Genomic DNA, 226,442 nt, shown 5'->3' on the forward strand with positions numbered 1-226,442 from the left:
GGTTTTCTGCCAGTCCAGCGGCGCGCCCTGTGCCGCTTCCAGCGCGTCGGCGCGGTTGCGCTCGCGGCCGGTGACCAGGCTGATCGCCAGGCCGGTGGCACCGGCACGACCGGTGCGGCCGACGCGGTGTTCGTAGGTTTCGATATCGGTCGGCAGCTCGTAGTTGATCACCGCCGCCAGGTCCTGCACGTCCAGTCCGCGCGCGGCCACGTCGCTGGCCACCAGTACGTTGCAGCTGCGGTTGGCGAAGCGCACCAGCACTTCATCGCGGTCGCGCTGTTCCATCTCGCCGTGCAGGGGCAGGGCGGAGAACCCGAACTGCTGCAGCGACAGCGCCACCTCGTCGACGTCGCGCCGGGTATTGCAGAACACCACCGTCGACTCGGGCGTGTACTTGAGCAGCAGGCCCGCCAGCGCCTTCTGCTTCATCGCCAGCTCGGTCTCGCAGAACAGGTGGCGGATCGCGGGCGCATGGTCGGCGCCTTCCACGGTCACTTCGATCGGGTCACGCAGCAGCACACGGGCGATCTCGCGGATCTCGTCGGGGAAGGTGGCCGAGAACAGCAGCGTCTGGCGATCCTTGCTGGTGCGCCCGGCGATCTCGCGGATGGGCTCCTCGAAGCCCATGTCGAGCATGCGGTCGGCTTCGTCCAGCACCAGCGTCTTGACTCCGCCCAGATGCAGGGCGCGCTTGCGCCCCAGTTCCTGGATGCGGCCCGGCGTGCCCACCACCACATGTGGATCGTGGGCCTCCAGCGAGGCCAGCTGCGGGCCCAGCGGCATGCCGCCGGTCAGCACCACCAGCTTGAGATTGGGAATGCCGGTGGCCAGCTTGCGGATCTGCTTGCCGACCTGGTCGGCGAGCTCGCGGGTCGGGCACAGCACCAGCGCCTGTGCGCGGATCACGGCCGGGTCCAGTGCCTGCAGCAGGCCAAGGCCGAAGGCGGCAGTCTTGCCGCTGCCGGTGGGCGCCTGGGCGATTACGTCACGACGGTCGAGGATGGCCGGCAGGCTCTGCGCCTGCACGGGGGTCAGGCGGGTATAGCCCAGCGCGTCGATGCCCGCCGCCAGCGAGGCCGACAGGGGCAGTTCGGAGAATTCATTCATGGCACATTCTACCCGGTGCGCCAGCCACCGGGCGTGTGCCGGCAGGCTTGAGGCCGGATCGTGCGCCCGCAGTCCCTCCCCGGCTTCCTCCCGTGCACCGTAGCGGTCCGGCACCCGGCGGTACGGGACAGCAGGCGGCGACGATCAACAACGGCAATGCGTTCACGGTCCATCTGCGCAGAGGGCATGGGGACGGTGCTCACCCCAGCAGTGCGTGCACGCCCAGGTTGATGCCCAGCCCGCCGGCCAGCAGCCAGGCAAACAGCAGCAGGGCGAGCAGCAGCGGTTTCATGCCGGCCTGACGCAGGGCCGACACATGGGTGGTCAGGCCCAGCGCGGCCATCGCCATCGCCAGCAGGACGGTGTCCACCTGGATGGCCAGCGCCACCAGCCCGGCTGGCAGCAGCTGCAGCGAGTTGAGCCCGGCCACCGCGACGAAGCCGAAGGCAAACCACGGCACCACGATCTTCGCCGGTGCCGCGCCCGGTCGGACGCCCTGCCTGCGGGCCAGCAGCAGCGACAGCGCGACAAGGAACGGGGCCAGCATCATCACCCGCACCATCTTGGCAATGACCGCCGTGTCCGCGGCTCCCTCGCTGACCGCGCGCCCGGCGGCGACCACCTGGGCCACCTCATGCACGGTCGAACCGGTGAACACGCCGTACAGCGTTTCGCTCATCAGCACCCAGGCATGGGCCAGGTTGAGCTGGTACAGCGCCGGGTACAGGAACATGGCCGCGGTGCCAAACACCACCACGGTCGATACCGCGACGGTGACCTGCTCCGCTCGCCCGCGCACCACCGGTTCGGCGGCCATCACTGCGGCTGCGCCGCAGATCGAGCTGCCCGCGCCGATCAGCAGTGCAGTACCCCGGTCAATGCCGAACCAGCGGGTACCGGCCAACCAGGCCAGCGCGAAGGTGCTGGTCAACACCAGCGCATCGACCAGCACCCCGGCCACGCCGACCTGGCCGATATCCTGGAAGGTCAGGCGCAGCCCGTACAGCACGATCCCGGCGCGCAGCAGCCATTGCTTGGAAAAGCCCACCCCGGTCGCGGCCGGCGCTGACAGAGGGGGGTACACGGTATTGCCCAGCGCGATGCCGAGCACGATCGCCAGGGTCAGCGCGCTGATGCCATGCGCCTGCAGCCACGGCAGGGTGGCCAGACCGATCGCCGCGGCGGCCACTGCGGCGGTCAGCAGCAGGCCGGGCACGCGGCTGCGCCAGCGCTGGGCGGCAGTGGTGGTGGCGGGCAGGGGAGCGGTGGACGCGTTCACGGCAGTCTCCAGGGGTGTTGGGTGATAGCCTGCGCCGGCCACATGAACCTGTAAAACGCATTGTTCATGTCATTTCAACCCACTATATGGGTTAATTGGCCCATGCATCTGACACTGCGCCAATGGCAGGTTTTCGTCGGCGTGGCCGACGCCGGCACCACGGCGGCGGCCGGGCTGCAGGTGGCGTTGTCGCAGTCGGCCACCAGCGCGGCCCTCAATGAGCTGGAGGGGCAGTTGGCGGCGCCGCTGTTCGACCGGATCGGCCGGCGCCTGGTGCTCAACGCGCACGGCCGCGCGCTGCTGGACCCGGCCCGTGCGCTGCTGGTGGCCGCCGCCGACCTGGAGCAGCTGGCCGGCGTGGGCCGGGCGGGGGCGGCCGGGCCGTTGCCCCTGCAGCTGCGGATCGGCGCCAGCACCACCATCGGCAATTACCTGTTGCCACAGCGGGTGGCGGCGCTGCTGGCGGCCAATCCGCAGGCGGAGGTGGACCTGCGGATCGGCAACAGCGCCGAGGTGGTCGCTGCCGTGCAGCGGCTGGACGTGGACCTCGGCGTGATCGAAGGGCCCTGCCACGAAAGCGGCCTGCAGGTGCTGCCGTGGCAGCGCGACGCGCTGGTGATCGTGGCAGGTGGCAACGCCGACCTGCCCTTGCACGTGGACCTGCCGACCCTGGCGGCAGCGCGCTGGCTGCTGCGCGAACCCGGCTCGGGCACGCGCGAGGCGGTCGAGCAGGCCCTGCTGCCGCACCTGCACCACTTCGGCCGGGCGATGCAGCTGGGCAGCACCGAGGCGATCAAGCAGGCCGCTGCCGCCGGGTTGGGACTGGCCTGCCTGTCGCGCCACGCCGTGGCCGATCTTGTGGCGTTGGGCACGCTGCGCATCCTGGACACGCCGCTGCCGCCGCTGTCGCGTCAGTTGTGGGTGGTGCGCCACCCGGGCAGGCGCGTACCGCCGCCGTTGGGCGACCTGTTGGCACTGCCCCCGGAGGCGTTCGCGCACGGGTCAGCGACGCGGTAGCCGCCAGCCCGTACAATGGTCGGATGCCTCTGATTACTCTGCAAAACGTCGACTTCAGCGTCGGCGGCCCGCTGTTGCTGGAAAAAGCCGAACTGTCGATCGAGCCGGGCGAGCGTATTGCCCTGATCGGCCGCAACGGCGCCGGCAAATCGACCCTGCTCAAGCTGCTGTCCGGCGACCACAAGCCCGATGACGGCGAAATCCGCGTGCAGCAGGGGGTGCGCATCACCCGCTTGGAGCAGGAAGTGCCGCACGGCGCGGCCGGCAGCGTGTTCGACGTGGTCGCCGATGGCCTGGGTGAGCTGGGCCAGTGGCTGGCCGAGTTCCACCACCTCAGCCACGCCGACGAATTCGACGGCGATGCGCTGTCGGATGTGCAGGCAAAGATCGACGCGGCCAACGGCTGGGGCCTGGACCAGCGCGTCAGCGAAACCCTGACCAAGCTGGATCTGGATGGCGAGGCCGAGTTCGCGCGCCTGTCCGGTGGCATGAAGCGCCGCGTGCTGCTCGGCCGTGCGCTGGTGTCTTCGCCGGATCTGCTGCTGCTCGACGAACCGACCAACCACCTGGACATCGAAGCCATCGACTGGCTGGAAATGTTCCTCAAGAACTGGAATGGCAGCGTGGTGTTCGTCACCCACGACCGTCGCTTCCTGCGTGCACTGGCCACCCGCATCGTCGAGATCGACCGCGGCCAGGTCACCAGCTGGCCGGGCGACTGGGCCAACTACGAGCGCCGTCGCGAAGAACGCCTCAACGCGCAGGCGCAGGAAAACGCGCGCTTCGACAAGCTGCTGGCCCAGGAAGAAGTCTGGATCCGCCAGGGCATCAAGGCGCGACGGACCCGTGACGAAGGGCGCGTGCGCCGGCTCAAGGCGATGCGCAACGAACGCTCGCAGCGGCGTGAACTCGGCGGCAACGTCCGCATGGAAGCAGCGCAGGCGGAGAATTCCGGCAAGAAGGTCATCGACGTCAAGGACATCTCGTTCGCCTTTGGCGAGCGCACGATGGTCAAGGATTTCAGCACCGTCATCCTGCGTGGCGACCGGATCGGCCTGATCGGCCCCAACGGCAGCGGCAAGACCACGTTGCTCAAGCTGCTGCTGGGCGACCTGCAGCCGCAGAGCGGCGAAGTGCGCGCCGGCACCAACCTGCAGATCGCCTACTTCGACCAGTACCGCTCGGTGCTGCGTGAGGACTGGACCGCGATCGAGAACGTGGCCGAAGGCCAGGACTTCATCGAGGTCAACGGCAAGCGCAAACATGTGCACGCCTACCTCCAGGATTTCCTGTTCACCCCCGAACGCGCGCGTGCGCCGATCACCCGTCTGTCCGGTGGCGAGCGCAACCGCCTGCTGCTGGCCAAGCTGTTCGCGCAGCCGTCCAACCTGCTGGTGATGGACGAGCCGACCAACGACCTGGACGTGGAAACCCTGGAGCTGCTCGAAGAGCTGCTCGGCGACTACGCTGGCACGCTGCTGCTGGTCAGCCATGACCGTGACTTCCTCGACAACGTGGTGACGTCCACGATGGTGATGGAAGGCGACGGCGTGGTGGGCGAGTACGTCGGAGGCTACAGCGACTGGCAGCGCCAGGCCGCACGCATGGCCGCCGCCGCAGCGGCGGTCCCGGTGGCGGCAGCCAAGCCGGCCGTGACGGCCGCGGCCCCCGCCGAAGCGGCGGCGCCCAAGCGCAAGCTCAGCTACAAGGACGCGCGCGAGCTGGAACAGTTGCCGTTGAAGATCGAGGCCCTGGAGAAGGACGTCGAAGGCCTTACCGCCGCGATGAACGACCCGGCCTTCTACCAGCGCAGCGCCGCCGACATGGCCGCGCACACCCAGAAACTCGGCAAGGTCCAGGCCGAGCTGGATGCGGCGTACGCGCGGTGGGAAGAACTGGACGCATGACCGGACGCGCGCATCAGGTGTCCACACACAGCCCCGTAGAGCCGGGTTCTACCCGGCCTGCGTCAGGCATGCACGACAACAGCAGCCCCGTAGAGCCGGGTTCTACCCGGCTTGCCTCAGGCGTGCACGACAACAGCAGCCGCGTAGAGCCGGGTTCTACCCGGCTTGCTTCAGGCGCTTTGCCCCCGAACGAAGAGCAGCCGGGTAGAACCCGGCTCTACGCTGTTGCTTCAGGCGCTTTGCCCCCGAACGAAGAGCAGCCGGGTAGAACCCGGCTCTACGCTGTTGCGTCAGGCGAACGGTCGCGCCGCGCGGTCACTTCAACCCGTGCAGGTCCCGCAGCTGGCTGGGTCGCGAGCCGAAGTATGCCGCCAGGTCGGCGATGTCCTGGTCGCTGAGGTCGGCTGCCTGCGGGGTCATCAACGCGTGCTGGCGGTCGCCGGCGCGGTAGGCCTGCAGGGCATGGGCAAGGTAATCCCCGTACTGCCCACCCAGTTTCGGGTAGGTCGGGTCGATCGGCTGGTTGCCGTCGGCACCGTGGCAGTCGATGCAGCTCTGCTGGGTGGCCTTGCCCTTGACCTGGGCCCGCGCTTCGCCGGCGGCGATGCGACCGGCCGGCAGGCCGGCGGAGGAGCCCGATCCGTGTTCACCACTGGCATGGCCGGGATCGGCGGCGGAATCTGCACTGTTTTCCACCTGCGACTGCGAACAGGCAGCCAGCAGCAGGGCAACGGACAGGGCGATGGCGTAACGCTTGAACGGCGCGGCTTTCGTCATGAGCGTGCTTATTTGGCGGTGGACAGGTAAACAGCGAGATCGGCGATCTCCTGTTCGCTGAAACTCATGGACTGCGCCTGCATCGTCGGATGCCTGCGCTTGCCCTGGCGGTATTCGCTCAGCGCCTGGCTGAGGTACTGCTGGGTCTGGCCGCCGATCTTGGGTACCCGGTAGCTGGGATAGGCGTTCTTGTAGCCGGTGATGCCGTGGCACCCCTGGCAGGTGTAGGCGAGCACGCGGCCATTGTCGTAGCGGCCGGTGAGGGCCGCAGGCGTGGCCGGCGCGGCGGTCGGTGCGGGTGCGGCAGGTACGGCGGGTACGGCGGGAGCAGTAGCGGCCTGTGCGGCGGCCCCGAGGGGCAGGAGGACGGCCAGAAGACAAGCGGCGAGCGGCTGCGGGCGCATGATGTCCTTTCCGTTGTACGGGTCTGGTCGTTCCGGCGTGGGGTACGGAACTGGCACGAGTATAGCCTGCGTTTTCATCTAGCTGAAACCGGGGTGCCCGAGGGGGCGGCCCAAGGTCACCATGACCTTTGGGATATGGTGTGATCGTGACGTGGTGCATTACTTTGCTACCACACCTGCCCACGCATCCCCCAGGGACACGACGATGTCGCGAATTACTCTTCTGCACGGCCGCACCGGAACCTGCGCCGCTGCACTGCTGATCACCACTTCCCTGTTGCTGAGCGCCTGTGGCGCCGGCGGTGGTTCGACCGAGGCCCAGGCTGCCGAGAAGGACCCCAAGGCCGCCAAGGCGGTCGAGGCGGTTCCAGTGGAAGCGGTCGCCGCAACCCGTCGAGCGGTCGCTGCCAGCTATACCGGTACCGCGGCGCTCGAGCCGCGCGCCGAATCGCAGGTGGTCGCCAAAACGTCCGGCGTAGCGCTGGCGGTGCTGGTGGAAGAAGGGCAGCCGGTGCGCGCTGGCCAGCCGCTGGTGCGCCTGGATCCGGACCGCGCCCGCCTGGCCGTGGCCCAGAGCGAAGCGCAGATGCACAAACTGGAGAACAGCTACCAGCGCGCCCAGAAGCTGGTTGGCCAGCAGATGGTCAGCGCCGCCGACGTCGACCAGTTGCGGTTCGATCTGGAAAACGCCCGTGCGCAATACCGCCTGGCGGCGCTCGAGCTGTCCTACACGACGGTGGTGGCGCCGATCTCCGGGGTGATCGCCTCGCGCTCGATCAAGACCGGCAATTTCGTCCAGATCAATACGCCGATCTTCCGCATCGTCGACAACTCGCGCCTGGAGGCCACGCTCAACGTGCCTGAGCGCGAGCTGGCAACCCTGCGCCCCGGCCAGCCGGTGACGCTGGTGGCCGACGCGCTGCCCGGCAAATCCTTCCCCGGCACCGTTGACCGCATTGCGCCGGTGGTGGATTCCGGCAGCGGCACCTTCCGCGTGGTCAGCGGCTTCGGCGAAGACGCGGCGGGATTGCAGCCGGGCATGTTCGGCCGCATCCGCATCGACTACGACCAGCGCACCGATGCACTGGTGATTCCGCGCCTGGCGCTGCTTGACGACGGCGAGCCGGCGGTGTTCCGCGTGCAGGCCGGCAAGGTCACGCGTGTACCGGTCACGCTGGGCTATGCCGAAGGCCCGTGGGTGGAAATCCGCGCGGGGCTGGAGGCGGGCGACCAGGTGGTCACTGCGGGCAAGGTGGCGCTGCGCGACGGCACTGCCGTGCAGGTGATCGGTACCAAGGCGGCAACGGTGGCCAAGGCGGCACCTGCCGCCAAGGCGGAGAACCGTCAATGACGTCGGCCGGCAACGACCACGGCAACGACCCGCACGCGGGCGATCGCCCGGGTGCCCACGGCGGCGGCCTGGTGGAGTTCGCCACCCGCCGCCGCGTCACCATCGCGATGTTCACCGTCACGCTGCTGCTGTTCGGCTTCATCGCGCTGGGCAATCTCAAGGTCAACCTGCTGCCCGACCTGAGCTATCCCACACTGACCGTGCGCACCGAATACACCGGTGCGGCACCGGCGGAAATCGAAACGCTGATCACCGAGCCGGTGGAAGAAGCCGTCGGCGTGGTCAAGAGCCTGCGCAAGCTCAAGTCGGTCTCGCGTACCGGCCAGAGCGATGTGGTGCTGGAGTTCGCCTGGGGCACCAACATGGACCAGGCCAGCCTGGAGGTGCGCGACAAGATGGAGGCGCTGAACCTGCCACTGGAAGCGAAAGCACCGGTGCTGCTGCGCTTCAATCCCTCCACCGCGCCGATCATGCGCCTGGTGATTGCGGCCAAGAGCGATCCGGCCACCGATGCCGACGCGATGCGCCAGCTCACCGAGCTGCGCCGCTACGCTGATGAAGACCTGAAGAAGAAGCTGGAACCGGTCACCGGCGTGGCGGCGGTGAAGGTAGGCGGTGGCCTGGAGGACGAGATCCAGGTCGACATCGACCAGCAGAAGCTGGCCCAGCTCAACCTGCCCATCGACAACGTCATCAAGCGCCTCAAAGAAGAGAACATCAACATCTCCGGCGGGCGCCTGGAAGAGGGCTCGCAGCGCTATCTGGTGCGCACCGTCAACCAGTTCGCCGACCTGGAGGACATCCGCAACCTGCTGGTGACCACCCAGAGCAGCAACGGCAACGCCGCCGACGCGGCCATGCAGCAGATGTTCGCCATCGCGGCGTCGACCGGCTCGGACGCGGCCATCGCCGCCGCCTCCGCCGCGCAGAGCGCATCCAGTTCCAGCTCCACCAACATCGCCAACGGCGTGCCGGTGCGCCTGAAGGACGTCGCGAGCGTTCGCCAGGGCTTCAAGGAACGCGAGGCGATCATCCGCCTGGGCGGTCGCGAGGCGGTGGAGCTGGCGATCTACAAGGAAGGTGACGCCAATACCGTGGCCACTGCCGAAGCGCTGCGCAAGCGCCTGGAGCAGATCAAGGACCAGATTCCCGGCGACGCACAGCTGACCGTCATCGAGGACCAGTCGCGCTTCATCGAGCATGCGATCAGCGACGTCAAGAAGGACGCGGTGATCGGCGGCATCCTGGCCATCCTGATCATCTTCATGTTCCTGCGCGATGGCTGGAGCACGTTCGTGATCAGCCTGTCGTTGCCGGTGTCGATCATCACGACGTTCTTCTTCATGGGCCAGTTGGGCCTGAGCCTGAACGTCATGTCACTCGGCGGCCTGGCGCTGGCAACGGGCCTGGTGGTGGACGATTCCATCGTGGTGCTGGAGAGCATCGCCAAGGCGCGCGAGCGTGGCCTGGGCATCCTCGAGGCGGCCATTGCCGGCACCCGCGAAGTGAGCATGGCGGTGGTGGCCTCGACCCTGACCACCATTGCGGTATTCCTGCCGCTGGTGTTCGTCGACGGGATCGCCGGCCAGCTGTTCCGCGATCAAGCGCTGACCGTGGCGATCGCCATCGCGATCTCGCTGCTGGTGTCGATGACCCTGATTCCGATGTTGAGCTCGCTCAAGGGGCGTCCGCCGCTGGCCTTCCCGGCCGAGCCGGCGCACGCCACGTGGCAGCCGGAGAGTCGCTGGCTGAAGCCGGTGGCAGGCGGCCGTCGCGGTATCGGCACGCTGGCGCGCTGGAGCTTCTTCGGCGTGGCGTGGGCCGTGGTCCGCGTCTGGCGCCTGCTGGTCGCCGTGATCGGCCCGGTGATGCGCAAGGCCAGCGATGTGGCGATGAAGCCCTACGCCGGCGCCGAGCGCGGCTATCTGCGGTTGCTGCCCAACGCCCTGCAGCATCCGGGCAAGGTGCTCGGCCTGGCCGCGATCGCCTTCCTGGCGACCCTCGCGCTGGTGCCGATGCTCGGTGCCGACCTGATCCCGCAACTGGCCCAGGACCGCTTCGAGATGACCGCCAAGCTGCCGGCCGGCACGCCGCTCAAACAGACCGATGCGCTGGTCCGCGAGGTACAGCTGGCACACGCCGGGGATGACAGCATCGCGTCGCTGTACGGCGTCAGCGGCAGCGGTACGCGCCTGGATGCCAGCCCGACCGAGAGCGGCGAAAACATCGGCAAGCTGACCGTGGTGATGGCGGGGGGAGGCGATGCGCGTACTGAAGCGGCGATCACCGAACGCCTGCGCGACACCATGAAGCAGCACCCCGGCGTGCAGGTCGATTTCGCGCGTCCCGCACTGTTCAGCTTCTCCACGCCGCTGGAAGTGGAGCTGCGCGGCCAGGACATGGCCACGCTGGAGCGTGCCGGCCAGGCACTGGCGGCAATGCTGCGCAACAACCCGCACTACGCCGACGTGAAGTCCACGGTCGAGGAAGGGTTCCCGGAAATCCAGATCCGCTTCGACCAGGAACGCGCCGGCGCACTGGGCCTGACCACGCGCCAGATCGCCGACGTGGTGGTCAAGAAAGTGCGTGGCGACGTTGCCACCCGCTACAGTTTCCGCGACCGCAAGATCGATGTACTGGTCCGCGCGCAGGAAGGCGACCGCGCCAGCGTGGACAGCATCCGTCGCCTGATCGTCAACCCGGGCAGCAGCCGCCCGGTCACGCTGGACGCGGTGGCCGAGGTGGTCGCCACCAACGGTCCCAGCGAGATCCATCGCGCCGATCAGACCCGCGTGGCGGTGGTGTCGGCCAATCTGCGCGACATCGACCTCGGCGGTGCGGTGCGTGAAGTACAGGCAATGGTCGCCGCGCAGCCGGTCGGTGCCGGTGTGGGCATGCACATCGGCGGGCAGGGCGAAGAGCTGGCCAATTCCGCGCGCTCGCTGATCTTCGCCTTCGGCCTGGCCATCTTCCTGGTCTACCTGGTGATGGCCTCGCAGTTCGAATCGCTGCTGCATCCGTTTGTCATCCTGTTCACCATCCCGCTGGCGCTGGTCGGTGCGATCCTGGCACTGATGCTCACCGGCAAGCCGATCTCGGTGGTGGTGTTCATTGGTCTCATCCTGCTGGTGGGTCTGGTGACCAAGAACGCGATCATCCTGATCGACAAGGTCAACCAGCTGCGCGAAGCCGGCGTGCCCAAGCAGGAGGCCCTGGTCGAGGGCGCCCGTTCGCGCCTGCGCCCGATCATCATGACCACCCTGTGCACGTTGTTCGGCTTCCTGCCGCTGGCCGTGGCGATGGGCGAGGGTGCCGAGGTGCGCGCACCGATGGCCATCACCGTGATCGGCGGCCTGCTGGTGTCCACCCTGCTGACTCTGGTGGTGATTCCGGTCGTATACGACCTGCTCGACCGTCGCGGCGATGCCTACTACCGCGAACGCGGCCGCCACCTCACGCGGGCACCGCGCGGCCATGCCGCCGGCAGCGCACAGGAGCCGGCATGAGCGTCGCCGAGTTCTCCATCCGTCGTCCCATCACCACCATCATGTGTTTCGTGTCGTTGGCGGTGGTGGGGCTGATCGCCTCGTTCCGGTTGCCGCTGGAGGCACTGCCGGACATCTCCGCCCCGTTCCTGTTCGTCCAGGTGCCTTACACCGGTTCCACCCCGGAAGAGGTGGAGCGCAACATCATCCGCCCGACCGAAGAAGCGCTGGCGACGATGACCGGAATCAAGCGCATGCGCTCCTCGGCCACCTCCGAGGGCGCGAGCATCTTCATCGAGTTCACCGACTGGGATCGCGACATCGCCATCGCGGCCTCCGATGCGCGCGAGCGGATCGACGCGATCCGCACCGACCTGCCGGACGACCTGCAACGCTACAACGTGTTCAAGTGGTCCAGCAGCGACGACCCGGTGTTGAAGGTGCGCCTGGCCAGTACCTCGGACCTGACCGGCGCGTACGACATGCTCGACCGCGAGTTCAAGCGGCGTCTGGAACGCATTCCCGGCGTCGCCCGCGTCAATATTTCCGGCGCGCCCCCCAATGAAGTCGAGATCGCGATCAGTCCCGACCGTCTGACCGCGCACAACCTGAGCATCAACGACCTCAGCGACCGCCTGCGCACGCTGAACTTCTCGATCTCGGCCGGGCAGATCGACGACAACGGCCAGCGCGTGCGCATCCAACCGGTCGGCGAGATCACCGACCTGCAGGAACTGCGCGATCTGGTGATCGACACCAAGGGCCTGCGCCTGGGTGACATCGCCGAGGTACGCCTGAAGCCGACACGGATGAACTTTGGCCGACGACTGGATGGCAATCCCGCCATCGGCCTGGATATCTACAAGGAGCGCAGCGCCAACCTGGTGGAAGTGTCGCGTGCGGCGTTGGCCGAAGTGGAAGCGATCCGCAGCCAGTCATCGATGCGCGATGTGCAGGTCAAGGTGATCGACAACCAGGGCAAGATGGTCACCTCCTCGCTGCTGGAGCTGGCCGAGGCCGGTGCGGTGGGCCTGCTGCTGTCGGTGACGGTGCTGTTCTTCTTCCTGCGCCACTGGCCCTCCACGCTGATGGTCACCCTGGCCATTCCGATCTGTTTCGTGATCACCCTGGGCTTCATGTACTTCGCGGGGGTCACCCTCAACATCCTCACCATGATGGGACTGCTGCTGGCAGTGGGCATGCTGGTGGACAATGCCGTGGTCGTGGTGGAAAGCATCTACCAGGAACGCGAGCGCATGCCCGACCAGCCGGTGCTTGCCTCGATCATCGGCACCCGCAACGTGGCCATCGCGCTGAGCGCCGGCACCTTGTGCCACTGCATCGTGTTCGTGCCGAACCTGTTCGGCGAAACCAACAACATCAGCATCTTCATGGCGCAGATCGCGATCACCATCTCGGTGTCGCTGCTGGCCTCGTGGCTGGTCGCCGTCAGCCTGATCCCGATGCTGTCGGCGCGCATGAAGACGCCCAAGCTGGTGCATTCGGAGACCGGCGTGATCGCACGCCTGCAGCGACGCTATGCGCGCATCCTGCAGTGGACGCTGGAGCACCGCGGCTGGAGCGTGTTCGGCATCTTCCTGGTGGTGCTGATCAGCCTGGTGCCGATGAAACTCACCAAGATCGACATGTTCGGCGGCGAAGGCGGCAAGGACATCTTCATCGGGTACAACTGGAAGGGCGCCTACACCTACGTCCAGATGTCCGAGGAAGTGGCGCGGGTGGAGCGCTACCTCGACGAGAACCGCGAGAAGCTCTACATCACCCAGGTGTACTCCTGGTACAGCGAGCAGGAAGGCAGCAGCACCACGGTGACCTTCGATACCGAACATGCCGACAACCTGCCTGCGGTGCAGGAACTGCTGCGCAAGGGCCTGCCGCGTTCAGCGCGTGCGGATTACGTCGTCGGCAACCAGGGCGGCGATGGCGGCGGTGGCGGCAATCAGTCGGTGCAGGTGCAGCTGGTGGGTGATTCGACCAAGATGCTCCAGGAGATCGGCGAGGAAGTGCTGCCCCTGCTGGCCCAGCGCACAGAGCTGCGCGATGTGCGCATCGACAACGGCGAAAAGGGCAGCGAACTGGCCATCCATGTTGACCGCGAGCGTGCGGCCGCCTTCGGCTTCAATGCCGAGCAGGTGGCGAGCTTTGTCGGCTTGGCGCTGCGCGGCGCCCCCATGCGCGAGTTCCGTCGCGGCGATACCGAAGTGCCGGTGTGGGTGCGCTTTGCCGGTGCCGAGCAGAGCAGTCCCGAAGACCTGGCCAGCTTCACTGTTCGTACCGGTGACGGCCGCTCGGTGCCGCTGCTGAGCCTGGTCGATGTGACGGTCAAGCCGACCGCGACCCAGATCGGCCGCACCAACCGCCAGACCACGCTGACCATCAAGGCGAACCTTGCCGAGAAGGTCACGGTGCCCGAAGGGCGCAAGGCGATGGAGGAGGTGCTCAAGCCCATGAGCTTCCCGGCCGGCTACACCTTCACCTTCGATGGCGGCGACTACGGTGACGACAACGAGGCGATGCAGCAGATGATGTTCAACCTGCTGATCGCACTGGTGATGATCTACGTGGTGATGGCGGCGGTGTTCGAGTCGCTGCTGTTCCCGGCGGCGATCATGAGCGGCGTGCTGTTCTCGATCTTCGGTGTGTTCTGGCTGTTCTGGTTGACCGGCACCTCGTTCGGAATCATGTCCTTCATCGGCATCCTGGTTCTGATGGGCGTGGTGGTGAACAACGGCATTGTGATGATCGAGCACATCAACAACCTGCGCCGGCGCGGGGCAGGGCGCACGCTGGCGCTGGTGGAGGGCTCGCGTGAGCGCCTGCGACCGATCATGATGACGATGGGTACGGCGATTCTGGCCATGATTCCGATCTCGCTGACCGACACGCAGCTGCTCGGCAACGGCCCGCCGTACTACCCGATGGCACGTGCCATTGCCGGTGGACTGGCGTTCTCCACGGTGGTCAGCCTGCTGTTCCTGCCGACCATCTACGCGATCCTGGACGACCTGAGCAGCGCGGTTGCAAGCCTCGTGCGGCGGGCGAGGGGATTGCCGCCGAAGGGCAGCGATGCGGTGATCGAAGCGGCGTGATGCCACGGGGTGCCGGCCGTTGGCCGGCCCCCCGAAAAACAACGGCAGCCGACCAACGGTCGGCTCTACCTCGCGGTGGCGGTCAGCCGCCGACCTTGTGCCACACCTGGAACCCGGTCAGCCACAGGCCCAGCATGCTGCCGATGTTGGTCAGCATGAAGGTGAGCACCACCCGGGTAACGCGGTTGCGGTACCAGCCCTTGAGGCTCTGGGCGTCATCGCGGAGCTTGAGGAAGTCCTCATACGCCGGCTTGCGCAGGCGCGCTTCGACCAGGGCCGAGAACGCGCCGGTGGGGATGCTCAGGCGGAACGGCTTGAACGGAGCGACCACGATCGCCGTCAGGATGCTCAACGGATGGCTCCCCGCCAACAGACAGCCCAGGCCGGCCAGGCCGCCGGTGTACATCGCCCACGTCGCGAGCAGCTCGGTACCCACGCCCAAGCCGCCCCGGTAGAAGCCAACGGCGATGCCGGTCAGCACGATCGCCAGGATGGTCAGGGTGATCCAGGGGATGTTGCGCTTCTTCGGCACCTCTTCCAGCGACGCACGCAGCGGGCCCGGCGCATCGGTATCGTTTTCCAGGTACCGCGCCAGTCCGGCCAGGTGACCGGCACCGACAACGGCCAGCACGTTGCGCTGCTCTGGATCGTGGGTCTCGCGCAGGCGGGTGGCCATGTAGCGGTCACGCTCGCCGATGATGGTTTCGTACAGCGCCGGGCTTTCGCTGGCGAACTCGCCGAAGCTGGCTTCGAGCATGTCGCCCTGCTTGAGCTTTTCGATCTCGTCCTCGCCCACGTCCTCGGAGGCGAACAGGCCGGCCCCCAGGCCCATAACGAGCTTGATCTTGCCGAAGAAACCCAGCCGCTGCGAGGCGCGCTTGAAGGTCAGGCCGACCTCGCGGTCGATCAGGTGCACCGGCAGGTGCCGCTCGTTCGCCAGGGCGACCGCCCGCTTGAGCTCCGCGCCCGGTTCGATGCCCAGCTGCTCCGCCAGGCGTCGCTGGTAGGCGGCCAGGGCCAGGTTGGCCGCGAACAGCGCCACACGCCCCTTGCGGATCACCTCGACCAGATCCAGCTTGTCCAGCGCATCGGGGTTGGTCAGCGCCTGCAGGCGCTGCGCGTCCAGCTCCACGGCCACCGCATCGAAGCGGCCGCTGCCGATCGCGCGCTCGACCGCGTCCACACTGGCCTGGGAGACGTGCGCGGTGCCGAGCAGGGTATAGCGCACGCCGTCGCGTTCGACCACGCGCACGGGTTGGCCGGCGAACAGTGTGTCGCCGGTGTCGTCGATCTGGGTATCAGTCATCGCATCATTCATTCGAAGGGGCGCTGTCGGCACCATCGCCGAGCGCGCGTTGCATCTGGACGGTGTCCAGCCAGCGGCCATGCTTGCGGCCGAGGCCGCGGAAAACGCCGACGGTGTGGAAGCCGAAGCGTTCGTGCAGTTTGATCGAGGCGGTGTTCGACGGCTCGCCGATCACCGCCACCATCTGGCGATAGCCGCGCGCCACGCACGCGTCGATCAGACCCTGCATGAGGGCCGTGCCGACCCCGTGTCCCTGGAACGCGGCATCCACGTAGACCGAATTCTCCACGGTCCACTGGTAGGCGATGCGGCCGCGGTAGGTGTTGGCATACGCGTAGCCGGCAACCCGGCCATCGACCTCTGCAACGAGGTACGGGAAGCCGCGCGACACGATGTCATGCATGCGTCGCTGCATCTCCGCCATGTCCGGTACGTCGTACTCGTAGGTATTGACGAAGTCGGTCACTTCCACCGCGTAGATGGCGGTGATGGCCGGGATATCGGCAACGTTGGCGTCGCGCAGCAGCACGGTCACGGTCACGGGTCAGAGGCCTGGGCGGTCAGTCGATGTAACGCTTGAGCAGGTCGCCGTAGGCGTCGATGCGGCGGTCACGCAGGAACGGCCAGATCCGACGGACATGCTCGCTGCGCTGCAGGTCCACGTCGCAGATCAGCACGGTCGGGTCGGTGCCGGCCTCGGCGATGAACTCGCCCTGCGGGCCGAGCACATGGCTGTTGCCCCAGAACCGGATGCCCGAGGCGCCCAGCGGCGAGGCCTCGTGGCCGACGCGGTTGCAGCTCAGCACCGGCACGCCGTTGGCGACGGCATGGCCGCGGTGGCTCAGCACCCACGCGTCACGCTGGCGGGTCTGTTCGTCCTGCTGGTCATCCGGGTCCCAGCCGATCGCGGTGGGGTAGAGCAGCAGCTCGGCGCCGGCCAGCGCCATCAGGCGCGCCGCTTCCGGATACCACTGGTCCCAGCACACGAGCACGCCAAGGCGGCCCACCGAGGTGTCGATCGGCTTGAAGCCGATGTCGCCGGGGGTGAAGTAGAACTTTTCGTAGAAACCCGGATCGTCCGGGATGTGCATCTTGCGGTACTTGCCCAGCAGCGTGCCGTCCTTTTCGAAGACGACGGCCGTGTTGTGATAGAGGCCGGCGGCGCGGCGCTCGAACAGCGAACCGACGATGACGACGCCATGCTTTTTCGCCAATGCGCCCAGACGTTCGGTGCTGGGGCCGGGGATGGGTTCGGCCAGGTCGAATTCATCGACCGATTCGTGCTGGCAGAAGTACGCGCCGTTGTGCAGTTCCTGCAGCAGGATCAGCTTGGCACCCTGGGCGGCCGCTTCAGCCACGCGCGTCTCGATCACGGCCAGATTGGCGGCCGCGTCACCGTGGTTGCGCTCCTGGATCAGGGCGACGGAAAGGGTGTGGCGTGAGCTCATCCGGGGCGGGTCCTGCAGGGGGAAAACCGCAGTTTATCGCGGATGGGTGCACGCGGCGTGCTGGGCGCTAAATGCGCGGCGATGGCATGGTGCCAGCCCGGCGAGCGCGCGGACCCCCGTGCGTTGCCGAAAACAAAAAGCGCCGGGCAAAAGCCCGGCGCCAGGTGGTGCGTCGACCAGGGGGTGGCGTTACGCCAGCAACCCTTCCGGCAACTGCATGGTGATGCAATGCAGGCTGCCGTTCTGCCAGATCAGCGAGCGGCAGGGGACCTGCACGATCTCGTGGTTCGGGTAGGCCTCGGCCAGGACGTCGCGTGCGGCGTTGTCGGCCACGTCGCCGTAGGCCGGCATCAGCACCGCCCCATTGAGGATCAGGTAGTTTGCGTAGGATGCCGCCAGCCGGCGGCCCTCGTCGATCACCGGGCGGGCCCACGGCAGCGGGAACAGGCGGTACGGCGCGCCGTCGGCGGTGCGCAGCGCGGCCAGTTCGTCGCCCATCGCCTGGAGTTCGGCGAAGTGCGAGTCGCTGCTGTCGTCGCAGGCCTGGTAGACGATGCTGTCCACCGAGGCGAAGCGGGCCAGGGTGTCGATATGGGCGTCGGTGTCGTCGCCCTCCAGATAGCCGTGGTCCAGCCACAGCACCCGGTCCTGCGCCAGCCAGGTTGCCAGATCGGCGCTGAGCGAGGCGCGGTCTCGGTCCGGATGGCGTTCGTGCAGGCACTGCCAGGTGGTCAGCAGCGTGCCGGCGCCATCGGTTTCGATGCCGCCGCCTTCCAGCGCGAACGGAATGCTCTGCAGTTCCGCATTGGCGAACAGCCCGGCGCCATGCAGCACGCCCACCAGCTGATCGTCCAGGCTGGCGTCGAACTTGCCGCCCCAGCCGGTGAAGCGGAAGTCGAGCAGGCGGAAACGGCCATCGGCACGCGTGAGCGTGATCGGGCCGGAATCGCGCAGCCAGGTGTCGTCGTACTGCGCGGTGACGAACCGGACGCGGTCCATGTCGATGCGGTTGGAGCGCAGGCGCGCGTCGGCGTAGGCCTCCAGGTCATCGTCGGCAACGATGATCACCACCGGCTGGAAACGGGTGATGGCTGCCACCAGGGCGATGTAGGTGTCCTCGACGTCGCCCAGGCGGTCGGCCCAGTCGGTTTCGGCGTGGGGCCAGGCAATCAGGATGGCGGACTGGGGTTCCCATTCGGCCGGAAAGCGGAGCGTGTCGTTCATGATCTCGGTGCGATGGCCCGCCGGGCGGCGGGCAGTGGGAGGGTCAGCGGATCGGCGGTTTGGGCCCGATCTCATTGGCGTCGGCCTGGTTGGCAACCACATCGATCACCTTCTGCTTCTCGAAGTAGACGGTGAACTGCGGGTACACCCAGCGGTGGATGGTCGGCCACTGGCGCTTCTGCCCGCCGCGCGGCTCCAGGCGTTCACCCGGATCGCCGAACTGCGACTGGACCTGCTGCATGCTCTGGCCGCGCACGGGCAGGGCCACGGCGGGCTTCTCGCGGCTGCGGTCGATCAGCAGGGTGTCGGCATGCACGCTGGAACAGGCCAGCAGGGCCAGCAGCGGCAGGGTGGTCAGGTAACGTTTCATCTCGATCTACTCCCCAGTGGTCAAGAAAAAAGAAGGTGTCGCGGCCAGCGGCCGCGCCCCACCCGCCGATTACAGCAAAAACGGCAACAAAAAACCGCCCGGAGGCGGCTTTTTGTTCAGGCAGGTCGCGACCCGTGCGGGTGCGACTTCCTTCGGCTCAGCGCTGGCGAGCCTTGAAACGCGGGTTCGACTTGCAGATCACGAAGATCTTGCCACGGCGGCGAACGACCTTGCAGTCACGGTGACGGGACTTGGCCGACTTCAGGGAAGACAGGACTTTCATTGCATACCTCGGCGTAAACGTTGGATTCGGTTGGAGCGCGGCCGCGATATGCAGATGACAATCGGCAGGTGACGCTCGTTCAAGCCCGCCATTCTACCGGTCTTTTTTCCATCCTTTCAAGTGGTTGCACGAAAAAGGTCTCGGGCGGGGCCGGGCAGGGGCTAGAATGGCCCGTCAAAATCACCGGGAAACCCATGAACCAGCTTCCTTCCGTGCTCACCATCGACGGCCCGTCCGGGGCCGGCAAGGGGACCGTCAGCCGCATTGTCGCACGCCGGCTGGGGTGGCATTACCTCGATTCGGGCGCCCTGTACCGCGCCGTGGGCGTGGCGGCCAGCTGGGCCGATATCGACACATCCGACGCCTCCGCGCTGGTCCGGTGCACGTTCGATACCCATGTCCGTTTCGTCGAATCGGCCGATGGCGGGCTGCGCGTGCTGGTCAACGATACCGATGCCACCGACGAGCTGCGCCTGGAGACCACCGGCGCCCTGGCGTCGGCCATTGCGGCCATTCCGGAGGTCCGGGCCGCCCTGAAGGAGCGCCAGCGCGCATTCAGGATCGAGCCGGGTCTGGTTGCCGACGGTCGCGACATGGGGACGGTCATCTTCCCGGATGCCCCATTCAAGGTCTTTTTGACCGCCAGCGCCGAGGAGCGGGCGGAGCGGCGGCATAAGCAGTTGAAAGACAAGGGGGTTTCTGTTAACTTTGAAGACCTCCTGCGCGAGATCATGGCCCGCGACGCCCGTGATGCACAGCGCACAGTGGCGCCCCTGAAGCCGGCAGACGATGCCGTCATCATCGACACCAGTGGTATCGGCATCGACGCCGTCGTTGCCAAGGTACTGGATCTGCTTCCGGTTTCGGGTGCCTGATCCGTTGTAAGGAGGGCCGTCAGTCCATCGACGGCAGTCGCACTACTGCAAGGCAACAACAGCTCCGTCCCGCAATGATGCGTGGCGGTTTTCCTACTTAACACACGACCTGCGTTTCCGGGGTCGACCAACAGGCGGGCAGTAAACGGAACCCTTGCGGGGACCAATGCCCATGTGTCCAACAGAGTAAATCTAATGACCGAATCATTTGCCGAACTGTTCGAAGCCAGTCAGGCCAATCTGGCCAAGCTGAAGCCGGGCGCCATCGTCAGCGGTGTTGTCGTTGAAGTCCGCGGCGACGTCGTGGTGATCAACGCCGGCCTGAAGTCCGAAGGCATCGTGCCGATCGAACAGTTCCGTAACGACGCTGGCGAGATCGATGTTGCCGAAGGCGACGTCGTCAAGGTCGCCCTCGACTCGATCGAGAACGGCTTCGGTGAAACCGTCCTGTCGCGCGAGAAGGCCAAGCGCGCGATGGTGTGGGACGAGCTGGAAGAAGCGTTGGAAAAGAACGAAACCATCACCGGCCGCATCAGCGGCAAGGTCAAGGGTGGTTTCACCGTGGACATCAAGGATGTCCGCGCGTTCCTGCCCGGTTCGCTGGTGGATGTGCGCCCGGTGCGCGACCCGGCCTACCTGGAAGGCAAGGAGCTGGAATTCAAGCTCATCAAGCTGGACCGCAAGCGTAACAACGTCGTGGTCTCGCGTCGTGCAGTCGTCGAAAGCGAGCACTCGGAAGAGCGCGAGCAGCTGATGGACAAGCTGCAGGAAGGCGCGATCCTGAAGGGTGTCGTCAAGAACCTGACCGATTACGGCGCGTTCGTGGACCTGGGCGGTATCGACGGCCTGCTGCACATCACCGACATGGCCTGGAAGCGCGTGCGCCACCCGTCCGAAGTCGTGAACGTCGGCGACGAGCTGGACGTGCGCGTGCTGAAGTTCGACCGCGAGCGCAACCGCGTTTCGCTGGGTCTGAAGCAGCTGGGCGAGGATCCGTGGGACAACATCGCCCGTCGTTACCCGGCCAACAGCCGCGTCTTCGGCAAGGTCTCCAACGTCACCGATTACGGCGCGTTCGTCGAGATCGAGCCGGGCGTCGAAGGCCTGGTGCACGTTTCGGAAATGGATTGGACCAACAAGAACGTCAACCCGTCCAAGGTTGTGCAGGTCGGTGACGAAGTCGAAGTCATGGTCCTGGATGTCGACGAGGAGCGTCGCCGCATCTCGCTGGGCATGAAGCAGGTTGCCGCCAATCCGTGGGAAACCTTCGCTGCCATCCACAAGAAGGGTGACAAGGTGTCGGGCCAGATCAAGTCGATCACCGACTTCGGCATCTTCATCGGCCTGGACGGCGGTATCGACGGCCTGGTGCACCTGTCGGACATCAGCTGGAACACCACCGGCGAAGACGTGGTCCGCAACTTCAAGAAGGGCGACACCCTGGACGCAGTGGTCCTGGCCGTCGATCCGGAACGCGAGCGCATCAGCCTGGGCGTCAAGCAGCTGGAGCAGGATCCGTTCGGCCAGTACATGGCGGCCAATCCGAAGGGTTCCAAGGTCGAAGGCGTGGTCAAGGAAGTGGACGCCAAGGGCGCTACCATCGAACTGGCTGACGGCATCGAAGGCTACGTGTCCGCTCGCGACGTTGCGAACGAGCGCGTTGACGACGCGACCCAGTTCCTGAAGGTCGGCGACAAGGTCGAAGCCAAGTTCGTGGGCATGGACCGCAAGGGCCGTACCCTGCAGCTGTCGATCAAGGCCAAAGACGACGCGGAAATGCGCGAAGTGCTGGAGGAATACCAGTCCGCTTCGGGTGGCACGACCCAGCTCGGCGCGCTGCTGCGCGCACAGCTGAACGGCAACAAGTCCGAGTAATCGGTCTTACCCGTTGCAGTAGTTTCCTGGACGGCCCGGACTTTTGTCCGGGCCGTTTCAGGGTCTGGTTTCCTCCCCAAGAGCCCGTAATGACCAAATCCGAGCTGATCGAAATCCTGGCGCGCCGACAGGCGCATTTGAAGTCGGACGATGTCGATCTGGCGGTGAAGTCGTTGCTGGAAATGATGGGCGGGGCGCTGGCCGGCGGTGATCGGATCGAGATCCGCGGGTTCGGCAGTTTTTCGTTGCACTACCGGCCGCCGCGCCTCGGGCGCAACCCCAAGACGGGGGAGTCGGTGGCATTGCCGGGCAAGCATGTCCCGCATTTCAAGCCGGGCAAGGAGTTGCGCGAGCGCGTCAGCGCCGTCGTACCGCTGGAAAGCGATCCTGCCTGAGCCGTCGCGTCCGTATCCCGGATGCATGTTTTCCGCCGTGTTGGCTGGTAGAGCGGAGTGCTAGTCCGCTACTCTTGAGGCCTTCCGGAACTGGAGCTGGTACATGAATATCGTACGTCTACTGGTCCTGCTGGCGGTTCTGGTGGTCGGGCTCATCGTCGGCGCGCTCAATTCGCAGCCGATCGCCATCAGCCTGGGCTTCACCCAGATCGCCACCACCACCGGCCTGGCCATCATCATTTCGCTGCTGTCCGGTGCCCTGATCGGCGGTGCCCTGGTCCTGGCCAGCATGGTCATCCCGCTGTATTCCAAACTGCGCAAGGCGCAGAAGGCTGCCCCCGTGGTGGTCGCCACACCTCCTCCTTCTTCTACTTTCGACGGACGCTGAGCGCCGATGGAATTTGTCTCCGAGTGGTTCTGGTTCTTCCTGTGTCTGCCGTTGGCGGCGCTGTCGGGCTGGGTGATTGGCCGGCGCGGTGGCCAGCGTCATGGCGACAACCAGGTCAGCCGGCTCTCCAGCACCTACTTCCGTGGCCTGAACTACCTGCTCAATGAACAGCCGGACAAGGCGATCGAGCTGTTCCTGCACATCGCCGAGCTGGACAAGGAAACCTTCGAGACCCAGGTCGCGTTGGGCCATCTGTTCCGCCGCCGTGGCGAGGTGGACCGTGCGATCCGCCTGCACCAGGGGCTGGTCAACCGCAGCGACCTCAGCGATGCACAGCGCGTCCAGGCGCTCCTTGCCCTGGGCGAGGACTACATGAAGTCCGGCCTGCTCGACCGTGCCGAAACCGTGTTCACCGAGTTGGCCCAGATCGACCAGCGCGCCCCGCAGGCGCTCAAGCACCTGATCGGCATCTACCAGGCCGAACGCGACTGGGAAAAGGCGATCGACAACGCCAGCCGCTTCGAGGAAGTCACTGGCGAGCCGATGGGCAAGCTGATCGGCCAGTTCGAGTGCGAACTGGCCGAGCGCTATCGCGGCGCCGACCGCGTGGACGACGCGCGGGCGGCCATCGCACGTGCCTACCAGGCCGATGCCATGTCGGTGCGTGCCGGCATCATCGAAGGCCGCCTGGAGTCCGACGTCGGGCATCACGAGGCGGCGGTCAGGGCGTTCGAGCGTGCCGCGCGCAACGATCCGGACTACCTGCCCGAACTGTTGCCGGCCCTGATGCAGAACTACCGCAAGGTCGGCGACCTGGCCGGCGCGCGCGCGTTCCTGTCGGAGATGACCGAGCACTACCGCGGCATCGCGCCCGTGCTGGCCCTGACCCAGCTGATGGAAGAGCAGGAAGGCGTGGCACCCGCGCGCGCCTACCTGGGCCGCCAGCTCAAGGACCGCCCGTCGGTCCGCGGCGAATCGGCGCTGATCGATCTCACCCTGGCCGATGGCGCCGATGCGACGGCCACGCTGCACGACCTCAAACACATCACCGACCAGTTGCTGGTCCGCAATCCGGCCTATCGCTGCACGCGCTGCGGCTTCGGCGCGCGGACGCACCACTGGCAATGCCCCAGCTGCAAGGAGTGGGGTACGGTCAAGCCGCTGCTGAACTACGCGGTGCTGTAAGTGGTGATCCCCTGGATCTGGCTGGCCGGCCTGGTGGCGGTCATGGCCCTCTCTGCGGCCCTGACCGGGTGCGCGCGCCGGTACGCCCTGCGCCGCAACCTGATGGATCAGCCGGGCGAACGGCGCAGCCACGGCGTCGCCACCCCCCGCGGTGGCGGCATCGCGATCGTGGCCACGCTGCTGTTGGCCTGCCTGGCGGCGGCGCTGATCTGGCCGTCCGCCGCCAAGGCGCTGCTGGTGTTCGCCATCGGGCTGGGGATGGTGGCGGGGATTGGCTGGTGGGACGACCACCACCCGCTGCCCGCCCTGCGTCGCCTGCTGGTGCATCTGGTCGCATCCGCGCTGCTGGCCGGTCTGGTCTGGCAGGTCACGGGCAATCTGGTGCAGTCGGTTCTGGCCCTGCTGTTCACGGTGTCGCTGGTCAACATCTGGAATTTCATGGATGGGATCAACGGCATTGCGACCACGCAGGCGATCCTGGCCGCGATGGCCTTTGCCCTCGTGCTGCCGTCGCCGTTCGGTCTGGCCGGCGTCGTGCTTGGCCTGGCCTGCCTGGGCTTCCTGCCGTTCAATTTCCCGCAGGCCCGCATCTTCATGGGCGATGTCGGCAGCGGCGCGCTTGGCTATGCCGTCGCGGCGCTGGTATGCCTGACGAGCGTGGTGACCGACATCCAGTGGGTGTTGCTGCTGGTGCCGCTGACCGGGTTCCTTGTGGACGCCGGCTTCACACTGTTGTCGCGCATGCTGTCGGGGCAGCGTTGGACGCAACCCCACACACAACACCTGTACCAGCGGATGGTGAAAAGTGGCGCAAGCCACAGTTTCACCACCGGTATGTACTTTGTTTTTGGTTTATTCAGTGTCGCGGTGTTTAATGCTTGCACACATTTGCAGCCGAGGTGGGAGGCTGCCGTGGCTGTCGCGTGGATGATCCTCGCGACCGGCCTTTGGCTACTCCTGCGCAAGGGAATGCGCCTTTAGAAGGACTGTGCTTTTTATGACGCCTTGGCAGGACCGTTTTACCGGCTTGATTCCGCGGGCCGCCATCGTCGCCCACGATCTGTTCATGGTCTGGGCGTGTTGGCAACTGCTGCATGCCGGCCGTTACTCCATGCTTCCCGATGCACCGGCCCTGCCGCTGTGGAACATCGACACCTCGCTGGTGTTGGTGATCCAGGCGGTGGTGTTCTGGCGCGTGGGCCTGTATCGCGGCCTCTGGCGCTTTGCCAGCGTGGCCGATCTGCTCAACATCTTCAAAGCCAGCTTCATCGGTCTGCTGGCCATCGTGGTGGCGCTGGCCTACAAGCGCTTCAATGGCGTGCCGATGTCGGTGCTGGTGATCTATCCGTTCGCCCTGTCGGCGCTGCTTGGCGCGCCGCGCCTGCTGTACCGTGCATGGAAGGACTACCAGGCGCTGCAGTCGGACGCCAGTGCGCGCCGGGTGCTGATCCTGGGCGCGGGGCAGGCGGCCGAAGCCCTGGTCCGTGACCTGCGCCGGTCCGGCGATTTCCATCCGGTCGGGCTGCTTGATGACGCGCCCCACCTGCAGGGCGCCAAGCTGCAGGGCCTGCCGATCCTCGGCACCTTGGACGATGCGCCGGCCGTGGTCCGTGAGACCGCCGCCAAGCTGCTGGTGATCGCCATTCCCTCGCTGGATGCGGTCGGCATGCAGCGCGTGGTGGCCCTGTGCGAAAGCACTGGCGTGCCGTTCCGGATGGTACCCAAGCTCAACGACATCCTGCTGGGCCATTCATTGCCCGGGCAGCTCAAGGAGGTGGCGATCGAGGACCTGCTCGGCCGCAAGCCGATCCTGCCGGACTGGGCTCTGATCCGTGGCTGGCTGGGCGGTCGTACCGTGCTGGTCACCGGCGCGGGTGGCTCCATCGGCTCGGAATTGTGCCGCCAGTGCGCGCGCCACGGCGCTGGCCGCATCGTGCTGCTGGAAATGAGCGAACTGCTGCTGCTGACCATCGAGGCCGAGCTCAAGCGCAGCTTCCCCGATCTGGACGTGGAGGCCGTGCTGGGTGACTGCGGTGATCCGGCGGTGATCCGCCATGCCCTGTCGCTGTCGCACGTGGACGCGGTGTTCCATGCTGCCGCCTACAAGCAGGTGCCGGTGCTGGAGCGTCAGCTGCGCGAGGCAGTGCGCAATAACATCCTGTCCACCGAAACGGTCGCGCGCGCCTGCGTCGAGGCCCGGATCGAGCACTTTGTGTTCATCTCCACGGACAAGGCGGTCGATCCGGTCAATGCGCTGGGCGCCAGCAAGCGCTACGCGGAGATGATCTGCCAGAGCCTGGATCAGAAGACCAACCACACCCGTTTCGTGACCGTGCGCTTCGGCAACGTGCTGGCCTCGGCCGGCAGTGTGGTTCCGGTGTTCCGCGAGCAGATCCTCAAGGGTGGCCCGGTGACCGTGACCGACCCGGAAGTCACGCGCTACTTCATGACCATTCCCGAGGCCTGCCAGTTGATCCTGCAGGCGGCCGCCTCGGCGTCGCATGGCGCGATCTACACCTTGGACATGGGCGAGCCGGTGCCGATCCGCGTGCTCGCCGAGCAGATGATCCGTCTGGCCGGCAAGCAGCCGTACAAGGACATCGCCATCATCTATACCGGGCTGCGTCCGGGCGAGAAGCTGCACGAGACGCTGTTCTACTCGGACGAGGACTACCGTCCCACGGCGCACCCCAAGATCCTGGAAGCCGGTGTGCGCAGCTTCGCGCGCGAGCAGGTGCTGGGCAACGTGCCCAAGCTGCGCGAGGCCATCGCCACCTACGACACCGATGCGATCAACAGCATCCTGTTTGCGACCATGCCCGAGTTCGCGCCATTGCCACAGGACGATAACGTCACCTCCGCTACAGTGCTGCCGTTCCCCGCACGAGAGGCCAACAGGCACTGATGAGCAACAAGCGCATTCGCAAGGCGGTATTCCCGGTAGCGGGTCTGGGCACCCGGTTCCTGCCGGCGACCAAGACCGTGCCCAAGGAGATGCTGCCGATCATTGACCGGCCGCTGATCCAGTACGCGGTCGACGAAGCGATCGAAGCAGGGTGCGACACCCTGATCTTCATCACCAACCGCTACAAGCATGCGGTGGCCGACTACTTCGACAAGGCCTACGAACTGGAGCAGAAGCTCGAGCGCGCCGGCAAGAAGGAGCAGTTGGAGCTGGTCCGGCACGTATTGCCGAACGGGGTGCGGGCGATCTTTGTCACCCAGGCCGAAGCGCTGGGCCTGGGGCACGCGGTGCTCTGCGCCAAAGCCATCGTCGGCGACGAGCCGTTCGCTGTCTTGTTGCCCGACGACCTGATCTGGAACCGCGGCGACGGTGCGCTCAAGCAGATGGCCGATGCCAACCAGGCCAGCGGCGCCAGCATCATTGCCGTGGAAGACGTGCCGCACGACAAGACCGGCAGCTACGGCATCGTGGCGACCGACGCCTTCGACGGCCGCCAGGGCCGGATCAGCGCGATCGTGGAGAAGCCCAAGCCTGAGGATGCGCCGAGCGACCTCGCCGTGGTCGGCCGTTATGTGCTGAGCCCGGCGATCTTCGACCTGCTCGAATCCACCGGCACCGGTGCCGGCGGCGAGATCCAGTTGACCGATGCCATCGCCGAGCTGCTCAAGACCGAGCGGGTCGATGCCTATCGGTTCGAGGGCACCCGTTTCGACTGCGGCACCCACCTGGGACTGGTCGAGGCCACCATCCGCTTCGCGCTCAACAACGAGAAGCTGGCTGGCCCCGCCCGCGAAATGCTCAAGAAGGCACTCGCCGAAAGCTGACCGGGACACTTGGGTGCCGACCGCGGGTCGGTACGCAGCAACCCCACGCAGAAGGGCAGCCTCGCGGCTGCCCTTCTGCGTTCTGCCTGGCAACGCCCGGCGTTACAGCGATTCGAAGATGCCTGCTGCACCCATGCCGGTGCCGATGCACATGGTGACCATGCCGTATTTCTGCTGACGACGGCGCAGACCGTGCAGCAGGGTGGCGGTGCGGATCGCACCGGTCGCCCCCAGCGGGTGACCGAGGGCGATGGCGCCGCCCAGCGGGTTGACCTTGGACGGGTCCAGGCCGCAGTCGCGGATGACGGCCAGCGACTGCGCGGCGAACGCTTCGTTGAGCTCGATCCAGTCCAGCTGGTCCTGGGTCAGGCCTGCCTGCCTGAGGGCTTTCGGGATCGCGGCGATCGGGCCGATGCCCATCACTTCCGGGCGCACGCCGGCAACCGAGAAGCTGACGAAGCGGGCCAGCGGCGTGAGGCCATAGTCCTTGACCGCCTGTTCGGAGGCCAGCAGCACCGCACCGGCGCCGTCGCTCATCTGCGACGAGTTGCCGGCGGTGACGGTGCCGCCGAACTGGCCGTTGCGGAACACCGGGCGCAGCTTGGCCAGCCCTTCGGCCGACGAATCCAGGCGCGGGCCTTCGTCGGTGTCGACGATGCGGTCACGGGTGATGATGCGGCGGCCATCGGCCAGGTCCGGCTGGCGGGTGCGTACGTCGTAGGGGCTGATCTCATCCTTGAACTCACCGTTCTGGATGGCGGCGATCGCCTTCTGGTGCGAGGCGAGGGCGAAGGCGTCCTGCTCCTCACGCGACACCTTCCACTCTTCGGCGACCTTCTCGGCAGTGATGCCCATGCCATAGGCGATGGCGACGTGATCGTTGTCGAAGACGCTCGGCGCCATCGCGATCTTGTTGCCCATCATCGGCACCATCGACATCGACTCGGTACCGCCGGCCAGCATCAGGTCGGCATTGCCCAGCCGGATCTGGTCGGCGGCCATCGCCACCGCCTGCAGGCCGGAGGAGCAGAAGCGGTTGACCGTCTGTGCGGCGATGGTGTCCGGCAGGCCGGCCAGCAGCACGCCGATGCGCGCCACGTTCATGCCCTGCTCGGCTTCCGGCATCGCGCAGCCGATGATCGCGTCATCGATGCGGTTGACGTCGATGCCCGGCGCCTGTGCGACCACGGACTTGAGCACGTGGGCAAGCATGTCGTCCGGACGGGTATTGCGGAACACGCCCTTGGGCGCCTTGCCGACCGGGGTGCGGGTGGCGGCGACGATGTAGGCGTCCTGGATTTGCTTGGTCATTGCAGTGATCTCTCGAAATTTTTAGCCGGAGTGCCGACCCGGGGTCGGCACCCACCGTAGACAGGGGGCGCGGTCAATTGCGCAGCGGCTTGCCGGTCTTGAGCATGTGCGCGATGCGGGCCTGGGTCTTTTCCTGCTGGGCCAGTTCGACGAAGTGCTTGCGTTCCAGGGTCAGCAGCCACTCTTCGTCCACCAGCGTGCCGCGGTCGACTTCGCCACCGCACAGCACGGTGGCGATGCGCACGGCAATCTCGTAGTCGTAGGGGCTGATGAAACGGCCTTCGAGCATGTTGACCAGCATCATCTTGAACGTTGCGATGCCGACGTCGCCGGCGACCTGGATGCGGCGGGCCGGCATCGGCGGACGGTAGCCGCCTTCGGCCAGCGCCTGCACTTCGGCCTTGGCGATGTACAGCGCTTCGTAACTGTTGAAGACCACCTTGTCGGTGGCGCGCATCAGGCCCAGCTCCTTGGCGTTGACCGCAGAGTTGGACACCTTGGCCATCGCCACGGTTTCGAAGGTCTTCTTCAGCTCGGCAAAGACATCCCCGCCCGGACCAGCCGCCTGCGACGCACGCACCGCCAGCTCCTTCAGGCCGCCGCCGGCCGGCAGCAGGCCGACGCCCGCTTCGACCAGGCCGATGTAGCTTTCCAGTGCCGCCACGCTCTTGGCGCTGTGCATCTGGAACTCGCAGCCGCCGCCCAGGGCCAGGCCGCGCACGGCGGTCACCACCGGTACCAGCGAGTACTTGATCGCCTGGCTGGTGCGCTGGAAGTTGTGCACCATGTCCTCGAACTGCTCGACCTTGCCGGCCTGCAGCAGACCGAGCGCACCGGCCAGGTCCGCACCGGCGGAGAAGGGTTCCTTCTGCTGCCAGATCACCAGACCCTTGAAGTCCTTCTCGGCGCGCTTGATCGCTTCCTGCAGGCCATCGAGCACGTGGTCGGACACGGTGTTCATCTTGGTCTTGAAGCTGACCACGGCGATGCCGTCGCCGTCGTGCCACATGCGCACGCCGTCATTTTCGAACACGGTCTCGCCCGGGCTGAAGGCTTCGCCCAGCAGCGGGTCCGGGAAGCGCTGACGCTGGTACACCGGCAGCGACGAGCGCGGCAGCTTGGCGTTGCGCGACGGGCTGTAGCTGCCTTCGGCGGCGTGCACGCCATCGCGGCCATCGAACACCCAGTCAGGCAGCGGCGCATTGCTCATGCTCTTGCCGGCCACGATGTCATCGGCAATCCACTGCGCCACCTGCTTCCAGCCGGCAGCCTGCCAGGTTTCGAACGGGCCGAGCGACCAGCCATAGCCCCAGCGGATGGCCAGGTCGACGTCGCGCGCGGTCTCGGCGATGTCGGCCAGGTGGTAGGCGCTGTAGTGGAACAGGTCGCGGAAGGTCGCCCACAGGAACTGCGCCTGCGGGTGCTGGCTTTCGCGCAGCTTGGCGAACTTCTCGGCGGGGTTCCTGATCTTGAGGATGTCGACCACTTCCGGTGCGGCGGTACGGTCGGCCGGGCGGTAGTCCTGCTTCTCCAGGTCCAGCACGACGATGTCCTTGCCGACCTTGCGGAAGATGCCGGCGCCGGTCTTCTGGCCGAGCGCACCCTTGGAAATCAGCGCGTCCAGCCACTTCGGCGAGGCGAAATACTGATGCCACGGATCGTTGGGCAGGGTGTCGCCCATCGTCTTGATGACGTGCGCCATCGTGTCCAGGCCGACCACGTCGGAGGTGCGGTAGGTCGCCGACTTCGGGCGGCCGACCAGCGGGCCGGTCAGGCCATCGACTTCATCGAAACCCAGGCCGAACTGCTGGGTGTGGAAGATCGTGGACAGAATCGAGAAGACGCCGATGCGGTTGCCGATGAAGTTCGGGGTGTCCTTGGCGTACACCACGCCCTTGCCCAGGGTCGTGACCAGGAATGCTTCCAGGCCCTCCAGCACGGCGGCATCGGTGGTGGTGGCCGGGATCAGCTCGGCCAGGTGCATGTAGCGCGGCGGGTTGAAGAAATGCACGCCGCAGAAGCGGTGACGCAGCTGCTCGGGCAGCACATCGGCGAGCTTGTTGATGCCCAGGCCGGAGGTGTTGGAGGCCAGCACGGCGTGATCGGCCACGAACGGAGCGATCTTCCTGTACAGATCCTGCTTCCAGTCCATACGCTCGGCGATGGCCTCGATGATCAGGTCGCAGTCTTTCAGCTGCTCCAGCCCGGTCTCGTAGTTGGCCGGGGTGATCGCCTCGGCGTAGGACTTGCTGGCGAGCGGGGCAGGGCTGAGCTTGCCCAGGTTGCCGATGGCCTTGAGCACGATGCCGTCGGCCGGACCTTCCTTGGCAGGCAGGTCGAAGAGCACGGTATCGACGCCGGCGTTGGTCAGGTGGGCCGCGATCTGGGCACCCATGACACCGGCACCCAACACGGCGGCGCGGCGGACTAGCAGGGAATTGGACATGTCGTTATGCCTTTGTTGGTCTGGCAGCCGGGGAGCGCCCGGCGCTACGGGGTGGAAAGAGGCGTCGTCGAAGCATCGCGGGTTGCGCTGGCGCGGAACCCGGCTTCGGCGAAGTGGATCAGTTCGCGTGCCGCATGGGCACGATGCGCGGCTTCGGTGACACCGGCGGGTCGCTTGATCAGGCCGAAGTCGGCCATCGCGTAGGTCAGCGACCCGGCCAGGAAGTCCAGGCGCCAGTAGAGCTCTTCCTTGCTCAGGCCGGGGACGCAGGCGGCAATCGCCTTGCCGAAGTCGCGCAGGACGTGGCCGTAGTGGTCGGAGAGGAACTTGCGCAGGTTGTCGTTCTTCTCGGCGTAGGCCCGGGCGATCACGCGGACGAACGCGCCGCCGGTCTGGCGGTCCTGGGCCATTGCCAGGGCCGGTTCGACAAAGGCGGCCAGCACCGGGCGCAGTTCACCGGGGGACTCGCGACGGGCCGCCTCCAGCTGCGCCAGGCGGGCGGCGGTCATTTCATCCATGCGACGCCGGAACACCTCGTTGACGAGGTTTTCCTTGGAGCCGAAGTGGTAGTTGACCGCGGCGATGTTGACGTCGGCCTGGCTGGTGACCTGGCGCAGCGAGGTGCCGGCAAAACCGTGCTGGGCGAACAGCTCCTCGGCGGCGCCGAGAATGCGGTCCTTGGTGGAGAAGTGAGCGGGTTTGGCCATGAGGCGGGGCAGGTTCAATCAAACGATTGTTTGATACTAGACCGATGGCCGCACGCTGGCATTGTGCGACGCACAATGGGGGTGGGCATCCGTTCATCCCGGTCAACCCCCTGTCCGGCGACGCCTTTTGCCTTTCCACCACGCTGAACGCGACGGGCCGGCCTGTGGTTCAAGGGGGTGCGGGGCGGGGCCCGGCACTACCGCGCCGCCGGGTTACACGTTAGAATCGCCTCACGTATATCAGGCTAAGCCCGCGTTTTGACGCGGGTTTTTTTCATGCTAACCTCGGGCCGATCAGTGGCCCGCCCAACGGAGTACTTCCCATGGCGCTGGAGCGCACCCTTTCCATCATCAAGCCGGACGCCGTCGCCAAGAACGTCATCGGTGAAATCTACGCCCGCTTCGAAAAGGCCGGGCTCAAGGTCGTGGCTGCCAAGTACAAGCAGCTGTCGCGCCGCGAAGCCGAAGGCTTCTACGCCGTGCACCGCGAGCGTCCGTTCTTCAACGCGCTGGTCGAGTTCATGATCTCCGGCCCGGTGATGATCCAGGCGCTGGAAGGCGAGAACGCCGTGCTGGCCCATCGCGACCTGCTGGGCGCCACCAATCCGAAGGAAGCCGCTGCAGGCACCATCCGCGCCGACTTCGCCGAATCCATCGATGCCAATGCCGCCCACGGCTCGGACTCGGTCGAGAACGCCGCGATCGAAATCGCCTACTTCTTCGCCGCGACCGACGTCGTTTCGCGCTGAGAGTGATGCCGTGAACGAGGTCGTACAGCCTACCGCCATCCCATCCGTACTCGTCCCGGGTCCGGCTGTGGCCAAGCAGAACCTGCTCGACCTCGATCGCGAGGGTCTGGAGCGCTTCTTCGCCGAGACCCTCGGCGAAGCGCGCTACCGTGCCCACCAGGTGATGAAGTGGATCCACCACCACTACGTCACCGATTTCGATCAGATGACCGACCTTGGCAAGGCGCTGCGCGCCAAGCTGCAGCAGCATGCCGAGGTCCGCGTTCCCAACATCGTGTTCGACAAGCCCTCCGCCGATGGCACCCACAAGTGGCTGCTGGCGATGGGCACCGATGGCAAGAACGCCATCGAAGCGGTGTACATCCCGGACAAGAACCGCGGCACGCTGTGCGTGTCTTCGCAGGTTGGCTGCGCGCTGAACTGCACCTTCTGTTCGACGGCCACCCAGGGCTTCAACCGCAACCTGTCCACCGCCGAGATCATCGGCCAGGTGTGGGTGGCGGCGCGCCATCTGGGCAATATTCCGCACAAGCAGCGTCGTCTCACCAATGTGGTGATGATGGGCATGGGCGAGCCGTTGATGAATTTCGACAACGTCGTGCGCGCCATGAGCGTGATGCGCGACGATCTGGGCTATGGCCTGGCCAACAAGCGCGTGACCCTGTCGACCTCCGGCCTGGTGCCGCAGATCGACCGCCTGTCGGCCGAAAGCGATGTGTCGCTGGCGGTGTCGCTGCATGCGCCGAACGATGCGCTGCGCGAGACGCTGGTTCCGCTCAACAAGAAGTACCCGATCGTCGACCTGATGGCGTCCTGTGCGCGTTACCTGCGCGCCAACAAGCGCCGTGAGTCGGTGACGTTCGAATACACCCTGATGAAGGGCATCAACGACCAGCCCGAGCATGCGCGTCAGCTGGCGCGGCTGATGCGGCAGTTCGACAACGCCGTGCAGACCTCGCACGCTGGCAAGGTCAATCTGATTCCGTTCAATCCGTTCCCGGGTACCCGCTACGAGCGCTCCGGGGAGACGGAGATCCGCGCGTTCCAGAAGATCCTGCTCGACGCCCAGGTACTGACGATGGTCCGGCGCACCCGCGGCGACGACATCGATGCCGCCTGTGGCCAGCTCAAGGGGCAGGTGATGGATCGCACGCGCCGCCAGGCGGAATTCAACAAGACATTGCTGCAGGACGGGAAAGACCGGGATGCCGCTGCCTGATTGCCGATTGCCAGCCGTTGTTCTCTGCGCGCTGGCATTGGCCGGCTGCGGCAGACATGGCGCCCGACACCCGGCCGGGCAGTTGCCCGTCGCGCCGGTCTATGAAGTCCGCGACGACCCCGCCACCCGCAAGCGGGTCGGCTACCAGGATCAGGTCGTTCTGGCCTCCGAGGCGCTGCGCGCCGGCGGCCTGGATGTGGCCGACAAGAAGGCCCGGGCGGCAGTGAAGATCGACCCGTCGCGTCCCGAGGCGTACATGCTGCTCGCCCAGATCGCCAGCAGCCGGGGCGATGACGTCGCTGCGGGCAGCCACTACCGCAAGGCCGCCGACGTGGCGCCCAGCCGTGGCGACGTCCTGAACAACTATGGTGCCTGGCTGTGCACCCACGGCCAGCCCGCCGCCGCCCTGGAGTGGTTCGATCGAGCCCTGGCCGCCCCCGGGTACGCCACGCCGGCGTCGGCCCTGGCCAATGCCGGGGGGTGCGCACTGGATGCCGGGCAGCCCGAGCGCGCCGAGCGTGACCTCCGCGCCGCGGTACAGCTGGAACCGACCAATGCCTATGCGCTGGAGTCGATGGCCCGCAGCGAGTTCGCCCGCGGGCGTTTTTTCGAGGCCCGGGCCTTCTCGCAACGGCGTCTTGCGGCTGCACCGGCCACACGTTCCGTGTTACAACTTGCCTCACAAATCGAGGTGCAGCTTGGCGACAACGCGGCATCCAGTCGCTATCTGCAGCGAATTCGCAACGAATTTCCGCAGGATGCGGCTCCTAATCCCCGGGGTTGAAGCATTGTGATTGATGACCAGACTGTGAACGCTTTCGACACTGTGACCGGGTCCGGAGCTCGACTCCGCCAGGCGCGCGAAGCGGCCGGACTGACGCTCGAATCGGTGGGTCAGCAACTGCGCATGCCGGTGCAGGTGGTGCGGTCGCTCGAAGAGGAGCAATGGCAGCGCCTGGGCGCGCCGGTGTTCGTCCGTGGCCAGCTGCGCAGCTACGCCCGTCTGCTCAAGGTCGACATCAACGACCTGCTCGAGCAGGCCCATATCGGGCCGGTGGTGCCGCCGCAGCTGGTCAGCCACACGCATACCCCGCGGGCGCGCCGGATCGCCGAGAGCCTCGGTCGCCGGGCGCTCTATGTCGGCATCACCGCCGTGCTGGCCGTGCCGGTGTGGTTTGCCACCCGCGGCCATTTCGACGGGACCGCCAACACCCCCAATACCGCCTCGCTGGATGTCATTCCGGCAGCGGTTCCCGTGGCAGGGGGCGACACGCCGCCCGCCGCGCCGGCCCCGGTCAGCTCGGAACCGCCCAAGCCGGCGGCCCCGTATCTGGCGTCGCTGACCCCCGTGCCGCGTCCGGCCAGTGCGGCCGCGCCGGCCGGCGCATTGACCCTGCAGTTCAAGGGCGACAGCTGGGTCGATATCGCCGCTCCCGATGGCACTACCGTCGAGAAGGCGCTGGTGAAGTCCGGCGAAACCCGCAGCTTCACGCCGGGCCAGGTGGCCCGCATGGTGCTGGGCAACGCGTCGGCGGTCGAGGTTCAGCAGGGCGGCACTATCGTCGACCTTTCGCCGTACCAGCGAGCCAACGTGGCACGCTTTACGGTATCCTCTGACGGCTCCGTGGCTCCGGTTTCACACTGAGTCGCGTTCCCAATCCAATTCAACCAGCTCCTCCTGACGGGCGGGGCGAGAGTACGCATGGCGATCGACGATCTGCTCGACGAGCACGAACAAAGTGAACGCGTCCGCAGCTGGCTGCGGAAGAATGGTCTCAGCATCCTGGCCGGTGTCGCCATTGCGATCGCCGGCATCTGGGGCTGGAACGAATGGCAGGCCCGGCACAGCAACTCGCTGGCCGATGCCAACGTCGCTTACCAGGCCGTGCTCAAGAGCCTGGAAGAAAAGAATCTGGACGAGGCGGCCAAGGGCGTGAAGACGCTTGAAGGCGGCAAGGCCAATATCTATGCGGACCTGGCGGCGTTGCAGCTGGCCAAGGCGCAGGTGGATGCGGGCAAGGACGAGGCCGCCCTGGCGACCCTCCGCGCGATCAGCGCCGACGCCGAGTTCAAGCCGGTGATCGACCAGCGCGTCGCGCGCCTGTTGGTGGCAACCGGCAAAAGCGATGAAGCGATCAAGCTGCTGGGCAGCGCAGCCGACAGCGCCAGCCTGGAGATCCACGGTGACGCGTTGATGGTGCAGGGCAAGCGTGATGCGGCCCGCGAACAGTATGAGAAGGCGCTCAAGACGCTGGACGTGGCAGCGCCGCAGCGGCGTCTGCTGGAAACCAAAGTGATGGATGCCGGTGGCACCGTCACCGATCCTGCGGAGTCGGTGTAATGAACCAGATGGTCATGATCAAGCGCGTTGCCACGGTAGTCCTGCTGGGTGTGGCCCTGTCGGGCTGCTCCACCGTCAAGGGCTGGTTCGCCGGCAAGGACGCGGCGGCCAAGAAGGCGCTGGAACCGGCGGAACTGGTGAAGTTCGAGCCGACCGTCAAGGTCGACAAGCTGTGGTCGGTCAACGTGGGCAAGGGCGAGAAGCGCATCGGCGTCCGCCAGGGCCCGGTGGTTGCCGATGGTCGGGTCTACGCGGCCGCCATTTCCGGTGGCGTGCATGCGATCGATCTGCAGACCGGCAAGAAGGTCTGGACCTACGAGCCGGCCAAGGAAAAGAAGAAGCCCAAGCTGCGCCTGTCTGGCGGCCCGGGTGTCGGCGAAGGCCTGGTGGTGATCGGCACGCTGGACGGCCAGGTGATCGCGCTGGACGCCAACGATGGCAGCGAGAAGTGGCGCGCCAAGGTGCCGGGTGAAGTGATTTCCGCGCCGGCCGTGGGCCAGGGCATGGTGTTTGTGCGCAGCAACGATGGCCGCGTGACCGCCCTGGATGCCGGCAACGGTACCCAGCGCTGGTTCAACCCGCGCGAGCTGCCGGCCCTGACCGTGCGCGGCAACGCGCCGGTGGTGACCGGTCCGGGCGTGCTGTTCATCGGCAACGACGATGGCAGCGTGGCGGCATTGGCCATGCAGGACGGCCGCACCGTGTGGGACCAGATGGTGGGTACCCCGGAAGGCCGCACCGAGCTGGAGCGCATGGCCGACGTCGATGGCGCGCCGGTGCTGGATGGCAACACCCTGTTCGTGAACAGCTTCAAGAACCAGACGATGGCGATCGAAGGCCCGACCGGCCGTCCGCTGTGGTCGCGCGATCACGGCGGCGCGGGTGGGCTGGCGGTGACCTCGGGCAATGTATTCGTCTCGGACAACAAGGGCGGCGTGTTCGGCCTGGACAAGGCCAGCGGCTCGGCCATGTGGTCGCAGACCGGCCTGGCCCGTCGCTCGCTGACCGGTCCGGTCGTGCAGGGGGATTACGTTGTGGTCGGTGACTACAAGGGGTACCTGCACTGGCTGCGTACCGACAATGGTGAGTTCGCGGCGCGCGCCAAGAGTGGCGGCGACGCCCTGCTGGCGCAGCCGGTAGCTGCCGATGGGATTCTGCTGGTGCAGAACGTTGATGGAAAGCTGACCGCATTCCGGTTGGCACAATAAGGAGTTACCGCGATGCTGCCCTTGGTCGCCCTGGTTGGACGGCCGAATGTCGGCAAGTCCACGCTGTTCAATGCGTTCACCCGTACGCGCGATGCGCTGGTCCATGACCAGCCCGGCGTGACCCGGGACCGTAATTACGGTGTTTGTCGTCTGAATGAAGACCACCCGTTCCTGGTGGTCGATACCGGTGGTATCGCCGGTGAAGAAGAAGGTCTGGCCGGTGCTACCGCCCGCCAGGCCCGCGCCGCCGCCGCCGAGGCGGACCTGATCCTGTTCGTGGTCGATGCCCGTGAAGGCGCATCCGCCCTGGATGACGAGATCCTGTCCTGGCTGCGCAAACTGTCGCGTCCGACGCTGCTGCTGATCAACAAGATCGACGGTACGCATGAGGACACGGTGCGTTCGGAGTTCGCCCGCTACGGCTTCAGCGAGATGCTGACCGTGTCGGCTGCGCATCGCCAGGGCCTGGACGATCTGCTCGATGAAGTCGTCGAGCGGCTGCCGGAGGAAGGCACCACCGAAACGCTGGACAACGACCCGAACCGCATCCGCATTGCCTTCGTCGGCCGTCCGAACGTGGGCAAGTCGACGCTGGTCAATCGCCTGCTGGGCGAGGAGCGCATGATCGCCTCCGAAGTGCCCGGGACCACCCGCGATTCGATCGCGGTGGACATGGAGCGCGATGGTCGCGAGTACCGGCTGATCGACACCGCTGGCCTGCGCCGCAAGGCGCGCGTGGAAGAGGTGGTGGAAAAATTCAGCGTGATCAAGACGCTGCAGGCGATCGAGCAGTGCCAGGTGGCCGTGCTGATGCTGGACGCCGCCGAAGGCGTGACCGACCAGGACGCCAGCGTCCTGGGTGCGGTGCTTGATGCCGGCCGCGCCCTGGTCGTGGCGATCAACAAGTGGGACGGGCTGACCGACTACCAGCGCGAGCAGGCCGAAGCGCTGGTGTCGCGCAAGCTGGGCTTCGTGCCGTGGGCCGAAGTGGTGCGCATCTCGGCCAAGCATGGCTCGGGACTGCGCGAGCTGTTCCGTTGCATCCATGCCGCCCATGCGTCGGCCACGCACGAGTTCAGCACCAGTGAGGTCAACAAGGCGCTGGAGATGGCCTACGAGACCAACCCGCCGCCGGCCATCCGCGGCCACGTGTCCAAGCTGCGCTACGTGCATCCGGGCGGCTCCAATCCGCCGACCTTCATCGTGCACGGTACGCGCCTGAAGGATCTGCCGGAGTCGTACAAGCGCTACCTGGAGAACTTCTTCCGGAAGCGCTTCAAACTTGTCGGTACCCCGGTGCAGTTCATCTTCCGCGAGGGGACAAACCCCTACGAAGGCAAGAAGAACGTGCTCACCGAACGTCAGATCAAGCGCAAGCGTCGCCTGATCAAGCACGTCAAAGGCAAGTGATGCAATGAAGAGCCGGCGCAAGCCGGCTCTTCCGCATTCCAGGGTTGGGGCGGGCCGCTGGCCGGCAAACCGCGCACGGCGCGGCAGGACCCGACTGCACCGGGAGGTCTGCGCGATAATGCACAGATGAGCACTGTCCCCGAGATCACCCCCGCCCAGGCCCGCGAACGCCTCACCCACGGCGCACTGCTGATCGACGTCCGCGACGCGCATGAGCGCGCCACCGGCATGGCCGAAGGCGCGCTTGGCATCGCCCGGGGCGACCTTCAGCGCGCACCGGCCACGCACCTGCCGGTACTGGACCGCGAGGTCGTGCTGATCTGCCAAAGCGGCAGGCGCTCCCTGGACCTCGCCACCACCCTGGCTGGTCTCGGCTATACCCGTATCGCCTCCGTGCACGGCGGCACCGCCGCCTGGCGTGCCGACGGCCTGCCGCTGGTGCAACCGCTGCAGAGCGATGCCGAGCGCGATTTCAACGAGCGCTATTCGCGCCACCTTCTGTTGCCGCAGGTGGGAGTCGACGGGCAGCGCAGGCTGCTGGCGTCGCGCGTGCTGGTGCTTGGGGCCGGAGGGCTGGGCGCGCCGGCCAGTTTCTACCTGGCCGCCGCCGGGGTAGGGCACCTGCGCATCGCCGATGACGACGTGGTCGAGCGCAGCAACCTGCACCGGCAGATTCTGCATACCGATGCCAGCGTCGGCACGCCCAAGGTGCTGTCCGCGCGCGAACGGCTGCTGGCGCTCAACCCCCATCTCGACGTGGACGCGGTACAGCTGCGGGTGACGTCCGCCACAGTTGATGCGCTGCTCGACGGGGTGGACGTGGTGCTGGACGGTTCGGACAATTTCCCGCTGCGCTATCTGCTCAACGATGCCTGCATCCGCCACGGCATCCCGCTGGTCTACGGCGCGGTGGAGCGCTTCACCGGCCAGGTCAGCGTGTTCGACGCGGGCCGCCAGCGGGGCGTCGCACCGTGCTATCGCTGCCTGTTCCCGGAGCCGCCGCCGCCCGGTTCTGCGCCGAACTGCGCCGAGGCCGGCGTGCTCGGGGTGCTGCCGGGCATGGTCGGGCTGCTGCAGGCCACCGAGGTCCTGAAGCTCCTGCTGGGCATCGGCGACTCCCTGGTCGGCCGGCTGCTGTCGTTCGACGCGTTGGCGATGCGCTTCCGCGAAACACGGCTGCCACCGGACCCCGACTGCCCGCTGTGCGCGCCGGGCCGTGCGTTTCCCGGGTACATCGATTACGCCGCGTTCTGCAGCAGCGTCTGAAGGCTGGTCAATCGCCGGCAGCGCTGTCGATAGGATGATCCTGCCATCCATGCGGGGCATTGTTCTGTTTTCAGTACAAATCAACGCACCCCGCGCGCTATTGCGTGCAAACGCTTTGCCCTATCGTGGGGGCATCTAGGTAGTCCGGGGAACATCCGCATGGCGGTGGAAGCAGGGGCCAGTGAGCTGGTAAAAGTGGTCGCGCTGCTTGGCGCGGCGGTGGTGATGGTGCCGCTGTTCCGCCGGCTCGGGCTGGGTTCGGTGCTGGGGTACTTCGCCGCCGGTCTGGCGATCGGTCCGTTCGGGTTTGGCTGGTTCTCCGATCCGCAGGCGATCCTGCATACCGCCGAACTGGGCGTGGTGATGTTCCTGTTCGTGATCGGCCTGGAAATGCGGCCGTCGCACCTGTGGAGTCTGCGCAAGGAAATCTTCGGCTTGGGCACCCTGCAGATCGTGGTCTGCGGCGCGGTGCTCACCGGCGTCTGCATGCTGTTCGGCTTCCCGCTGCCGGTGGCGTTCATCGGTGCAGCCGGCTTCGTGCTGACCTCCACTGCGGTGGTGATGCAGTTGCTGGCCGAACGTGGAGACATCGCGCTGCCGTCGGGCCAGAAGATCGTGTCGATCCTGCTGTTCGAAGACCTGCTGATCGTGCCGTTGCTGGCCGTGGTCGCCTTGATGGCGCCGGTGCATGCCGAGGTGGGCGGTGCGTCGCGCTGGGTCAGCGTCGGCATCGCTGCCGGTGCCATCGTTGGCCTGGTGCTGGTAGGGCGGTTCCTGCTCAATCCGCTGTTCCGCATCCTGGCCGCCGCCAAGGCGCGCGAAGTCATGACCGCCGCCGCATTGCTGGTGGTGCTGGGCGCCGCGCTGCTGATGCAGCTGGGCGGATTGTCGATGGCGATGGGCGCGTTCCTGGCCGGCGTGCTGCTCAGCGAATCCACTTTCCGTCATCAGATCGAGGCGGACATCGAGCCGTTCCGCGGCATTCTGCTGGGCCTGTTCTTCCTCAGCGTGGGCATGGCGCTGGACCTGACCGTGGTGGCCAACAACTGGCCGCTGATCCTCTCCGGCGTGCTCGCCTTGATGCTGGCCAAGGCAGTGTGCATCTACACCGTGGCGCGCATCCTGGGCAGCGACCACCACCAGGCGCTGGATCGTGGCGTGGTGATGGCGCAGGGCGGCGAGTTCGCGTTCGTGCTGTTCTCGGCCGCCGCGGCTGCCGGCGTGATCGGCGTGGAGGTCAACGCCAACCTCACCGCGATCGTGGTGCTGTCGATGGCGCTCACCCCGTTGTTCGTGCTGCTGCACGACACGCTGATGCCGGCCCGTGCGGTGTCGCTGGACGGCGTGGAAGCGGCCGACGGCCTGTCCGGCAGCGTGCTGCTGATCGGCTTTGGCCGCTTCGGCCAGGTGGCCAGCCAGTCGCTGCTGGCGCGCGACGTGGACGTGACCATCATCGACAACGATGTGGACATGATCCACAACGCAGAGCGTTTCGGCTTCAAAATCTACTACGGCGACGGCACCCGCCTGGATGTGCTGCACGCCTCCGGCGCGGCCACCGCGCGTGCCATTGCGGTGTGCGTGAACAGTGCGCAGGACGCGGACCGCATCGTCGAGCTGGTGGCCCACCAGTTCCCGCAGGCCAAGCTGCTGGTGCGGTCGTTTGACCGTGAGCATTCGCTGCGGCTGATCCATGCCGGCGTGGACTTCCAGATCCGTGAGACCTTCGAATCGGCGCTGCTGTTCGGCCAGGCCGCGCTGGTCGAGCTGGGCGCGGAGGAAGATGACGCGCGCGACATCGCCGAGCAGATCCGTCAGCGCGACGCCGAGCGTTTCGAGCTGGAGATGGCCGGTGGCGACCTGCGCGCCGGCGCGCACATGGTGTTCGGTACCGCGCTGCCCGGCGTGCCCACGCCGACCCCGTTCACCGCGCCCAGGCGCAAGGCACGCACCCTCAATGCGGACGAGGTACCCGAAGAGGAATGACGCGCGATGCGTAGTGCCGGCCGATGGGCGACTTCCGGGACAATCGGTGGTGTTGCGGAGCCGGCCGGCGGCTGGGCGACGCGATCCGGGCAAATCAGGGACAATACGTTCCCCGCCGCCGCCATGCCCCCGCATTCGATGAACGATTCCGCCCCCCGCCATTCCGCCCGCATCCTGGACGGACGCCGCATCGCCGAAGACCTGCTGGACAGCCTGAAGGTGCGCGTGGACGCGCGCCTGGCCGCCGGCGGCAGCCGGCCCGGCCTGGCGGTGGTGCTGGTCGGGGGCGACCCGGCCTCGACCGTGTACGTGCGCAACAAGCGCCGGGCCGCCGAGAAGGTCGGCATCGAGGCGTTCGACTACGACCTGCCGGCCGGGACCACCGAAGCCCAGCTGCTGACCCTGATCGACCAGCTCAACGCCGATCCGAAGATCCACGGCATCCTGGTGCAGCTGCCGCTGCCGGGCATCCCCGATGCCAGCCGCCTGATCCACCGCATCGACCCGCGCAAGGACGTGGACGGTTTCCACCCGGAAAACGTCGGCCACCTGGCGCTGCGTGAATTCGGCCTGCGCCCGTGCACCCCGCGGGGCATCACGACGCTGCTGGGCCATACCGACCAGCCGGTGCGCGGCCGCAACGCCACCATCGTGGGCGTCAGCAACCACGTTGGCCGCCCGATGGGGCTGGAGCTGCTGATCGCCGGCTGCACCGTCACGAGTTGCCACAAGTTCACTCCCAAGGACGTGCTGGAGCAGTCCGTGCGCAATGCCGACATCCTGGTGGTGGCCGTGGGCCGCCCGGGCATCGTGCCAGGCGAGTGGGTCAAGCCGGGCGCAGTGGTCATCGACGTGGGCATCAACCGCCTGGACGACGGCCGCCTGGTCGGTGACGTCGGCTTCGAGGCCGCTGCCGAGCGCGCCAGCTGGATCACCCCGGTCCCGGGCGGCGTGGGGCCGATGACCGTCGCCACCCTGATGCAGAACACCATCGAGGCGGCAGAAGCCTTCTGATCCGGACGGCGGCACCGGTAGAGCCGGGCTCTGCCCGGCTGAGGGACCCCTGCAAACGGCGGCCGGACCCGCCCGGCACTACGTGAACGCTGTTCGCGGGCGCGACACAGCGTCGCATCCGCCCCCTGCCCATCGGGCCAGAATCAGGGTAAAATGTCGCGCTTCCCCACATCTCGGGTATGCCGATGCTGCGCATCCAGGCTGAAGCACTCACTTACGACGACGTCTCGCTCGTCCCCGCACACTCCACGATCCTGCCCAAGGATGTCAGCCTCGAAACGCGGCTGACCCGCGACCTGCGGCTGAAGCTCCCGATCCTCTCGGCAGCGATGGACACCGTCACCGAAGCCCGCCTCGCCATCGCGATGGCCCAGCTCGGCGGCATGGGGATCATCCACAAGAACCTGACCGTCGAACAGCAGGCCGCCGAAGTGGCCCAGGTCAAGAAGTTCGAGGCCGGCGTCATCCGCGACCCGATCACCGTCGGCCCGGAAACCACCATCCGCGACGTGCTGGCGCTGACCCAGGCGCGCAACATTTCCGGCGTGCCGGTGGTGGATGGCGGTGGCCAGCTGGTGGGTATCGTCACCCATCGCGACATGCGCTTCGAGACCGAGCTGGACGACCCGGTCCGCCACATCATGACCAAGAAGGATCGACTGATCACGGTCAAGGAAGGCGCCGCGTCGGACGAAGTGCTGCAGCTGCTGCACCGCAACCGCATCGAGAAGATCCTGGTGGTCAACGATGATTTCGCCCTGCGCGGGCTGATCACCGTCAAGGACATCCAGAAGAACACCGACTACCCCAACGCCGCCAAAGACACCGCGACCCGTCTGCTGGTCGGTGCCGCGGTCGGCGTCGGCGGCGATACCGATCGCCGTGTCGAAGCGCTGGTCGCCGCCGGCGTGGACGTGCTGGTGGTGGACACCGCGCACGGCCACTCGCAGGGCGTGCTGGACCGCGTGCGCTGGGTCAAGAAGAACTTCCCGAACGTACAGGTCGTCGGCGGCAACATCTGCACCGGCGAAGCCGCGCTGGCGCTGCTGGACAGCGGCGCTGACGCGGTCAAGGTCGGCATCGGCCCGGGCTCGATCTGCACCACGCGCGTGGTCGCCGGTGTCGGCGTGCCGCAGATCACTGCGATCGACCTGGTCGCCGAAGCGCTGCAGGACCGCATCCCGCTGATCGCCGATGGCGGCATCCGCTACTCGGGCGACATCGGCAAGGCACTGGCTGCCGGCGCCTCGACCATCATGATCGGCGGCCTGCTCGCCGGTACCGAGGAATCGCCCGGCGAGACCGAGCTGTTCCAGGGCCGCTCGTACAAGAGCTACCGCGGCATGGGCTCGCTGGCCGCGATGGAGAAGGGGTCCAAGGACCGTTACTTCCAGGACGCCTCCAGCGCCGACAAGCTGGTGCCGGAAGGCATCGAAGGCCGCGTGCCGTACCGCGGTCCGGTCGGCGGCATCATCCACCAGTTGATGGGTGGCCTGCGCGCCACGATGGGCTACGTGGGCTGCGGCACGGTCGAAGACATGCGCAGCAAGCCGAAGTTCGTCAAGATCAGCGGCGCCGGCCAGCGCGAGAGCCACGTCCACGACGTGCAGATCACCAAAGAGCCGCCGAACTACCGCGCCTGATGCGGTACGCGCAAAGAGGAACGAGGAAGCTGATTCCCGTTCCTCTTTCTCTATCCGCCGCCGGTACCACCGTTTCGTTTTCCGTACTCCCTCCTGCATTGCCCGGGCGCCATGACCAACATCCATAACGACAAGATCCTCATCCTCGATTTCGGCGCGCAGTACACCCAGCTGATCGCGCGCCGTATCCGCGAGCTCGGCGTGTACTGTGAAATCTGGGCGTGGGACCACAACCCGGCCGAGATCGCCGCGTTCGGTGCCAAGGGCATCATCCTGTCCGGTGGCCCGGAATCGACCACGCTGCCGGGCGCGCCCGCCGCACCGCAGGAAGTGTTCGACAGCGGCCTGCCGATCTTCGGCATCTGCTACGGCATGCAGACCCTCGCCGCGCAGCTCGGTGGCGCCACCGAAGCGGCCGACCAGCGCGAGTTCGGCCATGCCGAAGTCAACGTCGTGCACCCCGACGCGCTGTTCAAGGGCCTGAGCGACCACGGCGGCGAGCCGAAGTTGAACGTCTGGATGAGCCACGGCGACCACGTCTCCGTTGCGCCCCCGGGGTTCACCGTGACGGCCGTGACCGATCGCATCCCGGTGGCCGCGATGGCCAACGAAGAGAAGCGCTGGTACGGCGTGCAGTTCCACCCGGAAGTGACCCACACCCTGCAGGGCCAGGCGCTGCTGCGCCGCTTCGTGGTGGACGTGTGCGGCTGCCAGACCCTGTGGACCGCCGCCAACATCATCGACGACCAGATCGCCCGCGTGCGCGAACAGGTGGGCGACGATGAAGTGATCCTGGGCCTGTCCGGCGGCGTCGATTCGTCCGTCGTGGCCGCGCTGCTGCACAAGGCCATCGGCGACAAGCTGACCTGCGTCTTCGTCGATACCGGCCTGCTGCGCTGGCAGGAAGGCGACCAGGTGATGGCGATGTTCGCCGAGCACATGGGCGTCAAGGTGATCCGCGTCAACGCGGCGGACCGCTATTTCAGCAAGCTGGAAGGCGTGAGCGATCCGGAAGCCAAGCGCAAGATCATCGGCAACCTGTTCGTGGACATCTTCGATGAAGAGTCCAACAAGCTGAGCAATGCCAAGTGGCTGGCGCAGGGCACCATCTACCCGGACGTGATCGAGTCGGCCGGCAGCAAGACCGGCAAGGCCCACGTCATCAAGAGCCACCACAACGTGGGCGGCCTGCCCGAGCACATGAAGCTGGGTCTGGTCGAGCCGCTGCGCGAGCTGTTCAAGGACGAAGTGCGTCGCCTCGGCGTCGAGCTCGGCCTGCCGCGCAGCATGGTCTACCGCCACCCGTTCCCGGGCCCGGGTCTGGGCGTGCGCATTCTTGGCGAAGTGAAGCGCGAATACGCCGAACTGCTGGCCAAGGCCGATGCGATCTTCATCGACGAACTGCGCAAGGCCGACCTGTACGACAAGACCAGCCAGGCCTTCGCGGTGTTCCTGCCGGTGAAATCGGTGGGCGTGGTGGGCGATGCGCGTGCGTATGAGTGGGTGATCGCGCTGCGTGCGGTGGAGACCATCGATTTCATGACCGCGCACTGGGCGCACCTGCCGTATGACTTCCTGGGCACCGTGAGCAACCGCATCATCAATGAGCTGCGCGGGGTGTCGCGCGTGGTCTATGACATCTCCGGGAAGCCGCCAGCGACGATCGAGTGGGAATGAGTTGACTGACAAGGGCGCCGCGAGGCGCCCGCGCGCGGCGCAGCGCTGCCGCGTCTACCAGCGCGCCTCGAGTGTGCGGAACGGCTGCTGCAGGCGCACGCCGTTGGCGTCGTAATCGCTCACCGTGCGTCCATCCACGCGCACGTGGGTCGGGCGCGTGCGCGTTGGCCACCACACGCGCACGGCGGTATCGCCGCGCAGGCCGGTTCCGAGGGTGAGGCGCAGGGCACCGTCCCGCTGCTGCGCCTGCAGCTGCAGGGTGCCGTAGGCGGTCGGCAGGCGGTCGATGGCGAGCCCTTCCCCGGCCACCCAGGCCGGGGGCGTGCCAGGCAGCAGCGACAGCGCGTCGTCGTCCTCGCGCATCAGCATGCCGAACAGCGTGCGGCCGTACTCCGCGCCGATCCAGGTGTGTGGCATGTCGCCCAGGTAGCGTGGGAACCGCTGCCGTGAGTGCACCACTTCGGCCAGCACCTGCCATTCCAGCGGGCGGCGGTCGCGCAGCAGGCCCTGCAGCAGTTCCTCGGCGGCGGCGGGCTGGTCGAGGTGGACGTAGCTGAGCACGTTGCGGATTTCGTAGGGCGTGTAGGCGTACAGCGCGCCCGGCTGCGTGCGCTTGCGCACGTCATCGAGGTAGCGCGCGAAGGTGGTGCGCAACGCCGTGGGCGGCAGCACGTCCTGCGCGCCGGTCGGGTCCAGCGCGATCGACACGCCGGTGGGATCGCCATCGCCGAGGTCGGCCGAGGAGGGAATGAAGTCGATGCCTTTCCACGCCATCGTGGCGCGGATCGACGCAGCCAGCGCATCGTGCAGCGCGGTGTACTGGGCGCGGGCCCAGGCGGCGGTGTCGTGGTCGCCCAGCGATTCGGCCAGCCATGCGCCGTCGTGCCAGCCTTTCAGGCCCCAGTAGTCATCCCAGTAGCTGTGGGTGGGCGAGGGGTAGCCCTCATGGCTGATTGATGGTGCGAGGATGCCGGCGAAGCGTTCCGGCGCCGGCTGGCCTGCCATGTAGCCCGGCACCAGGGTGCGCTCGCGCAGTTCCTGCAGGAAGCGCAGCGCCGCCTTCACCTTGGGCAGATACGCGCGCACCGATTCAGGACCGCCATCGAGACGGGCGACATCGGCGACCAGTGCGACGTACTGGCCCTGGCTGTCGTACTCGATGTCCGAGCCGAAGCCCGTATTGACGCTGCCATCGGCGTTGAGGATCGGCGAGACCAGCCCGTTGGGGTGGACGCCGTGGTCGCTGTACCAGGCCAGGTAGTCGCGTGCGACCCCGGCCTCGCCCATGCGCAGCAGCACGGCCGAGGTCGCCATGCCGTCGCGGATGAAGGAGCGGTTGTAGTTGCGCGGCCCGGGCTGCATCGCAGGGCCGGTCTGGTTGATCAGCATGTAGGCGGCCTGCGCGCGCAGCATGTCCACCAGCGATGGATCGGGCAGGCGCAGTCCCACCTGGCCCAGGCGCGCCTGCCAGTCGGCGGCGGCGCGGTTGGCGAACATCCCGTAGGCGGCGTCCGGATCGCGCGGTGCATCACCCAGCGCTGGCGCGGGCGCCGGTGGCAGCGTGCCATCAGCGGCCGCAGCGGCGGTGCCGAGCGGAAAGGCGACCACCACCGAACGGCTGGCGCCCGGCGCGATCTGGATGCGGTAGGCCAGCGCGGCGGCGGCCAGGCCATCGGCATCCTGCGCCTGCTGCTGGGCAGGCAGGCGGCCGGTGGCGATGGCGGTGGTGATCTCGCTGCTGCCATCGACGCCGAACGGCGCGGCGCCTGCGGTATCGATGGCGGTCAGCGAGTGCAGCAGCGGGCGGCCGTTGACGCGCACCGCGCGGCCGTCGATCGCAATCGAGCGGATCGGCGACAGGCCACCGTTCTGCCACGGTGGGTTCATCTGCATCGGCCGTACCGCCAGCGTCAATGTGCCGTCGACCGGCGTGCTGCCGGTGTTGCGCAGACGATGCCGGACGAAGGTGACCGGTTGGCCATCGAGCGCGATCGCGAAGGCCTCGCTCTGCAGCTCCAGACCCGGCTGTGGCATCCAGCGCGCGGACGGCATCGGCTTCCAGCCGTCGCGCAGCGCATGTGTCACCGGCTTGTCCGCCGCACCGGCAGTGTGGCCGTCGGCGTTGCGCCAGATCGGCTGCACCAACGGCGCGCCCTTGAAGGCTTCGATGTTGCCGTACTCATCGAAGATCGATTTCTGCCGTCCGGCGTGCACGCCGACGGCGGTCCAATAGGTCTGCTGCCGGTGCAGCGAGGCTGGGAACAGGGCACGCTGCGCCCCGCTGGCGGCGATCTGGTAGCGCTTCATCGGGGTCATCACCGCGGCCGGGCCGAGCAGGCGGAGGCGATCCACGCCGGGTGCATCGCCCTCTACGGTGAGCCGCAGTGCGGTGGCCGCCAGTGGCGCTGTGCCGGCCAGCCAGCTCTGCACGCGGCTGCCGGCGTGGGGGTCCCGCGCGATCTCGTGCCACCGGCCCTGCGCATCGCGCGCGTCCAGGCGTGCCGCACCGTGCGCGCCGGCCCAGTCCACGGCCAGGCCGGTGGTCGACTCGGCGCGCGGCAGGGCGATCTCCAGCGCGTGCGTACCGGCCGCGCCTGCGGGCACGGCGACGGCACCACCGCCCTGCCATAAGGCGGCGGCCTCGTCGGGGGAGAGGCCGGCCACCCGCGCACTCGCGCGTGCATCGAGGGGCTCCAGCTCGAAGATCGACACGCCCCAGTCGGCGGTACGCTCGGGACTGGCCAGGCGCAGGTAACGTGCCGGACGGGGCGCGAAGTACAGCGTTTCGATGCCGCCCAGCGAATCGCGCATGGTGTAGGCAGGCTGCCACTGCGTGCCGTCCAGCGACGTCTGCAGGGTGTAGCCCTCGGGGTTTGAGACATCCCAGGTGAGTCGTGCGCCGCTCAGCGTGCTGGTCGCGCCGAGGTCCACCTGGAACCAGTGGCCCGGGCTGAAGGCGCCGCCGGTGACGGTCTTCGCGTCGCCATCGATGAGATGGGCCACCGCCATCGCCGGGACCTGCTGCGAGGAACTGCTGGCCTGCCACTGGCTGCGCGGCGGCAGGTCCTGGCCGATGGCGGTCGTGGCGAAGGCCAGGGCGGGAACCAGCAGCGCGCGCGCAATGCCGGCGGCGGGGTGGGGCAGATCGGTCCGGCGGGTGGTGGGCAGCCCCATCGATGCGCTCCTGGTTCCGCGACGCCCCGGCACTGGGGCAGGGTCACGCTAGCAGGGGCTGTAATCGTTTACATGACGCGTCGCAATATCCTCCTTCAGCGCCGGCTATGTGCCAGCCGGCTCGGCCTCCGCCAACGCCGGCCCGTAGCGCTGCTGCATCGCGTCGCGGTCCAGCACCACCTCGTAGGTCTGGTGGAAGACGGGCCCGTACAGCGAATGCTGCAGCGGAAACTGCACGGCGCGTGTGGTGACGTACTGGCGGATATCGGAAAGCTCCACGGGCGAGGCCAGCTGCCCGTACAACCGGTCGGCGGCCTGCTCGACGGTGTCGTAGAAGGTCAGGTCGTGTCGATGCACCGAGCGGCCTGCTTCAAACATCTCGGCCTTGGTGTAACGGTTGGCAAGGTAGTGGCAGATCATCGCGGTATCCACCACGGGAACCCCGTCGATCGGGAACCCGGCGTACACCGGCGAATTGGTCAGCACGCAGGCGGTGACGACGGCATCGTCGGGAATCGCGCAGCCCTTGTCGCGCAGGCATTGTCTGAATGCCTCCAGGTGCGCGACGACGGCGGTACGCTTGCGCTCGATCTGGGCGGTCGCACCAGCCACGGTGTCATGGTAGTTGGTGAACTGCAGCGCATCGTCGGGCCAGAGGATGCACTTGGCCTCGAGGATCAGGATGTTGCGCCCGATCACGGCCACGATGTCGATCTCCTCGCTGCGGCCGCCGGGCGGGGTAAACGTGACGGCACTGCCCAGCACCGTGGCGCAGCCGACGAGTGGGCACGCGGCAGCGGCCTCCTTCAGTTCCTTGCGGCAATACACCTCGAACGGCGTTCCGCGCCGGTCGAGTTGGAGGCCGCCCTGGCGCATCCATCCCTCCACAATGCGCAGCAGACGCGCCGACAGGATGCAGGGCAGCATGAGAACCACCGCATCGCCGATCCGGACCAGCGGCTGGCACCAGAGGTCGCGTGTGGGCGCGCCGTCGAACGTCAACGCGTCCAGCGCAAGCTGCGCCTGTGCCGGCGCGATGCCCAGCGAACGGGCCACACTGGGCACCAGGACCCGAAGGGGAATCGAGGGCGCGCAACGCGCCGTGTCGATCTCCCCGCGCATCCTGAGCAGCCCGTCATTCATCAGCGTCCCGACCGCCTGCAGGAAGCGCCAGGTATCGATCAACAGGGTGAGCGCAACGCCGTTGAAGCGGGGCAGCGGCTCATCCAGGAAGCCGCGGTAATAGCCAAGCTGCACGGCCAGTGCCTCGCCGAGCGCCGTGGCGGCCAGGTCAAGCACCCGTGCGCTGTTGCCGAGATCGATCCGCTCGATGCTGCCCACGCCATGCAGCTTCTTGGGCAGGATGATCCGGCTGAACTTCTCCCGCCGTGCCGCATCCAGTTCGCGCCACCACATCGCCATCTGCAGCCCGAACTGCAGCGACAGGTTGTTGCGGCGGTAGATCGACAGGATGCGCGCCGTCTCGCGCGCTGCATCGGACGGGCGGATGAACAGGCCGTCCCGCTCGGCGCTCACTCCATACGTGTTGCCCACGCAGTCGTGCCAGTACTCCACCGCGCACTGGTAGATGATGGCTTTGTTGATTTCGGTCGCCGTGGCCTCGAGGGTGTCCGCGCTGAAGGAGGTGTCACCCAGGGTATCGGCGCCGCGTGCCATCAGCTGGCGCAGCATGTGCCTGAGCCCATCGCCCATGCCGGTGATCAGCTCATCGGGTGCGAACAGTTCGCCGAGCACGGACGGGAGCTTCTGCTCCAGCAGGTCCGGAAGGTCGATGACCGGCGCACCGTTCCGACGCGTGCGGGTGCCTTCCATGTCGCGCTGCAGCTGGGCCAGGTTGCGGTTGCAGACCGCGACGGCCAGCTGGACGGCGGCGCCAGGGGAGACCTTGATGTCGTCCAGCGCGATCCAGGCGCGGAGCTGGCTGAGCAGCACATCGAAGAACAGCCCGGCCTGATGCACACGGGTATCGTCGTCATCGAACGCAGGCGTTGCCGCAGCCTCCCATGCCGCGCGGTCGAAGCCGCGCTGGCTGGGGCCGGCGCGTTTGCCGTAGCGGACATCATTGGCGAAGGTTCCCATCGTTGAACCGCTCCTTGTCGCAGGCGGTCATCGTGCCAGATGGGCGGCGGGATCAGGAACCGATCGCCTGCGCCCACCGCTTGACGCATCGTCAACCGCGCGCTGCGCCAACCTGACACGTCGCGGGTTCACGCGTACCGCCGCCGCGCGCAGACTTCTTCACGTTGCCGGCGCATCTCGCTGCCGGCGTAGCCGATCCGATGTGATCGATCCTGGGGAGCGTCATGATCAGCATTCCTGTGTCCGATACCGCCCACGCCCGCCTCCTGCGTGCATCACGCTGGCTGTGCGCCGTGGCCTACGTGGTGATCGTTGCCGTGTTCGCCTCCTCCGCCTTGGGCGGACACTTCCGGGCCCAGGCCATCCTCAAGGATGCGGTGACCGTGCAGGCGCCGGTCACGCTGGACTCCATCGACGAGAAGCGGCGCAAGGGGCGCGTCTCGCACACCTACCAGTTCCGTTATGCCTTCGATGTCGATGGCGTGCCGTACACCGGTCACTTCGCCACCAGCGAAGACAACGCCGCGCCTTACCTGGGCGATGCGCCGCAGGTCACGGTGGCCTACGCCCGCGCCGAGCCGGCGCGGTTCGAACGACTGGATCGGCTGCAGGCGCAGCAGGGACTTGGTTCGGTGCTGGGGCGCCTGGTGGGCGCGCTGCTGATGTTGGCCGGCCTCGCGTTCCTGGTGCACCTGCTGGTGACCCGCCGCCTGTTCGTACGCCACGCAACGCCGGCCGCGGCAGGTTGAGCCAGGGCCATGACTGCACGGGTTGACAGCCAATCCGGGCCGGGTAAGTTGGCCGACTCCTTCCTGCTCTGGTCACCCGCCATGCCCGCTCCGGAATTCGCGGACCTGTTGTCCCGTCACATGCGCCGGATCCGGGCCAGCGCCGGTGGCGTGGCCAGCGAGATCGGCATCAGCCGCGAGGCAGTGAACAACTGGCGCTCGGGCGCATCGTTGCCCAGCCGCCGCCACCGCGACCGCGTGCTGGCCTGCGCCAACTACCTCCGGTTGACCGAAGCGGAGAGCAACGGCCTGCTGCAGGCGGCGGGCTTCGAGCCGGAGTTTCCGGCGGAAGGGGCCAGCAGCGCGGACGCGGCGGCCATCGCGCTGCCTGCGGTGCAGATTCCCGCGACGGTGGTGGGACTGTTCGATCGCCTGCAACAACTGCGACCGTATCCGGTGGCCCTGCTGCTGACCCAGGCGCACTGGGGCCAGCCACCCGAACGCGCGGCGATGCTGGCCGAAGCGGCGGCACGCTACGGCAGCGGACGGGTGCTGCACCTGCAGCCACCGTTCCGCGCCGGTGAGGGCGACCAGGACTATTTCGCCTCGCTGGCCGCGCAATGCGGGCTGGAGGGCGTCAGCACGGATGCCGGTTTCGAGGCGGCGCTGGCGCAGCGCCTGCAGCAGCCCGGCGCGCTGTTCTGCCTGGTCAGCCGCTTCGAGCAGGGCGCCCCCGGCCCACGCGCCGTGCTGGCAGGCATCCTGCGCAGTCTGAGCGAAATGTACAGCGGCAAGCTGCACCTGCTGATCTGCGGCGGGGCGGCGCTGGCCGATCTCAAGTATCAGGGCGGCGACCTCTCGCTGCTCAACATCGCCGCCACCGAGACCTGGCCGGAGTTGAGCGTGGCCGATCTGCGCCGCGCCAGCGCCGCGCTGCCGGATACCGTGCTCGCCCGCGCGCTGCAGATCTCCGGTGGGCATCCGCTGTTGGCCCAGGCGGCCGTGGCGCTGCTGGCCGATTCCGCCGTGCCGCTCACGGATGCGGCGCTGGAAGAGCAGTTGTCGGGCCACCCGCGCCTGTGGGACGCGCTGCTGCCGTTGCTGCGTGATGGCGCGGCACGTGCGGCCATCGGCAGCTGGCTGCCGCGTGAGCAGATCGCGCCCGCGCGGCCGTACCTGGTGGACCCCCTGCTGCGCCAGCTGTACTGGCACAACCTGCTGACCCCGCGGGCGCAGGGGCAGGGCAGTTGGCTGGAGTGGCGCTGCGGGGCGATCCGCCGTGCCGGGCGGCAGGTGATCGATTCGCTGGAGGATGTGCCGGCATGAGCCTGCCCCGATGGCGGTTGTGGCGCCTGCTGCTGATAGCGGCGGGCACCTGGTTCCTGGTCAGCCTGCTGTTCGCGCCGTGGCTCAACCCCTGGGCGGCCTGGCGGATGCAGCGCGACCGCGACTCGCTGGTGCTCATCCAGCAGGCGAACATCGACATGATGTTCCTGCGCGAGGAGGCGCTGAGCTACTGGCGGGTGCACGAGCAGTGGCCCGCGCAGGTGAGCGTGCCGGGCGTGCATGATCCCGCCGAGGCGACCGTACGCGCGGAGCTGCCGGCGCCGTGGGTGCTGCGTTTCCGCTTCACCGACCGTTTCCCGGCGCGGTCCGGCCTGCCCGGGACGGTGATCGAACAGCGGCTGGACCCGAAGACGCAGCACTGGAGCTGCCAGCCGGGTAACCCGTCGCCCCCGACGCGGTGGCTGCCGCCGAACTGCCAAACCAGCGCGCCGTGGACGGTCGTGCACTGGCTGACACTGCTGCTTGGTCTGGCCCTGGCCGTTCTGCTGGCCGCTGCGGTGATCTGGTGGCGGCTGCGGCCTGCCGTCGCCACGATCGTGCGCGAGCCCCGCGCGCTGCTGTCCCAACCGCTGCAGCAGTTGCCCCGGCTGGACCGGCAACTGGGCTGGCTGCGCCTTCGCGGGCGGGTGCTCGGTGATGCCGGCGTGGCCGGCGTGCGCTGGCGGGAAGCGCTGCGCCATGTCGAGGCGGCAGCGGTACAGCGTGCCGCACAACTGGCCGCGCGGATCGGCGCTGTCGATGCCGCCGCACCCGGCTGGACGCTGCCCGGCGAGGTCCGGGAATGGACGCTGCCGGCCACCCTGCCGCTGGCGCTGGAGCGCCTGTGGCTGTATCTGCCCGACCCGGCGCTGTCCGGCGATGCGCTGGTACGGCAGTTGCGTGCGATGCCCAATGGACAGGACGTGGTGCTGGTGGTGAGCCCATCGCTGGCGGTGGAGCCGGCGCTGATGGCGTACGCCGACGATCCGGTGAACCTGTGCGTGTGCCTGGACCAGGCCGGGCAGACGCGCTGGCTGCTGCAACCGGCCGCGCTGGACGGGCTCGTGGCGCTGCTGGCCCGCCAACTGCAGGCGACGCGTATCTCGCCCTACCAGACCCACGGCGGCATCACCCGGCCGGCGGCGTTCTTCGGGCGCGAGGCGGTGCTGGCACGTGTGCTCAACCGCGAGCCGGGCAACTATCTGCTGGTGGGCGGTCGCCAACTTGGCAAGACCAGCCTGATGAAGGCGATCGAGCGCCGCTTCGTCGATCATCCCCGCGTGTCCTGCTGCTATCTGTCGCTGCGCGATCACCGTCTGACCGTGCGCTTGGCGCTGGAGCTGGGCCTGCCGGAGGCCACTGGCATCGACGCGCTGGTGGCGGCACTGACCGAACGCGCGGGAGGGCGGCGGGTGTTGCTGCTGATCGACGAGACCGACCTGTTCCTGCGTCACGAGGCGCAGGCGGGCTACCCGCAGCTGGCGGCGCTGCGCGCGCTGAGCGAGGAGGGGCGCTGCCATTTCATGCTGGCCGGCTTCTGGGACCTGTACGAAGCGGTCACGCTGGACTTCGCCTCGCCGCTGCGCAACTTCGGCGAGGTGATCCACCTGGGAGGATTGGAAGACGCCGCGTGCCAGGCGCTGGCCACTGTGCCGATGGCACGCCTGGGCGTTCATTTCGCCGAGCCGGATCTGCCGCGGCAACTCGTGGTCGCCTGCGGCCGGCGCGCCAATCTGGTGGCCATCGTCTGCCAGCAGCTGCTGGCCCAGCTGCAGCGTGGCCAGCGGCTGATCGACGCCGCCCAGCTGCATGCCGCACTCGCGGCGGAGCCGGTGTTCGATGCGCTGGCCGGCTGGGCGCGGTTGAGTCCGGACCCGCTGGCATGCCGGATCGACCGCATCGTGGTCTATCACCTCGCCAGTGCGCGTCTGTCCACAAGCGGTGTGCGGGCCACGTCATTGACGGCGTTGCTCGCGGTGTTCGACGCGGCCGGCGTGGGCGTGGACCCCGAACAACTGCGGCGGGCACTGGCGAGGCTGCAGCTGGCGTATGTGATCCGGCGCGACGACGATGGCGTGCAGTTCGTGTTCGCGGTCCCGTTGTTCGTCACCCAGTTCCAGCACGAGGAAGTGGCGGCATTGCTTCAACGGGAGCTGCAGGCCGTGGCAGGCGCTGGCGCGACGGGATGACGCGCCCCGTCGTGGCCGGAGACGCTGCAGTTGATTGCCGGCGGATGGGTGTAGCGCGCAGGTCGAGTGCGCGGCAGACAAGGTGGAGGAGGCGGCCGCGCGCCGCTGGCGGGCAGCCGGGCGCTGATCGGTCCTCACTCGCCCGGCGTTGCTGCCGAGGTGGCCGCCTGGCTGGCGGCGCGGCGCGCCAGCACCGCTTCGCGATGCGCGATGTAGGCATTGGCGGCGAGGATGATGCCGGCACCGATGACGGTGTAGCGGTCCAGCGTTTCGTTGAACAGCACCCAGCCGAACAGGCTCACCAGCGGCAGCTGCATGAAACTGATCGGGGTCAGCGCGGAAACCTCGCCCAGCCGCAGCGCCCGCGTCCACAGCAGTTGCCCGATGGTGCCCATCACGCCGGTGGCCGCCAGCCACAGCCAGGCCATGCCCGTCGGCCAGGTCCATACGAACAGCGCCGGCACCAGTGACAACGGCACCCAGAACACATACGTGTAGAACACCACCGTATCGGCACTGTCCACGCGCGTAAGCTGCTTGATCTGGATCGCCACCAGCGAACTGAGCACGGCTGCCGCCACCGCGACCAGCGTGCCGGGCGTGAAGCCCGCCGAGCCGGGGCGCACGATGATCAACACGCCGATGAAGCCGCAGATCACTGCGGCCCAGCGCCGTATCCGCACGGTCTCGCCCAGCCAAAGCACCGCCGCGATGGTCACAAACAGCGGTGTGGAGTAGGACAGCGAGATCGCCTGCGACATCGGCAGGTGGCCAATCGCCCAGAACCCGCACAGCATCGACGCCAGGCCGATCGCACTGCGCAGGAAGTAGCGCGGCAACTGCCGCGTCCGCAACGGCGACCGGCCCGGGCGCACCAGCATCGGCAACAGCGCCAGCAGGCCGAAAGCATTGCGGAAAAACGCCACTTCCTGGGTGGGCACGTAGCGGGTGGCATAGCGGATCGCCACGGCCATCAGCCCGAAGGCCAGCGTACTGCCGAGCATCAGCAGCGCCGCACGCGCGGGTGTGGGCGCGTGCAGGGCAACCGGCGGGCTCACCACTGGGCGCCGATCAGCCGGGGTTCGGGTTCGATGGGCACGCCGAAGGTCTCCAGCACCGAGGCGGAAATGCGCCGGGCCAGCGCCAGCAGCTGCTCGCCGCTGGCATTGCCGTAGTTGACCAGCACCAGCGCATGGCTGGGTGCCACGCCGGCGTCGCCGTCGCGGTAACCCTTCCAGCCGCAGGTCTCGATCATCCACGCGGCCGACACCTTGCGGCGGTCGTCCTGTTCGGCCGGGAACACCGGCAGTTCGGGGTAGTGCTGCAACAGCACGTCGACCTGCTCCAGCGGCAGCACCGGGTTCTTGAAGAAGCTGCCGGCGTTGCCGAGCACGTCCGGGTCGGGCAGTTTGCGGCGGCGGATGTTGATCACTGCGTTGGCCACATCGGCGGCCACCGGCAACTCCACGCCCATCGCCTGCATTTCCTCGCCGATGCCGGCGTAGCCGAGCCGCAGTTCGTGCAGCAGCGGCAGGCGCAGCTCGATCGCGGTGATCAGGTAACGGTCCGGTTCGTGCTTGAACACGCTGTCGCGGTAGCCGAACCGGCAGGCCTCGGCATCCAGCCGCACCCAGGTCTGTTCCACCCGGTCCCACGCGTCGACGGCCTGGATGAATTCACCCACCTGTGCACCATAGGCACCGATGTTCTGGATCGGGCTGGCGCCGGCGGTGCCGGGGATCAGCGCGAGGTTCTCCAGCCCCGACAGACCCTGCTGCAACGACCACATCACCAGGCCATGCCAGTTCACTCCGGCACCGGCACGGACCACGGTGTGGTCGGCACGGTGTTCGAGGATCTCGATGCTGCGGTTGCCGAACACCAGTACGGTGCCGGCCACGTCGCCGGCGATCAGCACGTTGCTGCCGCTGCCAAGGACCAGCAGCGGTTGCCGGGCCACCTGCGGCAGGCCCAGCACCTCCGGCAGCACGGCGGGTTCGACGACCTCCAGCAGCTGGGCGGCGACGGCGTCGACATGGAAGGTGTTCAGGGCCTTCAGGGAGGCGTTTTCAGTCAGGGTCCAGGCCGGCATCGATGCACTCGTCACAGGGGGGCCACCGCGCCGCGGCTGGGGGCTTCGCGGCGGCGACGGATCGCCTCCACGCACTCGTGCACCAGCTCCGGTCCACGGAAAATGAGGCCGCTGTAGCACTGCACCAGCGCCGCGCCGGCCGCCATCTTGGCGACTGCATCGGCACCGGACAGGATGCCGCCTACACCGATCAGCGGCATCGATTCTGGCAGGCGCGCGCGCAGGCGCCGCAGCACCAGCGTGGACTGGCCCAGCAGCGGGGCGCCGGACAGGCCGCCGGCTTCGGACGCGCGCGGGTCGCCGGCCACGGCACTGCGGTCGATGGTGGTGTTGGTGGCGATCACGCCGTCCACCTTGAGCTCGCCCAGCACGCGCGCGGCGGCGTCGATGTCGCGGTCGCTCAGGTCCGGGGCGACCTTGACCAGCATCGGCACCCGCTTGCCATGCCGCGCGGCCAGGCTTTCCTGGCTTTCGCGCAACTGCGAGATCAGCTGCCGCAGCGCGGTTTCCTCCTGCAGCTCGCGCAGGCCGGCCGTGTTGGGCGAGGAAATGTTGACGGTGATGTAGTCGGCCAACGGATACACCTTCTGCAGGCAGTGCTGGTAATCGTCGAACGCCTGCTCGTTGGGAGTGTCCTTGTTCTTGCCGATATTGATGCCGAGCAGCCCGTGGCGGCGCTGCGCGCGCTCGACGTTGCGTACCAGCGCGTCCACGCCAAGGTTGTTGAAGCCCATCCGGTTGATGATGGCCTGGTGCTTCGGCAGCCGGAACAGGCGCGGTTTCGGATTGCCGTCCTGCGCGCGCGGGGTGATGGTGCCGATCTCGACGAAGCCGAAGCCCAGCGCCAGCAGCGCGTCGATGTGCTCGCCGTTCTTGTCCAGGCCGGCCGCGAGGCCGACCGGGTTGGGGAACGTGAGGCCGAACGCGGGGGTCGGCATGGGCGCGGGGCGGCGGGCCAGCAGCGGACTGGTGCCGGTGCGGTAGGCCAGTTCCAGCGCGCTCAGGCCAAGGCCGTGGGCGCGTTCGGCGTCCAGGGAGAACAGGAAGGGGCGGGCAAGGGAGTACATGGGATCGTGTCAGTCCAGCGTGCCGATGAAGGCACGGGTTTGGTATTCAAAGGCGACCCGTCCATTCACCGCGTGGGCGTCGAACAGGCGTTGCAGGGCATCGAGCATCGGCGCATGGCGCGGGTGGCCGGCCGGCGGTGCATAGGAGGAGGACAGCAGGCGGCCGCGCAGGCCGTCCAGATCCAGCCATTGGGCGTTGGGCAGCCGCGCCATGCCGCGCAGACCGTCGCCGAACCAGGCGCGCATCGTGTCGTCGTCCTGGTAGCGCTCGGCCACGGCGGTGTAGTCGGTGCCGAATTCGAGCAGCAGTTGTTCGTAGCCGATCAGGAACGGCGAGCTGTCCAGCAGGCGCGAATTCCAGAACACCAGCGCCAGGCCGCCCGGGTGCAGGATGCGCGCCCATTCCTGGCGCACCGCGTCGGTATCGAACCAGTGAAACGCCTGCGCGGCGGCGACCAGGCCGACGCTGTCGCGGGCCAGGGTGGTGGCTTCGGCGGTGCCGTCCACCACTTTCAGGCGCAGGTAGTCCCGGCTCAGCCACTGCTCGGCGGCGGCGCGCATGGCGGCGTTGGGTTCCACCGCGATCACCGGATGGCCGGCAGCCAGGAACAGGCGCGTGGAGATGCCGGTGCCTGCGCCGATGTCGGCCACCAGCGTATCGGGCGACACGCCGATGTCCTGGTGCAGCCAGTCGAGCAGGGCGGGGGGGTAATCGGGGCGATAGCGGACGTAGTCGGCGACGCGGTTGCTGAAGCGTTCGGTGGAATCGGAATGGCTCATGGGCACCTCGTCATGGGAGAGCGACCGGCGGCGCCAGGCCGCCGAAGACCCGGGGCGCTGCCAGGGACGATGATAGGCGTTGCGCTGCCATCATCCCATCAGGACCTGGCCGCCATCGACAGTGAGCGTGTGGCCGGTGATCCAGCCCGCCAGCGGCGAGCACAGGAACAGCGCGGCCTGGGCGATCTCCTCCGGCCGGCCGAAGCGGCCGAACGGGATGCGCGCCAGGGTCTGGTCGTACAGGGCCCGATCCTGTTCGCGCCGCCGTGCCCACAGGCCGTCGGCGAACTCGATGGAACCCGGGGCGATGGCATTGACGCGGATCCGGCGCGGCGCCAGCCCCAGCGCCTGCGAGGTGGTGTAGTGCATCAGCGCGGCCTTGGCCGCTGCGTAAGGCGCGCCGCCGGGACGCGGCTGCTGCGCGGCGATCGACGCCAGATTGAGAATGCAGGCCTGCTCGGCGCGCTCCAGCCAGGGCAGCGCCAGCCCCGAGGTGCGCACGGCCGCCATCAGGTCGATGTTGAGGCTGGCCTTCCAGCCAGCCTCGTCGTCGCTCATGCCGTAGCCGGTCGCGTTGTTGACCAGCACATCGATGCCCCCCAGCGCATGGGCGGCGTCCTCCAGCCAGCGGCCGATGTCCTCCAGTCGCGACAGGTCGGCCACGCAGGCATGCAGGTCCAGACCGAGCGCCACGGCATCGGCCCGCACCGCGGCGAGCCCAGGCTCGCCCCGCGCGCAGACCGAGACGTGGGCGCCCGCCGCAGCGAACGCCAGCGCCATCGCCCGCCCGATGCCCTTGCTGCCCCCGGCGACCAGAACCCGGCGCCCGGTGTAATCCAGGCGCGGACCCTTCGGTTCACCGGCCGGTTCGCGGCTGGCGGCGGAGTCAATCACAGGTCGAACTTGATGCCCTGGGCCAGCGGCAGCGAATCGGAGTAGTTGATGGTGTTGGTCTGACGACGCATGTAGACCTTCCACGCATCCGACCCGGATTCGCGACCACCGCCGGTGTCCTTCTCGCCACCGAACGCACCGCCGATCTCCGCACCGGACGTGCCGATGTTGACGTTGGCAATGCCGCAGTCCGACCCGGCCGCCGACAGGAAGCGCTCGGCGGCCTTCAGGTTGGTGGTGAAGATCGACGAGGACAGGCCCTGCGGCACGCCGTTCTGCATGTCGATGGCCTCGTCCAGCGTGCTGTACTTCATCACGTACAGGATCGGTGCGAAGGTCTCGTGCTGCACGACCTCATCGCTGTTCTTCAGACCGGTGACGATTGCCGGCAGCACGAAGTTGCCTGCGCGGTCGATGCGGGTGCCGCCGGTTTCAACGGTGCCGCCGCTGGCCTTGGCCTTCTCGATGGACGCCAGGAACTGCTGCACGGCGCCGTCGCTGTTGAGCGGGCCCATCAGGTTGGCCGGGTCGGTCGGATCGCCGATCTTGCCCTCCACCTGCTTGTAGGCCTTGATCAGCGTGGCCAGCACGTCGTCATGGATGGATTCGTGCACGATCAGGCGGCGCGTGGTGGTGCAGCGCTGACCGGCAGTGCCGACCGCACCGAACACGATGCCGGGGATGGCCAGCTTCAGGTCGGCGGTTTCATCGAGGATGATCGCGTTGTTGCCGCCCAGTTCCAGCAGGCAGCGGCCCAGACGATGGGCAACCTTCTCGGCGACCGTGCGGCCGACCTGGGTCGAGCCGGTGAAGCTGATCAGCGGCACGCGCTTGTCGGCCACCATCTTCTCCGACAGCGCGGTGCCGACATCGTTGATCAGGAAGAACAGGTCCGGGAAGCCACCGTCGCGCAGCGCCGCGTTGCAGATGCGCATGGACGCGATGGCGGTCAGCGGGGTCTTGTTGGACGGCTTCCACAGGCAGATGTCGCCGCAGATGGTGGCCAGGAACGAATTCCACGCCCACACCGCGACCGGGAAGTTGAACGCGCTGATGATGCCGACCAGGCCGAGCGGCTGGTACTGCTCGTACATGCGGTGGCCGGGGCGTTCGGAATGCATGGTGTAGCCGTACAGCATGCGGCTCTGGCCCACGGCGAAGTCGGCGATGTCGATCATCTCCTGCACTTCACCGTCGCCTTCGGGCTTGCTCTTGCCCATTTCCAGGGCAACCAGCGACCCCAACGCGTCCTTGTGGGCGCGCAGCGCTTCACCGCACAGGCGCACGGCTTCGCCACGGCGCGGAGCCGGGGTGGTGCGCCAGATTTTGAAGGCTTCCTGGGCGCGCGCGATGATGGTTTCGTAGTCGGCGTCGGTGGTGGCGTACACCTGCGCGATCGCCTCGCCGGTGGTCGGGTTGACCGGGGTGATCACGCCGGCGTCGGTGGCGGTGGACCACTCGCCGTTGCCGAGGTAGGTGCCAGCGTTGGTCGCGTCGAGGCCGAGGGCCTTGAGCAGGTCAGAGGACATGCAAACTCCTGTTGCGAATCAAAAAGGGCGCAGCCGCTGGCAGGGTGGGGTGCGGCATGCAGAACCACCATTCTAACGTAGTGCCGCCTGCTGGCCGGTACCCCGGTGGGAGCCGGTAGAATAGGCGCCCAGCTCGCAAGCCCCCAGGAATCTGAATGAACGTTACCGTTGCGGAAGGTGTTGTCGTCGGGAACCGTCTCCCGTTCGTGCTGTTTGGCGGCCTGAACGTGCTCGAAGACCTCGACTCGACCCTGCACGCGGCCGAGCACTTCACCACGGTCACGTCCCGGCTCGGCATCCCGTACGTGTTCAAGGCGTCGTTCGACAAGGCCAACCGCTCCTCGATCAAGTCCTTCCGCGGCGTGGGCCTGGACGAAGGCCTGCGCATCTTCGAGGAGGTCAAGCGCCGCTTCGGCGTGCCGGTGATCACCGACGTCCATGAGGTTGCCCAGGCCGCGCCGGTGGCAGACGTGGTGGACGTGCTGCAGATCCCCGCGTTCCTGGCGCGCCAGACCGATCTGGTGGTGGCCATCGCGCAGACCGGCCGTGCGGTCAACATCAAGAAGCCGCAGTTCCTCAGCCCCACCCAGATCACCCACATCGTCTCCAAGATCCGCGAAGCGGGCAACGAGAAGATCATCCTGTGCGAGCGCGGTGCGCAGTTCGGCTACGACAACCTGGTCGTGGACATGCTCGGCTTCCGCGAGATGATCGAATCCACCGGTGGCCTGCCGGCCATCTTCGATGTCACCCACAGCCTGCAGCGCCGCGACGCCGGCAGCGAGGCGTCCGGTGGCCGTCGGCGCCAGGTGGCCGAACTGGCCCGGTCGGGCATGGCGCTGGGCCTGGCCGGCCTCTTCCTGGAAGCCCACCGCGACCCGGACCACGCCCGCTGCGACGGCCCCAGCGCGCTGCCGCTGGCCGCCCTGGAACCGTTCCTGACCCAGATCAAGGCCGTGGACGACCTGGTCAAGGGCTTCCCGGAACTGGACATCCGCTGACCCGCGCCCACCCGCAGCGTGGCGACGGCCTTGGTCCTGCCGCTGAATGTGGGTATCCTTCACGGCTGCACGCGCGCCATGCCGCGTGCAGCCTGCGGCATCGCGGCACGCCCGCACCGCACATGGCCCCGTAGCTCAGCTGGATAGAGCGTCCCCCTCCTAAGGGGAAGGTCGCCCGTTCGAATCGGGCCGGGGCCACCATTAATCAAGCACTTAGAAGAAGTGCCGCAGGGTGATGTTGCTCTATTTCGCCGCTTTTCGGACCTCATTTGGCACAGTTGGCACACCACATTTTCTGCTGGGCATGTCATGGACGAAGCAGCGCCGCTGGACCTTTACTGCTGCCTTACCTCGTTGAGTATTGGGTCCGAGCCTTTTGACTTGGGCAACGGACTGGCCCTACAGCCGGGCTACACGCACGTCATGTCGAACACGATGGTTGCAATCCGGCGTCCCGTTAAACCCGGTCAGCACCATCCAGGCCCTTGGGCAGCGACAGGACACGGGTTTGGCTTCGATTCCGAAGTAGCGTTGTATATCCCGGCTAGCTATAAGCGTCGCAACTCAGATTCAGGCGCGATTGCAATTCAGATAGCTGCGCTACTCAGATTGTGGGTTGATCCGCGCATCCGTTTGATCCTAGCATCCAATATTTCTCCCCAGAATATCGAGTGGTCACCCGAGAAGGGGCGGGCCCATGTCGCGAACGCGGTTGAGGTGCAGCCTTGGTATTTCCAGCTGCGCCCGGCTACCGAGCGCGATACGCGGCAAGACCTCGAATGGGTTCGGGAAAACTGGGAGGCGGCGCTAGATCTTGCAGAGAGCAGCGCGCCGTTCAGGCTGGCCGTCGACGCATTGGCCAATGCTCAGCTTATACACAGCTCAGCACTTGGGCTGGTGTCGATATGGGGCGCTTTGGAGGCGCTGTTCACTGGGTCAAACAGTGAACTTAGGTTCCGAGTGTCGGTCATGATAGCGGCGTACCTCAAGCCGCCTGGCCCGGAGCGAACCGCGCAGCACAAGAGGGTGTTGAAGCTCTATGACGCCCGCTCTGCTGCTGCGCATGGGTCTCCACAGCACTCATCCGACGATCTGCTTGCCTCCATCGAGCTGTTGCGCAAAGTGATCGTCAAGATTATTGAGGCCAGAAGAGTCCCAACAAAGGAAGAGCTTGAAGGGTTGCTCTTCGGATCCTGATAGCGACTCAGTAGCGGAGTTTTGCGACAGCGCCGTCATCGCCATCAGGCGTCAGATGCGCGTAGTATTTCTCGGTCGTCGCGTAGTCCGCATGCCCTGCTAGCAGCTGCACGCGGCGGAGTGGCACACCTGCAATTACCATGTGCGCGCAGAAGGTGTGTCGTAGACGGTGTAGGTGGCCACCGATCTCGGCCGCGGCTGCATCTTTTGCGAACCAGTCCGATACCGTGTCCTTGTGAACCCTCACGATAGGATCGGGCAGATGTCGAAGGGCCCACCGGGCGTAGCGGTTGAGGGGAACCTCCCGCCACTTGCCTGACTTTGTGCGGCCTTCGCCGCTCTCGTCCGGGTCGCTTTCCACCAGTAGTCTGCCGACCACGACAGAGCTCTTCTCGAGGCCGATGATCTCGCCCCGCCGTAGTCCGGTGTGGGCCATAAAGAGCCAAAGCGGCGCCCGACCAGGGTTCGCCCGATACAGCCGGCGCATCGCTGCCCGGTCATAGAACTTGACTGCCACGCTACGCACGCCGCGAGGTGCCTTGACGGAGGACAGCGGGTTCACGTCCAGCTCTTTCCATTCGACGCCGCGGTTGAACGCCGCCTTCAGCCGTCGAATCTCCTTCCCCACGGTTTCCTTTGCGGCCTTGTCATCCAGTAGGCGTGATCGCTTGTACTGCTCAACTTCCACGGCGCGAACGCTGTCGATGGGGCGGTGGCCAAAACGCTCGATGAAGCGCTTTACCTCGCTGCGGGCTTTCGTGATGGTGGTTGGGTGCTCTGCCTCGTACCAGTCCAGATACCATTCCAGATAGTCGCGGACCTTGGGCAGCCGAGCCAAGATCCGGACCCCGTGCGTCAGCTCTGCTTCTTTCGCGGCACGAATTCTCTCCGCCTCACGGGCGTCAGGTTGCCCAATGGACCGACGAAAGCGCTCACCGCCTTCCGTCCAGTCGAGGTAGGCCTTTGTGCCACGCCAGTAGAGTCGAACCTTTGCCATTCTTCCGCACCTTGGATCGCGGCGTAGAGCGCCGCCTTCTCGTACAACTGCTTTCCCATGAAGCGCCGGGGTGTCAGTCCGTAGTTCAGGGCGTTTTTGCGGAACTGGCTGTTGGAAACGCCGCAGTAATGCGCGGCTTCCTCGACCGTCAACCAGTCCTTGCCCGACAGGTCGACCTTCTCAGCCGCGCCCATAGGAACCTCCGGTCCACCAGCCCGGCGGGGAGGGCGGGGTCATGCCGAAGTCCAGCTGCACGACGTTGTCTCCTGCCGGCGCTGCGATCGTGGGCATGACCTTCCGGGCACTGCGAGCAGGGCGGTTGATGCGCCGCCACTCCGCAATTGCCGCGTTGGGCTCTGCGTGCTTGCTGGTCGCCCTGCAACGGCATTCGACCAGGTGCCCGCCGCCTGCGGCGAGGCAGCGCAGATCGTAGATGTGGCGCGCGCTGTGACCGGCGGCGCATGCCGGCAGCCCCTCGGGGTGGCTGATGTGTCGCTGGGTCATGCAGGTTCTCCCATATGGCCCTGCAAGCGGGGGAAGTTGGGCTTTGCGGGTGCGATGGAGAGGGGCGGGCTGGCGCACTTAGACAGCGGGCACGGGCGTCTAGGTGACGAAGGCCGGCGGACATGGCACGATTTCAGGCAGGGGAAGGATCGAGTTCGTGTATGCCGGGTCGAGTTGAAGTTAATGGATTTGGGCTGGTCGTAAGCGCGGTAGATCGCGGGAACCACTGGCAGGGGGTGGTGCATATTTTTGGTCCTGACAAAACGCACCTCAGATCGATAGAAACGGCTGGCCGCCACCCGAACATGGGGGAAGCCGAGGCGGTGGCCTCGCGGCTCGGCACCAGCTTCGTACAGGCTTTGCTGTACGGAGCTGATTAGCTGGCTCGGGACGGTTCGGGCCAGGCTCATAGGTCCAGGCAAGCGGGGAGGCGTGCGCAGGCTAGGATGTGAAGTGCGGTGTGGATGGATCGCGATGGATTCATCACGGTCGGAAAAGCGTCGAGGCCTAGGATCGGGGCTATGAAGAACCCCTACACGGAACTGGGTACAGACGCCCTGTGGTGGACCGCTCAGGGCCGCGCGAGCGAATTGCTGCCCATAGCCCAGAGACCGGGCTGGCCGTCCAGGGGCTGCATTGCTCCAACCCGTCGCAGCAAGAAGGAACAGATCGCCTACGCGGCCGACACCGGCAACCTGCTCCTTGCTTTGGCGCTGAAGCTGAGGGTCGGGCATGAGAACCGCAGCGGGCAGACAAAGAGCGTCTAGACGGCGATGCTGGGCGCTGGCTCCTTCCCGCAGCACGCGCGCTGTGTGCCTGGACTGAGTAGCGGGATCAGTCACCCGTCACCTCCGCGCGCTTGAACTCAATGACCCATACCCAGGGGTTGCTGTCCCAGTCGCCGCCGGTGTCGTTCCAGAGGTCGCGGAACTGGATGCGCAGCTCGTCGGCGGCATCGGCCACCTTGAACCTGGTGGTGATGCCTTCCGCGAGGCAGTCCTGCGTGCTGATCGCCTGGATCCGCTCCACGCGGACGGCGGTGATCTCCAGCACCAGGCGGCAGGCCCAGCGTGGCATGTGGATGCTGGGGCGCCAGCGGCCCGGGCCGCAGCGATCGAATCCCTCGCGGTAGTAGGCGATCTCGCCGCCCATTGGGGAAATGGTCGTGGGCAGTCCACTCCAAGGGCCCCAGCGCTCACCGTCTGCGCGGTGCTGGCCGTGCGTGGGGAAGATGGCGTGCGCCTCCCGCACCCACAGCCGGTCGCCGGGCTGGCCGAAGGGGCACAGGTCGTTGCCCGGGCTGGCGACGTACTCGGGCGTGAATTGAGCCTTGCCGAGCCAGTCCAGCGCGTGGCCCTTCACCACGCGGCGGGTCTGCGTCTTCTGGCCGGCCAGGATGGCGCGCACCATCGCGCCGTTGAACAAGATGGGACGCTCGCGCATCAGCGGGGCTCCTTCGGCAGTAGGGTGGGGCCACGGCGCAGCGGCTTCACTGCGGCTTGGGTGGCGGTGGTGTGGCCGGGGCAGCCACCGCCGGCATAGTCGAAGCCGGCGCAGGGCGCGCCCATCGGGAGCACCGAGCGGCCTGCGGCCAAGTTATCCAGCAGCGCGTCTTTCGCTTCGTCGGCGGTGAGCCAGCGGCCGGTCGCGGCGTTCTTGAAGAGGCTGCCCAGCTCGCGCTTGCTGAAATTTCGGATGGCGCCGCGCATGCTGAGGTGCACGTGGAAGGTCGTGTTAGCCATTGCCCACCCCCGGCGCTGCATCAATGGCGGGAACGAGAGGGATGCTGAAGCAGCTCGGGCCGTGCTCTTCGATGGTGGCTTTCTCGCGCGCTGTGATGGCGCGGTCGCCGCCGTCCCACCACATGGGTGCAGTTGCCGGGATGTGGCATTTGTCAGTCGTCATGGCGGGCTTCCCTTCGCGTGGTCTTTGATGCGATCGATGAGGTAGGTGGTTTTGGTCCGCCACTTGGCGCGGTCCAGCGGGTTCATGTGCTTCGTGAGGTACTGGAGCTTTTCCAGCGGCTCGATCAGCCACGTCAGGGAGAAGGGCGTGTCCGAGCGGTGGTCGCGGATCGGTACGTACGGTCTGCAGTCCGGCCCGGCGATCCATTCGGTTTCACCGCACTCCAGGCATTCGCCCTGGCCGTTGCTACCGGCCGGCCACCGGTGGTCCTTGTGCTTGCCGGCCGGCGGGTGCAGATAGAGCGCGCGAATTTCCAAGTTCCTGCGCCGCCAGCGCATGACGTCGGCCGTTTCGGCCAGTTGCCAGGGCTCGGTGGTGTAGCGCGGCCTGCACTCGTATCGGATCGGCGTCTGCGTGCCGTACAGCTGGGTCATGAACGTTTGCACCCAGAGCTGCACAACGTCTGCCGGCACCGGTTCGCCTGCGGCGCCGGCGCGGCGCATGTCGCGCACGGTCGAGGCCACGGTCGGCGCCTCAGCCATCGCGACCGCGCCTCCACGCGTCGGGCACCTGGCTGGCGCAGAGCAGGGCGCCCATGAGCATGTAGACGCCGGTGTCGTTGATGCCCGCCCAGTGCATGGCGCCGGCGACGGCCGCGAGCAGGGCGCAGAGCAGCACCAGGACAGCGGTGCGCCAGTGGCGGATCAGTGCGCGCATCGGATCTGCTCCATGAGGCGTGCGAACTGCTCTTCCTGGCGGCGCAGCGCCCAGTGGAGGCTGGCCCACGCGCCGGTGGCGAAACCCAGCACCAGGCCGAAGGAGAAGTCGAGGGCGTTCATGCGGCGTCGCCTCCGTTGCTGCGCGCTGCGCGGGCGAGGGTGCGGGTCATGTCGGACACCGCGCGGCCTGCGCTCTTGCGGCCGTCGATCACCTCGCGGCGGGCCAGCGCGGCGGCACGGGCGATGTGATGCGCGGCGTAGCCCATGCGCTTGGCGGCGATGGCTACCGCCAAGCCGGCGCCGTTGGCGCGGGCTGAGTTGTCGATGGGGAACTGCAGCACGACGGCGCTCATGCGGCACCGCCTTTGACGCTCGCCAACTCCGCGCGCAGCTCGGCGATGCGGTGACGATCCTTCGCCGCGTCCCCTTGGTAGCCAGCGGCGACGCGCGCAGATGCGGCGCGGTTCGGATTGCGAGGGTTGTTGGCCCGGCGCTCGAAATGCCGAGCCCGGCGGCTGGCGCCGCGCTCCATCAGCAGGCACCAGGCGAGGTCATTCCGCAGGCGCTGAACATCGACAGGGGCGCTCATGCCGCCACCTGCTGGGTGCTGCGCGGCGGCGTCTTCGGCTTCGGTGACGGAGAGGTAGACGCGGCCAGCGGCGCCGACGTACATGGCGACCTTGCCGGTTACGGATTGGGCTTGGACCTGGACGGGTCCGGTAGAGGTTCTGAGGGCAAGGATGGCCATGCTTGATCTCCTGCGCCGCGCCCCAGGATGGGGAGAATGTTGGGCGGCAGAGAGAAGTTAGCCAACGGCTATTGAATTGTCAATAGCCAAAAGCTAATCGGTCATGGCTTTTTATAGCCCTCACTTGGTGCGGGCCCCGAATTTTGGAGAAGAGTCTGTTTGCTAAGATCCTGCAACCGCGAGCTAAAGCAATGTGCAGGGAAGGGATGTTCAGCGATTACATGCTTTTTATCGACGAAAGCGGAGATCATGGCCTCGACTCTATCGATCGCCACTACCCCGTTTTCGTCTTGTGCGGCGTCCTTGTTGAAAAGGACGAATATGTCGGCACCTTGTCGCCCGCTCTGAGCCGCTTAAAGCTCAAGCATTGGGGGCATACAGAGGTGATTCTTCATGAGCGTGAGATCCGAAAGCCAAGCGGCCCGTTCTCCTTCCTGCAAATTGCGGAGCAGCGGGACGCGTTCCATCAAGAGGTTGCGGAGATCTTTCACCAGGGCGAGTTCCAGCTGATTTATAGCGTCATCCACAAGGAGCGCTACATTCAACGCTACGCCGCTCCGCGCAATCCGTATGAGCTTTCGATGAGCTTCGTGCTCGAACGCGCATTCCTTGAGCTGAATGAGAGGGGGCATGGGGCGCGCCGCACGACAGTGATCGTGGAATGCCGAGGTAGGAAAGAAGATGCCCAGTTGAAGGTTGCGTTTGAGCAGATCGTAAGTGGAAACAACGCTTGCCGCCGGGCGCTACCGTTCGATCTATTGATGGTTCCCAAGTCCGCCAACTCGGCAGGCCTTCAGATCGCGGACCTCGCGGCCCGACCGCTTGGAGCGCATGTACTGCGTCCTGAACAGCAAAGCAGAGCATACGGCGCGATTCGGGCACGAATTAGGCGCTCGCCTACCGGAGCTGTAAGGGGCTTCGGGGTTAAGGTGAGCCCTTAAAAGCGAAGGGCCCCAACGAGTGGGGCCCAGCGCCGACCGGATATTTCCAGTCCGACTTGCGCGAAGGGTAGCGACGACCAGTCCAAATTGCAAGTGTCTAACTGGGCCGGGATTCAGGTCGGTTAGAACTTCCTAAGTCCCGCGTGAATCAGAGCCTTGCCCAAGATGCTCACATCGCCGGGATCCGGCCGATACGGGGGGAAGTCCGTGTTGACGCTCACCACGTAAAGGCCGTCCCCGCGCTTCTGCAGCATCTTGATCTGCGTCTCGCCGCCGATGTTGATCAGGTAGTAGTCGTCGCCGTCGAAGTAGTCGCAGCTGGTATCGATCCAGACAATGTCGCCGTCCTCGAGCTTTGGGCGCATTGACGGCCCTCGTCCGGTGATGATCTGGATCCGACCAGCTTGGGGCAGATAGCCTAGCTTCCGGCGGACCTCCCATTCGGCGACCTCGATGGTCTTCACTACTTCAGGGTAGTCCTGGTTGACCATCCCTACGCCCATCCCTGCACCCCCTTCAAACAAGTCGAAGCGAACATAGCCGGGTGGTGTCTCAGTCTCTGCGACCCGTGCGACTGGCATATCGGCTCCATCATGCTGCGTGTCCATCCAACCGGCCGGGAGCGAGAGGGCGGTTTCGATGGCCCGCGCCGTTCCGCCAGACATGACCCGCGGCTTGCCGGTGCTCGCGTTGCGGCTTCGGTTTACCCACTGGCTGACTTGGGCCGGATTCTTGATGCCAGCAGCGTCGGCGAAGTGCCGCTGACCGCCCTTGGACGCGATCAGGGCGAGGAGGTTCTCGTGGCGGATATCGTCAATTGGTCGCATCTCCTCATTGGATAGCGAATGGCTATTCAAGCCAACGAGCTTGTGGCTATTGTAACGACAATAGCCATAGGCTAATGTTGGTGACATGGACCTACTCACCTACATCTCCGACATGAATCGCCGCGTCGCGCTTGCCGAGGCGTGTGGAACCAGTCCTGATTATCTGTGGCAGATCGCAACCCGATGGCGGGGGAAGCGGCCCAGCCCCGAGCTCGCCGCATCGATCGAGCGCGAAACCGAACGTCTTGGGCCGGAACAGGTCCCCAAGGAGCCAATGATCTTTGGCCCGGCCGCACGGAGTCCGCGCGCGGCGATCAACACCCAGGTCGACAGTCGAATGAGTAAGCGCGCGCTGCGCGCCCGGCTGGGCCTGTCCACCGACGCTCACCTCGCGAAGGTGCTGCAGCTGCCGGTTGAGCAGGTGGCGGCCTGGCCGGAAGAGCAGGGCGTTCCGGCCCTCCCGCAGGTGATGAAGCTGCTCGGGGTGCAGGAGCAGGCACCGGCCGTCGCTGCTCCCGAAGACCCCGACGCAGGCCGAATCGATCTCGACGTCCACGCCGCCTAACTGGCCGTCCCTGGCCTTCGTCCCTGAATTGATTTCGTCCATAGCGCAAATGGTGCGCCACCCGGGCCCGGCCCGAAACCTTGAAACACCCGTCTTCCCAAGGTGACCCATGACCTGCCGTACTTCCTCCATTAACTGGCTCGACTGCCTCTACAACGCCGTCCGCAAGACGCCGGGCGGTGTGATCGAGGCCGCCAAGTGGCTGACCGACCGCCGCGGCAAGTCCATGCACCCCGAGACGCTGCGCGCCAAGCTCAACGGCACGGAAGGTGAGTCGGTGACCATCGAGATTGCCGAGCTGCTGACCGAGTGGATGCAGCAGAAGGCTGGTGGCGGCGACTACGCCCTGGAATGGATGCGGGCTCTGGCCGGGCAGTTCGGCATGGCCGTGGATCTGGTGCCGCCAGCGCCTGAGGGCGGTTGGGCCGACGAGATCGGGGCGGTGCAGCTCAAGCTGCTGGAGATCACCACGCGGGTGGGGCGCCTCACCGGCACGGCCGTGGATGCGATGGAAGACCGCCGGATCGACAGCGACGAGGCCGCGCTCATGGTCAGCGAGGCGCGCGCGCTGCGCACGATGGCGCACCGCCTGGAGCGCAACGTTGCGCGCGCTGCAGGGAAGGGGAGGGCGACCCGATGAACCACCCGGCGCGTGCTACCGATGTGGGCACCAGCCACGGGGCTGCCCTCCACCTCATCGCCAGCGGTCAGCAGGCCATCCAGCAGGACCGTGCCGCGAAGGCGGTCCAACAGTGCCCCGGACTGACGAGCATGGAACTGGCGCGCGCGACGGGCCACGACCGCTACATGCTGGCCCGCCGCCTCCCTGAGTTGCTGGAGAGCGGACGCGCGTGGCGCGGCCCGAAGAAGGCGTGCGAGGTCAGCGGCCGCAGCGCCTGCACCTGGTGGCCGGTGGCCCCCGGCGAGAACTTGGCGTTGGTGATCTGACGATGAGTTTTGAAGCATTCGCCTGGGCGGCCAGACAACGCGTCACCAGCACGCAGAAACTGGTTCTGCTCATGCTGGCCGAGCGCCACAACAAAGACACCGGGCAGTGCCGCCCCAGTCACGACACGCTGGCTGACGACTGTGGGTTGTCGCGCCGTTCGGTCATTGATCAGATCCAGAAGCTGGCACAGGCCGGCTACATCACGATCCTCGCGCGAGCGAACGGCAACGTGAAGCTGGCGAATCAGTACCTGCTCAACTTCCATTTCGGCATCCAAGCGAAGCCGAAGGCGCCGGACCATGACCCATATCTGGTGGTGAACGACGTTCACCACGGGGTAGTGCAGCAGATTCCTCCAGTGGTGAACGACGTTCACCAGGGTGGTGCACCAGTTGCACATAAACCAGGAAGAGAACCAGTAACAGAACCTAAGAGCAGGAAGAAGCGCGCAAGCGCGCCTGCTGAACACGCGGGAGATCTGGACTTCTCGACTTGGCCTGCCCAACCGTCCCCCCAAGTGCTGGCCGACTGGCTGCAGCTTCGCCGCAAGCGCCGCGCCCCGGTCACACCGACTGTGCTGGAGAGCTTCGGCGCCGAGCTGCACCTGGCCGGCGCCTTGGGCTTCACCGTCGATGACTGTCTCCGCAAGTGCTGCAACCGCAACTGGCAGGGCTTCGAGGCCGCCTGGCTCGAACGCGAGCTGACCACCACCAACCGTTCCACTGGAGGCACCCATGCAATCCGTCGCGAATCTCCTGCCGAGCGTGTCCTCCGCCATGCCATCGATGGCGAGCGCGCCGATGCCACGCGCGGCCCTGTCCTCGACAGTGACGCGCACGCTGTGGGTCCGAATGGCTGAGATCTACGGCGGCCGCTGGACCGGCAGCTACGGCGACAATCCGAATGAGGGTGCCGCGCTGACATGGGCAAAGGGGCTGTCCGGCCTGACCGGTGAGCAGCTGGCTGTGGGGATCAGTGCCTGTATCACCTGCGCCGACCCTTGGCCTCCGACACTGCCTGAGTTTCGCCTCCGCTGCTTGGGCGTGCCGGCCTTCGCTGCGGTGCGGGCCGACGCCGGTAAGCAGGACGGCTTCACCCGGCTGGTATGGCAGTACCTCGACGGCCACCGCTACCGCATGGCGAGCTCGGACATGGCCGACCGCTTGCTGCGCGAAGCGTACGACCAGGCCCGCGAACACGTGATGCGCGGCGGGGCGCTGCCGGATGCACCGGCTGCAGAGCTTGAGCACGAGGTCCGCGAGCAGGTGCCGGCCAGCCGCGAGCAGGTGCAGCAGCACTTGGCAGAGATCGCCCGCGAGCTACACCTGTCGGGGGCAGAGGTCGAGGCGATGGGGGCGTCCGGGCTGATGGACGCCGGCGCCGGTGCAGCAGGGGCTGCCTGATGCGTGCGTTGCGGACCCAGCTGGACATCTTCGAACACGACCCGGCACGACTGGCCAAGGCCAACCGTGTGGCTGCCGAGACCGCGCTGCGCGACGTGCAGTTCAGTGCGGCCGAGCGTCAGGAGCGCCACGACTACTACCTGGGCGAGGCGCTGCGGCTTGAAGCGCTGGCCCGCCAATGCCAACCCGCGCCGGCCCGTCGCCGCCGCACCACCAGACAGACAGGAGCAACACCACGATGAAGCCGCTGGTCATCTACCACGCAAACTGCGCCGACGGGTTCACCGCGGCATGGGCCGTCCGCCAGGCGATGGACGCCGAGTTCCACCCCGGCGTTTACGGGGAGGCGCCGCCAGAGGTTGCCGGCCGGGACGTGATCCTGGTGGACTTCTGCTACCCGTTCGACGTCCTGATGCAGCTGGGCCTGTCCGCCCGTTCGGTGCTGGTGTTGGACCACCACAAGTCGGCCGAAGCCAGCCTGACGTCGGGAAACTGCTACGTCGGTCAGGCCGGGCTGGCGCGGGTTGTTCGCCTCGACAGCCTGCCGGATGCGCGGGCGGCGTGGGACTACTACTCGGCCAACGCCAGTGTCGGCAGCGGCATCGTGTGCGCGCTCTTCGACATGAGCCGCAGCGGCGCCGGCATTGCGTGGGACTTCTTCCACCCTGCCAAGGCACGGCCGGCGTTCCTCGATCACGTCGAGGACCGCGACCTGTGGCGCTTTGCCCTGCAGCACACACGCGAGATCTGCGCGACGGTCCACAGTCACTCGTACACGTTCCAGGCGTGGGACGCGCTGGCCGGCGAGACGACCTACTCGCTGTACCAGCAGGGGCTGGTGCTGGAGCGGGCCAGGGCAAAGGACGTGGCCGAGCAGGTCGCGCTGTCGCGGCGGGAGCTGGTGATCGGGAACTACCGCGTGCCGGCGGCGAGCATCCCGCGCGCGCTGGTGAGCGAGGCCGGCCACCTCATGGGCAAGGGCCGGCCGTTCGCCGCCTGCTACTACGACACTGCCTCCGGCCGCGTGTTCAGCCTGCGCTCCACGCCGGACGCGGTGGACGTGAGCGAGGTGGCGGCGCTGTACGGCGGTGGTGGGCATGCGCGCGCTGCAGGGTTCACGGTCCCGCGTGACCACGAGCTGGCGAGGGCCTGATGGACTTCAACGCCTACAGCACCCGCAGCAGGTTCGCCGCCGAGATCAACGCCGGTTACTCGGCCCGGCTCAGCGGTCGGCGCTTGAGCGACAACCCGCACCTGGTATGGATCGAGTGCGAGACCGAGGACGGCGCCAACCGCCGGGCGGGTGCTCTGAGCGAGAAGGCGCAAGCCTGGCAGCACGGCTGGCGGCTGGCCGACCAGGCCGCGCGCTGATGTGGTCCAAGGCGCCGCCGCCGACCGCAGCCGAGGCAGCCCGTATCGAGGCGTCCAAGGTGGGACCGTGCATGGCCTGCCTGTCGCTGGTCGCCCAGGAGCTGCTGGCGCCGCCGCTGGTGGTCTATGGCTGCGACTACAACCACGCCAAGAGCGGGAACCTGCGGCGCGGCCACGCGTTCGGGTACGCCCTGTGCACCTGGCACCACCGACGGCACCCGCTGGGCGGGAACAGCTTCGCGACGATGCGCGAGACCTACGGCCCGAGCCTGATGGACGGCTCGCGGACCTTCCACGAGACGTATGGCACCGACGACGAGCTGATCGCACAGCAGACGTTCGTCAACGAACAGAGGCAGGCAGCATGAGCGATACAACGACCTACGCCGAGCAGGTGCGCGCGGCATTGGCAAAAGCACCTGCGGACGGATGCAGCTACGCGGAGCTTTACGAACTGCTCGCGGCAGCCGGAATGCCTGCGAAGGAGAACCGTGACCGCGTCATCTCGATTCTGCGCTACCTGGTCGCGCGTAATTACGTCGCGAGGGTGGGTGTTGCCGGGACAGCCCGTTTCAGTTTGACCGGGAAGGCGATGGAGAAGCCCCGCCTCAACGAGGCGCAGCAAGCCGAGCGGAGGAGGGAGAAAGGTCGGCGCCGCGCGGCGCGGCGGAAGGTACGACTGGAGCGCTTTCGGTCCGAGCCGGTTGCGGCGCTCGGCGCACGCGCGGCGCTGATCCCCAAGCCGGCACGGAAGGCAGCAGGTCCGTCCGTCCTGGGGGAGACCGTTGCGGAGTTCGTGGCGCGCGGTGGCCGGGTGCAGCGGCTGTCGGCGAGTTGGGAGCAGACGGACCCCCAGAGGCGGGTCGAGGTCACGGCCGTGGTTGCGGATTACCGACGGATCCTGCGCGGGGGGTAGGTCGCGAGTGGTGCGACGGAAGGGCGGCAAGCTGGCTGGATGGACCTGACCTGCTACGACGACAAGGCGCTGGAGCTGCTGAGCAGCATCCAGCAAGACATAGCCGCGATGCGCTGGGCCAGGGCTTGGAATGCCCCGGCCCAGAGGCAGCAGGCAGAGCAGGCACTGCGCCGAGCACGCGCGCTGCGCCGTGAAATCAATCGACGAGAGCGAACAAGGGGAAAGGCATGAAAAACGTTCGTGAGCTGCTGTCCAGCCGGACGGGGCCAAAGGCCATGAGCTTTGACGGAAACACGGGTGGTCCGTCCACCGAGGATATCCTTACTGCGCTCGCCTTCGTGCCAGATGGACTGGGGCGTGAGCTGTTGGAGGCACTGTGGTGGCCGGAGAGCGGTCAGCGCCGACGTGAGCAGCTGCGCCAGGCGGTCATCGCCCTAGTGGCGCCTGAATTCACCCGGCAGATGCACACACTTGCCGATGCCCGCACTGACTATGGTATTGCCAAGGCCAGCATGGGCTGGGGCGGCGCCCAGATCACGGACGCGCAGCGTCGCCAGCTACGCAGGACGGAGGAAGCCCTGGAGGGAGCGCGAGCTGTGACATGGCCGAACAACACGATGGAGCAGCTTGGCGTACTGGCCGGGGCGGTGATTGCTGAAATGGCTGGGGCCTCAGAGTGCGCGCGCTGCGGTGGCAGGAAGGTCGTACTGGATGCGGCCATTGCGGGTGTCGTCCGCTGCGCAGACTGCGGGGGAAGTGGCTTTGAGCCGCTCAGTGGCCGCAAGCGGGCAAATGCAATCGGCGCCGACTGTTCGGCGTACAGCCGCTTCTGGCGACCGGTCTACGAATGGATGCTGTACCACTTCCGAGAGTCTGAATCGCGCGCTGCAAGTAGGCTTAGCAGGGCGCTGTCGAAGGCCGCGTAACGATGACTTCCTAGGTCATCGCAAAAGGGGGCAATCTTGCCACCATCCAATCGCAAGCCCCGGCCAAGCCGGGGCTTTTTCTTTGCCCGCGTCCCAGCCGGATCAACCCTCGTGCCCAGCCGGCGCAGGGGCGGGCACCTATGCCGGAGTTCCACTAATGTCACAGCTGCCGCTGCCGATGACACCCGCGCAGTGCTTGGTACACGTGGTCGTGCCGGCGCTCGCCCTGCTGGGAGCCGAACGCTACGACTCGCCCGAGGCGCGCGTAGAACTGCTGGCCATTGCTGGCCAGGAATCTGCCTTGGCCCACCGCCGTCAAGTCAAAGGCCCGGCCCGTGGCCTGTGGCAGTTCGAGCAGGGTGGCGTGCGCGGGGTGCTGAACCACCCCTCGACCCGCGCCGCTGCTGCCGCGCTGTGCAACGCCCGGGGCGTCGCTGCGACGCCCGCTGCGGTGCATGCACAGCTGGAATATGACGACATCCTGGCCGCAGGCTTCGCCCGCCTGCTGCTGTTCACCCTGCCGAAGCGCCTACCGGCCATTGGCAACGTGTCCGTGGCCTGGGCGCAGTACCTGGACGCCTGGAGGCCGGGTAAGCCGCACATTGACCGTTGGCCGAAGCACTACGCCGCTGCCATGAAGGCGATCGGATGATGGGCGAGGACACTGCGCCCTGGTGGCTTGCTGGCAGCGCGGTCGCGTTGTGGCTGGTGCGCGAGACGTGGGGTTCGGTCCTGTCTCGCCGAAAAGAGCGAACCGAAACTGATGCAAACGTGGACCTGCTCAACGGCTTGGTCCAGCGGGTTAAGTCGCTGGAGGACTCGCAAGCCGCCATCACGGTGCAGTTGGCCGAAGAGATGTCGCTGCGCCGGGCTGCGCAGGAAGAAGCCCACAAGCTGCGCCTGCGCGTGCTGACGCTGGAGAGCGCCATGCGCCAGGTCGGCGCTGTAATCCCTCCGGAGCCTGCCTGATGAACCGAACCGGTATCGCAGTTGCGGCTTTCGTCGTCTGGTCCGCCGTCATGTTCGGCCTTGGCTGGGCCTGGCGTGCCGACCGGGCAGAAGGCAGTGAAGCCGAACAGCGCGCTGCTGGCGCCGAGGCAGTGACGGACCAAGTGAACCAGGTCCGTGCCGCCGAACACCAGCAGGCCCAAGACCTGGCCACCATCGGAGCGAAGCATGAAGAAGACCGCACTGCGGCCGCGACCGTCCCTGCCACTGTTGTGGCTGACCTGCGCGCTGGCCGTCTCCAGCTGCGCGACGACCTCGCCACCTGTAGTACCAGCCTCCTGTCCCAAGCCGTCGCCGGCGCCGTCGAACGTGATGCGCACGCCGAACTACGAGCAGAGGTTGCGGGAGCTGCTGTTCAAGTCGGCCGGGACGCCGACGACCACGTCCTCGCCAGCCAAGAAGTGATCGAGGCTGACCGTCAACCGGTGACGAAATGAACCGCCGAGTGCTCGCCCTGGGCCGGCTGAAGACCGGCGAGATGAACAAGACCGAGGCCGCCTATGCCGAGCGGCTGCGCGCGCTCCAGGCGGCGGGCGAGGTTCAGTGGCACCGGTTCGAGGGCATGAAGCTTCGGCTGGCCGACAACACGTTCTACACGCCGGACTTCGCGGTCATGGCTGCCGATGGAGTCATGGAGTGCCACGAGGTGAAGGGTCACTGGCAAGACGATGCCAGGGCGAAGATCAAAATTGCCGCCGCAATGTACCCCTTCCGCTTCATTGCGGTGAAGGTCCGGCGCAAGCGCGACGGTGGCGGCTGGGACGTGGAGGAGTTCTGATGCGCATCACCGTGATGGCATCCATCCGCATGCGGTGGTGGCTGCGTTGCTACCTCGCCGCGGTGGTGTGGTGCGCCCGGGCAACGGGCGTTGGGCCGAACTGGGACCGGGTCGAGACGTGGATACGCCGCGGCCTGGTACTGCAAACGACGAAGGTGAGTGATGGACGCTCCACGGATTGAAGAGTTGGCGGCTGCACTGTCCGCTGAGCAGGTGGCTCGCGCTGGTGCTGACGCTGCCCTGGCGGCGCTCATTGAGGGCAGCACCGACGGCCGCATCGACCGCCTGGTCGGGATTATTGAGCAGCAAGGCAAGCAGATCGCCGAGCTGGCGTTGCATGTGGGCTTGCTCGTGCAGTCGGTGGCGCAGCTGCTCGGCGAGGAGGCCGGCGCACCATTGCAGGATGAAGGTGCCGAGCCTGCACGTAACGACCTGGACGGGATCCCTTACTGATGCCCACCCGGCCACCGCAGCACCGAGCGGCCGGCTGGCGCCCCTACAAGGAGACCAGCGCCCAGGTCCACAGGAGGCAAGCACGCCGTGCGCTGCCCACCAACTCGTCGCTGTGGCGCCGAATACGTGGGGTGGTACTGGCCCGTGAGCCGCTGTGCAGATGCTGTGCTGCGCAGGGGAGGGCGCGCGCAGCGACTGAGGTCGACCATATCGACGGGGACGACGGCAACCACGCTGACGGCAACCTGCAGCCGCTGTGCCGACCGTGCCATAGCGCGAAGACGGCGCGAGAGAACGGCGGGTTCGGAAGGAATGGCGACCAAACCAGCGAAGCTGAATGAGTTGCTAGTTATCCACAGAAAGCTGAACGAAAAGGGGGGGAGGGGCAAAGTTGAGGCCTCTCCTCGGCCGATACGCGCGCCCCCCTTTTTTCGCGCATCCGCAGAATTTGAATTTCAGGATTTGGAGGTCCGATGGCCCGCCACCGACAGCCGAGGGAGCTGGCCGAGCTGAAAGGCGCGCCCAAGAAAGACCCCCAGCGCTACAGGAAGGAAACGCCCACGACGGGCAAGTCATTGGGCAAGGTGCCCTCCCATCTTCCGGCGCAGATCGCGGAGGTGTGGAAGGAGCTGGAGAAGTGCGCCCTCCCGGGGGTACTCACCAGCGCCGACCGCTTCATCATGGAAGTTGCGTCCTCGCTGCTTTCCGAGTTCCGTGCCAACCGCGGCGAGTTCGTCGCGGCCAAGTACTCCCACCTGATCGGCTGTCTGGCGCGGCTGGGGTTGACCCCGGCCGACCGCCAGAAGCTGGGGACCGAGAAGACCCCGGAGGGCAACCCATTCGACGAGTTCTGATCCATGACGCCGACCGAATCAGCCAAGGCCTACGCCAAGGGCGTGACGGCAGGGAAGATCATCGCCGGCGAGTACATCCGGTTGGCGTGCCAGCGGTTCCTCGATGACCTGAAGCGCAAGGGGGCTGACTGGCCATACAAGTACGACGCCGACAGGGCCGACCGTGCGGTGCGCTTCATGGAGAAGATGCCGCACACCAAGGGCAAATGGGCGGCGCAGAAAAAGCTCCTGGTGTTGGAGCCCTGGCAACGCTTCATCGAGTGCAACCTGTTCGGTTGGGTCCACAAGAAGACCGGTCACAGGCGGTTCCGCAGGTCCTACGAGGAGATTGCGCGCAAGAACGGAAAATCGCTCCGCCTGGCTGCGCGCGGCCTGTACCTGTTCTGCGCTGATGGTGAGGCCGGCGCCGAGGTGTACTCGGGCGCCACCAGCGAAAAGCAGGCATACGAAGTATTTCGCCCGGCCTGGCAGATGGTGCAGAAGCTGCCGGCGTTGCGCTCTCGGTTCGGCATCGAACAGGCCGGCAACCCGAAGAACCCGGGCCCGCTCTTCGTCATGGAGGACATGTCGAAGTTCGAGACAATGATCGGCAAGCCTGGCGACGGCTCCAGCCCACACGCGGCCTTGGTGGACGAGTACCACGAGCACGACGACGACCACATGGTCGACGCGATGGAAACCGGTATGGGCGCGCGCGAGCAGCCCCTGCTGTCGATCATCACGACGGCGGGGACCAACCTTTCCGGCCCGTGCTTCGAGATGCGGAGCGATGCAATCCGCATCCTGCGCAGCGAGGTGACCGACGAGACAGTGTTCGCTGCTATCTACTGCCTCGATGAGGGAGATCGCTGGGACGATCCCGAAGTGCTGCGAAAGGCCAACCCGAACTTCGGGGTCTCGGTATTTGAGCAGTTCCTGGTGGACATGCTGGCTAAGGCAAAGCGCTCTGCCAGCAAGCAAAGTGCGTACCGCACCAAGCACCTGAACGACTGGGTGGGTGCCAAGTTGGCATGGATGAACATGCTCGCCTGGCAGCGGCAGAAACGTCGGTTTGAGATCTCGGACTTTGCTGGATGCCCCTGCTGGGTCGGTGTCGATCTGGCCTCGAAGCTGGACGTAGCTGCGGTGGTGCTGCTGTTCGAGAAGGGCGACAGCTTCTACGCCATTCCGCGCTTCTACGTCCCCGAGTCTGCGGTGGAAGAAAACGAGAAGTACCAGCAGTTCCTGCTGGATGAGCTGATCGTGGCCACGCCGGGAAACATGACCGACTACGCCTTCATTGAGGAAGAGCTGAAGGAGATTGCGGCACAGGGCATTGATGTGCAGGACATTGCCTTCGACCCAGCCCAGGCCGCTTACCTGATGACCCGCCTAGAGCAGGAGAGTCTGCCGGTTGTCGAGATGGCGCAGTCCGTGCGCAACCTGTCAGAGCCGATGAAGGAAGTGGAAGCGCTGATCCTGTCGCGCCGCCTGTGGCACGACGGTAACGCGGCGATGACCTGGATGATGGGCAATGTCGTGGCGAGGGTGGACGCCAAGGAGCACGTCTATCCACGCAAGGAAAAGATGGAAAACAAGATCGATGGCGCGGTGGCGCTAATTATGGCTATGGGCCGCGCCATGCAGGCGCGGGACACTGGCACAACCCAACAAGGCTTCGTGGTGATCGAATAATGTTCGGACTATTCGAGAAGAACCGGCGGGCCGATGCCCGCGACCGTATCGAGCCGACGATCAGCAACCTGGTCGACGGCGAGGTGATCCAATCCTCCGGCATGGGCATGTTCGAGGTGTTCGGGAATCCGACGACGGCCTCCGGTGCTGTCGTCAGCCCGGAATCAGCGATGCGGGTCTCGGCGGTGTTCGCTTCCGTCTCTCTGCTGGCCGGCGCGATCGCGCAGCTGCCGCTTCCTGTTTTTGAGCGGGTGGACGGGCACCGCACGCGGGCTGAGCACGATTACTGGTGGCTGCTGAACGAGCAGTTTTCCTCCGGTTGGTCGAGTGCAGCTGGCTGGGAGTTCATCGTAGGCCAGATGCTGCTGCGCGGCGATGGCGTGGTGTATATGACGCGCAACCGCGCCGGCGTGGCGACCGGACTGATTCCCTGGCCCCGTGACAGGGTGATGATCCTCAAGCAGGAGAAGACCAGCCCACGGGAACCGACGCGCCTGCAGTACACGTTCCACGACGCGGACGGGTACTTCACCGTGGACCAGGACGACGTGCTTCATTTCCCCGGGTTTGGTTTCAATGGCGTGCACGGCATGTCGGTAATCCAATGGGGGGCGCGGAATGGCATCGGTATCGCTATCCAGGGCGATGAGCACGCCGGCAAGTTCTTCAGCGAGGGTGGCAAGCCGGAAGTGGCTATCCGCACGCCGAACAAGATGACCACGGCACAGCAGGACGATTTCCGCGACGCCTGGGTCAAGAAGTATGGCGGCGTGCAGGGCAATCGCCGCATTCCGCTGGTCCTCACCGAGGGGCTGGAGGTACACGAGCTGACCATGTCAGCGGTCGACCAGCAGCTGCTGGAGTCCCGGCAGTGGCAGGTGATCGACGTGGCCCGTGCATTCGGTGTGCCCCCACACATGATCGGTGAAACCACCAAGGCGACCAGCTGGGGCAGTGGCATCGAAAGTATGGGCACCGGCTTCGTGAAGTTCACGCTGGGGCCGCACCTGAAGCGCATCAAGGATGAGTTGAACCGCAAGCTGTTCCGAACGCCGCGCTACTTCGTTGAGCACAACGTGGACATGTTTATGGCCGGCGACTCGAAGACGCAGGGGGAGTACTTCAGCAAGGCGCTGGGTGGCCCTGGCACGCAAGGCTGGATGGTCGTCAACGAAGTCCGCCGCCTCAAGAACCTGCCTCCCATCGAGGGTGGCGACAAGCTCTACCAGCCGAACAGCCAGCCGCCGCCGGCGAAGCCTGGTGGCGATGACCCTGAAAGGAACCCTGAAGATGCCGATTCCTAAGCTGCTGCAGCTGGCCAAGAACAACGCCGGCCAGTCCAAGCCCATCCGGGCGGAGACCGAGGGCAAGGAGGCCACGATCTACCTGCACGGCGTCATCGGCGGGTGGTGGGGCGATATTGACGAGACGATGTTTGCCCAAGCAATGGCCGGCATCGACGCGGACGTGATCCATCTGCGCATCGACTCGCCGGGCGGTGACGTGTTTGCGGCCCGATCGATGATGACGGCCATCGCGCAACATAAGGCGACCGTGATTGCCCACGTGGATGGACTGGCGGCCTCGGCTGCCACCGGCATCTGCATGGCCTGCGACGAGGTGGAAATCAGCCAGGGCGCCGGCTTCATGATCCACAACGCCTGGACGGTTGCTATCGGCAACAAGGCCGATATGACCAAGGCCGGTGAGCTGCTGGCGAAGATCGATACCGGGCTGGCCGGCGATTACACCCGCCGCACTGGCAAGGATGAGACGCAGATCGTCCAGTGGATGGACGAAGAGACCTGGTTCACGGCCGACGAAGCCAAGGAACACGGTTTCGTCGACCGCGTGGTAGAGGTCGTCGGCAAGAGGAAGGCATCCAACACCTGGGATCTGTCCGCTTACGAGAATGCCCCGGCTGCGTTGGCCAACCGTACCCCCGTACCCGACGACGGCGCCGCCGTCGCCCACAAGGCCAACCTGTCACGCCGTCTGGCGCTGCTGGAACGCTCCGCTGCGTAAGCGACTCCCGCCCGCAGTTCATCCCGACCGCCGAAAGGCGGTTTTTTTTGACAAAAGGAAATAGCCCATGCCCTTCAACATTCAGGCCGAGCGGGAGCGCCGCACCGCGCTGGCAATGGACACCCGCAACCTGCTGGACACCAGCACCGGCGACGGCAACAAGTGGACGCCGGAGAACCAGGCCAAGTACGACGAGAACGTGGCCGAGATCGAGCGCATCGACGCGGCGATCGAGCGCCATCAGAAGGTGATGGACATTACGGCCGACGAAGCGCTGCGCGATCAGGGCGTGCGCGAGCACGCCGCCGGAAACCGCGGTGGCCAGGAGCCGACCAACGAGATGCGTCTGTTCGACCGCTGGGCACGTGGCGGCGACAACGCCCTGAGCGCCGAGGACTGGAAGCAGGTCAATGCAGCCATGTCGGGCAACCCGGCCGTCAATCCCGAGCAGGGGGGCTATACGGTGCCCACCAGTTTGGCCGCGCAAATCCTGGAAGCCCTCAAGGCTTTCGGCGGCATGCGTCAGGTGGCTGACGTGTTCAGCACCGCCGGTGGCGAGCCGATGCAGTACCCGACCAGCGACGGCACCTCGGAGGAGGGCGAGATCGTGGCCGAGAATCAGTCGGCCACGGATCAGGACGTGTCGTTCGGCACCAAGGGGCTGCAGGTCTACAAGTTCAGCTCCAAGGTGGTCACCGTGCCGTGGGAGCTGCTGCAGGACAGCACGGCCGATATCGCCGGCTTCATTGAGCGTCGCCTGCAGACCCGTCTGGGCCGCATCACCAACCGCCATTACACCCTGGGTACGGGCAACGGTCAGCCGATGGGCCTGATCACTGCCGCCTCGGTTGGCAAGATCGGTGCCGTGTCGGCCCTGCCGGGCATCACCTACGATGACCTGGTCGACTTGGAGCACAGCATCGATCCGGCGTACCGCCAGCTGGCGAAGTGGATGCTCCACGACGACATGCTCAAGCTGGTGCGCAAGGTCAAGGACGACCAGGGCCGCCCGATCTTCGTTCCGGGCTACGAGCAGGGCAACCCCGGCGGCGCGCCGGATCGCCTGCTGAACCGTGATATCAACATCAATCAGCACGTGCCCGCGCCGGCTCCGGGGGCCAAGTCGATCGCGTTCGGCGATTTCAGTTACTACAAGATCCGCGACGTGATGGCGCTGACGCTGTTCCGCTTCAACGATTCGGCCTACATCAAGAAGGCGCAGGTGGGCTTCATGGCCTGGATGCGCTCGGGCGGCAACCTGATCGACGTGGGCGGTGCGGTGAAGACCTTCCAGCACGGCGCTGCGGCGTAATCGCCCTGGCCCACCAATGAGGGGCGCCCATCTCGGGCGCCCCTTGGAGAACGACATGGCTAAACCCAAGAACACCCATACCTCCGCCCCGTTGGTGGGGGGGGCCGAAGCCGGTGCTTCCGAGGATGACACCGGCGCGCCCTTGACGGCAGCGGGCGCGGAGGTCAGCGAACCGGCGACCCAAGGGGCTGCGGCCGACGATGACGCGGCCGCGAGCGCTTCGCCTTCCAGTGCCGCCGCTGACGGCGGGGATGGTCAAGTCGATCCGGACACCTCGCCGACTCCGGTCGACACGCTGGCTGGCACCGGTGAAACCGTCGAGGTGCTGGTGCTGAGCGACAACCACCTGGGCAAGGTCGGTCAAGTGATCGAGGTCGATGCGGCCCACGTCGAGGCGCTGCGCCTTGGCGGGCTGATCGACCCCCATCCCAATGCAATCAAGGCCGCCGGCCCGCAGGAGTAGCCCATGCTGCGCACGTTGATTCCAGCGGCTGAGGAACCTGTGTCGCTGACCGAAGCCAAGGCGCACCTGGTTGTGATCCATGATGCTGACGACGCACTGATAGGCGCCTTCATCAACGCGGCGCGGGAGTCAGTGGAGCGGACTACGGGCTACGCGCTGGCCGCCGCGACCTACGAATGGACGCCGGTCGGCGATGGGCGCACACCCTTGCCCATTGAGCCAGCCGTGCTGGTCAGCGAGGCTGGCGCATACCCGGTGACGTTCACCACTACGCCGGGGCCGCTACCGGGCCCGCTGCGGGCTGCGGTGCTGCTGCTGCTTGGCGACCTCTACGCGAACCGCGAGGCCAGCATCACCGGCACGATCCCCGTGGAGAACCCGACTGTGGACCGCCTCATGTTCCCGTATCGCCGGGTGTTGCCGTGAGGCGCGCCGGGAAATACAGGCATCGCATCACGTTGCAGAACCACGAGGCAGTCCGCCTTCCCCTGGGCGGCGACACCAGAGTGTGGAAGGACTGGCAGAAGGATCTGCCAGCGGAGGTGGTTCCGCTATCGGGGCGCGAGTTCACGGCGGCAAGCGCCGAGCATGGCGAGGTCACTGCCCGCATGGAGATCCCATACATCCCTGGCGTTCTGTCCTCGATGCGCGTTCTGTTCGATGGACAGGCGTATGCCATCCGCGCAGTGCTCCCGGACCCGACCGCGCGGCAGTGGCTGACGCTGATGGTGGATGCAGGGGTCGCTGATGGCTGAAGACCTGGTGCTGCATGGCTTGAAGGGGCTGCTGGATACCCTGCGCGGGTTGCCGGACGACGTCCGTGGGAAGCCCCTGCGCACTGGTATGCGCAAGGCAGGGAACATCATCCGTGATGAGGCTCGAAATCGCGTTGCGAAGCGGTCGGGCTTCCTTGCCGGTGAGATTGTTGTTCGCAGGGCCAACGCCAAGAACCGCCGTCGGGCAGGGGTGGGCACGGATGGGGAGTACTTCACGGTCGGAGTACGGGTCGGCCGTAAGGCAAAGTACTCAAACACGAAGCGCAACCAGCGCATGCGGCGTGTTGGCAAGGTCTACGAAACGACGGGCTGGGCGCACTACTGGCGCCACCTGGAGTTCGGCACGAAGAAGATGGCGGCCAAGCCGTTCCTCACACCGTCCGCTGAGGCTCGAGGACCTGAGGCCGCCCAGGCGATCATCAATGAAACGTGGATCGCGATCACTCGCGCGCTGAAGCGGAAAGGCTGGGTACTGTGATGATTCCTCTGATCCAACCGGTTTTGCAGGGTAGTGCGCCTGTGCGTGCGCTGCTGGGCGATCCAATCCGCGTCTGGCCCAGTGTGGCACCTCAGGGCGCGGCTTTGCCCTACGCAACCTGGGAGGTCGTGGCAGGCTCCCCAGTTCCTCAGTCCGACACACCACCGGCCGACGGTTGGCGGGTCCGGATTACGGTCTGGGGCCAGGACACCATGCAGGCGAACGCCGCAGCTATCGCGATCCGCGACGAGGTTGAGTGCCGCGGCAGCATCGAATCCTACAACCCGAGCCCGGACCCCGATGGCACCGACACCTTCGGCATCTCCTTCGACGTGCGGCTGCTGGACATCCGGTAGCTGCTCGAAATGCTCAACCCACCACCGGCGCAAGCCGGTTTTTTTCCGCCCGGCGACCGGGCTCTATCCAAGAGGTAAAACGCAATGGGCGTTTTGAAGTCGAAGCACACCCAGCTGTTCATTGCCACCGCGCCCACCGAGGTCACGAAGGTGACCCGTCTGCGCTCGGTCGGCTTCCCCGATGGCCAGGCATCGGAGATCGACGTCTCCGATTTCGATGATGACTGGGATCAGTTCGTGGCCGGCCGGAAGGCCACCGGCAGCACCACCATCGAAATCAACTACGACGCCGTCGACCACGAGAAGATCGAGGCGCTGCACAAGAGTGGCGAGGTGGTGGATTTCCTGGTCACCGCTCCGAAGTCGGAAACCGAAGGCGCGGACAAGCCGGAGGCCGTTGCCGGTGTCATCACGCCGCCGGACGACGTGGTCTCCAAGCAGTTCAAGGGCTTCGTGCAGAACTTCGCCGTCCAGGTGGCCGACAACGACATCTGGAAGGCAACCATCACCATTCGTGGCTCCGGCGCGGTCACCACCCACCGTCCGGCGCCCTAACAGACGCAACGGCGCTCTCTTTTGCGGCCCGCTTCGGCGGGCCTTCTCTCTGGCCGGGCGCGCGGGAACCCCGCGTGTTAGCCGTGCGCGGCCTGCGCGCCCGACCACCATTTCAGGAAACGGCCCATGAGCAAGACCAACGACACCCCGGCGACCGACGCGCTCGCTGCCCCGCCGACCGTGCTGCAGACCTTCACCAGCCTCGGCATGTTCGCGTCCAAAGACGTGCGCGCGGATACCATCACGCTGCCCAGCGGCGACAAGGCGCAGTTCCACGTGCGCGAGCTGCCGGACGCGGAGTTCCGTCGGCTCTACCAGGACGGTGATCGCGCGAAGCTGATCGCGGCCACCATCTGCGACGAAAACGGCAAGCCGGTGATGACCGCCGCGCAGGCCGCACAGCTGAAGCCGTTGGTTGCCGCGGAACTGCAGCAGGTCGCCATGAAGCACTCCGGCTTCGGCGACAAGGCCGCCGACGCCCAGGCCGAGACGGGAAACGCCTAAGGCAGCGCGGCGAAGACTGGTTCTGGCACGTACTGGCCGGCCACCTGCATCGCACGGTGGCCGAGCTGCGGTCGACCATGTCGCGCCGCGAGTACCTGAGCTGGTGGGAGTTTCATAAGCGGAACCCCATCGACCCTGTTGGTCTGCACATCAAGCCTGCGGCCTTCGCCGCCTTCACCGCAGCAGCGCACAGCCAGGCTGGCACAAAGCGCAGCATGCAGGCCTTCCTAGACGTTCTTGTGCCGAAGTCCGACGACGACGAGGCCGAGGATTGGTTCGACTCACTCTGAGGAAATGATGGCTGACACCTTCGGGCGCTTCGCCGCGCTGCCCATTGGCCCGTTGCTGGCCGCCCGCGACGGCGGCCTCACGCTGTCTACAACCGCAGCGGCGGAGATCCACCACATGGCCCGCTCTGACGTTGCACTGGATCACGGCACCTTCGGTGCCGAGTTCGCGGTGTGGGGCGATGATCCGATGGCCGCCGTCGTCGGCGTCGCGACGGCCGGCGCTTCGCTGACCACCTTCCCCGGCGGTGATGCCGCTGGCATTGGTTGGAACCTTGGCGCAGGGACCGTGCTTTTCGACGGTGGGCCGGTCGCTGCCGGCTTGCCCGTCCTTGTCAAAGGTGAAATCGCGGGGGTGCTGGTGGAGGTCGGCGCGCCAACCCGGCTCAAGCTTTACCGCAACGGCGTGCTGGTCCACCAGAGGGACATCGGGCTTACCGGCCCGCTGCACTTCTCCGCCTCGCTCGCGGCTACCGAAGCCGGTGGTCTGTGCATGGCGGTCAATGCAGGGCAGTGGGGGGCCAGTAGTCCCGCCGCTCAGGTCGGCTGGCGCTTGCCCGCCGCATCCCCAGCGGTGGCGCGCCTCGCCGATGCCGACTGGCTGACCGCCCCGGGTGATTCCCCGGCCAACGCCCGGTTCGAGGGGGTGCTGGCCGACGGCATCACCCTCATCAGCGAAATCAACTTCTGGCCGTGGGGTGGTGAACCGGTGAGCCAGACCAGCGCGGCGGAATGCCAGGCGCTGGACGCTGATGGCGTCCTGGACGATCTGGCGCTCAGTGGCGCTTCTGGCGCGCCGGCGCAAGTGAGGGTCGGTCCGGCGGATGGGATGCTCGCCGACACGCACGCGGCGTACCGCTTCTCGCTCGACCGGATCGAGATCAACGACGACGGCACCAAGCGAATCTACTTCCGGGACGCGCACGATGACCTCGACGAGGTGATCAACCGCAGTGTGTTCCTGCCGAACATCCCCGGCCTGGCGTGGAAGCCGCAGCCGGTGCTGATCGGCGCTGTGGCCAGCGTGCCGGCGATGGGGGCAAATTCGGATGCGACGGCGATGTTCGTTGCCGATTCGCGGATCTACACGGATACCGTCCTTGACCGCGGCGACGCGATGGAGGCGGGCACCTTCTCCCTATCCCCGGATGGGCAGCAGCTGCTCATGCGATCGCCACCGGTCATGCCTGTGGTGACAGACGCTTCCAGCGTTGGTCCGGGGCCGGCGCCGGCGACGCTGCAGCAGGCGATGGCCGACATCATGGGGCGCCTGGGCAAGGCAGCATGGTCGGGCACAGACTGCGCGGCGATCGATGCCGCCACTGGCTATGCCGGTGTGGGCTACTACGCCGGCACGGCCATCACTGGCCGGGACGCCATGAACGCGATCCTGCCCAGCTACGGAGTGGGCTGCTACCAGGACGCTGACGGTGCACTTCGATTCGTCCAGGTGGCGGCGCCAGAGGAATGGGCGGGGGAACTGGCTTTCGACCTCGCCGGCGGCGACCTGGCCGAAGATCTGCTCGCCGTTCCTGACGAAGCCCCGAACCTCACGCGCCGCATGGCCTACCGGCCGAACGCCCAAGCGTTGGGCGCTTCCGACCTGGTCACGGACATGGTGGACGTGCCCCAGTGGCGCCGCGACGAGCTGATGGGACTGTTCCGCGCCCAGGTGTACGGGGCCGGGGCCATGCATCCCCACTACCGCCGCGCCGACGGCGCCGACCCGGTGCTCTCGCTCTTCTGGAATGGCGCGGACGCGCAGGCAGAGATCGACCGGGTAGTGGCCATGTACCGGGTGCAGCGGTTCTTCTACCGGGTCAGCGTGCAGGGCGACCAGGAGCTGGCGCCGCACCCGGGGCAGGTGGGACGCATCGCCTACAGCCGGTATGGGTTGGAGGCAGGCAAGCAGGTACTGGTGCGGCGCGTGGAGCGCAACCCTGCCACGGGTGACGTGGTGCTGACGTTGTGGGGGTGATGCGGTGCTGATCGGATATGGAATGCCTGCGGTGCAGTCTGTGGCGCTGGTGGGCGGCACCTGGCTGACCACCGACGCCGGCGCTGCAATGTTCGACGGAAAGCCGGGGCGCCGCAGCCGCATTCACCGGACAGGCAGCCTGTCCATCAACGTGACGCTCGCCGAGGGGCTGGTCCCGGGGATAGTGGCGTTGCTCGGCCTCAACGTGCCGGAGGGGGTGTTGGTCAGCGCCGCGGGGGCCACCGCAACGACCGTGCGCCTGCCCGACGGCACCGTATGCGCCTGGCTGTTCCCGACCGCCGCAGCCACGGTGAGCAGCGTCGCGGTGGTGATCGACACCCTGGTGACGAACGTCGAAGTGGGGGAGATTGCGATCTTCCGTGCGGTCGACATCGGCATCAAGGATGGGTGGGCGGTTGGACCGATCGACGCCAGTGTCCACACGCGGACCAAGGGCGGGCAGGTCAACACCGTACCCGGTGCTGTCTACCGGCGGCTGACTGCGACCTTCTCAGGACGGCCCACGGAGGTGGTGCGCCGAGGCGGGTTGGGTGGCACCGACTGGGAGACGCTCGCGATGGCGATGGCCCGCCGCCGGCGAGCTTGTGTTATCCCGCAATTCCGGGACATCCGCTCCAAGGCCTTCGATCCGGGACTGGCCGCGCGCGCTGCAATTTATGGTTACGCCGTCCAGCTTCCGACGGCGGAGAACCTCAGCCGGCAGTATTTCAGCGGGTACATGGAGTTCGAGGAAATTCCAGCATAGTTTGTCGACGTTACCGCACGGTGCGACAATTTTTACCCTTCATGGCTGAGGGGTTAATGACCGATGAGTAGGGTTTATACGTCCAAGGATTGGATAGCTGCTGGAATTGCCTTCGTTGTAGTGGTCGGGGCGTTCGCTTGGATGCAGATTGGCGGACGAAAATCACCAGAGGAACGGGTAGAGGCTTCGGCCAGCGACAGATGTAGGCAGTGGATCAAAGAGTCCGCGAAGAACCCTTCATCTGCGCGTGTTCCTGGGCCATCCGGGGTCCAGACCTTCAGCGATAGCATCGTCGTGACCTGGGTTGCTGGGGAAGGACTGACGCTCATGAACGGATTCGGAGCAAACGTAGACACAGCCGCGCGCTGCACGATGTCTAAGGATGGAGTGTTCCTCAAAGAGCTGGTCATCGACGGCCAGCTCGTTAAGCGTTCACGGCCCAAATAGGCCGTAGCTGTTGAAACGCGCCTCGGTGGCGCAACGACTAAGTACAGGCCCGCCACGAGCGGGCCTTTTCTATTGGTGAAACATGGCCCTCTACACTCTGACCGTCGATCTGCTCGCAGAAACCGGGAGCTTCGAACGCGACCTTGGAAAGTCTGCTCGGGCTTCTGATCGCGCCGCAAGGGCAATGCGGCAGATGCAGCGCGAGATGTCCGACAGCTTCGCGCAGGCCGCCCGCGATGCAAAGGTGTCGGTTACCAGCATCGACCTGAGCATGTCTTCGCTGGCAAAGGGCTTTGGCGCGATTGGAGGCGGGGCCCTGTTGGGGCGGTTCATTACGGAGACCGTGAACGCGCAGAATGAACTTGCCCAGTTGAATGCGATCCTGAAGTCCACGGGGCAGACCGCCGGCTTCAACAGCCGGCAGCTGGTCGATATGGCTGACAAGATGGCCAAGGCGACCACTCACTCGTCCGGTGAGATCGTCAATGCGCAGACGCGCCTGTTGTCGTACACGGGCATCGTAGGAGAGAACTTCCCACGGGCTCTTCAGCTCGCAATTGACCAGTCGGTGCGACTTGGCGAGAACATCACTCAGTCGGCCGAAACCATTGGCAAGGCGCTTGAGTATCCGACTGAAGGAATTTCCGCACTTACCAAACAGGGCTTCCTCTTCACCGAACAGCAGAAAGACATGCTGGCTTCGCTGGTTGAAACGGGCCGTCTCGCGGAAGCCCAGGCTATGGTCATGGGCGTCATGGAGGGCTCTTACGCTGGCGCCGCGGCTGCAGCCCGTGACACGCTTGGCGGCGCCCTGACGGGGCTGAAGAACTCCTTTGATGACCTACTGGGAAGCCAGGCTCAAAGCGGAGGAATTGCTGCGGCAACGACCGCAGTAAATTCGTTCGCTGACAACCTGGGGGTGGTCGCGGCAGCGGCGGTTCCGCTTGGAACCGGCCTTGCCGTCTTCTATGCAGGTGGCAAGCTGATGGCCGGGATTTCGGCACTCAACGCGCTGTGGGCCGCCAACTCCGTGGTGGCAAATCGAGCATCCATAGGCATGATGGGAATGCTCCCGCCGACGGTGCGATTGACCGCTGCGCAGACGGCTGCGCGCGTAGCAGCGCAGGGGCTTCAGTCCGCCTACGCCGCGCTCGGCGGTCCTGTCGGGATCGCTGCTGCGATCGCCACCGCAGCGGCTGGCTGGTGGATGATTCGCGACAGCACCAAGGAGGCGGACAGCGCGTTGATCGACTTCAACGGGACGCTGGACGACACGATCACCAAGTACACGGAGCTGAATAAGCAGGAGCGTGCCGGCGAGCTGCTGAAGCTCGATGCTCGAATTAGCGAGTCGTATAGGGAGGTCACAAAGTCCATTCAGGAAATGATCTCTTCTGCGGCGGCGTACTCGGACGTGGCTCATGCCGATGCATTCATCAAGGAAACCACCCGGCTAAAGGAGAGTCTCCACGGCGGAAAGCTCTCCGCCGATGAATTCTCTGCGGGGCTTGAAGCGGCCTGGCGCACGATGATCGACGGCTCTCCTGCAGCGCAGACTGTCGCGAAATCTCTGACGCAACAAACCGCAGCCGCAGCGACCAGTAGCCTCGAGTTCGAGCGCCAGCGCGCTGTACTCAGTGCGCTTACCGGAGTGAGCGGCGCGGCTGAGCGCCAGACCGACGCAACTACTGCCGCGCTCAATCGGCAGGCTGTCGCATCTCACGCGGCGTCCGAAGGAATTAACCAGCACCTGAAGTCGCTGCAGGCTAGTGTTGACAGTCAGCTGGTGAACCTCGTCCGCCTGAAGCAGGGCGCCGAAGCGGCGTTCATGGTCGATGTTGGGCAGAAGATCAATGCGGCTGGTGGTGTGGACAAACTCACCACCGAGCAGCGGGCTGCCTACAACAAGCAGATCGCTCAGGGTCTGAGCCTGATCCGACAGACTGAAGCCGCCCAGAAGGCGACGCAGACCGCACGCGCATCCGACAAGGCTTCGGCCAAGGAACAGAAGGTAGTTAGCGAGGCCCTGGCCAGATACACGCAGCAGGCGGAGCTGGCGGCAGCGGCAATGAAAGGCCCGCTCGACGAGGCGATGGCCAGGCACCTGCAGAACATGGGTGAGTACAACGCCGCCCTGGCCAAGGGCAACATCGCCCAGGGTGATGCCAACGTGCTGATGGCCCAAAGCGCAATGGAATACGCCAAGGTAGCGGCAGAGGTTGATCGGGCCATGACCAGCCCGGAGGCCTTGCTGGCGACCATGAACGGCGAGCTGGCCATGCTGGGCAAGATCGGCCGTGCGCGGGAGCTATATCGCCGGCAGCTGCTCAACGAGCGCGACATGCGACAAGAGCTGCAAAAGTCGGTGGAGGCCGCTGGTGGCAAGGAAGCGCTGGCATTGGCCAAGGGCGCGACGAGCTATGAAGAATACGAGCGGTCGATTCTGGCCGCGGCTAGTGCTTCCGCTGCGCTGTCGCTGCAGATGGAAGAGGCCGCGGCCAATGTCGAGGCCTGGGCCAACGTGGTGATCTACGGTGTCGGCGATGCCGCCGATGCTATGGCGGAGTTCGTTGCCGGCGGGATGCGCGACTGGCGCAGCCTGTGGGGGGACTTGAAGGACGTAGCCAGGCAGGGCCTGCGCGACCTTTCCCGCCAGCTGCTGCAGCAGAAACTGGTGCTGCCGATCCAGACCAGCATCCTTGACCGAGTTGGCTACAGCATTCTGTCGGGCAATGGGACCGCCGCCGGCGGCCAGAATCTGGCCAGCGTGGCCGCGCTGGTGTCCAAGGGCCAGGCCGCTGCAGGCTTCCAGACCCGCTTCGCCACTGGCACCCGCACGGACCCAGCGTCGATGATGGGATTCGGCAACAACATGCCAGCCTTCACCGGGCTTGGCGGCAAGGCGTCCTCGCTGTCGGGCATTAACTGGGGCGGCGCGCTGGCCGGCGGCATGATGGGGATGCAGGGCGGCGACGGCCTGTTCACCAAGGGCGTTTCCACGCTGGCCGGCGGCTTTGCCGGGAACGCCGTAAGCGGCGCCATCTCCGCCGGCATGGCTGCTTACAAGGGCGGCTCAGGGCTGATGGGCGCGCTGACCGGCGGGCTCAAGAGTATCGGGCCTGCCGGCTGGATTGGCTTGGGTGCATTTGCCCTGGACAAGGTCACCGGAGGCGGTTTGTTTGGCACAAGCTGGAAGACTACCGGTGGCGCCAGCCAGTTCAACATCGGTGATTCCGGCGTGTCTGGTGTCAGTGAAACCACTCAGTCCAAGAAGCGGAGCCTCTTCCGGGGATCCAAAAGCCGAACCAATCGCGCAGCGATGGACGACGCGGCGCTGCAGTCCGTGCGTGACCTCTTCGACCAGATCGAGAAGGCGATGGGGCAAGCGGCTGCAGCGCTGGGGGTGGCGGTGCCACCAATGGTGGCGGGCTCATTTCGACAGGAGTTCGACAAGAATGGCAACCTGACCAAGGAGTTCGGCCAGATTGCCGGGCGGGTCTACTACGAGGCAGAAGAGGCCTTTGCCCAGCGTTTGGCTGGCGAGAACATGCTGGCGGTGGCCAAGGCTTACGGCGCAGCTGACGAAATAGAACGTCTGGCAGATCGCTACCGCAGTGACGCGGCCAAGCTTAACGAGGTGGCCGGCCTTACCGTTGCTATCCAGGCAGACATTGCAAATGCTGCCCAGTTGTGGAGCCGCAGCGGCGACGGAGTGATCACCGCAGTAGTTGACCGCATGGGAGACTTGGCCCGCGCTGGCGAAACGATGAGCGATGCCTATGCTCGACTGACCGGGGCGGCCAAAAGCTACGGTGCACTGATGGCGGATGTTTCGACGCAACTACTGACCGGAGACCTTTCGCAGTATCAGTCGCAGGCCCTGTCGATCGAACGCACCTACCGCCAGCAGGTTAAGGCGGCCAACGACTACGCCAAGGCGCTCGGTTTGTCTGGTGCCCGGGCGGAGGACTTGGCCAAGATCGAGGTCCTGCGCGCGACGAGCATGGGGAAGCTGCAGGCCCAGATCGACGCCGACAAGAAGGCAATGAAGTATGGATTGTCGATAAGCGACCTGTCACCGCTGACGGACCAGGAGAAGCTGCAAGAGGCGATGCGCGAGCTGGAGCGCGCGGTATCGGGGGGAGATGCCGGCGCGGCGCAGGCGGCCGCACAGGCGGCCTTGGGCTTCGGTCGCAACCTCTACTCAAGTGGCAAGGACTACAACAACCTGTTCGGCCAGGTGACCGGGCTGATCGACGGCATGAAGGTCGGGAATCTGGACATGGACGACGGCACCAGCATGGGCCAGCTCGCCGATGCGATCGAAGCTCTTCCCGACAACTTCAGCCGGGCCGTGTTTGACCTGGTGGTCGATGGGAAGGGGCAGGCCGAAACCACAGCAGCCGTCCAACAGAGCAATGCGCTGCTGACCGAGCAAAACAAGTTGTTGCACGACCTACTCGCGGTGACCACGCAGGGCGTGCGCACCAGCACCAGTTCCTCGATGCGCGAAGCGCTCAACGCAAGGTAGTTCCCAATGCAGGCAAGGAAAATCACCCTGATCGAGATCGGGGCGGGCGCGCTTCCGTCGGTGACGCCGGCGGCGCCCCGGCAGTCCTCATGGTTCCCGGTCGTCTACACGGCAGCGGTCACGCCGCCGGTGGACGGCGTTGTCCCCAACCCGGTTGCTGACGGGGTGGTGATCGAATGGGCGGCGGTAGACCAGGCGGGCGTCGTCTACATCATCGAACGGGGGCCGACGCAGGAGGGCCCGTGGACGGAGATCCACCGTACGACGGAAACCCGCTATCTCTACAGCGACGGGAGCGGGCAGGCGTGGTGGTTCAAGATCACGGCGAGCGTGCGCGGCAAGCCCGGGGAGGGTTCCATCGTGGAGGGCACCCCGGGCAAAGTGCCGAACTACGCGGAGATGGAAGAGCTGAACCGGCAGATCGGTCAGGAGCGCATCGACCGGTTCAATGAAGATCTTCGCGTGGCTGCCGCAGCGGCAGCCGACGCGACTGCCAAGGCCGACCTCGCTCGAGACGTCGCCGTGGCACGGGCGGACGCGGTGGCGGCACAGGTGGCCGATATCCTCGAGGCGGACGAATGGTCATTCGACGGCGTGTACCCCGTCGGCGATCTGGTGCAGGCCGGCGGTCGCCTGTATCGCGCTCGGGTGGAGACCAGCGGACAGCAGCCCGATCTGTTTCCTGCCGTGTGGGAGCTGATCGGCGAGTACGCATCGCTGGGTGACGCAGTCGCTGGTGCGCTGTCCATGACCACCGTCAACGCGAGCGAGATCGAGGCCCAAGCCGCGCAGCTGCAGGCGATTCAGGTGCGTATGCCGGTCGGGGCTGGCGCGGTCGCGAGTGAGGCCAGTGTTTTCGCGGAGCGAAATGCCCGGGTGTCAGCCGATGAGGCCCAGGCGGGCCAACTGCAGGCGGTGCAGGCGCGCATGCCAGCAGGTTCGGGCATGGTTGCAAGCGAAGCATCGGTCGTGGCCGAATCACAGGCTCGCGCCACCGGCGACGCAGCGCAGGCTCAGCGGACAGACGCTGTCGTTGCACGCCTACCTGCCGGCGATGGCAGTCTCGCTTCCCACGCGTCCGTGACTGCCGTCGAGCAGGCCAGTGTGGGCCGTGACACCGCGCTTGGGCAGCGCATCGAACAGGTCAACGCAACGGTGGAGGGCAAGGCGGAGACATCCGCGCTGCAGGTTCTCCGCAGTGAGGTTCAGCAGCTCGAGGGCGCCGTCAGCGCCAACAGCACCGCGATCACACAGGTGAAGGCTTCCACCGTAGCCAATCCCAACATGATCGCCAACCCCACGTGGCGGAGCGGCTTCGCATCGTGGACCACCCCGGCGAGCGGTGGGGCGTACTCGGACGCCAGCTTTGGACCGTTCGCGGCGATCCACGCCACCACCAGCAACGACACGTCCTACCAGTTCATCCCGGGGCCTATTACTCCTGGAAGGCACACGCTGTCCGGAGAGATTTTCCGCAACGGGCTGCAAGGCAATGCCCGCTTGGCGATCAGCGCGTACAACAATGACGGGTTGATCGGGTCGGTCACCGCGCTGTCGGACCCGGCCAAGGTCGGTGTCTGGACCAGGTACAGCTGCACGATCGACGTTCCCGCCGGCACCACTCGTTTGTTGGTTGGCATCATCTGCGAGGTCACCGACGCCGTATCGTCGTTCCGCCGGCTGAAGCTGGAACTGGGCGCGGCGCCGACGGTGTGGAGCGACGAGGTGACCATCGGCGGCACCGCGTCGGCCACGCAGGCCTTGGAGGTTCGCGCCACGACTCTGGAGAACGGCCAAAGCCAGCTGCAGGCGTCCTACACCTGGGCGCTTGACGTCAACGGCCGCGCCATCGGCATGACCTCGGTGAACAACGGCACCATCGGCCGCATCGACGTCGTGGCCGACCGCTTCGGAATCGTAGACCCGAACAATACCGGCAGCACCACGTTCGAGGGTGGCCGTTGGCTGACGCGGTCGGGCGGTCTTCTGCTGGCGCATGGCAAGCCATTCGGAACGACAGGGGATCTGCTGTTCTGGATTGGCGTCGGCTCAGACGTGAATGCCTGCAGCAAGGCGAACGGCCTCCTGTGGTTCGACAACAAGGGGGCCGGCTTCTTTGGGGGCTCACTCTCGGCCGGCATCCGGCGCAACGCCTACCGCTCGACGGCCGTCTCTACGGCCGCGACGGTGGAGTCGCCGCCGTTTGGCACCGGTGGAGCGCCCAAGACAGTGGTCTTCAGCCTGGCCTATTACAACTCCGGCTACCTGGACTCCGGTACGCCGGGTGTGGTGGCCAACAGCGTGATCATGACCCTGCAGCGCAGCTACAACGGCGGTGCCTGGGAGACGGTCAGTTCGATGCAGGTCGGCGGCCAGACCGCCGTCTATTACGACGACCTGTGGGGACGCTACAGCTACGAAGCGTCTGTCGGTGGCAGTGTCACGTTCACCGACGGCCTGCCTGGCGTCGGGACGTTCGCCTATCGGGTGCTGCTCAGCGGCGCGGCGGGCCTGTGGCCGATCACCCTGGCCGAGGCCAACGGCAGCAATTTCCACATCGGCTCCCAGGAGCTGTCCTTGATCAGTACGGAGGGTTGACGTGGCAGTAATCAGCGAGAGCGAACAGTTCGGCACGAAGGTTGAGGCGATCGCGCCTCGCATCGGGATCGACTGGAGTCCGTACACGAACGACGGTCCGGTGACCTTCCACTTCGAGAAGATCACTACCCAGTCCGACGGCACGGTCCTGGAGCGGACCTTTCTCGGGGTGCTACCGGCAAGGATCAGCGAGCTGCTGGCGCGGGACTACACCGTGAAGCACCCGGTAACCGGCGAGGAAAGCGTGGAGCCTGGATGGAAGCTGATGGCTATGATCAAAGCGGCGACAGACACCGTTTACGCCAACAACATTACCGGGGGGCTGACGCTGCTCTTGGATGGAGAATAGCGAACAGGGAAAACGATGAGCCGAAGCTGACTCGTTGCATATCAGTCTTCCAGGTCTCGAAGCGATGCGTCCGTTGACCTGTTCCGATATCCGCAGGGAAAGCGCACTAGGAACTCCAAGAAGCGAGCGCCAGAAATCGCTTGCCTACTTCCGCACCGAGGGCAAGTGAGAACGGCGCCACTGGCCCCAATCGGGTGTAGTTCCGGTTCCTCCCTTCCAGTGAACATGTGGTGACAGCTGTTGCAGTCCGCACGCACCAACGAAACCTCGGTCTCTCGGCTACAGGGTGCGAAATTGACTTCCAGAAGATAGAACAAGCCAGTGTTTGGCATTCGAGCCTCCTGTGCATTTGGCTCAACATGGCCAAATTCGGGTCCCCTGCGCTGTTGCCGTATCCGCATAGGCTCGGCGTAGGCTCAACTTGCGCCCACCGGTGTTGCGATAACGTGAGGTAAGCAAAGGACTCGTGATATTCACAGTACTTGTGAAAGCAGGCTTGGAAATGGCTGGCACCGGGCACGTGCGGGCGCGTTCTCGTCATTGTGCATCCTCCCTCAACGCGATAGATAGCTCCTGAGCGTGAGTACCCGCGCTGCGTTGGAATCCTGTAATAGATGGAGCGCAGTCTCCTTTCGCGAACCCCTCGACGCAACCGTCTCCCGGATAACCACGGTGTCATATTCGCGAGCATTGCTGTCAAAACATGTGGCAGCTATGCATGACTCGGTGGTCATTCCGCAAACCACGAGCTCGTTCGTGCCCAATTTGGCTAATAGAATTGCAAGCGGGGTTGCCAAGAAAGCAGAGTGCTTCGGTTTGAGAATGAAGTAGTCACCGGTCTGGGGCTGCAGTTTTTCTGCGATCACTGAGGAAGCGCCCTCTGTTGCCAGGCACACGCGCACCAGGTCTCTGAAGTCCATTTGCCAGTTAGCAAAGTTGTCATTGGCATAGATGACGGGAAGACTTCGTGCACGAAAATTCCGGCTGAGACGTGCGATCTGGCTTGCTGCCCGTACGGCGGCCGGTTCGAGACCCTTTGCATTCGGGAAGTCGAACCGGGTGAACATATCCACGATGAGCAGTGCCGGTGTTTTCTTCTTCATGTGTTGGCAGGAATTTAATCGCCGGTCTGACTGTGGGGTGCGGCGAGAGGCTTGGATTGGGGCGAATCTTTCTGGCGGAGGAAGATGGTCAGAACCACCAACGCCAGAACGGCTAGGAACTCGCTCTGCCAGTTTTGGAAGGACTCGAACCAGAAGCTGCTGGAGCACAGGTGGTCCCACCACGTGGGTGGCGCGACGCCATGCGCCAGCTGCTCGTCTACCTCCGCCCGCCAACTGCCTGCCAGGTGCAGGCAGAAGGAAATGATAAAGAGGCCTGCGAAGGTGATCGCCAAGGAGTGGCCGTAAAGAAGCTTCCAGAGCCCGCCTTTGCGAACCGCCCAGGGCTCAGGGCCAGGCTCAATACGTTCCTGTTCATCTGCAGGATTCATCGGCCTGGATTCTGCCGAACCCTTCTGCCTCAAGCTGACCGTAAGCAGCACATACATGCCCATTTGAAGGAACTCGCTCTCCCAGTTCTCGAACGTAGCGCTGACGAAATGGCCGCTGTGCAGGTAAGCCCAGAGATCCACCGTGCCCCTGCCTGCTTTTGCCAGCTCTTGGTTATGCGTGAGCAGTCCCGTCCAGATCTGGCCAATCAGAAAGCATGCGAGTAGCAAGAAAAGCACGATTGATAGACCGTTTCTCTGCCACATACCAGTCGGGCCTCGGTTTGCGCAGCGACTCAGTAAGCGACCGTGCGCTCGGTAGTGGGAAAAGGAGCGGCACGGAATGCCGCTCCAAGTGCGAGGGGTTGAAACAATCCATGTCAGCGCATCACCTTCTACGCGGCCTGTGCGGCTTTTGCATTGCCGCCTCCCTTGGCCAACATTGTCAGCTTCTCGTCCGTAGCCTTTTCCTCATCCAGCGTCTCGATAAGCAGCGGAAGAGCCGCTTTGTAGCCCAGCTGCTTGGCGAGCGCGGCAATGGTGCCATAGGAAGCAATCTCGTAATGCTCTACCTTCTGTGCACCGCCGATGAGAGCCGCATCGCGCACGGGGCCCTCCTCGATACTATCGATCGCTTCCTTGCCTTCCTCGATCAAGCCTTCCATAGCGGCGCATTTAATACGCTTCAGACGGATGCCGAGCAGCTCCACAACTTGATCGATCCGCTCAACTTGAGCTTGGGTCTCCTCAAGGTGTGTCTCGAACGCGGCAGAGAGCTCAGGGTCGGATGCTGCGCGGGCCAAGCGCGGGAGCGCCTTAGTGAGTTGCTTTTCGGCGCTGTAGATGTCCGAAAGCTCGTGGATGAAAAGGTCTTCTGCTGTTTTGATCGCCATTTCAGAAAGCTCCTGTCGAGTTGCGGAGTTTCAACATATCCCGGCAATCGTTAGGAGTGGCGCCCATTCGTGTGAAAGCGGCATGGACACTCTCGACCAGACCCGCGCCTCCCATTCCCGCGCTCAAGGTTTTGGCGGTTGTTCATAATCGTCAGGCCGGGCTGTTTCGTCTTGCTCCGGCATATCTTTGTCCTTCCACTTTGCGTCATCGTTGCGAAGCTTGTCGGGCGTGTGTGCCTTGTCTTGGTCGTCAACATCGGCGGTCGGGTTGAGAGGAAGCTTGCTCATGGTCTTTGCTCCGTTAAGGCCCCGCACAACCGTATCGCTGCGGGCGTGAGGATGACGCGCTCTGCTTGGGCGCTTGTCATGATCAGGACGGCGACGGGCGGCGCGCTTAACGCCAACGCGACGCCGGCGCGTTCACCGTTCGTTTGGCCGATTAGGCCACGGCAGCGAGCAGATCCTCGCGGTTGTTGCTGGGGGTGTTCACCGCACGGCTGACACGATAGGCCTCCATTGCCGGCGGCTGGCTGGCCAGAAGCATGGCCATCGCCGCTTCGGCGTCGGCCGTGAACCATTCTTCGGCCTGGGCCGGCTCCAGCCACACCGGCATGCGGTCGTGGATGTCCGCTGACACGCCGCTGCTGTCGCCGGTGATTACGGTGAAGGTGCCGAGGTTGTCGGGGTCCAGCAGGGGGCTGGCGCCTTCCCAGATGCCGGCGGCCCAGAGCGGGGTAGCCGCGTGGATGAACCACGGGTCCTTCTTCCCGTCCTCTTCGTTGACCGACCACTCGTAGTAGCCGGCCATCGGTATCAAGCAGCGGCGCTTTTTGAACGCCGCGCGGAATGCCGGCTTGTCCGCAACCGTCTCGATCCGGGCATTGATGGTGGAGCCCTGGAGCTTCTTGGCCTTGGCCCAGAAGGGCAGGAGGCCCCACGACAGCCGGGTGAGCTGGAGGCCAGTGCCGCGGTCCAGGATCACCGACGCGCGCTGGGTCGGGGCCAGGTTGTAACTGGCTGGCATCGACAGCAGGTCGCCCACGAGCTGGGGGAACAGCCTCGCGTCAGCGTCGCGAATGGGGGTCTGGACGAATCGGCCGCACATAATTGTGATCCCGTTCCCCGTTTAGTGAGGGGGCATTCGCGCCACTTTTACCCGCCGGGCGTGAGTATCGAGTGCCCGGCTAGTGAAGGAGAACGCCATGACTCCCGGTGCCGTGCGCATCCTCGACCATTGGGCGGCCACACCCAACTTCCGGACTCTGACGGTCGCTGAGGCTGCCGCCGGTCTTCAAGAGCTGCTGCCCCAATATCCAGGTCCGAACGACCAGCCGGCGGCGATCTGCGTCAATGGCTACCGCTGGTTCGTCCATGAGATGGAAGCGGTAGCGGATGCGATTTATCGGGCGTCGCGCCGTCCCCACCAGCTTGACGAGACCCTCGCCGGCGCGGACTGGGATGCCGACGTGAACGAGCAGGGACTGTGGGCTCTTCCTGGCAGGTGTTCGCGGCGTAGCCACAACGAGCGGGTACGCGACGAGTTCCTGATGCATAGGGCGCAATCCAAGCCTGGTTTGTCGCTGCCGGATCGCAGGGCCTGAGACGGTCATCCGTATCCTGCTCCTATGCTTCCTCACGACTTCGAATGGGCAATGTCCCTCCCGAGCCCTGACTGCCGCCCGGACGTGATCCGGCACCGGGGGCAGTGGGTGGTCAGACTTCACCAGCGGGTGGACACCGGGGCGTGGTTCGCCGAGCTGGACGTGCAGCGGGAGCGCCGGAATAAGAGGCCTTGCCAGAGCTATGACAGCGGGATCATAGGGGCCGAGCTATGGGTTGCGCGCCACCAGGACCGGTTGCGGGCCGAGGTCCTCGCCAAGTACTCACACGTCAAGTTCCCGATTCAGCACCTAGGGTCAACCGACGCCCCGCCTCTCGGGGGCGTAGACGCGAGGGGTGATCGCCCGTAATAGTGGCGTCCCGCCTTGGACCTGCCATATTTCCCCATGAGCATCCTCAACGTCCTGCTACGCCCCGACAAGCTGCTGGTGGCCGTTGACACGCTCGCGCAGGACGCGCAAACGGGACAGCAGTCCCAAGGCGCCAAGCTCTTGCTCATACCTCAGCACAACCTCGTGCTGGCCTGCCGGGGCTCCGCCCAGTTCTTCTTGAGGATCTACGAGCTGTGCCTGCAGGCCAGCTTTCGGGCGGACTTCACGATGGAGCAGCTCATGGCCGAGTTGGGGCTGGTGATCGACAAAGTGTGGCCAGCGTACGTGGAGGCCGCAGACAGGGCAGGGATCCCGCGCAGCGACCTGCACACAGAACTCGTCCTGGGCGGTTGGTCACCGCAGAACGACAGGATGATGGCTACGGCCTACGCCAAGGACGCCAGCGGAAGGGGAGCAGTGGTCCAGCTCCTTGAGGGCGGTCTCGCCTCACCAGGAGAGCCGCTGCGGGGGCGGCCGGACAGTTTCGAGGCCGCCGCAGTAGTGGAAGCCAGTCGACTCCAAGCTGTGTACTTAAACGATCGGTCCGGGCGCACGGTGGCCGGTGGCCGCTTGCTGGTGGCCAAGCTCTCGGATGGCCTCGCGACCGTCGAGGACCTGGGTGCGCTCTAGCCGCGTGGCCCTGTCCTGCTCGTTCGACGCGGATCTCGGGCGAGCGCCTGCCCCACTGATCCGTGCAAATTCCGTGCAACTGGAAATAGAAAAGGGCTCGCATTTCTGCGAGCCCTTTGAATAGTGGTGGCCGAGGACGGAATCGAACCGCCGACACGGGGATTTTCAATCCCACCCTCTGGTGGCTGGCGGGGACTTGGCTGCCATCCAGCTCCAGCTGTCTATTCAGGCACTCGTAGACGACCAAACCGGCACAGCTTTGGCACAAGCCGGGCCGAAACCATTGACACATATAGGCGGGTCGCCCCCCTCCTAAGGGGAAGGTCGCCCGTTCGAATCGGGCCGGGGTCACCATCTTCACGCCTATGGACACGGCCCGCGCCGGATCACACACTCGACCGGCGCGATCCCGCGCGTCCAGGAGGTCGCAGATGCCGTATCCCATTGGCCGGATGCTTGCCGTTCCCGTGGTGGTGGGTGCGCTGATGCTGCCGTTCTGCAGTCATGCCGCGATCCCGAGGGTGAATGCCGAGTGCCCGGGTGGCGTGCAGATCCACGCCGACGAGGGCGGGCCGGTCTATGTGGACGGGCGCGAGGCGGTGCTGAAGCGTTTCAGCGATACCTACTACGAGGCGCGTGACGACAGGAGCGGGCTGAAGGTGTCGCTGAGCACCGGTGCGGACGGATCGGCGCAGGTGTCCTATACCGGCAGGGGCGGGGCCAACGGCGTGTGCCAGGTAACCACCGCCACTGGCACCCCGCCACCGGCGCATCCTCACCATGACGACGCGCGCCGCGATGACGGGAACGATGACAACCTGCCCAATCAGGTGACCTGCGAATCGGACGATCAGCGGCAGACGTCCTGCGACATGAACACACGTGGCACCGTGATCGTCGATCGCCAGCTCAGCCACGCCCGCTGCATCGAGGGGCAGACCTGGGGGCTCTCGCGTCACTCGGTGTGGGTGAGTGGTGGCTGCCGGGCGGTATTCCGCAATACGTCCGCGCCCACGCGTTCGTCTGCCGCCGCTGGCGGTGGCAACGCCTTGGCCGCCTGCAATGCCAGGAAGGGCGAGGACGGTACGCTGGTGACCCAGGTGCCGGTCGGTGAGCGCTACATGGAAGTCATCGTCGACTATGCCGACGGACGCCATCTGTGCATGGTCGGCAACGACGGCACGGTGTCCAGCCTGACCCGCATGCGCCAGCGCTGACGTTCGATGCCCCGCGTGGCACTCTTCCCCGATGCGGTCAGGGAGTGGCTCATGATGAGATTCAACGGCGGTGTGCTGGGGGCGGCCTGTCTGCTGCTGGCTGCGTGCGCAACCGGTCCGAAGGCGTCGGACAACGCGATGTGCGCGCAGATCGACACGTGGGGAAAGGGACTGTCGCCCGGGCAGACAACCTCGGTGGAGCTGGTCCGCGGTGGCGTCTGGATGGTCAACCATTACAAGCGTTGCACGCACGCCGAGGGCGACCTCGCGGCCACGCGGTTCTGCGCCTGGCTGATGGACAACACGTCCACCGAGTTCATGGAGTACAACGTCAACCGCACGCTCGCCTGCCTGCAGGGGCAGCGCATCGTGGGTTACCTGGGCAACACCGGCGTGGATGCCTGGTCGGGCACCGCACGGTTCACCCGGCTGACCGCGTCGGAGGATATGTTCCGGGTCGAGCTGCGCTATGCGCTCGACTACAGCGCGCCTTCGGAAGAGACCATGATGCAGCTGACACTGACGGCCCTGGACTGAGTCCCCGGCGCGACGTCAGCGCGGCAACGGCGCGGTGTCGCAGGCAACGCGGGTCATGGGGAAATCCACGGCCTTGCCAGGATCGCCGATAGCTCCTTCAATGCGCGCCAGCAGACGGGTGTCGCCGTCGCGGCGATAGATCACCCGCTGGGGAAAGTCGTTGTCGGGGTTTTCGAAACGGGCTTCCTCCGCACTGATCCGGATCGCCCGGAACGCGGTGCGGTCCTGACCCCCGGGCCAGGCAATGAATGCCAGCGCGCCGTCGTCCTGCCGGCGAAGTTGCATGAACTCGAAACCGACGGTGCGGCCGCCCTTGACGGTGCGGCCGATGCCGAACATCGTCCCGCCCGCGGGCGTGCTCCACTGCTCGCCGCTGCCAGCGTCGGCGCCGTCGCGCGCCCAGCAGCCGGCCAGCCACGCCAGAGGGGCCAGGTCCGATGCAGCCGGCGGGGCCGCCGATACGCCGGCCGCCGTGAGCAGTCCAAGGGTGAGCAGCGTTCTGCGCATGGTCGACGTCCCGCGGGGTGATCGGGGAAGTGTACGGCCGGATGCGTGTCCTCGCCCGTCGTTGACATGGCCAGGGCCATGCTCGGTGCATCTTTCTGCAGGAGTACCGCGCATGCGTGTCTTCGATGCCCACGCGCACGTCCGTGCCGGGTCACATGCCGTCGCGCAGGTGCCACAGCCCGGCCAGCCACCGACCGCGCCGCCGGCCCCGGTCGAAGAACCGATCCGGCAGGACCCGCCACCGCGTGAGCCGCCGAACGAAGTGCCCCCCGAGCGCGATCCGCCGCCTGACCCGCCGCCGCGCGAAGAGCCCCCCGGCGAGCAGCCGCCGGCCCCGCACGCAGCGCGGAGGTGCGCCGCCTAGTCGCGACCGGCGTGCGCGTCTGCGCGCGTGCGGCCGTTGCCGCGCAGTTCGGCGGTGACATCGTGAATCAGCCCGGCAACTTCGTTGGCCAGGCGGCGGCTGTCGGCGACCGAGCCGTAGAAGCGGATCGTCCGGCCCGACATGAGCACCCTGGCCAGGCCGAGCTCACCCTTGAGTGCTTCCACCTGGCGGCGAAAGACCACGAGCCACGGGGCCGAAGGTTCGACATCCAGCATCGCGGTGATCGCCTCGTCTTCCTCAGGATCGACATCGGCCTGGAGATCGGGCACGTCGAAGCCCAGCAGGCGCGGCGCGCTGCGGTCTGGATCGGGTGTGTTCATGCCGGCATGGTACGCGCTCTTGGACATGGGTGCCTGCCGGTTCTGCAATTGATACCCCATTTCACATCTGGTGTGAGTGATAGGTTCTCTCTGCTGCACATGAAGGTGCAGTTTCACGAGGCCTGCGGCGCCTTGGCCCTCATGACAACATCATGAGAGGACTGCAGATGAAACGGATTGCATGGCTGTTGATGGTGGCGGGCGTGGCAGGGTCGGGTGTGGCCGCTGCACAGGACGCGGAAACAGACGAGGAACTGGCGGTGGCGGTGAAGGCCTACATGGCCGGCCACGATCAGGTGACGATGGACGAGGCGGTACGCCGGCTGCAGGTCCAGGCTGAACTGGCTCCGTTCAGCGAGAATCTCCAGGGCGAGTTCGCCGAGCGGTTCACCGCGATCCGGCTGATGCACGCTCCCGACCAGTACATCCGCGTGGATCTCAAAGGCGATCGCCCGGTGCCGTCGCGGGTGATCCGCACGGCGAGCGGCGAGACGCGGGTGGAATTCCGTGTCGGACGCACCTTCACCCAGGAGGAGTTCCGCACACGGATCAAGGACACCGCCCCGTTGATCCGCAGCCTGATTCCGGGCGTATCGGGCATCACCGGCTTCGCGGGCGACAACCGCGTTGTGGTGAGTATCGAAGGCAATGCCGACGAGGCCGCCCGGTACGCGCGGGTGCTGCCGAAAATCGAGCGCGTATCCGGGTTGAAGGTGGAGCTGGAGCACTCGCAGGGCAGGGAAAGCAACGCGTCCAATGCCAGCGGCGGCGCGGTACTGCAGAACAACAATGACTACTGCACCACCGGCTTTGCCGTGCTGCACAAGGCCACCAACACCCGCGGCATCATCACCGCCGCGCACTGTCCGGATGCGCTGATCTACGGCAACTACGGCAGTACCCAGAACAACACCAAGGTGACCTTCCCGCTGACGTTCCAGAATGCCATTTTCGACGGCAGTCATGACGTGCAGTGGCACACCATCCCGGCGCCACACGGCGTGACGCAGGAAGTGTTCGGCAGTTCGAACAGCGAGTATGGCAAGCGCTCGATCATGTTCATGTATGCCGCACCGATGGAGGACTCAAACCTGTGCTTCCGTGGCGCGGTGTCCGGCTACAGCTGTGGCCGGGTGGTGTCGGTGACGCACGTACCCGAAGGCACCTGCGGGGCGAGCATCGCCTGCAACCCGGACTGGGTACGGGTGGAGGGCAGTGCACTGTCCTGTACCGGCGGCGACAGCGGTGCGGCGGTGTTCTGGCAGAACTCCGGCTTCGGCATCGTAAAGTCCGGCAAGTGGACCGGCGTCGGTGCAGGCAACTGCGACAGACTGACGGTGATGCCGTTCGGCCGTCTGTCCGCATTGGGCCTTCGCGGCCTGTAGTCCACGCCACACGGGAGCAGGGCGTGTTCGCCGCCGCGTGGAGCCGGCGAACACGTCTCCGGCACGCGGCGTGAACATGGTTCAGACGATGCGATGACGTGGCTGAATCGCAGGATTTTCGTGTCACGCGGGCATCATCTGCAATGCGGAAAAGTCATTCCACCCGAGCAACACCACGGGCTTCCCGGAACAGACTGGAGTACACCGCAGTGACTACTGAATCGAAGACCACGCACAGCTTGAACGACCTCATCGAGATTGCCCGCGACGGCAAGGCGTTCTACACCGAGGCGGCGGGCAAGGTAGAAGACGCCGAGCTTGCGGCGCTCTTCACCCGCATCGCCGGCGTCAAGGACGAGATCGTCCGTTCGCTGAGCACGACGGTGCTCGCCGCCGGTGGCAAGCCCGCCGATCACGGCACGTTCGTCGGCAGCATGCAGCAGTTCTACGGCAAGGTGCGTGCGACGCTGGGCGACACGCAGTATGGCTATGTCGCCGAACTGGAAGAGTCCGAAGACCGCCTGCTGAAGGCGTTCAAGGATGCACTGACCGATGCCGACACTCCGCCGGCTGCGCGCGACCAGGTGCAGCGCCTGCTGCCGCAGGTGCAGGAATGCCATGCCGTGATGCGCGACCGCAAGCATGCGATGAAGCGCTGACCACACCGACGCCCGTCGTGGCGCACGGCGGGATGTCCAACGAAAACGCCCCGGCAGGCCTGCCGGGGCGTTTTCATTTGGCGCAGTCCGGATCGGCGCGAACGGTATCGGTCGCCTCCGCCGGGGGGGCCGGGTGTCGCAGCGCACTCACCCAGTCGAGCATCATGCAGTCGATCCGGGTGGCCTGCGCAGGCCACTGCCGTACCAGGTGCTCACGGATCAGGTCATACCGCGCCCACCGCTCCGCCTGGCGCATATCGCTACGCCAGAGCCGGGCGAGCGACTCGCGCGCGAACCTGAATTCCGCTTGCTGATGGGCAGTGGCGGGCATGGCGGCACGTGGTATCCAAGGGCTGCCGCGGGGGCGGCGTGGCGCACTGTGCGTCGATGCCGGAGAGGTTGCAACTACCGTTCGTCTGATTCCCGCGCCGGGTACGTGTTCATGAAGATCGACTGTCGGAAATCCGATGCCGGGGGCGTTACCGACGGTGACGTACGGGGGTGCGGGAATTGGTGCATACTCGGAACCAGAGACCGTTTTGGATCCCCTATGGAACACATGCGTTGGCTGACGCTTCGTCTTGGCAACAATCAATCCATCGGACCCAAGGCGCTGATGGACCTGTGGTCCAATGCGTGCGAGACAAACCAGTCCTCGGTGTCGCGTGAATCGCTGCCGGGCAAGTCCACCTCCTATGCCCTGCACGCGCCGACCTCGCTGGCCTATCCCAAGCGCGCCGAGCTGCGCATGCGCAAGCTGCTTGAAGAGGCCGGTTACACCTTCACGCTGGGCTCGCTGGCCGATCGGCCGGCGCCGCAACCGGTGCGCTTCCGCTGATCCGGCCTCAGCCGGCGTCCGCAGCGAGCGGGCGCCACATGATGCGCACCGGTACGCCACTGGCGTGGCGGGTCGATTCCAGCCGTTGCCACCCATGCCGGGCGTACAGGCCGCCATCATCGACCTCGGTCTGCAGGTAGAGGTCGCGTACGCCCAACGCCGCGCCGCGCGCCACCAGCGCGTCGATCAGCGTCGCGGCCAGGCCGGTGCCACGGTGCGAGGGCGCCACGTACACGCCGCCCAGCCAGTGCAGGCGCTCTGGACGCTCGGTGCGTTCGTGGAACTTCAGTTGCGCGGCGCCGACAGGTACGTCGTTGTCCACCGCGACCAGCAGCAGCGGCAGTTCGTCTGCCTGCAGGAACACCTCGAGTCGCTGCTGCTCATCGGCGAGCGTGTGCCCGGGCACATGGCACCCCCACGTGTCGAAGTACCACTGGGCGAGGAGGGGCATCCATTCGGGATGCTCACTGAGGACGTAAAACTGCATCGTGGCACCTGCATGAATGGCCGCCCGACTATAGCACCGGCCCGGCTGGAACCGCCGCCGTTTGCGCCCGGCTGACGCCGCGCCCACACTGGGACGTGCCGCCCTACGATGTTCCCCATGTCCGCCTCGCCCGCCTTCCACCTCCGCAGCTACGGCACCACCTCCAGCGTGGACCGCCACGACTTCCTGCAATGGGTGCTGCCGGTGCGCGGCGATCTGGCGTTCGAGCTGGAGGGCAAGGGCGTCGTGCTGGACCGGGTGCTGGGCGCCTGTGTGGTGCCCGATGCCGGTCATGCGCAATGCGCGCGGGGCGACAACCGCTTCCTGATCGTGGACTGCCCGCAGGCGCTGCTGGACGATGATGATCTGCAGGGGTGGCGGCGTCAGCCGCTCTTGGCACTGTCGCGGCCGGTGCGCGCGCTGGTGGGCGAGGCCGTTGCGCTGGGCGATGCACAGGGGCGGGTGGCGGCGTCGGTGGCGCGGCGCGGACTGCCGCTGCTGCTGCAGTCGTTCGGGCGGGCCGGCGGGCGCGCACGCCTGCATGCGTTGTGCGCCGCCATCGATGCCGAGCCGGGGCAGGCGTGGCCGGTCGCGCGGATGGCGGCGCAGGCCGGTGTCAGCGGCAGCCGGCTGCATGCGCTGTTCCGCGAGGCGTTTGATCTGACGCCGCAGGCCTGGGTGGCAGCCAGCCGGCTGCGCTGGGCGCGTGCGCAGTTGGCCGGAAGCGATCTCCCGATCGCCCAGATCGCGGTGCAGGCCGGGTACTCCGAACAGAGTGCGCTGACCCGGGCATTGCGCCGCGAGTGTGGCGTCACGCCGACCGACGTGCGGCGCAACGCGCGGCAGTAGTTCCGGTCAAGACGGACAGGGGCGGCGTGCCTACACTGCCGCGTCCAGACTCTGCAGGGCCGCCACAGGCGCATGAATCGATCGATCGGATGGGGTATCGCCAATGGCATCGCAGCCGGTGCGCTGTGGGGCGTGGTGTTTCTGGCGCCGGCGATGCTGGCCAGCTTCCGCGCCGACCAGCTGTCGGCTGGCCGCTATCTGGTGTATGGGCTGATTGCGGTGGTGTTGCTGGCGCCACGCTGGCGGCAGCTGCGCGGCCGCCTGGGCATGGCCGAGTGGCGGGGCCTGCTGTGGCTCAGCCTGGCCGGCAACCTGGTCTACTTCCTGCTGCTGGCCACTGCCGTGCAGTGGGCCGGTGGCGCGGCGGCATCACTGATTGTCGGCCTGATTCCGGTGGTGGTCACCCTGGCCGGCGTACGCGAGGAGGGCGCAGTGCCGCTGCGCAGGTTGGCACCGGCGCTGCTGCTGTGCCTGTGCGGGGTGGCGCTGGTCGGCTACGAAGCGCTGCAGGCCGAACATGCGGAGGGGTCGGCCGCGCAACGTCTGCTCGGCCTGCTGTGTGCGATTGGCGCGCTGTTCTCGTGGGCGGTGTACTCGATTGGCAACAGCCGCTGGTTGGCGCGTCGTCCCGACCTGAGCGGGCATGACTGGTCGTTGCTCACCGGCGTGGCGACCGGTGCGCTGGCCCTGCTGCTGGTACCCACTGCCTTCTTCGCCGGGACGCCCGCGCACCCGCCGGCACAGTGGGGCCTGTTCTGGCTGGCCAGCGCCGGTGTGGCGGTGGTGGCCTCGGTGCTGGGCAATGCCTGCTGGAACCGGGCCAGCCGGCATCTGCCGCTGACGCTCACCGGGCAGATGATCGTGTTCGAGACCCTGTTCGCGCTGCTGTACGGATTCGCCTGGCAGCAACGCTGGCCCACGCACATGGAGGCGGTGGCGATCGTCTGCCTGGTCTCCGGCGTGCTGTTGTGCGCGCACGCGCATCGGCCGCCGCGGGCGGTGGCCGAGCACGCCGGCTGACCGCCAGGCCGCACGCTGCAAGGATGGTCACATTCGCAACCGTTTCGCCGAGGTTGCGTGGCGTTGGCCGCATCGGCTTTTTTGCAACGCAGCACTTGACAGTCGCGGGGCCGGCGTAGTTTTCTTGCCGCATGGACCTGCGTACCGCCACCGCCCTGACGTCGCTTCCCGCCTCTGCGGGTCGCCCGGTCGCGGCTGCCGGTACCACCACCATTACCACCGTCACCACTCGCCTGGTGCGGCCCGTCGTCTTCGCGTAATTTCCGAAAACCACGGCCCCGCACCCAGATCAGGTTGCGGGGGATGCCTTCAGCCTGAATGACGCGGGGCCTCGAATCGAGGTCAGCATGTCTTCTGCCGCCGTTCCCCCCTGTTCCGACGAAGCCCCTGTTGCTGCCGCGCCGTTGCGCGCGGTCACCGCGACCGTGGTCCACAAGTTCGGCGGTACCTCGGTCGCCGATGCCGAGCGCTACCGCCATGTCGCGCACCTGCTGCTGGCGCGCGAGGAGGCGACCCAGGTCACCGTGGTGTCGGCGATGAAGGGGGTCACCGACGCGCTGATCGCCCTGGCCGGGCTGGCCGCCGACAACGCGCCCACCTGGCGGGACCACTGGCACGACCTGCGCGCGCGGCACCGCGGGGCGGCCGTGGCGCTGCTGGGCGAGCATGCCGGTGCGACCGTGGAATGGCTCGATGCGCGTTTCGACCAGTTGGCCGAAGTGCTGGGCGCGCTGGCAGTGATCGGTGAGCTGCCGGCCGAAGTGCTCGATCGGGTGCAGGGCCTGGGTGAGGTGTACTCGGCGCATCTGCTTGGGCACTACCTGCAGGCTTCCGGCGTGGCGTGCGAGGTGCTGGATGCGCGCGACGTGCTGGTGGTCGACCGCGGCGAACTGGGCGTGGATGTGGACTGGGCCGTCAGCGCCCAGCGCCTGCAGCAGTGGCGGGTGGCGCACCCGGCTCCCCGCGTGGTGGCCACCGGCTTTGTCGCTCGCGATCGGCGCGACCGCGTGACCACTCTCGGCCGCAACGGCAGCGACTACTCCGGTGCCATTTTCGCCGCGTTGTTCAATGCCGATGAACTGCACATCTGGACCGATGTGGATGGTGTGCTGTCGGCCGATCCGCGCGTTGTCCCCGAAGCCGTGCAGCTGGAGGCGCTGAGCTACGACGAGGCCTGCGAACTGGCCTATTTCGGCGCCAAGGTAGTGCATCCGCAGACGATGTCGCCGGCCATCGAGCGCGGCTTGCCGATCATCATCCGCAACACGTTCCGGCCCGATCATCCGGGGACGCGGATCACGGCCGAGCGCACCGCGTCCGGCCCGATCAAAGGCCTGACACTGAGTCCGGATCTGGCGGTGCTGAACCTGGAAGGCACTGGCCTGATCGGCGTGCCGGGCACCGCCGAGCGCGTGTTTGCGGCACTGCGCAACGCGCACGTATCGGTGGTGATGATCTCGCAGGGCTCGTCCGAACACTCGATCTGCTGCGTGGTCCGGCAGGCCGAAGTGGCCCGTGGACGCGATGCGCTGCTGCACGCGTTCGCCCATGAGCTGAGCCTGGGCCAGGTGCAGCGCGTGCAGGTCACCGACAACGTGAGCGTGCTGGCAGCGGTCGGCGACGGCATGGCCGGGCAGCCCGGCGTGGCCGCGCGGCTCTTCGAGTCGCTCGGCCGCGCCCAGGTCAACATTCTGGCGATCGCGCAGGGCTCGTCCGAGCGCAACATCTCGGTGGCGGTGGACAGCCGGCACGCCACCAAGGCGCTGCGTGCGGCACACGCCGGCTTCTGGCTGTCGCCGCAGACCTTCGCGGTCGGCGTGATCGGCCCCGGCAACGTCGGCGCAGCGCTGCTGGACCAGTTGCAGGGTGCGCAGGCGTCGTTGCTGGGCCGGGCCAACCTGGACCTGCGGCTGCGCGCGGTCGCCTCGCGCAGCCGGATGCTGCTGGATCCGCGCAGCCTGCAGGGGCCGTGGCGCGAGGCGTTGTCGGCCGGCGGCGTGCCCAGCGACCTGGACGCCTTTACTGCGCATCTGCTGTCGGCGCACCTGCCGCATGCGGTCATCATCGACTGCAGTGGCAGCGCAGACGTTGCCGACCGCTACGCCGGCTGGCTGGCGGCCGGCATCCACGTGGTCACGCCGAACAAGCAGGCCGGCGCCGGCTCGCTGGCGCGCTATCACGCCATCCGTGACGCCGCCGCCGCCAGCGGTGCGCGCTTCCGTTACGAAGCCACGGTCGGCGCCGGGCTGCCGGTGATTACCACGCTGCGCGACCTGGTCGATACCGGCGACGAAGTGCTGGCCATCGACGGCATCTTCTCCGGCACGCTGGCGTGGCTGTTCAACAAGTACGACGGGCAGGTACCGTTCTCGGCGCTGGTGGAGCAGGCGCGCGGAATGGGCTACACCGAGCCGGACCCGCGCGATGATCTGTCCGGTGTCGACGTCGCGCGGAAGCTGGTGATCCTCGCACGCGAAGCGGGGCGCGAGCTGAGCCTGGCGCAGGTGCAGGTGGAGAGTCTGGTGCCCGAAGCGCTGCGCCAGACCAGCGTGGAGGGTTTCATGGCCGGGCTGGGCGCAGTGGATGCGGTGTTCGCCGAGCGCCTGGCGCAGGCGCGGGCGCGCGGGGCGGTGCTGCGCTACGTGGCGCGGCTGTCGGCGGAGGGCGCGGCGGTGGGGCTGGTCGAACTGCCGGCGGGGCACGCGTTCGCAGGCCTGCGGCTCACCGACAACGTGGTGCAGTTCACCACGCGCCGCTACTGCGACAACCCGCTGGTGGTGCAGGGGCCGGGGGCCGGGCCGGACGTGACGGCGGCAGGCGTGTTCGCCGATCTGCTGCGCGTGGCCGCCGGTGAAGGAGCGCGCCTGTGAGCGCAGGCACGGACCAGGCCCGGGCGTTCTCACCGGCGTCGGTCGGCAACGCGGCCGTCGGCTTCGACATTCTCGGCCATGCCATTGCCGGCATAGGCGATACCGTGACGGTGCGGCGGATCGATGCGCCCGAGGTGCGCATCGCGGCCATCCGCGGCACCCCGTTCGACCTGCCGTTGCGCGCCGAAGACAACACCGCCGGAGCCGCCCTGATCGCGCTGCGCGAGGCACTGGCGCTGCCGTTCGGTTTCGCGGTGGAGATCGACAAGGGCATCGCGCTGGGCTCGGGCATGGGCGGTTCGGCCGCATCGTGCGTGGCCGCGCTGGTGGCCGCCAACGCGCTGCTGGCGGTGCCGCTGGCGCGCGAGGCGCTGTATCCGTTCGCGTTGACCGGCGAGGCGGTGGCCAGCGGTGGCCGCCACGGCGACAACCTTGGCCCGATGCTGCTGGGCGGGGTGGTGCTGAGCACGGCCGACCGGCTGGTGCCGGTGCCGGTGCCGGCGGGGTGGCACAGCCTGCTGGTCCATCCCGAGGCGGTGCTGGAAACCCGGCGCGCACGCGCGGCCCTGCAGGGCGCCTACGCGCTGTCGGAGTTTGTCGCGCAGAGCGCCAACCTCGCGCTGGTCCTCAGCGGTTGCTACACCGGCGATGCGACGCTGGTGCGCGCCGGGCTGCGCGATGTGCTGGTCGAGCCGCGTCGTGCCGGGCTGATCGGCGGCTTCCACGCCGCCCGCGATGCGGCGCTGGCGGCCGATGCGATGGGGGCGAGCATTTCCGGTGCCGGTCCCAGCGTGTTCGCCTGGTTCGAAGATGCCGCTGCGGCGCAGGCCGCGCAGGCGGCGGTGCAGCAGGCGTTCGCCAATGCCGGGTTCGACAGCCAGGCCTGGGTGTCGCCGTTGAACGCGCCCGGCGCGCATCTGCTGTGAGCGCCGCGATCCTCTCCCTTTCCCCAGGATGTCCGATGAATTTCGTTTCCACCCGTCATGCCGCCCCCGCCGCTTCGCTGAGCCAGGCCATTGCTGCCGGGCTTGCGCCTGATGGCGGGCTGTACGTTCCCGCCCAACGTCCGGCACCGCAGGCATGGCGCGCGCAGGGCAGCCTCGCGCAGGATGCCGCAGCGGTGCTCGCCCCGTACTTCGCCGGCGATGCGCTGGCCGCGGCGCTGCCGGCGCTGTGCGCGCAGGCGTTTGATTTCCCCGCGCCGTTGCGCGCCCTGTCCACCCCGGGTGACCACGTCCTGGAACTGTTCCACGGGCCCACGGCGGCATTCAAGGACTTCGGGGCACGCTTCCTCGCCGCCAGCCTGGCCCGGCTGCAGCGCGACCAGGCCCGCCCGTTGACGATCGTGGTGGCCACCTCCGGCGATACCGGGGCTGCCGTGGCGGCCGCGTTCCATCGCCAGCCGGGCATCCGGGTGGTGGTGCTGTATCCGGATGGGCGGGTATCGCCACGCCAGGCGCATCAGTTGGGCTGCTTCGGCGACAACATCCGCACCCTGCGCGTGGCCGGATCGTTCGACGACTGCCAGGCGATGGTCAAGCAGGCGCTGGGCGACCGCGCGCTGCAGGCGCAGGTGCCGCTGAGCTCGGCCAACAGCATCAGCCTCGGGCGCTGGCTGCCGCAGATGAGCTATTACGCGCACGCCGCGCTGGAACACCACGCCGCCACCGGGCAGGTACTGAACCTGGTGGTGCCCACCGGCAACCTCGGCAATGCGATGGCCGCGGTACTGGCGCGGTCGATGGGCCTGCCGCTGGGCCGGATCGCCCTGGCCACCAATGCCAATGATGTGCTGCCGCGTTACTTCCACGGCGCCGACTACGCACCCTCCGCCAGCGTGCAGACGGTGGCCAACGCGATGGACGTGGGGGCACCCAGCAATTTCGAACGGCTGCGCTGGTTGTATGCCGAGGACGACACGGCATTGCGGGCCGACTTCCGTGCCGATGCGATGGACGATGCGGCGATCCGGGCCCTGATCGCGCGGCGGTATGCGCAGGCGGGCGAGGTGTTCTGTCCGCATACGGCAACGGCGGTCGCCCTGCTCGAACGCCTGCGCGCGGAGGGGGTCGCGGGGGACTGGGCGGTGGCCGCCACCGCGCATCCGGCCAAGTTCGAGGGGGTGGTCGAGCCGTTGATCGGCCGTGCGCTGCAGGTGCCGCCGGCATTGGCCCGGCTGCTGCAGCGCCCGGCCAGCGCCGAACCCTGCGCGCCGGACTACGCCGCGTTGCGTGAGGTGCTGCTGCAGCCGTAACGCCCGTCAACGCCGGAGGGAGCCCGGCCGTGCGTCAGTACGCCTCGTCGGCCGACAGTTGGCGCAGCGCATCTTCGTCGAGGATCTCGACAGTGTTCAGATGGGGCAGGGCGATCAGGCCCTGCTGGCGCAGCTTGGTGAAGGTGCGGCTGACCGTCTCCATCGTCAGGCCAAGGTGGTCGGCGATGTCGCCGCGCCCCATCGGCAGGGTCACGCGTGTCCCGTCGCCCCCCAGCCGTGCCTCGCGCGCGGCCAGCCGCAGCAGGAAGTCGGCCAGCTTCTCGGCCGGTTGCAGACGGCCCAGCGCGAGCGCGGCGTCCTGCGCGGCATCCAGCTCCTGGCAGGCGCGCTGCAGCAGCTTGCGCTCCAGGTGCGGGAAGCGCGCGCGCAGGTCCTTCATCTGCGGCAGGGCGACCCGGCACACGCGGCTGTCGGCGATGGCCTCGATGTCATAGCGGTGGTGGTCGCTGCCGCTGAGGCCGAGATAGTCGCCCGGCAGTACGAAGCCGCTGATCTGACGGCGGCCGTCGGCCAGGGTGCGGACCAGGCGCAGCGCGCCGGCGGTCAAGGTATAGACATGATGGCGCGGCTCGCCGGCGCGCGCCAGGTTGGCACCCAGCGGCAGCGGCTGCGACACGGTGACCCGCTCCAGCGCCAGCACCTCGTCCGGCGCCAGCGCCGAGCACACCGCCAGATGGCGCACCGAGCAGTGCAGGCAGTCGCGCAGCGGCGAGCAGCCCGGCGTGGCAGGGTCTTCAACGGCGGAGAGGGCGTTACCGGGGTGAGGCCGGGTCATGTCGAACCAGGGAGCGGGGCCTGCCTATGATACGTCATGCGGTCGTTGGCCCGGGCCATGCCCGCCGGACGAGGTGCCGCCGCCCGGCTGCGGCTAGAATACGCAGCTCGCTCATCCCCCCGTTTTGCAGGAGTCCCGCAAGTGATCAAGCCCCGTACGCCGCCCGGCATCATGGAATTGCTGCCGCGTGAGCAGATCGCGTTCCAGCGCATGCTGGACGTCATCCGCCGCAACTACGAGCGGTTCGGGTTCCTGCCGGTGGAGACGCCGGTGTTCGAGCTGTCCGACGTGCTGCTGACCAAGTCCGGTGGCGAGACCGAGCGCCAGGTGTATTTCGTGCAGTCCACCGGGGCGCTGGCCAATGCGGCCGAAGCGGGCGACCGGAGCCTGCCGGAACTGGCCCTGCGTTTCGATCTGACCGTGCCGCTGGCGCGTTACGTGGCCGAGCACGAGCACGACCTGACCTTCCCGTTCCGCCGTTACCAGATGCAGCGCGTGTACCGCGGCGAGCGCGCCCAGCGCGGGCGTTTCCGCGAGTTCTACCAGTGCGACATCGATGTGATCGGCAAGGACAGCCTGAGCGTGCGCTACGACGCCGAGGTGCTGGCCGTGATCCACGCGGTGTTCGCCGAACTGAGCATCGGTGATTTCAGCATCCAGTTGAACAACCGCAAGCTGCTGCGCGGCTTCTTCGAAAGCCTGGGCGTGGCCGATGGCGAACGCCAGCTGGCGGTGCTGCGCGAAGTGGACAAGCTGGACAAACGCGGCCCGGACTACGTGCGCGAGACACTGGTGGGCGAGGGCTTCGGCATTCCGGCCGGGCAGGTCGAGCGGATCCTGGCGTTCGTCGCGGTGCGCTCCAGCAGCCACGCCGATGCGCTGGCGCAGCTGGATGCACTGCTGGCCGACCCGGCCGCCAGCGACATGCTCAAGGCCGGCGTGGCCGAGCTGCGTGAGGTGCTGGAGCTGGTCAAGGCGCTGGGCGTGCCGGAGACCGCGTACTGCCTGAATTTCTCCATCGCCCGCGGCCTGGATTACTACACCGGTACCGTCTACGAGACCACGCTCACCGACCACCCGCAGATCGGGTCGATCTGCTCGGGCGGCCGCTATGAAGACCTGGCCAGCCACTACAGCAAGTCGCGTCTGCCCGGCGTGGGCATCTCGATCGGCCTGACCCGCCTGTTCTGGCAGCTCCGCGAAGCCGGGCTGATCGCCGGCATCGAGGACAGCAGCGTGCATGCGCTGGTGGCGCTGATGGACGACAACGGTCTGGCCCAGTCGCTGGACATCGCCCGCCGCCTGCGTGCCGGCGGCATCAATGCCGAAGTACAGATGGAGCCGAAGAAGATCGGCAAGCAGTTCCAGTACGCCGCCAAGGCGGGCATCCGTTTCGTGGTGCTGGCCGGCGAGGACGAGCTGGCGCGCGGCGTGGTCGCGGTCAAGGACCTGCTGCGCGAGCAGCAGTTCGAGGTTGCCCGCGAGGAACTGGCCAGCGCCCTCCAGGTGGAGCTGGAACAGGCCAAGGTCATGCCGTGAGGCAGGCCGCGGCCGGGGCGCTGATGGCACTCCTGCTGACCGGGTGCCAGAGCGACCCGGCGCTGCACAGCCAGCGCATCGGGCCGGGACACTACCGGCTGGAGGCGGACCGCTGCCATGTTCTCCTCCCGGCGCCGCCGCGGCGGAATCCGCTGGAGCTGGATCTGGAAGCCCTCGCCGCGCGGACGTGCGGCGGCCGGGCCGGCCCGTTGGAAGCGCTGCAGCCCATTCCCAGCCGCCAGGGCAGTCTGTTCGGCGAATGCCTGCGCAGCGGCGCCCTGCGCGCCGAGGTGCGCTGCCAGCGCACCCCCCGGTAGAGCGGACCGTCGGTCGGCTTATCTGTCATCCGCCATCGTTCTTCGACCCCTCGGCACCGCCGCCCCCCGATACCCTGGCACCACGTCCGGTCGAGCCGCCCGTTGCTAGGCGGCGCTCCCGTCCGCCATCGCACCCCTGAGCACCTACGCCCTGCGCGGCCCGCTGGCCAGCGCCCGGCGCTCCCCCACACCTGAATCCTTCCCGGTCCGCACCCGTCGACGTTTGACCGGAGTCGTTTACTTGCGCTAATGTATTAGCGCGCTATTACATTCATACGATGAAACTACGCCCTATCCCCCGTGAAAAAGATGCCCAGGCCGACCTGTCGGCGCTGGCCCGCGCGTTCGCTGCGCTGTCCAGTCCGGCACAGGTGACCGCGTTCCTGCGCGACCTGTGCACCCCGGCCGAACTGGAGGCGTTGTCGGACCGCTGGAAGGTGGTGCCGCTGCTGCAGCAGGGCGTGCCGTATCGCGAAATCCATGAACTGACAGGCGTCAGCGTGACCACCACCGGCCGTGTCGCGCGTTCGCTGGAGCATGGACACGGCGGCTATGCCGCTGCCGTTGCCGCCACTGCGTCCACCTCCGAATCCACGTAGAGACCCTCCCCATGAGTGCAACCCAGACTGCCCCGGCACGCGACCGGCTGCGTATTGCCATCCAGAAGAACGGGCGGCTGGCCGAGCCTGCCCGCAGCCTCCTGACCGCCTGCGGGCTGAGCTGGCGGCAGAGCCGTGACAAATTGTTCTGCTATGGCGAATCGCTGCCGGTGGACCTGCTGCTGGTGCGCGACGACGACATTCCCGGCCTGATCGCTGACGGCGTCTGCGATTTCGGCATCGTCGGCCGCAACGAACTGGACGAGCAGGGCGCCGCCCGTCGCCGGATCGGGTTGCCGCAGGCTTATCAGGCCCTGCGCGGGCTCAACTTCGGCCAGTGCCGGCTGATGCTCGCCGTGCCGGAGGAATGGGAGTGGCAGGGGGTGGCCACGCTGGCCGGCAAGCGCATCGCCACCAGCTATCCGGCGATCCTGGCCGACTGGCTGGAGGCGCGCGGCATCGACGCGCAGGTGGTGGAGCTGTCCGGCTCGGTCGAGATCGCCCCGCGCCTCGGCACGGCCGACCTGATCTGCGACCTGGTCTCCAGCGGCGCGACGTTGGCCGCCAACCAGCTGACGCCGGTGGAAACGCTGCTGGACAGCGAGGCGGTGCTGGCCGGTCCGGTGCGGACACCCGACGACGCGCGCGCCGGCCTGATGGCAATGCTGCTGCGCCGGCTCGATGCAGTGGTCAACGTGCAGGACAGCAAGCTGCTGATGTTCCGCGCCGCACGCGACCGCGTGTCCGAGCTGAGCCGGCTGCTGCCCGATGCCGATCCGCTGGTGCACCTGCCCGACGACGGTGGACACCTGCGGCTGCAGACCATGTGCCACGGTGCGTTGACCTGGCAGCGGCTGGAGGAGCTGGAGCGCGCTGGCGCCCAGGGGTTGATGGTGTTGAGCGTGGAGCGGTCGCTGGCATGAATCGTCTGCAATGGTCCCAATTGGATGCCGATGCCCAGGCGCAGGCGCTGCAGCGCCCCGTGCAGGCCGTAGCGGCACGCACCCGTGAATCGGTGGCGTCGCTGATCGCGGCGGTACGCGCCGACGGCGATACGGCGCTGCGCGAAATCAGCCTGCGCTTCGATGGCGTGGCCCCGGCAACCTTCGAGGTCGGCGAGGCCGAGTTCGCCGCCGCCGAGCGGGCGGTGTCGGCCGACCTGCGCAAGGCGATGAGCGAGGCCGCCGCACGCATCGCGATGTTCCACCAGGCCGGCATGAGCCAGGGCTATGCGGTGGATACCGCTCCCGGGGTGCGCTGCGAGCGCGTGGTGCGGCCGATTGGCCGGGTCGGCCTGTACGTGCCGGCCGGCAGCGCGCCGTTGCCGTCCACCGCGCTGATGCTGGGTGTGCCGGCGCGGTTGGCCGGGTGCCGCGAAGTGGTGCTGTGTACGCCGCCGCGCAGCGACGGCAGCGCCGATCCGGCAGTGCTGGTGGCCGCGCGCCTGACCGGTGTGCACCGCGTGTTCACGCTCGGCGGCGCACAGGCCATCGCCGCAATGGCCTACGGCACCGAGAGCGTACCGGCCTGCGACAAGCTGTTCGGGCCGGGCAACAGTTTCGTCACCGAGGCCAAACAGCAGGTGGCGCAGGACGGCGCGGCGGCCATCGACATGCCCGCCGGTCCCTCTGAAGTGCTGGTGATCGCCGATGCCGGCGCCAACCCCGCATTCGTCGCCGCAGACCTGCTTTCGCAGGCCGAGCACGGCCCGGATTCGCAGGTGCTGCTGCTCACCGATGATCCGGGCATGCTCGCCAGGGTGGCGGCGGCGGTCGACGACCAGCTCGGCCGCCTCTCGCGCGCGTCGATCGCGGTGCAGGCATTGCAGGCATCGCGCCTGATCCAGGTGGAGTCCCTGGCGCAGGCCTTCGAGATCAGCAACCGTTACGCGCCCGAACACCTGATCCTGGCGCTGCGCGAACCACGTGCCTGGCTGGACAAGGTCGAGGCGGCCGGCTCGGTGTTCCTCGGCGACTACACCCCCGAAGCGCTGGGCGACTACTGCAGCGGCACCAACCACGTGCTGCCCACCGCCGGCGCCGCGCGTGCCTACAGCGGCGTGAGCGTGGCCAGCTTCCAGAACCTGATCAGCGTGCAGTCGGCCACGCCTGCGGGCATCGCCGCGATCGGCGAATGCGCGCGCATCCTTGCCCGCGCCGAAGGCCTAGACGCGCACGAGAACGCGGTGACGCTGCGCATGGAGGCGGCCGCATGAACGCTGCCTCCATCCTGTCGCTGGTGCGCGACGATCTGCAGGCGTTTGCGGGCTACTCGTCGGCACGCAGCGGTGCGCTGGTGGGCGATGTGTGGCTCAACGCCAACGAATCGGCGTGGGCCAACCCGGCCGACGTGGCCGGTGGCGCGCGGCGCTATCCGGACCCGCAGCCGGCGGCATTGCGCGAGCGGCTGGCCGCTCTGTATGGCTGCGCGCCCGAGCAGTTGCTGATCGGGCGCGGCAGCGACGAAGCCATCGATCTGCTGGTGCGCGCCCTGTGCGAGCCGGGCCGCGACGCGGTGGTGACCACCCCGCCGGTGTTCGGCATGTACGCGGTGTGCGCGCGGCTGCAGAACGCGCCGCTGGTCGAAGTGCCGCTGATTGACCGCGGCGACGCGCTGGACGCCGACATCGACGCGGTGATCGCTGCCGCATTGGGCGGCAACGCCAAGCTGGTGTTCCTGTGTTCGCCATCCAACCCGGCCGGCAGCACGATCGCGCTGGCCGAGATCGAGCGTGTCGCGACGGCGCTGCAGGGCAGAGCATTGGTGGTGGTGGACGAGGCCTATGGCGAGTATGCGGAGCAGCCGTCTGCCACGACGCTGTTGAGCCGCCACGACAACATCGCCGTGCTGCGGACGCTGTCCAAGGCGCACGCGCTGGCGGCCGCCCGCATCGGAAGCCTGATCGCCGATGCCGCGCTGATCCAGCTGCTGCGCCGCTGCCAGGCGCCGTACCCGGTGCCGGCCCCCTGTGCGGATCTGGCATTGGCCGGTCTTGAGCCGGAATCCCTGGCCGTCACCGGCCAGCGCATCGCACAGGTCAAGGCCGAACGCGCGCGTCTGCAGGCTGGCCTGGCCGTGCTGCCCGGCGTGGTGCGCGTGTACCCCTCGCAGGGCAACTACCTGCTCGTGCGCTTTGCCGATGCACAGGCTGCGTTCGATGCGCTGCTCGCCGCCGGTGTGGTGGTGCGCGACCAGCGTGCCGCGCCCCAGCTCGGCGATGCGCTGCGCATCACCATTGGCAGCCCGGAGCAGAACGACCGCGTGCTTGCCGCCCTGATTGCCCGGAGGGCTGCCGCATGACCCCGATTCTGTTTGTCGACCGCGACGGTACCCTGATCGAGGAGCCAGCCGATTTCCAGATCGATGCCTACGAGAAGCTGCGCTTCGTCCGCGATGTGATCCCGGCGATGCTCAAACTGCGTGACGCCGGCTATCAGTTCGTGATCGTCAGCAATCAGGACGGGCTGGGCAGCGAAGATTATCCCCAGGCCAGCTTCGACGGCCCCAACGACCTGATGCTGCAGATCTTCGCCAGCCAGGGCATCGTGTTCCGTGACGTGCTCATCGATGGCACCTGGCCGCACGACAATGCGCCGACGCGCAAGCCCGGCATCGGCCTGATGCTGCCCTATCTGCAGGACCGCAGCATCGACTGGGCGCGCTCGGCGATGGTCGGCGACCGCCCCACCGACATCCAGTTCGCGCAGAACATGAACATCCGCGGTTTCCAGCTGCGCACCGCACAGTTCGGCGGCGAGTGGGACTGGAACGGCATTGCGCACGAGCTGGCCGACGCGCCACGCCGGGCGACAGTGCAGCGCACTACCAGGGAAACCCGCATCCGCGTCGAGGTCGATCTGGACCGCGTCGCCGAACCGCGGATCCATACCGGTCTGCCGTTCTTCGACCATATGCTGGAGCAGATCGGCAAGCACGGCGGGTTCGCGCTGACCGTGCACGCCGAGGGTGACCTGCATATCGACGAGCACCACACCATCGAGGACACCGGTCTGGCCCTGGGCCAGGCCCTGCGCGAGGCGCTGGGCGACAAGCGCGGCATCGGCCGCTATGGCTTTACCCTGCCGATGGACGAGACCCTGGCCAGCGCCGCGCTGGATTTCAGCGGCCGGCCGTACTTCGTGTTCGAGGGCGATTTCAAGCGCGAACGTGTGGGCGACATGCCCACCGAGCTGGTACCCCACTTCTTCCGCTCGCTGTGCGACGCGGCCGGGCTCAACCTCAACCTCCGCGTGCAAGGCGACAACGACCACCACAAAGTCGAGGCGTGCTTCAAAGTACTTGCGCGCGCCCTTCGCCAGGCCTTGCCACGGCAGGGCAGCGCGATGCCCAGTACCAAGGGGGCGCTGTGAGCGAAATCGCCCTGATCGATGCCGGCGGCGCCAATCTCGGCTCGGTCCGTTATGCGCTGGAACGGCTTGGCGCGCGCGTGCGACTGGTGCGCGACGCGGCCGGCCTGCGCGGCGTGTCGCGGGTGATTCTGCCCGGTGTGGGTGCCGCGCCGCATGGCATGGCGCGCCTGCATGCGCAGGGGCTGGTGCAACCCCTGCGTGAACTGGAGGTGCCGTTGCTGGGCATCTGCCTGGGCATGCAGCTGTTGTTTGAAGGCTCCGAAGAAGGTCATGTCGAGTGCCTCGGGCTGCTGCCCGGCGTCGTCCGCCACCTGCATCCGGCCACCGGGATCCGGGTGCCGCACATGGGCTGGAACCGCCTGCTGCCGCTGCGCGATGCGCCGCTGATGCACGGCGTGGCCGACCGTGCCAGTGCCTACTTCGTGCACAGCTACGCCGCGCCATTGAATGAACACACCGTGGCAGCATGCGACCACGGCGGCCTGTTCGCGGCGGTGGTGCAGCGCGGCCGCCACAGCGGCGCGCAGTTCCATCCCGAACGGTCGGCCGCCACCGGTGCCCGGATCCTGCGCAACTTCATCGAGAACGCCTCCCCATGAGTTTCATCGTCTATCCCGCACTGGACATCCGCGACGGCCGCGTGGTGCGCCTGCTGCAGGGGGATTACACCCGGCAGACCACCTATGGCGACGACCCGCTGCCGCGCGCGCAGGTCTTTGCGGACGCCGGCGCGAGCTGGATGCACCTGGTCGACCTCGACGCCGCCCGTGCCGGCGGCTACACCCTCTCGCCCCTGCTCACGGCGATCACCGCGCAGACCGGGCTGAAGGTGCAGACCGGCGGGGGCGTGCGCTCGCGCGAGGATGTCGCGCGCCTCCTGCAGGCGGGCGCTGCCCGCGTGGTGGTCGGCTCCGTGTCGGTACGCGAACCGGATACGGTGATCGGCTGGCTGCGTGAGTTCGGCGCGGAGCGGCTGACGATCGCACTCGATGCCCGGCAGGCCGACGACGGCCGCTGGCTGCTGCCGGTGCACGGCTGGACCGAGACCGCCGACGTGACCCTGGATGCACTGGCCCAGCGCTATGCGCAGGCCGGCATGCGCCACCTGCTGTGCACCGACATCGCCCGGGACGGCATGCTGTCCGGGCCGAATATCGCGCTGTACCGGCACCTGTCGACGCTGCTGCCCGGCGTGGCTGTGCAGGCCTCCGGCGGCGTGCGCAGCGCCGCCGATGTTGCCGAGGCCAAGGTGGTGGGCTGCGGTGGCGCGATCCTGGGCAAGGCGCTGCTGGAAGGGCGCATGAGCCTGGCGGAGGCGCTGGCATGCTGAGCCGCCGGCTGATTCCCTGCCTGGACGTGCGCGACGGCCGCGTGGTCAAGGGCGTACGCTTCCGCGATCACGTGGACATGGGCGACATCGCCGAGCTGGCCCTGCGCTACCGCGACCAGGGCGCTGACGAGCTGGTGTTCTACGATATCGGGGCCAGCCCGGAGGGCCGTGCGGTCGATGTGGGCTGGATCGAGCGCATTGCACGTCTGATCGACATTCCGTTCTGCGTCGCCGGTGGCATCAGCGACGTGGAGACCGCCCGCCGCGTGCTGTATGCCGGCGCCGACAAGATATCGATCAATTCGCCGGCGCTCGGGCGCCCGGCATTGATCGAGGAACTGGCCGACGCCTTCGGCGTGCAGTGCGTGGTGGTCGGCATCGATTCGGTCCGCGAGCCTGATGGCCAATGGCGGGTGCGCCGTTTCAGCGGCGACCCCGACAAGACCCAGGCAGTGCCGATGCGCACGCTGGACTGGCTGGTGGAGGCACAGCGCCGCGGTGCCGGCGAGATCGTGCTGAACTGCATGGACAGCGATGGCGTGCGCCGCGGCTACGACGTGGCCCAGCTGCGCCAGGCACGTGCGTTGTGTCAGGTGCCGCTGATCGCGTCCGGCGGCGCCGGGGACATGCAGCACTTCGCTGACGTGTTCGACCAGGCCGACGTCGACGGTGCGTTGGCCGCCAGCGTGTTCCACAGTGGCGCCATTGCCATTCCCGCACTCAAGCAGTTCCTGCGCGAGCAGCAGATCGAGGTCCGTGATGTCTATTGACGTATTCCCCTCCCGCGAGGCGCTGGCTGCACTGGATTGGGCCAAGGGCGACGGCCTGCTGCCGGTGGTGGTGCAGGACGCCGATACGCTGGCCGTGCTGATGCTCGGCTATGCCAATGCCGAATCGCTGGAGCTCACCCTGGTGACCGGCCACATGACCTTCTACAGCCGCAGCCGGCAGCGGCTGTGGACCAAGGGCGAGTCGTCCGGCAACGTGCTGGCGGTGACGGCCGTGCGGGTGGACTGCGACAGTGACAGCCTGCTGGTCAGTGCACGCCCGGCGGGACCGACCTGCCATACCGGCGCCGAAAGCTGCTTCGCGCAGGCACCCGGCAGCTTCCTCGGGCGGCTGGATGCGCTGGTGCGGCAGCGCGCGCAGGACCGTCCGGCCGGCAGCTACACCACCTCGCTGTTCGAGGCAGGCACCCGTCGCATTGCCCAGAAGGTGGGCGAGGAGGGCGTGGAAACCGCGCTGGCAGGTGTGGTGCAGGACGATGCGGCGCTGCTCGGCGAATCGGCGGACCTGCTGTTCCACCTCACCGTGCTGCTGCGTGCGCGGGGACTCGGGCTGGAGGATGCGGTGGCGGTACTGGCCGCACGGCACGCCGCCTGAGCGTTGAACCGGTGCGTTTAACGTTGGTGAAACGCACCGCAGGGGATGATGTGCGGCTTTACAATCGCCCACCCCGAACGGAACCCCCTCGATGACCCGCACTGCTGTCTGGCTGGCCTGCCTGCTGTTGACGACCGCCCCTGCCTGGGCTGCCGAGGTGACCGTGACCGGCAAGGTCTATCAGGAGCGCGACGGCAAGCCGGGGCGCGGCCCCACCGATCCGGGCCTGGCCGGCGTGCAGGTATCCAACGGCGAGACCATCGTGCGGACCGCCGCCGACGGAAGCTATGCGTTGCCGGTGCGCGACGGCCAGACGGTCTTCGTGATCAAACCGGATGAATACCGGTTCCCGGCGGCGTCCAACGGCCTGCCGGGTTACTGGCGTCACTACGCGCCACAGGGCTCGCCCAGGCTGAAGTACGACGGCATCGCCGCCACCGGCGCCGGCACCCGCCACTGGGATTTCGCGCTGGAGCCGGTCAAGGACGCCGCCTCGGCCCGCGATGGCTTCGAGATGCTGGTGTTCTCCGACTCGCAGACCGCCAGCCGCCAGGACATCGGGTATTACCAGCGCGCCATCGTCGAGCCGATCGTCGGCAAGCACCCGGCGCGGCTGGGCACCACGCTGGGCGACATCGTCAACGACGACCTGTCGCTGTACCCGGCCATCAACAAGGTCACCGCGCAGCTGCAGGTGCCGTGGTTCCACGTGCCGGGCAACCACGACCTGGACATGGACGCCGGCGACGACCGCCATTCGCTGGACAGCTGGCGCGCGGTGTACGGGCCGGACACCTACGCGGTGGAAGAGGGCGGCGCCAGTTTCGTGTTCCTCGACGACGTGGTCTACGACCCCACCGCGCGGCCGAAGTACATCGGCGGCTTGCGCGCGGACCAGTTCACCTTCCTCGGCAACTACCTCAAGGCCCTGCCGCGCGACCGTCTGGTCGTTCTGGGCATGCACATCCCGCTGTTCGATGCCGAACCGGGCCGCGAGACCTTCCGCCACGCCGACCGCAAGCGCCTGTTCGCGCTGCTCAAGGACTTCCCCAACGTGCTGGTGCTGAGCGGCCACAGCCACACCCAGCGGCACTATTACCACAGCGCCGCCGAGGGCTGGCAGGGCGCCAAGCCCCTGCACGAGTACAACGTCGGTGCGGCCTGCGGTGCGTTCTGGTCGGGGGTCAAAGACAGCAACGGCATCCCCGACGCGACCATGAGCGATGGCACCCCGAACGGCTACGCCGTGCTGTCGGTCAAGCCGGCTGGCGACTATGCCCTGCGCTACTACGTGGCGCGTGCGCCGGATGACTACCAGATCGCGCTGCATGCGCCGCGCGTGCTGCGCAAGGGCGCATATCCGGCCTGGGGCGTTTACGCCAATGTGTTCATGGGCCAGGACGACACCCTGGTCGAATACCGCGTCGATGACGGCGCGTGGCAGCCGATGAAGCGCGTGGTGCAGCCGGACCCGCGCCTGCTGGAAGAGAATGTCGCCGACGACACCGCCGAACGTCTGCGCGGCTTCGACCGCTCGCCGGAGGCCACGCCCTCGCCGCACCTGTGGCGCGGGGCGCTGCCTACCGACTTGGCGGCCGGCGCGCACAAAGTCGAGGTGCGCGCGGTGCACGGCGATGGCCCCACCGCCACCGCCAGCACCACTTATCGCCTGCAGGTCGCCTCGCCCTGAGCTGGCATACGCCCCTGTACGGCAGGCGCTGCTTTGCAAACCCCGGGCGATCGCCGAAAATCGCCCGGATTGATTCGATCCCAGCCAAGGCCTGCGAGTGAGCGTTGCGGCACCGTTTTCCGGGCATGTCCCGCTCCCTTCCGATTCGTCCCGTGCGACGCCCGGTCCGGCCATGCGCCATGATCCGATCATCGTTGCCGATGTCGGCGGCACGTTCGCACGCCTCGGGCTTGCCGAGGTGCAGGCGGGTCTGCCGCCGCGCCTGAGCGGGCTGCGGCAGTACCGCTGTGCCGATTACGCCAGCCTGGCGGCGATCCTGGCCGACTTCACGCGCGCCGCCCTGCGTCCGGTCGACACCGCCGTCGTGGCGATCGCCGGGCTGCTGGAAGGCGACCACCTGGTCAACACCAACCTGGCCTGGCCTGTATCGGTGGCGGCCACGCGGGCCGAGGCCGGTCTGCGCTCGCTGGCGCTGATCAACGATTTCGAAGCGGTGGCCTACGCCATTCCGCACGTGCAGCCGGACACCTTGGTGGCGCTCAACGGCGAGCCGGTCGTCGCCTCGCCTTGGCCGGCGCTGGTGCTCGGCCCCGGCACCGGGCTGGGTGCGGCACTGCGCTTCCAGGGCGGCGACCAGCCGGTGCTGGCCAGCGAAGCAGGGCACGCCGCGCTCACCGCCGGCAATGCGCTGGAACTGGAGATCCTGCGCCAGATGCAGCAGCGCTGGGCGCATGTGGACCAGGAGCGGATCCTGTCCGGCAGCGGCCTGATGAACCTGTACCCGTGTCTGTGCGGCATCCGCGGCGTGACGCCGCGTTGGCAGACCACCGAAGACCTGATCGCCGCCGCGCAGGCCGGCGACGACGCACTGGCGGTGGAAACGCTGCAGGTGTTCAGCGCGTGGCTGGGCAGTCTGGCCGGTGATCTGGCGATCACCTTCGGCGCGCGTTCGGTGTACCTGGCCGGCGGCATTCCCACGCGCATCGCCACCTTCCTGCATGCCGGTGACTTCCGCGCGCGCTTCCTGTCGAAGGGGGTGATGAGCGGTGTGCTGGCGCAGGTGCCGGTGTGGCGGGTGGACCACGGCGAGCTGGGCATGCTCGGCGCGGCGGTGTGGCACGACGCACGGCGCGGCCGCGCCGTTGCGTGAGGCACTCCCGCCGCGCGGTGCGGCGGGATGACGACAGGCAGTGCAGGGAGGGGTGGGCATGACCGATCGCAGGCAGTTTCTCCAGGCCGGGGCGCTGGCCGCCGGTGGGTTGGTGTTGCCGCACGCAGGCGCGCAGCGCCGCAGCGGCGCGCGGGTGGTGTCCACCTGGGATTTCGGCGTGGGCGCCAACCAGGCGGCATGGACGGTGCTGTCGGCCGGGGGCACCGCGCTGGATGCGGTGGAGGCCGGCGCGCGCTGGGCCGAAAGCGAACTGTGCAACCCCACGGTGGGGCGCTGCGGCAACCCCGACCGCGATGGTGTGCTCAGCCTGGATGCCAGCATCATGGACGGCGACGGCCGCTGTGGCTCGGTAGCTGCCCTGACCGACATCCTGCATCCGGTGTCGGTGGCACGCAAAGTGATGGAAAACACGCCGCACGTGATGCTGGTCGGGCAGGGCGCACAGCAGTTTGCGGTGGAACAGGGCTTCGAGCGCCAGAAGCTGCTCACCCCGGCTGCCGAAAAGGCGTGGCGCGACTGGTTGAAGACCGCACAGTACACGCCCGAGATCAACGTGGAGCGGCGCGGCCGCCCCGGCGACAGCAGCAACCATGACACGCTGGGGATGCTCGCCATCGATGCCCACGGTCGCCTCGCTGGCGCCTGCACCACCAGCGGCATGGCCTGGAAACTGCATGGACGTGTCGGTGACAGCCCGATCATTGGCGCCGGCCTGTACGTGGACAACGAGGTCGGCGGCGCCACGGCGTCGGGCGTCGGCGAGGAGATGATGCGCAATGCCGCCTCGTTCCTGGTGGTGGAGCTCATGCGCCAGGGCCGGTCGCCGGCACAGGCGTGCCGCGAAGCGATCACACGGCTGGTGCGCAAGCGCCCGGAGGCCAGCAGGACCCTGCAGGTATGTTTCCTGGCGATGGACCGGCATGGGGAGGTCGGCGCGTACGCGCTGCACCGGGGCTTCGTCTACGCGGTGTGCGACAAGGACCGCCAGGATGACCTGCGCGACTCGGCGTCGGTCTATACCAGCGAGCAGCGCTGAGCATGGCGCGCCGGCTGCTGGAGATCGCCTCCAACTCGGTTGCGTCGGCGCTCGCCGCGCAGCAGGGTGGCGCGGACAGGATCGAGCTGTTCGACAATCTTGCCGAAGGCGGCACCACGCCGTCGCACGGCAGCATCGCGGTGGCGCGCGAGCAGCTGCGCATTCCGCTGTTCGTGCTGATCCGGCCGCGTCCCGGCGACTTCCACTACGGCGCGCTTGACGCGGAGATCATGCTGCGCGATATCGCCCATTGCCGTGCACTGGGCTGCGATGGTGTGGTGATCGGCGCGCTGGATGCCGAGGGTGACATCGACGAGGCGCTGTGCCGCGCGCTGGTGCAGGCCGCCGGCCCGCTCCAGGTGACTTTCCATCGCGCGTTCGATGCCGCGCGCGATCTGCCCAGCGCGTTGGAGCAGGTCATCGCACTGGGCTGCCAGCGGGTGCTGACGTCCGGCGGCCAGGCCAACGCGGAGGCAGGGGCCGCGGTGCTGGCCGCACTGGTCGCGCAGGCGAACGGACGCATCGGCGTGATGGCCGGGGCAGGGCTCAACGCCGGCAACATTGCCGCCGTTGCCGCCCGCAGCGGCTGTACGGAACTGCATGCGTCCGCCAAGGCCGTGCAACGCTCGGCCATGCGCCACCACAACCCGGCGCTGACCGGGCTGTCGCCGGACTGGATCGCCACCGATGCCGCAGAAGTGGCGGCGCTGCGCGCCGCGCTGGACGCACGCGCAGGGTAGACCCGCGCGGAGACATCGGCCCGCTGCGACAACAAAAACGGCAGCCGCCTGTACCAGCGCGGCTGCCGTGGAGGAACAACCCCCGCCCGAAGGCGGGGGGAGACACTCAGAACTTCCAGGTCATGCCGAGGTAGAGCTGGCGACCGGAGTACAGGTTGGACAGCAGGCGCGCCTTGCTGTCGTTGCCGAGATAGACGCGCTGCTCGGACTTGGTGGCGTTGAGCACCGATGCGCTCAGGATCAGGGCGTCGGTGATGTTGTAGGCCGCGTTGAGGTCCAGCTGGTCATACGGTTCGGAGTACTGGGTGAGACCGTTGTTCAGACCGCCCACCACTTCGCCACGGCGGTTGAACGAGGCGCGCGCCAGGAACTTCTCGTTCTCGTAGAACACCGTGACGTTGGCCTGGTTCTTGGCGCTGCCGACCAGCGGCGAGGAACCGATGCGTTCGCCATCGAGCACCACGGCGGCCAGGTTGGTGTCGTTGTAGGTGTAGTTGGCCTGGATGCCCAGGCCGATATCGAACGTGTACTGGCCGTACAGTTCAACGCCCTGCGACACGCCATCCTGGCCGTTGGCCTGGGTGGAGTACTTCTGCACCGTCACCGACTGGCCACCGACGTTCATCTGCTGGTCGCGCACCACCGGCACGGTGAAGTTGCTGATGTCCTTGCGGAACAGCGCCACACCGGCCACCGAACCCGGGCGGAAGTACCACTCCAGACCGAGGTCGTACTGGGTGGCCTCGAACGGCTGCAGATTCTTGTTGCTGCCCGAGCCGTACCAGCCGGGAGTGTCGGTGCCGCCGGCGACGCGGCGATCGTTGCTGTACTCCTCGCTGACATAGCTCAGACCGCCCGGGTAGGCGATGCTGGTGTAGCCGGGGCGGGCGATGACCTTGGACGCGGCGCCGCGCAGCACCAGGCTGTCGGTGATGTCCCAGGCGATGTTGAAGCTCGGCAGGAAGTCGGTGTAGGTCTTCTCCATCGAGCTGAGCGCATACGTTTTCTCACGCGCCAGGTTGTCGGGCAGGCGCACGAAACCGCTCTGGCAGACATAGCCGGTATTGGAGGCGATCAGCGGTGCCGCCGCCGGATCGTTGCAGCCCATCGGCGTGCCGGCGGCGTTGTCCTGGAAGTAGTCGTTGAACTTCTCCACCGAGTCGCTGGATTCGGCGAACTGGCGGGTACGCACCACACGCACGCCCACGTTGCCGCGGACCCGTTCGGTGCGGAAGTTGGCCTGGAAGTAGCCCGAGTAGATCTTCTCGTCGACGTTGTAGACGAAATCCTCTTCCTTGCGATTGTGCGAGCCACCGTAGGTCTGGTTGAGGTAGTTGATGTACGCCGGATAGTTGATGCCCGGGAACACGTTGGCGTTGAAACCGCCGGCGATGTTGTTGATCGGGTTGGACAGGAAGAAACCGGGCTGGGCGACACCGGCCGAGGCATCGCAGCCGGACTGGTAGCGGTTCTGGTCGTAGAACGCCGGATCGGGATCCTTGCCCTGGCACACCCAGTAGGTGTTGCCGGTGTTGCGATGGACCGAGCCGTCACGGTACTTGGTGCCGAACTGGATCGAATCCAGCCAGCCGCTTTCAAACAGCTTGGTGACATCGGCCTGGAAGTAGTTCTGCTTGATGTCGGTCTGCGTCCACGACGAATCGGTCGAGCCGGTGTCGACTTCGGCGATGCCGGCCATCAACTGTTCCTGCAGGTCCGGCGAGAACGTCGCGCTCGGCGTGCCGGTCAGGTCCCAGGCGCTGTAGCTGTTGCCGGACTGCCACACGCCATTGACCTGGCGGCGTGGCTTGGCCGCCATGCGGAACTTCATCGACGGGCCGCCTTCGGACCAGGTCCGGCCGCCGGTGAACGAGGCCTTCCACAGCGGGCTGATGTCCCAGTCGATGGACAGATCGGCGGTCTGCGACAGCGCCTTTTCACGGCTGTAGTCGCCGGTCAGCTGCGGGGTGGGGATGGTGCAGTCGTCCGGACCCCAGCCGCCCGGCGCGAGGCCTGCGGCCGCAGCCTGTTCCTCGCTGCAGTAATAGGTCTTGCCGGCCAGCTTCTCGTACTGCGCGCCGGTCACGATGCTGCCGCTGGGATCGAAGGTGAGCCCGTCCAGCATGCGGCCGCCGGCCCAGTTGCCGTCGCCGTTGTAGCGCGCCAGATTCCATTCGGGAATCTTCAGCATGTTCTGGGTGTAGTTGCCTTCCAGCTCGAAGCGGAAGTAATTGGCGGTCAGCGTCAGGTTGTCGAGTGGCTTGAACTGGAAGGTGAACTGGCCACCCTTGCGCTCGCGCTCTTCTTCCTTCACGGCGAAGTTCACCGAGGTCGGCATGAAGAATTCGCTGTAGTTGCGGCCGCTCTGGTCATTGAAGCCGGACCGGCCCCACCAGTAGTGGATGCCGTCCTGTTCCAGCACGTTGCCGTTGGCGTCGCGCGCATCGGTGTTGTTGCCGTACCACTGGAAGTCCTCGGTGCTGGCTTCCATCGTGCGGCTGGTGCGCTTCTGCTGGGTCACCCCGACCAGCACGCCGAAACGCTCGTCCTTGCTGTGCCAGGAATACAGCGCCGACAGCTGCGGATCGATGTCGTGGCTGGTGTCGGAGGTGGTGCCCTCGACGGTGACGTAGCCCGAGTTGGCTTCCATGTCGAGCGGGCGGCGGGTATGCAGGATCACCGTGCCGCCGATGCCGCCTTCGTCGATGCGCGCTTCCGGCGACTTGAACAGCTCGGCGCTGGACAGCATGTTCGACGGCAGCAGGGTGTAGTTGAACGAGCGCGTGGCTTCGTTGTTGGTTTCCGAGGTGGCGACGTAGTTGCCGTTCAACTGCGTGAGGGTGAGATCGGGCGCCAGGCCGCGCACGCTGACCGTCTTGCCTTCGCCGCCATCGCGGGTGATGACCACGCCCGGCACGCGCTGCAGCGCGTCGGCCACGTTCTTGTCGGGGAACTTGCCCACGTCCTCGGCGGTGATCACTTCGACCACGGCATTGGCATCGCGCTTCTGCTGCAGGCTCTTTTCGATGGCGTAGCGGTAGCCGGTGACGGTCACGCTGTCGAGCGTGGTGGCGTCCGGCGACGGGGTCGTGCCGGCCTGTTGCGCGAAGGCGCCGGCCGGGGCCAGCGCGGCGGCGAACAGCGCGGCGGTGATGGCTGCCGACAGCGTGTCGCGGTTGCGCATGCGGGACATCTTGTTCATTCCACTCTCTCCCTCTCCTGGATTGAAACGGTGGCGATACGTGATTGAATCGATCTAATTCTGGAGGTCGCTGTTGCCAGCAACGAACGACGGTGCGTCCCGCATGCAACGTGAGGCAGGTCCCCCCCACCTACCTGTCCGTCAATCGTGACCGTTCAGAGTTGGATCGATCTAAACGATTGGCGGGGGATTTTTAGCACGGCCCGGGAGGCGAAGCATGCTGCTGCGCAATATGACCGCGGTATGTCGGCAACGGCCGGTTTTCGCTGTGGAGGTGAAAACGTTTTCTTGCGCAGGCGCCATGCCAGGCGGTCGTTCCAGGCGCAGCCGGCAGCTAGGCCGCCGCCACAGACGACATCCATGTTGCGCCGCAGAATGCATCCGTCGAAATCCCCGTGCTTTACTTGAATCGATCTAAATTCACTGCTGCGTGGATTTGGACGCGCGCCAACAGGGGGATGGCCGGCCAGCAATGGCGGGGCTTTCACCCGTCCAGTCGCCTGGTTCCCGGCATCGGCCGGGCCACCGGTCGCCCGCACCGACATCGACCCACAGGAACCCCGCATGCGCCGAACGTCTGTCCTCGCCGTCACCTCTCTGCTTGCCCTGGCCTGTGCGCCCCTGCTGCAGGCGGCCGCGCCGGCCGCGCTGGAGCGCGAGGTCAACACCTTCATCGGCAGCAAGGATGACGGCAATACGTTCCCGGGGGCCTCGGCGCCGTTCGGCCTGATCCAGGTCAGCCCGATCGGGGAGCACTACGCCGGCTGGCGTTACGACGACCCGAAGATCCGCGGGTTCGGGCATTCCTTCCTGTCCGGTGCCGGCTGCTGGGAGCAGGGGGGCCAGGTGTCCGTCCTGCCGGTCACCGGCAGCATCGGTCCTGGCGGCGATTTCGACACCGCCACCGCCAAGAGCTTCGATCACAAAGCCTACGCAGCCTCCTACACCCATGCGGGCGAGGTCGGCCAGGCCGGCTACTACAAGGTGCGCCTGACCAGCTACGGCGGCATCGATGCCGAGGCCACCGCGCGCACCCGGGCCGCAGCCGAACGCTACACGTTCGCCGCCGGTGCGGAAAACGGCCACGTGCTGGTCAACGTCGGCCAAGCCAACGAACGCCATTCGGTGATCGGCAGCGTCATCGATGTAGTGGGCGACCGTGCGGTGGAAGGCAAGCTGGTCACCCGCAGCTTCTGCGGCGGCCATCAGTACACCACCTGGTTCCGCATCGAGTTCGACCGCCCGTTCAAGGCCTTCGGCACCTGGGGCGAGGGCGGCGGGCTGCCCGGTGCGCGCCACGGCATGGAAGGCGAACTCAAGCCCAGCGGCGCCTGGCTGAGCTTCGACCTGTCGCAGGGACGAGCGGTCACGGCGGTCAGCGCGATCTCGCACGTGGATGCCGAGGGTGCGCGCGCCAACCTGCGCAGCGACGGCATGGAAAAGGGCCGCCTGCTGGGCTTCGACCGGATGCGCGAGCTGGCGCAGACGCGTTGGCGCGACGAACTGCGCAGCGTGCGCGTGCAGGGCGGGAACGGTGACGACCGCACCGTGTTCTACACCGCGCTTTACCACGCCCTGCTGCAGCCGCTGACCGGCAGCGATGCCGACGGCCGCTACCGTGGTTACGACGATGCCATCCACCGCGCCGACGGCTGGACCTACTACGAGTACTTCTCGCTGTGGGATACCTATCGTGCGCAGAACCAGTGGCTGGCACTGACCCGTCCGCAGGTCGCCCGCGACATCGGCCGCAGCCTGCTGGCCATCGATGCGCAGGGCGGCTGGCTGCCGCGCTGGGGCTACGCCAACTTCGAAACCAACATCATGACCGGCGATCCGGTGACGCCTTTCATGGTGGATCTGTGGCGCTTCGGCGCGCTCGACGGGCGTGAGGCCGAGGCGTACACGGCGTTGCGGAAGAATGCGTTCAGCACGCCGCCGATCAACTCGCGTCACGCCGGCCGGTCCGGCAATCCCAGTTATCTTGCCAATGGCTTCGTGCAGTACGACCGTGCGTTCCCCTCCAAGGGCATGGATGTGGATCCGCATCATGGCGGCTCGGCCACACTGGAGTACGCACTGGCCGACTGCGCGCTGGCACAGATGGCCGACGGCCTCGGCCACGCCGACGACGCCGGTGTGCTGCGCACGCGTGGCCGCAACTGGAACAAGGTATGGGACCCGGACGTGCGCGACGAAGGCGGCTTCAGCGGCTTCCCGCGGCCGCGCATGGAGGACGGCAAGTGGTACGTGCCGGCCGATGGCCGCTACAGCCCGCGTTCGCACCACGGGTTCCATGAAGGCACGGCGTGGCAGTACCAGTGGCTGGCGCAGCAGGACATCCCGGGCCTGGTGCAGGCGATGGACGGTCGCGCCGAGGCCGCACGCCGGCTGGATGCCTTCTTCGCCTACGACGCACTGCGCCAGGCCCCGTTGACGGCCGCGCGCAAAGAATGGGTGGTGGGGCCGTACAGCTACTACAACCAGTTCCGCTACAACCCCAACAACGAGCCGGACCTGCATGCGCCGTGGATGTACACGCTGATCGGTCAGCCGTGGAAAACCGCCACGGTGGTGCGCGCCGCGCAGCAGCTGTTCACCAACGCGCCCAATGGCGTCACCGGCAACGATGACCTTGGCACGATGTCGGCGTGGTACCTGTTCAGCGCCTTGGGGCTGTACCCGGCGGTGCCGGGCAGCGGTCAGTTCCTGCTGCACACCCCGCGCTTTGCCCAGGTCGATGTCGATCTCGGTCAGGGCCGCACCCTGACCGTGAAGGCGCCGGGTGCCGATGGCCGCACGCTCCAGTACGTGCAGGGCGTGCAGGTGGATGGTCGCGCGCATGCGCCGGTGTGGCTGGACTGGGCGCGCCTGCAGCAGGGGGGGCGCATCGATGTGGCGCTGGCAACGCAGGCGCCGGAAAGCGGGTGGGGCACGCAGGTGGCCGACCTGCCGGTGTCGTACTGCGCCACCCCGGGTGCGGCGCTCGAATGAGGGCTGCTGCAATCGTTTAGGCTTGCACGATGCCAAGGAACCCCAGCACACGATGAATGACAAAGCTTCCCCTGCCGGCAAGGGCACGCGCGCGGTGACGGTGACCGACATCGCCGAGGCGATCGGCGTGTCGCGCGCCACCGTCTCGCTGGTGCTGCGCGGCAGCCCGCTGGTGAACGTGGATACGCGAGCGCGGGTCGAGGCCGAACTGCGCCGGCAGCGCTATGTCTACAACCGGGGGGCGGCCAACCTGCGCCGGCGCACCTCGTCCAGCATCGCACTGGTGATCAACGACCTGTCCAACCCGTTCTTCGCCGAGTTCGCCTCCGGCGTCGACGAAGCGCTCGGCGGCAAGGGTTTCGTGACGTTGCTGGGCAGCACCGGCGAGTCCCCGGAGCGTCAGCAGGCGGTGCTGACCACGCTGATGGAACACATGCCGGCCGGACTGATCCTGTCGCCGGCCGAAGGCAGCGATGCCGCCCAGCTGCGCCAGGTGCTCGGACATGCCAACGTGCTGCTGTTCAATCGCGAGCTGCCCGGGGCGACCTGGGACTTCCTGACCCTGGACAACCAGCAGGGTGCGTACCTGGCCACGCGCCATCTGATCGAGCGCGGCCACCGCCGCATCGCGTTCTTTGGCGGTCACGCGGTGTCCAGTTCGTGCCACCAGCGCCGCACCGGTTATGCCCAGGCAATGCACGAGGCCGGACTGGAGACGCAGCCGGACTGGTTGATTGAAACCTCCCCGAGCCGCCTGGACGCGGCGGCCCGTAGCGGCGAGCTGTTTGCCGCTGCGACGGTGCCCACCGCGGCGGTCTGCTACAACGACAGCGTCGCGCTGGGACTGATGCTGGGCCTGGCGTCGCGTGGCGTGCACCCGGGTCGCGATTTTGCGGTCACCGGTTTCGACGATATTTCCGAAGCAGCGGTGGCCATGCCGCCGCTCACCACGCTGACCGTCGATCCGCGCGCGCGCGGGCGTCAGGCGGCGGAACTGCTGCTGCAGCGTCTGGACAACCCCGACGCCGCACCCCAGCGCACCGTTGCACCCGTCCAGCTGCGCGTCCGCGACAGCAGCGGCCCTTCCTTTGCCTGATGACCTCCCTTGTCACCTGCCCGCGCACTGAGGCGCGTACCTGAATGCCCATTTCGCCAACGCCCCGACTGCCTGCCTCATCCGCCGCCGCACCCGTGGTCAACACGCGCGTCGCGCTTGCGGTGGCGACCACGATCTTCTTCATGTGGGGCTTCCTGACCTGCCTCAACGACATCCTGATCCCGCATCTGAAGGCGGTGTTCGAACTGAACTACGCCCGCGCGATGCTGGTGCAGTTCACCTTCTTCGGTGCGTACTTCCTGATGTCGCTGCCGGCCGGCCGGCTGGTGGCGCACCTGGGTTACAAAAAGGGCATCGTGGCCGGCCTGGCGATCGCCGGGGTCGGCGCGCTCGGCTTCTGGCCAGCGGCCGAACTGCGCGTGTATGAGGCCTTCCTCGGCGCGCTGTTCGTGCTCGCCACCGGCATCACTGTGCTGCAGGTGGCGGCCAACCCGTACGTCGCGCTGCTGGGGCCGGAACAGACCGCGTCGAGCCGGCTGACCCTGGCCCAGGCGCTGAACTCGTTGGGCACGGCGATCGCGCCGATCTTCGGCGGCCTGCTGATCCTGGGCAACACGGTCAAGAGTGCCGAGGAGATCAAGGCGCTGCCGGGTGCCGAGCAGATCGCCTACCGGGTGCAGGAAGCGCAGTCCGTGCAGGGCCCGTACGTCGGCCTGGCCGTGGCGCTGTTCCTGCTGGCGGTATTCGTCTATCTGTTCCGCCTGCCGGCGCTGACCGAAACCACCGAGCAGGCCGATACCGGCAAGCACACCCTGCTGGACGCGCTGCGCCATCGCCATGTGCTGTTCGGCGTGCTGGCCATCTTCTTTTACGTGGGCGCGGAAGTGTCGATCGGCAGCTTCCTGGTCAACTACCTGTCGCTGCCCAACATCGGTGGCTTCACCGAGAAGGAAGCCACCCACTATGTGTCGGCGTACTGGACGCTGGCAATGATCGGTCGTTTCGCCGGCTCGGCGATCATGACCCGGTTCTCGCCGCGCGTGCTGTTGACCCTGTTTGCAGGGATCAACGTGGCGCTGCTGGCGGCGACCCTGCTGAGCCAGGGACAGGTCGCGCTGTACTCGATCGTGGCGGTGGGCCTGTTCAACTCGATCATGTTCCCGACCATCTTCGCGCTGAGCATCGAACGCCTGGGCACCCTGACCAACAAGGCCTCCAGCCTGTTGATCATGGCCATCGTCGGCGGCGCAGTGGTGCCGTACCTGCAGGGCCTGCTGGCCGACCAGATCGGCCTGCATGAGTCGTTCATCCTGCCGCTGCTGTGCTACGGCTACATCATTTTCTACGGTCTGTCGGGCTCGCGCCCGGCGGTCGGATTCCGCCAGGGAGCGTGAGGGCACGATGTCCAAGATTGTTTGTTTCGGCGAGATTTTGATCGATCTACTCGCCCAGCCACCGGCCTCGCCGGATACCCCGCGCGCCTTCCTGCAGTACGCCGGCGGCGCTCCGGCCAACGTCGCTGTGGCTGCCGCGCGGCTGGGAGCCGACACGCACTTCGCCGGCATGCTGGGGCAGGACATGTTCGGCGACTTCCTCGCCGAGAGCCTGGCCGATGCCGGTGTGGCCACCGACTGCATCGTGCGCACCGACGCGGCGAAGACCGCGCTGGCGTTCGTGGCGTTGGATGCCAGTGGCGAGCGGAGCTTCAGCTTCTACCGCCCGCCTGCGGCGGATCTGCTGTTCCGCAGTGCGCACTTCCATCCCAACTGCTTTGACGGCACGCGCAGCTTCCACGTGTGTTCCAACAGCCTGACCGAAGCCGACATCGCCGAGACCACGCTGGAGGGCATGCGCCGTGCGCGCACAGCCGGGGCGATGGTCAGCGTCGACCTGAACCTGCGCCCGGCCCTGTGGCCGGCCGGCGTGGATCCGCTGCCGCGCCTGTGGGAAGCCCTGCTGCTGGCCGACCTGGTCAAGCTCTCGCGCGAGGAACTGGATTATCTGGCCGCAGCGCAGGCCGGCGACGGCGAGGCGGTGGTACAGCGCCTGCTGGCCGCACAGGCGCAGGCCGTGGTGATCACCGACGGTGCCGCCCCGATCCGCTGGTTCACCCGCCGTACGCAGGGTGTACTCACCGGCTTCCGCGTGCAGACGGTCGATTCCACGGCCGCCGGCGACGCGTTCGTCGGCGGGCTGCTGTTTGGCATCGGTGAGCGCGGGGGGGATGGCAGCGCATTCGCCGCGTTCTGCCAGGACCCGGCCGCGCTCGTGGATGCGATCCGCTTCGCCGCCGCCGTGGGCGCGCTCGCGGTGACCCGCAAGGGCGCGTTCGCGGCCATGCCCACTCTAGATGAAGTCCAGCAACTGCTGCAGCAACAACAGGATGACGCCGCATGACCACGCCGGTTCCGCCGCAACCCGATTTCCGCTCGCCTGACTTCCTGCGTGCCCACATCGCGCAGAGCATGGCGTTCTACCGGCCCAACGAGATCGACCCGACGGGCGGGTTCTTCCACTACTTCCGTGACGACGGCAGCGTGTACGACGCCAGCCACCGTCACCTGGTCAGCAGCACGCGCTTCGTGTTCAACCATGCGATGGCGTACCGCGAGTTCGGCAACCCCGACGACCTCAAGGCGGTCGAGCATGGCATCCGCTTCCTGCGCGAGGTGCATCGCAACCCCGTCACGGGCGGCTATGCCTGGACCCTGCGCGATGGTGTCGTCGAGGATGCCACCAACCACTGCTACGGCGTGGCCTTCGTGCTGCTGGCCTACAGCTGCGCGCTGAAGGCGGGCATCGGCGAGGCGCGCGCCTGGATGGACGAAACCTGGACGCTGCTCGAAAGCCGCTTCTGGGAGCCTGGGTTCGGTCTGTACAAGGACGAGGCCGATGCGGACTGGACCTTCAGCGACTACCGTGGCCAGAACGCCAACATGCACATGTGCGAGGCGATGCTGGCCGCGTTCGAGGCGAGCGGCGAGCAGCGCTATCTCGGCCGCGCGCTGCTGCTGGCCGACCACATGACGCGCCGCCAGGCCGCGCAGGCCGACGGCCTGGTCTGGGAACACTACGACCGGCAGTGGCGGATCGACTGGGACTACAACCGAGACAATCCCAGGCACCTGTTCCGCCCGTGGGGCTTCCAGCCCGGCCACCAGACCGAATGGGCCAAACTGCTGCTGATTCTGGATCGGCACGTGCAGGCCGATTGGCTGGTGCCGACCGCGCGCCACCTGTTCGACACCGCCGTGGCCCGTTCCTGGGACGACGAGCGCGGTGGCCTGTACTACGGTTTCGCACCGGATGGCAGCGTCTGCGACGACGACAAGTATTTCTGGGTGCAGGCCGAGTCGCTGGCCACCGCCGCCCTGCTGGCCGCGCGTACCGGCGATGACGCCTACTGGGCGTGGTACGACCGGCTGTGGGCCTATGCATGGTCACATATGATCGACCATCGCTACGGCGCCTGGTACCGCATTCTGGATGCGGACAACCGCAAGTACAGCGACGAGAAGAGCCCGGCCGGCAAGACCGACTACCACACGATGGGCGCCTGCTACGAAGTGCTCAACGTGGTGCGTTGACAGAACGGGGAGCAGCACATGCGGATGCGTCGTTTCGGTCTGATCGTCGGGTCGCTGTTGCTGCTGCTGGGGGCGCTGCCGCTGTCGGCGGCGCCGTTGCAGGCGCAGTGGACCTTCCGCCTGCTGCCCGGCGATGCCCGGCTGGCCGCGCATCCGCAGCTGGCCGACTGGCACAGTGCGCAGGTGCCCGGCGCCGTGCACACCGACCTGCTGGCCCAGGGGCTGATCCCGGACCCCTACGTGGGAGCGCCGGAGGCGGGCCTGCAATGGATCGGCCTGGCCGACTGGGAGTACCGGGGCCGCTTCGACGTGGATGCGGCCACGCTGGCCAGGGCGCATGCCGAACTTGCCTTCGATGGTCTGGACACGTTCGCCACCGTCGAGCTCAACGGCGCGCCGCTGCTGCGGGCCGACAACAGCCACCGCACCTGGCGGGCGCGGGTGGACGGGCGGTTGCGCCCCACCGGCAATGAACTGCGCGTGGTGCTGCGCTCGCCGATCACCACGCTGCTGCCAGGCGTGCAGGCAATGCCCCACAAAATCGCCGGCAACTACCCATCGCCGTACGGGGACGAACCCAAGGATGCGATGGTCGGCAACTTCGTGCGCAAGCCCGGATACCACTTCGGCTGGGATTGGGGCCCGCGGTATGTCACGGCAGGCATCTGGCGCCCGGTGCGGATGGAGAGCTGGGATGCGCAGCGCCTGACCGATCTGGCTGTGCATACGCGCAGCCTGGATGCGGACAAAGCCGAGCTGGACATCGCGGTGCAGGTGGAGAGCGCCACCGCCGGGACGGCGCCGCTGCGTATTGAACTGATCGATCCGGACGGGCGGGTGGTGCGCCGGTTCGACCCTCGTGTGGCCCTGCGCGCGGGCGACAACCGCGTGGCCGTGCCGGTGGTGCTGCCCGCGCCACGTCGCTGGTGGCCGGTGGGGCAGGGCGAGCAGGCGCGCTACACCGCGCGTGCCACCCTTGCCGCAGGTACGGCGGGCGCCCTGCGGATGGAGCGCCGCATCGGGCTGCGCACGGTGGAGCTGCGGCGCGAGGTCGATCGCAGCGGCGGCCAGGGCTTCGCATTCGTGATCAACGGCGTGCCGATCTTCGCCAAGGGCGCCAATGTGATTCCCTTTGACATGTTCCCGGCGCGGGTGGACCCTGCGCGCATCCGCCGCGAGCTGACCGCCGCGCGCGATGCCAACATGAACATGCTGCGCAATTGGGGCGGCGGCTATTACGAAGACGACGCGTTCTTCGATATCGCCGATGAGCTGGGCCTGCTGATCTGGCAGGACTTCATGTTCGGGGGCGGCATGCAGCCTGGTTACGATCCGGCGTTCCGCGCCAACGTGGTGGCCGAGGCACGCGACACTGTGCGCCGCCTGCGTCACCATCCCAGCGTGGTGCTCTGGTGTGGCAACAACGAGGAAGAGACCGCCTGGAAGGACTGGGGCCACGGGCGTGACCTCACCGCCGCCGATCCGGTCTTTGCGGCGAAGGTCTGGCAGGGCTATGTCGACCTGTTCGGGCTGGACCTGCGCCAGGTGGTGGCCGAGGAGGGGCTCGGTGTGCCGTACTGGTCCAGTTCGCCCGGCAATGACCTGGACGAGAAGGCCAACGATTCCACCCGTGGCGACAAGCATTACTGGCAGGTCTGGGGCAACCCGGCGCTGCCGGTGACGGCTTACCTGCGCGAGACGCCGCGCTTCATGTCCGAGTACGGCCTGCAGGCGTGGCCGGTGCTGCGCACGCTGGACGGCATCATCCCGGCCGCCGAGCAACGCGTGGACAGCCCGACCGTGCGCGCGCACCAGAAGTTCATGGCCGGGGAGGGCAACCAGCGCCTGCTCAAGTACATCGAGGAAGGCTACGGCACGCCGCGCGACTTCCCCACGTTCGTGTACCTCAGCCAGGTCATGCAGGCCGAGGGCATCGCGCTGGCCGCACTGCACCACCGCGCGTCGCGGCCGTACACGATGGGTTCGCTGTACTGGCAGTTCAACGATGTGTGGCCGGGCGCGTCGTGGTCCAGCATCGATTACGCCGGCCGCTGGAAGGCATTGCATTTCCAGGCGCGCCGCTTCTTCGCCGACCAGGCGGTGGCCGCGCTGCGTGATGACGACGGCATCACCCGGATCAGCCTGCTCAACGACCGCCGCGACGCGCTGGTGGGGCAGTGGCGGCTGCGGGTGATGGACCTCGACGGTCGCGTCCACACACGCCAGCAGCACGCCGTGACGGTGCCGCCGGGCGCGGCGCTGGAGGTGGCGCGGCTGGACGATGCGGCGCTGCTTGGCCAGGCCGATCGCCACCGCACCGTGGCCGTGGTCGAACTGCTGGATGGCGGCGGCAAGCCGGTGTCGCAGGGCGTGGTGTACTTCGACGTGGCCAAGGCGCTGGCGCTGTCCCGGCCGCAGATCCACACCGACCTGCAGCGCGCAGGCGATGGTTACCGCCTGCGCCTGCGCAGCGACCGGCTGGCCCGTGCGGTGTGGATCGGGTTCGACGGACTGGACGCGGTGCTGCAGGACAATGCGTTGACGCTGCTGCCCGGCGAAACCGTGCAGGTGAACCTCACTGCAGACGCCGACCTGGCCACGCTGCGCCGCGCGTTGCGGGTGCAGTCGCTGGCCGATGCGCTGGTACCGCCGGCGGATGCCAGCGCCGCGCGTTGATCGCGCCGCCGCAGCGGCCTACATGCCGCTGCGGTTGACCACTTCGATACCGTTGACCAGCACGCGGAAACGCTGTTCTCGGAAGGCCGCGAACAGGATCGAGCGGGTTTTTTCCACGATCACCTCCTGGCCGGCGATGCGCCGCAGCCAGGACTGGGTGGTGGTAAAGGAAAAATGCGTGCCCGGGTGTGCCGGGTGCTGGACCCACACGGTCTCATCGGCGCTGACCAGCTTCATCCCGCCCCAGAACCAGTCGCGGGTGAGCTTGACCGGCGTGGTCCCGACCATGAAATCAATATCCATCTCTGTTGTGCTCCGTGTAGTCGCTGGCAGATCGGCTCAGAGCGCGATCTGCTGGAAATTCTCGACGCGTTCGTGGCCGTGGGTGGCCTCGCCGCTGCGCGGCATCGGGTAGTCGTCCAGCCGGTCGAGCAGACGGGTCTGCAGCCCGGCCTCGCGCGCCGCGTCCAGTTCCTCGACCACGTCGGACAGGAACACGATCTGGGCGGCGGGCACGCCGATGGCCTTGACGATGGTGCGGTAGCTGTCGGCCTCACGCTTGCCGCCCACTTCGGTATCGAACCAGCCCGACACCAGGCCGGTCAGGTCGCCGGCCTCGCTGAAGCCGAAGAACTGCTTCTGCGCCGGCACCGACCCGGACGAGTACACGTGCAGCGGCTTGCCTTCGGCGTGCCAGCCCTTCAGGACGGCGGCCACGTCGGGGTAGAAGTGGGCCTTGTAGTCGCCGTTGCGGTAGCCGCTCTCCCAGATCATGCCCTGCAGCGCCTTCAGCGCGGTGTGCTTGCGATCCTGGTCGATCCAGCCCTGCAGGGTTTCCACGATCAGGCTGTCCTGGCAGGCACCGCCGATCTCCGCCGCCACCGCATCCAGCCAGCGACGCACCTCCGGCTGCTGGCCATGCGCGGCGACGAACGCCGGCAGTGCCTTGCGCGCATACGGGAACAGCACGTTCTTGACGAACGAGATGCTGCTGGTGGTGCCTTCGATGTCGGTGAGGATGACGGTGGGGTGGGGCATGGATCAGGACGCCTTGGTCGGAATGTAACGGGGGAACTTCTGCGCGATGTCGGTGCCGGTGAAGTGGCCGACCCAGCCGTCCGGCTCGGTGAAGAAGCGGATCGCGACGAAGCTGGGCTCATCGCCCATGTCGAACCAATGGGGGGTGCCGTCCGGCACGGCGATCAGGTCGTTCTTGACGCACTCGATCTCGTAGACCCTGTCGTCCACGTGCAGGGTGAACAGGCCGGAGCCGGCGACGAAGAAACGGACTTCATCTTCCTTGTGGAAATGCTCGTCCAGAAACTTCCTGCGCAGCTCGGCGCGGTTGGGGTTGTCCGGGGCGATCGAGGCCACGTCCACGCTCTTGAAGCCGTGCTGGGCCACCAGGCGGTCGATGTCGCTGCGATAGGCGGCAAAGACCTCGTCCTGGCTGGCACCGGGGGCGACCTCATGGGCGGCCTGCCAGCGTTCGAAGGTCACGCCGATCTTCTGCAGCGCATCGGCAATCCGCTCGCCGTCCTGGGTGTCCAGCAGCGGGGCGTCGGGAACATCGTGGTCGTAAATGCGCAGTCGGCTCATGGCGGCAGCTTGAACGGCGAGGGGGGCAACAGTGTGTAGTGCCGGGCTCTGCCCGGCAACCCGACAGCCTGTCCTGGAATTCAGCATCCCGGCCGCCGCACCGGTAGCGCCGGCCGGCCCTGGCGCGTCCCGGGCGACGCGGTGTCGATCAGGGCCCGCGCAGCTTGCGCAGCTCCAGTTCGCAATGCAGCAGAAACTCGAACGCTTCCAGGTGCCGGCGCGCCTCGGGCATGTCGCGGCCCCACGCGTACAGGCCGTGGCCGTCGATCAGATAGCCCCACAGGCACTGCCGGTCCAGCAGGTCCTCGACCTGGGCGGACAGCACGTCCATGTCCTGGGTGTTGGCGAACACCGGGACGTCGATGGCCATGTCGTGGGTGCTGTTGCCGTGGAAGGCCTTGAGCAGTTCGTAGCCTTCCAGGCGGATGTGGCCCTGCGGGGCATACAGGCGCGAGGCGACGGTCTGCACCGGCGAATGGGTATGCAGCACGCAGCCGATCTCCGGGAAACGGCGGTACAGCTGGGTGTGCAGCAGGGTCTCGGCCGAGGGCCGCAGCGGGCGGCCGACGGCCTTGCCGTCGAAGTCCACCACCATGATGTCGTCCTTTACCAGCCGCCCCTTGTCCTTGCCGGACACGGTGATCGCGGCGTGGCGGTCATCCAGGCGGTGGGAGAAATTGCTGCTGGTGGCCGGGGTCCAGCCGGCCTGCGCCAGCTCGCGGACGTTGTCGATCAACAGCTGGGCCAGCTCGCCCAGGCGCGCGGTGTCGTAGGGGGTGTTGTTCATGCCGGCATTTTAGCTAGATGAGGCGCTAAAAGCAGGGCGTCCTGAGGCGAGTGCCGGCATTGGGGGGATCGGGGGAAGGGCAGAGCCGGCGGCCAGCCGGCTCCACGGCGTGGCGACCAACGGTCGCCACACACCGGATATCCAGCGTTCCAGCAGACATCCAGCGCTCTCCAGCAGATCTCAAACCTGCTGCCGTAGCCGTTGCTATGGACGTATTCACGGCGTCCCCCGCGACTCCATACCGCCCCGCCAAACCGACCCCAACGGTCGAGCCAATGCTCCGGCTCCGGTTCTGGCTGTTGCCAAAACAGCGGGGCCCGGGCCGCAGGCCCGGCAGTCCCTCTTCCCCTTACTTCCCGCGCAGGCGGCTGTGGCGGAAGCCGTAGAAGAAGTAGATGGCGAAGCCGAGCGCGGTCCAGACGCCCATCAGCATCCAGTTGTGCGCGGTCATGGCGGTCAGCAGGGCGATGCAGCTCAGCACGCCCAGGCTGCAGATCAGCCAGGCCATCGGCATGCGGAACGGGCGCGGCAGGTCCGGCTGGGTGCGGCGAAGGATCAGTACGCCCGCGCAGACCGCAGCGAAGGCGATGAGGGTGCCCATCGAGGTCAGCTCGCCCAGAATGTCCAGCGGGAACAGCGCCGCCAGCAGGGCGATGCCGATCCCGGTGATCACCGTATTGATGTGCGGGGTGCGGTAGGTCGGGTGGATCTTGGTGAACACCGGCGGCAGCAGGCCGTCGCGGCCCATGATCATGAAAATGCGCGGTTGCCCGATGATCATCACCAGCACCACCGACGACAGGCCGATCAGTGCGCCGATCTCCACGATGATGCGCAGCCAGCCCAGTTGCGGATGCGCGGCCACCGCGGTCACCACCGGCTCGTCGGTGCCCAGCAACGGATAGGGCACCAGGCCGGTCATGACGGCGGCCATCGCGATATACAGCACCGTGCAGATCACCAGCGAAAGCAGCATGCCGATCGGCATGTCGCGCTGCGGCCGGTGCGATTCCTGCGCGGCCACCGACACCGCCTCAAAGCCGATGTAGGCGAAGAACACCATCGCCGCGCCGCGCAGGACGCCTTCGAAGCCGTACTTGCCGGGGCCCTCGTTGTCGGGAATGAACGGGGTCCAATTGGCCGGGTCCACGTACTTCCAGCCGGCGATGATCACCAGCACGATCAGGCCGGTCTTGAGCACCACCATCGCCATGTTCATCGCCGAGGACTTGCTGATGCCCACGTAGCACAGCCAGGTCAGCAGCAGCACCAGGATCGCCGCCGGCAGGTTGGCGATCGCCCCGGTCGGCCGCAGCTGGGCGTCCAGTGGCGCGCTGACCAGCGCCGCAGGCAGATGGATGTCGAAATGACTGAGCAGGCTCAGGAAGTAGCCGGTCCAGCTCACCGCCACTGCCGAGGCGGAAACGCCGTACTCCAGCACCAGCATCCAGCCGATGAACCAGGCCGACAGCTCGCCGAAGGTGGCATACGTATAGGTGTAGGCGCTGCCGGACACCGGCACCATCGCGGCGAACTCGGCGTAGGCCATTGCGCAGAACGCGCAGCAGATCGCGGCCAGCACGAACGACAGCATGATCGCCGGGCCGGCGTGGTTGGCGGCGGCCTGGCCGGTGATCACGAAGATGCCGCCGCCGATCACCGCGCCGATGCCCAGCGCGGTCAGGCCCCACGGCCCGAGGGTGCGGCGCAGGCTCAGGCCATTGGCGTCTTCATGGGCGGCGTGCGGATGCTTGGTGGCCCACAGTTGCTTGAACATGGTGTTGAGTGTCTTGGTTGGCGCGGCAGAACGCGCGCGATGGAGCAGAAACGACCGGGCCGGCACTGGGCCGGCCCGGCAGCGATCAGGCGGAGGGCTTGTTCAGCTTGCTGTTGCGGATGCCGTAGCCGAAGTAGATGCACAGGCCCAGCAGCGTCCAGCCCACAAACAGGTGCCAATGCACCACGAACGCCTGCCAGAACAGGAACAGACAGGCCAGCGCGCCCAACGGGCAGATCACCCACACCAGCGGCACGCGGAACGGACGCGGCAGCTCCGGGCGGGTATAGCGCAGGATCAGCACGCCGATGCAGACCGTGGCAAAGGCCAGCAGCGTGCCCATCGACACCAGCTCGCCGAGCACGTTCAGCGGCACCATGCCGGCGAGCGCTGCCGCGATCACACCCACGATCACGGTGCTCCAGTAGGGCGTACGGAAGCGGGTATGGACCTTGCCGAAGATCTTCGGCAACAGGCCGTCGCGGGAAATGGTGTAGGCGATCCGGGTCTGGCCCATCATCATCACCAGCACCACCGAGGACAGGCCGGCGATGGCGCCGATCTCGACAGCGGTCTTCAGCCAGGACAGCGTGGGATAGGGCTCGAGGGCGGTCGCGACCGGCTTGTCGGTACCCAGCAGGTGATAGGGCATCATGCCGGTCAGCACCGCACACACAATGATGTACACGATCGTGCACACCGCCAGCGAACCCAGCAGGCCGATCGGCATGTTGCGCTGCGGGTCTTTGGTCTCGCCGGCAGCGGTGGAGACCGCATCGAAGCCGATGTAGGCGAAGAACACGATCGTCGCCGCGCGGAACACGCCACTCCAGCCGAACTCGCCGGACACGCCGGTGTTTTCCGGGATGAACGGCTGCCAGTTGGCCGGGTCCAGGTGCGCTGCGCCGAAGCCGATGAACAGACAGATCACGGTGACTTTGATCGCAACGATGATCGCGTTGACGAAAGCCGACTGCGTCACGCCGACATACAGCAGGCCGGTCACGGCCGCCACGATGAGCACCGCAGGCAGGTTGAACAGCTTGCCCGAGGCGATGAACTCATTCCCGGTCCATGCGATGGGCGCTGCGCTGAGCGCGTCGGGGAACGGCATGTTCAACGTGGTGGTGATGAAGCTGATCAGGTACGCCGACCAGCCCACCGCAACCGAGGCCGATGCGAACAGGTACTCGAGCACCAGACACCAGCCGATGAACCAGGCCATGCCTTCGCCGAGGGTGGCGTAGGAATAGGAGTACGCGCTGCCGGACACCGGCATCATCGCCGCGAACTCGGCGTAGCACAGGCCGGCCAGGGCACAGGCGAAGCCAGCGAACACGAACGACAGCATCACGGCCGGGCCGGCATGGTTGGCGGCGGCCTGGCCCGTCAGTACGAAGATACCGGCGCCGATCACCGCGCCGATGCCGAGCATGATGAGATGTTTGGCTGTGAGGGTCCGTTTCAGTGTGGGCTCGCCGTCCAGGCTGCCTTCGATGGGCTCGCCGGCATCGACGTGCGGTGCCGGTGCGACCGGTTTGACCCTCAACAGAGACTTCAGCATGCAGTGCTTCCCTAAGTGAACAAAGGTGAGGTGCGCGGTACATTGCCGCGCCCCCTGATGGCGACTGGGCGCCCCTGCGATGCGGGGCCCGCTGTACCTTAGCCAAAGCTGAAGCCTGCGCACAAGCTCAAATGCAGCATGGGCGCGAGATAATCGGCAGATTCCGTCCCATCCCCGGCCCACCATGTCGCTGAACCCTGAATCCGTTGTCGTTGCTGACGCCGCGCTGCGCCGCCAATTGGCTGATTACGCGCGCCGGCACCCGGAACACGCCGCATTGGCTGCCGAATTCGGCACAGTGCTGGATGACCCGGAGAATCCCTTCCTGCGCGAGCGGCTGTCCGGCCATTTCACCGGCAGCGCGTGGCTGGTCAGCGCCGACGGGGAGCGCGTGCTGCTTACCCACCACCGCAAGCTGGGCCGCTGGCTGCAGCTGGGTGGGCATGCCGATGGCGAGCGCGACCTGGCGCAGGTGGCGCTGAAGGAGGCCGAGGAAGAGTCCGGGCTGAGCGCGCTGGTGCTGGAAGATGGCGTCCTGTTCGACATTGACAGGCACTGGATTCCGGAACGGAAGGACGTGCCGGGGCACTGGCACTACGACGCCCGCTACGTCGTCCGGGCGCTGGGCAGCGAACAGTTCGCGGTCAGCGAGGAGTCGCTGGCGTTGGCTTGGCGCGATATCCGTGACGTGGCTGCCGCCATGATCGAGACGCCGGACGGCGACGACTCGCTGCCGCGCATGGCCAAGCGCTGGTTGGCGCGGTAGCGCCGGACTCGGCACGCCTGCACTCGCCGGCCACCTCGCGCCCCCGCCCGCAATTGCCGGCGACCTCCCGCGTCCGCGCGTCTGGAATTGCTGGGACCGCGGCCGTTCGGTTGGAACTGCCGGCGACCTCCCGCGTGCGCGCGTCTGGAATTGCGGTCCACTCCGTAGAGCCGGGCTCTGCCCGGCTGCCGTTGACCGGACACGGAAGCACCACCGCCAGCCGTCAGCCGGGCTGAACCCGGCGCTACGCGGCGGCGTCCCCGGGTATCCGGTGCGGCGTCAGTACAGCACGCGGGTGCGCAGGGTGCCGGGAATGGCCGCGAGCTCTTCGCGCACCGCGCCCGCCTGTTCTTCGCTGGCGGTGATGTCGATCACCACGTAACCCACCTTGGAATCGGTGCGCAGGAACTGGCCGTCGATGTTGACGTTGAGGCGCGAGAAGATCTCGTTGACCTTGGACAGTACGCCCGGCACGTTCTGGTGGATGTGCAGCAGGCGCAGGCTGTCGGCGTGCTCGGGCAGGGTGGCCTCGGGGAAGTTGACCGCCGAGAGGGTGCTGCCGTTGTCGCTGTAGCGCACCAGTTTGGCGGCCACTTCCACGCCGATGTTGTCCTGCGCCTCCAGCGTGCTGCCACCCACGTGCGGGGTCAGGATCACGTTGTCGTGCGCGGTCAGCGGCGACACGAACGCATCGCCGTTGCCCTTGGGCTCGACCGGGAAGACGTCCAGCGCCGCGCCGCCGATGTGGCCGCTGCGCAGCGCCGCGTCCAGTGCGTCGATGTCGACCACGGTCCCGCGCGCGGCATTGATCAGGTGTGCGCCAGGGCGCATCCGCGCCAGCTGGTCGGCGCCGATCAGCCATTGCGTGGCCGGCGTTTCCGGCACGTGCACGGTCACGATGTCGGCCCGCGCCAGCAGGTCGTCCAGGTCGATCGCCGCGCGGGCATTGCCCAGCGACAGCTTGGTCTCGATGTCATGGAAGATTACCTGCATGCCCATCGCCTCGGCCATCACACCGACCTGCGTGCCGATGTGGCCGTAGCCGATGATGCCCAGCGTCTTGCCGCGGACTTCGTGGCTGCCGGCGGCCGACTTGGACCAGCCGCCCCGGTGGCACTCGGCGTTCTTCTGCGGAATGCCGCGGGTCAGCATGATCGCCTCGGCGATCACCAGTTCGGCCACGCTGCGGGTGTTGGAGTAGGGGGCGTTGAACACCGGGATGCCGGCCAGCTCGGCCGCCTCCAGGTCCACCTGGTTGGTGCCGATGCAGAAGCAGCCCACGGCCATCAGGCGCTTGGCATGGGCCAGCACCTCGGCGCTGAGCTGGGTACGCGAGCGGATGCCGACGATATGGGCCTCGGCGATGCGGGCCTTCAGCTCGTCCTCGGGCAGCGCCTTGGTGTGCTGTTCGATCTGCGAATACCCGGCGGCGGTGAACACGTCGATCGCGGTCTGGCTCACCCCCTCCAGCAACAGCACGCGGATATCCTGCTTCGGGAACGAGGTCTTCTTCGGCGACATGGGCGAGCGGCAGCATGTAGGACGGGAGCCGCCAACTATGCCAGAAGCCGGGCGCGATTGTGCAGTGCGCCAAAGGGCGCGACGATGGTTTCAGATGCACCTATCGGGTGGCCCGGAATGCAGCCGGCGCAGGGCGGTCTGCTACCCTTTTGGGCTTCCCCCGTTCCGTGCCGACGCCATGACCGACCCGCGCCTTTCTTCCCTGCTGCAGGACTGCCCCGGGCTGCGGCTCACGACGGACGCGGGCGACCTGGAGCACTACGGGCGGGACTGGACCCGGCGCTGGGTGCCGTCGCCGCTGGCGATCGCGCTGCCCGGCAGTGTCGAGGAGGTGCAGGCCATCCTGCGCTGGGCGTCGGCGCACCGCGTGGCGGTGGTGCCGTCGGGCGGCCGCACCGGCCTCTCCGGCGGCGCCGTGGCGGCCAACGGCGAGCTGGTCCTGAGCTTGGAGCGCATGAACAAGGCGCTGGCCTTCGATGCAGTGGACCGCACGCTCACGGTGCAGGCGGGCATGGCGCTGGAGGCCGTGCACAACGCGGCACGGGAACACGGGCTGATCTATCCGGTGGATTTCGCCGCGCGCGGCTCGTGTTCGATCGGCGGCAACATCGCCACCAATGCCGGCGGCATCCGGGTGATCCGCTACGGCAACACCCGCGAGTGGATCGCCGGCCTGAAGGTGGTCACCGCCGACGGCCAGCTGCTCGAACTCAACAAGGGCCTGATCAAGAACTCCAGCGGCTATGACTTCCGCCAGCTGCTGATCGCATCGGAGGGCACGCTGGGCGTGATCGTCGAGGCGACGCTCAGGCTTGCCGATCCTCCGCCGGCCAGCAACGTCATGCTGCTGGCGCTGCCGAGTTTCGACGTGCTGATGCAGGTGTTCGCCGCGTTCCGCGACCGCCTGCAGCTGCAGGCCTTCGAGTTCTTCACCGACCGCGCGCTGGCGCATGTACTCGCGCATGGCGCGCAGGCGCCATTCGCCGAGGTGCATCCGTTCTACGTGGTCACCGAGTTCGCCGCCGGCGACGAGGTGCAGGAAGCGGCGGCGATGGCGGCGTTCGAAGCGTGCATGGAGCAGGGCTGGGTCAGCGATGGCGTGGTCAGCCAGAGCGAGGCGCAGGCGGCGCAGTTGTGGCGGCTGCGCGAGGGCATCACCGAAGCGGTGGCGCGCTACAAGCCGTACAAGAATGACGTGTCGGTGCGGATCTCGGCGATGCCCGCCTTCATGGCCGAAACGCAGGCGCTGATCGGCCAGGCCTACCCCCATTTCGACGTGGTGTGGTTCGGCCACATCGGCGACGGCAACCTGCACATCAACGTGCTCAAGCCCGACGCCACCAGCGATGCCGAGTTCCTGACCCAGTGCGAGCATGTAACCAGGCTGCTGGCGCAGGTGCTGGCGCGTTTCGATGGCAGCATTTCGGCCGAGCACGGCATCGGACTGGTCAAGAAGGGCTACCTGGACAGCACCCGCAGCGCGCCCGAGATCGCGCTGATGAAGGCGGTCAAACATGCGTTTGATCCCCAAGGGCTGCTGAATCCGGGCAAGGTGTTCGACCTCTGACGCGCGACAGATCTTCACGCAGCCTATACGCTCTGCGTTTTCCTACCCGAACGACACCCTGATGATGCGTCCGATCCTGCTTCTCGCCGTCCTCGCCCTGCCGCTGTCGGCGCTCGCGTCCAGTTTCGCTGGCAGCTCCGCCGGTTCGGCGTCCGGTGCGTCGTCGGCCGGCTCGTCCAGTTCGAGTGACGACAAGGTCGTGCTGGATGCGCGCGACGATGCCGCGGCGTTTGTCGCCACCGACGGCGCCATCCGTGGCGCCCGCCTGGAAGCGGCACTGCTGCATGTGCGCGAACGCGATGCAACGCAGCGCCAGGTCAGCGACATGGCCCTGGCCAAGGCGCTGCTGGCCCGCTGATGTCCAGCGTGCGCGGTCCGGCCCGTCGCTGGCGTTGGACGGTCCTGACCGCGCTGCTGCTCGCGCCGCTGGCCCAGGCGGCGCTGCAGCTGGACCTCGACCCGCAGGGACTGGACGCCCGGCAGGCGAAGGCGGCCGAACGTGTCCTGGCAGCGGTGCAGGTCCGACTGCCTGCCGACTGGCAGGCCCGCTTTGATGCGCCCGTGCCGGTGCGCTGGTCGGACACGCTGCCGGACCGCGTGCACGGCCGTGCGCGCAACGGCGCGATCACACTGAAGCGTTCGCTGCTCGACGCCGTGGAGGACGGGCAGCCGCTGCCGCGCGCCGTGCAGGCGGCGCTGATCCATGAACTCACCCACGTGCTGGACCGCGCCGATGCCGGTGGCTGGTCGCGCAGCGCGCGCTGGCGCGACCTGGCCGGCTGGCAGCAGCGGCCGTGGCGCTGGGGGCGCACCGGCAATCATTTCAGTGCGCGCAGCCCCGACGCCTACGAGCGCGCCAGCCCGGCCGAGTTCCTGGCGGTGAACGCCGAGCACTATCTGCTGGACCCGGACTATGCGTGCCGACGCCCCGCGCTTCAGGCCTGGTTTGCCGGACACCTGGGGGCCCGCGCCGACGCGCCCGACTGCGACGTGCGGCTGCCGCTGGTGCAGGCCGACGACGCCACGGGGGCGGCATCGCTGCTGGAACTGGACCCCGCGCGCATCTACGCGGTGGACTACCTGCTGGCCGAAGGCAATGACCAGCTGATGAGCCGCTGGGGCCACAGCATGCTGCGGCTGGTCGTGTGCGCCCCCGGCCGTGTGCCTGGACCGGCATGCCGCATGGATCTGTCGTATCACCGCGTGCTGTCGTTCCGTGCGTTCGTGGGTGACGTGCAGATCTCCAGCTGGCGCGGATTGACCGGCTCCTATCCCTCGCGTCTGTTCGTGCTGCCACTGAATCAAGTGGTCAACGAGTACACGCAGCTGGAACTGCGTGGCCTGTCCTCGGTGCCGCTGCGGCTGGACCGCGCGGAGATCGCCACACTGCTCGAACGGGTCGCGCAGGTGCACTGGAGCTATGACGGCCGCTATCTGTTCGTCAGCAACAACTGCGCCGTGGAGACCGGCAAGCTGCTGCAGGAAGGCGTGCCGCGGCTGGCGTCGCCGGGACTCAACCGGATCACGCCACGCGGTCTGCTGACCCGGCTGGAACGGCAGGGTCTGGCAGACCGTTCGGTGCTGGACGACCGTGCGGCGGCCACCCGCAACGGGTACTACTTCGCGTCCGCCCAGACGCATTACCAGCAGCTGTTCGATGTGGCGCGGCAGGAGCTGCCATTGGACACCGATGCGGTCGCGGCGTGGCTGCAGCGCCCGGCGAGTGAGCGCGCCCGCTGGATAGAGCAGGGCGGGCTGCGTGCCACCTCGGCGCTGTTGCTGCTGGAACAGGCTGCCCGCCATCGCGAGGAGCTGCGCGCCCGCGACCGGCTGAAACACACGTTGGGGCGCCCTGGCGAGAGCATCGATGCCGCCCGCGACACCCTGCTTGCGCTGCTCCGCGATACCGGCCAGCTGGTCAGTCCGGCGGCGCTGGTGGACGACGGCGGCTACGGGCTGCCGATGGCGGCCGAGCGCGCCGAGGCGGCCGCCGCCGCCGCACGCATCAGCGCCCGCGGCATCCCGGCGTGGACCGCGCTGCAGCAGCAGATGCGGGCCCGGTTGCCGCCGGCGCAGCAGCGGGAACTGGACACCATCGACGCCAGCCTGGCGCGCCTGGGCGACCGCATGCGCCGGCTGGCGCAGGCCGAGACCGCTACTGGCGCGGCAATGCGATGACGAACCGTGCACCGCCGAGCGCGCTGGCGGTGCACCAGACCTGGCCGCCATGCGCATCGGCGATGGCCTTGACCACGGCCAATCCCAGGCCGCTGCCGCCCCGTTGACGCGAGCGCGAGCCGTCGCCGCGCATGAACGGGTCGAAGATGTGCGCGCTCAGTGTCGGGTCGACGCCCGGGCCTTCGTCGTCGACGGCGATCTCCACGTGGGTGGCGGTGTCGTGCACGGCAATGCGCACGCGTCCCGGCGTGGCGTAGCGGCGGGCGTTCTCCAGCAGCGCCATCAGGGCCTGGCGCACGCGGGTGGGATCGCAGTGCGCCGGGTGCTCGCCGCGTGAGGTTTCCAGCTCCAGCACGAAGCCGCCGGTGCGGAAGCCGGGGTCGACCAGGGTCATCACCGAATGCACCTCCTGGACCACGTCGCTGCGCGCACGGCGCACATCCAGGCGCGCGCTGTCGGCCAGGCTCAGCACGCGCAGGTCTTCGATCAGCCGTGACAGCCCTTCCACCTGTGCCAGCAAACTGCGGAACTGCGCTTCGTCGGGCGCGAACACGCCCTCGGCGAGCCCCTGCAGCCGACCGCGCAGGATGGTCACGGGGGTGCGCAGTTCGTGCGCGATCGCCGCATGCCACATGACCCGGTCGGCATCCATGTTCTGCAGCCGCCGTGCCATCGCGTTGAAGTCGTCCACCAGCAGCGCGACCTCGCCGAGCGAGTGGTGGCTGGCGGCGGCGCGTGCGCCGAGATCGCCATTGGCGAGACGACGGATGCTGTCCACCACCGAATTGAGCGGCCCCAGGATGCGTTGCGACAACCGCACCGAAGCAGCGATCGCCAGTCCGAGCCCGATCAGGGTCACCCCGGCCATCCACACCAGTTCGGGGCCGCTGGGCGCCCAGTTGGCCGGCTCCTCGGTGGCACCCGGATAGAAGGTCACCAGGATGGCGTACAGCACATAGGAGCTGAGGATCACCATCACGATCACCGACAGCGCCATCAGCGACATCGACACCACGATGTGCCGGCTCAGCCCGGACCGGCGCATCAGCGATCCGCCGCCAGGCGGTAGCCGACGCCGCGCACGCTGGCCGGCACGTTCTCCAGGCCGACCTCGTCGAGCTTGCGCCGCAGCTTGCTGACGTGGCTGTCCACCGTGCGTTCCAACGCCTCGCTCTCCGGCAGGCATTCGTGCATCAGTTCGCTGCGGCTGAAGATGCGCAGCGGCGCCAGCGCCATGCAGTGCAGCAGCTTGAACTCGGTCAGCGTCAGCAGCAGTTCGTGGCTGTAGCCGTCGCCTTCCACATGGACCTGGTGGTTCTCCGCATCGATGACCAGGTTGGCCACGCGCAACACGCCGGAGGCGCCGGCCGCGCGCTGGTTGAGCGTACGCCGCAGCACCGCCCGCACCCGCGCGGCCACTTCGGCCGGGTTGAACGGTTTGACCACGTAGTCATCGGCCCCCATGCGCAGCGCGGTCAGCTTGTCCAGGTCCTGGTCAAGCGCGGTCAGCATGATGACCGGGGTATCGCCGCGCTGGCGCAGTGTGTTGAGCACCGTCCAGCCATCCATGCCGGGCATCTGCACATCGAGCAGGATCAGGTCCGGGCGCGCGCTCCGGTGCAGGGCCAGCGCGGCCAGCCCGTCCTGCGCGCGCAGCGTGCGCAGACCTTCACGTTCCAGGTAGGCGGCCACGATGTCGGCGATCTCCGGCTCGTCTTCGACGATCAGGACCAGCGCGTGGAGGGAGCGGTCCCAGCGCGCGGGGCTGGCGCGGGGCGAATCGGTGGCGTGCATGCAGGCAGGGCCGGAAGGTGCTTAGCGCTCCATCGTATCTCCACATTTCCTCCATCGAAACCCCACGTGCTCCACGCAGACTTGGCCATTCATGATTTCAGCCGGTGATCCGGCCCGTGTGCTGCAGATGAAGACCAACAGGATTTGCGCCGCCGCCTGCGCGGCGATCATGGCCGTGACCACGGCCTGCTCCAGGGAAGACGTGCCTGCCGTCGCGGCGCCTGCGGTCACGGTGGCGACGCTGTCGCCGTCGATCGTCCAGCTCGACGATGAGCTGCCCGGCCGGGTGGCCGCGGTACGCACCGCGCAGATCCGCGCGCAGGTGGGCGGGATCGTGCTCAAGCGGTTGTTCGAGCAGGGGGCCGAGGTCAAGGCCGGTACGCCGCTGTTCCAGATCGACCCTGCCGCGTTCCATGCCGAGGTCGACAGCGCGGCGGCGATGCTCCAGCGCAGCGAGGCGACCCTGGCGCGTACCCGCGTGCAGTCCGAACGGCTGCAGTCGCTGGCGGCGGCGCAGGTGGTCAGCCACCAGGCCCGCGACGACGCACGCGCCGAGCATCAGCAGGCGCTTGCCGATGTGGCCCAGGCACGCGCCACGCTCGCACGACGTCGGCTGGATCTGCGCTATGCGACAGTCGATGCGCCCATCGACGGCCGCATCGACCAGGCGCTGGTCACCGAGGGCGCGCTGGTGACCGCCAGCGATGCCACGCCGATGGCGGTGGTGCAGCAGTTGGACCAGGTGTACGTGGATGTGCGGCAGCCGGCCTCGATGCTGGAGAGCATCCAGCGCAGCGTGGTGTCCGGTCAGCTCGACAAGGCCACGGGCCTGCCGGTGACGCTGCTGGGCAGTGGCGGGCAGGCTTACCCGGAGAAGGGCAGGATCCTGTTCTCGGGGATCAACGTGGATGCCGAAACGGGCGACATCGTGCTGCGCATCGTGGTCGACAATCCCGAACGGCGTCTGCTGCCCGGCATGTTCGTGCGCGCCCGGGTGCCACGCGGCGTGCAGCCGGCGGCGCTGCTGCTGCCCCAGCAGGCGGTGCTGCGCAGTACCGGCGGGCAGGCCTACGCATGGGTGATCGGCAAGGATGGCAAAGCGGTGATCCGCACCGTCGAGATCGACGGCCAGGTCGAACGCCAGTACGTGGTCAAGCACGGCCTGCATGCCGGCGAACGCGTGGTGGTGGAAGGCCAGGAGCGCCTGCAGGAAGGCGTGGTGGTCGATGCCAGGCCCTGGAAACACCCACAGACGACGGGCGCGCTGGGCGCGCCCTGATTTCCCCCGGCTGACCCCGTCGGAACAGGCGCGCCAGCGCCTGCCCGATGTGCAAAGGACGTTGCATGCCCCAGTTTTTCATTGATCGCCCGGTATTTGCCTGGGTGTTGGCCATTTTCGTAGTGCTCGCCGGCGTGCTGGCGATTCCCCGGCTGGCCATCGAACGCTATCCGGCAGTTGCGCCGCCCAGCGTGAGCATCTACGCCAGCTACCCCGGCGCAACGCCGCAGACCATGAACGATGCCGTGGTCGGACTGATCGAGCGCGAGCTGTCGGGCGTCAAACACCTGCTGTACTTCTCCTCGTCCACCGACACCTCCGGCGAGGCCACCATTTCGGCGACGTTCCGCCCGGGCACCGACCCGGAACTGGCGCAGGTGGATGTGCAGAACCGGATCAAGGCGATCGAGCCACGGTTGCCGCAGGTGGTGCGGCAGAACGGATTGACGGTGGAAGCGGCCGATTCGGGCTTCCTGATGCTGGTCGGCCTGAAATCGGTGGACGGACGCCTGGACGAGGTGGACCTGAGCGACTACATGGCGCGCAACATCGTTGACGAGCTGCGCCGCATCGACGGGGTCGGCCGCGTGCAGCTGTTCGGTGCCGAGCGCGCGATGCGGATCTGGGTGGACCCGTCGCAGCTCACCGCGTACAGCCTCACGCTGGACGACCTTGCCCAGGCGATCGCCGCGCAGAATGTGCAGATCGCGCCGGGCCGCGTCGGCGACTCGCCCGCGCTGCCGGGCCAGCGGGTGACGATCCCGCTGACGGCCGAGGGCCAGTTGACCACGCCGGCCGCGTTCGCGGCGATCGTGCTGCGCGCCCGTGCCGACGGCGGCACGGTGGTGCTCGGCGACGTGGCGCGGGTCGAACTGGGCGCGCAGAGCTATGCGTGGTCCACCCGCGAGGACGGCGTGCCGGCCACAGCGGCGGCGATCCAGTTGTCGCCGGGCGCCAACGCGGTGCGTACCGCGCGGGCGGTACGGGCGCGCATCGCCGAGCTGGCGCCGACGTTGCCGGCAGGCATGGAGGCGACGGTGCCGTTCGACACCGCCCCATTCGTGGAGATCTCCATCCGCCAGGTGCTGATCACGCTGATCGAGGCGATGGTGCTGGTGTTCGCGGTGATGTACCTGTTCCTGCAGAACATCCGCTACACGCTGATCCCGGCCATCGTGGCGCCGATCGCGCTGCTTGGCACGTTCGCGGTGATGCTGGCGGCAGGCGTGTCGATCAACGTGCTGACCATGTTCGGCATGGTGTTGGCGATCGGCATCATCGTCGACGATGCGATCGTGGTGGTGGAAGGCGTAGAGCGGATCATGGCCGAGGAAGGCCTGCCGCCGCGCGAGGCCACGGCCAAGGCGATGAAGGAGCTGACCGGCGCGGTGATCGGCATCACCCTGGTGCTGACCGCTGTGTTCATTCCGATGGCCTTCGCGGATGGATCGGTCGGCGCGATCTACCGCCAGTTCACGCTGGCGATGTCGGTGTCCATCCTGTTCTCGGCCATCCTCGCCCTGAGCCTGACCCCGGCCCTGTGCGCGACGCTGCTCAGCCCCAGTACCCGCGGCCATCATGGACGCAGCGGTTTCTTCGGGTGGTTCAACTGCGGTGTCGAGCGGATGACGGCCGGCTACCAGCGTCGCGTGGTGCGTATTCTGCAGCGTGGCGGTCGCGGCATGGCCGTGTTCGTCGCGCTGGTGGTTGCCCTTGGCCTGGGGCTGCACCTGGTGCCGGGGGCGTTCCTGCCCGAGGAAGACCAGGGCTATTTCATGACATCGATCCAGCTGCCCGCCGATGCCACCGCCGAGCGCACGCTGGAGGTGGTGAAGCGCTACGAAGCGCACGTCGCCTCGCGTCCGGGGATCGCCTCCAACCAGTCGATCATGGGCTACAGCTTCGCCGGCTCCGGCCCCAACGCGGCGCTGGCCTACACCATGCTCAAGGACTGGAGCGCCCGCAATGGTGCCAGCGCGGGCGACGAAGTGCAGCGTGCGCAGGCGGCGATGGCTGCCGCGCCCGAGGGGCAGATCATGAGCGTGATGCCACCGGCGATCGACAGCCTGGGTACGTCATCGGGCTTCGAGCTGCGGCTGCAGGCGCGTGCCGGTCAGGACCACGCGCAGCTGCAGGCGGCGCTGCAGCACCTGCTGGCGCTGGCGGCGAAAAGCCCGCTGCTGCGCGATGTGCATGCCGAGGGATTGCCGGCTGGCAGTACCGTGCGGCTGGAGATCGATCGCCACAAGGCCGAAGCGATGGGCGTGGGCTTCACCCGCATCAGCGACACGCTGTCGGCGGCGCTGGGCTCGCAGTACGTCAACGACTTCCCCAATGCCGGGCGCATGCAGCAGGTGATCGTGCAGGCCGACGCGCCGCACCGGATGCAGGTGGAGGATGTGCTGGCGCTGCACGTGCGCAACGCCACGGGGGGCATGGTGGCGTTGTCCGAAGTGGTCACGCCGGTATGGTCGCAGACGCCGCTGCAGTTGGAGCGCTATCAGGGGTTTCCGGCACTCAGTGTGTCCGGCAACGCCGCGCCTGGCACCTCCAGCGGCCAGGCGATGGCCGAAATGGAGCGGCTGGCCCGGCAGCTGCCGGCCGGCTTCGCGCTGGCATGGACGGGCCAGTCGTTGCAGGAGCAGGCATCGGGCGCACAGGCACCGTGGCTGCTGGTGCTGTCGATGCTGGTGGTGTTCCTGGTGCTGGCGGCGTTGTACGAAAGCTGGTCGATTCCGGCGGCGGTGATGCTGGTGGTGCCGCTGGGGCTGCTGGGCGCGGTTGCGGCGGTGCTGCTGCGCGGCCTGCCCAATGATGTGTTCTTCAAGGTAGGCATGATCACAGTGATCGGCCTGTCGGCCAAGAACGCGATCCTGATCGTGGAGTTCGCCCGCCAGCTGCAGCAGCAGGGGCGCGGCGTGGTCGAGGCGGCAGTGGAAGCGGCGCGGCTGCGGCTACGACCGATTCTGATGACCTCGCTGGCGTTCGCGCTGGGCGTGGTGCCGCTGATGCTGGCCTCCGGTGCATCGGCGGAGACCCAGCATGCGATTGGCACGGGCGTGTTCGGCGGCATGCTGACGGGCACCGTGCTGGCCGTGTTCTTCGTGCCGCTGTTCTATGTGCTGGTGCAGGGCATGCGCCGCTGGCGCTGGCCGTGGCGACGACACCGGGGAGGGTGAGATGACTGTGGATGGGATCGAGCAGCGCACCGCGCGGGCCGAAGCCGGGCTGCGCCACGCACTGCTGGCGCAGGATGTCGAGGCGGCGCGGCAGTGGCTGTCGCCGTCGCTGTTCTTCACCGATGCGGCGGGCCACTGGCAGAGCGCGCATCCCTGCCTGGAGGCGTGGGCCGCGCGTCGCCTGCGGGTGGTGGCGATCGAGCAGAGCGCCATCGAGTATCTGGCCTGCGGACAGTTGCTGCTCGCTGCCAGCGACGTGTCCCTGACCTGCATTGCCGACGGTGGCGAGCAGCTGCGTCGCCTGCGGCTGCTGCGGGTGTGGGCCCGCTGTTCATCGCCTGCCGGTGTCCACCTGCTCTCGGTGGGGATGCTGCCGGCCCGCGACACCTGAGTGCGTGGGGTCCGGCGAGTCACCGCCGCTTCACCTCCCCCGGGTGGGGGCGCGCTAGCATCGGGTGTTGAGTGGAACAACTGCAAGGAGTCGAACATGCGTGCACCCCAGGGACTGTTGAGTGTGGCCATCGTGCTCGGACTGGCGGCCTGCCAGCCGGCGCAGCAGACACCGGCGGGCACGGTCGATCCCGCAGCGGGCAGCACCGATGCGCCGCCGGCCGCGACCGCAACCACCGATGCGCGCACCTATGCCTTCCAGTGCGGTGATCTTGCAGTGCGGGCGACCTACAGGGGCGAGGATGCGGCGACCGTGGTCGCCGGCGAGCGGACGTTCGCGATGTCGTCCCAGCCTGCGGCGTCCGGCGCAAAGTACGGCGACGGCGAGGGCAACGTGTTCTGGACCAAGGGCACCACCGAGGGCGTCCTGTCGCTGAAGGGCGAGGCGGATCGCAACTGCACCGGCCCGGGCGGGGAAGACGCTGTGCCGGCGCCGCCGTCGACCGCAGCGACCGGCATGGTGTTCCGCGCCACCGGCAACGAACCGGGCTGGCTGGCCGTGGTGGCCGATGGCGCCTCGCCGCATCTGCGGGTGGAAACCGACTACGGGCAGCGCACCTTCGAGATCGCCACGCCCACGCAGGGCAGGGATGGCTGGTCGGGCAAGGCGGCCGATGGGACCGACATCAAACTTACCTTCCAGCGCACCGTGTGCCAGGACGACATGAGCGGCCAGGCCTTCGGTGCCACCGCGATGCTGACGGTAGGCGCGCGCCAGTACCACGGCTGTGGCGACTTCGCCGGCGCTCCGTCGCTGGCGGCGCGGCCCTGACCGGCACCGGTCTCAGCGGGAAATGCCGGGCGGGCAGTCGTCCGGCGGCACGCCGGTGAGCAGGTCGTAGCGCCGGCCCACGTCGAGAAGAAGGAGGCGGACGCTGCAGTCGTCACCGTGGGCGTCCAACAGGCCGGCGAACAGGCGTTCGCGTCCGTTGCAGAAGGCTTCTGCGGCAGCGGCCAGTTCTCTGCCACGGGCCTCGTCATAGGCCTCTTCGCCAGCAACGTGCTGGCAGGTGTTCTCGCGCTCGAGAAAGGCGCGCGCGTCTGCTGGCAGCGCGCAGTACACGCGGATGTCGTTGAGGTCGTAGACCGTCTCGGGAATGTCGCATCCGGCCTCGGCGCGGGCGCGATCCAGTTGTTCGCGGCTGTCGGGCATGCCGGACGCATCGCCACCGATGGTGGCGCCGGCGCTGTCCGGTGCCCGGTCGAGATCAGGCACGGCATCGGTTGGCAGTGGCACGTGGGCTGCTGTCGCCACCTCGTCCGCGGGTCGCGTCTCCACCACCGCGTCGGCACCTTCGTCGGCGCTGTCCACCGCCCGCGGCGCGCACGCCGCAAGCAGGGACAGGCAGGCAGTCAGAACGAGGCGTTCAGTCCGCACGGCCGGCGAATTCACCGGTGGTGGTGTTGACCAGCACGCGTTCGCCGTTGGCAATGTACTCCGGCACCATGATCTCGATACCGGTGTTGAGCTTGGCCGGCTTCGGGCGCTTGGTGGCGGTGCCACCCTTGAGCTCCGGCGGCGTTTCGATCACTTCCAGCACCACGCTGGTGGGCAACTGCACGGCCACCGGCGTTTCGTCGATCACCTGCACGTAGATGCCGCTCAGGCCATCGGTGATGTAACCGGCGTCATCGCCGATGACATCGGCATCGAGGGTGTAGGGGGTGTAGTCCTCGTCGTCCAGGAACACGAACGCGTCGCCGTCCTTGTACGAATAGGTGGACTGGCGGCGCAGCAGCTCGACTTCGGGCAGGTTGTCGTCGGCATCGAAGCTGGCGTCGAGCTTGTTGCCGCCCGGCACGCTGTACATGATGAAGCGGAAGCGCACATTGCCGCCGCGGCCCTGCGGCGAGCTGCGTTCGATGTCGCGGATCTGGTAGACGCCGTTGTTGTATTCGACGACGTTGCCTTTCTTGATGTCGTTGGCTTTCATGGGAGTGACGGTCGGTTCGTGGAGGTGTCGGGCGCCCGCGAGGACGCCCGGAGGGTGGCGCGGATGTTACTTGGGTGCCAGGCGCACCGCACCATCGAGGCGGATGGTTTCGCCGTTGAGGTAGGTATTGCCGAGGATATGGCCGACCAGGCCGGCGAAATCCTCCGGCTTGCCCAGGCGCGGCGGGAACGGGATCGACGCGGCCAGCGATTCCTGTACGGCCGGCGGCATGCCGTCGACCATCGGGGTCCAGAAGATGCCCGGCGCGATGGTCATCACGCGGATGCCGAAGCGCGACAGCTCGCGCGCCATCGGCAGGGTCATGCCGACCACGCCGCCCTTGGAGGCAGCATAGGCGGCCTGGCCGATCTGGCCTTCGTAGGCGGCCACGCTGGCGGTGTTGATGATCACGCCGCGCTCGCCGTCGTCGCCGGCGGGATTGTGCTGCATGCGGTTGGCGGCGGCCTTGGCGACGTTGAAGCTGCCGACCAGGTTGACCATCACAGTGCCCTGGAAGTTGGCCAGCGGCATCGGCGCTTCCTTGCCCAGCACGCGGCCGGCGCCGAGGATGCCGGCGCAGTTGATCGCCACGTTCAGCCCGCCGAGGAAGTCGTGGGCGGCATCGATATTGGCCACCACGGCGGCTTCGTCGCTGACGTTGGTGGTGAGGTAGCGCGCATGGGCGTCGCCGAGTTCGGCAACGGCGGCCGCGCCCTTGTCGTCGTTGAGGTCGAACAGGGCCACCTTGCCGCCGTGGGCGACCAGGTGACGGGCCACGGACAGGCCCAGGCCGGAAACGCCGCCGGTGATGACGGCGCGGACGGAAGACAGCTGCATTGCGCGTACCTGTGGAGTCTGGAAGCGCCGATTCTAGCGGATGCGGCCGGTTTCGCAGTTGTGCACCGCCACCGCCGGCGCGGCGCGCGCGGCCAGGCGGCGGGCGAACTCATCCGGCGGCAGGCCCGGGGCGAACAGAAAGCCCTGGCCGACCGATACCCCCAGCGCCTGCAGGAAGTGGCGCTGCTGTTCGGACTCGATGCCCTCGGCCACCAGTCCCAGTCCGAGGCTGCGGGCGATGCCGCACACCGCCTCGCACACCGCCACGTCCGAGCGGTTGCCGGGCACGCCCTCGACGAACAGCTGGCTCAGCTTGAGGCCGTGGATCGGCAGCCGGCGCAGGTAGTTCAGCGCGCTGTAGCCTTCGCCGAAGTCGTCAATGGTCAGCAGCACGCCCATCTCGCGCAGCCGGGCGAAGGTCTGCAGGGTGTCCGGTGCATCCTCGATCAGTACCCGCTCGGTGAACTCCAGCTCCAGCGCGCTGCCGGGCAGGCCGAACTCGTCGAGCACCTGGCGCACGTTGCGGGCCAGGTCCTCGCCGACGAACTGGCGGTAGGAGACGTTCACCGCCACCCGCACGATCCCCAGCCCGTCATCCTGCCACTGGCGGACCTGGCGGCAGGCCTCGCGCAGCACCCACAGGCCGATCCGCACGATGTCGCCCGTGCTCTCGGCGTGGCCGATGAAGATGTCCGGGCGCAGTTCGCCCAGCTGTGTGTTGCGCCAGCGGATCAGCGCCTCGGCGGCCACCAGCTGGCCGCTGCGCAGGTCCACCTGCGGCTGGTAAACCAGGTGGAACTCGTCGTCGTCCAGCGCCCGGTGCAGGCGGCTTTCGATCTGCAGGCGATCGTGCTGGCGCTGCGCCAGTTCCGGGGAAAACACCTGCCAGCCGTTGCGGGTGCGGCGCTTGCAGTCGTACATGGCGATGTCCGCGTTCTGGATCAGCTGCTGCGGACGCAGTCCGTCCTGCGGTGCGCGGGCGATGCCGATGCTGGCGGTGACGGCGAACTCGTCGCTGCCGAAGCGGAACGGCGTGCTGAATGCCTGGGTGATCGCGTCGGCCAGGCGCTCGGGCTGGTCGTGCTGGTCGCGGGTGTCGCAGATCACCAGGAACTCGTCACCACCGAAGCGCGCCACCAGCCCTTCGGTGCCGATCGCCGTGGCGATGCGGCGCGTGGCGTCGATCAGCAGTTCGTCACCGGCGTTGTGGCCAAGCAGGTCGTTGACGGTCTTGAAGCGGTCCAGGTCGATGTACAGCACCGCCACCCGGCAATGGGTCGGATTGGACATGCGTGCTGCGAGATCGTTGAGCACCGCGTCGCGGTTCATGATGCCGGTCAGCGGGTCGGTACGCGCCTGGATGCGCAGGGTTTCCTCGGCCTGCTTGCGCGCGGTGATGTCCTGCACGGTGCCGGCGATGCGCGCGGCGTTGACGTCGCCGGCCTCTGCCTCGCCGATCATGCGCACCCAGAAGGTATGTCCGTCGCTGCGCTGGCCCTGCAGTTCCAGCTCGAAGGGTGCCTGCTTGTCGATCACATCGAGCAGGGCCTGCTGCAGCAGCGAGCGGTCGTTCAGGCGCAGGCAGTCGAGCAGCTGGGCCATGTCCTGCAGCGGCGGCTCCTGGCCGAGGATGCGGGTGGCCTCGTCGGTGAGGTACAGCCGCTGCAGGCCGCGATCCCACTCCCAGCCGCCGATATGGGCCAGCGATTGCGCGCGGTCGAACAGGGTGTTGTTGCGCTTGAGCTCGGTGATGTCGCTGAACAGCCCGAAGACATGGTCGGGACTGTCGCGGCCGTTGCCGTAGACCGGAACGTTGGTGGTCGAGATCCAGATCATCCGGCCCCGCGGCCGGTGGTACAGCCCGACGATGGTGCTGCGGATGATCCGCCCGGTGCGCAGCGAGACCGCCGCCGGCCACTGCTCCCGGGTGAGCGGGTGCCCATGCTCGTCCACGCTGATCCAGTCCTCCGGGCAGAGCATCGCCTGGAGGCTGTTGCCGTTGCCGGGAATGCCCAGGATGCGGTGCGCGGCAGGGTTGGCCGACACCACCCGCAGCTGGCGATCGAACAGGATCACGCCCTTGTCGATGGATTCCATCAGCAGGCGGTAGCGCGACTCGGCCTGCCAGCGGCTGCTGAGGTCGCGCGCGACGGCGACGATGCAGTGTTCGCCCTGGTGCTCGAAGCCGGCCGAGTGCACCTCCACCGGGAAGCGGCTGCCGTCGCCGCGCATGTTGGTGACTTCGATGACGTAGGTTTCCCCGCGATGCAGCGCCTCCCAGACGGGGTCGAGGTGGTCGCTGGGCAGGTCCGGATTGAGCAGTTCGATCGGCTGGCCGATGATGTCCTCACGGCTGCGCCCGTAGGCACGCACGCCGGCGTGGTTGAGGTCCAGTACCACGCCCGCTTCACTGAGGATGCTGACCGGGTCGGGCACCGCGTCGAACAGCGCGGCATAGCGGCGCAGGGCGAGCTGGCGCTCGTCCATCGCTTCCTGCAGGGCGGCCTGCGCCACTTCCAGCAGTTGGCGCAGTGCGTCAGGCGGTGCCTGCGCCAGGGCGCGGTCCAGCGCAGCCAGCGCGTCGACGTGGGCGGTGAGATGATCACCGACCGCAGCGTCCTTGCGCGGGCTGCGTCGGGTCATGTGGCCGCCAGCGCCTTCCCGGTCTTGCTGCCGGTATCGCGGCCCAGCCGCGCCGCCAGCCAGCGGCCGGTGGCCGCTAGTGCCGGCAGATCGATGCCGGTGCGCATGCCGATGCCGTGCAGCAGATACACCACATCCTCGCTGGCGACATTGCCGCTGGCGCCCTTGGCGTACGGGCAGCCGCCCGCGCCGGACACGGCAGAATCGACCACGCGCACGCCTTCGTCCAGGCAGGCGTCGATGTTGGCCAGGGCCTGGCCATAGGTATCGTGGAAGTGCACGGCGAGAGCCGACATCGGCAGCTCGGCCGCGACCGCATGCAGCATCGCGCGGGCCTTGCGCGGGGTGCCCACGCCGATGGTGTCGCCCAGCGAGATTTCGTAACAGCCCATCGCGTACAGCGCAGTGGCCACGCGCACCACCTCGCTCACCGGCACCTCGCCCTGGTACGGGCATCCCAGCACGGTAGAGACGTAGCCGCGGACCTTGACCCCGTCGGCGCGGGCGCGTTCCAGGATCGGCGCGAAGCGTGCCAGCGACTCGTCGATGCCGGCGTTGGTGTTGGTGCGGTTGAACGTTTCCGACGCAGCGGTGAACACTGCCACTTCGTCCACGCCCACCGCACGGGCACGGTCGTAGCCCTGTTCGTTGGGCACCAGTACCGGGTAGGCGATGCCGGGGAGGCGGTCGATGCCCTGATAGACCTCGGCGGCGTCGGCCAGTTGCGGCACCCAGCGCGGGCTGACGAAGCTGGTCGCCTCGATGGTGCGCAGGCCGGTAAGGGACAACTGGCGGATCAGCTCGATCTTGTCGGCGGTTGCCACCGGCTGGGCTTCGTTCTGCAACCCGTCGCGCGGGCCGACCTCGACGATGCGGACGAAATCATCCATGCGCGCGCTCCCGTGACGGGACGGGGCGGGCAACCGGGAGAGCGCGGGTCAGGGGAGAAGTCACGTAGAGTCCTGGCAGGCAAGGGTGGCCCACGTTCCCCGGCGGGCCACGAAAGGGGGATACGCGGGATGGGCGGCAAAGCGGCCAGCCCGCGGTGAATGGCGCGGCCGCCGGGGCGGCCGGCGGGTGGGTCAGGCCGGGCGGTGGCACACCGCTTCGATATTGTTGCCGTCCGGATCGAGCACGAACGCCCCGTAGTAATCGGGGTGGTAGTACTCGCGGATGCCGGGAGCGCCGTTGTCGCGCCCGCCGGCGGCCAATGCGGCCTGGTGGAAGGCGTCAACCTCGGCGCGGCTGTCGGCGCTGAAGGCCACGTGTACGCCGCCGTGGGCGCCGGGGGCGTTGCCGATCCAGAAGCCCGGCTTGCCGGTGCGGCCGAAGCCGGCATGGTCGTGGTCGCCGGTCTGGGCGGCGCTGACCTGCATCACCACGCCGATGCCGAGCGGGGCCAGCGCCTGCTGGAAGAAGGCCAGGCTGCGGGCGAAGTCGGCGCAGCGGATTCCGATGTGGTCGAGCATGGTGGCGTTCTCAGTCCTGGGTAACCCAATGGGGGGCGCGCTTGTCCAGGAAGGCGCCCAGGCCCTCCTGGCCCTCGGCCGATACCCGCAGGCGGGCGATCAGCGCGGCATTGTCGCGGTCGAGAGCGTCGCGGTCGCGGCCCACCGACACCCGGCGGACCAGGTCCTTGGCCGAGGACGAGGCGATCGGGCCGGCCTTGTCGAGGAGGCTGAGCTGGCGCTGCACGGCTTCGTCGATGCGTTCAGGTTCGATCAGCTGGTGTACCAGGCCGATGCGCAGGGCGGTCTCGGCATCGAAATGCTCGCCGGTGGCAAACCAGCGGCGCGCCTGGCGTGGGCCGATGGCGTCGATCACGTACGGGGAAATGACCGCCGGCAGCAGGCCGAGCCGGCTTTCGGTCAGCCCGAAGCGCGCGCTGGTGCTGGCGATGGCGATATCGCAGCAGGCCACCAGGCCCACCCCGCCGCCGAACGCGGCGCCGTGCACGCGGGCGATGGTCGGGCGGGGGAGCTCGTCCAGGGTGCGCATCAGACGCGCCAGCGCCAGCGAATCCTGGCGGTTGTCCTCCTCGCTCGCCGCCGCCATGCCGCGCATCCACTGCATGTCCGCGCCGGCCGAGAACGAGGCGCCCTGGCCCGCCAACACCACCGCGCGGACCTGGGCGTCGCGGCCGGCGGCCTCCAGCGCGGCGGTCAACTGGGCGATCAGGGCCGCGTCGAAGGCGTTGTGGAGGGCGGGGCGGTTCAGCCACAGGGTCAGGACCGACCCGCTGCGTTCTATCCGTAGTGCATCACTCATCGAGGGGGCCTGCGATTACTCCATACATGTACAGATCATAGCGGGCCATTGGTCACGGGCCATGACGCGACGCGGCGATGCTAGAATTGATAACCATTCCTATCAACCAGAAGGCGCTCTGTGACGCTGTCCGATCTGCCTCTGCACAGCTCCGCCCTGGTGGAATCCGTGCAGGAACTGCATGCAAACGATGCCATCGCCCGCCGGCTCCAGGAGCTGGGGTTTGTGACGGGAGAAGATGTGCGTCTGGTAGCCCGTGGTCCGGTCGGCGGCGAGCCGCTGCTGGTGCAGGTCGGGTTCACCCGCTTCGCCCTGCGCCGCAGTGAGGCCCGGCGCATCCAGGTGACCGCGGTCGTCGCCGGAGCCCCGGCATGAGCGCCGCGGCCCTTCCGCTGCGCGTGGCGCTGGTGGGCAACCCCAACAGTGGCAAGACCGCGCTGTTCAACCAGCTCACCGGCAGCCGCCAGAAGGTTGCCAACTACACCGGCGTCACCGTGGAACGCAAGGAAGGGCGCCTGCGTGCGCCGTCCGGCCGCGAGTTCGCCGTGCTCGACCTGCCGGGCGCCTACAGCCTGCAGCCGGCGAGCCTGGACGAGGCGATCACCCGCGACCTGTGCCGGGGCTTCTATCCCGGCGAGGCGGCGCCGGACGTGCTGCTATGCGTGATCGACGCCACCAACCTGCGCCTGCACCTGCGCTTCGCGCTGGAACTGCGCGAGCTGGGCAAGCCGATGATCGTGGCGCTGAACATGGTCGATGCGGCCGAGCGTCGCGGCATCAGGATCGACGTTGCCGCGCTGGAACAGGCGCTGGGCGTGCCGGTGGTGGAAACCGTGGCGGTGCGCCGCAACGGCGCCCACGCGCTGGTCGAGCGCCTCGACGCGATGGTGCCGCACCTGCAGGCACCGGTGGCGGCGCCTGACACCCGCGAGGATTACCACACCCGCGTCCGCGCCATCCTGGCCGCGGCCGTGAGCATGCCGACCCGCACCGCGAAGATCGACGACGCGCTGGACCGCTGGCTGCTGCACCCGGTGTTCGGGCTGCTTACGCTGGTGGTGGTGATGTTCCTGATCTTCCAGGCGGTGTTCGCCTGGGCCACGCCGCTGATGGACGGCATCGAGGCCGGCTTCGGCTGGCTGGGCGAAACCGTTGGTGCGGTACTGCCCGAAGGGCCGCTGACCAGCCTGCTCACCGACGGCATCATTGCCGGCGTGGGCGGGGTGGTGGTGTTCCTGCCGCAGATCCTGATCCTGTTCGCCTTCATCCTGGCGCTGGAAGAATCCGGCTATCTGCCTCGTGCCGCCTTCCTGCTGGACCGGATGATGGCCTCGGCCGGCCTGTCCGGGCGGTCGTTCATCCCGCTGCTGTCCAGCTTCGCGTGCGCGGTGCCGGGCATCATGGCCACGCGCAGCATCCAGGACCCGCGCGACCGCCTGGCCACCATCCTGGTGGCACCGCTGATGACCTGCTCGGCGCGGCTGCCGGTGTATGCGCTGCTGATCGGCGCGTTCATTCCCGCCAGAACCCTGTGGGGCTTCGTCAGCCAGCAGGGGCTGGTGCTGTTCGGTCTGTATGTGGCCGGCATCCTCAGTGCGCTGGCGATGTCATGGGTGATGAAGAAGTGGCGCCGCGACAAGAGCGAGCACCCGCTGATGCTGGAACTGCCGTCCTACCGCATCCCGCACCCGCGCGATCTGGCGGTGGGCCTGTACGAGCGCGGCATGATCTTCCTCAAGCGCGTGGGCGGCATCATTCTGTCGCTGACCATTCTGCTGTGGGTGCTGCTGTCGTTCCCGGGGGCGCCGGAGAACGCGACCATGCCGGCGATCGATTACAGCTACGCCGGCCAGATCGGCCACGCGATGGCAGTGTTCTTCGCGCCGCTGGGCTTCAACTGGCAGATCTGCATCGCGCTGATCCCGGGCATGGGCGCGCGGGAAGTGGCGGTGTCGTCGCTGGCAACCATCTACGCGCTGTCCGCGCCCGACGATGATGCCGCGATCCAGGCGCTGACCCCGGTGGTGGCGCATGGCTGGTCGCTGGCGACCGGTCTGTCGCTGCTGGTGTGGTTCATCTATGCGCCGATGTGCATCTCGACGCTTGCCACGATCAAGCGTGAAACCAACTCGTGGAAGCAGGTCGGTTTCGCCACCTTCTACCTGTTCGCGGCGGCCTACCTGGCCGCGCTGGTCACCTATCAGCTCACCGTGGCGCTGGGAGGCGGCTGATGAGCGCCGGTCTGTTCCTGCAGTACGTGGTGGTCGGCCTGATCGTCCTGTTCAGTGCCTGGGTGGTGCTGAAAAAGCAGTTTCCGGGCACCGTGCGCAAGGTGCGCGGCGTCCTGGCGCTGGCGCTGCTCAAGCCCGACCGCAGCGCCGCATTGCAGGCGCTGGGCAGGAAGATCGCCCCGCCCGCCAGTGGCGGCGGTGGCGCGTGCGGCGGTTGCGACAGCTGCGGCCCAACCCCGCCGAAGCGGTAGCGCCGGGTTTTACCCGGCGTGCGTCAGATCGCGTGACACCCAGGCAAAGCGCAGCCTTGTAGAGCCGGGTTCTACCCGGCTTGCGTCAGATCGTGGGACACCCAACGAAAGGCAGCCGGGCAGAGCCCGGCTCTACGGGTTTGGGTCAGATCGTGGGACACCTAGGCAAAGCGCAGCCTTGTAGAGCCGGGTTCTACCCGGCTTGCGTCAGATCGTGGGATACCCAACGAAAGGCAGCCGGGCAGAGCCCGGCTCTACGGGTTTGGGTCAGATCGTGGAATACCCAACGAAAGGCAGCCGGGCAGAGCCCGGCTCTACGGGTTTGGGTCAGATCGTGGGATACCCAACGAAGGGCAGCCGGGCAGAGCCCGGCTCTACGGGTTTGGGTCAGATCGTGGGACATCTAACGAAAGGCAGCCGGGCAGAGCCCGGCTCTACGGGTTTGGGTCAGATCGTGGGATACCTAACGAAAGGCAGCCGGGCAGAGCCCGGCTCTACGGGTTTGGGTCAGATCGTGGGACACCCAACGAAAGGCAGCCGGGCAGAGCCCGGCTCTACGGGCCTGCGTCAGGTCGCTCAGCGCGCCTGTGCGCCCAAGCGCTCCACGGTGGCCAGCCACCGCGCGCGCGTCCGGGTGTCGGCGCTGCGCACCGGGCCGAAACTGCTGATCCGCACCGGCCGGATTCCGCAGAAGTCCAGGATGGTCCGCCTCAGTTGCTGGTGGCCGGGCATCCGGTACACCCAGCGGTAGTACCAGGGCGGGGTGTCCATCGTGATGATCGCCCGCGCGCTGCGGCCGCTCAGCAGGCGGTCCCACCACACCGAGTCCGTGCGGTAGCGGAAGGCGTACCCGGGCAGGAACGCACGGTCGAAATAGCCTTTGAGCAGGGCCGGCATGCCACCCCACCAAGTGGGGTAGACCAGTACCAGGTGCTCGCACTGTGCGATGGCGTCGTTGATCTGCTGCAGTCCCGGCTCCAGCGGCTGGATCTGCCGGTAGCCATGCCGCAGCACCGGGTCGAAATCGATATCGCCCAGGCGGAACAGCTGCACGCGATGGCCTGCGGCGAGGGCGGCCTGCTGGTAGCGCTCGGCCAGGCCGCCGCACAGGCTGTCGTGATCGGGGTGGCCAAGGAGTATGACGATCGATCTGGACATGGGGGCGCTCGAAGAAGAAGGGCGCAGGCTACGGTCTGCCCCGTGGGGCAGAGTCAAGCCGTGGCGCAGGCGCCCGCCGAGATGCACGCGTCCAGTACGCCGGCGTCGCCCTGCGCGACCAGCGCTGCGATGTCGCCGCGCAGGACGGTCAGCGCAGCGTCCAGCTGCTGCAGCCGCGCAATGTCGCCGCATACCGCCTGCTGCCGCTGGGCCAGCAGCGCCTGCAGGCGATCACCGTCGAAGCTGCCATCGGGCCGGCGCACAGCGACGACCTCGGCCAGCCGGAAGCCCAGCGCCTGTGCCTGGCGGATCAGCCGCACCAGGGTGAGGTCCTGCTCGCTGTAGTCCCGGTAGCGGTTGATGCGTGGCACCGGGGCGAGCAGGCCCCGTGCTTCGTACAGGCGGATGGCTTTCTGGCTGGCGCCGCTGCGCCGGGCGATATCGGAGATGCGCACGGTCAGTCGCGCACCAGTCCGCCGTCCACCACCAGGTTCTGGCCGGTGATCGCGCGCGCCCACGGCGAGGCGAAGAACAGCGCTGCGTCGGCGAACTCGGCCGGGGTGGTCACGCTGCGCAGCGGGGTGTTGGCGGCGATGTAGTCGAACACCGCCGCGGGCGTGGCCGCGCTGGCATCGGTGGTGCGCAGCAGGCCGCCGGACAGCATGTTGACGGTGATGCCGTGCGGGCCGAGGTCCCCGGCCAGGGTGCGGGTGAGTGACAGCAGCGCGGCCTTGGCAGCGGTGTAATCGTGGTAGGGCACCACCGGGTTCTGGAACAGGTTGGTGCCGATGTTGATGATCCGGCCGAAGCCCTGTGCACGCATGCCGGGCAGGGTCGCCTGCACTGTGTTGAGCGCACCGCGCACGCTGCCGTCGAACTGCGCACTGAAGGCCTGCCAGTCGATGCTGTCGGCCGGGGCGCGGGCGTCGCCATTGAACGAGAACGCGGCCAGGGCATTGTTGACCACGCAGCTGACCTCGCGTCCAAAGTGATGGCGCGCCGCAGCGATCAGGGCGTTGACCTCCGCGCGATCGGTCACATCGGCGCGCACGGCCAGCGCATTGGCCCCCAGTTCGCCGGCCAGGGACTCGGCGGCATCGGCGCTGTGCAGGTAGTTGATGATGACCTGTGCGCCCTCACGGGCGAACGCGCGGACCAGGTGCTCCCCCAGGCCACGGGCGCCGCCGGTGACCAGGACGAGGTGATGCGAAAGCTGCATGGCAGGCTGCCTGAAGAAACCGGGCCACAGCGTAGCAAGCGGCGAGGGCGCTCCGGGCGGTGCAGTGACGCTGTTTCCCCTTGTGCAGGCTTGCCGCCACCCGCTAGCCTGCAGGCATGACCACTTCCCCCCTTCGTTTGCTCGTCCACGGTGCCTCCGGGCGGATGGGCCAGACCCTGCTCCGGCTGGCAGCCGGCACTTCCCATCTGCAGGTCGTTGCGGCTGTGACCGGCCGTGCGCCGGCGCAGCGCGTTGTCGACGGCGTGCCGCACTTCGCCAGCGCCGAGCTGTCCGGTGCACCGCCGTTCGACGTGGCAATCGACTTCAGCCTGCCGGACGGCTTCGATCCGGTCCTGGCGCTGTGCGTGGAGCGCAACGCCGGCCTGGTCTCGGGCACCACCGGCATCAGCGAATCGCAACGCCAGGCGCTGATTGCCGCCGCCAGCCGCATTCCGCTGGTGTGGGCCTCCAACTTCAGCTTGGGCGTGGCCGTGCTGGACGAGCTGGTGGAACGGGCCGCCGCTGCCCTGTCGGGGTGGGAGTGCGACATCGTCGAGTCCCACCATGTCCACAAGCAGGATGCGCCGTCCGGTACGGCGCTGACCCTGGGCGAGGCCGCACGCAAGGGCGGGGCGCAGCCGCGCTACGCCAGCCTGCGCGCCGGCGACATCGTGGGCGAGCACCTGGTGCAGTTCACCGGGCTGGGCGAGCGCATCGAGCTCATCCACCGCGCCACCAACCGCGACATCTTCGCGCGCGGCGCACTGTTTGCCGCGACCCAGCTGAATGGGCGTGCCCCCGGCAGCTATCGGGTCCGCGACCTGCTCGACGGCCCCCCGCCGGGTTCGGCAGGCTGAACAGGGCGCTTGCCACCCTGAACCCGGGGGTGGCCGTGCGTGCCCGTACGTCAGCGATTGCAAGCAAACGCTGGCGTCGCCGGGTGCTTGCCTTTACAATTCCCGCTCGCCGAATCACGACAGCCGGACCGGTCCCGCACCGCAGTCCGCGCTTTTTTGCAACCGCTTTTCCGTGAAGCGTGGCGTGACTTCGGTGACCCCTCGGTAGCCAAAGTGAGATTCCCGTGACCCAAGCCGCAATCCTCGTCCTCGAAGACGGCACCGTATTCGAGGGCGAATCCGTAGGCGCGCCCGGCCTGTCCGTCGGTGAGGTGGTGTTCAACACCGCCATGACCGGTTACCAGGAAGTGCTGACTGATCCCTCCTACGCCCGGCAGATGGTCACGCTGACCTACCCGCATATCGGCAACACCGGCATGACCGACCAGGACGACGAAGCCCACAAGGTGTGGTCGGCCGGTCTGATCGTGCGCGACGTGCCGCGCCGCCCGAGCAACTGGCGCAGCCAGGTATCGCTGCAGGACTGGCTGCTGCAGCGTGGCGTGGTGGCGATCTCCGGCATCGATACGCGTAAGCTGACGCGCATCCTGCGCGAGCGCGGCGCCCAGAACGGTGCGCTGATGGCCGGCGACGACATCAACGTGGACGTGGCGCTGGAAGCGGCACGCAAGTTCCCGGGCCTGAAGGGCATGGACCTGGCCAAGGTGACCAGCACCAGCAAGGCCTACAGCTGGAACGAGGGCCAGCTCGACCTGGATTCCAACACGTTCGCCAGCGCGGCCCCCCAGTACAAGGTGGTGGCGTACGACTTCGGCGCCAAGCTCAACATCCTGCGCATGCTGGCCGAACGCGGCTGCGACATCACCGTGGTGCCGGCGCAGACCCCGGCCGCCGAGGTGCTGGCGATGAATCCCGATGGCGTGTTCCTGTCCAACGGCCCGGGCGACCCGGAACCGTGCGACTACGCGATCGAGGCGATCAAGGTGTTCCTGGACAAAAAGGTGCCGGTGTTCGGCATCTGCCTTGGCCACCAGCTGCTGGCGCTGGCGTCCGGCGCCAAGACCATCAAGATGGGCCACGGCCACCACGGTGCCAACCACCCGGTGCAGGACCTGGACGACGGCCGGGTGATGATCACCTCGCAGAACCACGGGTTTGCGGTGGATGAGGCCTCGCTGCCGGCCACCCTGCGCGTCACCCACCGGTCGCTGTTCGATGGCACCAACCAGGGCATCGCGCGCACCGACGTGCCGGCGTTCTCGTTCCAGGGCCATCCCGAAGCGTCGCCGGGGCCGCACGACGTCGCTCCGCTGTTCGACCGTTTCGTGACCCTGATGGCGCAGGCCAAGGCCTGATGTCCCGCCTGGCAGACGCGGCAGGGCTGCGGCCCATCCCGACTGCCGGAAACCGATGAAGCCTGGAGTGACATGCTGAAGCCGCGTAAATCCCTCGTTGTCGTGCTGGGCCGTGCCGCGCTGCTGTCCGCGCTGGTCATGGCCCCGGCGATGGCGCAGGACAGCGGCCAGGCGCAGCGGGTTGACCGGATGGTCGCGCAGGTTGGGTGGCAGCGGTCGCTCACCCTGATCGCCGATGGCCTGATCGCCGAAGATCCCGGCCTAGGTGCATTGGACGGCCCGCAGCGCGCCTGCGCGGCGCGGGTGCTCAACGCCACTCTGGACGAGGTGATGCGCGAGCGCCTGGTCGAGCGGATGACCGCCGAGCAGGTGCAGTCCTGGCTGGATTTCGCCGCCACCCCGGCCGGCGCTGCGTTCATGGCCGCGTTCGCGGCGAACATGCAGGCCAAGCTGGAGTTCGGCGACGACAGCCAGGCGCCGCTGCCGGCGCCGGAGTTCCGCGCCGAGGCCGAGGCGTTCATGTCGTCGGTGCCGTTCATGGCCTTCGTCAGGGCGCTCTCTGGCCAGCCCGCGTTCAATTTCAGGCGAACACAGCAAATGCATCAACGGTTCCAGTCAGACTGCGGTGTCAGCAGTCCCCAAGCTACTTGATCGACAGCGTGCGATCAGTTTCCCCCGCCACGCTGTACTGACTTAGAGAAGACAATGCCCAAGCGCACTGACCTTAAAACCATCCTCATCATCGGTGCCGGCCCGATCGTCATCGGCCAGGCCTGCGAGTTCGACTACTCCGGCGCGCAGGCCTGCAAGGCGCTGCGCGACGAGGGGTACCGCGTGGTGCTGGTCAACAGCAATCCGGCCACGATCATGACCGACCCGGAGATGGCCGACGCCGTCTACATCGAGCCGATCAACTGGCAGACGGTCGAAAAGATCATCGCCAAGGAAAAGCCCGACGCGCTGCTGCCGACGATGGGCGGCCAGACCGCGCTGAACTGCGCGCTGGACCTGGCCGACAATGGCGTGCTGGAGAAGTACAACGTCGAACTGATCGGCGCCAAGCGCGACGCGATCCGCATGGCCGAAGACCGCGAGCTGTTCCGCGTGGCGATGGGGGAAATCGGCCTGGAATGCCCGAAGGCGGCCGTCGCTCACACGCTGGAAGAAGCGATCGAGATCCAGACCCGCGTCGGCTACCCGACCATCATCCGCCCGAGCTTCACCCTGGGTGGCAGCGGTGGCGGCATCGCCTACAACCGCGAAGAGCTGGTCGACATCGTCACCCGCGGTCTGGAACTGTCGCCGACCACCGAGGTGCTGGTCGAGGAATCGGTGCTGGGCTGGAAGGAATTCGAGATGGAGGTGGTGCGTGACACCGCCGACAACTGCATCATCGTCTGCTCGATCGAAAATCTCGATCCGATGGGCGTGCACACCGGCGACTCGATCACCGTGGCCCCGGCGCAGACCTTGACCGACAAGGAATACCAGCGCCTGCGCGATGCCTCCATCGCCGTGCTGCGCAAGATCGGCGTGGACACCGGCGGCTCGAACGTGCAGTTCGGCATCAGCCCGACCACCGGCCGCGTGGTGGTGATCGAAATGAACCCGCGCGTGTCGCGTTCCTCGGCGCTGGCCTCCAAGGCCACCGGCTTCCCGATCGCCAAGGTCGCTGCCAAGCTGGCCGTGGGTTACACCCTGGATGAACTCCGCAACGAAATCACCGGCGGGCTCACCCCGGCCTCGTTCGAGCCGTCCATCGATTACGTCGTCACCAAGATCCCGCGCTTCGCGTTCGAGAAGTTCCCGGCCGCCGACGCCCGTCTGACCACCCAGATGAAGTCGGTGGGCGAGGTGATGGCGATGGGCCGCACCTTCCAGGAATCCCTGCAGAAGGCGCTGCGTGGCCTGGAAACCGGCAAGATCGGCCTGGACCCGACCGGCCTGGACCTGGCCAATGAAGACGACATCACCACGCTCAAGCGCGAACTGAAGGCTCCGGGCCCGGAGCGCCTGTTCTTCGTCGGTGACGCGTTCCGTGCCGGTTTCAGCGTCGAGGACGTCTTCGCGCTGTCGCACATCGACCCGTGGTTCCTGGATCAGATCGAAGAAATCATCCAGGCCGAAATCCAGCTCGCCGCCGATGGCATCGACTCGCTGGACGCCGCCCGTCTGCGCACGCTCAAGCGCGCCGGCTTCTCCGATGCCCGCCTGGCCGAGCTGACCGGCACCAACGAAGCCGCCGTGCGCGCGCTGCGCCGCGCCCACAAGGTGCGCCCGGTGTACAAGCGCGTGGACTCCTGCGCCGCCGAGTTCGCCACCAGCACCGCCTACCTGTACTCGACCTACGAGGACGAGTGCGAAGCGGCGCCGAGCAATCGCGACAAGATCATGATTCTGGGCGGCGGTCCGAACCGCATCGGCCAGGGCATCGAGTTCGACTACTGCTGCGTGCATGCGGCACTGGCGCTGCGCGATGATGGCTTTGAAACCATCATGGTCAACTGCAACCCGGAAACCGTCTCCACCGACTACGACACCTCCGACCGCCTGTACTTCGAGCCGCTGACGCTGGAAGACGTGCTGGAAATCGTCGAGCTGGAACAGCCCAAGGGCGTGATCGTGCAGTACGGCGGCCAGACCCCGCTGAAGCTGGCACGCGCGCTGGAAGCCAACGGTGTGCCGGTGATCGGCACCTCGCCGGACTCGATCGACCTCGCCGAAGACCGCGAGCGTTTCCAGCAACTGGTCGACTCGCTCGGCCTGAAGCAGCCGCCGAACCGCATCGCGCGCAACGACCAGGAAGCCCTGCTGCTGGCCCGTGAGATCGGCTACCCGCTGGTGGTGCGCCCGAGCTACGTGCTGGGCGGCCGCGCGATGGAAATCGTGTACGGCGAATCCGACCTGGCGCGCTACGTGCGCGATGCGGTCAAGGTGTCCAACGACTCGCCGGTGCTGCTGGATCGTTTCCTCGACAACGCCGTGGAAGTGGATGTGGACATCATTGCCGACAAGGACGGCAACGTGCTGATCGGCGGCGTGATGGAGCACATCGAGGAAGCCGGTGTGCATTCGGGTGACTCGTCCTGCTCGCTGCCGCCGTACTCGCTGTCGGCCGAGACCCAGGCCGAGCTGCGCCGTCAGGTGGTCGAGCTGGCCAAGGCCCTGAACGTGGTCGGCCTGATGAACACCCAGTTCGCCATCCAGGTCGGCGACGATGGCAATGACATCGTCTACCTGCTGGAAGTGAACCCGCGTGCCTCGCGCACCGTGCCGTTCGTGTCCAAGGCCACCGGCATGGCGCTGGCCAAGATCGCCGCCCGCTGCATGGCCGGCAAGACCCTGGCCGAGCAGGGCGCGACCAAGGAAATCGTGCCGGACTACTACTCGGTCAAGGAAGCGATCTTCCCGTTCGCCAAGTTCCAGGGGGTCGACCCGATCCTCGGGCCGGAGATGCGCTCCACCGGTGAGGTGATGGGCGTGGGCCGCAGCTTCAGCGCCGCCTTCGCGCGCGCGCAGGAAGCCGGTGGCATCAAGGCACCGCCGCTGGGCAAGGCCTTCGTCTCGGTCCGCGATCCGGACAAGAAGCGCGTCCTGCCGGTCGCACAGGCCCTGCTGGAGCGTGGCTACAGCCTGGTGGCCACCCGTGGCACCGCGGCGTGGCTGCAGCAGCACGGCATGGACTGCGAGATCGTCAACAAGGTGGTCGAAGGTCGCCCGCACATCGTCGATTCGATCAAGAACGGCGAGATCGTGTATATCGTCAACACGACCGAAGGTCGCGCGGCGATCAATGACTCGTTCTCGATCCGTCGCGAAGCGCTGCAGCACCGCGTGACCTATTCGACCACCATTGCCGGCGCCAAGGCGCTGGTGCATTCACTGGAATTCCGCGGCACCGGCCCTGTCTGGTCGCTGCAGGAACTGCACAAGGAGTTGAACGCATGAGAGCACCGATCACCCTGAAGGGCGCGCAGCGTCTGCGCGAGGAGCTTGACCACCTGAAGTCGGTCAAGCGCCCCAAGGTCATCGCTGCCATCGCAGAAGCGCGTGAGCACGGCGATCTGAAGGAGAACGCCGAGTATCACGCCGCGCGCGAGGAGCAGGGCTTCATCGAAGGCCGCATCAAGCAGCTGGAAGGTGAGCTGTCGCACGCCGAGATCATCGACATCACCAAGCTCAACGCCGGCAGCAAGGTTGTGTTCGGCGCCACGGTGGAGCTGGCCGATGTCGAGAGTGATGAAGAGAAGCGTTATCAGATCGTTGGCGATCTGGAGGCCGACATCAAGCTGGGCCTGATCGCGATCTCCTCGCCGCTGGCGCGCGCCCTGATCGGCAAGCTGGAGGGCGATGCGGTCACCATCGATGCACCTGCCGGCCAGCGCGAGTACGAAATCGTCAGCGTCCAGTACCTGGACTGACCGACGATGGCCACGGCCACGCTGCTGCTGCCCGCGCGCAGCCGGTTCCCTGCCACGCCGCTTCCCGAGGACGTGGCCAGGGCATTGGGACGGGCCGAACGCAACAGCGTCGAGCCAGGTGAGCGTGCCCAGCTGCAGCGGCATTTTCAACTGCAGCCGGCGCAGTGGCCCGTGGCCGCGCTGACCCGCCAGTTCGACGTCGGCGATGCCGCCGACGGTGTCTGGCTGCGCGCCGATCCGGCCAATGTGGTGCCCGACATGCACGGCGCACGGATGATGGGGCACGGCGATACGCTGCGCCCCGACGCCGAGGATGTCGCGCATCTGCTGCCGGCACTGCAGCCGCTGTTTGCCGGGTTCGGCTTCGTGCTGGACGCGCCGGTGCCGTCGCGCTGGTATCTGCGCCTGCCGCGGGGCACCCTGCTGCCCGCGTTTGCCGCGCCCGACGACGTGCTGGGCGATGATCTGTTCGCCCACCTGCCCGAAGGCGATGCAGGCCGCCGCTGGCGTGCGCTGCTGACCGAGGCGCAGGTGGTGCTGCATCAGCACGACTGGAACCAGCATCGGGTTGCGGCGGGCAAGCGCGCCATCAATTCACTGTGGTTCTGGGGCGGCGGCGAGCCGCCGCAGTCCGTGCATACCGCGCATGCCCAGGTGCGCAGCCGTGAGGCGCTTCTGCAGGCACTGGCCAAGGCGGCCGGCGTGCAGGCCGATGGCGATCAGCAGGTGGATGCGCTGGTCGATCTGCGGCAACTGCGCTCGCTCGACCAGCTCGGCAACGACGCGATCCGCCCGCTGTTGTCGGCGCTGCAACGGGGCGAACTGCGACGCCTGGTCCTGGATTTCGAAGACGGCATGCGGTTTGAGCTGGAGAAGGGCCAGCGTTGGCGCTTCTGGAAGAAGCCGCTGCAACTGCACGACGCGTGACCCCTTTCCGTTCGTTCTTCGAGCCTGCCTTGTCTTCTCCCGATTCCCCCCAGATCCAGCGCCGCGCCATCCCCGACAGCGGCGAGTGGCCCGCCGACATGCTGCCCCTGCTGCAGCGCGTGTTCGCCGCACGCGGCGTCACCGATGCCGCACAGGCGCAGCCGAAGCTGGCCCAGCTGCACGCGCCGGAGCTGATGGGCAGCATGCAGGCTGCCGTGCAGCTGCTGGCCGACACCATCGCCGCCGGCGAACGCATCCTGGTGGTCGGCGATTTCGACTGCGACGGTGCCACCGCGTGCGCGGTGGGCGTGCGTGGCCTGCGCATGCTGGGCGCGCGCGACGTGGTGCACGCCGTGCCCAACCGCATGCTCCACGGCTACGGCCTGTCGCCTTCTCTGGTGGCCGACCTGGCGCACCTGCAGCCGGGCCTGCTGGTCACGGTGGACCACGGCATCGCGTGCCATGCCGGTGTGGCCGCGGCCAAGGCGCTGGGATGGAAGGTGCTGGTCACCGACCACCATCTCCCCGGCGAGCAGTTGCCGCCGGCCGACGTGCTGGTCGATCCCAACATCGGCGGCGACGCGTTTCCGAGCAAGGCGCTGGCCGGCGTCGGGGTGATCTTCTACGTGCTGATGGCGCTGCGCCGCCACCTGCGGCTGCAGGGCGCATTCGCCGCCGGGACCGAGCCGGACCTGCTGACGCTGCTGGACCTGGTGGCGGTCGGTACCGTCGCTGACCTGGTGGTACTGGATGCCAACAACCGCGCACTGGTCTCGGCCGGCCTGCGCCGGCTGCGCGCGGGGCAGGGCTGTGTCGGGCTGCAGGCGCTCATCGCCGCCAGCGGCCGCGATCCAAAGCGCCTGACGGCCACCGATATCGGGTTTGCGTTGGGGCCGCGCCTGAACGCGGCCGGGCGGCTGGAAGACATGGCGCTGGGCATCGAACTGCTGCTTACCGAAGATGTCGTCCAGGCACGCGAGATCGCCGGCACGCTGGAGCAGATCAACGCCGAGCGTCGCGCGGTGCAGCAGGTGATGACCGACGACGCCGAACGGGCCGTGTCGCGCGCGGTGCTGCAGGCCGAAGGCGAACGTCCGATCGCGGCGTGCCTGTTTGATGCGGAATGGCACCCGGGTGTGGTCGGGCTGGTTGCCTCGAAGATGAAAGACCGGCTGCACCGCCCGGTCATCGCGTTTGCACCGGCCGAGCCCGGCGGCGATTCGCTGCGTGGTTCGGCGCGCTCGATTCCCGGCTTCCACATCCGTGACGCGCTGGCGCTGGTCAATGCCGCCCATCCGGGCCTGATCGACAGGTTCGGTGGCCATGCGATGGCCGCGGGGCTGAGCCTGCCGCACGCGCGGCTGCCCGACTTCCAGCAGGCCTTCGTTGCCGTGGTCGAGGCCAGCATGGACCCGGCGGCGCTGCAGCAGCAACTGCTGAGCGACGGCGAGCTCGATGGCAACGAGCTGGATTTCCGCCACGCCGAAGCCCTGCGCCTGGCCGGCCCCTGGGGGCAGGGGTTCCCCGAGCCGCTGTTCGACGGCCACTTCCAGGTGGCACGCTGGCAGGTGCTGAAGGAAAAGCACCTGAAACTCAGCCTGCGCGTTCCCGGTCGCGCCGAACCGGTGAACGCGATCCATTTCAGCGGCTGGACCGGCAACGCGCCGGCCAACCACGTCCATATCGCTTACCGGCTGGTCAGCGATGACTACCGCGGTGGCGGGGCGATCCAGTTGATCGTGGAGCACTGCGCCAACGCGTAAGCCGTGCCGCTCACTCCTGCACGCGGGTGACCAGCGTGGGCATTTCCCACGCCCCGCCAGCGGCCACCAGACGGCACAGACCGGTGTTGGATTCGGCGGTGGGCACGAAGCGGGCCCCATCCCAGCTCCAGGTGGCGGTGTACCAGCAGTCTCCCAGCCCACGGCCCTTGCTGGCCGAGGTGATGGTGCGTCCGTCGTCGTCGTTGCCCAGCGTGGTGACCAGCACCGGCGCATAGGGCGCGCGGTCGTTGATCACCCAGTAGCCATCGCCGGTGTTGTAGGCCGCGCGCCAGCAGCCGACCGACACCAGCAGCTTGGTGGCCGATAGACGGGTGACGGTCATGTCCTGCGGCGCTTCGCCCGCCACCAGGCCTTCGCCCGGGCCCAGCGCTTCGCAGTCGTCCGGCGAGGTGGCGGCCGCCAGGGCGGCGCGCAGCGCCGGGGAACGGCCCAGTGCCGCATCGGCGGGACGGGTGGCGAAGGCCTTCCCGAGCGTCATCACCGGCACCGGCAGCGCCGGCAGCACGCTGCTTTCGGCAACGGTGCCCTTGCGCATCAGCGCACCGGGCGTGCCGAGCCGGCCCTGCACCGTATCCATCTTCAGCAGGACGGCCGACGCGCCGCGATCGGACAGGACCCAGCGCCGGCCATCGTTGCCGATCACGTCGATGTGGCTGTCGCGCTTGAGCGACGCCAGCAGCGCCGCCACCTGCGGCGCAGTGAGCGTGGCGCTGCCGTCCTCGCGGTTGTATGCAAGGGCGCCGAGCGCCACACCATTGATCTGCAGGGTCACGCGCGCGGGGAAGGTGGTTTTCTCGTACTGCCCGAGCATCAGCTCGGCGCTGACGGGCTGGTTCGGGCCGGCCGCTCGGGTCAGCAGTACCGACACGGGCGCGTTGCCCCCCTCGTCATCGTTCTGGTAGCCGGCGGCGCGGCAGGTGCGCGTGTTGTCGCAGGCCAGGGTCCAGTCGTGATGGGTGAAGCGTTCGCCGCCCTGTGGTGCCGCCTGCGCCGGAACCGGCGCAGACACGAGCAGCAGGGGCAGCAGCGTGGGCAGAAATCGCATCGCAACGTCCTTGTGGGGGCATCGGGGGAGCCGCATCTTGGGCTACCGCGTCCGTGCCGCCAAGGGCTGTCTCCGCGCAACCCCGTTTGCCGGCATCGTCCGTTCAACCTGCTGTCATTGGATCGGGAGCGTCACATGGAACGCGCACTTCGTGGGATCGGCATGCTCGGCATGCTGGGGCTGGTCATGCAGGTCGGCACTGTGGACGCGCGCCGGTTCCCGCCGCCGCGCCCATCGGTCGTCATCGCCGATGCGCCGGCTGGGGTGCAGGTGCTGCAGGTGGCCGGCGCCGAAGTGCCGGTGCAGCTGCGCAGCGTGGTGCTGGACAGCCACGTGGTGGCCGGGCTGGGTGAGACCCGGATCGAGATGGAGTTCTTCAATCCCAACGCCCGCGTCCTGGAAGGGCAGCTGGAATTCCCCTTGGCCGCCGACCAGCAGGTCGCCGGGTTTGCGCTGGACGTCGATGGCGTGCTGCGCGACGCGGTGCCGGTGCCGAAGGCGCAGGGCCGCCAGGTCTTCGAGGCGATCGAGCGGCGCCGGGTCGACCCGGGGCTGCTCGAGCAGACCGCCGGCAACCGGTTCCGCCTGCGCGTCTATCCCATTCCCGCCCGTGGCAGCCGTCGGGTCGCGCTGACGGTGCGCGACACGCTGCCGGTGGATGCGCAGGGGCTGCGCTGGACGTTGCCGATGCAGTTCGCGCGCGGCGCAGCGCAGGTGTCGGTGCGGCTGCAGGCCGCCGGAACCGGTGCGCCGCAGCCCGCGGCCGCCGGACCGGTCGCGTTCCGGTTGCAGGGCGGCAGCTACCAGGCGCAATGGCAGGGCAGTGGTGAGACGCTGCCCGCGCAGTGGCAGTGGTCGCTGCCGCAGGTGCGTCAGTCCGATGTGGTGACCGGCCTGCATGACGGACAGCGCTACCTGCTGGCGCAGATTCCGCTGCCGGCGAACACGGCGCCGCGGGCGCTGCCCAGCCGCGTGGGGCTGCTCTGGGATGCCTCCGGCTCGGCGCGGCAGCGCGACCGTGCCGCCGAACTGGCAGTGCTGGACCGCTACTTCCGGGCAATCGGCAACGGCCAGGTGCAGCTGACGGTGCTGCGCGACCGTGCCGACGCCCCGCGCGAATTCGACATCCGCAACGGCGACTGGAGCGCACTGCGCGCGTACCTGGGCAGCCTGCCGCAGGATGGGGCCAGCGCCCTCGGCGACTGGACCCCGAAGGCCGATATCAAGGAGTACCTGCTGGTCAGCGACGGCCGGTCCAACTACGGTGCACGCCAGCTGCCCACGCTGCGGGCGGACCAGCGCCTGTATGCACTGAGCACCGCCGGCGCGCGGACCGACGCGGCGCGGCTGCGCGCCTGGACCGGGGCCCATCGCGGCCAGGCCCTGCTGCTCTCCAGCACGCGTGAGGTCGACGCGGTTCTGCCGTTGCTGCTGGCGCAGGGTGTCGAGGTGATTGGTGTGGAGGGGCAGGGCATTGATGCACTGGTGGCCGACACCCGCAGTACCGGACAGCTCTGGTTGCGCGTGCTGGGGCGCGTGCAGCGCGACACGGGCGAGGTGACCGTGCGTGTGCGCCTGGGCGACGGTCGCATCCAGCAGCATCGGGTGGCGGTTGCCGACGCCCGTGCGCTGGGCGGCCGCCTGGTGGCGGACGCGTGGGCGCAGGCCCGCCTGGCACAGTACGCAGCCGATCCGCAGGGCAATGCGGGCGCGGCGCGGGCACTGTCGCAGCAGTTCGGTCTGGTGAGTGCCGATACCTCGCTGCTGGTGCTGGAGACGCTCGACGACTACCTGCGCTACGGCATTCGCCCGCCGTCACCGCTGCGTGGCGATTACGACCGCCTGCACGCGGTGCGCGTTGCCGACGAAGCGCAGGCGCGTCAGCAGCGGCTGGATCAGGTCGCCCGCCGGTTCGCCGAGCGCGAACGCTGGTGGAACACGCCGTGGCCCAAGGACGCCCCGGCGGTTGAGGCGGCCAAGGTGGCGTCGCCGTCAGCGCCCCCACCGCCGGTCCTGACGGTGCGGGCGGCCCCACAGGCCATGCAGATGGCCGGCGAGTCCGCTGCCGATGCCGTGGCGGCGCCTGCGCCGATGGCGGCTGCCAGCCGGGCACGCCGCGCTGCGCCCGCCGAACGTGCGGCCGGCCAGGTCAACGACGGCACGCTGGCGATCAGCGTGGCAGCGTGGGCGCCGGACTCGGCCTATGCCCGTCGCCTGCGTGACGCCCGGCCGGACCAGCTGTATGGGCTTTACCTGGCCGAGCGCGAGCAGCATGCCGACAGCACCGCCTTCTACCTCGATGTGGCGGACCTGCTGTTCGCCGCCGGCCAGCGCGACCTGGCGCTGCGGGTGCTGTCCAACCTGGCCGAGATGCAGCTGGAAAACCGCCATGTGCTGCGCGTGCTCGGCTATCGGCTGCTGCAGGCCGAGGCGCCGGCACTGGCCGTGCCGGTGTTCCGTGACGTGCTGGCGATCGGCGAAGAGGAGCCGCAGAGCTTCCGCGATCTTGGCTTGGCACTTGAGGCCAGTGGCCAGCACCAGGCCGCACTGGCGTCGTTGTACGAGGTGGTTGTGCGCCCCTGGGATGGCCGCTTCGACGGCATTTCGCTGATCGCGCTGGACGAACTGACCCGGCTGGTCGCGCGCGAGCGCGTGGACGCATCCGCCATTGATCCGCGCCTGCGCCGTGCGATGCCGCTGGACCTGCGCGTGGTGCTGAGCTGGGACAGTGACAACAGCGACATGGACCTGTGGGTCACCGATCCGAACGGCGAGCGCGCGTATTACGGCAACCGGCTGACCTACCAGGGCGGGCAGATGTCGCCGGACTTCACCGGCGGCTACGGCCCGGAGCAGTTCTCGCTGCGCGACGCCAAGCCGGGCATCTACAAGGTGGAGGCCAACTTCTTCGGCAGCCGCGAGCAGTTGGTCACCGGCGCGACCACGCTGATGCTTCGCCTGAGCACGAAGTGGGGCAGCCGCGACCAGCGCGACCAGCAGGTCACGCTGCGGTTGAAGGACCGCGCCGAGACGGTGCTGGTCGGGGAGTTCGAGGTGAAGTGAGCAGGACGCGCTGCAGGCGGATGCCGCTGCCTACCCGGCGGCGGCATCCCGATGCACGCGGCGCGCGGACAGCGGCCAGTGCCCCGCCAGGGCGATGCCACCGATGAAGATCGCCGCGTTGCCGGCGGTGTTGAACACCATCTCCACCACGGCGGTGTCCGGCAGTGCCAGTACGTTGGCAACCGCCTCCAGCGCAGGGCTGATGACAAGGTACAGCGCGATCACGGCGAGCACCCGGCCGATCCGCTGCCACGGCGTCTGCGGGTCCAGCGGCCAGCCGCGCCAGTGCAGGAAGGCGAAGACCAGCAGCAGGCCCAGGTAGCGCCCCGCGCTGTCGGCCGGGACGAGCCCGGTGGTCAACGCCGCTGCCGTCATGCCAGCGCCCAGGGTGGCGAGGAGGAGGTAGCGCGTTCGATTGTGATGCGCGGGCGAGGGCAGGCACTGCCAGGCAAGCCAGGCCAGGGCCATGCCGACCAGCCAGCCGCCCAGCACATCGGACAGGAAATGCCGGCCCAGGTACATCCGTGACAGCGCCATCAACAGCGGCCAGCCGATCAGCAGCGCGATCCGCCAGCCCCGGCTGCGGATGCCGAAGCACAGCACCAGCGCCATCATCGCCGCCGTCGCCACGCCCACGTGACCACTGATGAACCCGTAGTCCGGATCGGGCTGCGCACGCAACGCCGCAATTGCTTCACCGCTGGGCAGCGACCAGAACGACCCGGCAGCGCCATCGTCCACCAGCGCGTGGCCAGGACGGCCCTTGTCCAGCACGTGGATGTCGACATCGCTGGGGCGGGGCAGCGCCGCACTCTGTTTGATGGCGTGGGTGGCCGTGGACATGAGCAGTACCGCGAGCATCACGCCCAGCCCGGCGCGCAGCCGTACCCCGAAGCTGAGCACAACGATCAGCAGCACGTACGCCCATTCGTAGCCCAGCGTGCTCACGAAGGTCATCAGCGGCACCATCCACGCGGCATCGAAGAACGCCTGCAGCCACACATGCCAATGGGTCTGGAACATCCGTATTCCTCAGGGCCGGGCAGGCGCCGGCGTGACGGGCAACGATACCGGCTGCCGGCGGCGTCCGAAACGCGGGCGCAGCACGCACAGGGCTTGTCGCCGGGGGCGGGTGACCAATGGCGGTCGCCCGGTGACGGGTGGGGCGCACTACCATGACGGGATGAGTCAGGCTGACGACCCTTTGCGGATGGATGATTCAATGGCGAACGGCACAGCGGCACGGTGGCGACCCGGCGCGCGGATGCTGGTGTGGTCGGTGATTCTGCTGACCAGTGCAGTGGCCAATGCGCTGGTCGAAGTCATGGACGCGGCGCGCCGTGGGGACGATCTTGGCCTGTGGCAGCCGATGATCTGGGAGCTGAGCAGCGTCTCGATGATCCTGTTGACGCTGCCGGTGTTGTGGTGGGGATGCCAGCGCTGGCCCCTGCATGCGGATACCTGGAAGCGGCGGCTGCCGCTGTATCTGCTGGCCAGTGTGGCGTGGTCGCTGGTGCACGTGCTGGGGATGATGGCGCTGCGCCATCTGGCCTATGCCGCGCTCGGGCACCACTACCAGGACGACGCCACCTGGGCGGTCCGCGCGCTCTATGAGTACCTGAAGGATGTCCGCGCGTTCTTCTCTTTCGTGGCGATCGAACACTTCTTCAGCTGGTTCGGACGGCGTCGGCAGGGCGAAGCGCACCTGCTCGTGGCACCGGACGATGCGCCACCGGTGGAGGCGGTGGAGCGGCCAGAGCGGTTCCTGGTGCGCAAGCTGGGGCGCGACTTCCTGGTCGCCACCGCCGACATTGAATACGCCCAGGCGGCGGGCAACTACGTCAATCTGCGCGTGCGCGGGCACGACTACCCGTTGCGCACCACGATGGCCGCGCTGGAGACCAAGCTGGACCCGGCGGTGTTCGTACGCGCCCATCGCAGTTGGCTGGTCAATGCGCGCCGGCTGGTCTCGATCGAGCCCTTGGACGGCGGCGAAGCGCTGCTGCATATGGATGATGGGGCCAAGGTGCCGTGCAGCCGGCGGCAGCTCCCGCTGTTCCGCCAGGCGCTGGCGGTGCAGCCGACCGGCTGACGGCACGGTGCCACCGGCCGGCCCGGCATCCCGGCACGCCGGGATGCCGTCAGGCAGCTCAGCGCTTGCCGTCCTTCTTGATCATCGCGTCGATGCGCCCGGCGCGTGCTTCCGAACCCGGGTGCGAGGACATCAGGCCGCCCTGGCTGGACAGCTTGCGGAACATGCTGGCCAGTGCGGCCGGGTCGTAGCTGTGCCGCTTCATGAAGCGGTAGCCGTATTCGTCGGCCGCGCTCTCTTCCTTCTGCGAGAACTGCGCGTTGACGAAGCCTTCGGCCAGTTCGCCGAGCTGACCCTGGGTGAGCTGGGCGATGTTGGCGTTGCCCGACGCAGCCAGGGTGTCGCGTCCGGCCGAGGCCAGCATGGCGGTCCGCATCCTGGACTTGCTGTGGCCCAGCTTGACGTGGCCGATCTCGTGGCCGATCACGCCGCGCACTTCATCGTCCGAGGCCATGTCCATCAGGCCTGAATACACGCGCACGCAGCCGTTGGCCATCGCCCAGGCGTTGACATCTTCGGTCAGGTAGACCTTGAAGCTCAGGCTCAGACCGTCTTCGTTGGCGAGGCCTTCGGTGATCCTGGCCAGGCGCTGGGCGTACGGGCTGCTGGCCGGGGCGACCTTGTTTTCCTTGTCCATGTAGACGCAGGACTGGTCGGCGGCCTTGGCCACGTCCTGATCGGACAGGGTCAGGGCCTGGCCGGCCTTCAGGCCGGTGCTGGACAGTTGCTTGAGATCGAGGGCCGAGGCGGTACCGGCGGCCAGGCAGGCGATGGCCAGCAGGGCGGCCGAGGATGACTTCCTCATCAGGGTAGAACTCCATGTGATTGCAGGGGCGGCCGGGCCTCCTGCGGGGGCAGGGCGGGCGCGGCCGGCGGGCAGTCTACCGTCTGCACCGTACCGCTGTGACGCCCGGTGTCGTTTTCTTGACGTGATGCCCCGATTGGCCCGGCGCACGGCCTCCACCTCGGCGTGAAGGCGCCGGATGGGCTATCATTGACAGTCTTTTCGCACGCATTAACTGCCGACATGATCGAGCTCAATCCTGTCCGCCAGCGGATCACCGATCTCACCGATCGCGTGCTCTCGCTCAGGGGGTATCTTTGACTACGACGCCAAGAAAGAGCGTCTGGAAGAAGTAACCCGGGAACTGGAAAACCCGGATATCTGGAACAACGCCGAGTACGCCCAGAACCTGGGGCGCGAGCGCGCCAACCTGGAAAAAACCGTCGGCGGCATCGCCTCCATCCTGGATGGGCTGGCCGAGTCCGGCGAACTGCTGGAGCTGGCGGAGAGCGAGCAGGACGACGATACCGCGCTGGCCGTGGTCGCCGACCTGGACAAGTACCAGAAGCACGTGGAACAGCTGGAGTTCCAGCGCATGTTCTCCGGTCAGATGGACAACGCGGCAGCCTTCGTCGACATCCAGGCCGGTGCCGGTGGCACCGAAGCCCAGGACTGGGCCGAAATCCTGCTGCGCATGTACCTGCGCTGGTGCGAATCGCGCGGCTGGAAGACCGAGCTGATGGAAGTGTCCGGTGGCGACGTTGCCGGCATCAAGTCGGCCACGCTGCGCGTGGAAGGCGACTATGCCTATGGCTGGCTGAAGACCGAAACCGGCGTGCACCGCCTGGTGCGCAAGTCGCCGTTCGATTCGGACAACCGCCGCCACACCAGCTTCACCTCGGTGTTCGTGTCCCCGGAAGTGGACGACAACATCGAGATCGACATCAACCCGGCCGACCTGCGTACCGACGTGTACCGCTCCTCCGGCGCCGGTGGCCAGCACGTCAACAAGACCGAGTCGGCGGTGCGCATCACCCACATCCCGACCAACACGGTCGTGGCCTGCCAGACCGGCCGCAGCCAGCACCAGAACCGCGACAACGCGATGAAGATGCTGGCCGCCAAGCTGTACGAGCTGGAAATCCAGAAGCGCAATGCCGAGCGCGACGCGGTGGAAGCCACCAAGTCCGACATCGGCTGGGGCAGCCAGATCCGCAACTACGTGCTCGACCAGAGCCGCATCAAGGACCTGCGCACCGGCATCGAACGCTCGGATACGCAGAAGGTGCTGGACGGCGACCTCGACGAATTCGTCGAAGCCAGCCTGAAGTCCGGCCTGGCCGTGGGTGCCAAACGCACCGACGCCTGACCGTCGGGGCCGCCACGCGCGGCCCCGTTCCGTTGTCCCCCGGGCTCCGCCCGGTTTCGCAATTTCCCCCGGCCATCGGCATGATGGCGGGGCCCCCCACTCCCCCCGACATACACAGACCCACGCCATGAACGATCAGACCGCCGCGCCGCAGCCCCCCGTCGACGAGAACAGCCTCATCGCCGAGCGCCGCGCGAAACTGACCGCGCTGCGCGGGCAGGGCATCGCCTACCCGAACGATTTCCGCCGCGAGCAGTTCGCCGGCGCTCTGCAGGCCGAGTTCGCCGACGCCGAACAGTGGACCGCCGAGGCACTGGAAGCGGCTGGCCGCCAGGTGAAGATGGCCGGCCGCCTGATGGCCAAGCGCGTGATGGGCAAGGCCAGCTTCGCCCAGATCCAGGACGAATCCGGCCGCATCCAGCTGTTCCTGCAGGGCAGCACCCTCGGCGATGCCTACACCGCCTTCAAGGGCTGGGACGTGGGCGACATCATCGCCGTCGAGGGCGGGCTGACCCGCACCAAGACCGGCGAGCTGTCGGTCAAGGCCACCACCATCCGCCTGCTGACCAAGTCGCTGCGGCCGCTGCCGGACAAGTGGCATGGCCTGGCCGACGTGGAGCAGCGCTACCGCCAGCGCTACGTCGACCTGATCGTGACGCCGGAATCCCGCGAGGTCTTCATCAAGCGCTCGCGGATCATCCGCGCCATGCGCGCCTGGCTGGACAACCGCGACTTCCTGGAAGTCGAAACGCCGATGATGCATTACATCCCCGGCGGCGCCACGGCCAAGCCGTTCACCACCCACCACAACGCGCTGGACCTGGACCTGTACCTGCGCGTGGCCCCGGAGCTCTACCTCAAGCGCCTGGTCGTCGGCGGCCTGGAGCGGGTGTACGAGATCAACCGGAACTTCCGCAACGAAGGCGTCAGCACCCGCCACAATCCCGAGTTCACCATGATGGAGCTGTACGAGGCCTACGCCACGTACAACGAAGTGATGGACCTGACCGAAGGCGTGATCCGTGACGTGGCCAGCAAGGTGCTGGGCACCACCACGGTGGAGTGGGATGGCGCCACCATCGACCTGGCCCCGGCGTTCCGCCGCTGGCGCATGGACGAAGCGGTGCGCCACCACAACCCGGAGATCAGCGCGGCCGACTGCACCGACCGTGACGCGCTGGCTGCCCACTGCGAGCGCCTGAAGATCCGCATCAAGCCGTCCTACGGCTGGGGCAAGCTGCTGCTGGAGATCTTCGAGGCCACCGTCGAGCACACCCTGGTGCAGCCGACCTTCATCACCGACCATCCGGTCGAGGTGTCGCCACTGGCCCGCGCCAACGACGACCAGCCCGGTTACACCGACCGCTTCGAGCTGTTCATCAACGGCAAGGAACTGGCCAACGGCTTCTCCGAGTTGAACGACCCGGAAGACCAGGCGGCCCGTTTCCAGGCGCAGGTGACCGCCAAGGAAGGTGGCGACGATGAAGCCATGCATTACGACGCCGATTACATCCGTGCGCTGGAGTACGGCATGGCGCCGACCGGCGGTCTGGGCATCGGCATCGACCGCCTGGTGATGCTGCTGACCGGCAGCAGTTCGATCCGGGACGTGCTGCTGTTCCCCTATATGCGCCCTGAAAACTGAGAACTGCATTCCGGGGGGGCCGGGTGGCCCGCCCGGACGGGCTTCCGCTGGCGTGGCCGCGCGCGTATGGTTTCGACGTGGGCTATTGCGACGTTGGGGGGTGATAGCCACGGACCATGACTGTCCGGTGCGATGCGTGACATGCGCATCACACTGTGACGACGATCATGAACTGGGCGAACATCACCGGAGGCGGGACTCATGCAAGGTGCCAGTGTGCAGAGCGGCGGGGTATCCTCTTCGCTGCATGTTCCAGTGTGGTCCAGGAAGACGGCGGAAGCAGCCTTGAATATTGTCATCGTAGACGATCAAACGTCCGCGCGAACCATGCTGCGCCATGTCATCGAGGACATCGCGCCCGAACTGAGCGTGCATGACTTCGGCGACCCGTTGACGGCGCTGGCGTGGTGCGAGTCGCATCCGGTTGACCTGCTGCTGCTCGATTACCGCATGCCGGAGATGGACGGGCTTGAGTTTGCCCGTCGTTTCCGCCGGTTGCCCAAGCACCGCGACATCCCGGTGATCCTGATCACCGTGGTCGGCGACGAACCCATCCGCCAGGCGGCGCTGGAAGCGGGTGTCATCGATTTCCTGGTCAAGCCGATCCGGCCGCGCGAACTGCGCGCGCGCTGCTACAACCTGCTGCAGTTGCGGCAGCAGTCGGAGAACGTCAAACAGCGCGCGCTGTCGCTGGAACAGCGGCTGCTGGCCAGCATGCACGAGGTCGAGGAGCGCGAACGCGAGACCCTGTCGCGGCTGGCGCGCGCCATTGAGTTCCGTGATGCGGGCACCAGTGCCTATCTGGAACGCATGGCCCATGTGGCCGGTCTGATTGCCGAACAGCTGGGACTTCCCGAAGAGGAGGTCAAACTGATCGAGATGGCCGCCCCGCTGCACGACATGGGCAAGATCGCCATCCCCGACGCGGTGCTGCTCAAGCAGGGCAAGCTCAACGAGGAGGAGCTGGTCATCATGCGCCGGCACCCGCGCATCGGTTACGAACTGCTCAGCGGCAGCCAGAACCGCTTCATCCAGGTGGGTGCGCTGATCGCCCTGCGCCACCATGAACGCTACGACGGCAGTGGCTATCCGGATGGGCTGGTGGGCGATGCGATCCCGTTGGAGGCACGTATCGTTGCAGTGGCCGACGTGTTCGACGCGCTGATCTCGCCACGCCCCTACAAGGAGGCATGGAGCATGGAGGCGACCCTGGCCTACCTCTATGCCCAGCGCGGGCGGTTGTTCGACCCGCGCTGCGTGGATGCGCTGCTGCGCGGGCGCGAGCAGCTCGATGCGATCTGTGCCCAGCACTCCACGGCGTCCACGCGCCCGGGGACGTGACATGCAGCGTCTGTACCAGCGGCTGAAACACAGGCTGGCGCAACGCCCGGATACCGAGCACGGGCAGGCCATCGTCCGCATCGTGCTGATCACGCTGATCCTGACCTACGTGGCCATGCCGGGGGTGCGCAACGACCTGCCGCCCACGCAGTACAACGGCGTGCTGGCCATCGTCCTGACTGGTCTGGGCCTGTCATTGGCGCTGTTCGGCTGGCTGCTGGCACGGCCGGGGCGCTCGGACCCGCGCCGCGTGGCCGGCATGCTGGCCGATTACGGCCTGATCGCGGCCGGCATGGTGCAGATGGGCGAACCGCTGGCCTGGGTCTACATCGTGGTGATGTGGGTGACCGTTGGCAACGGCATGCGCTATGGCAACAACTATCTGTATGTCGCCGTTGCGATGGCGCTGGTGAGCTTCGGCAGCACCGCGGCGACGACCCCGTACTGGCAGCAGAACGCGCGCCTGGCGTTCGGCCTGTGGCTCGGTCTGGCGGCGGTGCCGCTGTACTTCTCGACCCTGCTGCGCCAGTTGACCCACGCGATGGACGAGGCGCGTCGGGCCAGCGAGGCCAAGAGCCGGTTCCTGGCGAACATGAGCCATGAGTTCCGCACCCCGCTCAACGGGTTGTCGGGCATGACCGAGGTGCTGGCCACCACGCGCCTGGACGATGAGCAGCGCGAGTGCGTGAACACCATCCAGGCCTCGTCGCGCAGCCTGCTGGCGCTGGTGGAGGAGGTGCTGGACATCTCCGCCATCGAGGCCGGGAAGCTGCGCGTGACCGCCGAGGATTTCGCACTCGGCGACGTGATCCAGGCGATCGGGCTGATCCTGCTGCCGCAGGCCAAGGCCAAGCGCCTGGATTACCGCGTCCGGATCGCCGAGAACGTGCCGCCGCTGCTGCGCGGCGACGTCGGCCACCTGCGCCAGATCCTGCTCAATCTGGCCGGCAACGCGGTCAAGTTCACCGACCACGGCAAGGTGGAGATCCGCGTGGCCGTGCTCAGCGCCGACGCCCACGGCGGCGTCCGCCTGCGCTTCGACATCCTGGATACCGGCATCGGCGTGGCGCCGGCGATGCGGCCGCGCCTGTTCGAAGCCTTCGAGCAGGCCGACGTCAGCATGGCGCGTCGCCACGAGGGCACCGGGCTTGGCACCACCATCGCCAAGGGTCTGGCCGAAGCGATGGGCGGGGATATCGGGTACGACGACAATCCGCCGCAGGGCAGCCGCTTCTGGGTCGAGCTGCCGTTCGCGCCGCCGCGGGTGCCGCTGGGGACCGTCACCCCGGCACTGGTGGGGGACGGCGAGCAGGACGGCAACGGCAATGTGATCGCCTTCGCCGACCCGTTCCTGCGCCACCGCGCCCGCGTGCGCAGCATGCAGATTCTGGTGGCCGACGACCACGAAGCCAACCGCATGGTCCTGCAGCGTCTGCTGCAGAAGGCCGGGCACAAAGTGCTGTGCGTCAATGGCGGTGAAGCGGTGCTGGATGCGATGGCCGAGAGCGACTTCGACGCGGCCATCGTGGACCTGCACATGCCCGGCATGAGCGGGCTGGACATGCTGAAGGAACTGCGCGTGATGCAGGCCGGGGGCGGGCCGCGGACGCCGGTGCTGGTGCTCAGTGCCGATGTCACCCCCGAGGCGATCCAGCGCTGCACGCAGGCCGGCGCGCACACGTTCCTGGCCAAGCCGGTGGTGGCCGTTCGCCTGCTGGACACGTTGGCCGACATTGCCTCCAACGGGCAGCTCAAGGCCAGCGCGCCGATCGTGCGCACCGCCACCCAGCTCGATGGCGTGCTCGACCCGGGCGTGCTCGACGAGCTGGCGTCGCTGGGCATGGGCGACGGCTTCGAACGGGAGTTCATCCGCCAGTGCCTGACCGATGCCGATCAGTGCGTGGCGGTGGCGACCGCCGACGGCGAGCGTGCCGACTGGGTCCATTTCCGCGAGCAGGCGCATGCCATCAAAGGCGTGGCCAGCAACCTGGGCCTGGTGCGCGTGGCCAACCGCGCCGGCGACCTGATGCGGATGGCCGACTGGCAGCTCAAGAGCGAATGGCGCCAGCGCCTGTCGGTGCTGCAGGGCGGCATCAAGGAAGGCCGCCAGGCGCTGGAGGCGCGTGCGCGCCAGCGCGCGCGGCCAGGCGACAACGACAGCGACGTGCGCTGAGCCGTCAATCCGTCGGCCGTGCGCCGCTCGATTCAATGGCGCTCATGTCCAGACCTGCCGCCTGGAACCGCGCCACCACGGTCCGCAGACCGTCCGTGTCGTCGCGGGTCGGACCTGCACGGCGGATGGCCTCGGCGCAGGTGCGATGATCCGTCCGGCACTGCCCGGGCTGTTCAAGCCGCAAGGCGGTCATCGCAATCACCACCGCCATGTGGGGAATCGCACGGGCGGTCGTACGTTCGCCGCGGTAGAACGCCGCGAACTGGTGCCGCACCGTCGCCGCGGCGGCCGTGGCACCCGGGGCGGAGGCGTCGGCAGGCGCGAGGAGCACTGTCTGTCCCCCCTGTTCGAGCGTGCGCGCTTCATCGGCCAGCACGGTCTCGAGAATGAACGCCTCGACCGCGCTGGGCACGTAGCCGGCCGCGAGCGCGTCGGCAGCCGGGGCGATGACCAGCAGGGATGTGCACAGGAGCTTGCGCAGGCTGTGCCTCGCCGGATCATGTCGCTGCGGAGACATCAACGTCGGTCCTTGAGGATGATGGGGGAGGGCACCATACAGGCGTGCGTCCGATCGGGCCAGCCCAGGCGCGGCGGCAGGGCCGGGAGAACAGCCATAAAAAAGCCCGGCGGCGGCCGGGCTTGAACAACAGCAGGGGAGGGTGGAACTCAGGCGACATCAAGGGTGGCGCGGCGGGTCTGTGCTTTGATCAGGCGGTCCATCGTGCGCAGCGACTTGTCGCCGAGCGCCAGGGCAGAATCGACCCACACCTTGGTGATTTCCAGCAGTTCGTCGTAACGCACGGCTTGGGCGAGGTTGCGTGCCGCGTTCATGGCCAGATAGGAGTGCGGGATGCGCTGGTGCTGGCGGATCAGATCCTCGACCGCTTTCACGCCCTGGCCTTTGTGCACCAGCACGTCCACCACGCCCATCGCGTGCATTTCCTCGGCGCTGTACACCCGGCCATCCAGAATGATCTTCTCGGCGAGCTGCGGTGCCACCCGCTTGCACAGGAACGAGTAGGCCCCCATGCCCGGGAACAGGCCGAACAGCACCTCCGGCAGTCCCATGCCACTGCCTTCTTCGGCCACGATGGTGTGGCAGGCCAACGCCATCTCCAGCCCGCCCCCCAGCGCGTCGCCCTGGATCAGTGCGATGGAGCGCACGTCGCCGCCGAAGCCGGTGTGCAGGTGGTGCACGCCTTCCACACAGCGCTGGGCGTAGGTGAGCAGACGGTCGCGGTTGCCTTCGCGGATCAGGCGCGTGAACAGGTCCAGGTCGCCGCCCAGGTTGTAGGCCGTAGCGTCGGAGGCCAGCACGAAATGACGCAGCTTGCCGCTGTTGCGCTCGGCGGGCGTGCGTGTGATGGCGCTCATGTAGTTCCACATTTCATCCAGCATGTCCTTGCGGCAGCAGGGACGGACACCACTGGTGGCGTCAGCATGCATGAACAGCCAATGTGCGGCATCGTCGCCGGTGGTTTCAGTGCGGATGGTGGCGTAGCGGTGGCTGACGGGCAGCTTTTCGATGGTGCTCATGGCGATTTCCTCAACGATGCGGGCCCGCAGGGAGGATGTTGTGGTCGGCGGGCCGGACGGGTCCACACGCGGCGATGCTACACCCCCCGGGCCGGTCGCCATGAAAAAGGCCTGCCCCGTCGCCGGTGCAGGCCCTGTCCGTTCACGATGGGCGCAAACCCTTACGGGGCGGGCGTATCGCGCAGTTCGCGGCGCAGAATCTTGCCGACATTGGTCTTCGGCAGCTCCTTTCGGAATTCGACGATTCTGGGGTGCTTGTAGCCGGTCAGGTTGGCCCGGGCGTGTTCCTTGACCTGTTCGGCGGTCAGGTTCGGGTCCTTCTTGACGATGACCACCTTGACCACTTCGCCGGACTTCTCATCCGGCACGCCGACCGCGGCCACTTCGAGCACGCCGGGCATCATCGCGATCACGTCCTCGACTTCGTTCGGGTACACGTTGAAGCCGGACACCAGGATCATGTCCTTCTTGCGGTCCACGATGTAGAAGAAACCCTGTTCGTCCATGCGCGCCATGTCGCCGGTGTGCAGCCAGCCCTCGGCATCGACCGCCTTGGCGGTTTCCTCCGGACGCTGCCAGTAGCCCTTCATCACCTGCGGGCCCTTGATGCACAGCTCGCCGACGTCGCCGGCGGGCAGGGTGTTGCCGTTGTCGTCCTTCACGCAGGCGTCGGTGGACGGGATCGGCAGGCCGATGGCGCCGTTGTACTCGGCCAGATCCAGCGGATTGATGCACGCCGCCGGCGAGGTTTCGGTCAGGCCGTAGGCCTCGACCAGGGTCACGCCGGTGACTTTCTTCCAGCGCTCGGCCACGGCGCGCTGCACCGCCATGCCGCCGCCCAGGGTGACCTTCAGCGAGGAGAAGTCGATCTCGTCGAAGCCGGGGGTGTTGAGCAGGCCGTTGAACAGCGTATTGACACCGGTGATGGCGGTGAAGCGGGTCGACTTCAGCTCCTTGACGAAGCCCTTCATGTCGCGCGGGTTGGTGATCAGGTGGTTGCAGCCACCGAACTTCATGAAGACCAGGCCGTTCGCCGTCAACGCGAAGATGTGGTACAGCGGCAGGGCGGTGATGATCCACTCCTTGCCCATCTCGATGCCCGACGCGGAGATCCACGCCGAGGCCTGCTGCATGTTGGCCACCAGATTGCGGTTGGTCAGCATGGCGCCCTTGGCCACGCCGGTGGTGCCGCCGGTGTACTGCAGGAACGCCACGTCGTCGTGGTCGATCTCGACCTTGGGCAGGCTGTGACCGCTGCCGATCTTCAGCGCCTGGTTGAAGCGGATCGCGCCGCGCAGGCTGTAGTTGGGGACCATCTTCTTGATGTACTTCAGGACGAAGTTCACCACCACGCCCTTGGCGCCGAGCATGTCGCCCAGGCCGGTGGTGATCACCTGCCGGATGGGCGTGTCGGCAATCACCTGCTGCACGGTGTCGCCGAAGTTGTCCACCACCACCAGGACCGCCGCGCCGGAGTCCACCAGCTGGTGCTTGAGCTCGCGCGCGGTGTACAGCGGGTTGACGTTGACCACGGTCAGGCCTGCACGCAGCACGCCGAAGGTGGCGACCGGGTACTGCAGGCAGTTGGGCATCATCAGGGCGACGCGATCGCCCTTCTTGAGCTGCAGTTCGCCCAGCAGATAGGCGGCGAACTGCTCGACCAGGGCGTCGGTTTCACCATAGGTGAGCACCTTGCCGAAACTGGAGTAGGCGGGGCGGTCACGGAACTTGGCCACCGAGGTGTCGAACACCGCCGACACCGAATGGAACTCGTTGACGTCGATCTCGGCGGGTACGCCTTTGGGATAACTCTGCAGCCAGGGACGTTCCAGACTCATATTCCCCCTCCAGGAAACGTGGATGAAATGGTGCGGTGACGGAGAGTATCCGTCAGTTCATGCCCCGGCAGCATACCGGGCCGAATGGAAAACGCGAAGGGCTGGTGAAAAGCCCGTGCACGCCGCGTGGAAACGCGGGCCTCGGGGTCCCGTTTGCACGTATTCCTACAGACGCTGCCGCTGGACGCTGTGCAGACTCGAACGCCGGACCGAAGGAGACCCTCAACATGACGCAGTTCCATGCAAAGCGCCGGTGTCGTGCCTGGACGGTTGCGCTGATGCTGGCCGTTGCCCCCGCCGCGCAGGCGCAGGCGGCGCCGGAGCCGTTGCAGCAGTTGGACTTTCCGGTCCTGGCACGCGGTGAATCGGGGCAGTTCCGGGTCCAGGTACCGGCGCACGCCGGGGGCGAGGGCGTCTCGGCCTACTCGGTGCATGCGACGATCCCCGGCGCCGATCACGATACCGGGTACCGGTTCTTCGCGGTGGACTGCCCGGCGGGCTTCAAACAGAACGTGCATACCGGCGACCGCGGCGTGGTCTGCTACCTGAGCGGCGGTGTGCCGCATCCGCCCTTCACCATGACCGTGAGCGTGCGCAACATCGCAGCGGCCGATGGCGAGACCCGCCAGGAAGACGGGCTGCGCAGTGTCACCCTGTACGGGGAGGTCACCCGTGCGCCCTGGTTCCTGTACGGCGTGATGCCTTGACCGACCGGATGCCGGCGCGGCAGCGCCGGCATCGGTTGCCGTCCCCCTGATCGGGGACGGCAGGCGCCGGCAGGGCAGGGCCGGCCTTATCGGGCGGCCAACTGGCGCAGCACGTACTGCAGCAGCCCGCCGTGCTTGAAGTACTCCACTTCCTTGGGCGTCAGCAGCATCACGTGCGCCTGGAAGCGCGTGGAGGTGCCGTCGGCCCGGGTCGCGGTGACAGTGGCGGTCTTGCTGGCGCCGTCCTGCAGGTCGGTGATGTCGATCGTCTCCGAGCCGTCCAGGCCCAGGCTCTGTGCGTTCTCGCCGGCCTTGAACTGCAGCGGCAGCACGCCCATGCCGACCAGGTTGGAGCGGTGGATGCGCTCGAAGCTCTCGGCAATCACCGCCTTGACGCCAAGCAGGTTGGTGCCCTTGGCGGCCCAGTCGCGCGAGGAGCCGGTGCCGTATTCCTTGCCGGCGAACACCACCAGCGGCACGCCCTCGGCCTTGTACTTCATCGCCGCGTCGTAGATCGCCAGCTTCTGCGGCTCGCCGCCATCGGCCGGGAAGTACAGGGTGTTGCCACCTTCCTCGCCACCGAACATCAGGTTCTTGATCCGGATGTTGGCGAAGGTGCCGCGCACCATGACGTCATCGTTGCCGCGGCGGCTGCCGTAGCTGTTGAAGTCGGCCGGCTGCACGCCGCGCTCCTGCAGGAAGCGTCCTGCCGGCGAGTCCTTCTTGATGTTGCCGGCCGGGGAGATGTGGTCGGTGGTGATCGAATCGCCGAACAGGCCCATCACCCGCGCGCCGTGCACGTCCTCGATGTGGCCGACCTGCATGGTCATGCCCTCGAAGTACGGCGGGTTCTTGATGTAGGTCGAGCTGCCGTCCCAGTCGTACAGGTCGCCGTCGGGCGACTTGATGGTGTTCCAGCGGGTATCGCCCTTGAACACATCGGCGTAGTTCTGCTTGAACATCTCCGGCCCGATGGTCGCGGCGATCACGTCACCGATTTCCTTGTTGCTCGGCCAGATGTCGCGCAGGAACACCGGCTGGCCATCGCTGCCGGTACCCAGCGGTTCGGTGGCCAGGTCGATGTCGGTGGTGCCGGCGATCGCGTAGGCCACCACCAGCGGCGGACTGGCCAGGTAGTTCATTTTCACTTCGGGGTGCACGCGGCCCTCGAAGTTGCGGTTGCCCGACAGCACCGAGGTCACCACCAGGTCACCGGCGGCGATGCCGGCGCTGACTTCGGTCGGCAGCGGACCGGAGTTGCCGATGCAGGTGGTGCAGCCATAGCCGACCACGTAGAAGCCGATCTTCTCCAGCTCGGTCAGCACGCCGGCCTTTTCCAGGTAGTCGGTGACCACGCGCGAGCCCGGCCCGAGCGAGGTCTTGACCCAAGGCTTGCGGTCCAGGCCCTTGGCCGCCGCATTGCGGGCCAGCAGGCCGGCGCCGATCATCACCGCCGGGTTGGAGGTATTGGTGCAGGAAGTGATGGCGGCGATGACCACCGCGCCGTCCTTCAGGCGGAAGCGGCTGCCGTCCATCTCGACATCGGCGTAGCCCTTGGCCAGCTGTTCGTTGCCGACTGCCGCGCCACCGCCCTCGTTGACGAACGTGGACACGTCCTCATTGCGCTTGTCGCGGCTGGTGGTCAGCCCACCGAGGTTGTCGCGGTAGTTCTGCTTGACGTCTTCCAGCAGCACGCGGTCCTGCGGGCGCTTGGGACCGGCCAGCGACGGCTTGACCGTGCCCATGTCGAGCTCCAGCGTGGCGCTGTAGCTGGCGTGTGCGGTCTGCGCGTCGTGCCACAGCCCCTGTGCCTTCGCATACGCTTCGACCAGCGCGATCTGCTCCTCGCTGCGGCCGGACAGGCGCAGGTAGTTCAGCGATTCGTGATCGATCGGGAAGATGCCGCAGGTGGCACCGTATTCGGGGGCCATGTTGCCGATCGTCGCGCGGTCGGCCAGCGGCAGGTGCTGCAGGCCCTCGCCGAAGAACTCGACGAACTTGCCGACCACCCCGTGCTTGCGCAGCATCTGGGTCACGGTCAGCACCAGGTCGGTGGCGGTGGCGCCTTCGGGCAGTTTGCCGGTCAGCTTGAAGCCGACCACCTGCGGGATCAGCATCGAGGACGGCTGGCCGAGCATGGCCGCCTCCGCTTCGATGCCACCCACGCCCCAGCCCAGCACGCCGATGCCGTTGATCATGGTGGTGTGGCTGTCGGTGCCGAACACGGTGTCCGGGTAGGCGATGGCCGTGCCGTCCTTGTCAGCGGTCATGACCACGCGGGCCAGGTTCTCCAGGTTCACCTGGTGGACGATGCCGGTGTTGGGCGGCACTACCTTGAAGTTGTGGAAAGCCTTCTGGCCCCAGCGCAGGAAGCCGTAGCGCTCCTGGTTGCGCTGGAACTCGATCTTGCCGTTGAGGTCCAGTGCGTCCGGGGTGCCGAATACATCCACCTGCACCGAGTGGTCGATCACCAGCTCGGAGGGGATCTGCGGGTTGATCTGTTCCGGGCGGCCACCGAGTTTGACCACGGCGTCGCGCATCGCGGCCAGGTCGACCACGCAGGGCACGCCGGTGAAGTCCTGCAGGACCACGCGCGCGGGCATGAAGGCGATCTCGATGTCCGGCTCTGCCTTCGGATTCCAGCGGGCGACCGCTTCAATGTGGTCGCGGCCGACGGTCGCACCCCCGTCCTCGTGCCGGAGCAGGTTCTCCAGCAGGATCTTCATCGAGTAGGGCAGGTGGGAGATGTCGAACTGCTGTCCGAGCTTGGGCAGGCTGAAGTAGTCGTAGGTCTTGCCGGCGACATCCAGCTGACTGCGGGTGGAGAACGAATCGCTCATGCGGGGTGACTCCTCTTGCGGATGGCTTGCAGTGGCCCGCCCGAGGCAGGCCTGCTTGCGTTCGCCGATGGCCGTGGGCCCGGTGACCGTCCGAGTATGAACGATTCAGCCGGCCCGTGGCCTGCGGCATCGGGTCTCAGGCTACATGGAGATATGTATCGCTGATGTCATGGGTCGCTGCGTATCCTTATGCCCTGCAAGGCCCGGGGGCGGGACGAAGCGGGGTGAGGGTGGAAGTATGCCCCCTGGAGTATGTATAATTTGTGCATACTTTGGAGGGCGTACCGATGGAAGCCACCGTTGCAGAACGCGGACAGATCACCTTGCCCAAGGCGGTCCGCGATGCGCTGGGTCTGACCAAGGGCACTCAGCTGAAGGTCGAACTGGAGGGCAGCCGCATCATCCTGCGCAAGAGCGTGGACGATGCCATCTCGCGTGCCCGCGGCAAGTTCGCGCTGGATGGCTTCGACTCGGCGCAGGCCGCCGTGGATGCGGTCCGCGACGAGGAATGAGCCGCGCATGATTGCCGTCGATTCCCCGATCCTGATCGAACTGCTCAGCAACGGCCCGCAGGCCGATGCCGTGGAAGCCTGCCTGCGCCAGAGCCTGGTGGGTGGCCGCGTGGTGATCTGCGGGGTGGTGCTGGCCGAGATCTGCGCCGCGCTGCGCGGCGGCGCCGAAGTGCAGGAAGCGCTGGAGGAGATGGGTATCCATTTCAGCCCGCTGGAAGCCAAGTCCGCCCTGCGCGCCGGCGAAATGCACCGCCGCCACCGCCAGCGCGGCACCGGCAAGCGCGGCATCGATGACTTCATGGTCGGCGCGCACGCACTGCTGCAGTGCGACGGGTTGATCACCTGGAACGACACGTTTTACCGCGACTACTTCAAGGGCCTGAAGCTGATCGTGCCGCAAGCCTGAGCCCGCCCTTTTCACCGCTGTATTCAACCGCATTCTGCAAAGAATCACCCGGGAGTTGTCATGTTGGAAGCCTACCGCCACCACGTAGCCGAGCGCGCCGCGCTTGGCATCCCGCCGCTGCCGCTGAGCGCCCAGCAGACGGCCGACGTCATTGAACTGCTGAAGAACCCGCCCGCGGGCGAGGCCGAGTTCCTGCTCGACCTGCTGACCCACCGCGTGCCGGCCGGCGTCGACGATGCCGCCAAGGTCAAGGCCTCGTACCTGGCCGCGATCGCCCTCGGCAGCGAAACCAATGCGCTGATCAGCCGCGAGCGCGCCACCGAACTGCTGGGCACCATGCTCGGCGGTTACAACGTCGCCCCGCTGGTCCAGCTGCTCGACGACGCCGTGGTCGGCGCGATCGCCGCCGATGCGCTGAAGAACACCCTGCTGGTGTTCGATGCCTTCCACGATGTGCAGGAAAAGGCCAAGGCCGGCAATGCCAACGCCCAGGGCGTGCTGCAGAGCTGGGCCGATGCCGAATGGTTCACCAGCCGGCCGGAAGTGCCGCAGAGCCTGACCATCACCGTGCTCAAGGTCACCGGCGAAACCAACACCGACGACCTGTCGCCGGCACCGGACGCCACCACCCGCCCGGACATCCCGCTGCATGCCCTGGCGATGCTGAAGAACAAGCGCGATGGCATCGAGCCGGAAGAAGACGGCAAGCGCGGCCCGGTCAAGTTCATCGAATCGCTGAAGGACAAGGGCCACCTGGTCGCCTATGTGGGCGACGTGGTCGGTACCGGTTCGAGCCGCAAGTCGGCCACCAACTCGGTGCTGTGGTTCACCGGCGAAGACATTCCGTTCATTCCGAACAAGCGCTTCGGTGGCGTGTGCCTGGGCTCGAAGATCGCGCCGATCTTCTACAACACGATGGAAGACGCCGGCGCGCTGCCGATCGAACTCGACGTGTCGCAGATGAACATGGGCGATGTGATCGAACTGCGTCCGTACGACGGCAAGGCACTGAAAGACGGTGCGGTCATCGCCGAGTTCAAGGTCAAGTCCGACGTGCTGTTCGACGAAGTGCGCGCCGGTGGCCGCATTCCGCTGATCATCGGCCGCGGCCTGACCGCCAAGGCGCGTGAAGCGCTGGGCCTGGCCCCGACCGACCTGTTCCGTCTGCCGATGGACCCGCCGGATACCGGCAAGGGCTTCTCGCTGGCGCAGAAGATGGTGGGCCGCGCCTGTGGCCTGCCGGAAGGCAAGGGCATGCGCCCGGGCACCTACTGCGAACCGAAGATGACCTCGGTGGGCTCGCAGGACACCACCGGCCCGATGACCCGCGACGAGCTGAAGGACCTGGCCTGCCTGGGCTTCTCGGCCGACCTGGTGATGCAGTCGTTCTGCCACACCGCCGCCTACCCGAAGCCGGTGGACGTCAAGACCCACCACACCCTGCCGGAGTTCATCTCCACCCGTGGCGGCATCTCGCTGCGTCCGGGCGACGGTGTGATCCACAGCTGGCTCAACCGCATGCTGCTGCCTGACACCGTCGGCACCGGCGGCGACTCGCACACCCGTTTCCCGGTGGGCATTTCGTTCCCGGCCGGCTCGGGTCTGGTCGCCTTCGCCGCTGCCACCGGCGTCATGCCGCTGGACATGCCCGAATCGGTGCTGGTGCGTTTCAAGGGCACGATGCAGCCCGGCGTGACCCTGCGCGACCTGGTCAACGCGATTCCGCTGTACGCGATCAAGTCGGGCCTGCTGACGGTCGCCAAGGCCGGCAAGAAGAACATCTTCTCCGGCCGCATCCTGGAAATCGAAGGCCTGCCGGACCTGAAGGTCGAGCAGGCGTTCGAACTGTCCGATGCGTCGGCCGAACGTTCGGCCGCCGGCTGCTCGGTGCGCCTGAACAAGGAGCCGATCATCGAGTACCTCACCAGCAACATCACGCTGCTGAAGTGGATGATCGCCGAGGGTTACCAGGACGCCCGTTCGCTGGCGCGCCGCATCGAGAAGATGGAGGCCTGGCTGGCCAACCCGGCGCTGCTGGAGCCGGATGCCGACGCCGAGTACGCCGCCGTCATCGAGATCGACCTGGCCGATATCCACGAGCCGATCGTGGCCTGCCCGAACGATCCGGACGACGTCAAGACGCTGTCGGACGTGGCCGGTGCGGCCATCGATGAAGTGTTCATCGGGTCGTGCATGACCAACATCGGCCACTTCCGTGCGGCCGCCAAGCTGCTGGAAGGCAAGCGCGACATTCCGACCAAACTGTGGGTGGCTCCGCCGACCAAGATGGACGCCTCGGAGCTGACCAAGGAAGGCCACTACGGCACCTTCGGCACCGCCGGCGCGCGCATGGAAATGCCGGGCTGCTCGCTGTGCATGGGCAACCAGGCGCAGGTGCGTGAGGGCGCGACGGTGTTCTCGACCTCGACCCGCAACTTCCCGAACCGCCTGGGCCGCAACTCCAACGTGTACCTGGGGTCGGCAGAGCTGGCCGCCATCTGCTCGCGTCTGGGTCGCATCCCGACCAGGGAAGAGTACATGGCCGATATCGGCGTGCTGGATGCCAGCAGCAAGGACATCTACCGCTACATGAACTTCGACCAGATCGAGGATTACCAGGACGTGGCCAAGACGGTTGCTGCCTGAGCCTGATCGGCTGATGTGTTGAACGAAAACCCCCGGTGAGAACCGGGGGTTTTTTGGTGTTGGCGATGCCGGCGGGCGCGGCGGCCGCGTCACCTCACTCGGGCGCGACCGCCGCAGGCGGCGCCAGGATGGGCGCGGTGACGGCCGGGAACAGCGACGGCAACTGCGTTGCAAACCGTGCCGCGCAGCGCTCGGCGAACGCGTGCGAGGCCGACCTGACCTTGGCGTAGTCATCCGCCTGCCAGTCCTCCAACGGGGCCAGGCGGCGCTCATTGCAGGTGACAGCGGTCTGCCTGGCGCCCTCGTCGGAGAGCCGGAATCCGACCGTGGCCGTGTGCCTGAGCTCGTATTGACTGGTGTCGCCGGAGTCTTCCACGTAAGCAAGCACCCAGTCGCCCGCCAGGCTCTGGACGGTCCGGGGCTCGACGGGGATGGCGTCGGGATGGGTGAGGAAGAAGTGCGCAAGATGGGTGCGCAGCAGCCCCGGCATGTCCGAGAGCGCCGGGCTTGGCAGGGTGTCGATACGGCTGCCGCGCGGCGTGGTCTTGGCGAACCGCTGCAGCTTTCCGTTTCCAAAGTACGCAAGCGCCAGTGCGCCCACCTGTGCGCCGGCGATCCTGCCTCGCGTCACCAGGCGCAGCGGGAGGGCGCCTTCGTCGCCGCCTTCCTGGCTGGGGTCCAGGCCCGCCACCACCTCCACGGTCCGCGTCCAGTCCCGCAGCGGGCCGCCGGCCGGCGCAGGGGACACCGTTTCGGCAGGGATCTCGTCCACGGCGGCGGGCGCCGCCACGACGGCCTGGGCGGGTGCGGGTGCTTCACAGCGTTCCGGCGGCAATGTGAAGGCTTCCGGCTGCACGCTGCCGTCGGCAGCCACGCGCCTCACTCCGAACCGGCAGATCCGGTCGGCGGTGGTCATCTGGATCTCGTAATCGTTGCCCGGCTCGGGTGTGAACTGCAGCGTCAGCGGGCCTGAACAGCGGTAGTCGTTGGTGTTGGCGACCCGCGCGTCGAAGATCAGCGGCTGGCCACTGGCAACGCTGTACTCCTCGTAGCTGGGCCGGGAGAACATGACGCTCTTCATGTTGCGCACGGCATCGGTCTGCGGCATGCCGAGCGACACGTTTGCCGGCGCACCGCTCATCATCGTGTTGAGGACCAGATGGGTCGACCGGGCGATATCCACCCGGTTGTCGTAGACCTCCCGGCAGGCCGCGTTGGTGTACATCGTGATGGCCTGGCCATTCTGGCCGAAGATGCGCACGCGCGCGTCGGCAGCGGGGGCCTTTCCCTGTGCGCCGGCAGGGCCTGTCATCAACAGGCCGCCCAGTAGCAGCCCACCCAGGATATGGCAGGGTCCATGCATGGTCTTGCTCCTTCAGTTTCCGCAGTCTACACCGGCCGATGGGGATCAGCCGCGCGCCAACGCCATCAGCCGTTCGGCGATGCGCTCCAGCGGCACCATTTCCTCGGCGGCGCCGAGCTTGTAGGCCGCGCCGGGCATGCCCCAGACCACGCTGGTGGCTTCGTCCTGGACCAGGGTTGGGGCGCCGGCATTGCGCAGCTCCAGCAGGCCGCGTGCACCGTCGTCGCCCATGCCGGTGAGGATGGCGCCGATGGCATTGGCACCGGCACTCTCGGCCACCGAACGGAACAGCACGTCCACCGCCGGTTTGTGGCGGTTGATGGGCGGGCCGTCGTCGATCCGGCAACGCCAGCGCGCACCGTCGCGGATCACGCGCAGGTGCCTGCCGCCCGGGGGCAGGTAGGCATGGCCGGGGAGCACGGCTTCACCGTCGCTGGCCTCGCGTACCGACATCGCCGAATGCCGGTCCAGACGCTCGGCGAACGCGCTGCTGAAGGTCGCGGGCAGATGCTGCGTCATCACCACGGCCGGTGCGTCGGCAGGCAGGCCTTCGAGCACCACGCGCAGCGCTTCGGTACCGCCAGCGGAGGCACCGATGGCGATCAGCCGATCGGTGGTGCGGAACTGGATCGAGCGCGGGGCAGGGGTGGCCGTGGTTTCCAGGGTGATGCGCGGCACGGTGGTGCGGGCAAGGCTGCGTACCCGCGAGCGGGCGGCCATCTTGACCTTGGCGATGATCTCATCGGCGTAGCCCTGCAGACCGCGCGCCACGTCCAGCTTCGGCTTGGACACGAAGTCCACCGCACCCAGCGCCAGTGCCTGCAGGGTGGTATCGGCGCCGCGCTCGGTCAGCGAGGAGATCATCACCACCGGCACCGGGTGCAGGCGCATGAGATTCTCCAGGAACGCCAGCCCGTCCATGCGCGGCATTTCCACGTCCAGCGTGATCACGTCCGGATGCAGGCGTTTGATTTTTTCGCGCGCCAGCAACGGGTCGGCCGCGGTGCCGACCACCTCGATGCCGGGATCGCTGGCCAGGATTTCGCTGAGCATCTGCCGGACGACGGCCGAGTCGTCGACAATCAGGACTTTGCAGGGCGGGCCAACGGTCATTCGAACAGCTCCACGCCGCCGGTGACGGGCGCACGCGACAGGCGTGCGCGTACGGCCGATTCGGTGGCGGCCACCTCCGCTTCGTGCGCGTGCGGCAGGCGCTGCACCACCACACGGCCGCTATCGGCGAAGAACCACACCTTGCGCGGATGGATGCCGCACAGGTCCTCGGCGATGATCGGGATGTGCTCGGCCTGCATGTACTGGCGCACGAACTCCGCGTTGCGGGTGCCGACCGGGTTGCTGGTGAAGCCCTTGAGCACGTTCGCACCGCCGAACACCTTGGCTTCCAGACGCTTGCGGTGCGCGCCACGCTTGAGCAGGTCGTTGATCAGCAGTTCCATCGCGTAGCTGCCGTAGCGCGCAGGCGCGCCATCGCCGACGTTGCCCTCGGGCAGCAGGAAGTGGTTCATGCCGCCGATCTTGAGCACCGGGTCGCGCAGGCAGGCGGCCACGCACGAGCCAAGCGTGGTGGTCAGGGCGGTGGTGTCGTCCACGGCCAGATACTGGGTCGGCAGCAGCTTGGCCGCCGTGACCTGGAAGCGGCTGTCGAAGTAGCGCATCACTTCGTCGCTGCGTGCGGCCTGGTTCATACCGGGGCTCCGGGTGCGCGCTTGTACAGGGTGCGCCCGCAGGGCTGGATCAGGTCGGCGGCGTGGAGGTAGTTCTCCGAGTGGCCGGTGTAGAGCAGGCCGTCGTCGCCCATGTGCTGGATCAGGCGCGAGAGGATGCCGCGCTGGGTGGGCTTGTCGAAATAGATCATCACGTTGCGGCAGAACAGGGCGTCGAAGGGGCCGCCGACGTCGTAGCGGGGGGCGAGCAGGTTGAGCGGGCGGAAGTCGATCAGCTCGCGCAGCGCCGGCAGCACGCGGCAGTGGCCTTCATTGGGGCCGGTACCGCGCTGGAAATAGCGTTTGCGCACGGCCGGGTCCAGTCCGGAAACGCGGTCGATGGCATAGACGCCACGGCTGGCGGTGGCCAGCACCTGGGTGTCCACGTCCGTGGCCAGGATGCGCACCGGCGGCTTGAGCGTGCCGAAGGTCTCGCAGGCGGTGATCGCCATCGAGTATGGCTCCTCGCCGGTGGAGGCCGCGCACGACCACAACTGCAGCGTGCCGTGGCCGCTGCGCGCACGCAGCTCGTCGGTGAGCTTCTCGAAGTGGTGCGGCTCGCGGAAGAAGGCGGTCAGGTTGGTGGTCAACGCATTGGTGAACGCCTGCCATTCGTCGCCGCCGTGGGCTTCGAGCTGGTCGAGGTAGTCGTGGAAGCTGCGCATGCCGAGTGCGCGCAGGCGGCGCGACAGGCGGCCATAGACCATGTCGCGCTTGGCCGGCGCCAGCGAGATGCCGACGCGCTGGTAGATCAGGTCGCAGATGCGGCGGAAGTCGCGGTCGGCGAACTCGAACTCGCGACCGGCCTGCGAGGTGGCCACAACGGGGGGAGGCGTGGACACGGCTCAGAACTCCTGCCAATGGCCGTCGTCGCGGGGCAGCGCGGCACGTGGCGCATGCGCTGCGGGCCCGGCGGCGGGGGCCACGGTGCGGGCCGGCGTGCTGCGTACCGGCTGCGGCGCGGCACGGCTGATGCGCGCGGTCACCGCGCTGACCGCCGCGGCCACCTGGTTGTCCAGACGGAAGATCGACACGGCATCGGCCAGCTGCGTGGCCTGCTCCTCCATCGCCCGCGCGGCGGCGGTGGCTTCTTCCACCAGCGCGGCGTTCTGCTGGGTGGTTTCGTCCATCTGCACCACGGTCTGGTTGACCTGCTCGATGCCGGCCGACTGTTCCTGCGAGGCCGCCGAAATCTCCGCCATGATGTCGGTCACGCGCTGCACCGAGGCGACGATCTCGCCCATCGTGGCACCGGCCTTGTGCACCAGTGCCGACCCGTCGTTGACCTTGCCGACCGAGTCATCGATCAGTCCCTTGATCTCCTTCGCCGCGCCGGCCGAGCGCTGGGCCAGGGTGCGCACTTCGCTGGCGACCACGGCGAAACCGCGACCCTGCTCACCGGCACGCGCCGCTTCCACGGCCGCGTTCAGCGCGAGGATGTTGGTCTGGAAGGCGATGCCGTCGATGACCGAGATGATGTCGGCAATCTTCCGGGACGAGGCTTCGATCGCACTCATGGTGGTGACCACTTGGCTCACCACGTCACCGCCCTGCGAAGCCACGGTGTGCGCCCCGATGGCGAGCTGGTTGGCCTGGCGGGCATGTTCGGCATTCTGGCGCACGGTGGAGGTCAGTTCCTCCATCGACGCGGCGGTTTCTTCCAGGTTGGCCGCCTGCTGTTCGGTGCGGCGCGACAGGTCGCTGTTGCCGGTGGCGATTTCGCCGGCAGCCTGGTTGATGCTGCTGGCCGACTCCTGGATCTGGCCGACGATGCGGGTCAATTGCGTGACGGTCGCGTTGGCGTCATCGCGCATGGTGGCGAACACGCCCTCGAACCGGCCCTGCATGCGCGCGGTGAGGTCCCCCTCGGCAATGGCCGACAGCAGCGCGGACAGCTTGCCCAGGTTCTCGTCGCTGACCTGCATCATGGCGTTGAGGTTGGTGATCATCAGGCGGAAATCGTGATCGAACCGCGTGCTGTCGCCGCGCTGGCTGAAGTCGCCGGCCGCCGCGGCTGTTGCCAGCCGCTTGATCTCGGCATTGATGCTGCCCAGATTCTGTTTGACCGTGTCCACGGTGGCGGTGATGGCTGCCTTCTCGCCAGGGTAGCGCGCGATGTCGGCGCGCAGATCGCCGACCGCGTACGCCTTGACCACTTCCAGCACCGCCTCCATCGTCTGCACGTGGGCGCCCACCAGGGTGTTGGTCTCATGCACCATCAGCCGGTACTCGCCGGGGAAGGCGCTCTCGTCGATGCGGTAGCTGACCTCGCCGGCGTCATGGCGGCGGGCCATGTCGCGCTGGGCGGTGATGACCCCGTGCAGCTGGCTCTGCATGCGCGACATGGCCTCGAGCAGGCGGCCGGGCTCATCGTGGGCCTGCTCGCCGATGCGGCTGTCCAGCCTGCCGCGCGCGATGCTCTCGGCAACGGTGGTGGCCTGGCGCAGGGGCAGGGTGATGCGGTTGCCGATCAGCCAGCTCAGGGCCAGGACGATCAGAACCAGCGCGCCGCCGGCGGCGGTCATGATCGCGGTGAACACCAGTGCCTGCTGCTGCACGTCTTCCATGTACACGCCACTGCTGATGACCCACTGCCACGGGGCGTACATCCCGGCATAGGAGGACTTGTCGAACAGCCCTTCTTCACCGGCCTTGGCCCACTTGTAGGAGACCACGCCGCCGCCCAGGCGGGCCATGCCGACCATGTCGTAGAACAGGCGCACGCCGTCCTCGGAACGGAAGTCCTTCATGTCCTTGCCGATCAGGTCCTTGCGGAACGGATGCATCAGCACGCGGTACTGCGTGTCGTAGACGCTGTAGTAGTAGGCGTCGTTGTCGGCGCGCATGCGGTCCAGCGCCAGCAGCGCGGCCTCCTTGGCCGCCGCGTCGGTCAGCTCGCCGGTTTCGGCGAGGTGATGGTAGTGGTCCAGGATGCCGTAGGTCAGTTCGACCTGGATTTTCAGGCTGTCCTTGCGGGTGTCGGTCAGGTCCAGGTACTGCATGCGGGCGGCGATCACCGCCAGGGCGATGACGCCCACGGCGATCAGCGCCGTCAGCAGGTTGAGCTTGCGACGGACGGACAGGTTGGAGAAGTACTGGTTCCAGCGGCTGATCAAGGTCATGGGCATGGCATCGTTGGTCGGCGAACGTGTCGCGGCAATGCAGTTATCGGCCGCGAACGGCTGCGGTTGAGGTGTGCAGGCTGAGCGTATTCAGGTTGCAGGCGGATGGCGCGGACGCCGCAAAGGAAAAAGGCTCCGGTGCCTTCGCACCGGAGCCTTTCGCGGTTCAGTCGTTGACCGGCGCGACGCGCTTAGAACTCCTGCCAGTCGCCGTCGGCCAGTTCGGTGGCGACCGGCCGGTTCGGCGCACGGCGAGCCGGTGCCGGCGCCGGCGTCGAACGGATCGGGCGCGGTGCGGCAGCGACCGGGGCGGCGACCGGTGCCGGTGCCAGGTCGCGCTCGTCCAGCGTGAAGATCGACACGGCATCGCTGAGGTGGCCAGCCTGTTCTTCCATCGCCCGCGCGGCGGCGGTGGCTTCTTCCACCAGCGCGGCGTTCTGCTGGGTGGTTTCGTCCATCTGCACCACGGTCTGGTTGACCTGCTCGATGCCGGCCGACTGTTCCTGCGAGGCGGCGGAGATCTCGGCCATGATGTCGGTCACGCGCTGGACCGAGGCGACGATCTCGCCCATCGTGGCACCGGCCTTGTGCACGAGCGCCGACCCGTCGTTGACCTTGCCGACCGAGTCGTCGATCAGGCCCTTGATTTCCTTCGCCGCGCCGGCCGAGCGCTGGGCCAGGGTGCGCACTTCACTGGCGACCACCGCGAAACCGCGACCCTGCTCACCGGCACGCGCCGCTTCCACGGCCGCGTTCAGCGCGAGGATGTTGGTCTGGAAGGCGATGCCGTCGATGACCGAGATGATCTCGGCGATCTTCCTGGACGAGGTCTGGATCGCACTCATGGTGGTGACCACCTGGCCGACCACCTCACCGCCCTGCGAGGCCACGGTGTGCGCGCCGATGGCGAGCTGGTTGGCCTGGCGGGCGTGCTCGGCGTTCTGGCGCACGGTGGAGGTCAGTTCCTCCATCGAGGCGGCGGTTTCTTCCAGGTTGGCCGCCTGCTGCTCGGTGCGGCGCGACAGGTCGCTGTTGCCGGTGGCGATTTCGCTCGCGGCCGAGCTGATGGCCTGGCTGGACTGTTTGATGCGGGTGACGATCCCGCTGAGCTGCTCGGCAGTGGCGTTGGCGTCGTCGCGCATGCGGGCGAACACGCCGTGGAAGTCGCCGTGCATGCGTGCGCTCAGGTCGCCCTGCGACAGGGCGGCAAGCAGGCCGGAGACCTGGTCGATGCTGCTCGCGTTGGCTTCGAGCAGGCCGTTGATCTGCTGGGCCAGTTGCAGGAAGAAGCCTTCCTTGCCGGCGTCATCAATGCGGCCGGACAGGTCGCCGGCGGCGGCCTGGGCGATGACGCGGGCCACTTCGGCTTCGACGGCGGCTTCCGGGGTGCGGTCGCGCCATTCGACCACGTGGCCGACGGTGTCGCCCTGCTCGTTGGCGATGGAGGAGACCACCTGCGCGAACTGGGCGTCGCCGAACTGCATCGGACGGCGGCTGACGCCATGCTCCTTGAGCTGGCTCAAGGTGCGCTGGTCCATCTCGTTGCCGTGTTCGAGCACGGTCACCGGCTTGCCGATCAGCGAGGTGGCGGCATCGAAGTCCGGCAGGTCCTTGCGGATTTCGTCCTGGTACCGGGTGAGCGTGTGCTGCAGGGCGCGGTTGGTATAGACGATGTTGAGGCTGTCGTCGGTCAGGTACACGCCGGTGGAGCTGTAGTCCAGCGCAGTACGGATACGCAGGTTCTCGCGGGCGATCGCCTGGTCGGTCTCGGTCCGCTCGCGCAGGTCGCGCTGCATGCGCTGCATGGCCTGCAGAAGGTCGCCCACTTCGTCCTTGCGGGTGACATCGATGTGGCCGTCGAGCTTGCCGCCGGCCACGTCGTTGGCCACCGAGACGGCGCCGCGGACACTGCCCACCAGCGAGCGGGCGAACAGCCACACCAGCACCAGGCCCAGCGCCGCGCCGCCGAGCAGGGCGATCACGGTCAGGGTGGCGGAGGCGGCGTAGGTGGATTCGGCTTCTTCACGCGAGGCGCGGGCGAGGCGGTTGTCCTCGGCGATCAGCGCTTCGAGCGCGGCGGAGGCCTTGCGGTGTCTGGTGCGGGTCTCACCGACGAAGGTGTCGACCGCATCGTCCGGCAGGTCCAGTTCGAGCATCTCGGTGACCGAGTCATAGGACGCCAAGGCGGCGTTCCAATCCTTGGCAAAGGTGTCGAACAGCTGCTTCTGCTGCGGGTTGTCGATCAGCGCCGGGTACTTCTTGATCGAGGCGTCGATCTTGCCGCGCAGATCGGTGGCACGCGTCTTGGCCTCGGCCTTGACGTCGTCGCTGGCGCGGATCAGACCCTGATAGGCGGAGTTGCGATACTCACCGACCATGCCACGGATTTCGCCAGCCATGCGGATGCTTTCCATCCGGTGACCCGCCAGCTCGGTGGTGACGTTGTTGAGCGAATACAAGCCACGATAGGCCACGATGCCCTGGAGCAGCATCACCAGCAGGATGACACCGAAGGTGAGCATCAGCTTGGGCATCAGTTTGAGGTTGTTGATCCACGGCATGGGCGGTGCGGTCTCCGGTGGCAAACGCGTCCGGGCATCGTGCCCGGTTGCAGCGACCACGCCGGCCAGCGCCGGCGTGGCATGGCGTACAGCGAATTACTTGATGTTGGCGAGCTTCAGGCCGGCCGGCGAGCTGACTTCGATTTCAGCGCGCGAGGCATCGCGGGCGATCTTGCCGATCACGCACACGGTCTTGCCTTCCAGGGTTTCCAGCGGGAAGCTGAACTTGCTGCGGTTGGCGCCGGCGATGCGGGCCGAGAAGGTGTGGCGCGGGAAGGCGCCGCCCATGTACAGGAAGGTCGGCTGGCCTTCGGAGCCTTCGGCGTAACGTGCCTTTTCCACCTTGCCGCAGACCATGCCGTCCTTGCCGACTGCACGCGGGGCCATTTCCGGCGGGATCATTTCGGCCGTCTGGGCGAAGGCGGACGAGGCGGTGGTGGCGAGCACGGCAGCAGAAAACAGCGCAAACAGGGACTTCATCGGATGGTTCTCCGGAGGATGTGGACAAGTTGGCCCGGCCTTGGGGTGTCCAGCACAGCCGGGTCCTGATTCCAGCTATCGGCCACGCGCGCGGGAACTGAAGGGTCAATGTCGACCTTCGTCGCAGTGCGCGGCGGCCGCGGGTCTGTCATCAGGCGGCGACGTCGTCGAGGGTGGTTGCCTGGCCCATGTCGGCGCTGTCCAGCAGGGTCTCGATGTCGAGCAGGATCAGCATGCGATCGTCCTGGGTGCCGATCCCGGAGATGAAGCGGGTGTCCACGGCGGCGCCGAACTCCGGGGTCGGGCGGATCTGCTCGGCGCTCAGGGGGATGACGTCGGAGACGCTGTCCACGACGATGCCGACGACGCGGTCTTCGACGTTGAGCACGATCATCACGGTGAAGGCGTCATAGCGCGCGTTTTCCAGGCGCAGCTTGAGGCGCAGGTCGATGACCGGGACGATGGTGCCGCGCAGGTTGATCACGCCCTTGATGTAGTCCGGGGCATCCGGCACGCGGGTGACCGAGTCGTAGCCGCGGATTTCCTGCACCTTGAGGATGTCCACGCCGTAGTGCTCGGCGCCGAGGGTGAAGCTGAGGTACTCGCCACCGGAGCTGGCGGCGCTGCTGTTCTTGTCGTTCATGGAGGCAATCCTGGGTCGGGCGTGGCGGTCGAAAAACCGGGCGTCACGCTGGATATCGGCCTGGGACGGAACGACTTTAGGGGGGGGCTGCCGCCGTTCAGCTTTCGCCGTTCCTGCGTGCCTTGCGCTGGCGGTCGATGCGGAAGATGTAGCGCTGGATCGCGCTGTCCGCGCCGCGCGGCAGTGCGTCGAAGCGCAGGCCGACGCGTTTCATCTCCACGCCGTTGGGCAGCTTCTGCGCGCGCATGTTGCAGGCCACCAGCGACACGTTGATGGGGCTGCTGTCGGGCAGCTCCAGGCGGCAGCCGTCGTAGCGCTTCTGCAGGCCGAACACCGGGCAGTCTTCGGCCACGGTGACGGCCAGGCCGCCACCGCTGATGTCCACCACGCGCATCGTCAGCGCTTCGCTGCGGTCGTCATCAACGGGCAGGACCAGCTTGGGCGAGTCGGTGATCGGCGTCTCCAGGCGGTACAGCTCGCGCCGCTGCAGGTGCACCAGTTCGGTCGGGAACGGGGCGCGGAAGCCGACGTGGCCTTCATTGTGGATGCGGACCAGGCCATCCAGGCGGAAGCGGACCATTACCCGTTCAAGCTGGCCGAAGCACAGCAGGTGATCGGCCGCCTCGGCGGCGCGGTTGGAGGTTTCCGAGGGACTGCCGTCGAGCAGCAGTTCGTCCTCGTCCTCGTCCAGTTCCAGTACCGCCGTGGGGAACGACTGGTCGCGGCCGTCGATGTGCGCATTGATCAGCGACCGCTGGTCGATGAGCGCCTGCAGCAGCTGGCGGATCTGCCGGGGGTTGCGGACCAGGTACTTGTCATCCGTACCCGGGTCGGGCGCGGCATGGGTTCCGTCGTGTGCGGGAAGGCTGCCTTCGGACATGGAATCTGCTGGGTTGGGCGGATGCCGGCATCACACGATCCCGGGGCTCAGTCCGTTTATCGGCATCAGATCACATTTATGTAGGGCGAATATCGACAGGGCTGGATCGGAACGACGACACCCCGCCGGGGCGGGGTGTCGGATCAAACGCGATGCGAGGATCGGTGCGGCGTCAGAACTCCTGCCACTCCGTGTCGTTGGCCAGTGCCGGCTCGCGGGCCGGCGCGCGGCGCGGTGGGGCAGCGGCCGGGCGCGGACGCGCGGCGCCGGCCGGGCGTGCCGGTGACGCAGCGACCACCGTCGAGCGTGCCACAGGCGCGGAGGCGGCCTGGCCGTCGAGCTTGAACAGCGCCACCGCATCGGTCAGATGGCCGGCCTGTTCTTCCATCGCCCGCGCGGCGGCGGTGGCTTCTTCCACCAGCGCGGCGTTCTGCTGGGTGGTTTCGTCCATCTGCACCACGGTCTGGTTGACCTGCTCGATGCCGGCGGACTGCTCCTGCGAGGCTGCCGAGATCTCCGCCATGATGTCGGTCACACGCTGCACCGAGGCGACGATTTCGCCCATCGTGGCGCCGGCCTGGTTGACCAGCTGCGAGCCCTCGGCGACCTTGCCGACCGACTCGTCGATCAGACCCTTGATCTCCTTGGCGGCGCTGGCCGAGCGTTGCGCCAGGGTGCGCACTTCGCTGGCGACCACGGCGAAACCGCGACCCTGCTCACCGGCACGCGCCGCTTCCACGGCCGCGTTGAGCGCCAGGATGTTGGTCTGGAAGGCGATGCCGTCGATGACCGTGATGATGTCGGCGATACGGCGCGAGGACGCGTCGATCTCGTGCATGGTACTGACCACCTGGCCGACCACGTCGCCGCCCTGCGAAGCCACGGTGTGCGCGCCGATGGCGAGCTGGTTGGCCTGGCGGGCGTGTTCGGCGTTCTGGCGCACGGTGGAGGTCAGTTCCTCCATCGAGGCGGCGGTTTCCTCCAGGTTGGCCGCCTGCTGCTCGGTACGGCGCGACAGGTCGTTGTTGCCCGACGCGATCTCGCCGGCTGCCGTGCTGATGCTGGACGAGGCCTGCTGGATGCGTCCGACGATCTGGGTCAGCTGGGCAACCGTGGCATTGGCATCGTCGCGCATGCTGGCGAAGACGCCGTGGAACTCGCCGTGCATGCGGGCGGTCAGGTCGCCGTTGGCGATGGACTGAAGCAGCTGCGACAACTGCGACAGATTGCCGTCGGCCACTTCCATCATCGTGTTCAGGTTTTCGATCATGACCCGGAAGTCGTGCTCGAAACGCAGGCTGTCGCCGCGCTGGCTGAAATCGCCGGCCGCCGCTGCCTGGGCCAGGGTCTGGATCTGGGTATTGATCGCCAGCAGGCTGGCCTTGGCCGCGTCCATCGATTCGTGCAGGATCGCGCGGCTGCCCGGCAGGCGGCGCGCATTCTGCGACAGGTCACCGGCGGCGTACTGGTTGAGGATGTCGATGGCGTCCTTGATGGCATCCAGGTGGTCGAACACCACGGTGTTGGTGCCGACGGCCAGCTCACCGTAGACGCCGGGGAAATCGACCGGCATGCGATGGGAGATGTCGGGACCGGCGTGCATCGCGGCCATCTGGCGGGTTTCGTCGGAGTAACGGCGCAGCATGGTGGTCATGTCGCTGGTGGCGGCCAGCATCTGGCCGGCTTCATCGGCACCGGTGGCGCGGATGGTGACGCTCAGGTCGCCGCGGGCCACCGATTTGATCGCATGCACCGCCTGCGACAGCGGACGGGTGATCGCCCGCGAGATCACCAGGGCCAGCGCGACGGCCACGAGCGACAGCAGCACCATGCAGGCAATGATGGCGATCACACTGGTGCGATGGACGGCATTGGCATTGGCGATCTTGCTTTCCATCAGGCTGTTGCTGAACGCACCCAGCTCCTTGAGGTCATCGAACAGGGTGCGTCGGGCGGGGCGCGACTTCTCGTCGGAGATCTGCCGCGCAAGCGCGCCGTCACCGGCGGCCACGGCGGCGCGGAGTTCGGCATTGGCGTGGAAGTAGGCGTCCACATCGGCGGACACTTTCCTGAACAGCGCCCGCTCACGGTCGCCGGCCGGCAGCGCGGCGTAGGCGGCGAGTTCATCGCGCACGATCTTGGCGGTGCTGTCCATCCGCGTGTTGTAGTCGGCGACCTTTTCGGGCTGGTCGAACATGCTGACCTGCGCCATTTCATAGGTGCGGAATTCGCCGAGCTGCGAGCGCACTTCACCCAGGTGCTGCACCGACGGGATGTCGTTGCCTGCCATTGCGGCCAACTGCGCATTGGCACCGTTGAGGCGGACCAGGGCGAACACGCCGAGAACGACGGTCATCAGGGTGGTGAGGGTGAATCCCACCGCCAGCTTGCGGGCGATGGGCAGATCGTGGAACCACTTCATGGTCGGAACTCCGGGCAGGGCGGGGTGCACAGCCGTGGGGTGCTGGGCGCAAGGGGCGTGGCGGAACGTGGGGTGGGGCGCGGGCGGTGTGACGACGGTGTCAACGCTCTTCCGGGATAACGGCGCTGTGCCGCCGCAACTTGAGTGTTGGATGTCACATTTTTTCGGCGCGCTGTGGGTATCGCAGTCGGTGCAGGCGCCAGCAACGGCAGGGAATCGGCGGCGCGGCTGGCGACGGCGCGTCTATACGCCAACGTATCCATGCCAATCAACGTCACACTTCCAGGCAAGCAGAGAACGACCTCCCGGAATGCGTTGTGCCGGCCAGCGGTCGCACCCCGCCCCGTCAGGACGCGGGCGGGCAACGTCGAGCGACGGACGCTGCCCGGCGCGTCAGAGAACGTGTGATGCCGGCCAGCGGCCGGCGCTCCGTGGGGCGATCGCGGGGCGCGTGATGCCGTCGCCCCGGGCGCGAAGAACAGAACGCCCCCGCGCGTGGCGGGGGCGTGCATTCACCGGTGATACGCGCGCGTTACGCCGCCTGCGGCATCCGCAGCGAGCGCACCAGGCCGCCGATATCCACGATCAGCGCGACGCGGCCGTCGCCCAGGATGGTGGCGCCGGAAACACCGCTGATCCGGCGGTAGTTGTTCTCGATGTTCTTGACCACCACCTGCTGCTGGCCGACCAGTTCGTCCACTTCCAGCGCGATCTTCTGGCCATCGCCTTCGACCACCACCACCAGCGAATCGTCCTTGGTGCGACCGCTGTAGCCGTAGTACTCGCTGAGCGAAAGGATCGGCAGGTACTCGCCGCGAACGCGCAGCACACGGCCTTCGCCGGCCATCGTGCGGACGTCCTCGGCCTGCGGCTGCAGGGCTTCGAGCACATAGGCCAGCGGCAGGATCAGGGTTTCGCCGGCCACCGACACGGTCATGCCGTCGAGGATGGCCAGGGTCAGCGGCAGGCGGATCAGCACGCGGGTGCCGTTGCCGGCCTGGCTTTCCAGCTGCACTTCGCCCCCCAGTGCCTGGATGTTGCGGCGGACCACGTCCATGCCCACGCCGCGCCCGGAAAGATCCGTGACGGCATCGGCGGTGGAGAAGCCGGGCTGGAAGATGAGGTCCCAGACCTGGGCGTCGGTGGGGTTGTCCGGCACGCTCAGGCCGCGTTCGACGGCCTTGGACAGAATCTTGTCGCGGTTCAGGCCGCGGCCGTCATCGCTGACTTCGATGACGATGTGCCCGCCCTGGTGCGAGGCGGCAAGGGTGATCGTACCGGTCTCGTCCTTGCCGGCGTCCCGGCGGACGTCGGGCATTTCCAGACCGTGATCGATCGAGTTGCGGACCAGGTGCACGAGCGGGTCGGCGATCTTTTCGATCAGGCCCTTGTCCAGTTCGGTGCCTTCGCCGATGGTGCGCAGGCGGACGTGCTTGCCCAGACGCGAGGACAGATCACGGACCAGGCGCGGGAAGCGGCGGAACACCGCGTCCACCGGCAGCATGCGCACCCCGATCACGGCTTCCTGCAGGTCACGGGTGTTGCGCTCGAGCAGGTCCAGACCGGCGAACAGCTGCTCGGCATGGACCGGGTCCAGGGCGTGCGAGACCTGCTTGAGCATGGCCTGGGTGATGACCAGTTCGCCGACCAGGTTGATCAGCGCGTCGACTTTTTCCACGGCGACGCGGATCGAGGTTTCCGCTTCGTGCGCGGCGGCGGCCGGCGCTGCGGCAGCGGCGGCCACAGGTGCGGCTGCCGCTGCGGGGGCGGTGGCCGCTGCCGGTGCCGTCGGGGCGCTGGTGGCCAGACTCGGCGGCGCAGCCGGACGGATGTCCAGTTCGCAGTCGTCCACCACCCATGCGAAGGTGTCTTCGATTTTGCTGCGCGGGACCTTGCCCACCAGCCCGAGGTCCCAGGCCAGGTGAGCTTCGAGCGGATCGAGCTGCGCAAACCCGGGCAGGCGCTCCATGCGCGCGGCGACCTGCAGCGAGCCCAGGTGCTCCAGCTCGCGGATGATGCGCAGCGGATCGTTGCCGCTCATGAACAGCGACGGCGCCGGTACGAAGCCGATCTGCCAGGCTTCCGGCGTATCGTCCACCGGCGCGGCGGCAACCGGGGCGGCAGTCGCCACGGCCTGTCCGGACAGCACGGCTTCCAGGCGCGCCTTGACGTTGGCTACCGCCTGCGGATCGGCGGGCTGGCCATGTTCGGCTTCGCGCAGCAGGGCCCGCAGGACGTCCACCGAGGACAGCATGGCGTCCACGGCGGCCGGTTCAAGTGCGCGCTTGCCGGCGCGCAGTTCATCCAGCAGCGTTTCCAGCACGTGGGTCAACCCGGCAATCGCGTCGAAGCCGAAGGTGCCTGCGCCGCCCTTGATCGAATGCGCGGCGCGGAACACGGAGTTGATGATCTCCGGGTCCTGCTGGCCCGATTCGAGTGCCAGCAGTCCGGCCTCCATCGCATCCAGCCCTTCGCGGCTTTCTTCGAAGAACGT

210 protein-coding genes and 2 tRNA genes (2 of these 212 only partly in view) are annotated in these 226,442 nt (G+C 67.3%); 131 read left to right on the plus strand and 81 right to left on the minus strand.

What is annotated here, in order from left to right; genetic code table 11:
• A protein-coding gene (gene dbpA, locus ACPEH8_RS02775; protein WP_287251519.1) for an ATP-dependent RNA helicase DbpA crosses the window boundary here: on the minus strand, positions 1-1,107 show its 5' portion. It extends 270 nt beyond the left edge of the window; only the first 1,107 of its 1,377 coding nucleotides appear in the window; it begins with the start codon at positions 1,105-1,107; its stop codon lies off the left edge, out of view.
• A 199-nt stretch (positions 1,108-1,306) separates the two neighbouring features.
• Positions 1,307-2,386: a YeiH family protein gene (locus tag ACPEH8_RS02780; protein ID WP_423665949.1), complete on the minus strand. Its 1,080-nt coding sequence runs from the start codon at positions 2,384-2,386 to the stop codon at positions 1,307-1,309.
• Between the two features lie 102 nt (positions 2,387-2,488).
• Between ACPEH8_RS02780 and ACPEH8_RS02785 the strand changes: the two genes are divergently transcribed.
• Entirely contained in the window at positions 2,489-3,403 is a 915-nt protein-coding gene (locus ACPEH8_RS02785; RefSeq protein ID WP_136003801.1) for a LysR family transcriptional regulator, read from the plus strand.
• A gap of 23 nt (positions 3,404-3,426) precedes the next feature.
• The gene (locus ACPEH8_RS02790) at positions 3,427-5,310 is read left to right on the plus strand and encodes an ATP-binding cassette domain-containing protein (RefSeq protein WP_312707382.1); all 1,884 of its coding nucleotides are present in this window, start codon (positions 3,427-3,429) and stop codon (positions 5,308-5,310) included.
• 315 nt (positions 5,311-5,625) lie between these two features.
• Here ACPEH8_RS02790 and ACPEH8_RS02795 read toward each other — a convergent pair whose 3' ends face one another.
• Both ACPEH8_RS02795 and ACPEH8_RS02800 read right to left on the minus strand, forming a co-directional pair.
• Positions 5,626-6,087, minus strand: coding sequence for a c-type cytochrome (locus ACPEH8_RS02795; protein WP_017355583.1), 462 nt, complete (start codon positions 6,085-6,087; stop codon positions 5,626-5,628).
• Between the two features lie 8 nt (positions 6,088-6,095).
• A complete protein-coding gene (locus tag ACPEH8_RS02800) occupies positions 6,096-6,491 on the minus strand; it encodes a c-type cytochrome (protein ID WP_026070702.1) in 396 nt (131 codons plus the stop codon).
• A gap of 205 nt (positions 6,492-6,696) precedes the next feature.
• Here ACPEH8_RS02800 and ACPEH8_RS02805 point away from each other — a divergent pair, with 205 nt between their 5' ends.
• The 3 genes from ACPEH8_RS02805 to ACPEH8_RS02815 are packed head-to-tail and all read left to right on the plus strand — an operon-like array spanning position 6,697 to position 14,437.
• Positions 6,697-7,842: an efflux RND transporter periplasmic adaptor subunit gene (locus ACPEH8_RS02805; protein WP_017355585.1), complete on the plus strand. Its 1,146-nt coding sequence runs from the start codon at positions 6,697-6,699 to the stop codon at positions 7,840-7,842.
• A complete protein-coding gene (locus tag ACPEH8_RS02810) occupies positions 7,839-11,348 on the plus strand; it encodes an efflux RND transporter permease subunit (RefSeq protein ID WP_262071311.1) in 3,510 nt (1,169 codons plus the stop codon). Before ACPEH8_RS02805 ends, ACPEH8_RS02810 begins: the two co-directional genes overlap by 4 nt.
• Positions 11,345-14,437 carry an efflux RND transporter permease subunit gene (locus ACPEH8_RS02815; RefSeq protein WP_423665951.1) on the plus strand — a complete coding sequence of 1,031 codons (3,093 nt, stop codon included), beginning with the start codon at positions 11,345-11,347 and terminating at the stop codon, positions 14,435-14,437. The genes ACPEH8_RS02810 and ACPEH8_RS02815 overlap by 4 nt, the downstream gene beginning before the upstream one ends.
• A gap of 82 nt (positions 14,438-14,519) precedes the next feature.
• Here ACPEH8_RS02815 and ACPEH8_RS02820 read toward each other — a convergent pair whose 3' ends face one another.
• The 6 genes from ACPEH8_RS02820 to ykgO all read right to left on the minus strand — a co-directional run bounded on the left by ACPEH8_RS02820 (position 14,520) and on the right by ykgO (position 19,068).
• Complete coding sequence (locus ACPEH8_RS02820) at positions 14,520-15,755, minus strand: TraB/GumN family protein (protein ID WP_423665953.1); 1,236 nt, start codon at positions 15,753-15,755, stop codon at positions 14,520-14,522.
• Positions 15,748-16,278 carry a GNAT family N-acetyltransferase gene (locus ACPEH8_RS02825; protein WP_153164608.1) on the minus strand — a complete coding sequence of 177 codons (531 nt, stop codon included), beginning with the start codon at positions 16,276-16,278 and terminating at the stop codon, positions 15,748-15,750. The genes ACPEH8_RS02820 and ACPEH8_RS02825 overlap by 8 nt, the downstream gene beginning before the upstream one ends.
• A gap of 25 nt (positions 16,279-16,303) precedes the next feature.
• Complete coding sequence (locus tag ACPEH8_RS02830) at positions 16,304-17,191, minus strand: carbon-nitrogen hydrolase (protein WP_017355590.1); 888 nt, start codon at positions 17,189-17,191, stop codon at positions 16,304-16,306.
• A gap of 189 nt (positions 17,192-17,380) precedes the next feature.
• Positions 17,381-18,415, minus strand: a complete 1,035-nt coding sequence (locus ACPEH8_RS02835; RefSeq protein WP_136003811.1) for an agmatine deiminase family protein — start codon at positions 18,413-18,415, stop codon at positions 17,381-17,383.
• Positions 18,416-18,458: 43 nt separating this feature from the next.
• Positions 18,459-18,785 (minus strand): hypothetical protein, encoded by a 327-nt coding sequence (locus ACPEH8_RS02840; RefSeq protein WP_017355592.1) that lies wholly within the window; start codon positions 18,783-18,785, stop codon positions 18,459-18,461.
• Positions 18,786-18,942: 157 nt separating this feature from the next.
• On the minus strand, positions 18,943-19,068 hold the full coding sequence (gene ykgO, locus ACPEH8_RS02845; RefSeq protein WP_017355593.1) for a type B 50S ribosomal protein L36: 126 nt from the start codon (positions 19,066-19,068) through the stop codon (positions 18,943-18,945).
• Between the two features lie 194 nt (positions 19,069-19,262).
• Here ykgO and cmk point away from each other — a divergent pair, with 194 nt between their 5' ends.
• The 8 genes from cmk (at position 19,263) to galU (ending at position 27,575) form a co-directional block, all read left to right on the plus strand.
• The gene (gene cmk, locus ACPEH8_RS02850) at positions 19,263-19,943 is read left to right on the plus strand and encodes a (d)CMP kinase (RefSeq protein WP_017355594.1); all 681 of its coding nucleotides are present in this window, start codon (positions 19,263-19,265) and stop codon (positions 19,941-19,943) included.
• A 195-nt stretch (positions 19,944-20,138) separates the two neighbouring features.
• On the plus strand, positions 20,139-21,818 hold the full coding sequence (gene rpsA, locus ACPEH8_RS02855) for a 30S ribosomal protein S1 (RefSeq protein ID WP_017355595.1): 1,680 nt from the start codon (positions 20,139-20,141) through the stop codon (positions 21,816-21,818).
• An 89-nt stretch (positions 21,819-21,907) separates the two neighbouring features.
• Complete coding sequence (locus ACPEH8_RS02860; protein WP_017355596.1) at positions 21,908-22,213, plus strand: integration host factor subunit beta; 306 nt, start codon at positions 21,908-21,910, stop codon at positions 22,211-22,213.
• Between the two features lie 103 nt (positions 22,214-22,316).
• The gene (locus ACPEH8_RS02865) at positions 22,317-22,601 is read left to right on the plus strand and encodes a LapA family protein (RefSeq protein ID WP_017355597.1); all 285 of its coding nucleotides are present in this window, start codon (positions 22,317-22,319) and stop codon (positions 22,599-22,601) included.
• A gap of 6 nt (positions 22,602-22,607) precedes the next feature.
• A complete protein-coding gene (gene lapB / locus ACPEH8_RS02870; protein WP_017355598.1) occupies positions 22,608-23,786 on the plus strand; it encodes a lipopolysaccharide assembly protein LapB in 1,179 nt (392 codons plus the stop codon).
• A 6-nt stretch (positions 23,787-23,792) separates the two neighbouring features.
• The gene (locus ACPEH8_RS02875; protein ID WP_026070705.1) at positions 23,793-24,767 is read left to right on the plus strand and encodes an MraY family glycosyltransferase; all 975 of its coding nucleotides are present in this window, start codon (positions 23,793-23,795) and stop codon (positions 24,765-24,767) included.
• 16 nt (positions 24,768-24,783) lie between these two features.
• Positions 24,784-26,691 carry a polysaccharide biosynthesis protein gene (locus ACPEH8_RS02880; RefSeq protein WP_017355600.1) on the plus strand — a complete coding sequence of 636 codons (1,908 nt, stop codon included), beginning with the start codon at positions 24,784-24,786 and terminating at the stop codon, positions 26,689-26,691.
• Positions 26,691-27,575, plus strand: coding sequence for a UTP--glucose-1-phosphate uridylyltransferase GalU (gene galU / locus ACPEH8_RS02885; protein ID WP_423665955.1), 885 nt, complete (start codon positions 26,691-26,693; stop codon positions 27,573-27,575). Before ACPEH8_RS02880 ends, galU begins: the two co-directional genes overlap by 1 nt.
• A gap of 102 nt (positions 27,576-27,677) precedes the next feature.
• Here the strand turns inward: galU and ACPEH8_RS02890 are convergent, their stop codons facing one another.
• The 3 genes from ACPEH8_RS02890 to ACPEH8_RS02900 all read right to left on the minus strand — a co-directional run bounded on the left by ACPEH8_RS02890 (position 27,678) and on the right by ACPEH8_RS02900 (position 32,039).
• Positions 27,678-28,886, minus strand: a complete 1,209-nt coding sequence (locus ACPEH8_RS02890; RefSeq protein ID WP_136003813.1) for an acetyl-CoA C-acyltransferase — start codon at positions 28,884-28,886, stop codon at positions 27,678-27,680.
• A gap of 73 nt (positions 28,887-28,959) precedes the next feature.
• Positions 28,960-31,332, minus strand: coding sequence for a 3-hydroxyacyl-CoA dehydrogenase/enoyl-CoA hydratase family protein (locus ACPEH8_RS02895; RefSeq protein ID WP_423665957.1), 2,373 nt, complete (start codon positions 31,330-31,332; stop codon positions 28,960-28,962).
• Between the two features lie 44 nt (positions 31,333-31,376).
• The gene (locus tag ACPEH8_RS02900) at positions 31,377-32,039 is read right to left on the minus strand and encodes a TetR/AcrR family transcriptional regulator (protein WP_017355604.1); all 663 of its coding nucleotides are present in this window, start codon (positions 32,037-32,039) and stop codon (positions 31,377-31,379) included.
• A gap of 323 nt (positions 32,040-32,362) precedes the next feature.
• On the opposite strand from ACPEH8_RS02900, the gene ndk reads away from it, so the two are divergent.
• The 12 genes from ndk to guaA all read left to right on the plus strand — a co-directional run bounded on the left by ndk (position 32,363) and on the right by guaA (position 46,552).
• Positions 32,363-32,788, plus strand: a complete 426-nt coding sequence (gene ndk / locus ACPEH8_RS02905) for a nucleoside-diphosphate kinase (protein WP_017355605.1) — start codon at positions 32,363-32,365, stop codon at positions 32,786-32,788.
• Between the two features lie 10 nt (positions 32,789-32,798).
• On the plus strand, positions 32,799-34,007 hold the full coding sequence (rlmN, locus tag ACPEH8_RS02910) for a 23S rRNA (adenine(2503)-C(2))-methyltransferase RlmN (protein ID WP_136003817.1): 1,209 nt from the start codon (positions 32,799-32,801) through the stop codon (positions 34,005-34,007).
• Positions 33,994-34,791, plus strand: coding sequence for a type IV pilus biogenesis/stability protein PilW (gene pilW / locus ACPEH8_RS02915; RefSeq protein ID WP_026070707.1), 798 nt, complete (start codon positions 33,994-33,996; stop codon positions 34,789-34,791). Before rlmN ends, pilW begins: the two co-directional genes overlap by 14 nt.
• Before the next feature lie 6 nt (positions 34,792-34,797).
• Positions 34,798-35,652 carry a RodZ domain-containing protein gene (locus tag ACPEH8_RS02920; protein ID WP_017355608.1) on the plus strand — a complete coding sequence of 285 codons (855 nt, stop codon included), beginning with the start codon at positions 34,798-34,800 and terminating at the stop codon, positions 35,650-35,652.
• A gap of 57 nt (positions 35,653-35,709) precedes the next feature.
• Complete coding sequence (locus ACPEH8_RS02925) at positions 35,710-36,348, plus strand: YfgM family protein (protein WP_153164236.1); 639 nt, start codon at positions 35,710-35,712, stop codon at positions 36,346-36,348.
• Positions 36,348-37,556 carry an outer membrane protein assembly factor BamB gene (gene bamB / locus ACPEH8_RS02930; protein WP_017355610.1) on the plus strand — a complete coding sequence of 403 codons (1,209 nt, stop codon included), beginning with the start codon at positions 36,348-36,350 and terminating at the stop codon, positions 37,554-37,556. The genes ACPEH8_RS02925 and bamB overlap by 1 nt, the downstream gene beginning before the upstream one ends.
• A 12-nt stretch (positions 37,557-37,568) precedes the next feature.
• Positions 37,569-38,966: a ribosome biogenesis GTPase Der gene (gene der, locus ACPEH8_RS02935; protein ID WP_017355611.1), complete on the plus strand. Its 1,398-nt coding sequence runs from the start codon at positions 37,569-37,571 to the stop codon at positions 38,964-38,966.
• A gap of 126 nt (positions 38,967-39,092) precedes the next feature.
• Positions 39,093-40,232 carry a molybdopterin-synthase adenylyltransferase MoeB gene (gene moeB / locus ACPEH8_RS02940; protein ID WP_136003819.1) on the plus strand — a complete coding sequence of 380 codons (1,140 nt, stop codon included), beginning with the start codon at positions 39,093-39,095 and terminating at the stop codon, positions 40,230-40,232.
• 159 nt (positions 40,233-40,391) lie between these two features.
• Entirely contained in the window at positions 40,392-42,218 is a 1,827-nt protein-coding gene (locus ACPEH8_RS02945; RefSeq protein WP_017355613.1) for a monovalent cation:proton antiporter-2 (CPA2) family protein, read from the plus strand.
• Positions 42,219-42,356: 138 nt separating this feature from the next.
• Entirely contained in the window at positions 42,357-43,232 is an 876-nt protein-coding gene (gene folD / locus ACPEH8_RS02950) for a bifunctional methylenetetrahydrofolate dehydrogenase/methenyltetrahydrofolate cyclohydrolase FolD (protein WP_017355614.1), read from the plus strand.
• A gap of 185 nt (positions 43,233-43,417) precedes the next feature.
• The gene (gene guaB / locus ACPEH8_RS02955) at positions 43,418-44,875 is read left to right on the plus strand and encodes an IMP dehydrogenase (RefSeq protein WP_136003821.1); all 1,458 of its coding nucleotides are present in this window, start codon (positions 43,418-43,420) and stop codon (positions 44,873-44,875) included.
• Positions 44,876-44,986: 111 nt separating this feature from the next.
• Positions 44,987-46,552: a glutamine-hydrolyzing GMP synthase gene (gene guaA, locus ACPEH8_RS02960; RefSeq protein WP_017355616.1), complete on the plus strand. Its 1,566-nt coding sequence runs from the start codon at positions 44,987-44,989 to the stop codon at positions 46,550-46,552.
• Between the two features lie 54 nt (positions 46,553-46,606).
• Here guaA and ACPEH8_RS02965 read toward each other — a convergent pair whose 3' ends face one another.
• A complete protein-coding gene (locus ACPEH8_RS02965; protein WP_423665959.1) occupies positions 46,607-49,726 on the minus strand; it encodes a discoidin domain-containing protein in 3,120 nt (1,039 codons plus the stop codon).
• A 105-nt stretch (positions 49,727-49,831) separates the two neighbouring features.
• Positions 49,832-51,826: a hypothetical protein gene (locus ACPEH8_RS02970; protein WP_423665961.1), complete on the minus strand. Its 1,995-nt coding sequence runs from the start codon at positions 51,824-51,826 to the stop codon at positions 49,832-49,834.
• A 224-nt stretch (positions 51,827-52,050) separates the two neighbouring features.
• On the opposite strand from ACPEH8_RS02970, the gene ACPEH8_RS02975 reads away from it, so the two are divergent.
• From ACPEH8_RS02975 to ACPEH8_RS02985, 3 genes are read left to right on the plus strand one after another with little or no spacing between them, the layout of a single operon-like run.
• Positions 52,051-52,575, plus strand: coding sequence for a hypothetical protein (locus tag ACPEH8_RS02975; RefSeq protein WP_423665963.1), 525 nt, complete (start codon positions 52,051-52,053; stop codon positions 52,573-52,575).
• 9 nt (positions 52,576-52,584) lie between these two features.
• Positions 52,585-53,880 (plus strand): hypothetical protein, encoded by a 1,296-nt coding sequence (locus ACPEH8_RS02980; RefSeq protein WP_423665965.1) that lies wholly within the window; start codon positions 52,585-52,587, stop codon positions 53,878-53,880.
• Positions 53,877-56,069: a hypothetical protein gene (locus tag ACPEH8_RS02985; protein ID WP_423665967.1), complete on the plus strand. Its 2,193-nt coding sequence runs from the start codon at positions 53,877-53,879 to the stop codon at positions 56,067-56,069. The genes ACPEH8_RS02980 and ACPEH8_RS02985 overlap by 4 nt, the downstream gene beginning before the upstream one ends.
• 134 nt (positions 56,070-56,203) lie before the next feature.
• Here the strand turns inward: ACPEH8_RS02985 and ACPEH8_RS02990 are convergent, their stop codons facing one another.
• The 6 genes from ACPEH8_RS02990 to ACPEH8_RS03015 all read right to left on the minus strand — a co-directional run bounded on the left by ACPEH8_RS02990 (position 56,204) and on the right by ACPEH8_RS03015 (position 62,431).
• Positions 56,204-57,073, minus strand: a complete 870-nt coding sequence (locus ACPEH8_RS02990) for a DMT family transporter (RefSeq protein WP_136004147.1) — start codon at positions 57,071-57,073, stop codon at positions 56,204-56,206.
• Between the two features lie 50 nt (positions 57,074-57,123).
• The gene (gene murB / locus ACPEH8_RS02995) at positions 57,124-58,176 is read right to left on the minus strand and encodes a UDP-N-acetylmuramate dehydrogenase (RefSeq protein ID WP_026071023.1); all 1,053 of its coding nucleotides are present in this window, start codon (positions 58,174-58,176) and stop codon (positions 57,124-57,126) included.
• Positions 58,173-59,228 carry a quinone-dependent dihydroorotate dehydrogenase gene (locus ACPEH8_RS03000; RefSeq protein ID WP_017357562.1) on the minus strand — a complete coding sequence of 352 codons (1,056 nt, stop codon included), beginning with the start codon at positions 59,226-59,228 and terminating at the stop codon, positions 58,173-58,175. The genes murB and ACPEH8_RS03000 overlap by 4 nt, the downstream gene beginning before the upstream one ends.
• Before the next feature lie 9 nt (positions 59,229-59,237).
• The gene (locus ACPEH8_RS03005; RefSeq protein ID WP_423665969.1) at positions 59,238-60,008 is read right to left on the minus strand and encodes a class I SAM-dependent methyltransferase; all 771 of its coding nucleotides are present in this window, start codon (positions 60,006-60,008) and stop codon (positions 59,238-59,240) included.
• A gap of 90 nt (positions 60,009-60,098) precedes the next feature.
• Positions 60,099-60,899, minus strand: a complete 801-nt coding sequence (locus ACPEH8_RS03010; RefSeq protein ID WP_423666152.1) for an SDR family NAD(P)-dependent oxidoreductase — start codon at positions 60,897-60,899, stop codon at positions 60,099-60,101.
• Entirely contained in the window at positions 60,899-62,431 is a 1,533-nt protein-coding gene (locus ACPEH8_RS03015; protein WP_423665971.1) for an aldehyde dehydrogenase family protein, read from the minus strand. Before ACPEH8_RS03015 ends, ACPEH8_RS03010 begins: the two co-directional genes overlap by 1 nt.
• A 155-nt stretch (positions 62,432-62,586) precedes the next feature.
• On the opposite strand from ACPEH8_RS03015, the gene kdsA reads away from it, so the two are divergent.
• The 3 genes from kdsA to ACPEH8_RS03030 all read left to right on the plus strand — a co-directional run bounded on the left by kdsA (position 62,587) and on the right by ACPEH8_RS03030 (position 64,629).
• Positions 62,587-63,432, plus strand: a complete 846-nt coding sequence (gene kdsA, locus ACPEH8_RS03020; RefSeq protein ID WP_026071017.1) for a 3-deoxy-8-phosphooctulonate synthase — start codon at positions 62,587-62,589, stop codon at positions 63,430-63,432.
• Between the two features lie 124 nt (positions 63,433-63,556).
• Positions 63,557-63,633: transfer RNA gene (locus ACPEH8_RS03025), tRNA-Arg, on the plus strand.
• A gap of 21 nt (positions 63,634-63,654) precedes the next feature.
• Complete coding sequence (locus ACPEH8_RS03030) at positions 63,655-64,629, plus strand: hypothetical protein (protein ID WP_423665973.1); 975 nt, start codon at positions 63,655-63,657, stop codon at positions 64,627-64,629.
• 7 nt (positions 64,630-64,636) lie between these two features.
• Here the strand turns inward: ACPEH8_RS03030 and ACPEH8_RS03035 are convergent, their stop codons facing one another.
• From ACPEH8_RS03035 to ACPEH8_RS03045, 3 genes are read right to left on the minus strand one after another with little or no spacing between them, the layout of a single operon-like run.
• The gene (locus ACPEH8_RS03035) at positions 64,637-65,467 is read right to left on the minus strand and encodes a tyrosine-type recombinase/integrase (RefSeq protein WP_423665975.1); all 831 of its coding nucleotides are present in this window, start codon (positions 65,465-65,467) and stop codon (positions 64,637-64,639) included.
• 17 nt (positions 65,468-65,484) lie between these two features.
• On the minus strand, positions 65,485-65,820 hold the full coding sequence (locus ACPEH8_RS03040; protein WP_423665977.1) for a hypothetical protein: 336 nt from the start codon (positions 65,818-65,820) through the stop codon (positions 65,485-65,487).
• Positions 65,807-66,130: a hypothetical protein gene (locus ACPEH8_RS03045; protein WP_423665979.1), complete on the minus strand. Its 324-nt coding sequence runs from the start codon at positions 66,128-66,130 to the stop codon at positions 65,807-65,809. The genes ACPEH8_RS03040 and ACPEH8_RS03045 overlap by 14 nt, the downstream gene beginning before the upstream one ends.
• Positions 66,131-66,651: 521 nt before the next feature.
• Here ACPEH8_RS03045 and ACPEH8_RS03050 point away from each other — a divergent pair.
• Positions 66,652-66,897, plus strand: coding sequence for a hypothetical protein (locus tag ACPEH8_RS03050; protein ID WP_423665981.1), 246 nt, complete (start codon positions 66,652-66,654; stop codon positions 66,895-66,897).
• Positions 66,898-66,964: 67 nt separating this feature from the next.
• Here the strand turns inward: ACPEH8_RS03050 and ACPEH8_RS03055 are convergent, their stop codons facing one another.
• Genes ACPEH8_RS03055 through ACPEH8_RS03090 form a run of 8 tightly spaced genes read right to left on the minus strand, consistent with a single transcriptional unit; the run spans position 66,965 to position 69,502 of the window.
• On the minus strand, positions 66,965-67,573 hold the full coding sequence (locus tag ACPEH8_RS03055; RefSeq protein WP_423665983.1) for a hypothetical protein: 609 nt from the start codon (positions 67,571-67,573) through the stop codon (positions 66,965-66,967).
• Positions 67,573-67,872 (minus strand): hypothetical protein, encoded by a 300-nt coding sequence (locus ACPEH8_RS03060; RefSeq protein WP_423665985.1) that lies wholly within the window; start codon positions 67,870-67,872, stop codon positions 67,573-67,575. The genes ACPEH8_RS03055 and ACPEH8_RS03060 overlap by 1 nt, the downstream gene beginning before the upstream one ends.
• The gene (locus ACPEH8_RS03065) at positions 67,865-68,035 is read right to left on the minus strand and encodes a hypothetical protein (RefSeq protein WP_154081145.1); all 171 of its coding nucleotides are present in this window, start codon (positions 68,033-68,035) and stop codon (positions 67,865-67,867) included. Before ACPEH8_RS03065 ends, ACPEH8_RS03060 begins: the two co-directional genes overlap by 8 nt.
• Positions 68,032-68,577, minus strand: coding sequence for a hypothetical protein (locus ACPEH8_RS03070; RefSeq protein ID WP_423665987.1), 546 nt, complete (start codon positions 68,575-68,577; stop codon positions 68,032-68,034). The genes ACPEH8_RS03065 and ACPEH8_RS03070 overlap by 4 nt, the downstream gene beginning before the upstream one ends.
• Positions 68,570-68,752 (minus strand): hypothetical protein, encoded by a 183-nt coding sequence (locus tag ACPEH8_RS03075; protein ID WP_423665989.1) that lies wholly within the window; start codon positions 68,750-68,752, stop codon positions 68,570-68,572. The genes ACPEH8_RS03070 and ACPEH8_RS03075 overlap by 8 nt, the downstream gene beginning before the upstream one ends.
• Positions 68,740-68,874: a hypothetical protein gene (locus ACPEH8_RS03080; RefSeq protein WP_423665991.1), complete on the minus strand. Its 135-nt coding sequence runs from the start codon at positions 68,872-68,874 to the stop codon at positions 68,740-68,742. Before ACPEH8_RS03080 ends, ACPEH8_RS03075 begins: the two co-directional genes overlap by 13 nt.
• Positions 68,871-69,107: a hypothetical protein gene (locus ACPEH8_RS03085; protein WP_423665993.1), complete on the minus strand. Its 237-nt coding sequence runs from the start codon at positions 69,105-69,107 to the stop codon at positions 68,871-68,873. The genes ACPEH8_RS03080 and ACPEH8_RS03085 overlap by 4 nt, the downstream gene beginning before the upstream one ends.
• Entirely contained in the window at positions 69,104-69,502 is a 399-nt protein-coding gene (locus ACPEH8_RS03090; RefSeq protein ID WP_423665995.1) for a hypothetical protein, read from the minus strand. The genes ACPEH8_RS03085 and ACPEH8_RS03090 overlap by 4 nt, the downstream gene beginning before the upstream one ends.
• Positions 69,503-69,708: 206 nt before the next feature.
• On the opposite strand from ACPEH8_RS03090, the gene ACPEH8_RS03095 reads away from it, so the two are divergent.
• A complete protein-coding gene (locus ACPEH8_RS03095; protein WP_165699757.1) occupies positions 69,709-70,443 on the plus strand; it encodes a DUF3800 domain-containing protein in 735 nt (244 codons plus the stop codon).
• Positions 70,444-70,565: 122 nt separating this feature from the next.
• On the opposite strand, the gene ACPEH8_RS03100 is transcribed toward ACPEH8_RS03095, so the two are convergent.
• Entirely contained in the window at positions 70,566-71,357 is a 792-nt protein-coding gene (locus ACPEH8_RS03100) for a S24 family peptidase (RefSeq protein WP_229296438.1), read from the minus strand.
• Between ACPEH8_RS03100 and ACPEH8_RS03105 the strand changes: the two genes are divergently transcribed.
• The 36 genes from ACPEH8_RS03105 to ACPEH8_RS03280 all read left to right on the plus strand — a co-directional run bounded on the left by ACPEH8_RS03105 (position 71,356) and on the right by ACPEH8_RS03280 (position 99,592).
• On the plus strand, positions 71,356-71,835 hold the full coding sequence (locus tag ACPEH8_RS03105; protein ID WP_153164356.1) for a hypothetical protein: 480 nt from the start codon (positions 71,356-71,358) through the stop codon (positions 71,833-71,835). The genes ACPEH8_RS03100 and ACPEH8_RS03105 overlap by 2 nt on opposite strands.
• A 109-nt stretch (positions 71,836-71,944) precedes the next feature.
• Positions 71,945-72,475 carry a hypothetical protein gene (locus ACPEH8_RS03110; protein WP_153164355.1) on the plus strand — a complete coding sequence of 177 codons (531 nt, stop codon included), beginning with the start codon at positions 71,945-71,947 and terminating at the stop codon, positions 72,473-72,475.
• Positions 72,472-72,783 carry a winged helix-turn-helix domain-containing protein gene (locus ACPEH8_RS03115; protein WP_423665997.1) on the plus strand — a complete coding sequence of 104 codons (312 nt, stop codon included), beginning with the start codon at positions 72,472-72,474 and terminating at the stop codon, positions 72,781-72,783. The genes ACPEH8_RS03110 and ACPEH8_RS03115 overlap by 4 nt, the downstream gene beginning before the upstream one ends.
• A gap of 2 nt (positions 72,784-72,785) precedes the next feature.
• Entirely contained in the window at positions 72,786-73,643 is an 858-nt protein-coding gene (locus tag ACPEH8_RS03120) for a helix-turn-helix domain-containing protein (RefSeq protein ID WP_423665999.1), read from the plus strand.
• Entirely contained in the window at positions 73,636-74,187 is a 552-nt protein-coding gene (locus tag ACPEH8_RS03125; protein WP_229296437.1) for a hypothetical protein, read from the plus strand. The genes ACPEH8_RS03120 and ACPEH8_RS03125 overlap by 8 nt, the downstream gene beginning before the upstream one ends.
• Positions 74,187-74,429, plus strand: coding sequence for a hypothetical protein (locus ACPEH8_RS03130; protein WP_423666001.1), 243 nt, complete (start codon positions 74,187-74,189; stop codon positions 74,427-74,429). Before ACPEH8_RS03125 ends, ACPEH8_RS03130 begins: the two co-directional genes overlap by 1 nt.
• Complete coding sequence (locus ACPEH8_RS03135) at positions 74,426-75,340, plus strand: hypothetical protein (RefSeq protein ID WP_423666003.1); 915 nt, start codon at positions 74,426-74,428, stop codon at positions 75,338-75,340. The genes ACPEH8_RS03130 and ACPEH8_RS03135 overlap by 4 nt, the downstream gene beginning before the upstream one ends.
• A complete protein-coding gene (locus tag ACPEH8_RS03140; RefSeq protein ID WP_423666005.1) occupies positions 75,340-75,558 on the plus strand; it encodes a hypothetical protein in 219 nt (72 codons plus the stop codon). Before ACPEH8_RS03135 ends, ACPEH8_RS03140 begins: the two co-directional genes overlap by 1 nt.
• Positions 75,558-75,926, plus strand: a complete 369-nt coding sequence (locus tag ACPEH8_RS03145; protein WP_136006269.1) for a Ref family recombination enhancement nuclease — start codon at positions 75,558-75,560, stop codon at positions 75,924-75,926. Before ACPEH8_RS03140 ends, ACPEH8_RS03145 begins: the two co-directional genes overlap by 1 nt.
• On the plus strand, positions 75,923-76,474 hold the full coding sequence (locus ACPEH8_RS03150; protein WP_423666007.1) for a hypothetical protein: 552 nt from the start codon (positions 75,923-75,925) through the stop codon (positions 76,472-76,474). Before ACPEH8_RS03145 ends, ACPEH8_RS03150 begins: the two co-directional genes overlap by 4 nt.
• 227 nt (positions 76,475-76,701) lie before the next feature.
• The gene (locus ACPEH8_RS03155) at positions 76,702-77,400 is read left to right on the plus strand and encodes a hypothetical protein (RefSeq protein ID WP_423666009.1); all 699 of its coding nucleotides are present in this window, start codon (positions 76,702-76,704) and stop codon (positions 77,398-77,400) included.
• A gap of 157 nt (positions 77,401-77,557) precedes the next feature.
• Positions 77,558-78,052, plus strand: a complete 495-nt coding sequence (locus tag ACPEH8_RS03160; protein ID WP_017355865.1) for a hypothetical protein — start codon at positions 77,558-77,560, stop codon at positions 78,050-78,052.
• A complete protein-coding gene (locus ACPEH8_RS03165; protein ID WP_017355864.1) occupies positions 78,049-78,369 on the plus strand; it encodes a hypothetical protein in 321 nt (106 codons plus the stop codon). The genes ACPEH8_RS03160 and ACPEH8_RS03165 overlap by 4 nt, the downstream gene beginning before the upstream one ends.
• Positions 78,369-78,845: a lysis system i-spanin subunit Rz gene (locus tag ACPEH8_RS03170; protein ID WP_017355863.1), complete on the plus strand. Its 477-nt coding sequence runs from the start codon at positions 78,369-78,371 to the stop codon at positions 78,843-78,845. The genes ACPEH8_RS03165 and ACPEH8_RS03170 overlap by 1 nt, the downstream gene beginning before the upstream one ends.
• The gene (locus ACPEH8_RS03175) at positions 78,842-79,186 is read left to right on the plus strand and encodes a hypothetical protein (RefSeq protein WP_017355862.1); all 345 of its coding nucleotides are present in this window, start codon (positions 78,842-78,844) and stop codon (positions 79,184-79,186) included. Before ACPEH8_RS03170 ends, ACPEH8_RS03175 begins: the two co-directional genes overlap by 4 nt.
• The gene (locus tag ACPEH8_RS03180) at positions 79,186-79,368 is read left to right on the plus strand and encodes a hypothetical protein (RefSeq protein WP_136006275.1); all 183 of its coding nucleotides are present in this window, start codon (positions 79,186-79,188) and stop codon (positions 79,366-79,368) included. Before ACPEH8_RS03175 ends, ACPEH8_RS03180 begins: the two co-directional genes overlap by 1 nt.
• Before the next feature lie 4 nt (positions 79,369-79,372).
• On the plus strand, positions 79,373-79,639 hold the full coding sequence (locus tag ACPEH8_RS03185) for a hypothetical protein (RefSeq protein ID WP_312710385.1): 267 nt from the start codon (positions 79,373-79,375) through the stop codon (positions 79,637-79,639).
• Positions 79,639-79,980 carry an HNH endonuclease signature motif containing protein gene (locus tag ACPEH8_RS03190; RefSeq protein WP_037591126.1) on the plus strand — a complete coding sequence of 114 codons (342 nt, stop codon included), beginning with the start codon at positions 79,639-79,641 and terminating at the stop codon, positions 79,978-79,980. The genes ACPEH8_RS03185 and ACPEH8_RS03190 overlap by 1 nt, the downstream gene beginning before the upstream one ends.
• Positions 79,981-80,112: 132 nt before the next feature.
• The gene (locus tag ACPEH8_RS03195) at positions 80,113-80,493 is read left to right on the plus strand and encodes a hypothetical protein (RefSeq protein WP_017355859.1); all 381 of its coding nucleotides are present in this window, start codon (positions 80,113-80,115) and stop codon (positions 80,491-80,493) included.
• Between the two features lie 3 nt (positions 80,494-80,496).
• The gene (locus ACPEH8_RS03200; RefSeq protein ID WP_423666011.1) at positions 80,497-82,167 is read left to right on the plus strand and encodes a terminase large subunit; all 1,671 of its coding nucleotides are present in this window, start codon (positions 80,497-80,499) and stop codon (positions 82,165-82,167) included.
• On the plus strand, positions 82,167-83,471 hold the full coding sequence (locus ACPEH8_RS03205) for a phage portal protein (RefSeq protein ID WP_423666013.1): 1,305 nt from the start codon (positions 82,167-82,169) through the stop codon (positions 83,469-83,471). Before ACPEH8_RS03200 ends, ACPEH8_RS03205 begins: the two co-directional genes overlap by 1 nt.
• Complete coding sequence (locus tag ACPEH8_RS03210; RefSeq protein ID WP_423666154.1) at positions 83,434-84,192, plus strand: head maturation protease, ClpP-related; 759 nt, start codon at positions 83,434-83,436, stop codon at positions 84,190-84,192. The genes ACPEH8_RS03205 and ACPEH8_RS03210 overlap by 38 nt, the downstream gene beginning before the upstream one ends.
• A 67-nt stretch (positions 84,193-84,259) precedes the next feature.
• Positions 84,260-85,504 (plus strand): phage major capsid protein, encoded by a 1,245-nt coding sequence (locus ACPEH8_RS03215; protein ID WP_423666015.1) that lies wholly within the window; start codon positions 84,260-84,262, stop codon positions 85,502-85,504.
• A gap of 55 nt (positions 85,505-85,559) precedes the next feature.
• Positions 85,560-85,967, plus strand: a complete 408-nt coding sequence (locus tag ACPEH8_RS03220) for a hypothetical protein (protein ID WP_423666017.1) — start codon at positions 85,560-85,562, stop codon at positions 85,965-85,967.
• A gap of 3 nt (positions 85,968-85,970) precedes the next feature.
• Positions 85,971-86,393 (plus strand): head-tail connector protein, encoded by a 423-nt coding sequence (locus ACPEH8_RS03225; RefSeq protein ID WP_017355853.1) that lies wholly within the window; start codon positions 85,971-85,973, stop codon positions 86,391-86,393.
• Positions 86,390-86,722 carry a phage head closure protein gene (locus ACPEH8_RS03230; protein WP_423666019.1) on the plus strand — a complete coding sequence of 111 codons (333 nt, stop codon included), beginning with the start codon at positions 86,390-86,392 and terminating at the stop codon, positions 86,720-86,722. The genes ACPEH8_RS03225 and ACPEH8_RS03230 overlap by 4 nt, the downstream gene beginning before the upstream one ends.
• The gene (locus ACPEH8_RS03235) at positions 86,715-87,221 is read left to right on the plus strand and encodes an HK97-gp10 family putative phage morphogenesis protein (RefSeq protein ID WP_153164332.1); all 507 of its coding nucleotides are present in this window, start codon (positions 86,715-86,717) and stop codon (positions 87,219-87,221) included. Before ACPEH8_RS03230 ends, ACPEH8_RS03235 begins: the two co-directional genes overlap by 8 nt.
• Positions 87,221-87,577, plus strand: coding sequence for a tail completion protein gp17 (gene gp17 / locus ACPEH8_RS03240; protein ID WP_282597055.1), 357 nt, complete (start codon positions 87,221-87,223; stop codon positions 87,575-87,577). The genes ACPEH8_RS03235 and gp17 overlap by 1 nt, the downstream gene beginning before the upstream one ends.
• 84 nt (positions 87,578-87,661) lie before the next feature.
• Positions 87,662-88,132, plus strand: coding sequence for a phage tail tube protein (locus tag ACPEH8_RS03245; protein ID WP_136006291.1), 471 nt, complete (start codon positions 87,662-87,664; stop codon positions 88,130-88,132).
• Between the two features lie 126 nt (positions 88,133-88,258).
• Complete coding sequence (locus ACPEH8_RS03250; protein ID WP_017355848.1) at positions 88,259-88,636, plus strand: hypothetical protein; 378 nt, start codon at positions 88,259-88,261, stop codon at positions 88,634-88,636.
• A 56-nt stretch (positions 88,637-88,692) separates the two neighbouring features.
• Entirely contained in the window at positions 88,693-88,926 is a 234-nt protein-coding gene (locus ACPEH8_RS03255; protein ID WP_229296435.1) for a hypothetical protein, read from the plus strand.
• 7 nt (positions 88,927-88,933) lie between these two features.
• Entirely contained in the window at positions 88,934-90,901 is a 1,968-nt protein-coding gene (locus ACPEH8_RS03260; RefSeq protein ID WP_423666021.1) for a hypothetical protein, read from the plus strand.
• Between the two features lie 22 nt (positions 90,902-90,923).
• Positions 90,924-91,667: a hypothetical protein gene (locus ACPEH8_RS03265; protein WP_136006295.1), complete on the plus strand. Its 744-nt coding sequence runs from the start codon at positions 90,924-90,926 to the stop codon at positions 91,665-91,667.
• A gap of 529 nt (positions 91,668-92,196) precedes the next feature.
• The gene (locus ACPEH8_RS03270; RefSeq protein ID WP_423666023.1) at positions 92,197-96,645 is read left to right on the plus strand and encodes a phage tail protein; all 4,449 of its coding nucleotides are present in this window, start codon (positions 92,197-92,199) and stop codon (positions 96,643-96,645) included.
• Positions 96,646-96,651: 6 nt separating this feature from the next.
• Positions 96,652-99,243, plus strand: a complete 2,592-nt coding sequence (locus ACPEH8_RS03275; RefSeq protein ID WP_423666025.1) for a hypothetical protein — start codon at positions 96,652-96,654, stop codon at positions 99,241-99,243.
• Between the two features lies 1 nt (position 99,244).
• A complete protein-coding gene (locus ACPEH8_RS03280; RefSeq protein ID WP_136006301.1) occupies positions 99,245-99,592 on the plus strand; it encodes a hypothetical protein in 348 nt (115 codons plus the stop codon).
• 554 nt (positions 99,593-100,146) lie between these two features.
• On the opposite strand, the gene ACPEH8_RS03285 is transcribed toward ACPEH8_RS03280, so the two are convergent.
• From ACPEH8_RS03285 to ACPEH8_RS03305, 5 genes are all read right to left on the minus strand, one after another.
• The gene (locus ACPEH8_RS03285) at positions 100,147-100,695 is read right to left on the minus strand and encodes a cysteine hydrolase family protein (RefSeq protein ID WP_136006305.1); all 549 of its coding nucleotides are present in this window, start codon (positions 100,693-100,695) and stop codon (positions 100,147-100,149) included.
• A gap of 14 nt (positions 100,696-100,709) precedes the next feature.
• Positions 100,710-101,348 (minus strand): DUF6766 family protein, encoded by a 639-nt coding sequence (locus ACPEH8_RS03290; protein WP_423666027.1) that lies wholly within the window; start codon positions 101,346-101,348, stop codon positions 100,710-100,712.
• A 128-nt stretch (positions 101,349-101,476) separates the two neighbouring features.
• Positions 101,477-101,974 (minus strand): ferritin-like domain-containing protein, encoded by a 498-nt coding sequence (locus ACPEH8_RS03295; RefSeq protein WP_136006311.1) that lies wholly within the window; start codon positions 101,972-101,974, stop codon positions 101,477-101,479.
• A gap of 123 nt (positions 101,975-102,097) precedes the next feature.
• Positions 102,098-102,262 carry a hypothetical protein gene (locus ACPEH8_RS03300; RefSeq protein ID WP_168355653.1) on the minus strand — a complete coding sequence of 55 codons (165 nt, stop codon included), beginning with the start codon at positions 102,260-102,262 and terminating at the stop codon, positions 102,098-102,100.
• Between the two features lie 151 nt (positions 102,263-102,413).
• On the minus strand, positions 102,414-103,079 hold the full coding sequence (locus ACPEH8_RS03305; RefSeq protein ID WP_423666029.1) for an SOS response-associated peptidase: 666 nt from the start codon (positions 103,077-103,079) through the stop codon (positions 102,414-102,416).
• Between the two features lie 97 nt (positions 103,080-103,176).
• Here ACPEH8_RS03305 and ACPEH8_RS03310 point away from each other — a divergent pair, with 97 nt between their 5' ends.
• The 5 genes from ACPEH8_RS03310 (at position 103,177) to ACPEH8_RS03330 (ending at position 106,349) form a co-directional block, all read left to right on the plus strand.
• Positions 103,177-103,575 carry a hypothetical protein gene (locus tag ACPEH8_RS03310; protein WP_423666031.1) on the plus strand — a complete coding sequence of 133 codons (399 nt, stop codon included), beginning with the start codon at positions 103,177-103,179 and terminating at the stop codon, positions 103,573-103,575.
• Between the two features lie 405 nt (positions 103,576-103,980).
• The gene (locus tag ACPEH8_RS03315; RefSeq protein WP_423666033.1) at positions 103,981-104,595 is read left to right on the plus strand and encodes a hypothetical protein; all 615 of its coding nucleotides are present in this window, start codon (positions 103,981-103,983) and stop codon (positions 104,593-104,595) included.
• Positions 104,596-104,833: 238 nt separating this feature from the next.
• Positions 104,834-104,949: transfer RNA gene (locus ACPEH8_RS03320), tRNA-Arg, on the plus strand.
• Between the two features lie 77 nt (positions 104,950-105,026).
• The gene (locus ACPEH8_RS03325; RefSeq protein WP_423666035.1) at positions 105,027-105,812 is read left to right on the plus strand and encodes a DUF3011 domain-containing protein; all 786 of its coding nucleotides are present in this window, start codon (positions 105,027-105,029) and stop codon (positions 105,810-105,812) included.
• A 51-nt stretch (positions 105,813-105,863) separates the two neighbouring features.
• Entirely contained in the window at positions 105,864-106,349 is a 486-nt protein-coding gene (locus tag ACPEH8_RS03330) for a hypothetical protein (RefSeq protein WP_136003945.1), read from the plus strand.
• Positions 106,350-106,364: 15 nt separating this feature from the next.
• Here the strand turns inward: ACPEH8_RS03330 and ACPEH8_RS03335 are convergent, their stop codons facing one another.
• Complete coding sequence (locus ACPEH8_RS03335; RefSeq protein WP_166472905.1) at positions 106,365-106,856, minus strand: DUF6265 family protein; 492 nt, start codon at positions 106,854-106,856, stop codon at positions 106,365-106,367.
• Positions 106,857-107,216: 360 nt separating this feature from the next.
• A complete protein-coding gene (locus ACPEH8_RS03340; RefSeq protein WP_423666037.1) occupies positions 107,217-107,678 on the minus strand; it encodes a hypothetical protein in 462 nt (153 codons plus the stop codon).
• Between the two features lie 50 nt (positions 107,679-107,728).
• On the opposite strand from ACPEH8_RS03340, the gene ACPEH8_RS03345 reads away from it, so the two are divergent.
• Positions 107,729-108,946, plus strand: a complete 1,218-nt coding sequence (locus tag ACPEH8_RS03345; RefSeq protein WP_423666039.1) for a hypothetical protein — start codon at positions 107,729-107,731, stop codon at positions 108,944-108,946.
• 209 nt (positions 108,947-109,155) lie between these two features.
• Positions 109,156-109,605, plus strand: a complete 450-nt coding sequence (locus ACPEH8_RS03350; protein WP_017356218.1) for a PA2169 family four-helix-bundle protein — start codon at positions 109,156-109,158, stop codon at positions 109,603-109,605.
• Positions 109,606-109,678: 73 nt separating this feature from the next.
• On the opposite strand, the gene ACPEH8_RS03355 is transcribed toward ACPEH8_RS03350, so the two are convergent.
• A complete protein-coding gene (locus ACPEH8_RS03355) occupies positions 109,679-109,936 on the minus strand; it encodes a hypothetical protein (protein WP_017356219.1) in 258 nt (85 codons plus the stop codon).
• A 219-nt stretch (positions 109,937-110,155) separates the two neighbouring features.
• Here ACPEH8_RS03355 and ACPEH8_RS03360 point away from each other — a divergent pair, with 219 nt between their 5' ends.
• Positions 110,156-110,443, plus strand: coding sequence for a hypothetical protein (locus ACPEH8_RS03360; RefSeq protein ID WP_017356220.1), 288 nt, complete (start codon positions 110,156-110,158; stop codon positions 110,441-110,443).
• Positions 110,444-110,450: 7 nt separating this feature from the next.
• On the opposite strand, the gene ACPEH8_RS03365 is transcribed toward ACPEH8_RS03360, so the two are convergent.
• Entirely contained in the window at positions 110,451-110,930 is a 480-nt protein-coding gene (locus ACPEH8_RS03365; protein ID WP_136003950.1) for a GNAT family N-acetyltransferase, read from the minus strand.
• Positions 110,931-111,047: 117 nt separating this feature from the next.
• Between ACPEH8_RS03365 and ACPEH8_RS03370 the strand changes: the two genes are divergently transcribed.
• The 5 genes from ACPEH8_RS03370 to thrC all read left to right on the plus strand — a co-directional run bounded on the left by ACPEH8_RS03370 (position 111,048) and on the right by thrC (position 117,923).
• Complete coding sequence (locus ACPEH8_RS03370) at positions 111,048-111,779, plus strand: helix-turn-helix domain-containing protein (protein ID WP_262071336.1); 732 nt, start codon at positions 111,048-111,050, stop codon at positions 111,777-111,779.
• 72 nt (positions 111,780-111,851) lie between these two features.
• A complete protein-coding gene (locus tag ACPEH8_RS03375; RefSeq protein WP_136003954.1) occupies positions 111,852-112,799 on the plus strand; it encodes a DMT family transporter in 948 nt (315 codons plus the stop codon).
• 347 nt (positions 112,800-113,146) lie between these two features.
• Complete coding sequence (gene thrA, locus ACPEH8_RS03380) at positions 113,147-115,669, plus strand: bifunctional aspartate kinase/homoserine dehydrogenase I (protein ID WP_168355619.1); 2,523 nt, start codon at positions 113,147-113,149, stop codon at positions 115,667-115,669.
• Positions 115,666-116,595, plus strand: coding sequence for a homoserine kinase (locus ACPEH8_RS03385; protein ID WP_153164224.1), 930 nt, complete (start codon positions 115,666-115,668; stop codon positions 116,593-116,595). The genes thrA and ACPEH8_RS03385 overlap by 4 nt, the downstream gene beginning before the upstream one ends.
• Before the next feature lie 35 nt (positions 116,596-116,630).
• A complete protein-coding gene (thrC, locus tag ACPEH8_RS03390) occupies positions 116,631-117,923 on the plus strand; it encodes a threonine synthase (protein ID WP_423666041.1) in 1,293 nt (430 codons plus the stop codon).
• Positions 117,924-117,957: 34 nt separating this feature from the next.
• Here thrC and ACPEH8_RS03395 read toward each other — a convergent pair whose 3' ends face one another.
• On the minus strand, positions 117,958-118,719 hold the full coding sequence (locus ACPEH8_RS03395; RefSeq protein WP_017355819.1) for a Crp/Fnr family transcriptional regulator: 762 nt from the start codon (positions 118,717-118,719) through the stop codon (positions 117,958-117,960).
• Between the two features lie 141 nt (positions 118,720-118,860).
• Here ACPEH8_RS03395 and hisS point away from each other — a divergent pair, with 141 nt between their 5' ends.
• The 15 genes from hisS (at position 118,861) to ACPEH8_RS03470 (ending at position 132,894) form a co-directional block, all read left to right on the plus strand.
• Positions 118,861-120,258, plus strand: coding sequence for a histidine--tRNA ligase (gene hisS / locus ACPEH8_RS03400; RefSeq protein WP_017355820.1), 1,398 nt, complete (start codon positions 118,861-118,863; stop codon positions 120,256-120,258).
• 23 nt (positions 120,259-120,281) lie between these two features.
• Complete coding sequence (locus ACPEH8_RS03405) at positions 120,282-120,575, plus strand: hypothetical protein (protein ID WP_017355821.1); 294 nt, start codon at positions 120,282-120,284, stop codon at positions 120,573-120,575.
• 278 nt (positions 120,576-120,853) lie between these two features.
• Positions 120,854-121,174 (plus strand): YerC/YecD family TrpR-related protein, encoded by a 321-nt coding sequence (locus tag ACPEH8_RS03410; RefSeq protein WP_017355822.1) that lies wholly within the window; start codon positions 120,854-120,856, stop codon positions 121,172-121,174.
• An 11-nt stretch (positions 121,175-121,185) separates the two neighbouring features.
• Positions 121,186-122,097: an ATP phosphoribosyltransferase gene (gene hisG / locus ACPEH8_RS03415; RefSeq protein WP_017355823.1), complete on the plus strand. Its 912-nt coding sequence runs from the start codon at positions 121,186-121,188 to the stop codon at positions 122,095-122,097.
• Complete coding sequence (gene hisD / locus ACPEH8_RS03420; protein ID WP_423666043.1) at positions 122,094-123,389, plus strand: histidinol dehydrogenase; 1,296 nt, start codon at positions 122,094-122,096, stop codon at positions 123,387-123,389. Before hisG ends, hisD begins: the two co-directional genes overlap by 4 nt.
• Positions 123,386-124,474, plus strand: coding sequence for a histidinol-phosphate transaminase (gene hisC / locus ACPEH8_RS03425; RefSeq protein WP_262071342.1), 1,089 nt, complete (start codon positions 123,386-123,388; stop codon positions 124,472-124,474). Before hisD ends, hisC begins: the two co-directional genes overlap by 4 nt.
• The gene (hisB, locus tag ACPEH8_RS03430; protein ID WP_423666045.1) at positions 124,471-125,544 is read left to right on the plus strand and encodes a bifunctional histidinol-phosphatase/imidazoleglycerol-phosphate dehydratase HisB; all 1,074 of its coding nucleotides are present in this window, start codon (positions 124,471-124,473) and stop codon (positions 125,542-125,544) included. The genes hisC and hisB overlap by 4 nt, the downstream gene beginning before the upstream one ends.
• Positions 125,541-126,143: an imidazole glycerol phosphate synthase subunit HisH gene (gene hisH / locus ACPEH8_RS03435; RefSeq protein WP_017355827.1), complete on the plus strand. Its 603-nt coding sequence runs from the start codon at positions 125,541-125,543 to the stop codon at positions 126,141-126,143. The genes hisB and hisH overlap by 4 nt, the downstream gene beginning before the upstream one ends.
• Positions 126,140-126,874, plus strand: coding sequence for a 1-(5-phosphoribosyl)-5-[(5-phosphoribosylamino)methylideneamino]imidazole-4-carboxamide isomerase (gene hisA / locus ACPEH8_RS03440; protein WP_136003965.1), 735 nt, complete (start codon positions 126,140-126,142; stop codon positions 126,872-126,874). The genes hisH and hisA overlap by 4 nt, the downstream gene beginning before the upstream one ends.
• Complete coding sequence (gene hisF, locus ACPEH8_RS03445) at positions 126,868-127,644, plus strand: imidazole glycerol phosphate synthase subunit HisF (protein ID WP_017355829.1); 777 nt, start codon at positions 126,868-126,870, stop codon at positions 127,642-127,644. Before hisA ends, hisF begins: the two co-directional genes overlap by 7 nt.
• Positions 127,634-128,257: a bifunctional phosphoribosyl-AMP cyclohydrolase/phosphoribosyl-ATP diphosphatase HisIE gene (gene hisIE / locus ACPEH8_RS03450; RefSeq protein ID WP_017355830.1), complete on the plus strand. Its 624-nt coding sequence runs from the start codon at positions 127,634-127,636 to the stop codon at positions 128,255-128,257. The genes hisF and hisIE overlap by 11 nt, the downstream gene beginning before the upstream one ends.
• Positions 128,258-128,348: 91 nt before the next feature.
• Entirely contained in the window at positions 128,349-129,947 is a 1,599-nt protein-coding gene (locus tag ACPEH8_RS03455) for a calcineurin-like phosphoesterase C-terminal domain-containing protein (RefSeq protein ID WP_423666047.1), read from the plus strand.
• 172 nt (positions 129,948-130,119) lie between these two features.
• A complete protein-coding gene (locus ACPEH8_RS03460) occupies positions 130,120-131,097 on the plus strand; it encodes a glucokinase (RefSeq protein ID WP_017356268.1) in 978 nt (325 codons plus the stop codon).
• 58 nt (positions 131,098-131,155) lie between these two features.
• Positions 131,156-132,154, plus strand: a complete 999-nt coding sequence (locus ACPEH8_RS03465) for a N(4)-(beta-N-acetylglucosaminyl)-L-asparaginase (protein ID WP_166472917.1) — start codon at positions 131,156-131,158, stop codon at positions 132,152-132,154.
• A gap of 2 nt (positions 132,155-132,156) precedes the next feature.
• Positions 132,157-132,894, plus strand: coding sequence for a copper homeostasis protein CutC (locus ACPEH8_RS03470; RefSeq protein ID WP_166472918.1), 738 nt, complete (start codon positions 132,157-132,159; stop codon positions 132,892-132,894).
• Between the two features lie 106 nt (positions 132,895-133,000).
• Here the strand turns inward: ACPEH8_RS03470 and ACPEH8_RS03475 are convergent, their stop codons facing one another.
• Positions 133,001-136,096 (minus strand): TonB-dependent receptor, encoded by a 3,096-nt coding sequence (locus ACPEH8_RS03475; protein WP_017356271.1) that lies wholly within the window; start codon positions 136,094-136,096, stop codon positions 133,001-133,003.
• A 564-nt stretch (positions 136,097-136,660) separates the two neighbouring features.
• Here ACPEH8_RS03475 and ACPEH8_RS03480 point away from each other — a divergent pair.
• Genes ACPEH8_RS03480 through ACPEH8_RS03505 form a run of 6 tightly spaced genes read left to right on the plus strand, consistent with a single transcriptional unit; the run spans position 136,661 to position 146,410 of the window.
• On the plus strand, positions 136,661-139,090 hold the full coding sequence (locus ACPEH8_RS03480; RefSeq protein ID WP_423666049.1) for a GH92 family glycosyl hydrolase: 2,430 nt from the start codon (positions 136,661-136,663) through the stop codon (positions 139,088-139,090).
• Between the two features lie 52 nt (positions 139,091-139,142).
• Positions 139,143-140,186 carry a LacI family DNA-binding transcriptional regulator gene (locus tag ACPEH8_RS03485; RefSeq protein ID WP_026070801.1) on the plus strand — a complete coding sequence of 348 codons (1,044 nt, stop codon included), beginning with the start codon at positions 139,143-139,145 and terminating at the stop codon, positions 140,184-140,186.
• A 44-nt stretch (positions 140,187-140,230) separates the two neighbouring features.
• The gene (gene fucP, locus ACPEH8_RS03490) at positions 140,231-141,541 is read left to right on the plus strand and encodes an L-fucose:H+ symporter permease (protein WP_017356274.1); all 1,311 of its coding nucleotides are present in this window, start codon (positions 140,231-140,233) and stop codon (positions 141,539-141,541) included.
• Positions 141,542-141,548: 7 nt separating this feature from the next.
• A complete protein-coding gene (locus ACPEH8_RS03495; RefSeq protein WP_262071347.1) occupies positions 141,549-142,544 on the plus strand; it encodes a carbohydrate kinase family protein in 996 nt (331 codons plus the stop codon).
• A complete protein-coding gene (locus ACPEH8_RS03500) occupies positions 142,541-143,734 on the plus strand; it encodes an AGE family epimerase/isomerase (RefSeq protein ID WP_153164213.1) in 1,194 nt (397 codons plus the stop codon). The genes ACPEH8_RS03495 and ACPEH8_RS03500 overlap by 4 nt, the downstream gene beginning before the upstream one ends.
• Positions 143,735-143,758: 24 nt before the next feature.
• Positions 143,759-146,410 carry a beta-mannosidase gene (locus ACPEH8_RS03505; RefSeq protein ID WP_166473658.1) on the plus strand — a complete coding sequence of 884 codons (2,652 nt, stop codon included), beginning with the start codon at positions 143,759-143,761 and terminating at the stop codon, positions 146,408-146,410.
• Positions 146,411-146,428: 18 nt separating this feature from the next.
• Here the strand turns inward: ACPEH8_RS03505 and ACPEH8_RS03510 are convergent, their stop codons facing one another.
• The 6 genes from ACPEH8_RS03510 to ACPEH8_RS03535 form a co-directional block, all read right to left on the minus strand.
• Positions 146,429-146,713, minus strand: a complete 285-nt coding sequence (locus tag ACPEH8_RS03510; protein ID WP_017355462.1) for a hypothetical protein — start codon at positions 146,711-146,713, stop codon at positions 146,429-146,431.
• A 36-nt stretch (positions 146,714-146,749) separates the two neighbouring features.
• Positions 146,750-147,448 (minus strand): acireductone synthase, encoded by a 699-nt coding sequence (mtnC, locus tag ACPEH8_RS03515; protein ID WP_423666051.1) that lies wholly within the window; start codon positions 147,446-147,448, stop codon positions 146,750-146,752.
• A gap of 3 nt (positions 147,449-147,451) precedes the next feature.
• Entirely contained in the window at positions 147,452-148,009 is a 558-nt protein-coding gene (locus tag ACPEH8_RS03520; RefSeq protein ID WP_017355460.1) for a 1,2-dihydroxy-3-keto-5-methylthiopentene dioxygenase, read from the minus strand.
• Between the two features lie 148 nt (positions 148,010-148,157).
• Positions 148,158-148,796 carry a methylthioribulose 1-phosphate dehydratase gene (locus ACPEH8_RS03525; protein WP_017355459.1) on the minus strand — a complete coding sequence of 213 codons (639 nt, stop codon included), beginning with the start codon at positions 148,794-148,796 and terminating at the stop codon, positions 148,158-148,160.
• A 349-nt stretch (positions 148,797-149,145) separates the two neighbouring features.
• Positions 149,146-150,573 (minus strand): amino acid permease, encoded by a 1,428-nt coding sequence (locus tag ACPEH8_RS03530; protein WP_136003982.1) that lies wholly within the window; start codon positions 150,571-150,573, stop codon positions 149,146-149,148.
• Between the two features lie 85 nt (positions 150,574-150,658).
• The gene (locus ACPEH8_RS03535) at positions 150,659-152,137 is read right to left on the minus strand and encodes an amino acid permease (protein ID WP_136003984.1); all 1,479 of its coding nucleotides are present in this window, start codon (positions 152,135-152,137) and stop codon (positions 150,659-150,661) included.
• A gap of 184 nt (positions 152,138-152,321) precedes the next feature.
• Between ACPEH8_RS03535 and ACPEH8_RS03540 the strand changes: the two genes are divergently transcribed.
• Positions 152,322-152,903, plus strand: a complete 582-nt coding sequence (locus ACPEH8_RS03540; protein ID WP_153164210.1) for an NUDIX hydrolase — start codon at positions 152,322-152,324, stop codon at positions 152,901-152,903.
• 279 nt (positions 152,904-153,182) lie between these two features.
• Here the strand turns inward: ACPEH8_RS03540 and serA are convergent, their stop codons facing one another.
• Positions 153,183-154,424 (minus strand): phosphoglycerate dehydrogenase, encoded by a 1,242-nt coding sequence (gene serA, locus ACPEH8_RS03545; RefSeq protein ID WP_017355455.1) that lies wholly within the window; start codon positions 154,422-154,424, stop codon positions 153,183-153,185.
• Between the two features lie 178 nt (positions 154,425-154,602).
• Here serA and ACPEH8_RS03550 point away from each other — a divergent pair, with 178 nt between their 5' ends.
• The 3 genes from ACPEH8_RS03550 to ACPEH8_RS03560 all read left to right on the plus strand — a co-directional run bounded on the left by ACPEH8_RS03550 (position 154,603) and on the right by ACPEH8_RS03560 (position 158,169).
• Entirely contained in the window at positions 154,603-155,991 is a 1,389-nt protein-coding gene (locus ACPEH8_RS03550) for an FAD-binding oxidoreductase (RefSeq protein WP_017355454.1), read from the plus strand.
• Between the two features lie 61 nt (positions 155,992-156,052).
• A complete protein-coding gene (locus tag ACPEH8_RS03555) occupies positions 156,053-156,349 on the plus strand; it encodes a DUF2388 domain-containing protein (protein WP_017355453.1) in 297 nt (98 codons plus the stop codon).
• Positions 156,349-158,169: a DUF4105 domain-containing protein gene (locus tag ACPEH8_RS03560; protein WP_153164208.1), complete on the plus strand. Its 1,821-nt coding sequence runs from the start codon at positions 156,349-156,351 to the stop codon at positions 158,167-158,169. The genes ACPEH8_RS03555 and ACPEH8_RS03560 overlap by 1 nt, the downstream gene beginning before the upstream one ends.
• On the opposite strand, the gene ACPEH8_RS03565 is transcribed toward ACPEH8_RS03560, so the two are convergent.
• Positions 158,147-159,214 carry an ATP-binding protein gene (locus ACPEH8_RS03565; protein WP_153164206.1) on the minus strand — a complete coding sequence of 356 codons (1,068 nt, stop codon included), beginning with the start codon at positions 159,212-159,214 and terminating at the stop codon, positions 158,147-158,149. The genes ACPEH8_RS03560 and ACPEH8_RS03565 overlap by 23 nt on opposite strands.
• Positions 159,214-159,963 carry a response regulator gene (locus ACPEH8_RS03570; protein ID WP_017357425.1) on the minus strand — a complete coding sequence of 250 codons (750 nt, stop codon included), beginning with the start codon at positions 159,961-159,963 and terminating at the stop codon, positions 159,214-159,216. The genes ACPEH8_RS03565 and ACPEH8_RS03570 overlap by 1 nt, the downstream gene beginning before the upstream one ends.
• Positions 159,964-160,090: 127 nt before the next feature.
• On the opposite strand from ACPEH8_RS03570, the gene ACPEH8_RS03575 reads away from it, so the two are divergent.
• The 4 genes from ACPEH8_RS03575 to ACPEH8_RS03590 all read left to right on the plus strand — a co-directional run bounded on the left by ACPEH8_RS03575 (position 160,091) and on the right by ACPEH8_RS03590 (position 165,643).
• The gene (locus tag ACPEH8_RS03575) at positions 160,091-161,242 is read left to right on the plus strand and encodes an efflux RND transporter periplasmic adaptor subunit (RefSeq protein ID WP_026071000.1); all 1,152 of its coding nucleotides are present in this window, start codon (positions 160,091-160,093) and stop codon (positions 161,240-161,242) included.
• Between the two features lie 65 nt (positions 161,243-161,307).
• On the plus strand, positions 161,308-164,421 hold the full coding sequence (locus tag ACPEH8_RS03580) for a multidrug efflux RND transporter permease subunit (RefSeq protein ID WP_423666053.1): 3,114 nt from the start codon (positions 161,308-161,310) through the stop codon (positions 164,419-164,421).
• 1 nt (position 164,422) lies between these two features.
• A complete protein-coding gene (locus ACPEH8_RS03585; protein WP_166472931.1) occupies positions 164,423-164,812 on the plus strand; it encodes a nuclear transport factor 2 family protein in 390 nt (129 codons plus the stop codon).
• 96 nt (positions 164,813-164,908) lie between these two features.
• The gene (locus ACPEH8_RS03590; RefSeq protein ID WP_026070960.1) at positions 164,909-165,643 is read left to right on the plus strand and encodes a COG3650 family protein; all 735 of its coding nucleotides are present in this window, start codon (positions 164,909-164,911) and stop codon (positions 165,641-165,643) included.
• 12 nt (positions 165,644-165,655) lie between these two features.
• Here the strand turns inward: ACPEH8_RS03590 and ACPEH8_RS03595 are convergent, their stop codons facing one another.
• The 7 genes from ACPEH8_RS03595 to ACPEH8_RS03625 all read right to left on the minus strand — a co-directional run bounded on the left by ACPEH8_RS03595 (position 165,656) and on the right by ACPEH8_RS03625 (position 172,553).
• Positions 165,656-166,264 (minus strand): hypothetical protein, encoded by a 609-nt coding sequence (locus tag ACPEH8_RS03595; RefSeq protein WP_037591675.1) that lies wholly within the window; start codon positions 166,262-166,264, stop codon positions 165,656-165,658.
• Complete coding sequence (gene yeiP / locus ACPEH8_RS03600) at positions 166,239-166,805, minus strand: elongation factor P-like protein YeiP (protein ID WP_017357253.1); 567 nt, start codon at positions 166,803-166,805, stop codon at positions 166,239-166,241. The genes ACPEH8_RS03595 and yeiP overlap by 26 nt, the downstream gene beginning before the upstream one ends.
• A 66-nt stretch (positions 166,806-166,871) precedes the next feature.
• A complete protein-coding gene (locus ACPEH8_RS03605) occupies positions 166,872-167,642 on the minus strand; it encodes an SDR family NAD(P)-dependent oxidoreductase (RefSeq protein ID WP_423666055.1) in 771 nt (256 codons plus the stop codon).
• A 33-nt stretch (positions 167,643-167,675) separates the two neighbouring features.
• Positions 167,676-170,285, minus strand: a complete 2,610-nt coding sequence (locus ACPEH8_RS03610; RefSeq protein ID WP_423666057.1) for a sensor domain-containing protein — start codon at positions 170,283-170,285, stop codon at positions 167,676-167,678.
• Positions 170,282-171,175 carry a hydroxymethylglutaryl-CoA lyase gene (locus ACPEH8_RS03615; protein WP_136004001.1) on the minus strand — a complete coding sequence of 298 codons (894 nt, stop codon included), beginning with the start codon at positions 171,173-171,175 and terminating at the stop codon, positions 170,282-170,284. The genes ACPEH8_RS03610 and ACPEH8_RS03615 overlap by 4 nt, the downstream gene beginning before the upstream one ends.
• 192 nt (positions 171,176-171,367) lie before the next feature.
• The gene (locus ACPEH8_RS03620; protein WP_423666059.1) at positions 171,368-171,754 is read right to left on the minus strand and encodes a VOC family protein; all 387 of its coding nucleotides are present in this window, start codon (positions 171,752-171,754) and stop codon (positions 171,368-171,370) included.
• Between the two features lie 10 nt (positions 171,755-171,764).
• The gene (locus ACPEH8_RS03625) at positions 171,765-172,553 is read right to left on the minus strand and encodes an enoyl-CoA hydratase-related protein (protein WP_017357248.1); all 789 of its coding nucleotides are present in this window, start codon (positions 172,551-172,553) and stop codon (positions 171,765-171,767) included.
• A gap of 120 nt (positions 172,554-172,673) precedes the next feature.
• Here ACPEH8_RS03625 and ACPEH8_RS03630 point away from each other — a divergent pair, with 120 nt between their 5' ends.
• Genes ACPEH8_RS03630 through ACPEH8_RS03640 form a run of 3 tightly spaced genes read left to right on the plus strand, consistent with a single transcriptional unit; the run spans position 172,674 to position 175,035 of the window.
• On the plus strand, positions 172,674-172,928 hold the full coding sequence (locus ACPEH8_RS03630) for a FeoA family protein (RefSeq protein ID WP_017357247.1): 255 nt from the start codon (positions 172,674-172,676) through the stop codon (positions 172,926-172,928).
• Positions 172,925-174,784, plus strand: a complete 1,860-nt coding sequence (gene feoB / locus ACPEH8_RS03635; RefSeq protein ID WP_136004003.1) for a ferrous iron transport protein B — start codon at positions 172,925-172,927, stop codon at positions 174,782-174,784. The genes ACPEH8_RS03630 and feoB overlap by 4 nt, the downstream gene beginning before the upstream one ends.
• Positions 174,784-175,035: a DUF6587 family protein gene (locus tag ACPEH8_RS03640; RefSeq protein WP_423666061.1), complete on the plus strand. Its 252-nt coding sequence runs from the start codon at positions 174,784-174,786 to the stop codon at positions 175,033-175,035. Before feoB ends, ACPEH8_RS03640 begins: the two co-directional genes overlap by 1 nt.
• A 576-nt stretch (positions 175,036-175,611) precedes the next feature.
• Here the strand turns inward: ACPEH8_RS03640 and ACPEH8_RS03645 are convergent.
• The 3 genes from ACPEH8_RS03645 to ACPEH8_RS03655 are packed head-to-tail and all read right to left on the minus strand — an operon-like array spanning position 175,612 to position 177,412.
• On the minus strand, positions 175,612-176,193 hold the full coding sequence (locus ACPEH8_RS03645; RefSeq protein WP_017356346.1) for an NAD(P)H-dependent oxidoreductase: 582 nt from the start codon (positions 176,191-176,193) through the stop codon (positions 175,612-175,614).
• Positions 176,194-176,246: 53 nt separating this feature from the next.
• Entirely contained in the window at positions 176,247-176,648 is a 402-nt protein-coding gene (locus tag ACPEH8_RS03650; protein ID WP_423666063.1) for a MerR family transcriptional regulator, read from the minus strand.
• Between the two features lie 2 nt (positions 176,649-176,650).
• A complete protein-coding gene (locus tag ACPEH8_RS03655) occupies positions 176,651-177,412 on the minus strand; it encodes a 3-oxoacyl-ACP reductase (protein WP_017356344.1) in 762 nt (253 codons plus the stop codon).
• Positions 177,413-177,528: 116 nt separating this feature from the next.
• On the opposite strand from ACPEH8_RS03655, the gene dapB reads away from it, so the two are divergent.
• From dapB to recJ, 7 genes are all read left to right on the plus strand, one after another.
• A complete protein-coding gene (gene dapB / locus ACPEH8_RS03660) occupies positions 177,529-178,269 on the plus strand; it encodes a 4-hydroxy-tetrahydrodipicolinate reductase (protein WP_423666065.1) in 741 nt (246 codons plus the stop codon).
• A gap of 224 nt (positions 178,270-178,493) precedes the next feature.
• Positions 178,494-179,624, plus strand: a complete 1,131-nt coding sequence (gene carA, locus ACPEH8_RS03665; RefSeq protein ID WP_017356342.1) for a glutamine-hydrolyzing carbamoyl-phosphate synthase small subunit — start codon at positions 178,494-178,496, stop codon at positions 179,622-179,624.
• 72 nt (positions 179,625-179,696) lie between these two features.
• Positions 179,697-180,275 carry a hypothetical protein gene (locus ACPEH8_RS03670; RefSeq protein ID WP_287251860.1) on the plus strand — a complete coding sequence of 193 codons (579 nt, stop codon included), beginning with the start codon at positions 179,697-179,699 and terminating at the stop codon, positions 180,273-180,275.
• Positions 180,276-180,329: 54 nt separating this feature from the next.
• Positions 180,330-183,572 (plus strand): carbamoyl-phosphate synthase large subunit, encoded by a 3,243-nt coding sequence (carB, locus tag ACPEH8_RS03675; RefSeq protein ID WP_423666067.1) that lies wholly within the window; start codon positions 180,330-180,332, stop codon positions 183,570-183,572.
• An 8-nt stretch (positions 183,573-183,580) separates the two neighbouring features.
• On the plus strand, positions 183,581-184,045 hold the full coding sequence (gene greA / locus ACPEH8_RS03680; protein WP_026070814.1) for a transcription elongation factor GreA: 465 nt from the start codon (positions 183,581-183,583) through the stop codon (positions 184,043-184,045).
• A gap of 6 nt (positions 184,046-184,051) precedes the next feature.
• Positions 184,052-184,972: a phosphoglycerate mutase gene (locus tag ACPEH8_RS03685; protein ID WP_423666069.1), complete on the plus strand. Its 921-nt coding sequence runs from the start codon at positions 184,052-184,054 to the stop codon at positions 184,970-184,972.
• Between the two features lie 29 nt (positions 184,973-185,001).
• Positions 185,002-186,735, plus strand: a complete 1,734-nt coding sequence (gene recJ, locus ACPEH8_RS03690; RefSeq protein ID WP_166473659.1) for a single-stranded-DNA-specific exonuclease RecJ — start codon at positions 185,002-185,004, stop codon at positions 186,733-186,735.
• A gap of 10 nt (positions 186,736-186,745) precedes the next feature.
• On the opposite strand, the gene ACPEH8_RS03695 is transcribed toward recJ, so the two are convergent.
• Complete coding sequence (locus ACPEH8_RS03695) at positions 186,746-187,801, minus strand: DUF1176 domain-containing protein (protein ID WP_423666071.1); 1,056 nt, start codon at positions 187,799-187,801, stop codon at positions 186,746-186,748.
• Positions 187,802-187,972: 171 nt separating this feature from the next.
• Between ACPEH8_RS03695 and ACPEH8_RS03700 the strand changes: the two genes are divergently transcribed.
• The gene (locus ACPEH8_RS03700) at positions 187,973-190,864 is read left to right on the plus strand and encodes a VIT domain-containing protein (RefSeq protein WP_423666156.1); all 2,892 of its coding nucleotides are present in this window, start codon (positions 187,973-187,975) and stop codon (positions 190,862-190,864) included.
• A 30-nt stretch (positions 190,865-190,894) separates the two neighbouring features.
• Here the strand turns inward: ACPEH8_RS03700 and ACPEH8_RS03705 are convergent, their stop codons facing one another.
• The gene (locus ACPEH8_RS03705) at positions 190,895-191,887 is read right to left on the minus strand and encodes a phosphatase PAP2 family protein (protein ID WP_153164192.1); all 993 of its coding nucleotides are present in this window, start codon (positions 191,885-191,887) and stop codon (positions 190,895-190,897) included.
• A 199-nt stretch (positions 191,888-192,086) separates the two neighbouring features.
• On the opposite strand from ACPEH8_RS03705, the gene ACPEH8_RS03710 reads away from it, so the two are divergent.
• On the plus strand, positions 192,087-192,956 hold the full coding sequence (locus tag ACPEH8_RS03710) for a LytTR family DNA-binding domain-containing protein (protein WP_026070963.1): 870 nt from the start codon (positions 192,087-192,089) through the stop codon (positions 192,954-192,956).
• Between the two features lie 58 nt (positions 192,957-193,014).
• Here the strand turns inward: ACPEH8_RS03710 and ACPEH8_RS03715 are convergent, their stop codons facing one another.
• The gene (locus ACPEH8_RS03715) at positions 193,015-193,761 is read right to left on the minus strand and encodes a M48 family metallopeptidase (RefSeq protein ID WP_017357272.1); all 747 of its coding nucleotides are present in this window, start codon (positions 193,759-193,761) and stop codon (positions 193,015-193,017) included.
• A gap of 222 nt (positions 193,762-193,983) precedes the next feature.
• On the opposite strand from ACPEH8_RS03715, the gene prfB reads away from it, so the two are divergent.
• The 4 genes from prfB to ACPEH8_RS03735 all read left to right on the plus strand — a co-directional run bounded on the left by prfB (position 193,984) and on the right by ACPEH8_RS03735 (position 200,268).
• Positions 193,984-195,109, plus strand: a protein-coding gene (gene prfB / locus ACPEH8_RS03720; RefSeq protein WP_136004022.1) for a peptide chain release factor 2 whose coding sequence is annotated in 2 segments (ribosomal slippage) — positions 193,984-194,058 and positions 194,060-195,109 — 1,125 coding nt in all. Because the reading frame shifts where the segments join, the coding sequence is not laid out codon by codon here.
• A 127-nt stretch (positions 195,110-195,236) separates the two neighbouring features.
• Positions 195,237-196,754: a lysine--tRNA ligase gene (gene lysS, locus ACPEH8_RS03725; protein WP_136004023.1), complete on the plus strand. Its 1,518-nt coding sequence runs from the start codon at positions 195,237-195,239 to the stop codon at positions 196,752-196,754.
• Between the two features lie 201 nt (positions 196,755-196,955).
• A complete protein-coding gene (locus ACPEH8_RS03730; protein WP_017356403.1) occupies positions 196,956-198,095 on the plus strand; it encodes a response regulator in 1,140 nt (379 codons plus the stop codon).
• 1 nt (position 198,096) lies between these two features.
• A complete protein-coding gene (locus ACPEH8_RS03735) occupies positions 198,097-200,268 on the plus strand; it encodes an ATP-binding protein (RefSeq protein WP_017356402.1) in 2,172 nt (723 codons plus the stop codon).
• A gap of 4 nt (positions 200,269-200,272) precedes the next feature.
• Here the strand turns inward: ACPEH8_RS03735 and ACPEH8_RS03740 are convergent, their stop codons facing one another.
• The 3 genes from ACPEH8_RS03740 to ACPEH8_RS03750 form a co-directional block, all read right to left on the minus strand.
• Positions 200,273-200,788, minus strand: a complete 516-nt coding sequence (locus ACPEH8_RS03740; RefSeq protein WP_312710687.1) for a hypothetical protein — start codon at positions 200,786-200,788, stop codon at positions 200,273-200,275.
• A gap of 146 nt (positions 200,789-200,934) precedes the next feature.
• Positions 200,935-201,804 (minus strand): crotonase/enoyl-CoA hydratase family protein, encoded by an 870-nt coding sequence (locus tag ACPEH8_RS03745; protein WP_423666073.1) that lies wholly within the window; start codon positions 201,802-201,804, stop codon positions 200,935-200,937.
• Between the two features lie 161 nt (positions 201,805-201,965).
• Positions 201,966-203,642 (minus strand): long-chain fatty acid--CoA ligase, encoded by a 1,677-nt coding sequence (locus ACPEH8_RS03750; protein ID WP_017356399.1) that lies wholly within the window; start codon positions 203,640-203,642, stop codon positions 201,966-201,968.
• 227 nt (positions 203,643-203,869) lie between these two features.
• On the opposite strand from ACPEH8_RS03750, the gene ACPEH8_RS03755 reads away from it, so the two are divergent.
• On the plus strand, positions 203,870-204,349 hold the full coding sequence (locus ACPEH8_RS03755; RefSeq protein ID WP_051008626.1) for a hypothetical protein: 480 nt from the start codon (positions 203,870-203,872) through the stop codon (positions 204,347-204,349).
• Positions 204,350-204,435: 86 nt separating this feature from the next.
• Here ACPEH8_RS03755 and acnA read toward each other — a convergent pair whose 3' ends face one another.
• Complete coding sequence (acnA, locus tag ACPEH8_RS03760; RefSeq protein WP_423666075.1) at positions 204,436-207,189, minus strand: aconitate hydratase AcnA; 2,754 nt, start codon at positions 207,187-207,189, stop codon at positions 204,436-204,438.
• Between the two features lie 287 nt (positions 207,190-207,476).
• Between acnA and ACPEH8_RS03765 the strand changes: the two genes are divergently transcribed.
• The 3 genes from ACPEH8_RS03765 to acnB are packed head-to-tail and all read left to right on the plus strand — an operon-like array spanning position 207,477 to position 210,753.
• The gene (locus ACPEH8_RS03765) at positions 207,477-207,701 is read left to right on the plus strand and encodes an AbrB/MazE/SpoVT family DNA-binding domain-containing protein (RefSeq protein WP_017356396.1); all 225 of its coding nucleotides are present in this window, start codon (positions 207,477-207,479) and stop codon (positions 207,699-207,701) included.
• A gap of 7 nt (positions 207,702-207,708) precedes the next feature.
• Positions 207,709-208,107 (plus strand): type II toxin-antitoxin system VapC family toxin, encoded by a 399-nt coding sequence (locus ACPEH8_RS03770; RefSeq protein WP_136004029.1) that lies wholly within the window; start codon positions 207,709-207,711, stop codon positions 208,105-208,107.
• Between the two features lie 60 nt (positions 208,108-208,167).
• Positions 208,168-210,753, plus strand: coding sequence for a bifunctional aconitate hydratase 2/2-methylisocitrate dehydratase (gene acnB, locus ACPEH8_RS03775; protein WP_136004031.1), 2,586 nt, complete (start codon positions 208,168-208,170; stop codon positions 210,751-210,753).
• Positions 210,754-210,847: 94 nt separating this feature from the next.
• Here the strand turns inward: acnB and ACPEH8_RS03780 are convergent, their stop codons facing one another.
• The 11 genes from ACPEH8_RS03780 to ACPEH8_RS03830 all read right to left on the minus strand — a co-directional run.
• Entirely contained in the window at positions 210,848-212,116 is a 1,269-nt protein-coding gene (locus ACPEH8_RS03780) for a hypothetical protein (RefSeq protein ID WP_051008625.1), read from the minus strand.
• A 45-nt stretch (positions 212,117-212,161) separates the two neighbouring features.
• On the minus strand, positions 212,162-213,229 hold the full coding sequence (locus ACPEH8_RS03785) for a protein-glutamate methylesterase/protein-glutamine glutaminase (RefSeq protein ID WP_017356392.1): 1,068 nt from the start codon (positions 213,227-213,229) through the stop codon (positions 212,162-212,164).
• Entirely contained in the window at positions 213,226-213,822 is a 597-nt protein-coding gene (cheD, locus tag ACPEH8_RS03790) for a chemoreceptor glutamine deamidase CheD (RefSeq protein ID WP_423666077.1), read from the minus strand. The genes ACPEH8_RS03785 and cheD overlap by 4 nt, the downstream gene beginning before the upstream one ends.
• Positions 213,819-214,661: a CheR family methyltransferase gene (locus ACPEH8_RS03795; protein WP_017356390.1), complete on the minus strand. Its 843-nt coding sequence runs from the start codon at positions 214,659-214,661 to the stop codon at positions 213,819-213,821. The genes cheD and ACPEH8_RS03795 overlap by 4 nt, the downstream gene beginning before the upstream one ends.
• Positions 214,662-214,685: 24 nt before the next feature.
• On the minus strand, positions 214,686-216,962 hold the full coding sequence (locus ACPEH8_RS03800; protein WP_423666079.1) for a methyl-accepting chemotaxis protein: 2,277 nt from the start codon (positions 216,960-216,962) through the stop codon (positions 214,686-214,688).
• Positions 216,963-217,153: 191 nt separating this feature from the next.
• Positions 217,154-219,523, minus strand: coding sequence for a methyl-accepting chemotaxis protein (locus ACPEH8_RS03805; protein ID WP_136004039.1), 2,370 nt, complete (start codon positions 219,521-219,523; stop codon positions 217,154-217,156).
• Positions 219,524-219,619: 96 nt separating this feature from the next.
• Positions 219,620-220,003 (minus strand): hypothetical protein, encoded by a 384-nt coding sequence (locus ACPEH8_RS03810; RefSeq protein ID WP_017354387.1) that lies wholly within the window; start codon positions 220,001-220,003, stop codon positions 219,620-219,622.
• 151 nt (positions 220,004-220,154) lie between these two features.
• Entirely contained in the window at positions 220,155-220,646 is a 492-nt protein-coding gene (locus ACPEH8_RS03815; RefSeq protein ID WP_017354388.1) for a chemotaxis protein CheW, read from the minus strand.
• Positions 220,647-220,743: 97 nt separating this feature from the next.
• The gene (locus ACPEH8_RS03820; protein WP_017354389.1) at positions 220,744-221,526 is read right to left on the minus strand and encodes a flagellar brake protein; all 783 of its coding nucleotides are present in this window, start codon (positions 221,524-221,526) and stop codon (positions 220,744-220,746) included.
• Positions 221,527-221,698: 172 nt separating this feature from the next.
• Positions 221,699-223,948, minus strand: coding sequence for a methyl-accepting chemotaxis protein (locus tag ACPEH8_RS03825; RefSeq protein WP_166472945.1), 2,250 nt, complete (start codon positions 223,946-223,948; stop codon positions 221,699-221,701).
• 532 nt (positions 223,949-224,480) lie between these two features.
• Positions 224,481-226,442, minus strand: partial view of a chemotaxis protein CheA gene (locus tag ACPEH8_RS03830; protein ID WP_136004042.1) — the 3' portion only. The gene runs 30 nt beyond the window's last position; only the last 1,962 of its 1,992 coding nucleotides appear in the window; its start codon lies off the right edge, out of view; the stop codon is at positions 224,481-224,483.

The organism is Stenotrophomonas sp. NPDC077461, from assembly GCF_049545475.1.
Classification (GTDB): Bacteria; Pseudomonadota; Gammaproteobacteria; order Xanthomonadales; family Xanthomonadaceae; genus Stenotrophomonas; species Stenotrophomonas nematodicola.

Bases quoted from the DNA above. Each gene is read 5' to 3' on its own strand.
- ACPEH8_RS03305 (WP_423666029.1), bottom strand. From the start codon at position 103,079: ATGTGCGGCCGATTCGTCCAGACCCCCATTCGCGACGCTGACGCGAGG.
- ACPEH8_RS02975 (WP_423665963.1), top strand. From the start codon at position 52,051: ATGATCAGCATTCCTGTGTCCGATACCGCCCACGCCCGCCTCCTGCGT.
- ACPEH8_RS03215 (WP_423666015.1), top strand. From the start codon at position 84,260: ATGCCCTTCAACATTCAGGCCGAGCGGGAGCGCCGCACCGCGCTGGCA.
- ACPEH8_RS03535 (WP_136003984.1), bottom strand. From the start codon at position 152,137: ATGCTGAAGTCTCTGTTGAGGGTCAAACCGGTCGCACCGGCACCGCAC.
- hisG (WP_017355823.1), top strand. From the start codon at position 121,186: ATGAGTGCAACCCAGACTGCCCCGGCACGCGACCGGCTGCGTATTGCC.
- ACPEH8_RS02800 (WP_026070702.1), bottom strand. From the start codon at position 6,491: ATGCGCCCGCAGCCGCTCGCCGCTTGTCTTCTGGCCGTCCTCCTGCCC.
- cheD (WP_423666077.1), bottom strand. From the start codon at position 213,822: ATGAACCAGGCCGCACGCAGCGACGAAGTGATGCGCTACTTCGACAGC.
- ACPEH8_RS02810 (WP_262071311.1), top strand. From the start codon at position 7,839: ATGACGTCGGCCGGCAACGACCACGGCAACGACCCGCACGCGGGCGAT.
- carB (WP_423666067.1), top strand. From the start codon at position 180,330: ATGCCCAAGCGCACTGACCTTAAAACCATCCTCATCATCGGTGCCGGC.
- ACPEH8_RS03730 (WP_017356403.1), top strand. From the start codon at position 196,956: ATGCAAGGTGCCAGTGTGCAGAGCGGCGGGGTATCCTCTTCGCTGCAT.
- dapB (WP_423666065.1), top strand. From the start codon at position 177,529: ATGACCACTTCCCCCCTTCGTTTGCTCGTCCACGGTGCCTCCGGGCGG.
- ACPEH8_RS03580 (WP_423666053.1), top strand. From the start codon at position 161,308: ATGCCCCAGTTTTTCATTGATCGCCCGGTATTTGCCTGGGTGTTGGCC.
- ACPEH8_RS03605 (WP_423666055.1), bottom strand. From the start codon at position 167,642: ATGCAGCTGTCTTCCGTCCGCGCCGTCATCACCGGCGGCGTTTCCGGC.
- ACPEH8_RS03715 (WP_017357272.1), bottom strand. From the start codon at position 193,761: ATGAGGAAGTCATCCTCGGCCGCCCTGCTGGCCATCGCCTGCCTGGCC.
- ACPEH8_RS03235 (WP_153164332.1), top strand. From the start codon at position 86,715: ATGGCTGAAGACCTGGTGCTGCATGGCTTGAAGGGGCTGCTGGATACC.
- hisA (WP_136003965.1), top strand. From the start codon at position 126,140: ATGAGTTTCATCGTCTATCCCGCACTGGACATCCGCGACGGCCGCGTG.
- ACPEH8_RS03825 (WP_166472945.1), bottom strand. From the start codon at position 223,948: ATGAAGTGGTTCCACGATCTGCCCATCGCCCGCAAGCTGGCGGTGGGA.
- ACPEH8_RS03750 (WP_017356399.1), bottom strand. From the start codon at position 203,642: ATGAGTCTGGAACGTCCCTGGCTGCAGAGTTATCCCAAAGGCGTACCC.
- ACPEH8_RS03055 (WP_423665983.1), bottom strand. From the start codon at position 67,573: ATGCGCGAGCGTCCCATCTTGTTCAACGGCGCGATGGTGCGCGCCATC.
- ACPEH8_RS03330 (WP_136003945.1), top strand. From the start codon at position 105,864: ATGATGAGATTCAACGGCGGTGTGCTGGGGGCGGCCTGTCTGCTGCTG.
- ACPEH8_RS03005 (WP_423665969.1), bottom strand. From the start codon at position 60,008: ATGAGCCATTCCGATTCCACCGAACGCTTCAGCAACCGCGTCGCCGAC.
- ACPEH8_RS03075 (WP_423665989.1), bottom strand. From the start codon at position 68,752: ATGCGCGCACTGATCCGCCACTGGCGCACCGCTGTCCTGGTGCTGCTC.
- ACPEH8_RS03365 (WP_136003950.1), bottom strand. From the start codon at position 110,930: ATGCAGTTTTACGTCCTCAGTGAGCATCCCGAATGGATGCCCCTCCTC.
- ACPEH8_RS03290 (WP_423666027.1), bottom strand. From the start codon at position 101,348: ATGTGGCAGAGAAACGGTCTATCAATCGTGCTTTTCTTGCTACTCGCA.
- ACPEH8_RS03045 (WP_423665979.1), bottom strand. From the start codon at position 66,130: ATGACCCAGCGACACATCAGCCACCCCGAGGGGCTGCCGGCATGCGCC.
- ACPEH8_RS02890 (WP_136003813.1), bottom strand. From the start codon at position 28,886: ATGACCAAGCAAATCCAGGACGCCTACATCGTCGCCGCCACCCGCACC.
- ACPEH8_RS03200 (WP_423666011.1), top strand. From the start codon at position 80,497: ATGACGCCGACCGAATCAGCCAAGGCCTACGCCAAGGGCGTGACGGCA.
- ACPEH8_RS03160 (WP_017355865.1), top strand. From the start codon at position 77,558: ATGTCACAGCTGCCGCTGCCGATGACACCCGCGCAGTGCTTGGTACAC.
- ACPEH8_RS03355 (WP_017356219.1), bottom strand. From the start codon at position 109,936: ATGCCCGCCACTGCCCATCAGCAAGCGGAATTCAGGTTCGCGCGCGAG.
- ACPEH8_RS02785 (WP_136003801.1), top strand. From the start codon at position 2,489: ATGCATCTGACACTGCGCCAATGGCAGGTTTTCGTCGGCGTGGCCGAC.
- ACPEH8_RS03300 (WP_168355653.1), bottom strand. From the start codon at position 102,262: ATGAGCAAGCTTCCTCTCAACCCGACCGCCGATGTTGACGACCAAGAC.
- ACPEH8_RS03615 (WP_136004001.1), bottom strand. From the start codon at position 171,175: ATGGATGATTTCGTCCGCATCGTCGAGGTCGGCCCGCGCGACGGGTTG.
- ACPEH8_RS03555 (WP_017355453.1), top strand. From the start codon at position 156,053: ATGATGCGTCCGATCCTGCTTCTCGCCGTCCTCGCCCTGCCGCTGTCG.
- ACPEH8_RS03510 (WP_017355462.1), bottom strand. From the start codon at position 146,713: ATGGATATTGATTTCATGGTCGGGACCACGCCGGTCAAGCTCACCCGC.
- ACPEH8_RS03335 (WP_166472905.1), bottom strand. From the start codon at position 106,856: ATGCGCAGAACGCTGCTCACCCTTGGACTGCTCACGGCGGCCGGCGTA.
- ACPEH8_RS03480 (WP_423666049.1), top strand. From the start codon at position 136,661: ATGCGCCGAACGTCTGTCCTCGCCGTCACCTCTCTGCTTGCCCTGGCC.
- ACPEH8_RS03105 (WP_153164356.1), top strand. From the start codon at position 71,356: ATGGACCTACTCACCTACATCTCCGACATGAATCGCCGCGTCGCGCTT.
- ACPEH8_RS03125 (WP_229296437.1), top strand. From the start codon at position 73,636: ATGGCTGAGATCTACGGCGGCCGCTGGACCGGCAGCTACGGCGACAAT.
- ACPEH8_RS03175 (WP_017355862.1), top strand. From the start codon at position 78,842: ATGAACCGCCGAGTGCTCGCCCTGGGCCGGCTGAAGACCGGCGAGATG.
- ACPEH8_RS03050 (WP_423665981.1), top strand. From the start codon at position 66,652: ATGAAGAACCCCTACACGGAACTGGGTACAGACGCCCTGTGGTGGACC.
- ACPEH8_RS03575 (WP_026071000.1), top strand. From the start codon at position 160,091: ATGAAGACCAACAGGATTTGCGCCGCCGCCTGCGCGGCGATCATGGCC.
- ACPEH8_RS03585 (WP_166472931.1), top strand. From the start codon at position 164,423: ATGACTGTGGATGGGATCGAGCAGCGCACCGCGCGGGCCGAAGCCGGG.
- hisC (WP_262071342.1), top strand. From the start codon at position 123,386: ATGAACGCTGCCTCCATCCTGTCGCTGGTGCGCGACGATCTGCAGGCG.
- ACPEH8_RS02865 (WP_017355597.1), top strand. From the start codon at position 22,317: ATGAATATCGTACGTCTACTGGTCCTGCTGGCGGTTCTGGTGGTCGGG.
- ACPEH8_RS03550 (WP_017355454.1), top strand. From the start codon at position 154,603: ATGACCGACCCGCGCCTTTCTTCCCTGCTGCAGGACTGCCCCGGGCTG.
- ACPEH8_RS02900 (WP_017355604.1), bottom strand. From the start codon at position 32,039: ATGGCCAAACCCGCTCACTTCTCCACCAAGGACCGCATTCTCGGCGCC.
- ACPEH8_RS02980 (WP_423665965.1), top strand. From the start codon at position 52,585: ATGACTGCACGGGTTGACAGCCAATCCGGGCCGGGTAAGTTGGCCGAC.
- ACPEH8_RS03640 (WP_423666061.1), top strand. From the start codon at position 174,784: ATGAGCGCCGGTCTGTTCCTGCAGTACGTGGTGGTCGGCCTGATCGTC.
- ACPEH8_RS03130 (WP_423666001.1), top strand. From the start codon at position 74,187: ATGCGTGCGTTGCGGACCCAGCTGGACATCTTCGAACACGACCCGGCA.
- ACPEH8_RS03815 (WP_017354388.1), bottom strand. From the start codon at position 220,646: ATGAACGACAAGAACAGCAGCGCCGCCAGCTCCGGTGGCGAGTACCTC.
- ACPEH8_RS02985 (WP_423665967.1), top strand. From the start codon at position 53,877: ATGAGCCTGCCCCGATGGCGGTTGTGGCGCCTGCTGCTGATAGCGGCG.
- ACPEH8_RS03495 (WP_262071347.1), top strand. From the start codon at position 141,549: ATGTCCAAGATTGTTTGTTTCGGCGAGATTTTGATCGATCTACTCGCC.
- ACPEH8_RS03770 (WP_136004029.1), top strand. From the start codon at position 207,709: ATGATTGCCGTCGATTCCCCGATCCTGATCGAACTGCTCAGCAACGGC.
- ACPEH8_RS03570 (WP_017357425.1), bottom strand. From the start codon at position 159,963: ATGCACGCCACCGATTCGCCCCGCGCCAGCCCCGCGCGCTGGGACCGC.
- kdsA (WP_026071017.1), top strand. From the start codon at position 62,587: ATGAACGTTACCGTTGCGGAAGGTGTTGTCGTCGGGAACCGTCTCCCG.
- yeiP (WP_017357253.1), bottom strand. From the start codon at position 166,805: ATGAAAGCCAACGACATCAAGAAAGGCAACGTCGTCGAATACAACAAC.
- ACPEH8_RS03520 (WP_017355460.1), bottom strand. From the start codon at position 148,009: ATGAGCCGACTGCGCATTTACGACCACGATGTTCCCGACGCCCCGCTG.
- ACPEH8_RS03505 (WP_166473658.1), top strand. From the start codon at position 143,759: ATGCGTCGTTTCGGTCTGATCGTCGGGTCGCTGTTGCTGCTGCTGGGG.
- thrC (WP_423666041.1), top strand. From the start codon at position 116,631: ATGAATTTCGTTTCCACCCGTCATGCCGCCCCCGCCGCTTCGCTGAGC.
- ACPEH8_RS03015 (WP_423665971.1), bottom strand. From the start codon at position 62,431: ATGTCCTCTGACCTGCTCAAGGCCCTCGGCCTCGACGCGACCAACGCT.
- ACPEH8_RS03540 (WP_153164210.1), top strand. From the start codon at position 152,322: ATGTCGCTGAACCCTGAATCCGTTGTCGTTGCTGACGCCGCGCTGCGC.
- ACPEH8_RS03155 (WP_423666009.1), top strand. From the start codon at position 76,702: ATGAAAAACGTTCGTGAGCTGCTGTCCAGCCGGACGGGGCCAAAGGCC.
- ACPEH8_RS03275 (WP_423666025.1), top strand. From the start codon at position 96,652: ATGCAGGCAAGGAAAATCACCCTGATCGAGATCGGGGCGGGCGCGCTT.
- ACPEH8_RS02835 (WP_136003811.1), bottom strand. From the start codon at position 18,415: ATGAACGACACGCTCCGCTTTCCGGCCGAATGGGAACCCCAGTCCGCC.
- lapB (WP_017355598.1), top strand. From the start codon at position 22,608: ATGGAATTTGTCTCCGAGTGGTTCTGGTTCTTCCTGTGTCTGCCGTTG.
- ACPEH8_RS03090 (WP_423665995.1), bottom strand. From the start codon at position 69,502: ATGGCCATCCTTGCCCTCAGAACCTCTACCGGACCCGTCCAGGTCCAA.
- ACPEH8_RS02790 (WP_312707382.1), top strand. From the start codon at position 3,427: ATGCCTCTGATTACTCTGCAAAACGTCGACTTCAGCGTCGGCGGCCCG.
- serA (WP_017355455.1), bottom strand. From the start codon at position 154,424: ATGTCGCCGAAGAAGACCTCGTTCCCGAAGCAGGATATCCGCGTGCTG.
- hisD (WP_423666043.1), top strand. From the start codon at position 122,094: ATGAATCGTCTGCAATGGTCCCAATTGGATGCCGATGCCCAGGCGCAG.
- ACPEH8_RS02805 (WP_017355585.1), top strand. From the start codon at position 6,697: ATGTCGCGAATTACTCTTCTGCACGGCCGCACCGGAACCTGCGCCGCT.
- acnA (WP_423666075.1), bottom strand. From the start codon at position 207,189: ATGAGCGATTCGTTCTCCACCCGCAGTCAGCTGGATGTCGCCGGCAAG.
- ACPEH8_RS03565 (WP_153164206.1), bottom strand. From the start codon at position 159,214: ATGCGCCGGTCCGGGCTGAGCCGGCACATCGTGGTGTCGATGTCGCTG.
- ACPEH8_RS03705 (WP_153164192.1), bottom strand. From the start codon at position 191,887: ATGTTCCAGACCCATTGGCATGTGTGGCTGCAGGCGTTCTTCGATGCC.
- ACPEH8_RS03465 (WP_166472917.1), top strand. From the start codon at position 131,156: ATGACCGATCGCAGGCAGTTTCTCCAGGCCGGGGCGCTGGCCGCCGGT.
- gp17 (WP_282597055.1), top strand. From the start codon at position 87,221: ATGATTCCTCTGATCCAACCGGTTTTGCAGGGTAGTGCGCCTGTGCGT.
- rpsA (WP_017355595.1), top strand. From the start codon at position 20,139: ATGACCGAATCATTTGCCGAACTGTTCGAAGCCAGTCAGGCCAATCTG.
- ACPEH8_RS03065 (WP_154081145.1), bottom strand. From the start codon at position 68,035: ATGACGACTGACAAATGCCACATCCCGGCAACTGCACCCATGTGGTGG.
- ACPEH8_RS02965 (WP_423665959.1), bottom strand. From the start codon at position 49,726: ATGGGGCTGCCCACCACCCGCCGGACCGATCTGCCCCACCCCGCCGCC.
- ACPEH8_RS03080 (WP_423665991.1), bottom strand. From the start codon at position 68,874: ATGAACGCCCTCGACTTCTCCTTCGGCCTGGTGCTGGGTTTCGCCACC.
- fucP (WP_017356274.1), top strand. From the start codon at position 140,231: ATGCCCATTTCGCCAACGCCCCGACTGCCTGCCTCATCCGCCGCCGCA.
- ACPEH8_RS03205 (WP_423666013.1), top strand. From the start codon at position 82,167: ATGTTCGGACTATTCGAGAAGAACCGGCGGGCCGATGCCCGCGACCGT.
- ACPEH8_RS03135 (WP_423666003.1), top strand. From the start codon at position 74,426: ATGAAGCCGCTGGTCATCTACCACGCAAACTGCGCCGACGGGTTCACC.
- ACPEH8_RS03610 (WP_423666057.1), bottom strand. From the start codon at position 170,285: ATGACCCGACGCAGCCCGCGCAAGGACGCTGCGGTCGGTGATCATCTC.
- ACPEH8_RS03590 (WP_026070960.1), top strand. From the start codon at position 164,909: ATGCGTGCACCCCAGGGACTGTTGAGTGTGGCCATCGTGCTCGGACTG.
- ACPEH8_RS02970 (WP_423665961.1), bottom strand. From the start codon at position 51,826: ATGGGAACCTTCGCCAATGATGTCCGCTACGGCAAACGCGCCGGCCCC.
- ACPEH8_RS03735 (WP_017356402.1), top strand. From the start codon at position 198,097: ATGCAGCGTCTGTACCAGCGGCTGAAACACAGGCTGGCGCAACGCCCG.
- ACPEH8_RS02840 (WP_017355592.1), bottom strand. From the start codon at position 18,785: ATGAAACGTTACCTGACCACCCTGCCGCTGCTGGCCCTGCTGGCCTGT.
- ACPEH8_RS02820 (WP_423665953.1), bottom strand. From the start codon at position 15,755: ATGAATGATGCGATGACTGATACCCAGATCGACGACACCGGCGACACA.
- bamB (WP_017355610.1), top strand. From the start codon at position 36,348: ATGAACCAGATGGTCATGATCAAGCGCGTTGCCACGGTAGTCCTGCTG.
- ACPEH8_RS03485 (WP_026070801.1), top strand. From the start codon at position 139,143: ATGAATGACAAAGCTTCCCCTGCCGGCAAGGGCACGCGCGCGGTGACG.
- acnB (WP_136004031.1), top strand. From the start codon at position 208,168: ATGTTGGAAGCCTACCGCCACCACGTAGCCGAGCGCGCCGCGCTTGGC.
- ACPEH8_RS03685 (WP_423666069.1), top strand. From the start codon at position 184,052: ATGGCCACGGCCACGCTGCTGCTGCCCGCGCGCAGCCGGTTCCCTGCC.
- cmk (WP_017355594.1), top strand. From the start codon at position 19,263: ATGAACCAGCTTCCTTCCGTGCTCACCATCGACGGCCCGTCCGGGGCC.
- ACPEH8_RS03315 (WP_423666033.1), top strand. From the start codon at position 103,981: ATGAGCATCCTCAACGTCCTGCTACGCCCCGACAAGCTGCTGGTGGCC.
- galU (WP_423665955.1), top strand. From the start codon at position 26,691: ATGAGCAACAAGCGCATTCGCAAGGCGGTATTCCCGGTAGCGGGTCTG.
- ACPEH8_RS03145 (WP_136006269.1), top strand. From the start codon at position 75,558: ATGTGGTCCAAGGCGCCGCCGCCGACCGCAGCCGAGGCAGCCCGTATC.
- ACPEH8_RS03060 (WP_423665985.1), bottom strand. From the start codon at position 67,872: ATGGCTAACACGACCTTCCACGTGCACCTCAGCATGCGCGGCGCCATC.
- ACPEH8_RS03150 (WP_423666007.1), top strand. From the start codon at position 75,923: ATGAGCGATACAACGACCTACGCCGAGCAGGTGCGCGCGGCATTGGCA.
- der (WP_017355611.1), top strand. From the start codon at position 37,569: ATGCTGCCCTTGGTCGCCCTGGTTGGACGGCCGAATGTCGGCAAGTCC.
- ACPEH8_RS03165 (WP_017355864.1), top strand. From the start codon at position 78,049: ATGATGGGCGAGGACACTGCGCCCTGGTGGCTTGCTGGCAGCGCGGTC.
- thrA (WP_168355619.1), top strand. From the start codon at position 113,147: ATGTCTTCTGCCGCCGTTCCCCCCTGTTCCGACGAAGCCCCTGTTGCT.
- ACPEH8_RS03095 (WP_165699757.1), top strand. From the start codon at position 69,709: ATGTTCAGCGATTACATGCTTTTTATCGACGAAAGCGGAGATCATGGC.
- ACPEH8_RS03220 (WP_423666017.1), top strand. From the start codon at position 85,560: ATGGCTAAACCCAAGAACACCCATACCTCCGCCCCGTTGGTGGGGGGG.
- hisIE (WP_017355830.1), top strand. From the start codon at position 127,634: ATGTCTATTGACGTATTCCCCTCCCGCGAGGCGCTGGCTGCACTGGAT.
- folD (WP_017355614.1), top strand. From the start codon at position 42,357: ATGAACGATTCCGCCCCCCGCCATTCCGCCCGCATCCTGGACGGACGC.
- ACPEH8_RS03755 (WP_051008626.1), top strand. From the start codon at position 203,870: ATGACGCAGTTCCATGCAAAGCGCCGGTGTCGTGCCTGGACGGTTGCG.
- ACPEH8_RS03805 (WP_136004039.1), bottom strand. From the start codon at position 219,523: ATGCCGTGGATCAACAACCTCAAACTGATGCCCAAGCTGATGCTCACC.
- ACPEH8_RS03530 (WP_136003982.1), bottom strand. From the start codon at position 150,573: ATGTTCAAGCAACTGTGGGCCACCAAGCATCCGCACGCCGCCCATGAA.
- ACPEH8_RS03195 (WP_017355859.1), top strand. From the start codon at position 80,113: ATGGCCCGCCACCGACAGCCGAGGGAGCTGGCCGAGCTGAAAGGCGCG.
- ACPEH8_RS02815 (WP_423665951.1), top strand. From the start codon at position 11,345: ATGAGCGTCGCCGAGTTCTCCATCCGTCGTCCCATCACCACCATCATG.
- ACPEH8_RS03115 (WP_423665997.1), top strand. From the start codon at position 72,472: ATGAACCACCCGGCGCGTGCTACCGATGTGGGCACCAGCCACGGGGCT.
- ACPEH8_RS02860 (WP_017355596.1), top strand. From the start codon at position 21,908: ATGACCAAATCCGAGCTGATCGAAATCCTGGCGCGCCGACAGGCGCAT.
- ACPEH8_RS02990 (WP_136004147.1), bottom strand. From the start codon at position 57,073: ATGCTCGGCAGTACGCTGGCCTTCGGGCTGATGGCCGTGGCGATCCGC.
- ACPEH8_RS03190 (WP_037591126.1), top strand. From the start codon at position 79,639: ATGCCCACCCGGCCACCGCAGCACCGAGCGGCCGGCTGGCGCCCCTAC.
- ACPEH8_RS03820 (WP_017354389.1), bottom strand. From the start codon at position 221,526: ATGTCCGAAGGCAGCCTTCCCGCACACGACGGAACCCATGCCGCGCCC.
- ACPEH8_RS02795 (WP_017355583.1), bottom strand. From the start codon at position 6,087: ATGACGAAAGCCGCGCCGTTCAAGCGTTACGCCATCGCCCTGTCCGTT.
- ACPEH8_RS03345 (WP_423666039.1), top strand. From the start codon at position 107,729: ATGAAACGGATTGCATGGCTGTTGATGGTGGCGGGCGTGGCAGGGTCG.
- ACPEH8_RS03100 (WP_229296438.1), bottom strand. From the start codon at position 71,357: ATGTCACCAACATTAGCCTATGGCTATTGTCGTTACAATAGCCACAAG.
- ACPEH8_RS02880 (WP_017355600.1), top strand. From the start codon at position 24,784: ATGACGCCTTGGCAGGACCGTTTTACCGGCTTGATTCCGCGGGCCGCC.
- moeB (WP_136003819.1), top strand. From the start codon at position 39,093: ATGAGCACTGTCCCCGAGATCACCCCCGCCCAGGCCCGCGAACGCCTC.
- ACPEH8_RS03645 (WP_017356346.1), bottom strand. From the start codon at position 176,193: ATGTCCAGATCGATCGTCATACTCCTTGGCCACCCCGATCACGACAGC.
- ACPEH8_RS03070 (WP_423665987.1), bottom strand. From the start codon at position 68,577: ATGGCTGAGGCGCCGACCGTGGCCTCGACCGTGCGCGACATGCGCCGC.
- ACPEH8_RS03670 (WP_287251860.1), top strand. From the start codon at position 179,697: ATGCTGAAGCCGCGTAAATCCCTCGTTGTCGTGCTGGGCCGTGCCGCG.
- ACPEH8_RS03765 (WP_017356396.1), top strand. From the start codon at position 207,477: ATGGAAGCCACCGTTGCAGAACGCGGACAGATCACCTTGCCCAAGGCG.
- ACPEH8_RS03000 (WP_017357562.1), bottom strand. From the start codon at position 59,228: ATGTACTCCCTTGCCCGCCCCTTCCTGTTCTCCCTGGACGCCGAACGC.
- ACPEH8_RS03785 (WP_017356392.1), bottom strand. From the start codon at position 213,229: ATGACCGTTGGCCCGCCCTGCAAAGTCCTGATTGTCGACGACTCGGCC.
- pilW (WP_026070707.1), top strand. From the start codon at position 33,994: ATGCCGCTGCCTGATTGCCGATTGCCAGCCGTTGTTCTCTGCGCGCTG.
- ACPEH8_RS03500 (WP_153164213.1), top strand. From the start codon at position 142,541: ATGACCACGCCGGTTCCGCCGCAACCCGATTTCCGCTCGCCTGACTTC.
- ACPEH8_RS03455 (WP_423666047.1), top strand. From the start codon at position 128,349: ATGACCCGCACTGCTGTCTGGCTGGCCTGCCTGCTGTTGACGACCGCC.
- mtnC (WP_423666051.1), bottom strand. From the start codon at position 147,448: ATGCCCCACCCCACCGTCATCCTCACCGACATCGAAGGCACCACCAGC.
- ACPEH8_RS03325 (WP_423666035.1), top strand. From the start codon at position 105,027: ATGCCGTATCCCATTGGCCGGATGCTTGCCGTTCCCGTGGTGGTGGGT.
- ACPEH8_RS03625 (WP_017357248.1), bottom strand. From the start codon at position 172,553: ATGAGTGATGCACTACGGATAGAACGCAGCGGGTCGGTCCTGACCCTG.
- ACPEH8_RS03560 (WP_153164208.1), top strand. From the start codon at position 156,349: ATGTCCAGCGTGCGCGGTCCGGCCCGTCGCTGGCGTTGGACGGTCCTG.
- ACPEH8_RS03395 (WP_017355819.1), bottom strand. From the start codon at position 118,719: ATGACCCGGCCTCACCCCGGTAACGCCCTCTCCGCCGTTGAAGACCCT.
- feoB (WP_136004003.1), top strand. From the start codon at position 172,925: ATGAGCGCCGCGGCCCTTCCGCTGCGCGTGGCGCTGGTGGGCAACCCC.
- ACPEH8_RS03695 (WP_423666071.1), bottom strand. From the start codon at position 187,801: ATGCGATTTCTGCCCACGCTGCTGCCCCTGCTGCTCGTGTCTGCGCCG.
- ACPEH8_RS03245 (WP_136006291.1), top strand. From the start codon at position 87,662: ATGGGCGTTTTGAAGTCGAAGCACACCCAGCTGTTCATTGCCACCGCG.
- guaA (WP_017355616.1), top strand. From the start codon at position 44,987: ATGACCAACATCCATAACGACAAGATCCTCATCCTCGATTTCGGCGCG.
- ACPEH8_RS03780 (WP_051008625.1), bottom strand. From the start codon at position 212,116: ATGCATGGACCCTGCCATATCCTGGGTGGGCTGCTACTGGGCGGCCTG.
- hisF (WP_017355829.1), top strand. From the start codon at position 126,868: ATGCTGAGCCGCCGGCTGATTCCCTGCCTGGACGTGCGCGACGGCCGC.
- ACPEH8_RS03375 (WP_136003954.1), top strand. From the start codon at position 111,852: ATGAATCGATCGATCGGATGGGGTATCGCCAATGGCATCGCAGCCGGT.
- ACPEH8_RS03265 (WP_136006295.1), top strand. From the start codon at position 90,924: ATGCCTGCGGTGCAGTCTGTGGCGCTGGTGGGCGGCACCTGGCTGACC.
- ACPEH8_RS03745 (WP_423666073.1), bottom strand. From the start codon at position 201,804: ATGAGCACCATCGAAAAGCTGCCCGTCAGCCACCGCTACGCCACCATC.
- ACPEH8_RS03250 (WP_017355848.1), top strand. From the start codon at position 88,259: ATGAGCAAGACCAACGACACCCCGGCGACCGACGCGCTCGCTGCCCCG.
- ACPEH8_RS02830 (WP_017355590.1), bottom strand. From the start codon at position 17,191: ATGAGCTCACGCCACACCCTTTCCGTCGCCCTGATCCAGGAGCGCAAC.
- ACPEH8_RS02945 (WP_017355613.1), top strand. From the start codon at position 40,392: ATGGCGGTGGAAGCAGGGGCCAGTGAGCTGGTAAAAGTGGTCGCGCTG.
- ndk (WP_017355605.1), top strand. From the start codon at position 32,363: ATGGCGCTGGAGCGCACCCTTTCCATCATCAAGCCGGACGCCGTCGCC.
- ykgO (WP_017355593.1), bottom strand. From the start codon at position 19,068: ATGAAAGTCCTGTCTTCCCTGAAGTCGGCCAAGTCCCGTCACCGTGAC.
- ACPEH8_RS03405 (WP_017355821.1), top strand. From the start codon at position 120,282: ATGGCACTCCTGCTGACCGGGTGCCAGAGCGACCCGGCGCTGCACAGC.
- ACPEH8_RS02895 (WP_423665957.1), bottom strand. From the start codon at position 31,332: ATGTCCAATTCCCTGCTAGTCCGCCGCGCCGCCGTGTTGGGTGCCGGT.
- ACPEH8_RS03475 (WP_017356271.1), bottom strand. From the start codon at position 136,096: ATGAACAAGATGTCCCGCATGCGCAACCGCGACACGCTGTCGGCAGCC.
- ACPEH8_RS03655 (WP_017356344.1), bottom strand. From the start codon at position 177,412: ATGCAGCTTTCGCATCACCTCGTCCTGGTCACCGGCGGCGCCCGTGGC.
- guaB (WP_136003821.1), top strand. From the start codon at position 43,418: ATGCTGCGCATCCAGGCTGAAGCACTCACTTACGACGACGTCTCGCTC.
- ACPEH8_RS03525 (WP_017355459.1), bottom strand. From the start codon at position 148,796: ATGAACAACACCCCCTACGACACCGCGCGCCTGGGCGAGCTGGCCCAG.
- ACPEH8_RS03310 (WP_423666031.1), top strand. From the start codon at position 103,177: ATGACTCCCGGTGCCGTGCGCATCCTCGACCATTGGGCGGCCACACCC.
- ACPEH8_RS03800 (WP_423666079.1), bottom strand. From the start codon at position 216,962: ATGACCTTGATCAGCCGCTGGAACCAGTACTTCTCCAACCTGTCCGTC.
- ACPEH8_RS03410 (WP_017355822.1), top strand. From the start codon at position 120,854: ATGAAACTACGCCCTATCCCCCGTGAAAAAGATGCCCAGGCCGACCTG.
- ACPEH8_RS03180 (WP_136006275.1), top strand. From the start codon at position 79,186: ATGCGCATCACCGTGATGGCATCCATCCGCATGCGGTGGTGGCTGCGT.
- ACPEH8_RS03710 (WP_026070963.1), top strand. From the start codon at position 192,087: ATGGCGAACGGCACAGCGGCACGGTGGCGACCCGGCGCGCGGATGCTG.
- ACPEH8_RS03085 (WP_423665993.1), bottom strand. From the start codon at position 69,107: ATGAGCGCCGTCGTGCTGCAGTTCCCCATCGACAACTCAGCCCGCGCC.
- ACPEH8_RS02925 (WP_153164236.1), top strand. From the start codon at position 35,710: ATGGCGATCGACGATCTGCTCGACGAGCACGAACAAAGTGAACGCGTC.
- ACPEH8_RS03260 (WP_423666021.1), top strand. From the start codon at position 88,934: ATGGCTGACACCTTCGGGCGCTTCGCCGCGCTGCCCATTGGCCCGTTG.
- ACPEH8_RS03270 (WP_423666023.1), top strand. From the start codon at position 92,197: ATGGCCCTCTACACTCTGACCGTCGATCTGCTCGCAGAAACCGGGAGC.
- ACPEH8_RS03285 (WP_136006305.1), bottom strand. From the start codon at position 100,695: ATGAAGAAGAAAACACCGGCACTGCTCATCGTGGATATGTTCACCCGG.
- ACPEH8_RS03295 (WP_136006311.1), bottom strand. From the start codon at position 101,974: ATGGCGATCAAAACAGCAGAAGACCTTTTCATCCACGAGCTTTCGGAC.
- ACPEH8_RS03810 (WP_017354387.1), bottom strand. From the start codon at position 220,003: ATGAAGTCCCTGTTTGCGCTGTTTTCTGCTGCCGTGCTCGCCACCACC.
- ACPEH8_RS03040 (WP_423665977.1), bottom strand. From the start codon at position 65,820: ATGGGCGCGGCTGAGAAGGTCGACCTGTCGGGCAAGGACTGGTTGACG.
- ACPEH8_RS03210 (WP_423666154.1), top strand. From the start codon at position 83,434: ATGACCCTGAAAGGAACCCTGAAGATGCCGATTCCTAAGCTGCTGCAG.
- ACPEH8_RS03470 (WP_166472918.1), top strand. From the start codon at position 132,157: ATGGCGCGCCGGCTGCTGGAGATCGCCTCCAACTCGGTTGCGTCGGCG.
- ACPEH8_RS03120 (WP_423665999.1), top strand. From the start codon at position 72,786: ATGAGTTTTGAAGCATTCGCCTGGGCGGCCAGACAACGCGTCACCAGC.
- ACPEH8_RS03460 (WP_017356268.1), top strand. From the start codon at position 130,120: ATGCGCCATGATCCGATCATCGTTGCCGATGTCGGCGGCACGTTCGCA.
- ACPEH8_RS03360 (WP_017356220.1), top strand. From the start codon at position 110,156: ATGGAACACATGCGTTGGCTGACGCTTCGTCTTGGCAACAATCAATCC.
- ACPEH8_RS03370 (WP_262071336.1), top strand. From the start codon at position 111,048: ATGTCCGCCTCGCCCGCCTTCCACCTCCGCAGCTACGGCACCACCTCC.
- hisB (WP_423666045.1), top strand. From the start codon at position 124,471: ATGACCCCGATTCTGTTTGTCGACCGCGACGGTACCCTGATCGAGGAG.
- ACPEH8_RS03225 (WP_017355853.1), top strand. From the start codon at position 85,971: ATGCTGCGCACGTTGATTCCAGCGGCTGAGGAACCTGTGTCGCTGACC.
- ACPEH8_RS03620 (WP_423666059.1), bottom strand. From the start codon at position 171,754: ATGCTCGACCACATCGGAATCCGCTGCGCCGACTTCGCCCGCAGCCTG.
- ACPEH8_RS03700 (WP_423666156.1), top strand. From the start codon at position 187,973: ATGCTGGGGCTGGTCATGCAGGTCGGCACTGTGGACGCGCGCCGGTTC.
- ACPEH8_RS03110 (WP_153164355.1), top strand. From the start codon at position 71,945: ATGACCTGCCGTACTTCCTCCATTAACTGGCTCGACTGCCTCTACAAC.
- ACPEH8_RS03140 (WP_423666005.1), top strand. From the start codon at position 75,340: ATGGACTTCAACGCCTACAGCACCCGCAGCAGGTTCGCCGCCGAGATC.
- lysS (WP_136004023.1), top strand. From the start codon at position 195,237: ATGAACGATCAGACCGCCGCGCCGCAGCCCCCCGTCGACGAGAACAGC.
- ACPEH8_RS03170 (WP_017355863.1), top strand. From the start codon at position 78,369: ATGAACCGAACCGGTATCGCAGTTGCGGCTTTCGTCGTCTGGTCCGCC.